Below are 228531 nucleotides of genomic sequence, written 5' to 3'. Positions count from 1 at the left end.
CCGTTCGACGCCGTGTAGTAGCTGACGTTCATCTTGGAGGCGACGTCCTGGAGCGCGGTATTGCGCTGGTCCTCCAGGTCGGCGGTCGACTGGCCGGTAGCCGCCGTCTGCTTGATCTCGGCGTTCAGGTCCACGATGTTCTGCAGGTCCGTGTTGACGTCGTCGATCGCCGACGAGATGTCCTGGTCGGCATTGGCGCGAAGCTTCTGGATGCCGCTCGAGGTCTCGCGCAACTGACTCGTGACGTCGTCGAGCGCGCTGACGACGTTGGACTGCAGCGAAGCGCTGCTCGGCGTGCTCGCCAGCGACGACAGCGCCGATTCCAGCGAGGCGATGCTGTTGGCCAGCGAGGTCCCGGTCGACGAGCTGTCGGTGCTGCTGGTCGAGCCGTAGAGCTTCTCCAGCGAGGTCAGATAGCTATTGGTCGTGTCGGCCGAACCGAGATCGGAGTCCGCGCTGACCAGCGACTTCAACAGCAGCTTGTCGACCGTCGAGGTGATGCCCGTCACCGTGACGGCGGTGCCGACGCCGTTGGTGACGCTGCTCGACTGGTTCGCGGTCTTCTTCGTATAGCCCGTCGTGTCGGCGTTCGAAATGTTCGACGACGTCACGCTGATCTGCACCGACGTGGATGACAGGCCGCTGAAGGCGATCGATCGCGCGATATCGAGCGACACGGCGGGCTCCCCGGCTCGTCAGGCGCTGCGGCTGGTGCCGCTGGAGACGGCGCGCGCGGCCACCCGGCCGGAGGCGCCATAGGGCGACACCGCGGCGATCTGCTCGCGGATCGCCTGCATGACGGCCTCGATCCGGCGGTTGCTGGCCTCGATCGCGGCGCGCAGACGCACCAGGTTCTCGTCCATCGCCGCGCGCAGCTTGAAAATCCGATCCAGGAGCTGCTCGCGCAGGATCCGGTCGCGTACGTTCAGGGTGGTCGTACCGGCCGCGCACTCCGCGACCGTGCGCTCGAAGATCTCCGCCAGGCGGTTCTTCTCGTCGACCTGCTTCAGGCGCGAAGCCGGCAGGCCCTTGGCCAGCTCCGCATTTTCGTCGGCGACCAGCGCGATCAGGACGTCAATCAGCCCGATCAGCGACTTGATCCGGACGTCGCCATTTGCGGCGTTGGTCCGCGTGGCTTGGTGATTGGCTTGGGCTACACTCATGGTCATGGCCTTCTTCTAACTATGCCGTTTGCCGCGATGGGCTTGCGAGTTACGCAAGTAAGCGCCAATCGCAGTCGTCCTGACGGTCGCCTGTCTCATCTCGCTTTCGATTCCCGCGCATTCCTTCAACAGGCCGCGCCGCGTCATCTCGATATCGTCGAGCAGCGCGAGGAGCTGCTTGTGATCGGTTTCCTTGACGGTCGCCGCCCGCGCTACCAGCCGTCGCAGCCGGCGCAGCAGCGCTTCTCCGGCGGCGCTCGCCTTCTCACCGCGCATCGCTCACCTCATCGCCGAGATCAGGGTGTCGTACATCTTGTTGACCGTGGAGATGACCTGCGACGCGGCCGAATAAGCCTGCTGCGCCGAAATCATGCTGGAGAACTGGCTGGAAGTGTCGGTGGTGGATGATTCCAGCTCGCTGCCGTAGATCGTGCCTGCGCCGTTCTCGCCGGAAGCCTGCAGCGCGGCATTCCCCGACGCCACGGTCGCGGAATAGAGACCATCGCTGGCGGCGGAAAGCCCGGTTGGATCGGCAAAGGTCGCAACTGCGATCTTGTAGATCGCGATGGTCTGGCCGTTGGAATAGGTGGCGTCGACGATGCCATTTTTGCCGATCGAGATGCTGGACAGCTTGCCGTAAGACAGGCCGTCCGACGAGATGCTGGTGACGTTGACCGTCGGCGTCGTCTCGCCCGAGGCGTATTGTGTCAGACCGTCGGTGCCTCCGGCGGTGCCGAGACTCATCGTGATCGTGCTGTCCGCGGCCCCGTCGGTCCAGCCCGTCACCGCGACGGTCGCCGGACTCGGGCTGGTGCTCGCCAGCGAGCCGTCGCTGTTGAAGGTGATGTCGATCGTGCCAGAGGCCGTGCCGGTCGCGGTCGTGGTATCGGATGTCGAGGTCGGGTTGGCGAAGCTCGCACTCCAGGTGTTGGTCCCGGTCTTGGTCCAGGTGACCTGCATGGAGTTCGCCGCACCGAGCGAATCGTAAACGGTCATCGAGCTGGTATAGGTGTCGCCGGTCGTCGCATCCGACGGCAGGTTCGCCGCAATCGTGGTCTTGGTCGTGGCGCTGCCGCTGGTCGAGGCGACCTGGGTGTTGATGGCCTCCAGATTGCTCGCCGATTCATTGCCGACGACGTTGCCGTCGGCGTCGGTGCGCCAACCCTCCAGGTAACTGCCGTTGTTCTCGAGATAGCCGGCATTGTCGGTCGAGAAGGCACCGTTGCGGGTATAGGAAACGGTGCCGCCCGACGTGGCGCTGGTCACGACGAAGAAGCCGGAGCCCTGGATCGCGACGTCGGTGGCGTTCGAGGTCGTGGCCAGCAGGCCCTGCTGCGTGATGTTGGCCCGGCCCGAGACGGTGACGCCGCCCGAGGCATAGGCCATCGTGTTGCTCGACGCGGTGACGAGATCGTCGAACATCGCGGACGTCGTTTTGTATCCCGTCGTGCTGGAATTTGCGATGTTGTCGCTGATCATCGACAGGGACTGGCTCTGCGCGCTGAGCGCGGAGATCGCCGACGAGAGTGCACCGGTGAGACTCATGATGAAACTCCGAGAAAATCAGGACGCGCGATCAGGACGTGACGCCGATGATGTTGGAAGCGCTGACCGAGACGCCGTTCACGGTGAGCGAGGGCGTGGATGTCGAGGTATCGATGCCGGTCACCGTGCCGGTGACGGTCGTGTAATTGAGGACCGAGTTGCCGGCGGAATCCGTCGCCGTCACCGAGATGGTGTACTGGCCGCCGTCAGCGAGCTGGGTGCCGCTGGAGCTCTTGCCGTCCCAGGTGAAGGTGTTGGAGCCGGAATTTCCGGTCCCGGTGCCGGTGTAGACCGTGTTGCCGGAGGAGTCCTTGATGGTGATCGCGACGTCGGACGCGGCCGAGGACAACGAGTAGCCGAACGTCGCCGAGCCGTTGCTCAAGGTCGCGGTGTCGGTCTTCGCCTCGACGGTGTGGCCGATATAGTTCACCGAGTTCAGCGTCACCAGGCTCGAGAACGAGCTCGCGAGCGAGGACAGATTGGTGTTGATCGACTGCTGCTGGCTGAAATTGGCGTAGGAGGTGAGCTGATTGATGAAGTCGGTGGTCGAGGTCGCGTTCAACGGATCCTGGTTCTGCAGCTCGCTGACGAGCAGGCTCAGGAAATCGCTGGAGGTGAGCGACGAACTGGACGACGTGCTCGACGATGACGATGTCGTCGTGGTCGCAGTCGTTGCAGAACTCGTTGCGGAAACTGTCATCAGGAACTCCGGCTTTCTCGCGCAGCCGGCGACGGCGATGCCGGTCGGTGCGCTTGAAATCTGTGTGCTGATGAAACGCGTGGCTGCGCGGATTCAGGCGCGGATTCACCCGCGAGGAATTCGCTTTCGATTAGGCAAAATCTGCCTCGTGGAAGCGCGTGAAACGCTTCCACAACGTCATCGCCGGGCTTGTCCCGGCCATCCACGCGACGCTCGCAATCTCAAGAACGTGGATGCCCGGGACAAGCCCACGGCTGTCCGGTTTAAATTTATTGGACGAAGCGCATGGCGTTGATTCTACTCGATCCTGGACGTCTGCAAGCGTTCCGGGACACGAATGGAGATCAGCGCCATGCCGCACCACAATACAGTATTTCGCGATCTGCTGAAGCTTGTGCCGTGGCATCGGTTCGAGGCGCTTGTGGACGATCATGATGCCGACGCGCGGGTTCGCCGGCTCTCGACCAAGGGCCAGTTTGTGGCACTGCTCTACGGCCAGCTGTCGGGCGCCTCGGGCTTGCGCGAGATCGTGACCGGGCTTTCGAGCCACGCGGCCCGGCTCTATCATCTGGGCGCGGATCCGGTCCGCCGGTCGACGATGTCGGATGCCAATGCCAAGCGGCCTGTTGCGGTGTTCGGCGAACTGCTGGAAGTCATGATGAAGCAGGCCCATCGCGGGCTGCGCCGCAAGCTCGCCGAGACGACCTATCTAATTGATTCCACGAGTGTGCGTTTGAACGAGCACAGCTCCGGCTGGGCCCGGTTCTCGTCCGGGGTCTGCGGCGCCAAGGTGCACGTGATCTACGATGCCGACGCCGATCGTCCGATCTATGCCGCGGTCAGTGCTGCTAACGTCAACGACATCACTGCAGCCCATCAGATGCCGATCACGCCGGGTGCGACCTATGTCTTCGACCTCGGATATTACGATTATGCCTGGTGGGCCGAGCTTGATGCCGTCGGCTGCCGCATTGTCAGCCGGTTCAAATCCAACACCCCGATCGATGTGGTCAAGGAGCTGCCGGTCACCCCGGACAGCAACATCCTGTCCGATCGCATCGGCTTCCTCCCGGCACGCCAAGCCAGATGCCGCCGCAACCCGATGCAGGATGCGGTGCGCGAGGTGCGCATCACCACCGAGACAGGAAAGGTGCTGCGCCTGCTGTCGAACGATCTCGATGCCAGCGCCGAGGACATCGCCGATCTTTACCGCCGCCGCTGGGCCATCGAGCTGTTCTTCCGCTGGGTCAAGCAGACCCTCAAGATCACTCGCTTCGTTGGCACCTCAGAAAACGCCGTGCGAATCCAGATTGCCGTTGCCCTGATCGCCTTCCTGCTGCTGCGCCTCGCTCAGGCCACGCAGCAAGCCATTCGAAGTCCGCTCGTCTTCGCAAGGCTGGTTCGCGCTAATCTCATGCAACGCCGCCGTATCGACAACTTGCTCGCCCCGCCGCCGACCGTCCAAGATCAGCGGCAGATGTGCCTAGGTCTTCCTCAAACCTAAACCGGACAGCCGTGGGACAAGCCCCGGCATGACGATCTCTTGGAGCAATGGGAAAAATCAGAAGAGCCGTTCAGCTCCCCGCGGTCTCGCCTTCGGTGCGCGGCTCGGCGATGTCGCTCTTCGTTTTTGCAGCCGCGGCCGCGATGCGGTCGGCGAGGCCGGCGGGTGCCCGCACCGGGGGAGCCGCGAGCGCGTGGCGCAAGGTGCGCATCTCTTCCAGCAAGGCCTGGGCGGCGGTGGAACGCGCGAGCAGCTCTTGCGCAGGCAAGCGCCGATCGTCGGGCCAGAGGGAGAGATCCTCGCCCAGCCGATCGATCAGTTCCTCAAACTCGGTGACGTCCATCGCCCGCCGATCCCGCCTCGGTCAGGCCCATCATAAAGCATCGCAGGTGCGGCGGAAACCGATTTCCGGCGGCCTCACGCGCCAAAAGTGCCCGGGCCACTACGGAAAGAGGCCCAAACTGCGGAGCAAAGATCGGCGGGACGCTTCGACGACCCGCCGCCCCTCGCCTTTCAGCCCGTGCGGGCCGAATCGACCGGCGCGGCCTTGCCGGTCCGCACCGTCGCGTCGACCTGCTCCCAGGCCTCTCGTAGTTCGGTCACGGCCGCGATGATGCGCTGAAAGCTCTCCCGCGCATGCGGCCGGCCGAACGCCTTGTGGCTCGCCACGATCAGGCTGCTGTAGGTCTGGAACAACCGCTCGGCCACTGCCCGACCCTTGGCCCCACCCTTGGTGAAGTCGAGATTATGGCTGAGCCCGCGCAGGATCGCGGTCGCCTTCAGCAAATAGTCGTGCGCCTCCTCGAAGCGCCGCGCTTCCTGCGCGGCCAGCGACTTCTGGAAGAAGGTGATCGCGCCGCCCAGCAGCATCGAGATCGCCTTCAGCGGCGGCACGCTGGTGGCCGCGCCCCGATAGGCCTGATTGGCCATGTACGCCATCGGATTATGCATCATCAACTACTCGAGCTGGAGTTAAGCAAGGCCTTGAGATAGGTGAGCGTGTTGTTCGCGCTCGTGATCGCGGCCTGGTAATTCGCGTATTGGGTCTGGAGCTGGGTCTGGTAGGCCGACGCGGCGCTCTCGATGTCGTCGACCTTCTGCTGAAGCTCGGTGTCGCGATCGGTCAGGTTCGTGATCAGCGTCTGCAGCGAGCCCGAGCTCGACGAATAGGTCTTGGACAACTGATAGAGCTGGGTGGCGATACCCGATGTCGAGGTCACCGTGATCGACTGCGACGTCGACCCGGAATAGCTGAAGGCCATACCGGCATAGGCCGTTCCGGCCGCACCGATGATCGTCGTGCCGCTGACCGTGAACAGCGAGGAATCGCCGCCGACCGAGGCGGAGGTGAGGTTTCCGGACGAATCCACCGTGAGATCGAGCGTGAAGGATTGCGGCGAGGTCCCGGTGTTGACGACACTGAGCTGGCTCGACGACGTCTTGGTCTGCGCCGACAGCAGCGTCGTGACACCGCTCAAATTCGTGCTGAGGACGTTGGACAGCGTCGAGGTGTCGAGCTCGAGCTCGTTCTTCTCGTTGAAGGACAGGCCGAGATCGGCCATGGTGAGGCCCCCCACCGTGCTGTTGAGCGCGTTCTGGAGCGAATCCATGATGTCGCGCGTGGTGCCGTCGCCGAACAGCACCGCGCTCGAATCCGCCGTGCCGTCCGAGGCGGTCGCCTGCTGCGCGATCACTGCATCGCGGAACGTGTTGTAGTTGGTGACGAGGTTCTCGACCGCGGTTTCGATCTGGCTGGTGTCGGGCTCGATGCTGATGCTGAGCGACGTTCCGCTCGGCGTCGCCTGTAGCAGGTTGAAGGTCACGCCGGTGAGCACGTCGGTGATATCGTTGGTATCTCGCGTCATCGAGATGCCATCGACGGAAAATTCGGCCGCCTGCGACGTCTGCAGCACGTCGGCAAAGGCGCCGGTGCTGTCGGTCACGCCGAGTTCGTTCAGAATATCGTCGCCGGACGTGCTGGAATAGCTTATGTCGGCGGCATCCTCGGTGCCGGTCAGCACCATTTCATATGACCCGCTCGACACCTGAACGATCGAGGCCTGCACATTGGTGGTCGAGGTCTGGGCGTTGATGGCGTCGACGACGTCCTGCAGTGACATCGTGCTGGTAACGGTGATATCGGCGGTGCTGCCGCTGCCGAGCCCGAGGGAGAACGTGCCGGAATAGCCTAGCGCGCTGGTCTGGCTCGACTGCGAGGTGCCGACCACCTTCTGCGCGGTCGCGACCTGGCTGATGGTCAGCGTGTGGTCGCCGGTCGCCGCGCCATTGCTGACGGACATCGAGAGCGCGGAGGACGCGCTCACGTCGCCGGACGAACTGATGGTTGCCGCGCGCGTGGCGAAGGCGTTGGTCGCGAGCGAATTGACGACGGCGGTCGCGAGCGAGGACAGGCCGCTGGAGAGCGTCGAGAGATCGGTCTGGAGCGTCTGGTAGGCGGAGACCTTGGCCTCGTTGTTGGTGATCGAGGTGGAGATCGTTGTCGCTGCCGTCAGCTTGGCGTTCACCGCGGCGGTGATCAGCGCGCTCCAGTCCACGCTGGTCGACGTCGTCGTACCGGTCGTGGTCACCGTGGAGGCGCTCGACGCGCTCGTGCTGGCGGTGCTGCTGGTGCTCGAACTGACTGACGTCACTGTGCTGCCCGATCCATTCCAGGGTGAACCGGGCCGGCATCATGCCGGCCCGGAGATCACTGGCCTCAGCGCTTAGCCGAGCAGCTTGAGCAGGTACTGCGGCATCTGGTTCGCGGCGGATTCGGCCGACACCGCGGCCTGGGTCTTCACCTCGGCCGAGGATAGCGTGGCCTGCTCGGCGGCGATATCGACGTCCTTGATCGCCGAGTTCGCCGACTGCAGGTTCTGGGTCTGGGTCGAGATCGAGTCGGACGAGAAGTTGAACCGCGATTCCTGCGCGCCGATGCTGGCGCGGGCGGCCGAGACCGTGTCGATCGCGGTATCAAGCGTGTCGAGGGCCGAGGCCGCATCCGAGAGCGAGCTGACGTCGAGCGACGAAACACCGAGCGAGGACGCCGTCAGGCTGGTCAGCGTGATGGTGATGGTGTCCGAGCCCGAGGAGCCGACCAGCACCGAGACGCCGGAGGCAAACACGCTGGAGCCGTCGAGCAGGCTCTGGCTGGAATAACGCGTGCCGCTCGCAATCGAATCGATTTCACTCGTGAGCTGCGTAAATTCCGAGTTGATGTAGGCGCGGCTGGAGTCGGTCGTGGTGCCCGAGGCCGATTCGGAGGCCAGCGACTTCATGCGCGCCAGAATGTCCGAGATATTGGAGGCACCGCCGTCGGCGGTCTGCAGGATGGCCGTGGCCTGCGAGGCGTTGGTCGCAGCCTGCTGCAAGGTCGTGACGTCCGACGAGATGCGGGTCGAGATCGCGAGGCCGGCGGCATCGTCGGAGGCGGAGGTGATGCGCGAGCCGCTCGACAGCTTGGCCAGCGCGCTGCTCTCCTGCGCGGAATTGATGTTGAGGTAGCGAACCGCAGAGTTCGCCGCGGTATTGGTGGAAATTGCAGGCATTGGAAACTCCTGTGCTGATGGGCATGGCGTGCCGCATCGTTGAAGACGATTGACGACGCGGACCGCAGCCCCGTCCGTTCGCTCAAACGGGCGAGCGCAAGGAGATCAGGCGCGAAAATTCTCGCGCGCCGAATTTTATGGTTAGCAATCGGTGAACGCAGTGCGGATGTCGCGTTCGTGCTTGCGCAGCAATTGGCGCAGCTGCTGACGTCCGCGCTTGAGCAGGGACTCCACTGCCGCCACCGTGGTGTCCATGACTTGGGCGATCTCGCCGTTGCTCATGTTCTCGTGGTACGAGAAGATCACCGCGATGCGCTGCTGCTCGGGCAGGCGCTGCATCGCGAGCTCCAGCATACCGTTCAATTCATTCCGCTCGATGAGCTCGACGGCGCCGGGTTGGCCGTCGGCGACTTCCGGCACGGCCTCGACATTCTCGTTGCGCGGCTTGCGGCGCAGATCGATGCAGCGGTTGGAGATGACGCGGTAAAGCCACGTCGAAAACTTCGCGCGGCCATGCTGCCAGCGCCCGCGATGGCTCCAGATCTTGAGCATGGTGTCCTGCACCACGTCTTCGGCATCCGCGGCGTTGCCGACGATGCGTAGCGCGATCGCGTAGGCGCGATCGATGTGACGCTCGACCAGCACGCGGAACGCGGCCTCGTCGCCGGTGGCGAGCTTGTCCAGGAGTTCGCTGTCCTCGTCGAAGACGATGTCGGCAGCGACCGGCGTGCTGTCCGGCGCCAGCGGCACCGATGGCGTCACGGGCACGATCTCGTCAACCGGCAGCGTCGTCGTGATCTCGGCCTCGGCGGGAGCCCAGACATCAGCAGCGTAACTCATCCCGCAATCTCCAACCCGCAATGCCGGCGGCGCACATGCCGCACGGCTTCCAGGCGTTGAACGCGGGGCCAAAACAATCCAGGCGGAGAATTTTTGTTATTTTTCAAGATGTTAGCCGGTATCTTTTGCCGAGTGTCGGGCAATAATTGCCGGGCGCGCGCGTTCTCCGCGCTTCACACCTGCAATCATCACATCGTCTCGCGCCATGACGGATCATCCATCCTGAACAGATGTCGTTGAGAGAAAACGCTGACATTACGCTACACTAGGTGATCAAACGCGACGCGCGCGATGCGCATCAAGAAGCGACTGTGTCCGAGTGTGAATGAACGCGAGACCACTTTCGCACCCGGCAATTTTTTCCGAATCACCATTTTCGAACCTAGCGATTTTTTTGAATCTGTCAGTCGCGACGAATGCGTTTTTGAATCGCGGGTAAATTTTTTTTGCGCCTATGACGCCTGACATCGCGATCGCGCACGTTAATCGATCCGATTGATGGGGAATCCTGGGATGACGATCGCAACCGCTGGCGCGAAGCGTCGCGCACAAATTGTTTCTGCTTGGTCGTTCGATGTTTTCGATACATTTCTTCTTCGCGCCTGCACGACGCCCGATGGCGTGTTTGAAAGGACTTACGAGCTGTCCGGCATTTCACGGACTTGTCCGAATGTTTCCGCGAGTTTCGTTCAACATCGCATCCAAGCCGAAGCACGCGCGCGGAGAACCGCAAAAGAGAAGCGCGGCACAGGCGAAGTCCGCATCGATGAAATCTATTCCTATTTTCCGTTCAGGCTGTTCGGCCTCGCGCGCCGCCAACTGAACGACCTCGTCGAATCAGAGTTCGCAGCCGAGCTCGAGCTCTGTCGCGCCAATCCGGACATGCTTCGGCAATATCTGGACATGAAGCGTGCCGGCCACCGCGTCGGATTCATCTCAGACACCTATTGGGATTCCGATCGATTGGCGCGACTGCTGCGCGCATGCCGCCCCGACCTGAGATGGGACTTCCTCTACGCCTCCTGCGACCATGGCAGCGGCAAGAGCGAGGCACTTTTCGCAAGATATCTGACCGAGCAGGGCTTCGACGCCGGGGCCTCCTTTCACGTCGGCGACAACGACAGGGCCGACATCAAAGGCGCCAGGCGCCACGGCATTCACCCGCGCTATTATCCACAGGCGACCGCCCAATTGGCCTCGAAATTCCAGCGCGAGACTACGCTGCTCGAACTGTTATGCGCCGGCGCGCCATCCTGGCTCGATCACGGAGCGCGGACCTTGCGGCGCATGGTCGCCGCACGCAACGCCGAAAGATCTCCCGCCTTCCATCTCGGCATGACCGTGCTGGGCCCGGTGATGACGGCCTTCGACGCCTTCATCGCCCGGCGCTGCGCGGAGGTGGCGGGCCCCGGCCGAAAGGTCGCCCTCGCCTTCCTCGGCCGCGACGGTTTTCTGCCGCACCGGATCTGGGAGGAATTGCACGGTCCCACGTCGGCCTATCTCGAGATCAACCGGCGCGTCAGCCTGATCGCATCGGCCGATACCATGCAGCCGTTGGTCGATCTTCTCAGCAAGGTGTTGAAGATCGACGCGCCGACCTTCCGCGACATGATCAAGCTGCTGCCTCCGAAAGTCGCCATGTTCTTCGCTGGATATCCCGACGGAATCGCGCTCGGCGAGGATCTCGCCGAAGCCCTGCCGGAGCTGATGGACGCCAGCGAGATCGTCGGGCTCGCCGCCGATCTGCGGGCGCGGCTGCTTGCCTATCTGCGCCACACGATTCCTGGTTTCGACGGATGTACCGACCTCGTGCTCGCCGATCTCGGCTATTCCGGCAGCGTGCAGAAGGCGCTGCGCCGCGTCTTTGACCTGGCGGGCCTCGAGATCCGTCTCCACGGCGCCTATCTGATCTCGCTCGACGACGCCTTCGATGATGTCACCGACGAGGACAGCGCGACAGGCTTCATCTCGGACCTCGTGGTAACGCCACACGTCAAGCGCATGCTGGTCCGCAACATCGCGCTGCTGGAACAGATCTGCTGCTCTGCCGATGGTTCGGTCCGCGACTATGACGGCGGCCAGGTGTTGCGCGAGATCAATCCGCGCTCCGCCAGCCAGATCGCGCTAGCTGCGGAGATCCAGGCAGGCAGCCTCGCCTTCGCGAAGAGCGCGGAAGATGTCGCGCTCGACTTCGGTCTCAGCCCCTATGCCGCGCCCGACGTCGCCGCGCGCTGGTGCACGGCGACACTGGCGCGGTTCCTGTTGTTGCCTGACGAGGACGAGCTGGCGCTGCTCGGCGGGTTGAAGCACGACGTCAATCTCGGCACCCATGCGCTGGCGCCGATGACCGACGGCGACTTCATTCGCCGGCAGATCACCGCCCGCGGCTTCTCCGCCGCCTGCACATCAGCTGCGCCGCCGATGTGGCTCGCAGGCAGCTTCGCCCGCCTGTCACCCTCGAATGCCTATCTCTACACGCTGTTCGGGGCCAACCGCCTGCCCGCCGATATCTTCGAGGAGAGTCCCTGCGGCCAGGTCCAGATCGGGCTGTTCCGCGCCAATACCGAGGCGACCCTGGAAACCGCAACCCTCTATCGCACCGGTCTCGGCGAGCTACGCCTGCGCATTCCCCTCTCGCGCACCATGGGCATCGCGATGATCGCGTTGCCGCTGCCGAAATTCGCCAAGGAAGGCCTCCTGCATGGCGTAACCGTCCAATCCGCCGACGACGTCGGCGACGCCGCCGAGAGCCAGGATGTGACCGGTATCGCCGCCGACAGTCTGATCTATGCGGGCATTCAGCGGAACGGCTCGCATTATCGCGTCGAGAATGACGACGCCTGCCTGCTGATTCCGGCCGCCCCGATGACGCAGGACATCGCGATCTATTCGGTTGCAATCACCCCGCTCGGTTCCGGCCTCAGATAGTGCGCCTGATCGCGCCAGCCCGGCCGTTGAAGTCCAAGGGCTGACCGGCGACGCGAGGGGGGCACGGAATTGACGGACGGGACGCATGCGAACCTTGATGACCTCCTGCGATCCGGCGGCATCCGGCTTGGCCGGGCGCAGCGCGATCGCCTGGACTGGCTGACCGGCCAATATGGCGCGCCCGCACTGGATGACCTTACCGGCGGCCGGCGCAGCGGCGTGATCATCCTGAAGGAGCCGCCGAGCGGCGCGGCGGCGGAGCTGTTCTACCGCTCCCTGAATCCCGGTTGTGCCGTCGTCATTCCCGCAAGCGAAAATCCCGGCTTCGACTTCCTGAAGTCCAAGCTGACCGAGTACGGCACAGTCGGCCCCTGCGGCGCCGACGGCCCGCATGAATTGTGGTGGGGCGGCATCGGCTGGTCGAAGTTCCTCAGCGCTGCCGATGCATTCGTCGTGCGCCCGCGGATCGTTTCCTGCTATCCGCGCGGCGGCGACGCGACCGCCGCCTTTGCACTCCGGCAATCGCTCGAACGGTTCGATCTCGCCTGTCATATCGAACCGATCGATACCCAGCTCGGCGATCGCCTGCTCTGTTTCGAGAAAGCGGAGTTCCTGCTGCGAATGTGGAACAAATATCGCGAGCCCCTGCTGTTCGTCGAAGCCGGCGCCGTGCTCCGCGAGGCGCCATTGCTGCCGTCCTTCCTCGGCTGCGACGTCGCGCTCCACAAATGGAATCGCTGGGAGATGTCGGCGCGCACGCTCTATCTCGGTCGCACCAGGGCTGCGGAGATGCTGCTGCGAGCCTGGCAGCATCTCGCGGCGTCCTACCCGGCGATCTGGGAGGGCTATTTGCTCGACCAGGCCTGGAGCCTGACCTCGTCGCAGGTGCCACTCGACACGGTGTGGCTGCCGCGGTCCTATCACGCGCTCGCAGGCGATCTCGGCGCGATGCGCGCCACGGTTCTGCATAACCAGCCGACGACGACGCTGGAGCTCGGGCCAGATCCCGCTTTCGCCGCTCTCGTGCGGACCGCCCGCCGCGCCGGCCGCACCGGCGCGCGCGATGCTTTCATGGTCATGACGTCGAAGCCCGAGGCCGGCAAGGGCATCGCCGTGATCCTGCGCGACATCTCGGCCAGCGACGCCGGCGCGGTCGCCGCCACCGTCGAAGCCGTGACCGGCGCTTATGCCGCCGATTGCGGTGGCTTTGGCCGCTTGGAATTGTCGCTCTGCGCCTGGCAGGACGACGTCGGCGCTGCGCGCGATGCGGCTGCGCTGGCGCGCTACCGCATCCTGGAGATCGCGCCGGGACAGCACATCGCCAACGACTTCTTCGCCCACCACGCGGCCGACGACGCCGTCATGACCGCCCGCCATCTCTTCCCCTGAGGGACATCAGACGATGCTCAAGACCATCATCCTGCTCACCGATACCGTGCAACAGCAGCAGCCGCTGGCCAATCTGCTTCGTGAACACAATCGCGAGCTCGACTTCTGCTCCGCGCTGTGTGCCCAGGACCTCAGCGCCATCGATCCGGAGATCTTGAGCGAGGCGCGTTTGGTGTCCTTTGCCGCCGACGTCGCCGTCCCCGAGAAATTCCTGCTGCAGCTCGGCTATGGTGCTTACAAATTCTATGCCGCAGCAACGCAATACCCGGGGCTGCCGACGGCGCCCGACGAGAGCGATGAGCCCCCGAGCTGCTATTCCGTGATCGCGCAGTCGATGATGATCTGGCCGGATTTCAAGAAGGTCGTGGGCCTGGAAACCGTAACGATCCCGGATGGCACCGCTGCCGCCGAACGTGAGCGGCTGGTATTCACCCGCCTCGCCCATTTGTTCTGGCGGATGTCGATCATGATCGCGGGCGAGGTGACGGATCTCCCCGGGATCATCGGATCCACCGAGAGCCAGCGGCCGACGCTGGCCATGATGAACTGAGCTAGCGCGTAGAGCCGCGGAGCCGCTCCGACAACACATCGCGGTGCTCCGGCGCCGCGATCGCAATCATGCGGCGCGCGCGCTCGGCAAGACCGCAGCCACGCAGCTCGGCGACGCCCCATTCGGTGACGATGGCATCGACATCGGCGCGGGGTGTCGTCACCGTCTCCACATCGGCAACGATCCGGCTGGTGCCGTCCGATGCCGTCGCCGGCAGCGCGATGATCGCCCGTCCGCCGGCGGACACATTGGCCCCGCGGACGAAATCGAGCTGTCCGCCGATCGCCCCGATTGCAACGCCGTTCAGCGTCTCGGAATTCACGCTGCCGTCGAGCCCAACCTGAAGCGCCGAATTGATCGCGACCAGCCGGTTGATCCGCGCCAGCACGCTTTGGCCGTGCGTATACGACGTCGGCCGCACCGCGACCGCCTTGTTCTCGTGGACCCAGCGATAGAGCCGCCTGGTGCCGATCACCTGGTTGGTGACGGTGATCCCTACATCGATTCCCTTCTCCGCATTCGTGACCGCGCCGCGCTCGATCAGATCGACGACGGCGTCATTGATCAGGCCGGAATGAATGCCGAGATTACGCGCGTGGGAGAGCGAGGAGAGAATCGCGTCCGGAATGCGGCCGACGCCGAACTGGAGCGTGCTGCCATCGGTGATCAGACCCGCCGCATGGGCCGCGATGCGCCGCGACACATCGTCCAGAGGTGGGGACGCCAATTCAACGGGGGAATGGCGAGCGGCCACGCGCGTATGGATCGGAACATCCTCCGGCCATTCGGCTCCGAACGTGAAGGGGGTATCCGGATTGATCTCGGCAATGACGAGACGTGCGCCGCGCGCGGCATCGATGACGTAATCGTTGGAGAGGCTGGCACTGAGCCGGCCGTCGCCGGCTTCGGCGAGTTGCACCAGAACGACATCGGCCCGATGGCGGTGCGCGGCGAAGTCGGCACAGAAGGCGCTATAGTTGCTCGGGATCACATCGAGCCGCCCAACCCTGGCCAGCCGCCGCGCATGGCCGATCACGCCATAACTCTGGAAAGAGATGTTGGGCGCGCAAGACCCGGAGAACGTCTCCGAGAAGATAGGCCCGACCATCATCCGGAATGCCGGCAGATCTTCCGCCTGGGCGATCAGAGCTTCGGTCAAGGTGACCGGCTCCGCCGTCGCCTGGCCGCACACCACGAGATCGCCGTCACGGATCAGGTCGGAAAAATCGATCCGCGACGTGCGATCGGGCATCGGCATTGCTCCGAACAATCCGCAGGCACGCTAGTACGACTTGGCGAGCCCCAGCACCTTCTCCGCGATGAAGCTCAGCGCGAGCTGCGGGCTGACCGGCGCGATGCGCGGGATCAGCACCTCGCGCAAATAGCGCTCGACATGGAATTCCTTGGCGTAACCGAAGCCGCCATGGGTCATCACGGCCTGCTCGCAGGCCGAGAAGCCCGCTTCGCCCGCCAGATACTTCGCGGCATTGGCCGCAGCACCGCAGGGCATGCCCTTGTCGTATTGCCACGCCGCCGACATCACCATCAGCCAGGCCGCCTCGAGCTCGACCCAGTTGACGGCGAGCGGATGCTGGATGCCTTGATTCTTGCCGATCGGGCGGTTGAAGACTACGCGGGTCTTGGCGTATTCGGTCGCACGCGACAGCGCGAGCTTGCCGAGCCCAACGGCTTCTGCGGCGATCAGGATGCGCTCGGGGTTCATGCCTTCGAGGATGTACTGAAAGCCCTTGCCCTCTTCGCCGATGCGATCCTCCATCGGGATCTCGAAATCTTCGAAGAACAGCTCGTTGGAATCGACGATTTTGCGGCCCATCTTCTCGATCTCGTGGACCTTGATCTTGTTGCGGTCGAAATCCGTGTAGAACAGGCTGAGGCCGTGGGTGGGCGCGCGCACCTCCTCCAGCGGCGTGGTGCGCGCCAGCAGCAGGATCTTGTGCGCGACCTGGGCGGTTGAGATCCAGACCTTCTGGCCATTGACGATGTAACGGTCGTTCTTGGCGACGGCGCGGGTCTTGAGCTGCGTGGTATTGAGGCCGGTGTTAGGCTCGGTGACGGCGAAGCAGGCCTTTTCGCGGCCCTCGACCATCGGCGGCAGCATGCGCTTGCGCTGCTCCTCGGTGCCGAACACGACCACCGGATTGAGGCCGAACACGTTGATATGCACCGCGGAGGCGCCTGACATGCCGGCACCGGACTCCGCAATGGTGCGCATCATGATCGCGGCTTCGGTGATACCGAGGCCGGAGCCGCCATAAGCTTCCGGCACACAGATGCCGAGCCAGCCGGCATCCGCAAGCGCCTTATGAAAATCATGCGGGAAGCCGCCGTCGTGGTCCTTCTTCAGCCAATAGGCATCGGGAAAGCCTTCGCAGATTTTTGCGATGGCGTCGCGAATGGCTTCCTGCTGATCGGTGAGCGCGAAATCCATGTTCTTGATCTCCTTCTTGGGAGCCGCGAGCTCCGATCTTAGCGCCCCATCTGCGAAGGCAGCCAGAGGATGATAGACGGAAACGCCACCAGGATCGCGATCGCGATCAGATGCGCAATGAAATGCGGGAAGGTGCCGTGGAACACCTCCGCCACCGGCCGCTTGGCGTAGCGGGCGACGATAAAGCAATTCAGCCCGACCGGCGGCGTGATCATGCCGACTTCGGCGGTGACGATCTTGATGACGCCGAACCAGATCGGATCGAAGCCGAGCGTCTTGATCAGCGGCAGCACGATCGGCACGGTCAGCACCAGGATCGCAATCTGGTCCATGAACGAGCCGAGCACGATGTAGCCGCACAGGATGAGGGTGATGATCACCCAGCGCGAGGTCTGCAGCGAGCCGATCCAGGCGACGAGATCCTGCGTCACATGGGTGAGCGTAAAGAAGTAGCCGAAGATCGAGGCACCGACGAGAATCATGATGATCATGCAGGTGCCGTGGCAGGCGCGCAGCAGCGTCTTGTAGAGCGAGGTCGGCGTGATCTTGCCCTTGACGATCGCGAGCAGGAAGGCGCCGAACGCACCGAAGGCGGAGGCTTCGGTCGGCGTCGCGACGCCGAGATAGATCGTGCCTGTGACGATCGAGAACAGCACTACCATCGGCGAGACTTGCCAAAGCAGCGCGAACTTCTTGCGCCATGGCACCGATTTCGCGGCGGGCGCACGCGAAGGGTCCTGCCAGACCAGGAAATAGATCGTGGCCATGATGGTGATGGTGACGAGGATCGCCGGAATGATGCCGCTGATCAGCAGTTTTCCGATATTCACCTCGGCCAGCAGGCCGAAGATGACAAGCGCAACGCTGGTCGGCAGCAGCATCGACAGCGTGCCCGAGATCGCGACGACACCAGCCGCCATCTTCGGCTCGTAGCCCTGACGGATCATCGCGGGAAGACTGGTCGAGGACAGCGTCGCGGCGGACGCCGTCGAGGTGCCGCAGATCGCACCGAACCCGGCGCCGGCCAGTGCCGTCGCCATGCCTAACCCGCCTGGAACACGACCGACCCAGGCCGAGGCCGTCTTGAACAGATCGTCCGCCACGCCCGAGAGCAACACGAGGTCCGCCATCAGCAGGAACATCGGAATGGTAATCAGCTCGTAGGAGGAGACGGTCGAGAGCGGTGCGGTCTCCAGGATGCCGGACAGCGTCGGAAAGCCGCCGACCATGACGAGGCCGACCGAGCCGGAAAACGCCATTGCAAAGCCGACGGGCGTACCAAGCGCGAGCAGGCCGAACAGCAGAGCGAGAACGATGAGAGGTGTCATGGATGCCTGCCGTTACTCGAAGCCGCGCGCTTCGCCGACGCCCGTCACCGGCGGCAGCGGATAGAGGTCGCGTCCGCTGACGAGGCTCATCACATTGCCGATCAGCTGGAGCACCAGCCGCAGCACCAGCACGCCGCAGCCGAACGGCACCAGCGCCGCCGAAATCCAGGTCGGCCAGGGAATGGCGCCCGAGAGCACGTCGTGTTGCTCGTAATTCTCCAGCGCACGCGCGAAGCCGACTTTGCAGATCAGGGCGAACACGAACAGGCCTGCAAGCGCGGTGACGATCTCCGACAGTCGCCGCCCCGCCGGTGAGAAGCGCGACAACAAGATATCGACGCCGACATGCGCATGCTCGCGCAGCGCGTCCGACAGCGTGAAGAAGAACACGCCGGCGAGCAGATAGAGCCCGATCAGATCATAGGTGAAGGAGAACGGGCTGTTCAGCGCATAGCGCATGAACACGTCAGTCACGACCAGCACCATGATCACGAACAGGAACACCACCGCGATCACCGTCAGCGCGCGCTCCAGCCCGCCGAGCACCTGCCCCGCCCGTTCGATCACCTCGCGCCTCCTTCTTGGTCTCGCAGATTACTTGCGGCCGGAAGCCAGCAGGTCTTCGAACTCCTTCAGCGCGGCGGAGGCCTGCTTGCCGCGGCTATCGAGACCGGCGGCCCATTCATGACCGACGCCCTTCAGCTTGTCCTTCATTTCGGCGCGCGTCGCCTCCGGCAGCGGATCGAAGGTGACGCCTTCGTCCTGCATCTGCTTCTTGGTGACTTCGCCTTCCTTGTCGACATCGGCGCAGGCCTTTGGCGTGATCGCCTCCGAGGCCTCGTTCATCGCTTTCTTCACGTCGTCGGGCAGCTTGTCCCAGACCGACTGGTTGATGGAATACGCGACGATGAAGCTGCCGAAGCTGACGCCTTCGGTGGCGTGCTTGACCAGCTTGTCGAGGCCGTATGCGACGACGCTGTCGAGCGGGAACAAGAGCCCGTCCATCGTGCCGCGCGAGAGCGATTCGTAGGCATCGGGAGCAGCCATGCGCACCGGCACGGCGTTGAGCGCGCGCAGCGTGAGATCCTGCGCGCCGCCGGTGGTGCGCAGCTTCAGGCCCTGCATGTCCTTGGTGGTCTCGACCTTCGACTTGACGGTCCACACCTGGTAGGGCGGCAGCACCACGGCCATCAGCAGCTTGATCTTGTTCGGTGCGTATTCCTGCTTGGCCAAAATGCCTTCACGTGCGGTCTTCCAGTAAGCGAGCGTGCCCTGGCAGCTGGTCGCGAATGCGCCCGGCAATTGCGCGACTTCCGACAGCGGCATCTTGTCCGAGACGTAGGACGGCCCGATGTAGCCGATATCGACGACGCCGGACTGCGTCAGCCGCAGCATGTCGGCCGCCTTGCCGATCTGCTGGTTCGGATAATAGGTGAAGGTCACGGCGCCATTGGTGCGCTTGGTGACGTCGTCCATCCAGGGCTTGAGCATCAGGCGGACGAGATAATGGCCGGCGGGGAAGCTATCGGCGACCTTCAGCTCGAGCGCCTGCGCTGACAGTGTCGAGACCGGCAGCGACAAAGCGAGCACGGCTGCAGCCCGGACCAGATTCTTCTTCATTTCATTCTCCCTGACGCGTCCCACGCCGAAAGGCGGCAGCCATGCACCGCCAGCCGTTCGGCTCCTCGCCTATTTCTTGCTTGAGGAAAATGTACATATACATGAATTTATCTGTCAAGTATATGAACTGCGCATGGCCGCATGCACGAACACGCCAATGCGCGGAATTGACTTCGAAAAACTGTGAACTTTAACTCCACGTATATGAATTAATTCCACGAGGCCTTATGGGACCGCTCGCCGGCTTCACCATTCTCGACCTGACCTCTGTGCTGATGGGCCCCTATGGCACCCAGGTGCTGGCGGACATGGGCGCAGACGTCATCAAGGTCGAAAGCCCCGAAGGCGACATCGTTCGCCAGATCGGCCCCGGCCGCACGCCCGGCATGGGCGGGATGTTCCACAATGCCAATCGCGGCAAGCGCAGCATCGTGCTCGATCTCAAGAAGCCGGAGGCGCGCGACACGCTGTTGCGGCTCGCCAAGCGTGCCAACGCGCTCGTCTATAATGTGCGCCCGCAGGCGATGGCGCGGCTCGGCCTCGATTACGAGACGCTCGCCGCAATCAATCCCGCTCTCCTCTATGTCGGCGCTTTCGGTTACGGCCAGTCCGGCCCCTATGCCGCAAAGCCGGCCTATGACGATCTGATCCAGGGCGCAGCGACGATCCCCACGCTATTGGCTGCCGCCGGCGATGGCACGCCACGCTACGTTCCCGTCACCATCGCCGACCGCATCGTCGGCCTGATGATGGTGAATGCCATCATGGGCGGGCTGATGCATCAACAACGCACCGGCCAGGGCCAGCGCATCGACGTGCCGATGTTCGAATCCATGGCTGAGTTCGTGCTGGTCGATCACCTCGGCGGGCTCACCTATGATCCGCCGCTCGACCATGGCGGCTATGTCCGCCTGCTGTCGCGCTATCGCCGGCCCTACAAGACCAGCGACGGCTATCTTTGCGTCCTCATTTACAACGACAAGCACTGGCGCAGCTTCTTCGAGACAATCGGGCAGCCGCATTTCCTCGAGCAGCCGCGCTTTGCGAACCACGCCGCGCGCACAAAACATATCGACGAGATCTATGAGGAGATCGGCCACATCTTCGCAACGCGTACCACAGCGGAGTGGCGCGAGTTACTGGAGCGCGCCGACATTCCAGTGATGCCGATGCATACGCTGGAGACTGTCCTGGACGACCCGCATCTCAAGGCGATCGACTTCTTCAAAACGGTGGATCACCCCGTCGAGGGTCGCATCCGTCAGATGCGCGTGCCCTCGACCTGGAGCGTGACCCAGCCGGAGCCCGCCGGCCCGGCACCGACGCTCGGCCAGCATGGCCGCGACATTTTGCACGAGGCCGGTTTCTCCACTGAGGAGATCGAGCGGCTCGCAGAGCAGAAGGCAATTCACCTGGCTGCGCCGCCTTAAGCGGACGCGGGCCAAATCGCAACGATACAGGGAGGAAGCCGCGATGGCCGGACTTTATTTCGAAGACTTTTCGGTGGGCCAGGAGTTCAGGCATCCGCTGACCCGGACCGTCACGGAAATGGACAACACCATGTTTAGCCTGCTGACGCTCAATCCGCAGCCGCTGCATATCGACGCGCATTTCGCGGAAAAAACCGAGTTCGGCCAGCGCATTTTCAACAGCCTTTATACCCTCGGCATCGTGATCGGCATGACGGTCTATGATACGACCATGGGGACAACCGTTGCCAATCTCGGCATGACCGACGTGGCCTTTCCAAAGCCGGTCTTCCACGGCGATACGCTGCGGGCGACGACGAAGGTGCTTTCTTTGAGAGAATCCAAATCGCGGCCCAAGGCCGGCATCGTCGAGTTCGAACACCACGCCCTGAATCAGAACGACGAGATCGTCGGCAAATGCCGCCGCATGGCGATGATGCACAAGAGGCCGGTCTGATGCGTTCGATGCTGTTCGTGCCGGGCGATTCCCCGCGCAAATTCGAGAAGGCGAGCGAAGGCAAGGCCGACGCGCTGATCATCGACCTCGAGGACTCCGTCGTCACCGACAAGAAGCCTGAGGCACGCGGACTGACGCTGACGATGCTCAAGAGCCGTCGCGGCCCGCACCTGCTTTATGTCCGCGTCAACGCGCTCGACACCGGCATGACGCTCGCCGATCTTGCCGCAGTGATGCCGGGCAAGCCCGACGGCATCGTGCTGCCGAAATCGCAAGGCGGCGACGACGTGCGGCAGGTCGCGACCTGGCTCGAAGCTTTGGAAGCTGCATCCGGCATCACGGTCGGCGCGACGCGCATCGTGTGCGTCGCAACGGAGACCGCCAGCTCGATCTTCGGTCTCGGCAGCTACAAGGGGTGCTCCCCTCGCCTTGCCGGACTGATGTGGGGCGCGGAAGACCTCTCGGCTTCGCTGGGCGCCACCGAGAAGGCGTCGAATGGCGTGTTCCACAGCCCCTATCGCCTCGCGCGCGATCTCTGCCTGATGGCGGCTGCTGCGGCCGAGGTCGCGCCGATCGACACGGTCTATACCGACATCGACAACCTCGCCGGCCTCGAGCAGGAGACGCACGCGGCGCGGCGCGATGGTTTTTCGGCGAAGGCGCTGATCCACCCGAAACACGTCGATGTCGTCAACGCGGCATTCGCGCCGACGGAGGCCGAGCGCAACTGGGCGGAGAAGGTGATTGCAGCCTTCGCGAGCAATCCGAATTCCGGCACGCTGCGGCTCGATGGCCAGATGATCGACAAGCCGCATCTCCGCGCCGCGAAGAAGATCCTCGGCCAGCCTTAAGAAGCAGGAAACAAAGCCCACCATGATCGTTCGCCAAGCCGCAAACGTCCTGGAGATCATGGAATTCTTCGCGCAAACGAAGAAGCCGGCGACGCTTGCCGAGATCGCCGATCATTTCGGCTGGCCGCGCTCGTCGACCTTCAACCTGCTCGCGACACTGTCGGAGAAAGGCTATCTCTACGAACCGCGACCGCGCGCCGGGTTCTATCCGACGCCGCGGTGGCTGGCGATGGCAAGGATGATCTCCGAGGTCGAGCCGCTGCCGCCGTGGACGCATCAGCTGATCGCCGATCTCTCAGCAGAGACCGGCGAGACGGCATCCATCGTCGCGCCGGCCGGCGTCATGGCCGTTTTCATTGACGTCGTCGAGTCCCAGGCGGCGATCCGCTATTTCGCCACCATCGGCCACCGCGTGCCGATCCATGCCACCGCGAGCGGCCGCGCGCTGCTGCTGCAATATTCGCCTGACGAGCGCGACTCCGTCTATCGCAAGATCGAGTTCAAGCAATACGGCCCGTCGACGCCGATCAGCATCGAGGCGGTCGAGACCGAGCTGCGCAATTCGATCGCGCGCGGCTACTGCCAGAGCTTTGCGGATTACAGCCGCGACCTCGCCGGCGCTGCGATCCCGCTGCCGATCGGCGACCGACGGTTGTCGGTGGTCGTGGCAGGGCCGGAATTTCGGATTGGACCGAAGGTGGCCGAGGTCGCCGCGCTGATCGCGCGGACTGTGGACCGGCTGCGGCCGAAGACCACCGCGGCCTAGAGGATTTTCAGTCGAATCCCTGAACGGGTGGCGTCGTGGTCTCCGCTGGCGCAACTTGAGCCGGTTGCACCACGGGAGCGGCTTGGACCGGCGGATTGTTGGCCGCTCTCATTTGACCGTTGGCCTCCAACGCCTCGCGTGTGCGCGGCGGAGCACGGGTGACGGTAGTCCCGTACGCCTCACGACGTGGCGGCTGTCGGTGTCTTGCCGAGCGCGAACCTCCCACGCCCCAGGACCGGGCGATTGAAGGACCGGCGGTATAGCCGATCACTGCGCCGGCAACGGCACCGACCGGCCCCAGCACGACCGCGCCGGACACGGCTCCGAGCGCCGCAGAGCCCGCGCGCTCCTGCGCGATGGCGCTTGCAGGCACGCTAGCCAGCATCGCGATGGCAATGATCAGAACCTTCTTCATCAGAGCGCCTCCCTCACCGGAGATCACTCTGACTCAAATATGGCCGCACGAAGTTTGTCCGTTGCCCAACACGGGGCGGTGAGCAATGGAACTCCGGCAATTTAAAGGCTTGCACGCACGCTACGGCGCGACCTTGTCGCTGATGAATCCGTTGCCATCGAGCGCGCGACGGACCGTGCCATCCGCCTTGGCGCCATCCAGAAACTGCGCGGCCCAGGCCTTCGCGGCGGTCTTGCCCTTCGGCACGACCACAACCACGCCGGTCGACTGGATCACGTCATCCAATACCTTGGTCCCGGGCAGTTTCCGCAAGAGGTCCTCCAGCGCCCCCATGCCCATCGCCAGCGCATCGAGCTCGCCCTTGCCGATCAACGCGGCCGCCTCTTCCGGCTTGACGAACTTTGTCAGCTTCGCCTGCTTGATCGACTTCTCGACCGTCCGCGATGTCGATGTCCCCTCGATGCAGCCGACCCGCATACCCGCGCGATCGACATCCGCCGCAGAGCGAATGTCAGAACCGGCACGAACGAGATAGCCGCTCATATAAGCGACATAAGCAGGCCCCTGATCCACAAACACCTCACGCTTGACATCGGCCGGCATGAAGGAGAGATCCCAGACGTCCATGCCGCTGGCAGCGGCGATCTCGTCCGAGCTCTGGTATTCGACGAGCTGCAGCGGAACGTGCAGCTTGTCGGCGGCAGCCTTTGCCAGCTCGACCGTGACGCCGCGCGGCTTTCCGGTGGAGGGATCGCGCGTCGTCCAGAACGCCGACGCGGCGGGGCCGACGGCCACCGCAACGCGGAGCGTTCCCGTGGGTGCGATGTCGCTCGGCCCCTCCGCTTTCACATCAGGGGCTGCGGTCATAAAGAAGACAAATCCCAACGCAGCGATCAAACCATGCCGTAGCATCTTGCGTCTCCAGGGTTGGACGATCACCGACAAGACGGCGGTGTACTCCCTCGCCCCGTTGTTACGGGGAGAGGGTTGGGGTGAGGGGCCGCCTCCGCAAAGATGGTGATACATGGGCTCGCGGAGAGTTCCCCTCACCCGGAAATCAAGCTGTGCTTGATTTCCGGCCTCTCTCCGCAAGCGGGGAGAGGCGAAGAGAGGGCCGCTAGACGATCTTGATCGACATGTCCGGCAAGCCCTCGAGCTTGCACAACAGCACGTCACCCTTCACGACCGGGCCGACATTCTCCGGCGTGCCGGAATAGATGATGTCGCCGGCCTTGAGCTCGAACGCTTCCGAGAGTTTTGCGATCTGCTCGGCGACGCTCCAGATCATCTTGCTGAGATCCGAGCTCTGCTTCACCGTACCGTTGATCGCAAGCGAAATGGCGCCCTTCTCGAAATGGCCGGTCTTGCTGGCCGGGTGGATCGGGCCGATCACCGCGGCGTGGTCAAAGCTCTTGCCGATCTCCCAGGGCTTCTTCTCCGCGGCCATGCCGTTTTGGAGGTCGCGCCGGGTCATGTCGAGGCCGAGCGCGTATCCATAGACATGGTCGAGGGCCTTCTCGGCCGGGATGTTGATGCCGCCGGATTTCAACACTGCGACCAGCTCGACCTCATGGTGATAGTTCTTGGTCAACGACGGATAGGGATGGTCGGCAACCTCGCCGATCGCGACGTTCTGGATCGCATCGGTGGGCTTCTGGAAGAAGAACGGCGGCTCGCGGTTCGGATCCGAGCCGCGCTCGATCGCATGCGCGGCCTAGTTGCGACCGATGCAGTAGATGCGGCGGACCTGGAACACGCTCGTTTCTCCGACGATCGGAATCGTGACCATCGGCACCGGGAAGATCGGCTTGGGTGTGCCTTGCGCTGCCGCAGGAGGAGTGTCGGCGATGGTGGCAGCGGTCACCACGGCGGCGCTTGCGAGCAGATCGCGTCGCGTGGGTGAGGAGGTCTTTTTCATATCTTATGCTCCAAGGGACGGCCATTCGCGTCGGATCGACCGATAGTGGATCAGACATCTCCGGGCAACGCCTTTGGCCTCGATATCGCAGCGCATCATGCGGACGACGCGCTAGGATCAGTCATTTGACAAGGCAACCGCCATGCAGGGGACCGGGTGGAGAATTCTGGATGTATCTGCGCGCGCGATCCGCGCCGCCGGAATGGCACTGCTTATCGTCGCGCTATTGCAGGGGACCGGCAAGAGCGCGGAGATCGTCGATCCCAAAGCAATGAGAGCGATCGGCACGATCGATCCGCGCTTCCAGTCGTACAACATCGAAATGGTAGAGGTGACCGGCGGACGATTCTGGAAACCCTATGCGCAAGGAGGCGGTCACAGCGATCGCTACGCTTATCGACCGCCGATCGATCTCGCTAGCACGCGCCTGCGCAAGCTGGCCGCGGCGCTCGGGCCGGCCTATTTGCGCGTAAGCGGCACCTGGGCGAACGCGGCCTTTTTCGCCGACACCGACGATCCGCCAGCCGCACCGCCTGCCGGCTTCGACACCGTGCTCAACCGTACACAATGGCGCAGCGTCGTTGACTTCACGCACTTCGCCAATGCGGAGATCGTGACGTCCTTTGCCGTCAGTCCCGGCAGCCGCGACACTGACGGCGCCTGGACGCCGGATCAGGCACAGCGCCTCGTCGATTTCACGCGATCGCTCGACGGCCGCATCGCTGCCGCCGAATTCATGAACGAGCCGACGCTCGCGGCGGACAATGGCCCGCCGGCGGGATATGACGCCAATGCATACGGCCGCGACTTCAAGATCTTTCAGACATGGATAAAGCGAGCATCGCCAGAGACGTTGATCGCAGGACCTGGCTCGGTCGGCGACTCCGGCTCATCCTCGGCCACCGGCATCAACACGCGCGATCTGCTCGCAGCGTCGGGCCCGGGCCTCGATCGCGTCTCCTATCACCACTACAATACGCTCTCGCCTCGCTGCGGCGTGCACGACGATCCCGCCCAGGCGCTATCCGAGGACTGGTTTTCGCGGACCGACGCGGCGCTTGCCGTCCACCGCGGACTGCGCGACGAATTCGAGCCGGGCAAGCCGATCTGGGTGACGGAGACCGCGGATGCCGCCTGCGGCGGCAACCGCTGGGACAAGACATTTCTCGATACCTTTCGCTATCTCGACCAGCTTGGGCGGCTGGCGAGGGCCGGCGTTCAGGTGGTGATGCACAACACGCTCGCCGCCAGCGACTACGGACTGCTCGACGAAGGGACATTCCTGCCTCGGCCGAACTACTGGGCCGCCCTGCTCTGGCATCGGCTGATGGGAACGACCGTGCTCGACGTCAGCGCAGGTGCCGCGCCCGATCTGCATCTCTATGCGCATTGCCATCCGGGTCAGCGCGGTGCGGTGTCCATACTTGCGATCAACACGTCGCAGCGGACATCGCGCGCCGTGACGCTGTCAGCTCCCGCCGAACGATACACGCTGCATGCGGCCCGGCTCCAGGGCGCCATCGTGCAAATGAATGGCAAGACGCTCGCATTGAAGGCCGATGACGAGCTACCCCGGCTCGAGCCGCGAGCAGCGTCCGCGGGCACGATCCGACTTACGCCTGAGACCATCACTTTCCTGGTGTTTCCGGACGCGGCGAATCCCGCCTGCCGGTAGAGGCGCTCACGACCTCAGCGAGTCGCGCGCCGTCTCCGGCGTCATCAATGTCGCGATGATGGTGATGATCGAAAGCGCGATGATGTAGAGCGACACCGGCCAGTACGTGCCGGCCCAGGCGAGCAGCGCTGTCGCGATCAGCGGCGAGAAGCCGCCGCTGATCGCAGCCGCGACATTTGCCCCGAGCGAGGCGCCGCTATAGCGCACCTGGGTGCGGAACAATTCCGGCATGAACGCGGCCTTTGGCCCGAACAGCAGCGCATGCGTCAGCGTCATCGTGACGACCAGCGCAAGCGTGATCAGCACCGGCTCTTTGGTATCGAGGAACCAGAACAGCGGAAACGCCAGCGCCACCGAGAAGACGCCGCCGGCAAGATACAGCGCCTTGCGGCCAAAAATGTCCGACAGCCAGCCGGCGAGCGGCAGCGTCGCGAACTCGACGATCGCGGCGTACACGACCGCATTCAGGATCACTTGGCGCGGCAGCCCGAGGCTTGTCGTGGCGTAGACCACGATGAAGACGGTGAGGAGATAAGCGAGCCCGACTTCCGACACCGTGATGCCGATCGCCAGTAGAAAGCTGCGCCAGTCGCGGCGAAGCACTTCCCACACCGGCTGCGTCAGCACCTCCTTGCGCTCGACCACCTCCTTGAAGTGCGGCGTCTCTGCAAGTCTCATGCGCACGATGAATCCGACGCCGACCAGTACAATGCTGATCCAGAACGGCACGCGCCAGCCCCAGCTCAGAAAATCGGCCTCCGGCAATTGTGTCATCAGGCCGAAAATGCCGGTTGAAGCCGCGACGCCGACGGGAAAGCCGATCTGCACCAGGCTGCCATAGAAGCCACGGCGATTGCCGGCGTGCTCAACCACCATGACCACCGCGCCGCTCCATTCGCCGCCGAGACCGATGCCCTGAACGAAGCGCAGGATCACCAGCAGGATCGGCGCCCACACACCGATCTGGCTGTAGGTCGGCAGGCAGCCGATCAGGAATGTCCCGAGCCCCATCGCGATCATGGTCGCGACCAGCATCCTCTTGCGTCCGAGCCGATCGCCGTAATGCCCGATGATGGCGCCACCAATCGGCCGCGCCACGAAGCCGACCGCATAGGTCGAGAATGCCGCGAGCGTGCCGACGAAGGCATCGAAGCTGGGGAAGAACAGCTTGTTCAGCACGAGCGCGGCTGCGGTGCCGTAGATCAGGAAGTCGTACCACTCGATCGCGGTGCCGAGCGCGCTCGCCCACACCACATGCGCCGTCGTCGACCTCTCCGCCGCAGCGGAGATCCCTGTTGCTGCCGTCATTGCCATGCCGCCCCAAGATTCCGGTGGGCATCATGGATAATCGGGATCAGACTTGCAACCTGCGGAGGCATCGCCTCTCACCAAGATCACAATGCGAGATTTTCGCACCACTGCCGCCTCATCGTCGTCCTGGCGAAACCCAGGACGACAGCGGGGTACGCCGTCGGCCCCCTATTCGCCATTGACAAATTCATTCGCTAATATCTAATTTATCGGCAGAATAGCCGGCCGTGCCAAGCGGTCCAAAAAAGAGAGGGAACGACGATGAGAGGGCTTTTGGCCTGCGCCATGCTCGTGGCGATGACTTCGGCTGCCATAACCACAGTCGCGAGCGCGCAAGTCTCCGACGATGCAGTGCGGATCGGCGTGCTGACGGACCTGTCGAGTTGGGGCCGCGACAACTCTGGACCGGGCTCGGTCGAGGCCGCCAAGATGGCGGTGGAGGAGTTCGGACCGACCGTGCTCGGCAAGCCCATCGAGATCATCAGCGCCGACCACCAGATGAAGACCGACGTCGGCGTGCAGATCGTGCGCGGTTGGTTCGACAACGGCAAGGTCGACGCCGTCGTCGATATCCCCAATTCCGGCATCGCGATCGCCGTGCACAACATGGTGCGCGAGCGCAACAAGATCGCCCTGCTTTCCGGGCCCGGCGCGAGTTCGCTGACCGACGAGCTGTGCAGCCCAAACACCGTGCACTTCACCTACGACACCTACGCACTGTCGAAGGTGACGGCGTCCGCCGTGATCAAGGAAGGCGGAAAGTCCTGGTACTTCATCACCGCGGACTACGCCTTCGGCCAGCAGCTCGAGAAGGACGCCACCCGCTTCATCAACGAGATGGGCGGCAAGGTGCTCGGCGGCGTCAAGCATCCGACCAACACCGCCGACTTCTCCTCCTTCGCGCTGCAGGCACAGAGCTCGAAAGCCGACGTCGTCGCCTTCGCCAATGCCGGCCAGGATACCGACAACGCCATCAAGCAGTCCGGCGAGTTCGGCCTCGTCCAGGGCGGCCAGAAGCTCGTCGGCCTCCTGATGTTCGACACCGACGTGCATGCGATCGGCCTGAAGTCCGCGCAGGGCACCTATATGACCGCGGCGTCGTACTGGAACATGGATGAGGCGACGCGCGCCTGGTCCAAGAAGTTCTTGGCCCGCACCAATGTGATGCCGACCATGATCCACACCGGCGTCTACGGCTCGGTTCTGCATTACCTCAAGGGCATCAAGGCCGCCGGCACCGACGATCCGGCCAAGGTGATGGCCAAGATGCGCGAGCTGCCGATCGAGGATACCTTCGTTCACGGCGGCAAGTTGCGCGAAGACGGGCGCGTGATCCGCGATATGTATCTGGCCAAGGTGAAGTCGCCCGAGCAGTCCAGGGAGCCCTGGGATTATCTGGAGATCGTCAAGACCGTGAAGGGCGAGGACGCCTTCCGTCCTGTCTCCGAATCCAAATGTCCGCTGCTGAAGAAGTGAGGTGAGACATGACCGGCAACGAGCGCAACGCAAGCGAAACATACGAGTGCGATGTGCTCGTGGCCGGATCGGGCTGCTCCGGCATGTCGGCGGCGATCACCGCGCGTTATCGCGGCCTCGACGTGCTGATCGTCGAGAAGGAGCCGCGCTTCGGCGGGACTACCGCCCGCTCCGGCGGCTGGCTGTGGATTCCCGGCACGTCGCTGGCGAAAGCCTACGGCATCGAAGAGACACCGGAGCAGGCCCGCACGTATCTACGCCACGAGGCCGGCAACAATTTTGACGCGGCGCGCGTCGATGCGTTCCTGGGTGCCGGCCCCGAGGCGGTTGATTTCTTCATCACCAAAACCGCGCTGCGCTTCGACATGCCGCTGGTGTTTCCGGACTATCATGCCGAAGCGCCCGGCGGGGCGCAGGGCGGCCGCTCCATGGTGACGCGCCCGTTCGACGGCCGCGAACTTGGCGACCAAATCAAGGCGTTGAGCATGCCGCTGCCCGAGCTCACCGTGTTCGGCATGATGCTCGGCTCCGGCAAGGACATCGTCCACTTCATGCGTGCGACGAAATCGTTGACCTCGGCGGTCTATGTCGCAAAACGCCTGTCCCGCCACCTGATGGACGTCCTGCGCCATGGCCGCGGCATGACCCTGACCAACGGCAATGCGCTCGCCGGGCGCCTCGCAAAATCCGCACAGGATCTGAAGATCCCGATGTGGCTGTCCTCGCCGGTGCGCGAGCTGACGGTCGAGAACGGCGCGGTGACCGGCGCGATCGTCTCGCGCAAGGGACGCGACGTCCGCGTCCGCACGCGCCAGGGCGTCGTGCTCGCCTGCGGCGGCTTTCCGCATGACGTCGAGCGGCGCAAGAAGATGTTTCCGCATGCGCCCACCGGCAACGAGCATTTTTCGCCGGGACCGACCGGCAATACCGGCGACGGCCTGCGCCTTGCCGAAAGCGCCGGCGGACATATCGAGGATCGCCTGCCGAATGCGGCCGCCTGGGTGCCGGTGTCGCTGACGACGCGCAAGGACGGCTCCAAAGGCGTGATGCCGCACTTCATCGACCGCGCCAAGCCCGGCGTAATCGCGGTAATGCGCGACGGCAAGCGCTTTACCAACGAAGGCAATTCCTATCATGACTTCGTCCAGGCCATGATCAAGGCCGCAAAGCCGGGCGAGGAAATCGCGGCCTATCTGGTCTGCGATCACCCAACGCTGCGCAAATACGGCCTCGGCTGCGTGCCGCCCTTCCCGATGCCAACAGGTCACCACCTCAACACCGGCTATCTCATGCGCGGCGACACGCTGGTGGCGCTGGCGGCGAAGGCCGGTATCGACGAAAAGGCGTTCACCGAGACGGTCAGGCAATTCAATGCGACCGCGCCGCAGGGTCACGACGCCGCCTTCGGCAAGGGCTCGAAGGCCTATAACCGCTACCAGGGCGACGCCATGCACGGCCCCAACCCCTGCATCGCGCCGATTGAGAACGGTCCGTTCTACGCCATCAAGATGGTGATCGGCGATCTCGGCACCTATGCCGGCATCGTCACCGACGAGAACGCGCGGGCGCTCGACGCCGAGGGCCGGGTGATTCCGGGGCTTTATGCCGCCGGCAACGACATGGCGAGCATCATGGGCGGCAATTATCCCGGTGCCGGCATCACGCTTGGGCCGGCGCTGACCTTCGGCTACATTGCCGGCCGTCATCTCGCCGACAGCGCCGCCAAGCGCAACGCGGCGTAAGCCAGGCGCATCGGAGGCGCATGAAGAGAGAAAGTCGCGGCATCCAGTCGATCGAGGTCGGCGGAGAACTGCTCCGCGCCCTCGCCAGGAGCGGCGAGCCGATGATGCTGCGCGATCTCGCCCGCGAGGCCGGCATGACGCCGGCCAAGGCGCATCCTTATCTCGCCAGCTTCTCCCGCATCGGGCTGATCGAGCAGGACGAGACCACCGGCCGCTACGAGATCGGCGCGCTGGCGCTGGAGCTCGGCCTGATCAGCCTGCGTCGCCTCTCCGGCGTCCGCATCGCGCAGCCGAAGATCGCCGCGCTCGCGAGCCAAATCGGGCATGCCGTCTCGCTCGCGGTCTGGGGCACCCACGGGCCGACCGTGGTGCAACTCGAAGAACCCGGCCAGCCCGTGCATATCGTGATGCGCGCCGGATCGGTGATGGCGCTGCTGGAGACCGCCACGGGGCGCGCCTTCGCGGCCTTCCTGCCCGAGAAGACCATCAACGCCGCGCTCGAGAGCGGCCTCGATCGTCACGGCGTCGGCTACAATCCGAAGCGCGCTGTGAAGGGCGCTAAGGTCGCCGAGATGCTGGCGGAGGTCCGCAAGCACGGCCTCGCCCGCGCGCTTGGCGATCCCCTGCCCGGCGTCAATGCATTCTCAGCGCCGGTGTTCGACCATGCCGGTCATGTCGCGCTGGTCATCACTGCGATGGGACCGGAAGGCACATTTGACGCGCGTTGGGAAAGTCCCATCGCTCACGCCTTACGCGACTGCGCGGGCGGGATCTCGAAGCGGTTGGGTTATGGGATGACGATCGCGGCGGAGTGAGGGGCAAACTGCCCGCCTCACAACAACACCTTAGCAGGTATTGCACTTGCATCGTGAACCGAAGGGGCATCCAGTACGTCGCAGCCGATCGGCTCCATCACTGTTGTCTCGGCGTACCGGATCGCCCGGTCAAGCCGGGCGATGACACCGAGAATGGAGCCGCCCCCTACTTGTCCTTCACCGGCACCGTGTAGTTCAGGACCAGCCTTCCGCCATCCGGATAGATCGTCTGTCCGGTGATGTAGGACGCATCGTCGCTCGCAAGGAACGCGACTACAGAGGCCACCTCGCTCGGCTCACCGCCGCGGCCGGCGGGCGTGCGCGACATCACGGTCTTGCGGGCATCCTCGGAGGTGTAGATCGACGACGCCACCATGTCGGTCAGGATTGTGCCAGGCCCTACCGCGACAACGCGGATGTTGTGCGGGGCCAACGCCACCGCGGCAACTGACGTGAGCTGCTTCATGCCACCCTTGGACATGGCGTAGGTCGCAAGCGCCGGGATCGCGAGCAGCGCGTTCACCGAGGACATGTTGATGACGACCCCGCCACCACCTTGCGCGATCATCTGCTTCGCGGCCGCCTGCACGCCGAAGAACGCGCCCTTCAAATTGATGCCGATGACTTCGTCGAATTCCTGTTCGGATATCTCGAGCAGGTCGCGGTTGCGGGCGACGCCGGCATTGTTGACCATGATGTCGAGGCGGCCGAACTCCTTCGCGGCGGTGGCAACGAGCTGGTGTACGTCGGGGCGCTTGGCGACATTGCCGACGACGGTGCGCAGAGCATCCGGCCGGCCGAGCTCGGCTGCCGTCGCAGCAAGGCCCTCGGCATCGACATCCGAGATGACGACCTTGACGCCGTCATCGAGGAATCTCTTTGCGCAGGCCTTGCCGATGCCGCGTGCCGCGCCGGTGATGGCGGCGACCTTGCCGGATAGTTTCATGGGTCTCACTCCAGGATAGCTGCTTGGGGCAGGCCTACGCCGGATCAGGACCGGGGGCTAGGCCGCCGCGAAGCCGAGATGAGCACGGAACCGGTTCTTGATAAAGACGGCGTCGCGCGAGGGCAGCGAGCGCGGTGGATTTTCGGCCCTGACCTTGATGACAAAAAGCCGCGGACCGTCGGCAGGCTCGACCATTTGCGTGGCGAGGCGCTGCACCTCCTCGAGCGTCCGCACGGTCGCGGCCGCGACAAAGCCGCAAGCCGTAGCGATCGCGGTGAGATCGACACCGCAGCCGGTGTGGCTCGCTTGCATGCCGGTTTCGCCAAAATGCTGGTTGTCGATCACGACGATGTCGAGATTGCGCGGGCGCGCGACGCCGATGGTGGCGATGCCACCGAGGCCCATCAGCTGCTCGCCATCGCCGGTCAAGGCAACAACGCGTTTGCCCGGCTGGGCCTGCGCGAGCCCCAGCCCGATCAGCGCAGCGCCGCCCATGGCGCCCCAGAGATAAAAATTGTCGTCGCGGTCGCCGGTCGCATGCAGATCATAGGTCGGCGAGCCCAGACCGGAGACGACCGGGGTGTTCTTGCGGTCCTTCAGGATCGCCGCAACGGCGGCGCGACGATCGAGTTGAGAGGGAACGGACATCGATATCACCACTTCTTCTTGCCGATCAGGCGCTGCCCGATCAGGACCGCGATCTGCTGATCGGACTCGTAGGCGAGCGAGGCTGCAGCTTCGACCGTCTCGACCAGATTCTCCGCCGTCTCCGCACGCATCACCTTCAGGCCGATCGCCTCCAGCGAGGGCTGCGTCGCCCGGCTCATCGGCACCTGCCAGGGATTGAACTCGGCCCATTCGCCGCGCATCGTCACCAGTATCAAGAGCGGAAAGCGGCCCATCGCCGACAACGACAGCATGTTGATGCAATTACCGACCCCGCTCGACTGCATCAGCAGCACGCTGCGCTGGCCGCCGAGCCAAGCGCCCGCCGCGATGGCGATGCCCTCCTCCTCCGTCGTCAGCACATTCGTGATGACGTCGCGGTCAGCGGAGAACATGCGGATCAGCTGGCTATGGCCGGCATCCGGCACATAGGACATCTGCCTGACCTCGGCGGCTTTCAGGATGCGATAGAGCTCGGACGGCCAGTCATCGCTGGCGCGCGTTTCGAGATTCGGCTTGGGGCTGGGCACAGCGTGTCTCCGTGACATTCGAGCGGCACGCTAGCGAAGTTGGGGCGCGAAGGCCCTGACCGTCTGGCACGATCAGATATCGAGGGATTGTATAGCTGGCTTGGCCGCGAGCGGCGGTGTGCTCCATCGCCCGCTTGCGGGGCGAGGTGAAGAGAACTCAATTCGCCGCAGACCTCGCCGCGGCCGGCATGTAGATCTGCGCGTAGCCTTCCTTGATCGCGGAGGTGATGCGGTCCAAGCGGCGGTCGATGTGCTTCTCCAGCACCGAGATACAAGCCTCCTCATCCCGCGCCTTCAAGCCTTCGACCACGGCGCGGTGCTCGGCTTGCGTAGTGGAGCGATTGATGCTGTCCATGTCGATCCAGCGTACGAAGCGGATGCGGGCGTTGACGTTGCGCAGCACACGCAGCATCTCGGCATTGTTCGACATGCCCATCAGCCGCTCGTGGAAAGTCTCGTCCAGCTCGACCAGCTCCACCGAGGAGCGATCGCCGGGATCCGGCCCGGTCGCTTCAAGGAACTTCAGCAGCGCGTCGATGTCCTCGTCCTTGGCGCGCTTGATGGCGAGGCGGACCGAGGCAACCTCGATCGACTTGCGCAGCTCGTAGAGATCGAAGATCTCATGCGCATCGAGCTCGCGGCAGAAAAAGCCCTTGCCCGGTATGAAGCGCAGGAAGCCTTCGGTGTTGAGGCGGTTGAGAGCTTCGCGCAGCGGGGTACGGCTGACACCGAGGCGCTTCGCCAGCTCGCCTTCGTTGAGCCGCTCGCCCGGCTTGAACTCATAGCTCACGGCCATCGCCTTGAGCTGCTCATAGACGCGATCGACGATACTATCGGAAGCCAGTTCCACGTTGCTCATCATCAGCTGCAATCATGCCCCAACACACCCAAACATATACCGGGGTGGCGGGGCCGATGGCAATGCAAACGAGACGGGAGACCGAACCGGCAAAATAGGTCGTGGCGCGCCTTTAGAGGAAGCGCGTCGGCGCGAACGGCGCGAGCGGAATTTCGGGCTGCCTGCCGCTCAAGAGCTGGGCGACAAGACGGCCGGTGCGGGCGGAGCCGACCAGGCCGACATGGCCATGGCCAAAGGCATAGACGATGTCACGCGAACAGCGCGCGTAGCCGATGCAGGGACGTCCATCGGGCATGCTCGGGCGATGACCAAACCAGGTCTTGATGCGCGAGGGGGGGATATCCCTTGGCAATTTCGGGAACATGCTGAGAAGATGGCCGCGCAGAATCTCGGCGCGCTTCCAGTTCGGCGCGGCCTCCAGGCCGGCGATCTCGACGGTGCCGGCGGCGCGCAGGCCCTTGTTGGTCCAGTTCACCACCATCTTGGCGTCCGATGCCATCATCGAGCTGCGCGGGCCGGACTCCGGGTTCTCGATCATGACGTGATAGCCGCGCTCGGTCTCCAGCGGCAGCGGATCGCCAACGGACGCGGTCAGCCGCTTGGAATGCGCGCCGGCCGCGACCACCGCAGCGTCGCACGCAATTTCGCCGGTCTCGGTAAGAACGGCAACGAGCTTGTTGCCGTTCAGCTTGAGGCCGGTCGCCCGGGCATGGACGAGCTTGGCACCGCTCGCCAGCGCATGCTGGGCGAGCGCGGCGACATACGCGCCGGGATCGCGGCAGCGGCCGGCCTCCTCCACCACCACGCCAAAGCTGTAGCGCGGATCCAGGTCCGGCTCGCGCTGACGCATCTCGTCGGCATTGAGCTCCAGCCATTCGACGCCGACCTTCCTGCGCAGGCGCCAGCCGAGGTCGTTGTCGAAATTTCCACGCGACGGGAACACATGCATCACGCCGTTGCGCTCGATCAGCTCGGGCACGCCCGCTTCTTCCGCAAGTTTCCGGTGCAGCAGCGGTGCATCCTTCAGGAGATCGCGCAGCGCGAATGCGGTCTTCTCGACCCGCGCCGCGGTCCAGCCCGAGAGCAGGTACTTGATCAGCCAGGGCAGCGCCTTCGGCAAGTATGACCAGCGGATCGCAAGCGGCCCGAGCGGGTCCAGGAGATAGCCCGGCACCTTCTTCCAGACGCCAGGTTCTGCCGGCGGGATCACCGAATGCGAGGAGAGCCAGCCGGCATTGCCATAGCTCGCCGCCTGCTCGCCACCGGGCACGCCTGCGTCGATCAGCGTGACGCCATGGCCCTCGCGCAGCGCCTCGATGGCACTGATCACGCCGACCGCGCCGGCTCCAATGATGGCGACGTGGCGGCCCTCAGGCATCGGCTAGGCCTTCACCGCGGGCGCAAAATCCTTGCCGACCGAGAGCGCGCGCGGATCGATGATGCAGTGAAGGATCGACGGCTTGCCCGAGGCCAGCGCGCGCTCAAACGCCGGCGCAAACTCCTCGGTGCGCTCGACGCGCTCGCCATGGCCGCCGAACGCCTTGGCGTACATCGCGAAGTCGGGATTCTTCAGCTGGGTGCCGACGACGCGGCCGGGATAGTCGCGCTCCTGATGCATGCGGATGGTGCCGTATTGCGAATTGTCGACCACGATGACGATCAGCGGCGCGTCGTACTGCACGGCGGTCGCGAACTCCTGGCCGTTCGTCAGGAAGCAGCCGTCGCCGGCAAAGGCGACCACGACACGATCCGGATATTGCCGCTTGGCGAGCACGCCCGCCGGCACGCCATAACCCATCGAGCCCGAGGTCGGCGCTAGCTGCGCGGCAAAGCTGTGGAAGCGGTGATGGCGATGGATCCAGCCGGCATAATTGCCGGCGCCGTTGCAGACGATCGCATCCTTGGGCAGGCGGTCGCGCAGCCAGGTCATGACCTGACCGTACTGGAACGTGCCCGGCAGCTCACGCGCCTTGTCGGTCCAGGCGAGGTAATCTGCATGCGCCTTGGCGGCCTCGCCCTTCCAGGCAACGGCGCCTGCGGGCTTCAGCGTCTCGACGGCAGCCGCGAAGGCCGCCGGCGTCGCCTGGATCGCGAGCGCCGGCTGATAGACGCGGCCGAGCTCTTCCGAGCCCGGATGCACGTGGATCAGCTTCTGCTTCGGCGCGGGAATGTCGAGCAGCGTGTAGGATGAGGACGGCATTTCCGACATGCGGCCGCCGACGAGCAGAACGACGTCGGCATTATCGATGCGCGCTTTCAGGCCGGGGCTCGGTCCGATGCCGAGATCGCCGGCATAGTGGGAATGATCGGCGTCGATCAGCGATGCCCGGCGGAACGAGGTCGCGACCGGCAGGTCGAAGCGTTCGGCGAAGCGCGCGATGCTCTTGGTGGCGTCATCGGTCCAGCGCGAGCCGCCGAGGATCACGAGCGGCGCCTTGGCACCGGCAAGCATCGCACCGACTTGCTCGATATCGGCGGGCGCCGGCCAGCTCACCGCCGGCTCGATACGCGTGGCATCGGCAACGGCGGCGGTCTCAGTCAGCATGTTCTCCGGCAGCGCGATCACGACGGGGCCCGGACGGCCCTGCATGGCAACGCGGAAGGCGCGCGCGACCAGCTCGGGAATGCGGTCGGGGCGATCGATCTCGACCGCCCATTTCGCCATGGGGCCGAACACCGCCTTATAATCGAGCTCCTGGAACGCCTCGCGCTCGCGCATGCCGGTGTCGACCTGGCCGACGAACAGGATCATCGGCGTCGAATCCTGCATCGCGATGTGGACGCCATGGCTCGCATTGGTCGCGCCAGGGCCGCGGGTGACGAAGCAGACCCCCGGCCGTCCCGTGAGCTTGCCATAGGCCTCCGCCATCATCGCGGCACCGCCTTCGGCGCGACAAATCACCACGTCGATCGGGCTGTCATGCAGCGCGTCGAGCGCCGCGAGGTAGCTCTCGCCCGGCACGCAGGTGACGCGATCGACGCCCTGGGCCACCAGCTGATCGATCAGGATCTGGCCCCCGGTACGGGTGTTGCGAATGGTCATGACGGCTCCCTGCAGGCTTTGGCGATGCGCTTCAAGGCTTCGCGCAAGTTTGTTCCGAGGTGGCGTAGGACAGGCGGAATTCAGGTGCAAGGCCGAAACAACCGCCCGGCGTCGTTCTGCGGGGCCCCACGGCGGTCGCGGGCCTCGGATGCCCTGAGCAAACCGGGAGGCAGATATGCAGCCGGCCTTCGCAGCACTTCCGCCGTTGACGCGTACCGATGCGCGTTTAAGTAGGTGAGACAAAGAGTGCAGGGGATGGCGACGTTCGCTGGGTTGGTTCCCATTGCCGCCATCCATGCAGGACACATGACGACCTCGCCTCACGCGACCTCGCCAAAAACGAAATCGGCTTCCGCACCCCCTCATCTCGCCATCGTTCTGTTCTCGCTCGCGATGGGCGGCTTTGCGATCGGAACCACCGAATTCGCATCGATGAGCCTGCTGCCGTTCTTCGCGGCCGACCTTCATATCGACGAGCCGACGGCCGGACACGCGATCAGCGCCTACGCGCTCGGCGTGGTGCTGGGCGCGCCGCTGATCGCCGTGCTCGGCGCGAAGTTCGCGCGGCGCACGCAGCTGCTGGCGCTGATGACGGTGTTCGCGCTCGGCAACGCCCTCACCGCGCTTGCACCCGGCTTTGGTTCGATGGTGGCGGCCCGCTTCCTCTCAGGCCTGCCCCACGGCGCCTATTTCGGCATTGCCGCCCTGGTTGCGGCCTCGCTCGTTCCGCAACACCGCCGCTCGCAAGTGGTCGGCCAGGTGATGCTGGGCCTGACTGTCGCCACCATCATCGGCGTGCCGCTGGCCAATTTGATCGGTCAAACGGTCGGTTGGCGCGCGAGTTTTGGCCTCGTGTCGGTGCTGGCGCTGCTCACGGTTCTGCTGTGCGCGCTGTTCGCGCCGCGCGACCAGGCCGGCCGGTCGGATCCGCTGCGCGAGCTCGGCGCGCTCAAAAGCCGCCGCGTGTGGACGACGCTCGCGATCAGCGCCATCGGCTTCGGCGGCATGTTCGCCGTCTACACATATCTCGCGACCACCCTGATCGAGATCACCAAGGTCAGCACTGAGGTCATTCCGTTCTTCCTGGCGATCTTCGGCATCGGCGCCACGCTCGGCAATCTGTTCGTGCCGCGCTTCGCCGACCGCGCACTGATGCCGACGGCGGGAGGCATCCTGGTGTTTGCGGCCGTGGCGTTGCTGGTGTTTCCGCTTGTCGCCGGCAATCCCTGGCTGCTCGCGATCGACATTTTCGCGATCGGCGCCAGCGTCGCACTCGGGGCCATCCTGCAAACGCGGCTGATGGATGTCGCGGGAGACGCGCAGGCGCTTGCCGCCGCGCTCAATCACTCGGCCTTCAACACCGCCAATGCGCTGGGCCCGTTCCTCGGTGGTCTCGCCATTCGTCAGGGATGGGGCTGGACCTCAACCGGTCCTGTCGGTGCCGCGCTGGCAGTCCTCGGTTTCCTGATCTGGATCGTCGCCTATCGCGACAGCGGCCCCGCGCCGGTCGAGCACACTTCAGGCAGTGACGAAGCACCTCGCGAAACTGCTCCGCTGAAGCGCGCACCGCCGTTGGCGCCGCGTGAGCGGAGCCGTTCGGATCGCGCGGAGGATCCGGTCGCCTGACCGATCGCAACAGGCTCAGAACAGAGCGGCGTTGAGGGCCTGTCCGTAGATCATCGCGGCCACCAGCGAAACCAGCAGGCCCGCGCCGGAGAAGATCATCAGGATCTTCAGAGTTTCGACCTCGACATTGGTTCCCGTCGCGCGGGATATTGCTCTTGCCAGTGCAGCAATCATCGCCAGCTCCGAACCCGGCCGCGCAAACGCGGGGCCTGACTTCATCTAGCGCAGATCGTCGCATCCGCCTGTGAAGCAGATTACAGGTGCAGCCCGGCTGTCGTCCCTCGGCTGAGCACGAAAAAGCACGGGACTGAACATCATGTTCAGTCCAAAATACCTCTTGGTCATTGACAGCGAAAGCCGGGATCGCCGAGCTTCCACCCAACAACAATGGGAGGGACTCCATGCACCTGCGGCATCCGCGCGTCGCAAATTCGATCATCACGGCCTTTGCGCTTCTCACGCTCGGAGTTGCGAGGCCGGCCTCGGCGGAGGAGAAAACGATCAAGGGCGGCGTGCCGGTCAATCTCGCGACCCTGCAGCCCGGCGTCACCTACACCGACATCCCGAACGGCTTTGCGCGGCCGCATCTGATGATGGACATCATCAAGCCGGTCAGTGACAAGCCGGTGCCCGCCATCGTGTTCGTCTCAGGCAATGGCTGGCGCAGCATCGACCGCGCGGCGCTGATCCCGCAGCTGTCGCCGATCGCCAAGGCCGGCTATCTCGTCGCGGCGATCGACTACCGCATCATCGGCGAAGCAAATTTCCCCAAGCCGCTCGAAGACGTGAAGACGGCGATCCGCTTTCTGCGCGCCAACGCCAAGATCTATAATATCGACCCGGACCACATCGCCGTCTGGGGTAATTCTGCCGGCGGCCATCTCTCGGCGATGGCGGCAACCACAGGCGAGACCAGGGACTATGACAGTGACCGCTGGCCCGGCCAATCGAGCGCGGTGCAGGCAGCCGTGATCTTTTATGGTCCGATGGACCTCTCGCACCGCATGGATTCCAATGCCGTCAACGGCAGCCCGGGCATGTCGGTGGAGAGCGCCTTCCTCGGCTTCGACGCCAAGGATCCCGCCAACGCCGAGAAGGTGAAGAAGGCCAATCCGGTCGCGCAGATCTCCGACAAGACGCCGCCGATGCTGATCGTGCACGGCACCAAGGACGTCGTCGTTCCCATCAGCGAGAGCGAGAACCTCTACGCAGGCCTGACCGCCGCCAAGCGTCCCGCCACCTTCATCCGGGTCGAAGGCGCCGGCCACAGCTTTGGCCAGGTCAGCAGCAATCCCGAGGTGATGGCCGAGGTGCTCGCCTTTTTCGACCGCACGCTGAAGGGCAAGCCTTGAGGCCCGCGCAGGACCGGACAGGGCAAGTACTCATAAACGCTCGTCGTCAGCTTGCCGATGTCTGCTCCACCCTCGATAGCGGCGGAATAGCGAACATCCCTCAACTGTCGCTTCGGCCAAAAGCAGAAAAGAGCCGAGGCGACACCCCCGATGTAAATGTGACGGCAATGGTTATTATCTTGCCTGGATGGCCATTGCTCCTAAAACCGATCGGGTAAAGGTCTGCACATGATCAATCGGCGAAAGCTTTTGACTTCCTTAGGCGCCATGGCTCTGGCTTGCCCAAGAGCAGCTCGCACACAACCGGCGCGCAAGATGATCAGAATCGGCGTCGTCGTCATCGGCTGGACCAGTGATGACATAACTGGGCCGTTGCCCCGCAGTCGTAATGTGCGCATGTTTTTGCGTGGCATGGCCGAGTTGGGCTATGTTTATGGGCGCGACTTTGTCACCGAGCCGCGAGGAATCGAGAATCTTGCGACCGTTACCGAACTGGTCGATCTCAAGTGCGACGTGATCGTCGCGACGGGCGGTGGCGCAACCCTCGCATTGCTCAAACAGGCGACCCGCACCATTCCGGTGGTCATGACGGCCGCGCCCGATCCGGTGTCACAAGGATACGTGCAAAGCCTCGCCCGTCCGGGAGGGAATTTTACTGGAATGAGCCTGCAGAGCACGGAACTCACGGGCAAGCGGCTGGAGCTGCTGAAAGAACTCAATCCGGCCGCGGAAATCGCGGCTGTTTTCTGGGACACATCGAAACCGGAGTTATGGACGACGGCTCAAAAAGTGGGGCAGGCGCAAGGATGGAAAATGGTTTCAGTCCAGATCGGGGAGCCGTCGGAGATTGCGAACGGTTTCAAAGTTGCTGCCGATGCCGGCGCTGGCGCGCTTCTAATTCCTGCCTCCGCCATCCTGTTCAGTCGCGCGAGAGAAGTTGCCGAGCTCGCCGCGCAGAGCGGCATTCCAGCGATGTATGAGCTCCGACCGTACGTAGAGGCCGGAGGGCTGGCTTCTTACGGCGCCGATATCGAGGAAATCTGGCGGCACGCCGCCACCTACGTTGACAAGATACTCAAGGGCGCCAATCCCGCAGAACTGCCGATCGAGCAGCCAACCAAGTTCGAGTTTGCGATCAACACGCGGGCGGCGAAGTCGCTAGGTCTCACCGTGCCGCCCTCGATCCTCGTTCGCGCCGACCAAATAATTGAGTGAAGTAAGGATCTTCCTTGAAGGTCCGCTCCGGGTCACACTGCGACGTCGCTCCACACCGGGGCTGGTCCGCTCTAACCCACAAATCAGAGCCATGGTCGCTCGCCTAAAAAGGTCAGCAATGACCGACATCGGGCTATTCGAAACGAAGAGGCCGCCTTGGTGGCGGCCTCTTCTATGCTCATGCGATCTGGCGAGAGATTAAAAAGTACACGACCACTTCTTACCATCCGGGGTGGTGCCGACCCACTTCTTGGCTTTGGTACATTGTGCACCGGCAGCTTCGCAGTTGGTTCCAGTCTTCCCTGAACTACGGCTTTCGCTGCAATAGGCCTGCATGCCCGCACAATCGGCCCTCATACACTTGCCAATGGCTTTTTGTGCAGAGCTTGGAACAGAAGTCGAAATCAAGGTCATGAAAATAGCTGCGCAATAAAGCGTTCTCATCAAAATACTCCAAGGAAATGACCTGCCATAGATTTATAGTGAAACCCTCATGCCCCGGCAATGGAGGCGCCCAACTTCAGGAACGGGGCACAAGCAGCGGTCGAGGCAGGCACGCCACGCGTCCGGTCCGCCGACGATAACCGACATCACGACAGTCTCGGGCTTGTTCAGCTACAGGCGACAAGCTGACCGGATCACCTCGCTCGTTGCCAAGTCACATCGGCGACATCTCCCGCCGGCGGACGAACGGTCAGTGAAGCGGTGAGTAACTCCATTCTCGAATCCGAACATGTCACCAGGTAGATGAAATGCGCTGATCTGGCGACGGCCGTCTGTCAGCAACTTGTGGGTCCGGACTGCTCCCGCCGTGATTTGATACACGTAGTCAGCCTCTTCGCCCTCGCCGAAAATCTCGGCTCCCCTGCGATATCGATATTCACTGCAAAGCACCCGCTCGCCAGCAAGAGCGGCGAAGTGTCCGTCGACGGGCCGTCGATGCGTGTTGATGTTCACCAGCATGGGCGCCTCCCTGAAAACTTAGCGCAAGCTAGAGAGAGGGAGCGCGACCACGGCTTGACGAAGCGCAAATTCGGCCCAGCCTACATCATTGTCCGTAGGGAGCTGCCAGGCGCAGGGTTGACGAAGGCGGAAAAAGAAAGCCGCCAGCCCTTGGGGAAGCCGACGGCTTGGGTTGGGGTCGCGTAGTGGGGACTACGCGACGTCTTGTCTAGCCAAGCAGGAGTAGGACCTGTTGATCTGGATCAAACGTCATCAGCGGAGTCGATGCGGCAAGCCAGTTGGGTTGGCAGTTCTGCTCTGGGTCTGACTGTCCGCTCGCCCAAGCGAAGCAGACCTCAACAGCGGCGAGCGCGCAGCTTCGCCGACGGGCCGGGTCAAAACCGGTAAAGCTCACCCCGCGCAGATGTTTTCCGCTTGGCCGTCGACAGCCGACATCGCCTTTATGAGCACACGCTTCAGGTCATGCCCGCGAAGGCCGAACCTGTGTGCGGCCACTCACGGTAATGACAGATTGACGCACCCTCCGAAGTTGGACGAAGATGCGGCCCTTATACTTTCTCACATTTTGGAGGCCGAAATGCGTTTTTCTAGATTCGCTCAATTCGCCGCCACGTTGTTTCTGTTTGCTATCGCTTTGACCGCTCCTGGTCACGCGCAAGGCAACAAGCAGATTATCTCCGGCACCTACTACGAGGATCGCGCCAGTCACGTTTCCAGCGGCAACAGCATGATCACACTGACACTGACACAAACGCCGACCAACAAATTTGTGAACATTACCAACGTGTCTTGTATCGTCGCCACATTTGCCTCCCAGGCCTTCCCTTATGGACAGCTGCAACTCGGCACGGCCCCGGGCCAAAACGATATCGGCAGGACCTACACCCTAAGAGGGATCAGCCCCATTCCAAATGCGGGCGGTTACAATTTCTATTCTGTCGGAGTCGACGGAATGTTTTTCAAGATTGGGCCCGGCCGCTTCCCGTCGATCGCCCTTTATAGCACCGTTCCATCGAGCGGGGGTCTCTACTTGTGGGGAGATTGCACCGTCACGGGGACGCTGTCGGACAGCTAGCGTTTTTTCAGTCTCTTGGGCACATCGGCGTGCGGGTCCTTTTTGACTGTTCCGACACCCGCACGCTGTTTGCCGGCTTCTCATACAATTCTGCAATGCTCTGAAGCTGATCGCGCCGATATTGGACAGACGCCTTTACAGCTGCTTGCTGCAATGATCAGCCAACGCAGCGCATTCCTGGGAGGTCATAGCTGCGAAACAACGGCCCCAGTCTTCGTTCCAACTCCTTGCGCGTGGAATGGCCGCCGGAAGTGCTAGATTTCGCGCGAGTTGATCCTTGCTCGCAGGCGATGGCAGAAATCCTCCAGAAGCGTCTGTAGATTTTCGTAATTGACCAATAGCCGGTCCGCCTGTTCGCGTTCCGTCGTGCCGAAGGCGAAGGCATCACGCAGGCGCCTGACATGGTCCACTTTTTGGCGACCATTGGCGGCGCGGGTTTCCGCAAATTCAAGCTGCTCCAGATCGTGACCGAGCTTGTCTTCTTCCTCGACGAGCAGCTTGGTGATGGTGGCGCGATTATGCGCTGCAAGAGCATCGCCGTTCAGGAGGTCGAGATAGTGATCCAGATTTGCTCGGGCCACGTATCGGTGCATCACGCTACTCCTGACCGGCCGTTTACATCAAACGGCGCTTGCCGAGATGCCGCCCGCACGCGGGCAACCGGTATTTTTGCACCGCAACCATTGGCTTAAAACAAGAGGCCAAACAACCAAGCTAGGACTCGACGAAATTGAGGTAGCTCAAAAAAATCCGCCTACCCGAACTAAATTAACATAAGTTACTGAATTGGGAGGCGCAAGAATGAAATACCGCGGCGATCCCGCTGATAGGTTGGCCATAACCAGCGATCACACCAAAGCTCGGAAAAATGGCAGCGTTACTGCCGGTATTCGTTTCAAGATAAACGAGCTTGGTGCCTTGCAGTGCCCACCCTTGGCTAACAAAACCGGGGTCGTCATCGAGGTCAGCACTCGCAGCACCGGCGTCACGGTGTTGCTTGATGGCGCGACACGACCAACATGCATTTTCCAGGGCTATATATGCCCACTGTCACGTTAGCTGACTTATCTGCTTCGCGGAACTCATCGCATCTCGTGCATGCTTCGTACGGCCGGGAAGGAAGTCTGCAATGGTCAAAACCGGTGAAGCTCACCCAGAGCAGATGTGTTCCGCCTGACCGTCGACAACCGACATGCCATTATAGGTACACGCCCTAGTCCCGCGACACCCGCGGTGTCGACGGGGTGACGTTGGCGGGCGTATGGAAATCGAGCCGCGCCCGGTTTTCCTCGCGCACGCCGGTGTCGTCGCCGAACTCGACATAGGCCTGCGCGTCGGGCTTCCATTGCGGCCACGGCGTTGCCGACGTCGCCGGATTTCCCGTGCGCGCGAAGGCGACGAGCGTGTCCATCATGCGTTCGGACAGCGCGCGATCGAACTCGGTCCAGTTGCGCGTGGTGCGGAATCTGTTGAAGGCGTCCTGCGTTCCGAACCAGTAAGGCACGTCGGAGGTGTGATAGGCGCCGATCTTCTGCGGGCTGTCGAAGAAATCGACGCCGGGCGCGAAGGGATGCACGCGCGAGAACATGTACATGTAAAACGGCGCCTTGCCGGTCTTCGCCTGCGCTTCGGCCCAGTTGCGCGTGCCGATCTCGACCAGGCCCTCGCGCGCGGCGGTGAGGCCCATGGCCTTCGCTTCGCCGTCGGTCTTGGCAGGATAGAGCGCGAGGAAGCGATCGGCCTGATCGCCATAGAGCTTTCGCGCGGCAGCGACATAAGCTTCTAACGTCCCCGCAGTCCGCAGATCGTTCGAGCTTTCGTCGCTGGTGAAACCGGCGACGGTCGCAACGTCATTCTGCTTGCCGGCAGCAAAGATGTTCGGGACCGTATCGGGCAGCACGTAGCCGTCGATATCGGGCGTGACGGCGATCGTTCCCGCGCAACCGAGCTGGCAGTCTTTCTGGATCGCCAGGATCTTGTCGGCCTGGATCTGCCGCATCTCGGCCAGCGAGGATGCGCCGAGCGCCGCCTGCACCTCGAGGCCGATCTTCTCGGCGGCCGGCAGCGCCGGGAATTTGAAACGGTTGTCGAACATGCTCAGGCTCATCGCGAAGCCGCGATTGAACAGGCCCTTGGCGAGCGGGCTTGCCTCCAGCGCCGACACCGACATCGCGCCGGCCGACTGCCCGGTGATGGTGACGTTATCTGGGTCGCCGCCGAACTGTGCGATGTTGCGCTTGACCCATTGCAACGCCGCAACCTGGTCCATCAGACCGTAATTGCCGGAGGCGTGGTTTTGCGATTCCGCGGTCAGCTCGGGATGCGCGAGATTGCCCAGAATGCCGACGCGATAGTTGAAGCTGACGAAGACCGTGCCTTTCTTCGCAACGTTCTCGCCGTCATACATCGCCATGCCGCTGGAGCCGAGGGTGAAGCCGCCGCCATAGATCCAGACCACGACCGGGAGCTTCGCACCCGGCTTCGCATCCGCGCTCGCCCAGATGTTCAGATAGAGGCAGTTCTCGCTGGTCGCCTCCTCGCCGAAATAATGGTTGAGATTGTGCCGGCGCAGCACCTGGATGCATTCGGGTCCCAGCCGGTCGGCGTGATAAACGCCCTTCCACGCTTCGACCTTCTGCGGAGCGCGCCAGCGGAGATCAGCGAGCGGCGGCGCGGCAAAGGGGATGCCGAAATAGGCCTTTACGTTCGACGGCAGCACTTTGCCGGAGACGGCGCCGCTGTCGATGTTGACGGGGTCTCCGGGAACAGGCGTCGCGACGATCTGCGCAGTCACGGGCGAAGTCGCCAGCAGCGCAAGGAGCGAGGCGATCGCGACAGTGGACCACGTAGCGCGCCCGTTCACGATGCTCATACGGCCTCCCTCATGTTGTTTTTATCGTTGGAGCCTGTGCTCAGTTCCGCCCACAGGCGGAAGCGCGCGCCTTCGTTGAGAGGCACAATATGAAACGGCTGGCCGAAGATTGCGAGAGGCTCCTTGCCTCGCTCGAACCGCGGCCACGCTTCAGCGACATCCGGCGCGCCCGATATCACGAAACGCAGCAGGCTCGTCTGAAACCGCGCCGCGACGTCGATATCGGCCGGAGTCATCGGGCCGCCCTTGCGCTTTAGGATCGGACGATCGATGAAATCGGGTAGATGCGCCCAGAGACAGGCGTTGTCGGCGCCATGCGTCGGCCCTTGCGACAGGAACGGCTCCAGCGCCGGGCGATGGTCGAACCGGCTCAGCCACACCGCGCCGCCTGCGGCCGCGTGGCACCGCGCGAGATCGGCCATCGGACGATGCCAGAACGCATCCGACAGCAACGCCTCATACGGATCCTCGCCGAGACGCGTCGAGCCCCGATAGCAGACCAGCAAACGCTCCCAGCCGGCATCGCCGAACGCAACCCGCACGTTCCGCTCGGTGGTGCGGATCATCGCGGCCGGCGGCGTGCTCTTCAGGAACATCACCATCTCGTCGCGGCAGGAGCCGAGCCAGAGTGGGATGTCGCGCAAGCCGCCCTCGGCAAAGACATCGCGCGGCTCGCGCGGGACTACCGTGCCGTCGAGCACCGGGCCGAACACGGTGCCGGCATCGGTCTCATCCGCGAGCCTGCGTCCGACGCGCTCGACCGCCGCAAAGAGTTCTGGCAGTGGCATGGAAGCGATCGCGCTCGCGTCGTCCTCGAGCGCAAGCTCGGCCAGCACGCGGCGCGCGACGTGGTCGGCATGATCGGCGCTCATGATGTTGCGACCCGGCGCACTCAGCGCCAACGCGCGGGCAAACTTTCCTTTGGCCTGCGGCAGCGTCGCGAGCGCAATCACCATGGACGCGCCGGCTGACTGGCCCGACAGCGTGACCTGATCGGGATCGCCGCCGAAATTGGCAATATTGGCGTGCACCCAGTCGAGCGCGGAAAGTGAATCCGAGATCGCCAGATTGTTGGCCTCGCCCAATCCGTGACGATGCAGCTGCAGGAAGCCGAGCGGGCCCAGCCGATAGTTGATGGTGACGATGACGGCCGGGCCGTGAGCGGCGAGGAATGCGCCGTCATAATCGGCGCCACCGCCGGTGACGAAGGCGCCACCATGGATGAAGAACAGTACCGGCAGCGGGCGATCGGCCCCGACAGGCGTCCAGATGTTCAGGCTGAGACAGGATTCCTCCGGTTGATCGAGATGCCCGGGCTGCGGCGCATACGCGCCGTAGTCCGTGCAGCGGCGCGGCTCCGCCCACGCAAGCGGCGCTGTCGCCTTGGCAAATCGCCGCGCGGTCGCAAACGGCACGCCCTTGAAGGCGCGGACAGCACCCTGCTCGGCCCCGATGACGGGTCCGAGCGTGGTCGAAACAGCGTGGGTCAGCATACGATCGTTGTCCTGTCCTGCGCCTACGCGCGCCGCTTGCCGAGATCGGCGATGTCGACCTTGTGGGTTTCGTGCGCGGTCATTGCGGCTGCCGCCGAGGCGACGCAGCAGCCGGCGACGAAGATCGCGACCGGAATCCAGCCCGTCGGCCCTTCGCCGACGAGGCTCGCGCTCACCAGTGGCGTGAAGCCGGCGGCAAGGAAGCCGAGCTGGGTGCCGATCGCCGTGCCGGAATAGCGCACGCGCGCCTCGAACATCTCCGCGTAGAACGACGGCCAGATCGCGTTCGGTGCCGAGTAGATAATGTAGAGCCCGATCGCAGCGGCGAAGATCGCGGGCGTGCTGCCGGAGGTCACCAGCATGAAGTAAGGGAACAGCAGCACGGCACAGCCGAGCACGCCGCCGATGAACACCGGCTTGCGGCCGATCCTGTCGGCGAGCAAGGCCCAGAGCGGCTGCGCGAACAACGCCGTGACGTTGCCGAGCACGCCTGCCCACAGCATGGTCGGGCGCGCCACGCCGAACTTGCTGGTGGCATAGCCGAGTGCAAACACGGCGGTCAGCGTGCTGACGGTCGCGATCAGGGCGCAGACGATCACGCGCAGCACGTCCGGCCAGTAGTCGCGCAGCAGCGCTATGACGGGGAAGCGCGCCACTTGCGCCTTGTCCTTGATGTCCTCGAACACGGGCGTTTCCGGCATGGTCCGGCGCACCAGATAGGCGACCAGCAGAACCAGCGCCGAGAGCAGGAACGGAATGCGCCAGCCCCAGCTCAACAATTGATCTTCCGGCATGCTGGAGACGGGAATGAACACCAGCGTCGCCAGGATCGCGCCGGCCTGGGTGCCGCTCAGGGTCCAGCTCGTGAAGAAGGCACGGTTGGAATTGGCGGAATGCTCCAGCGTCAGCGAGTTCGCCCCGCTCTGCTCGCCGGCCGCCGACAGGCCCTGCAGCAGGCGCAGCAGCGTCAGGATGATGGGCGCCGCGTTGCCGATGGTCTTGGCATCCGGCAACAGACCGATCGCCAGCGTCGAGGCGCCCATGATCACCAGCGTGAACAGCAGCACCGTCTTGCGGCCGATACGGTCGCCGAAATGGCCGAGAATGACGGCGCCGACGGGACGCGCGATATAGCCGATGCCGAACGACAGCAGCGCGAGCAGCGTCCCGGTCGCGGGATCGACATTGGCGAAGAACACTTTCGGAAAGATCAGCGCGGCTGCGGTGCCGTAGATGAAGAAGTCGTAGTATTCGAGCATGCTGCCGACGAAGCTGACGAGCGCGGCGCGCTTCGGCAGCTTGTTTTGAGTGGTCTCCTTGCCGGCCGACGCGTGCAGCGATGTAGTCGAGATCGAGCTCATCAAAATTCCTCCCCGTGTGCAATGTCGGTCGCGTCTCGCGTCACGCCCATCCGGCCGTACCCGCGCTTTTTGCTTTTGGTTGCCGCAACCTTGGTTTGATCTCATAATGTACGAACTAGTACGTTTATGCAAGATCACACCGAAAGATGTCGGATTGGGCGAAATTTGCCTTCACCTTCAAGGTGATCCATAGAAACGGCGGGAGAAATTGTGATGCTCAAGCGCATGCCGCCACCCTCGAAGCGCACCAACGACCCCGAGCGTACCAAGCGCGACATCCTCGAAGTGGCGATGGCCGAATTCGCCTCGGAGGGCTATTCCGGCGCCCGCGTCGACGCGATCGCGGCGCGCACGCGCACGTCCAAGCGGATGATCTATTACTATTTCGGCGGCAAGGAGCAGCTCTACCTTGCCGTGCTCGAGGAAGCCTATCGCAGCATCCGCGCACTGGAGGACCAGCTCGACATTGCCAGCTGCGACGCCCGGGAGGGCCTGCGCCGGCTGATCGAGGCGACCTTCGACCATGACGAGCGCAATCCGAACTTCATCCGCCTCGTCTCAATCGAGAACATCCACCACGGCAAGCACCTGAAGCAGAATCTGCAACTCCGCCAGCTCAACGCCAGCGTGATCGCGACGCTGGACGGCATCCTCAAGCGCGGCCGCGCCGAAGGCGTCTTCCGCGATGACGTCGACGCCATCGACCTGCATCTGGCGATTTCATCCTACTGCTTCTTCCGCGTCGCCAACCGCCACACCTTTGGTGCGCTGTTCGACCGGGATCTCAGCGAGCCGAAGGTGCTGGCGAAGAGCAGGACGCAGATCGTGGAGATGATTCTGGCGTGGCTGGGGGCGAAGGATTGAGGCAAAAGCGCGCCTCCGTTTGACGGAAGCCGCTGCCACACACTCAGTGTCGTCCTGGCGAAAGCCAGGACCCATAGCCACCGAATGCAGTTTGGCGAAGACTCGGAGTGACCGCTCGCGTAGCGGCATCTCCCTGGGGTAATGGGTCCTTGCTTTCGCCAGGACGACGAAAAACCCCTACCCCGCCTTCTTCTGCCGTGCGCTCGCCAGCAGCACCAGCATGAACGATGCCGCCGTCATCAGCGTCGAGATCGCAGCGATGGTCGGATCGATCTCGTCGCGCAGCGCAGTGAACATGCGCTTGGTCAGCGGCTGGTACTGGCCGCCGGAGATGAACAGCGCGACGATGGTCTCGTCCATCGCCGAGATGAAGGCGAAGATGCCACCCGCGACCACGCTGGACTTGACCTGCGGCAGCGTCACCGCAAAGAAGCCGCGCAGGCGATTCATGCCGAGGCTGCGCGCGACCATCTCCTGCGCGGGATCGAAGCTCTGCAGGCCTGCGAGCACCGAAATGACGACATAGGGCAAGCCCAGCATCACATTGGCCAGCACAAGGCCCGGCAAGGTCGCGACCAGGCCGACCTTGGCGTAGACGAAGAAGATGCCGACCGCGGTGATGATGATCGGCACCACCAGCGGCAGCAGCAGCGCCATGTGGATGATCCGCATGATCCGCAGCTTGGACTGGCTGATGGCGTAGGCGGCGGCAACGCCACACGGCGTCGCGATCAGGACGGTCAGGAACGCGACCGTCAGCGTCACCCGCGTTGCCTGCATCCAGGCCGGGTTGGCGAAATATTGCTGGTACCAGCGCAGCGAGAACGACGGCGGCGGGAAGGTCAAAAAGCGCGCGCTCGAGAACGAGATCGGCGCGATGATCAGCACAGGCAGGATCAGATAGACCAGCACCAGCGCGCTAATCGCATAGAGGGCAATCCGTGCGGGCGAGGCGCGCATCATTTCTGCCCCAACACGCGATCGAGCGAGATGAAGCGGCTGACGACGAAGAAGATCGCGAGCACGCTGAGGAGCAACACCACGGCGACGGCGCTCGCCGCGCCGAACTGGTTGTAGAGCTCGACATTGCGGCTCACCAGCATCGACACCATCACGGTGCGGCCGCCGCCGAGCAGCTCGGGCGTGATGTAGAAGCCGAGGCAGAGCACGAACACCATGGTGCAGCCCGCGAGCACGCCCGGCAGCGACAGCGGCAGGAACACGCGGACAAACGTCAGCGACGGACTTGCGCCCAGGCTGGCGCCGGCCTGGATGAGATCGCCGGGGATCTTCTGCATGGTGGCGTAGAGCGGCAGCACCATGAACGGCAGCAGGATGTGCACGGTCGCAATCACCGTGCCGAAGGTGTTGTGGACCAGCGCCAGCGGCTCGGAAATGACGTCGAGATAGCGCAGCAGCTGGTTGATCACGCCGGTGCGCTGCAGCAGCGCCAGCCAGGCATAGGCACGCACCAGCACGCTGGTCCAGAACGGCAGCACCACCAGCGCCAGGATCAGGATGCTCCATCCCTTCGGCACCGCGTTGGCGAGATAGGCCACGGGATAGCCGAGCAGCAGCGAGATCACGGTGACCGCAAGGCTGATCTCGAAGGTCAGCGCAAAACTGCGCCAGTAGATGTCCTCGGTGAAGACACGGCGATAGTTCTCCAGCGTGAAGCCGTCATGGTAGATCGACTGCCAGGCGAGCCAGCCGACCGGCAGCACGATCAGAGCCAGGATCACCAGCAGCGCCGGCGACACCAATGCCAGCATCAGGCCGTGCTCACGGCGCTGATGCTTCTGGGAGGGATCTGGCATGGATGTCGCCAACGCTGCCTCGCTTCGCTTACTTCTGCATGAACGACGCCCAGCGCTTCTCGGCGGCTTCGCCCGCGGGCGAGGACCACCAGGCGTAGGACATCAGCGCCTGCTTGGCCGCATTCGCGGGCTCGCTGGGGAGCTGCGCGGCGCGCTCGGGCTTGATCACATTGGTTTCGAACGCCTTGGGATTGCCCGGGCCGTAATCGATGTTGAGCGGCAGGTTGGCCTGGTGCACGGGATCGACGGCCTCGTTGAGGAATTTCACAGCGGTATCCAGATTCGGCGCACCCTTGAGGATGCAGAGCGAGGTGCTCTGCAAGATGCCCTGGTTGTAGGTGAAGGTGACCTTGGCGCCTTCCTTCGCGACCGCGCTGACGCGGCCGTTCCAGGCCATCTCCATGTCGACCTCGCCGTCATTGAGGAGCTGCGCCGACTGCGCGCCCGAGGTCCACCACACCGTGATGTTCGGCTTGATCTCCTCGAGCTTCTTGAACGCGCGATCGACATCGAGCGGATAGAGCTTGTCCGGCGCAACGCCGTCGGCCATCAGCGCCGCCTCGAGCGTCGCGATCGGATGGTTGCGCAGCGCGCGGCGGCCGGGGAATTTCTTGACGTCCCAGAAATCCGCCCAGCTGTTCGGCGCGTCCTTCGGGAACGTCTTCTGGCTGTAGGCGAGAACACTGGAATAGAACTCGTAGGAGACCGAATAGGGACTGCGATAGGCCTCCGGCATCGCCGCAGCATTCGGGATCTTCGCGAAGTCGAGCTTTTCGATCAGCCCCTGCTCGCCGCCGCGCAAGCAATAGCCGGTGGGGGTGTCAACGACGTCCCAGATCGGCTTGCCGCTGCCGACCTGCGTCTTGATCGCGGGCCAAGCGTCGGGAATGGAATCCTGATTGATGGTGATGCCGAGCTTCTTGGCGGAAGGATCGAGGATCGCCACCGTCTGCGCCTGCTGATAGGCGCCGCCTTGCGAGACGAAGGTGATCTGCTCGGCGGCGTTTGCCGCACCGGTCAATCCGATCGCGCCCAGCAGCGCGCAGCCCAATCCAAAATTCTGCTTCATCGTCATTCTCGCCTCCTCCATCACCAAAGAGATTTCACCGACCGATCGCATCGAGAAACTGGTACCAGCCGGCGACCATGCGCACGGCGGGCTCGCGCAGCGGATAGAACGGAATGGCCTTCATGCGGCTGACATCGAGCAGCGCGACATCCGGCGTCTCGCCGCGCACGAAGGCGGCGAGATAGCGGCCCATCAGGCTCGACATCGCAACGCCGGCGCCATTGTAGCCCATCGAGACCAGCGTGCGGTCGTCGATCCGGCCGATATGCGGCACCGAATCCAGCGTCATGGCGACGAGGCCCGACCATTTGTATGCGAGCGGAACGTCGGCCAAATCCGGGAAGATGCCGACCATCGCCTTGCGCAGCGCCTCGAAGGCCGCTTGCGAGTCCTGCTTGCCGAACGCGCCGCGGCCGCCGAAGATCACGCGGTTGTCGACCATGCGGAACCAGCGCATCATGCGCTTGGTCTCGGTGTAGGTGCGCCCCGTCGGCATCAATTTGCCGGCGAGATTGCGCGGCAGCCTTTCGGTCGCAATCAGCGCGCTGCGGAACGGGATCAGCGTGCGCTGCATGCGCGCGGTCGCACTTGTGAGATCCGAATAGCTGTTGGTGGCGATGATCGCCTGCTTCGCGCGCACCGCGCCTTGCGGCGTCTCGGCAACGACGCCGTCGCCCTCCCGCCGGAGCTTGATCACCGGCGATTCCTGGAAGATCGGAACGCCGCGGCGCGCCACGCCATCGGCGAGGCCGCGCAGATAGTTCAGCGGATGGATGCCGCCGGAGCCGGGATTGAGCACGCCGCCGACAAAGATGTCGGAGCCGGTCTCCTCGCGCACACCACCCTTGTCGAGGATGCGGACCGCGGCAGAGCCCATCTCGCGCGTCATCCAATTGGCTTCGTCGATGGCGGCCTGCAGCGTCGTCTCGTTATGCGCGGCCTTGACCTGGCCGGTGCGCGTCAGGTTGGCGCTGGTGATGCCGAATTCGGACACCAGCTCCTCGACCATGTCGGTCGATTCGTGCGCGATCTCGTACATCCGCTTGGCCATGGCGCGGCCGTGCGCGGCGTCGATCTCGCGGAACGAGAGGCGGAATTTTGCGGTGATCACGCCGCCATTGCGCCCGCTCGCGCCCCAGCCGGGGCGGTTGGCTTCGAGCACGATCGGCGACAGACCGTCCTTGGCGATGTGGTGCGCCGCGGAGAGGCCGGTATAGCCCGCACCGATGATCACCACGTCCGCCTGGTGCTCACCCGACAGCACGGGAAAGTCGCGCGCCGGCTCCGCCGTGGCTTCCCACAGCGAATTTGCCGATGGCTGCGCGCTCCAGTCCCGTGTCATGCCGCCACTCATCTCTTATGCCGGGCCGATCGCCGCGTCGGCGAGCGCCTTCAGCGTCGGGAAGTGGAAGTCCGGCTTGGTCAAGGTTTCGACAGCGGGCGTGCCGCCGAAGCCCGCGATGCCCTGGCGGCGCTCGATCCAGCACACCTTGTAGCCGAGCTTCCGCGCGATCCCGATGTCGTGGTACTGACTCTGCGCGACGTGAAGAATGTCGGACTGCTTGTAGCCGAAGGCGGACTGGCGGCCCTTGTTGTAGGCGAAGAATTCCGGATTCGGCTTCGCGACGCCGGTGTCGTCGGCACACACGGTGTCGTCGAAGGGATTGCCGAGCGCGTGCGCGTAGCAGGACAGCGCGACACGATCGGCGTTGGTCATCGCCACCAGACGAAACTTCGTGCGGAGCCGCTTGAGCGCCTCGACCGAATCCGCGAACGGTCCCCAGCGCAGCACCGAGAGCTGGAACACGTCACAGGACGCATCGTCAGCGGGCAGCCCGAGCTCGGTGGCAAGATGGCGATAGACGTGGAACATCACCTCGCTGGAGCGCTCGTAATGCTTGTCGCGGCCGCGCTTGTAAGGCTCGAAAATCTGCTCGTCGCTGAGCTCGGCCGGCGTCTTGCCCGAGATCCTGCGCACCGCGTTGAGCACGCCGGTCTCGAAATCGATCAAGGTGCCGACGACGTCGAAGGTGAGAACCTTGAAATTGCTGAAAGCGGCTTGGGTCGACATATCAGTTTCTTCTCTCGGTTGAACAAGGCTTGAGTTCAGTCCACCCTGGGCACCACGATGGTGTCCTCGGGGTGGAGGGTGACGGTGAGGCTGCCGCCGAGCGGCGGAATACGGCTATAGGCCTGGTGGTAGCTCGGCTGGCGCAGGCTGAGCGCGATGCCGTCGGCTAGCGCCAGGAAGATACGCAGGCTCTCGCCCTGATAGACGATGTCGGTCACCGTGCCGGTCAGCCGGTTGCAGGCGGCATCCTGCGCGCCGTCGTCGATCAGCAATTTTTCGCTGTGCACGGCGAGCATCAGCGCGTCGCCGTCCGGAATGGCGCGAGCGCTGCGCAGCAGCGCATTGCCGAGCGCGACGCAGGCCGCATCGACCCGGCGGACCGGCAGCATGGTCGCTTCGCCGATGAAGCTCGCGACAAAGGAATCGGCAGGATGATCGTGCAGCCGCGCAGGTTCGTCGATCTGGATCAGCCGGCCGTCTTTCATCACGGCGACCCGGTCGCTCATGGTCAACGCCTCGCGCTGGTCGTGGGTGACGTAGATGATGGTGGCGCCGATGCGCCGGTGCAGCGCGCGCAGCTCGATCTGCATGGATTCGCGCAGCTGCTTGTCGAGCGCGGACAGCGGCTCGTCCATCAGGATCAGCCGCGGCTCGAAGATCATGGCGCGCGCGAGCGCGACGCGCTGGCGCTGACCGCCGGAGAGCTGCGCGATGCCGCGCTCTTCATAGCCGGCAAGCCCGACCATGCTCAGCGCGGCACGCACCTTGTCGGGCCAGCCCGCTTTCGGCACGCGACGCGCGCGCAGGGGAAAGGCGACGTTCTCGCCGACGCTCATGTGCGGGAACAACGCGTAGTTCTGGAACACGACGCCGATGTCGCGCTTGTGCGGCGGCATGTAGGTGACGTCGCGGCCGCCGAAGAGGATCGTGCCTGACGACGGCAGGATGAAGCCGCCCAGAATGCCGAGCAGCGTGGTCTTGCCGGAACCGGATGGACCGAGCAGGGAGACGAACTCACCGGCGCCGACACTGAGGGAAACGTCGTCGAGGGCGCGAACGGCGCCATACGCCTTGCTCGCGGACCTGATCTCGACGCTTTCCGCTCGCTTGTCCAACGATCGACCTCGCCTCATCCCCAGCGATGGCGTGCCTCACTGCGCGCCATAAGCCTGCTTTATAGACAGCGATTGAGGGCATGTGCGGCCGTAGCTGCACCGCACCAAATCCTCGTTCCGAACACCCTGTCTTTAGGCTGTGATGGCGATGACACCAGACTTGGAAAAACTCGGCAATTGCCAAATTCTCACGCAGATCATAACATGACGTTATGCCTGAGCTGCGCCGGATGCTGCCCTCCAGTAACGCCCTGTTCGTCTTCGACGCAGCGGCGCGCAATGGCAGCTTCACGGCCGCAGCCGCCGAACTGAACGTCACGCAGCCGGCAGTGAGCCGCATGCTCGGACAATTCGAGGAGCATCTCGGCGTCCGCCTGTTCGATCGCAAGGCGGGCCGCGCGGTGCTCACCGAGGAAGGCGAGCTGCTCTATCGCCGCGTGCTGGAAGGCTTTCGCAGCATCGAGACCGGCCTCACCGAGATCGAGCGGCGCCGCAAGGGCACCGAGACGGTGACGCTGTCGGTCTCCTCTGCCTTCACCACGCATTGGCTGATGCCGCGTATCGACAAGCTGCAGAAGCAATTCCCGCAGGTCGATCTGCGCTTCCAGCTGATCTCCGGCGCGCTGCGCGGGCCGGTCGACAATGTCGACCTCGGCATGCGCTTTCGCGATCGCGAGGAGCCGTCGTCCGGCGGCACGCTGGTGATGAAGGAAGTCATGCTGCCGATGTGCAGCCCGACCTATCTCGGCGAGACCGATCCTACCGAAGGCAACACCATCATCCGCCTGGCCGAGACCCCGGGCGACTGGGCGGCGGATTATTCGTCGCTGCTCACCGGGCGGCGCGGCGCGGCCAAGGCGCTGAGCTTCACTGACTATGCCGTCGTGGTGCAGGCCGCCCTGCTCGGCCAGGGCATCGCGCTCGGCTGGCTCACTGTCGCCTCGCACTGGCTATTGACCGGCGCACTCGTCCCGGCGTCCGACACGCTCACCACCACGCGCCGCATCTGCGAATTCCTGCCGCCGCGCAACCGTCCGATGCGCCCGATCGCCGCCGAGATCCGCGACTGGATCATCGCGCAGATGCACAGCGAGATCGCCGCGATCGACAAGCTCTATCCGAAGCTCGGCGCGATGGCTGCGTGCTATTAGTTGCTCCCTCTCCCCGCTTGCGGGGAAAGGGTCGGGGTGAGGGGGACTCTCCGCGGGCGCGGTGAGAGTTGGACTCGCGGAGAGTCCCCCTCACCCGGATTGCATCTTCGATGCAATCCGGCCTCTCCCCGCAAGCGGGAGAGGCGAAGAACTCACCGATGCTCGATCGCGCGGATCGCGCCGCGCAGCTCGGCGAGCCCGCGCAGGCGGCCGATCGCGGTGTAGCCGGGATTGGTGCGCTTGGTGGCGGCGAGATCGTCGAGCATGCGGTGGCCGTGATCGGGCCGGAACACGATTTGCTCGTCGGGCGCGCGCCGCGCATTCTCCTTCAGCAGCGCCTTGAGCACTGCAACCATGTCGACGTCGCCGTCGAGATGATCCGACTCGTAGAACGACAAGCCGTCGGCCTCGCGCTTGGTGGCGCGCAGATGCGCAAAGGCGATGCGCGGCCCGAACCGTTCGGCCATCGCAGGCAGATCGTTTTCGGCGCGCACGCCGAGCGAGCCCGTGCACAGGCAGATGCCGTTGGCCTTGGACGGCACCGCATCGAACAGCGCCTGATAGTCGTCCGCGGAGGACGCGATGCGCGGCAGGCCGAACAGCGGACGCGGCGGATCGTCAGGGTGCAGCGTCAGCGACACACCGAGCTGCTCGGCGACCGGCGTCACGCGCGCGAGGAATTCGGCGAGATGCTGGCGCAGGATCTTTGGCGTGATGTCGCGATAGGTCTCGAGCCGGTCGCGGAATTGCGGGATGGTCATCGGCTCCGTGGTCGATCCCGGCAATGCGCTGGCGATCACCATGACGAGATAGTCGATATCGGCCTGGCTCATCTTCTCGAACAGCGCCTTTGCGCGCGCCTGCTGCTCGGGCGAATATTCCTGCACGGCAGCAGGCCGCTTGAGGATATGCAGCTCGAAGGCCGCAAAGCGGTCCTGGTCGAAGCGCATGGCGCGGGCGCCGTTTGGCAATTCCCATTCCAGATCGGTACGGCACCAATCGACGACAGGCATGAAATTGTAGCAGATGACCTTGATGCCGGACGCCGCCACCGCCTCCAGGCTCGCGATCCAGGCTTCGATCGACTTGGTCGCTTTTCCGCCGAGCCGCTTGACGTCGTCGGGAATCGGGATCGATTCCACCACCGACCAGGTCAGTTGAGAACGGCCGGGCTGGCCGTTCTCGATAAGGTTCTTGCGCTCCTCGACCGCCTTGCGCGTCCAGGCCTCGCCGATCGGCACCTGATGCAGCGCCGAGACGATGTCGCTCGCCCCGGCCTGCCTGACATCATCGAGCGAGACCGGATCATCGGGCCCGTACCAGCGCCAACCTTCGAGCATCATGAGTTCTCCAAAAGCGTTTTCGAGCGAAGTGGGCACCGGTTGGCGTAAAGAAAACGCGTCAAAACAAGAATCAGTTCGCGGTCAGCACGACCTTGACGCTCTGCGAGCGGTCGAGCGCCAGCCGCAGCGCGTCCGGCGCGGTCGACAACGGCCGCTCGGCGGTGACCAGCGACAGCACATCGACGCTGCCGGCGCTGATGAGTTCCACCGCCGTCATGAATTCGAGCCCGAAGCGGAACGAGCCGCGCAGATCGATCTCCTTCGCCATCACCGCATTCGACGGCGTCGGGATCTGGCCACCCGGCAGATTGCCGATCTGCACCACGACGCCACCGCGCCTGACGATGCCGATGGCGCTGGCAAGACCCGCGGCGGTGCCCGAGACTTCGAACGCGACGTCGTAAGGACGCGAGGCGGCCTGCGCCTTCAGGCCTTCCTCGCCGCCGGAGACGTTCTCGACATGGGACGCACCGAGCTTGGTCGCGAAGGCGAGCGGCGCCGGTGCGATGTCGGCCACCGTGACATCGGCCATGCCGGCGCGGTGCGCGGCCAGCATGGTCAGAAGCCCGATCGGGCCGGCGCCAAAGATGATGCCGCGCTTGCCCTCGATGTTGCCGGCGCGCGCGACCGCGTGCAGGCAGACCGCGAGCGGCTCGGCCAGCGCGGCTGCCTGATAGGAGACATGGTCCGGGATCTTCACGCACTGTGCCGGGACCGCGTCGAAATGGCTGGCAAAGCCGCCCTGCATGTGTGGCGTCTTGGATGCCGAGCCCATGAAGTAGATATTTTCGCAGAGGTTCTGCCGGCCCTCGCGGCAGGCAACGCATTGGCCGCACCAGCGGGACGGGTTGACGGCGACGCGGTCGCCAACCTTCAGGTTGGCTGCGGAGCCCGCGATCTCCACGACTTGGCCCGAAATCTCGTGACCGAGCACCAGCGGCGATTTCACTACGAAATCTCCGGTCCGGGCGTGACGGAAATAATGCATGTCCGAGCCGCAGATGCCGCCGGCACCGAAGCGGATGCGCACCATGCCGTCAGCGAGCTTGTCGAGCGGATGCTCGATCATGCGCAGGTCTTCGGGGCCGAACAGGGTTGCGGCGAAAGCGGTAGATGTCATTTGGAAAGTCCCATGTATTTCGGCAGCCAGAGGGTGAGATCAGGAATGTAGGTGATCGCGATCAGCGCGATCAGCAGCGGCACCAGCCAGGGCAGGATCGCGACCGTCGTACGTTCGACCGAGAGCTTTGCCACGCGGGCGAGCACGAACAACACCATGCCCAGCGGCGGATGCAGCAGGCCGATCATCAGATTCAGCGTCATGATCAGCCCGAAATGGATCGGGTCGATGCCGAGCTTGAGCACGATCGGCAGCAGGATCGGCACCAGAATGGTGATCGCCGCCGTGGTGTCGATGAAGCAGCCGACGAACAGGATCAGGACGTTGGCGAGTGCCAAAAACACCCATTTGTTGTGGGTGATGCTGAGCATCCAGTCCGAGAGCAGTTGGGCGGCCTGCGACACCGTCAGCAGCCACGCAAAGATCGAGGCCGCCGTAACGATGAACAGCACCGAGGCCGTGGTCTCGATGGTGTCGAAGGTCGCCTTCGCCACCGTCTTCAGGGTCATGGTGCGGTAACGCACGAGGCCGAGGAACAGCGACCAGATCACGGCGGCAACGGCAGCCTCAGTCGGCGTGAACCAGCCGAGCGTCATGCCGCCGATCAGGATCACCGGCGCCATCAGCGCCATCACCGCTGAGAAGTCGAAGTACCAGTCGATCGCGAGCAGCGCACCGAGACCGATGACGACCGCGAGGTTGGTCGAGAGGCCGGCAAGCGTCATCAGCCAGATCGCAAGCGGGAACGAGAACACGATGGCGATCTCGAGGCCGGCCGAGCCGAGCTGCGGCCAGGAGAAGGGCGTGTCGCTGCCCCATTTGTTCTTGTGCGCGAAATAGGTGACGGTCGCCATCATCAGCAGCGTCATGACGATGCCGGGAATGACGCCACCCAGGAACAGCGCACCGATCGAGACGTTCGCCATCATGCCGTAGATCACGAAGGGCAACGACGGCGGGATGATCGGGCCGAGCGTCGCGGAGGCCGCGGTGACGCCGACCGAGAATTCGGTGGTGTAGCCGTGATCCTTCATCGCCTTGATCTCGATGGTGCCGAGACCGGCCGCATCCGCGATCGCGGTGCCGGACATGCCGGAAAAGATCACCGAGCCGATGATATTGACATGGCCGAGGCCGCCGCGCATCCAGCCGACCAGCGCGACCGCGAATTTGTAGATGCGCCCGGTGACGCCGGCGATGTTCATGAGATTGCCGGCCAGGATGAAGAAGGGCACGGCGAGCAGCGGAAAGCTCTCGACGCCCGCGATCATACGCTGTGCCAGCGTGACGTCGGGCGTCACGCCGCTGACCAGGATGTAGAGCAGTGACGACGCGGCCATGGCAATCGCCACGGGAACGCCGAGCAGCATCAGAATGAGGAAGCCCCCAAGCAACAATAGCATAGCGTTACCCTTCAAAGCCGTCGTAGGCGCCGGGACGTTCGAGGATCGAATAGCCCTGCCGCAGATGCTGCAGTGCGACCTGCAGTGAGCGCGCGAACATCAGCACGAAGCCGAGCAACACGGCGTAGTAGACGTAGTTCTTGGGAAAGTTGATCGTGGTCATGGACTCGTCGCCGATGATCTGGATGTAGACCCAGACCAGCTTGATGGCGTAGCCGAAGAAGGCGATCCGGATCAGGTCGATCGCGGTCGACAAAGTTCTCGCGACGACATGGGGCAGATAACGGTAGATCAGATCGACCTGAATGTGCCGCGACAACCGCACGCACATCGAAGCGCCGATGAAGACCACGCCGATAAGGCAGTAGGTCGCGATCTCCTCGGTCCAGGCGTAGCTGTCGTTGAGCACGTAGCGGGTGAAGAACTGCAGGAAAACGGCGAGCGCCATCACCCAGAAGATCGCCAGCGCCACCCAATCCTCGAAAGCGTAGATGCCGAGATCGACCTTCGGCGTCGCCTCTTCCTCGAAAGTATGGGCGATTTCGTCTCCGGTGATCTGCCGGTGCACTTCGGCGGTCGACATGTGGTTACTCCTTAAGCTCCTACTGTCATTCCGGGGCTCGCGAAGCGAGAACCCGGAATCTCGAGGTTCCCAGGTGCGCAATTGCGCACCGTAGTTCGACGCTTACGCGTCGCCCCGGAACGACGGCGCAAATTATTTGACCGCCTGGATCCGCTCCCAATCGGCCTTGCGATAGCCGAAGGTCTCGAACGAGACGTTCTTGAGGACGGTGTCGCGGAACTCGTTCTTGTCGACCTCGGTCACGGTCAGGCCCTTCTCCTTGAAGAAGGCGACGAGCTTGGCCTCGTTCTGCTTGATCTCCTCGGTCGCCTTGGCCGCGGCCTCCTGCGCGACGTCGGTGAAGATCTTCTTGTCCTCATCGCTGAGCTTCTTCCACAGCGCGCCCGCGACCACCGTATTGAGGTGATCGACGATGTGGCCGGTCAGCACGATGTGCTTCTGCACCTCGTAGAACTTCTTGGCTTCGATCGTGGTCAGCGGGTTCTCCTGCGCTTCCACGGTGCCGTTCTGGAGCGCGAGATAGACTTCGGCGAACGCGATCGGCGCCGTGTTGGCGCCGCAGGCGCGCGGCATGGCGAGGTAGGCCGGCACGTCGGGCACGCGCATCTTCAGGCCTTTCATGTCGGCGCAGGTCTTGATCGGCTTGTTCGACGAGGTCTGGCGCACGCCGTAATAGGTCACCGCGACGATATGGTGGCCGCTCTTGTCCTCATAACCTTTGGCAAGCTCCTTGAAGATATCGCTCTTGGTGTAGGCGAGCAGATGATCGGCATCACGGAAGGTGTAGGGATAATAGGTCACGCCGATCGGCGGGAAGCTCTTGGCCGCGAAGCTCGAGCCGGAGATGATGATGTCGACCGAGCCGAGCGAGAGGCCCTGGTTGATGTCGGCTTCCTTGCCGAGCTGGGAGGCCGGATAGACGTCGATCTGGTAGCGCCCGTTGGTGCGCTTGCCGATCTCCTGTGCGGCCCAGACCGAAGCGGTGTGGAACGGCTCCGAAGTCTCGTAGACATGGGCCCATTTCAGCTTGGTCTGCGCCATGCTGGCCTGGCTCGTCGCAAACATTGCGGCGACCGACATCGCCAGCACCATCGTCGTTTTCTTCAACACTGAATATCCTCCACTGACTAAGTCTGCTTCTTGTTCACCCGCCTCATAATCGAGACGAGCCGCCCAATCTCATCATCGTCGTGCGCCGCCGCTTTCGGCTCGGGTCTTCGACGGTCGCTTTGGTTTCGCCGGCTGCGCGCCGGACCGCGTCGTCCGCTTCCGCGTCGAGGGCGGTGCTGCGGCGGATTCGGCGCCAAAGTTCTGCGCAAAGCGCTCCTGCGAATGCGCAAGATGATCGCGCATGGCGTCGCGGGCCGCCTTGGGCTGGCGCGCCGCAATGGCATCGCGCACGGCGCGGTGCTCGTCGAGCGCAGTGCGCCACGTCCCCGGATTTTCGAAGTAATGCGCAAGCTGCGCGAAATAGGGATTGAGGCGCTGGTCGAACAGCTCGCCGACCACGCGCACCAGCACGGCATTGCCGAGGCATCCGGCGATCGCGATATGGAAGGCACGGTCATGGACCATCGAGGCTTCGCCGGGGTGCTCGACATTCTCCATCGCGACGAGCGCGGCGTCGATGCGCGCGACGTCGTCCCCGGTCGCCACCCGCGCGGCCTGCTCGGCGATCGCGCTTTCCAGGAATTCGCGGGCGCGCAGCAGTTCGAACGGTCCCTCGATGACGGCGGACGGCGCCGGCGCGGCGTCCGCGGGCTCGGTCACGTAGATGCCTGAACCGACGCGGATGCGGACGCGCCCCTCCACCTCGAGCGCGATCAGGGCTTCGCGCACCGTCGGCCGCGACACCTTGAGCTGATCGGCGAGCTCGCGCTCGGTCGGCAAGCGGCTGCCGACCGCGTACTCGCCGCTGTCGATCAGGCTTCGCAATTGATCGGCGACCTGGCGATAAAGCCGTCTCGCCTCCACAGCTTCCAGCGGCACGCTGGCCTCCCCGAAAGGGTCTCGCCGGGAAGGCTTCCTGCCCGGCGGCCCGCCAATTTTGGAAAATTGGTCTTACCAATTGACCGGAGCATTGACCGAGGACGGCCGCCATGTCAAGCAGCGGCAAAGCAGAGGGGAGACGTCCATGCGCCATAATTCGGTGCGCCTTGGGAGCGCCAATCTTGACCGGCTGGCACCTCGCATCCGCCGCCCGGCCTATGACCGCTCGCGCGTCACACCCGGTATCGTGCATCTCGGCCTTGGTGCGTTTCATCGCGCCCATCAGGCCGTCGTCATCGACGATTGCCTTGCCGCGGGCTCCACGTCATCGGCCAGCTCCTGGGGCATCGTCGGCGCGAGCCTGCGCAGCCCGGACACACGCGACGCCCTCGCCCCGCAGGACCATCTCTATACGGTCGCCGTGCGCGCCGCCGAAGGCACCGAGCATCGCGTCATCGGCGCGCTGCTCGACAGCGTCGTCGCACGCGAGAAGCCGGCAGCATTGGTCGAGCGGATGGCCGATCCCGCCATCCGCATCGTCTCGCTTACGGTCACCGAGAAGGGCTATTGCCACACGCCCCAGACCGGCGATCTCGACGAGCGGCATCCTGACGTCGTGCACGACCTGAATAATTTCGATGCGCCGCGGTCGGCGCCCGGCTTCATCGTGGCGGCGCTGGCACGCCGGCGCGCGCTGGGCATTGCGCCTTTCACAGTGTTGTGCTGCGACAATCTCGCCGCCAACGGCCACACCTTGCAGCGGATCGTGACGCAATTTGCCGCGCTCCGCTCAAAAGAGCTGAGCAAGTGGATCGCTGATGCGGCCACCTTCCCCTGCACCATGGTCGATCGCATCGTGCCTGAGACGCTGGAGGCCGATCGCGATGCGGTCGCTGCGGCGCTGGGGATGCGCGACGCCTGGCCGGTGATGACCGAGCCATTCACGCAATGGGTGGTCGAGGATTGCTTTGCCGCGGGCCGGCCCGATCTCGCGGCCGCGGGCGTCGAGCTCGTCAGCGACGTCAAGCCGTTCGAGCTGATGAAGCTGCGATTGCTCAATGCCAGCCACTCGGCACTGGCCTATCTTGGCTATCTCGCAGGCTACGAGACCATCGCCGACACCATGCAGGATCCACATTTCGCGCGCCTGGCCGCGCAGGTGATGGAAGAGGCCGCGGTGACGCTGACGATGCCTGCTGGCGCCGATCTCGCCGCCTATCGCGCCTCGCTGCTCAAGCGCTTTGCCAATCCGGCGCTGCATCACCGCACCTGGCAGATCGCGATGGACGGCTCACAGAAGCTGCCGCAACGCCTGCTCGGTGCGATGCAGGATCGCCTCGCCAAAAACCTGCCGATCGCCACGCATGCGCTCGCGGTGGCCGGCTGGATGCGCTACGTCACCGCAACAGACGAGCAAGGCCGCGCCATCGACGTGCGCGATCCCCTCGCCGACGAGCTCGCCAGTCTCGCACGCGAGGCCGGCCCCGTCGCGGAACGGCTCGCGCCCGCATTGCTCGGCGTCGCAAAAGTGTTCGGGCCGTTCGGTGCCGAGCCGCGCCTGCGCGACAACGTGACTGCGGCGCTCGCCCGTCTCTACAAGGAAGGTGCGCGGCGCGCCGTGGAGACGCTGGTTTCGGCCTGACCACAAACTGGGCAGCCATGCTGCACTGCGTTCAAAGTCGGCCTGAAGTCGCGCTTGATTTTTGCCTGCCATTGGCCCACCCGAGAGACATGGCAAAGGACAGCAAGGTCATCGCCGCGAACGCGGCCTTTTACGCCGCCTTTTCGTCGGGCGATTTCGACGAAATGAAGCGGATGTGGGCGGATGACGACGCCATTTCCTGCATTCATCCCGGCTGGCCCGCGATCGTCGGCCATGCCACGGTGATCGGAAGCTGGCGCGACATCCTGCAGAATCCAGAGCGTCCGCAGATCGTCTGCGCCGAGCCGCAGGCGATCGTCGACGGCGACAGCGCGCGCGTGCTCTGCATCGAGATCGTCGACGGCACCGCGCTGGCCGCGGCCAACCATTTTCGCCGCGTCGGCGACGGCTGGCGCCTGGTGCACCACCAGTCGAGCCCGATCGCGCAGATTGTCGAGCAGGCCGAGGACGATAGAGCGAGCCACCGGGTGCACTGACCGCGGCCTTCACGCCAGCGTGATCTACTGTGCATGGGGTTGTTTTTCAGTTTTTGTTTTTGAGCCTCCGAGTTCCGACAAATCATCCAGCACTGCCCGTGCCGCGGCGAAGTCGTCATCCCGAAAAAACATGCTGCGGGTAATCAGCACCGGGATGTTCGCCCCGGACGCCGCGATCAGCCCGTTGGCGGAGTCTTCGATCGCGAGGCAGTCGGGCCCGTCCAGCTTCAGCCGCGCCAGGATCTCGAGATAGACGTCCGGCGCCGGCTTCTTGTGCTTCACGTCGTCGCCGGCCACGATCGCGTCAAAGTCACCAGCCCAGTTCGGCCCCAGCGCCCGCGACAGCAGCGCATCGATATTGCCGTGCGAGGTGGTGGTTGCGATCGCGAGCCGCTGGCCCCGCGCCTTCGCGGCAGCCAGCAGCTCCGCCACGCCGGGCCGCAAGGAGCAGCAGCCGGTCTCGACCAGTTCGGCATAATGCGCGGTCTTGATGCGGTGAAGCTCGGCGATGTCAGCATCCGACAAGGGCGGCGCGATCCACTGCCGGGTGTGGAAGGCGCGGATGCGCTCCTTGCCGCCGGTCACGCGCAGCAAATCCTTGTAGGCGGCACGGTCCCAATGCCAGTCGAGACCGTGACGGGCGAAGGCGAGGTTGAACGCCCGCCGATGCAGCTCCTCCGTCTCGGCCAGGGTGCCGTCGACATCGAAGATCAGCGCGGCGGCGTTGCGGATCAGCTCTGCCGCATCCGCTGGAGCGATCGCTTCTGCCTGCATCGACGCCTCCCCGTGAAGGGTGACCATCGCCCGAGGCGGGAAGCGAGTAAAATCGCAATATCTTTTGCCCGACCCAAAAATCTCTTATGAGCGGACAACGCGCCGCTGGCGCGAACGGGAACTCCGACCTGCACAGGAGACGCATGCGGCTCTTCATCCTTGGCCTCGGCTATAGCGCCCGGCATTTCGTCCGCAGGTTTGGCGACCGCTTCTCGCATGTCGCCGGCACGGTGCGCGATCCCGCCAGGCGGGACGATCTTGCCGGCCTCGAGCTGCACGCCTTTTCCGGCGGCCGTCCGGATGACGCGACGGTCGACCGCATCAGCGATGCCGACGTCCTGCTGACTTCGATCCCGCCGGGCAGCACCGGCGATCCCGCGCTCGCGGCGCTCGGCGACGTGCTGGCCGCGGCCCACCGCAAGATCGTCTATCTCTCCACCATCGGCGTCTATGGCGATCACGCCGGCGGATGGGTCGACGAGAGCACGCCGCCGCAGTCCACCCTCGATCGCGCGCGGATGCGGGTCGCGGCCGAGCAGGCCTGGATGGACACGGCCGGTGGCAATGTCGCGATCCTCCGGCTTGCCGGCATCTACGGTCCCGGCCGCAACGCGCTGGTGACGCTGCGCAGCGGAACGGCCCGCCGCATCATCAAGCCCGGCCAGGTCTTCAACCGCATCCATGTCGACGACATCGCGAGCGCGATCATGGCCGCGATCGACCAGCGTGGCGGCGGCACCTGGAATGTCTGCGACGACGAGCCCGCGCCGCCTCAGGACGTGATCACCTATGCCGCGCAGCTCATGGGCACTGCGCCGCCGGACGAAGAAGCGTTCGCGACCGCCGAGATGTCGGCGATGGCGCGCAGCTTCTATTCCAGCAGCGCCCGCGTCTCCAACGCGAGACTGAAGCGTGAGCTCGGCGTAACATTGGCCCACCCGACCTATCGGCACGGCCTCGATGCGCTGTGGCGTGATGGCGAGGCGAAGCTTGTGCCCTGAGACAAAAAAGGCGGCCGATCGGCCGCCCTTTGGAATTTCGTGTCAGCTCAACACGCCGTATTTCCTAAACCAGGCCTGCGCCTGCTTCCAGGCATCTTCCGCGGCGTCCTTGCGGTAGCTGCCGCGGTAGTCGGCATGGAAGCCGTGCGGCGCGTCCGGATAGATCTTGAATTCGGCCGTCTTCTTGTTCTGCTCGAGCGCCGCCTTGAGCTGCTCGACCTGCGCGACAGGAATGCCGGTATCGGCGCCTCCATAGAGGCCGAGCACCGGCGCCTTCATCTCGCCGGCGAGCTGCATCGGGCTCTTCGGCCACAGCGGGTTGGCGGGGTCGACCACCGTGCCGTAGAAGGCAACACCGGCCTTGAGCGCGCCGCCGTGGGCGGCATATTCCCAGACGGTGCGCCCACCGCGGCAGAAGCCGATGATGCCGAGCTTCGCGGTGTCACCGCCCTGCGCTCCCGCCCATGCCACCACTGCATCAAGGTCGGACAGCAGCTCGGCGTCCGGCTTGGAATTGACGACCGGCAGCAGATCCTTGACGTCGGTGACCTTGGTGAGATCGACGCCTTTACGGAAGTAATAATCGGGAGCGACCGCCAATGCGCCGAGCTTGGCCAGGCGCCGCGTCACATCCTTGATGTACTCGTGCAGGCCGAAAACCTCCATCGCCACGATGATCACCGGCGCCTTGGTGTTGCCGGCGGGACAGGCGAAATAAGCTGGCATCTCTTCCGAGCCGACCTTGATCTTGGCATCACCGGCCTGGAGGCCTTCGGTATCGGTCGCGATGGCCTCAGCACGGACAGGACCTGCCGCAAGCGTGTAGCCGGCGGCCACCGCCGCAGTGGCGCTCATGAATCCGCGACGCGAGACCGGGGCCACTTTCGTCAGCCCGACGACGTCGGATGTCATGGTAATTTCAAAGCTCATAGATGTGTCCTTCCTGCTTCCTGGCCCTGATCCTTCAGGCGACGCATTCGCCAACAACTGCCGACGAAACGCAAATCACCAGCGTGCGAGGCTGCCGTATCCGCTTCCGGTCGGGAAGAAGGTACGGCCGATCTGGATCGTGCAGAAGCTGTAGGTGATGAAGTCGTAGAACTCGAGCATGTTGCCGACTGTGGCGGCCAGTGCGGCACACTTGACGCTGAACGCTTCGTCTTGCTCGTTTCGCGCCGACACGCTTGAAGTCCTCGATCCGATGATGGTCGATTTAACCGCGTGGCCGCATTGCGTCGCAACATCCATTAACCGAGAAACGGGGTTCTACCGGTCCCCGCCGCGCCAGTACGTGTTGCAGATGATGTGCGGCTTCGCGCCGTTCGACACGCTTCGCCGCGACAATCGGGCCCGATCGTGGCCGCATCGACACATCATGTTGCCCAGACACAGCACAGCGCCCGAAAATCGGGTGCGAGCGCGTGCCATTTGACTGAAATTTTCGGATCAGTTGAGCGGTCACATTTACTCGAACTTTCGTTATGACGCTCTAGTTCCACTCCGGAATGTTCCGTCTCCAGAAGGGGAAAGCGTCTTCCAAGCGCGGCAACTGTTTCCGCTTCGAGCGAAGCGAGGTTCGACAGCTTCGTTCCGACCCGCAGCGATTGCGCCCCAAAGGCCCAGTTGAATAAGGCTTTATCCGATCTGGCATCGAAATGAATTTGGCTCGCGAAGCGATTGAATTAATGGGACAGGTGGCGCGGATCCTGTGGTTCGAAGGCACCAAGCACGGCATGCGCGATCGTGAGTGGATGGCGCTGCGATTTCTCTCCCGTGCCAACCGGTTCTCCACAACGCCTTCGGCGCTGGCGAGCTATGTCGGCACCACGCGCGGCACGGCCTCTTTCATCATCGGCGAGCTCGAGCGGCTCGGCTATGTCGAGCGGAAACGCTCCGCCAAGGACAAGCGCTCCGTCATGCTGAGCGTGACGCAGCAAGGCAAGAAGTTTCTAGCACGCGATCCCGTCAATGGCCTGGTCGATGCCATCGCCGTCCTTGATGATGACAGCAAGATCCGCTTTCGCGACACACTGCGACACGTGCTCGATCAGGCGGACGCCGCCGAACAGCGGCATCATACCGACGTCTGCAAGCGATGCATCTTCCTGCGGGAGGATCGCACTGCTTCCGAGAACAAGACCACGGTCGAGTTCACCTGCCGGCTGTTTCGCGCGCCGATCGCGGAAGCCGAAATCGACCTGCTATGCACCAGCTTCGAGCATCACCGCCAATAGAAATGGCCGCCGCTCATTTACGCGCGGAATGAACCACGCCGCCGCTGGTCTCGACGACAAGACGGCCGTTCTCGTTCCTGATCTCCTCGATGCGGCCGAGGCCCGGGACCTGCTGGCCAAGCACGGCCTCGACGACGCCGTTCGGCCCTTGAAGGATCGCGATACCCTCATAGGCCTGACGGACCGACCAGCCTTTGATCACCTTTCGCGGTGCCGAGCTGCGTTCGACCGGAGACACTGACCCCGTGGTCTCGGGGGCAGTGACCGAGGCCATCATCGGCATCGCCGGCGAGGACGGCTGCACAGCAGCGGGAGGCGGCGGCTGGACCTGGGCCTGGGCGAGCCTGTCGAGCTTTGCCGTCGAGGACGAGCTCACCCGCTCGATGCGATCCAGATTCTCGGCGAACCGGCCGAAACGATCGCTGGTCGCCTTGCTCGACTGATCGACCGCGGTTCGCAGGCCGTCGAGATTCTCGGAGACGCCGGACAATTGCTTGCGCAACTGGGCGACCGTATCGCGCAGATTCCTGATCTCCGCATTGGCCGCGGCATTGGTCTGGCTCGGCTGCGTAGTGAGATAGGCAATGACGCCGGTGCAGGCGCAAACCACCAGGATGGCGGCAACCGCCAATGTCGCGAGCGGTGCGACCCATGTCGGACGCGGCGGCGGCGGCTTGGCCACGATCACCGCCGGCTTGATCACCACCGGCGCAGGCTTTGGTATCGCCATCTTATCGAGGCGCGCCTTGGCGCGAATGCGCTTCAATCCCTCGAGCGCTGCCTTGGCCGCAACTTCGTCGCTCGCTGCAGACGCGGGCTTGGCAGCTGTCGCAGGCCTGGCCGCGCGCTGCGCATGATTGATCTTCGTATCGCGCGTTTCCGGAGCCGGCTTCGCCGCGGCGGCCGAATCCGCAGTTTCAGCGGGACGCGTTTTTCCATCGGACAACATTTGAAAATGCTCCGTTCGTTTTCGATCTGTCGAACGAAGCTAATTGGCGAAGCTTGCCTGAAACGTGCGCATCAAAAATTCCATTCGTCACAAGCAATGCGACATCGAATGGTGTCCAACGCGTCATGCACGAGGCAAAAGTGCGACTCGAAAGACACACACTCGCCAAGATTTCGCCAAGCTGGAGTCTCGCCGCGATATATGAGTCGAGTTGTCGCACCGGAGTGCGCAGCAAAGAGAGTCAATCCGGGGTTGAAAACCCCTCACTGCGGCGGCCCGGCGGCACTACCCAAAATAGCTGTATTTGTACGGGTATCCGGAACTTTATAACCGTCACGGTGCAAAACTAGTTCGAATTCCAAATCAACTGATGTGAAACGACATACAAAGAAACAACCGGAAACAAACCAACAGCATCAAACACACGTAGCAAACGCTTTGTTTCGCACGCTTGATCGGAAATCGGCAATTGTTACGGTTGACATCAAGTGATTCTCGCCCGTTGGCGAGGAGATCGACTGAGTTCAGTAGTGTTCGAGCGCAACGAGCAACGTGACGCAACTGTACCAGGTCGTTTTCTCAATCCGCCCCGCAAGATGATACGTAAGACATCCGCCGGGCTTCACGCAGTAAGCGTTCAGTATCGAGTCGAAGTAACAGGCCTGCTCACGCAGGCACTGAATGCGTAGGGCTGCCCGCGAATATCGAAACCATAACAACGATTCGCGGGAGGGAAATATCGTCAAACAGCATGGCTGACGAGCCGGGGCATCACAATAAACCTCCCGGCCGCTGCAAGTGCGAAACAGGGGCGACTGACTGATGTATATTATCGTTGATGATCGCGAGAGCGTCACGAACAGCTACGTAGGAGGGCTCGTTCGCGAAGGCGTATCGTCGATCGGCTTCTCCTCCGGAGAATTCTGGGACTGGCTGCAATCCGCGAACGAATCGGACCTAGCAGCCGTTGATGCCTTTCTTCTGGGGGACTGCGATGCCCGCGGAAGCCTGCCACGGGCGATGCGCAAGCGATCCGCGGCTCCGATCATCGCGATGAGCGGCCAGAAGATGCTCAAGAACACGTTGGAGCTGTTCGAGGCGGGCGTCGACGACGTCGTGCACGTGCCGATTCACCTGCGTGAGATCCTCGCCCGGACGGCCGCGATCGCACGCCGCCGGGTGGGCGAACTGCCAAGGCCCTGCGAGACCAGGATCCAGGTCTTCTTCAACGGACGTGATCCCGAGATTGCAGGGCACGCCCTCACCCTACCCCGCCGCGAGCTGCGCATTCTCGAATATATGGTCAGCAATCACGGCAAGTGGGTCACCAAGACGCAGATCTTCAATGCCGTCTACGGTATCTTCGAATCCACGTTCGACGAGAGCGTGATCGAGAGCCACGTCAGCAAGCTGCGCAAGAAGCTCCGTGACCGCCTCGGTTTCGACGCCATCGTGGCGCGGCGGTACGTCGGGTACCGGCTCAATATCCCGGCCAACGAGGCCATCGACGAGTCGATGCAGGATCTCGACGAGGTCGGCATCCTGTTGAACCGGGCTCATGCCGTTCCGGCGGCGCACCCGGCCGGCAACTGACGCGCTACAGAGCCGCTCGCAAACGACCACCGGCCTCTGCGGGGAGATCCCACAGAGGCCGGTTTTTTTGTAGGCAGAAACGCGGTTACGCCGGCCGAGCTTCGCGGCCCGGCGTGTTACGGCTTCTGCTGGAATTCTTCCTTGGAGACGTAATTGAAGTCCTCGACCAGAACATCCTGGACGATGTCGGCCCGCATCCGCTCATTGACGCGCTGCTTGATCGCCGCGGTGAGGACTGAAAGATCGTACCGGGCGAGCTTCCTGAAATCGAGCTTGTCGTCGGCATAGACTCTGCGGAAGGCCTCATCGACGACGAATGGTTCCGGAGGAACGGTGAGCTGGTGCATGGTCTTGGCCTCCACGGTGTAGACGAAGCGCGCGACGATGTAGCCTTGCACGGCACCGCTCTCGACCATGGGCACGCTCAGCGCCCGCGTCTTCTGATATTGCAGCCCGTCGAGATATTCGTCCTTTGCGGGCAGCAGGCTACCGTTTTCCTTCCAATAGGCCACGCCATAGCTCGTGCCCGCAGTGAGGATGCATACCCAGAGCCCGGCCAGCACGAGTTTGATCATTTTCCGTCCCGCGCTGCGCGACCGGTATAGGTGCCGTCGGACTCGGCCTCTTTGATCGCCCTGACGATGATGGTGGCGACCTCACGCACGGCGTCGTAGTGCATCTCGAGGAGGGAGCGGTTCCGCTCCAGTTTCTCGCGCAGCCGCTGAATCTCCTCGGTGATTTCGGTCTCGCCGCCGAGATGCATCCGTGCCCGAATCAGGCGGACGAATTCCAGCATGCTCCGGCTCTTCCGGGCGCTGAAGTCGTCGAAATCGACCTTCTGTCCGGTCGCGAGTGCGGTGGTCTCCTCCTCGACGATGTTCTCGAGCCGGCGAATAGCGGCCAGCAGGCCACTGACCTCCTCGGACCGCGTCGCCTCCAACCTTGCCGCTTCCGCGTCGTCAGAAATCATGCCGCTGCCGATATCGGGCAGGAGCGCGGGCAACAGAGCATCGCCCGGCGCGACCTCCGTCATTCCCTCAGTGTCCACGACCGGCTGCTCCATCACCGGAGCCGTCGCGCTCTGTTCTACCTGCATAGCAAATTCCCCCCTCAACGTTCGTCACCCATTTCCCAGATCCATCACCCGGCCTTGCCCGTCGCATCCGGAGCCGCCGGATGGGCCGATGCGAGCTGCTTGGCAATTCCGATCCCCTTGCCCTTCGCGAGCTGGGCGCCGAGCTGCTCGGCCAGCATCGATTTCCAGATGCCGCCGGCGGTGCCCTTGCCAAACACCTCTTCCGACTCCTTCGGCAGCATCGTCTCGACGAAGGTCTGGAGGATGAACGCCTCGAACTTGCGATAGACTTCGTCCGGGCCCGGCTTCTTGATCACCTGCACCGGCGGCCCGTTCACCACGCCAGATTGCGCCTCGGCCATGCTTGCGGCGGATTGGTCAGTCGCCCTGCTGGCCGCTGCGTCCATCGACTCGGCGAAATCGACGTCCGACGATTTCAGCGCGTCGAGCTTCGCGGTCGCTGCGCGTTGCGCCACAGGATCGGCGGCGTCGAGGACGTCGAGAACGAGGTCGGATGTCGCTGTCACGATCATGGCTTGTTCCGGCTGGCTGGCCGCGGCGTCAAGTCGCGCACGGTGGCATGTGTGCCCGTCATGTCCTCGAGCGATCGCTTCTCGGCCTCGCGCAGCTTGTCGGCCAATGCCGCCTTGGCGACCTCCTCGAGCTGCTTGACGCGCCGATTCTCCGAGCGAACCTTGTCGAGTTGCATTGAAGCGCGCTCCTGCACGGCGCGCTCGCCGACGCTCGTCCTGTTGAGGCGCCGCGCGATCGAGTCGCTGGACGATCCCGCAGGCGGCTTGCCCCCATTCAGGGTTCCAACCAGCCACGCCTGCTCGTCCTGCATGGCCTGCTCCTGCTGCCGCAATTGCGCGAGCTGCCATTCGGACAGCCGGAGCTGAAGCTTCACCAGCGAGACGATTCGACCGACCTTGTCCGCGCGGGATGTCATTGCCGTCACCCCGCCAGCCATGACGACAGACCGAGCATGAACTGCGTCAGCAACTCGTCGCTGGTGAGGTAGAGCAGCAGGAAGCCGCCGAACAGGACGAACGGCACCGAAACGAAATAGACCGGAATCGCCGGCGTCAGCTTGTTGATGAGACCGACCGAGAAATTGACGACGATGGAATAGACGATGAAGGGACTCGTGATGCGCAGCGTCAGCGCGAATGCGTCCGTGAGGCGACTCACGAGCTGGTTCAGCGCCATCTCGCCGCTCAACTTCTCGCCGGGGTACCAGACGTCGTAGGAGTTCATCAAACCGCGCAGGACCTGCCAGTGCTGGTCGGTCAGGAAGAATAACGTCGTGACGGCGGCCATGACCAGCGGCACGACGGGCGGCGCCGGATCTGTGTCGCCGACCGGTGTGCCCGGGATGCTGCTGAGCCCGATCGCGCTCGCCATCACGGCGAGCATGGTCTGGAGCGCGAGGAAGAACACACGTCCACCAAGGCCGATGACGCAGCCGACCAGCAGCTCCGTGCCAATCAGGAGCGCCAGCGTCAGCGGCGACGCATCGTCCACGAGCGGCTTCAGGATCGAGAGCAGGATCGGCGTCAGCGCGAACGTCGTGACCAGTGCGACGAACAGACGTATCTGCGGTGGAACGTTCACGCTGGAGTAGCCGGGCACAAGCATCAGGCACGCGCCGATACGGCAGAACACGATGAACGTGGCGAGCACGTTGTCGGCAAGGCCGTTGATCACGAGATGGCTCCGAGCGCCCGAATCTCGGCACTGCGAGAGACCTCGACATGCGACAGGATGGGCAATGTCGGGAACACCCGTTCCAGGATCATGCGGACATAGGGCCGCGCTTCCGGGGTCACCGCCAGCACTACGCTGGTGCCGTCCTCGGTGAATTTCCGGATCGCGGCGCTCGCTTCGGTCGCGAACTGCTCGATCAGCCGCGGGTCGGCGTCGAACTCGACGACGTCACCCTTGCCGTCGCGCTTCAGGCTCTGGTGGAAGGCCAGATCCCAACGGTTGCCGAGACGAAGGACATTGAGGACGCCGTTGTCGGAGAGGTCACCGCAGATCTGCTGGGCCAGGCGCATCCGCACATGCTCGGCGACCTGCTCGGAGCGCCGCACATGGGGAGCGATCTCGGCAATCGCTTCCAGGATCAGATGAAGGTTGCGGATCGACACCCGCTCACCCAGCAGGATCTTCAGGATTGCCAGCAGACCGGAATAGGAGATCTGTGACGGGCAGAGATCGTCGACCAGGCGCTTGTATTCAGGCTCGAGCCGGTCAAGTAGTCCGCGCATGTCCTTGTAGGACAGAAGCTGCGAGAGATTTGCCCTCAGCACCTCGCTCAGATGCGTGAGCAGCACCGACAGATTGTCGACCGGCTTGCAACCCTGACGCTTGACCTCTTCGGTGAACGCTTCCGTCACCCACAACGCCTTCATGCCGAAGGCGGGTTCGATCACCTCGTCGCCGGGAACGTCGGGCTTGCCGTCCTTATCCACCAGCACCAGCACCTCGCCGATCCTGAGCTCGCCATGTGCGACACGGGTATCGTGGATCCGGATCTGGTACCCCTTGGGGTCGATCGACAGATTGTCCGACAGCTTGATCTCGGGAATGACGAAGCCGTATTGCTTGGCGAACTTCTTGCGGATCTTGCTGACGCGGTGGGCGAGCTCGTTGCGCGATCCGAGCAGGTGGACCGAGAGATGGCTGCCGAGCGACAGCTCGATCTCGGCGGTCTTGAGCGACTCCTTGACGGATTCCTTGGCCTCGCTCTGCGCCCGCTCTTCCGCCTTGCGCGCGTCTTCCTTCTGCTTCGCGGCCGCCTGGCGCTTCGGCAGCGAATAACCGACGAAGGCCATGACCCCGCCGAGCAGCACGAACGGCGGCATTGGCAGCCCCGGCATCAAGGCGAGGACGAACATCATCAAGGAGGCCGCCGACACTGCGCGCGGATAGCCGCCGAGTTGCCGCAGCACCGCCTGCTCGGCCGAGCCCCTGGTGCCGCCCTTGGACACCAGAAGACCTGCGGACAGCGACACGATCAGCGCCGGCATCTGCGTGACCAGACCGTCGCCGACGGAGAGTTTTGTGTAGACGTCGGCGGCGCGCGACAGGGTCAGACCGTGATGGGTGACGCCGATGATGATGCCGCCGAAGATGTTGATAGCCGTAATGATCAGGCCGGCGATGGCATCGCCGCGCACGAATTTCGAGGCACCGTCCATCGCGCCGAAGAAGGAGCTCTCCTCTTCGAGCTCGCGGCGCCGGCGTTGGGCTTCCTTGTCGTCGATCAGGCCCGCAGAGAGGTCCGCGTCGATCGCCATCTGCTTGCCGGGGATGGCATCCAGGGTGAAGCGGGCGCCGACTTCGGCGATACGCGTTGCGCCCTTGGTGATCACGACGAAATTCACCGTGACCAGGATCGCGAAGATGATCAGGCCGATGACGAAGTCGCCGCCCATGACAAACTTGGAGAAACCGGCGACAACGTGGCCGGCGGCGGTCTCGCCCTCCCCGCCGCGCGACAGGATCAGGCGGGTGGTCGCGACATTGAGTGCGAGCCGCAGGATCGTTGCGATCAGGAGCACGGTCGGGAAGGCGGAAAAATCGAGCGGCCGCTGGATCCACAACGCGACCATCAGGATCAAGGCAGCCAGCGCGATCGAAAAAGCGAGGCCGAGATCAATCAGGATCGGAGGAATTGGCAGGAACAGGATCGTGAGCATGGTCACGATACCGCCCGCGAAGAAGGCATCCGCGCCGAAGCGTCGCGGGTTCGGCAGGCTAGCAGCTAACGTATCGGCCATGGGTCACCGGCAGCAGGGTCCGCCCCGCAATTTGCCCCGCAAAGCTTACGCGAGGGTGGTGGCCGGGCCGGGCCCTTCGGATCAGAAGCCGTGTTCGATCCGCGAATAGACCATCTCGGTGAAGGTGGAGAGATGCGCGCCGATGAAGGAGCCGGAGATGGCCACGACCACGAGGATCACGATGATCTTCGGGACGAAGGTCAGCGTTGCCTCCTGGATCTGGGTCAGGGCCTGGATCAGCGCGATGAGGATGCCGACCAGCATCGCCGCGCCGACTGCGGGTCCGCAGGCGACGAGGATGGTCCAGATCGCCGCCTGGACGATGTCGAGGGCGTCCCGCTCGTTCATCGCTAGCTGCTGATCGTGAGGCCGGGACCGACCGCGACCTTGGTGCCGTCTTGAAGGGTCGCGATGGACCCGGTGCTGTTGATGGAGATCGACGCGACCTTGCCGGTGAAGGTCGCTCCGGTCGAGTCGGTGAAGCTGACGGTCTTTCCGATCAGCCCGTCCGCCTGCGACAACGACTGTGAAGACAGCAGCGAATCCAGCTTGGTGTTGGTTTGCATCGCCTGCTCGACCGTCGACAGCTGGGCGAACTGGCTCATATATTGCGACGTATCCGTCGGATTGGTCGGATCCTGGTTCTTCATCTCGGCGATGAGGAGCTGGAGGAAGGTGTTGTAGTCGACACCGGTGCTCGACGTGCTCGATGTTGACGAGGTCGAGCTGGTGGAATTGGTGCTCGTGGTATCGGTCGCGCTGGAAACGTTCATGTGCTTCTCCGCTGTCAGGCAGCCTTGAATGGGGATTCCGTAGTGGCGCCGGCCAGGATCGCCTGTTCCAGCGGAAACAGCGCCCGGATCCGCTTGAGTGCCTCGAAGTAGCGGGTTCCGCCGACCATCTCGTCGATCATGGCGAGCCCGTCCAGCATCTCGGGGTTCTCGCACACGGCGAGCAGCGCCGCGTGGTGCTGTCCATAGAGCGATGCGGCGGCGCCGACATCGGTCGGATTCATCAGCATGAGCTGAACGATGAAATAGAGCTGGCGCATCGCCGTGGTGGCGTCGGAGGCCTGCATGACCTGTGCTTCGAGCAGGAACATCACGTCGTTGACGAGCTCGAGCGAGACCTTGCGGTCAACGCGCAGCACCGCGCCGTTGATGTAGACCCGTTCGCCCGCACGCAAGGAAATCTTCATTAAAGCGCGTCTCGGATTAGGCGGTTGATTTCGAGGAGTTGCATCACGTCGTTCGACCTCTCCTCGCGAAGACGATCGGCTTCCTTGACGACCCACAGGCCGATCGAGATGATGTCGGCACGCAGCTGCTCGGGCAGCCCGTTCTCCGGATGCGCGAGATCCTCGATGAAGATCGTCCACAACCGCCGGACGTAGAGCAGGCTCTGGACCTGATCCTCCATGCTGAAGCGCTGCTCCTTCTGGAGCCGCTCCAATCGGTCGATGCCGAGGCTGAGCGCCTGGCGCTCTCGCCCCCGCGCCTCGTAACCACTGTCTTCAACGACGGTTTCGTAGGCTTCAAAAGTCATCCGGACAACTCTGCGCAGGAATTTGCAAAAAACTGAATTGAAGAGCGTCGACGGCCCGGGCTCAGAGATAGTTGATGAGGCTGATCTTCTGGAGCTGCGAGGTGAGCGCGAGCGCCGTCTGGATCTGGGTCTGCAGCGCATTGACGCGCGTCGATGCTTCCGCCGGATCGACCTGCTCCATGCCGACGATCTGATTGTTCAGAATGTCCTTCTGGGTCTTGAGCTTGTCGGTCGCGGTGGTGATCCGCTGCTGCACCGTGCCGACGCTGCCGCCGAGCGCAGCCAGGTCGGTGATGGCGCTGCCGACGAGGCCGATGGCCTTGTCCACGACGACCTGGAACGTCGACTGGTTCAGGTTCGCATTCCCGAGATCGGCCATCATGGTGTAGGCCTCGGCAAGCTTGCGGAAGCCGATCTGGTTGGCACTGACGGACGTATCGGCGATCTCGGTCGTAGAGATGCGGCTTTGCATGACCTGGTCGGTGGCCGATGACCAGTTGGTGTTCCAGGCCGGGCTGGCGAACTCGGCATCGAAACTGGTGTTGAGGAACGTCTGCATCTGAGCCGGGGTAATGCTGCTCACGCTGGCCGAGGATTGTGAGAAGCCGAAGGCCGCAAGAAAGTCGGCATCGACCTGGTTCTTGCTGGCCGAGCCGGCGGTGTACGCCGTGATCGGCTGGTTCTGCGTATTGATGCCTGAGAACAGATACGAACCGTTGTAGGAGATGTTCAGCGCGCCGATCAGATCCTGAAGGTTGGAGGACGCGGGCGGCAGAATGATCCGTCCGCCGCCGTCGGTGCTGCGGGCTGCGATCAGATCCTTGAGGAAGTCGGTTGCGGTCGAGCTGAGCTGGGTGATGCGGTCCTGGGTCACGTCCAGGCGTCCCGCCACGAGCCCGTTGGTATCGACCAGTTGATCGGCGAAGTTCAGGTCCGCCCGCAGGGTGACGTCGCCGCCTGTCGTGGCACCGAGCTCGAGGCCGACATCGGCGAAGCGGCCGGTGGTCGCCTCGGTCGAGGCCTTGCTCAGCGCAGCCTGATTGTTCGTGATCGAGTACCTCAATGACGAGGACAGCATCAGGGTCGAGATATAGTTCGCGCTCATCATGGCTTAATTCCCCACCGCGGCCAGCAGGCTCTGCAACATTTGATCAACGGTCGAAATGATTTTCGACGACGCCGAATAGGTGCGCTCGACCTGGAGCATCAACGACATCTCGTCGTCCATGTTGACGCCGTTGACGTTCGACAACGCCGTCGTGCTGCGGTCGAGCAACGTGCTCTGGTACTGAGAGTTGTCGTTGGCGGTCTTGCGCTGATTTTCGATCCAGCTCGTCGACGACGACGCGTAGTCGATCAGACTGCCGTTCGGCTTGCCTTGCGTGGTCGCGTCGAACGGCTGTGATCCATCCATATTGCTGATGAGCTGCTGGAGCCGGGTCGAATAGCCGCCATTGCCGGCAGTGTTGTATTGGTAGGCGACGTTGCCGCTGATGGCACCATCGCGCAGCAGATTCGGGTTGCCGCCCTGGGCCGGGTCGACCGATGCCGCGACCGAGATGGTGCCGGCGAGGCCGACCGACACGGTGGCGCTCGCAGGCATCGCCGGCGCACCGGGATAGGTGAAGAGGCCGGGAACGTCGGGTAGCGCCGCACCCGATTGATCGCTTTCCTTGAAAGCATTGACCAGACCGCGGGCGATTTCGTCGAGCTGGCTCTGATACGTGACTGTGTCATTGTCGCGCAATTGGGCGAGACCGGCGAGCTTGCCAGATTTGATCGGCATCACCGAATTGGCGCCGGTCACGGGCACGCCATCGATAAAGACCGCGTTACCCGTGATGCTCGCCGAATAGGAGGTGGTCGGTGCGAAGCTCACGGTCCGCGCCGTCTTGTCGAACAGCACCACGCCACTGTCGGTGTAGAGCGCGGCATCGCCGTTGGTGCGGATCGACATCGTGACGCCGACCTCCTGCGACAATTTCGAGACGATACCGTCGCGCTGATCGAGATAGTCGGTCACGTCATCACCGGCGATCGTTCCCTTCACGATCGCCGTATTGACCATCTGGAACTGGGAGAGCAGCTGGTTGATGTTCTGGACCGAAATGTTCATGTCGGCATCCGCGCCCTCGCGGACCGATTGAACGGTCTGGGTTGCTTGGTTGAGCGCGGTCGCCATGTCCTTGGCGGAGGTGACAGCGGCCTGCGCCAGCGTCGCGTTATCGGGCGCGTTGGCATATTGTTGAAGCGCCTGCTTCAGCGCATTGAGTTGCGCCGTCGGCGACTGGTCGAGCTCGGGATCATCCACCGTGGCGGAGGCGATCTTCTGGAGACCGTCATAGATCGCGCTCTGTGTCGCGGCCGAGGAAGTCGCGGTCAGGACGTTGGCGTACAAGCCCGACGAGGCGGCGCGCTGGATCGCGGCCACATAGACGCCGGCGCCGGGAAGGTTGTCCAGCTCGGTGATCTTCCGCGAATAGCCGGTCGTGCTGGCGCCGGCGATGTTGCGCGAGATGGTCGACGACTGGATGCCCGACGCCATAAGCGAGGAGCGGGCGGAGTCGAGGGCTGACGTAAGGGACATGACGTGCTCTTGCCCGCAATCGGCGCTGAGGGGCTCAGCGCTTCAGGTTGACCACGACGTCGAGCAGGTCGGCGCCAGTCTGGAACGATTTCGAGTTTGCGGTGAAGCCGCGCTGCGCCTCGATCATCGACGTCAATTCATCCGCGAGATCGACGTTGGAATCCTCGAGCGCACCCGACTGGATGGTTCCGAGACCACCCTGGCCGGCGAGGCCGACCTGCACGTTTCCGGAGTCGAGGTTCGGCGAATAGACGTTGCCGACCTCGGGCGTCAGATGGTCCGGGCTCGGCACCGTCGCGAGCGCGACCTGGAAGCTCGGCAGCTCGGTGCCGTTCTTGAGCACCGCGGTCACCACGCCCTTGCTGTCGATATTGACCTTCTCGACGGCGGATGGCGCGTTGCCGTCGACGGTCGCCTTGAAGTCGAAGCTGGAGGCGACCTGGGTCATGGCCGACATATCGATGTTGAAGGCCGAGCCGCCGGGAATGTTCACCGAGAGCGCCGTTGGGCTCGTTGCCGCCAGCGCGCCCTTGCCGGCTGCCGTGACGTCGAAGGTGAATGTGGTGGCGGGCCCGCTCGTCGTCAGCGCGGTTGCTCCGTTATAGACCTCGATGTCCCAGGTATTCGCACCGGTCTTCGCGGCATAGACGTCGAGCGTCACAGCGTTGCCGATGTTGTCATAGGTCACCATCGACGTCTTCGATGTGTAGCTCGACGGGCTGGCCGGGGCCGCCGGAACGATTGCTGCGGCACTCGGGTCCAAATTGGCGGCCACGGTCGCCTTGGTCGAGGGCGATGCCTGCAGCGCCATCTGATTGACGTTGATGACCTGGAGGCCGCCGAAGCCGTTGGCGGCAACGTTGGGCGCCGCGCCGTTCTGGATGTTGTAGCCCATCAACTGGAAGCCGGCCGTGTTGACGAGGTTGCCCGTGCTGTCGGGCACGAACGAGCCGGCCCTCGTGAGAAAGTTGGTTCCGTTCGCGTCCTGCACGACGAAGAAGCCATTCCCCTGCACCGCGAGGTCCGTCGTCGAGGTCGTGAACTGGAGATTGCCGGGATCGGTGATGGCGTAACGGACCGTGGTCTCGACCGCACCGGAATCGTAATTGCCGGAGCCGCTCTTCAGGATCAGCGAGGAGAACTCCGTCGAAGCCCGCTTGTAGCCGACCGTGTTGACGTTCGCGATATTGTCCGAGACCGTCGACAGCTTGTTGGATTGCGCGTTCATCCCGGAAACGCCGGTGCGCATAACACCATACAGGCTCATGAAGTAGGCTCCTTTGGCAGATTGTAATTACAATGGGGGGTCTTGCTTGCGCGGGGCTGATGATTATCGGCGATGCACAACTTCATGCAGCCGTTGGTCATCTCATGTTGTTTTGGGCTGACAGAACGAGCGCGCCTTGTCGGTCCAGGCGCCGAAACCGCTGGAGACGAGATGCGCGACGATGTGGCAGACATAGCGCCTCTGCGCCGGCTGATTGTTGGGGCCCGCATTGTAGCGAGCGACCGCCATGGTCCAGCTTCCCTCGTGCTGCTTCAGCTCCTTGAGAAAGCGCGCGGCATAGTCGACATTCTTGGCCGGATCGAACATCGCCCGTACCGAGCTGAACTTGTCGCCGTGAAAATAGTGGTTGATCTGCATGCAACCGAGATCGATCAGCTTGATGCCCTTGGATCTCATCGCCTCGAAATTCGCCATCGCATCATCCACGTCCTTGGCGAACACGGTCTGTCCTTCGGCACCGAGCGCGTAAGGATAGAGCGCGCCGCGCCGGCCGGTCTCGGTGAGGCCGACGGCATAGAGAATGCCGAGCGGAATCCCGTGCTGCTGCGAGGCGCGCGCCATCTCGCGCTCACAGGGGCGCGCAGCGTCGGTCGCCGCCGCCTCGACGAGGCCGGCGTTACAGATAAACAGGGCCGCGGCGAGTATGCGGCGCCACGTCCTGGTCATGGCGTGCCTCCTGGTTGGGCTGCTGTTCCTGTCGGGTTTGCCTGGCTCCGCCGTCCGACTGACCGGACGACGTGCCCGCACCGCCGAACGCGCCTTGCGACTGGGATGATTGTTGTTGCTGGCCCGAGAGCTGCGGCTGCGACTGGCCGGATCCGGCCTGGAATCCGTCGAGCGAGCCGTGCTGCACCGGCGCAACGTCGGCTACGTACCCCGCGGACTGCATCAGGTCGCGGATCTGGTCGCGCTGCTGATCCAGCATCGTACTGGTGTCCTTGCGTTCGGCAGCCAGCTGAACCGAGACCTCGTTGCCGACGAGACGAAGGCGCATGGTGACATTACCGAGCGTCGGCGGCTCGAGATTGACGGTGAGGATCCTGAGCGGCTGGTTCGGCGAATTGCCTTGGGCCCCGACGAGATCTGTCGCTGTAGCCGCCGCCGGCGTCGGCGAGCCTTTCAACTCCGACATCGCCGCATTTGCGACTTGCTGGGTCGCGCTGAACTGCGCCACGGGAGGCAGATGTGTTTCCTGCTGAACCACCGTGACCTTGGTCGTTTCCGGCGGCGCGTCCCGCCCCGCGGAGTTTACCGCCCGCTCGACATTCGCCGCGATGGCCTCGAAGCCAGGCGTGACGGTCATGGCTTTCGGTTGAACGTCGCTTCCCGCCGGCATCATCTGGTCGGTCGCTGCGGCCTGTGGGCTCACAGGCTGCAGGCGCGGCCCGGATGTATCGGTCGCCGAACGCGCGACGGTCGACGGCGCGGCGGCAGATCGCCCAGCATCAGCCGTCGGCATGCCTGCCATGCTCTGAACCTCACGCTTCGTTGCAGACGGCCGCTCGTCCCGAGCCGACGTCTCCTTCTGGTCGCTCGACGCCTGCGGCACCTGCATCGTCACGACCGGCGCGGCAGCGAGCTCCTGCCCCATGATCGTCGATACGCTCAAACTGCCCGGGACGTCCGCCTTCGCCGATCGATCGACCGAATCTTGCTTGGTCGGCGACTTTGTCTCCTCGGTGCGCCCGTGCACCGGCGCATCCTTCGGCGTGTCACGCCCGGTCAGCTGGGCCAGGCGCGGGCGCAACGGAGCGGCCTTCGTGGTCGTATCGGTACCCTGATCGTCCAAGGCTCGCTTGGCCATGTTCGAAACGGTGTGGAGCAGATCGTGGAACGAGGAATCGTCGGCCGCTTTCCCGCCCGTTGTTGCTGTACCCTTTACTGAGCGCGACACCCCGCGCGTGAGGGCTTCGGCGAGACCTGCGAAGAGCTGTCCGGAGGTTCCACTAAGCTTGGTCATGGACGGCGATCCTTGGTGAGAAGCTCCAGTTCGCCGAGCTGCGTCTTGGCGCGCGCGAGCATTGCGTTGGACGACGCGAGATCGATCCGCGCCGGGGTGAGCGGAGGCTTTTCGGCCGACGCGACCGCGGGCGGAGCCGTAATCGGCTTGCGGACGTCGAGTGCGAGCTGAAGAGTTGCGTTGAGCAGCAGGGCATCGCGCTCCGACAGCTTCGATTTGTCGAGCGCCTTCAGCTCCGCAAAGCCGCCGTCATACTCGTCGGTGAGGGCACGGGATGCACCACGGTAAAAATGCGCGCGCTCGCGGTCCGCCGTGGCATCGGCGCTGAGCGTCAGCGCCCGCTCGCCTGCAAGCCGCGTGACGGCCAACTTGCCGCGAACCAGCGCGCCGCGCGCGATCACCAGATAGAGCTTGAGGCGGCTGGCGCGGTCGACCTGTTCGAGCAGCGCCGCGATCCGCGCAAAGCGGCGATCTTCCAGGGCAAGGCTTGATTGCGTCAGGCCCGTGGAGAAGCGCTGCCAGAAATCGCCGGCATAGACCGAGTTGCGGAAATGGCGGATATAAGCCAGCGTCAGGAACTCGAACTTGTCGAAATCCTCGGCCTGCCCGACCAGCAGAATCTCGCGCCGCAACGCCGCCTCTTCGACGAGCGTGCCCGGCAGCAGCAGGCGTGCGTCGTCGAGGCGCGCGATCGCGAGCGACACCTCGGACCGGGCGAACAGCGCGCCCTGGACCAGCGCGACTTGTCCGCCCATGCCCGACGGGATCGCGCGCGGCTTGACGTCCTTGAGCAGGTCCCTCGCCTCGTCCTGTCGGCCTTCAACATAAGCGAGTGCGCCGTCGAACAGCCGTGAATCGACGCTGATCTTGTCACGCGGCAGCTTACGGACGATCTGCGGCGCGCCGCCGGACAGCAGGTAGATCACGACCGCCTGTCCGTTCTGCGGATTGCTCCACACGCTCGCGTCGGCGGCGAGAAACTTTTCGCCGATCTGCCGGATCAGCGCGATGTGGCTGTCATGTGCCGCGGTGTCGCCATTGGCGATGCCATCCTGCACCGCCTGCAACGCGCGGACGAGCTCGTACGGCTCGCCGGACGGCGGTGCCGGCTCGGCTGCTCCGCGTGTCGCGACGAGCGACAACACCATCAGCAGCGCGGCGCGGAGCAGCGGCCTCGTCAAAGACGCTTCTCCCGGATCAGGATCTCGATTCGCCGGTTCTGCGCGGCGGACGGATCGTTCGGAAGCTTTGGCCGGCGGTCGGCATAGCCTTCGACATGCTCGATCCGCTGCGCATCGATGCCGGAGCGAACGAGCATGTAGTAGGCCATTTGCGCGCGCGCGGAGGAGAGCCGCCAATTATCGTAATTGTCCGATTTGTATGGACGATTATCAGTGTGACCGCGGACGATGATCATGCCGCGGCGCTTCGCGATCAGCGGACCGATCTTGTCGATGACGCGGACGAGCTCGGGCCGCGGCTCGGCCGATCCGACCGCGAACATGCCGAAGCTTGCATCGTCGGTCAGGCTGACCAAAAGGCCCTCCTCGACCTGGCGGACTTCCGCCACTGGTCCGGCGCCGGCCTTGATGTCCGACAGCGCATCGGCAATCGCCGACTGAAGCTGCTTGACGGTCGGCTGCTGGGTCTGTGCCGCGTCGCGCGGCTCGGATTCCTTCGGAGCGTCGGCGGAACGCGCCTGCGGCGCGGTGTTGGCCTGAAGGTTAGCCTGCGTGTTCGCCTGGACGCTGCCGTCGCGCGAAGACGATGACGCCGGTCCCGGCGGTAACAGCGGCGACAGGCTCGTGGACGACGCCTGCGCGTCGGGAGCCACGCTGCCGCCGGCATCATCGGTCTTGCCGCGGCGCGGCTCGCCCTGATTTGTGCTGGCCGGATTGTCGCGCGCGACCGCATTCGGCTTCGGCTCGACGTCCATGATCCGGTCCGCTTCCTTGGAAGCCTCGGGCGCGAGCTTCCAATAGCCGGGATCGAAGGGGTCGCGATAGGCGTCACCGCCCTTGAGGCCATCTTCTTCCGCAGATGTCAGCGCACCTGCGCGCCGCTGTCCCGAGGCCTGGTTGGAGCTCGCCGCGATCTCGGCGAGCGTCGCGTAGGGATCGCGGAACAGAACCTTCTCTTCGTAGAAGGGCGGCTTCTCGGCCGTCGGCGAGTCGCCGCGGCGCTCCTCATTCGGCCCGGACGGCTGGCGCTTGCCATCCTGCCCCTCAAACGTCGTCGGCTCTTTCTTGGTGAGGTCCTTCAGGCCCTTCGGCGCGGGCGCGTTCTCGGCGAGCTTGATCGGGTTGAAGTAGCTCGCAACCACCTGCTTCTGGTCCTGGTTGAGCGCATTGAGCAGCCACATCACCAGGAAGAACGCCATCATCGCGGTCATGAAGTCCGCATAGGCGATCTTCCAGACGCCACCGTGCGCCTTCTCATCCTCGAAGGCGCCCCGCCGGCGGATGATGACGAGCTCGTGCTTGACTTCCTCCATGGTGCGGCTACCGGCGCGCCTCTTTCAGCCGGTCCATCCAAGCCGAGATCTGCGTCTCGATCGTGGTCTGGTCGGCGAGGACCCGAACCTCGACGGTGTCGGCGGACTGGTATTCGACGCCGGTGCGGCCGGCGAGATTGAGTTGCGTCCTGACGAGGTCGATGAGCTCGCTCGGGCCGGTGACTCGGAACGCCGGCACCGGAGAATTGGAGGTCAACGCCGAGATCTGCTCGATGAGCGATCCGATCGCCTTGTCGCGGACCGCATCGGCGAGGAACGGCAGCAATATCCGCGCTACGGAGCTTGCGATGTTGCTCTCGATCTCACGGCAGGCGGCGTCAAAGCCGTTGACGATGGCGACGGCTTGCTGGTCGGACCATTTGGCCCGCTCCTCGCCGAGCCGAATCGCGCTGCGGACGCGCTCTTCGGCGAGCTTGGCTTCGCCTTCCGCAAGGCCGGCGGTATGACCGCGACGATAGGCGTCATCGAGAAGATTGACAGGCGCGGCTTCCGGCGCGGGCGCCGGGGGCGGCTGAAGTTGCGGCTGCGCTTGCGCCTGGCGCTGCGGTTGAGGCTGCGGCTGCGATTGAGGCTCGCGCCGGACCTCCTTCTGTCTTGTAAGCACGTCCTGGATCTTGGGCGGCGGAGGCGGTGGCGATTTGGCCCGGCCGTTCGCGTCGAATTGCGTCAGGAGCTTTCCAATTGCCGCGTTCATGCTGCCTCCTCGCGCCGCATCCAGTCTTTAAGGATTGCTGCCGCCTGCATCTGATCGAGGCGAACGATCTGCTCCAACCGCTTCTGCGGCGTGCGCTGCATCTTGCCTTCGAGATCCTCGACAAGGTTGAGCTCGGGATCCTGACTGTCGGCCAACGCAAGGGCCGAGGCCGCCTCGAACTCGGCGGCCTCGGCCGCCTCGGTCAGCTCCTGCTGCGCGCGATGGGTCAGGATGCCGTTGACCGCGGGCCGAAGTCCGAACCAGACCAGCATCGAAGCGACGGCCAGGATCGTCACTGCGTTGATGACGCTGCCGAGCTGCTTGTTCATCATCTCGACGAAGCTGATTGGCGGCACCGGCGCGAGGTCGCGAGAGCCCTCCACGAAGTCGACCGCGGTGACCTGGATCTGGTCGCCACGCGCCTTGTCCAGACCACCGGCGGTCGCAGCGAGCTGACTGATCTCGGCCAGCTTGCTGTCGACGATGGCCTGGTTCGTCTTGTCGCCGAGATCAGCGACCAGCCGCACGCGGTTGACCAGGACGGCGATGAAGAGCTTTTTGACCGAGTAACCGTCGCTCACCGTCGTCGTGGTCTTGGATGAGACCTCGAAATTGGTGACGTCCTCGCGACGCGTCTTGTCTTCGCTGGAGTTCTTGGTGCCGCCGGCGTTGACCTGCTGGTCCGGAAGATTCTGCTGCACCGTGGTCGGCGTCGAGCGATCCGCATTCGACGACTTCTCGTTTTCGCGGACATTGCGGACGGAGCGCTCGGCGCGGGTCTCCGGATCGTAGACGGTCTCGTTGATCTGGCGCTTGTCGGTCGAGAGTTGCGGCGCGACGCTGACCTCGAAATTGTCCAGGCCCAGATAGGGCGTCAATGCCTTGCGGATGTTCTCCTGCACCATGCCGCCGACGGTCTTCTGCAGGCTCGCCATCTTGGTCGGCGCGGCGCTGGCTTCATCTTCCTCAGCCAGCAGCATCGAGCCGTCGGCATCGAGCACGGTGACCTTGTCACGCGTCATGCCGGGAATGGCGGCCGCGACGAGATGGCGGATCGATTGCGCCGTGCGCGCCTCGATCGCTCCGTCGGTGCGCAGCACGACCGAAGCCGAGGGCGGTTGCTGCGTCGCGCGGAACGAGCCGCGTACCGGCATCACGATGTGCACCCGAGCAGCCTTGACGCCCTTCATCAGCTGAACGGTACGCGCGATCTCGCCCTCGAGCGCGCGAAGCTTCGTGACCTCCTGCATGAAGGAGGTCAACCCGAGCGACCCGATCTTGTCGAATAACTCGTAGCCGGAGTTGGCGCTGGTCGGCAGCCCCTTCTCGGCCAGCAGCATCCGCGCCTGGCTGGTCTGGCTCGGCCGAACTGAGACGGCATCGCCGGCCGCGTTGACGTCGAAGGCGATATTCTGCTCGCGCAGCGCGGCGCCAATGCGCGTCACGTCTTCGCGGGTAAGGCCAGTGTAGAGGGATTCGAATTCCGGCCGGCTCAGATAATAGGCGCCCCCGACCACGGTGACGAGGACGGCAAAGCCGATCAATCCCAAGGCCATCAGACGTCGCGGCCCAAGTTCCAGCAGATTGTTGAGCAGCTGCTGTAGCTGCGCGCGACTGAGCATATGACCTCGTACCTATGCGAACTGTAAGGACACTCCGCCGCCAACCTTGTCTGAAGGTTGCGCGAAAACGTGAATGTGCCGCTTCGCAGACGAGGCGTTGCAATTTTACAAGAGCTTTGGGCGACGCAGACGGGTCGTAGGCGACGAGCGGGCGATCGAGCGCGCGACGACGCGATCGGCTGCAGCAAATTGCATGAGGTCAGGCGTCAGGAAATTGATTGCGGGCACATCATGTGCCATCCCCAACCGCCGGTCGGCGGCGGGACCGTGCTCCCAAAGGGAGCACGGTCATGTTCGAAGCCGGAGCTTACTTGAACAGCGAGAGAATGCTCTGGCTGTTCTGGTTGGCGATCGAAAGCGCCTGAACACCGAGCTGCTGCTGGGTCTGGAGCGCCTGAAGGCGGGTGGATTCCGCGTTCATGTCGGCGTCGACGAGCTGACCCACACCGCGGGTCACCGAGTCCATCAGGGTCTTGACGAGTCCGTGTTGGTCGCGATGCGGTTCTTGACGGCACCGAGGTCGGCGGCGGCAGAGGCCACCGAGTTGATCGCAGCGGTCACCTGCGTGATGTAGCCGGTGAGCGTGGTCTGGTCGGCTGCCGAGTCGGTCAGCGTGCTGATGTCGATCGTGTTGACCGACGCACTGCCGCTCACCTTGTCCAGGATGCCGCCCTGGGAGCTGGTATAGAGCGAGTAGTTGGCGATCGTCAGGGTGATGGAGCCGATGGTAGGCGTGCCGCCGACGCGAGAGAACGACGACACCAGGTCGAAGGTCGCCGGCGTCGCCGTCGTCGTGCTCAGCCAGTTCACGCCGTTGAAGGTCGCCGCCGACGCGGTACCCTGCATCTGCTGCTGGATCTGGGTGATGTCGGCCTGGATCTTGGTGCGATCGATACCGGCGGTCTTGGCTTCGACCAGCAGCGACTGCAGCTTGGTCAGGCCGCCGGTGCTGTCGCCGACAACCGCGGTGAGTGCGGTATATTCGGTATCGACGGTCGCAGCCGACAAACCGAGCGAGTCGGAGACGGCGGAGAGCGCGGCGTTGTCGGCGCGCATCGAGGTCGCGATCGACCAGTAGGCGGCGTTGTCCGAAGCGGTCGCGACGCGCTGGCCGGTCGAGATCCGGCTTTCAGTGGTCTGGAGGCTGGAGCTGACGTTGCGCAGGGTCTGCAGCGCAGTCATCGCAGCGGAGTTGGTGAGCAGACTTGAACTCATGTTTGACGTCCCCTTGAAAACGAATTGAGATTTTTGGGACATACCGGGCTTGCACCGGTACGGCAGGGCGGCATCATGCCTTTGGGCCGCGGAAAAGCGCGCTCAACCTGCCGTAACAGCGGCGATAGCACGCGAAGTTTGCGCGAGGCTTGTGGCTATGTGACCGGACCGCAGCAGGGTGAGCCCAATTCGAGACGCCCAGTTGACATCTCGACGCGCGAACAGCGCACACCAAAATGAAAAGAGCCGCGCCTCTTGCGAAGCGCGGCCCTCTCGGGTGGTTATTTGGGCTTAGCGGAACAACGAGAGGATGCTCTGGCTGTTCTGGTTGGCGATCGAGAGCGCCTGGACGCCGAGCTGCTGCTGGGTCTGGAGCGCCTGAAGGCGGGTGGATTCCGCGTTCATGTCGGCGTCGACGAGCTGACCGACACCACGATTCACCGAGTCCATCAGAGTCTTGACGAAGTCCGTGTTGGTCGAGATGCGGTTCTTGACGGCGCCGAGGTCGGCGGCGGCGGACGCCACCGAGTTGATCGCAGCGGTCACCTGCGTGATGTAGCCGGTGAGCGTGGTCTGGTCGGCCGCCGAGTCGGTCAGCGTGCTGATGTCGATCGTGTTGACCGACGCACTGCCGCTCACCTTGTCCAGGATGCCGCCCTGGGAGCTGGTATAGAGCGAGTAGTTGGCGATCGTCAGGGTGATGGATCCGATGGTCGGCGTGCCGCCGACGCGGGAGAACGACGACACCAGGTCGAAGGTCGCCGGCGTCGCCGTCGTCGTGCTCAACCAGTTCACGCCGTTGAAGGTCGCCGCCGACGCGGTGCCCTGCATCTGCTGCTGGATCTGGGTGATGTCGGCCTGGATCTTGGTGCGGTCGATACCGGCGGTCTTGGCTTCGACCAGCAGCGACTGCAGCTTGGTCAGGCCGCCGGTGCTGTCGCCGACAACTGCGGTGAGTGCGGTATATTCGGTATCGACGGTCGCAGCCGACAGACCGAGCGAGTCGGAGACGGCGGAGAGTGCGGCGTTGTCGGCGCGCATCGAGGTCGCGATCGACCAGTAGGCTGCGTTGTCCGAAGCAGTCGCCACGCGCTGGCCGGTCGAGATCCGGTTTTCAGTGGTCTGGAGGCTGGAGCTGACGTTGCGCAGGGTCTGCAGCGCGGTCATTGCAGCGGAGTTGGTGAGAAGACTCGAACCCATTTTGATGTCCCTTTGAAGATTGAGTTGATTGGGGACATACCGGACTTGCACCGGTACGACAGGACGGCGTCATGCCTTTGGGCTGTGAAAAGTGGTTAGAGCCCAACCTGTCGTACGGCGACCGTAACGGCTGAAGCTTGTGCGGAGCTTGTGGCTCTGTGTTCCGGCAGCAACAGGGCAGCCGGAATTGCGACGTGGGCGAGACGTGGCATCAAACGAAAGGGCCGCGCTTCGCGAGAAGCGCGGCCCCTTCAGATGGTTTTCAGGCTTAGCGGAACAGCGACAGGATGCTCTGGCTGCTGCTGTTGGCGATCGAGAGCGCCTGAACGCCGAGCTGTTGCTGGACCTGAAGGGCCGACAAGCGGGTGGACTCCTGGTTCATGTCAGCGTCGACGAGCTGGCCGATACCGCGATCAACCGAGTCCATCAGCGACTTCACGAAGTCCGTATTGGTCGAGATACGGTTCTTGACGGCGCCGAGGTTAGCGGCGGCCGATGCCACCGAGTTGATCGCAGCGGTGACCTGCGAGATGTAGCCATCGAGCGTGGTCTGGTCGGCCGCTGAGTCGGTCAGCGTGCTGATGTCGATCGTGTTGACCGACGCGCCGCCGCTCACCTTGTCCAGGATGCCGCCCTGGGAGCTGGTATAGAGCGAGTAATTGGCAACCGTCAGCGTGATGGCACCGGTGGTCGGCGTGCCGCCGACGCGGGAATACGACGACACCAGGTCCACCGTCGTCGGCGTCGCCGTCGTCGTGCTCAGCCAGTTCACGCCGTTGAAGGTCGCCGCCGACGCGGTGCCCTGCATCTGCTGCTGGATCTGGGTGACGTCCGCCTGAATCTTGGTGCGGTCGATACCGGCCGTCTTGGCTTCGACCAGCAGCGACTGCAGCTTGGTCAGACCACCGGTGCTGTCACCGACAACCGAGGTCAGAGCGGTGTATTCGGTGTCGACGGTCGCGGCCGACAGACCGAGCGAGTCGGAGACTGCGGAGAGCGCGGCGTTGTCGGCGCGCATCGAGGTCGCGATCGACCAGTAGGCTGCGTTGTCCGAAGCGGTCGAGACGCGCTGGCCGGTGGAGATGCGGGTCTGCGTGGTGGCGAGTTGGGAGCTCACAGACCGCAGGGTCTGGAGGGCGGTCATGGCGGTCGAGTTCGTAAGCAGGCTTGACATTGCGAATGTCCCTTTATGTACGCGTTACATTTTCACGAGGGGACATACCGGGCTTTCACCGGTACGGAGGGGCGGCATCATGCCTTTGGACTGATATGGGTGGGGTCCAACCCGCCGTGCCGCATTGCTAGCACGACGAATCTTGCTCCCGGATTAATACGAGCCTGAATTATCAAGCAAAATCATATGGTTAACATCACTTTTTGCTAACCTTAACCAACCGTTAGGTCGATGGTCGCTGCTATGAGAACGACCGCACCAGTCCGGAGGCCAGCAGATTCCAGCCGTCGATCAGCACGAAGAACAGCACCTTGAACGGCAGCGCGAGGATCGATGGCGGCATCATCATCATGCCCATCGACATGGTCAACGTTGCCACGATCATATCGATGACGAGGAACGGCAGAATGATGAGGAATCCGATTTCGAACGAACGCCGGAGCTCGGAGATCATGAACGCCGGGATGATGACGCGCATGTCGATGCGCTTGTCGTCGAGCTTCTTGCGGAAGCTTTCAGCGGCGAGCGATTCGAACGTCTGCAGGTCCTTGTCGCGGACATGCGCCAGCATGAACTCGCGGAACGGATCGCTGATCTTCAGATAGGCATCCTCCTCCGAGATCTCGTTCTTCATCAGCGGTTGCACGCCGGTCTCCCACGCGCGGTCGAAGGTCGGCGCCATGACGTAGAAGGTCATGAACATCGCGAGGCTGATCAGCACGAGATTCGGAGGCGTCGTCTGGAGGCCGAGGCCGGCGCGCAGGAACGAGAGCGCGACCGCGAAGCGCGTGAAGCTCGTCACCATGATGAGCAGCCCCGGTGCAACGGACAACACCGTCAGCAGCGCCATCAACTGGATGATGCGGCCGCTGGTCGAGCCGTTACCCGGCGGCAGCAGCGAATTGAGGTCCGGGATCTGGGCGAACGCCACTTCGGGCAGCACGACCAGCAACAATGCAAGCAGCAGGACTCTCAATTTCACTGGATCACCAACGTCTCAATGATCAATTCACGGACCTTGCCGGACGAACGGATGCTGGCGCGCTCTGACAGGTCGTCGCGCAGATGCTGAAGCCCGCGCGTGCCTTCAAACTGCGCAACCGAGGCCGACCGCAGATAGGTGACGATGTCCTCGCTGATATGGGCGGCGAGGATGCCGGCATCCTCGTCGCTCATGCTGTCGGTCACCATGGAGGCCTCGACCCGGGCCCAGTTGTTGGCCGGCGCGGCGAGATTGGTCACGATCGGCGACAGCTTTCTGAGCCGCGCGCTGCCGGTGTAGCTCGACGCAATCGGCGGCGGGGTGGCGCCCTTCTTCGCGTCGGCAACGCGCTCGGCGGCGGCGAACAGATGCAGACCCGCAAGCGCGCCGGCGCCGATGGCGACCAGGGTCAGCACGATGGCGGCGATCAGACGCATCACGCCCCCTGCTCCCACGACGCTCGAGCCTCAGAACGGTGCCACGGCATCATAGATCCGATGTCCCCATCCCGGCTGCTGCACGTCAGACAGATTTCCACGACCACCATAGGACACGCGCGCCTCGGCGATCTTCTCGTAGGAGATCGTGTTGCCGCGCGAGATATCGCGCGGACGCACGATGCCGCCGACGTTCAGCACCCGCATCTCCGTGTTGACCTTGAATTCCTGCGAACCGCTGATCATCATATTGCCGTTCGGCAACACGTCGGTGACGATGGCGGCGATCGAAAGCTTGATATCCTCGGCGCGATCGATCTGGCCGTTGCCTTTGATTTGGGTGTTGGTCGAGAGGTTGGCGTTGGTCTGACCGGTGTCGCTCCACCCGGCGACGTTCATCAACCAGTCGAGCCCGAACTTGATCTGCGAATCACGTGAACGATCGGTCTTGTTGTCGAGCTTCGCCTTGTCCTGCATCGAGATGATCACTGTCACGACGTCGCCGGTGCGCCGCGCGCGCGGATCACGGTAGAGATCGGTGCCATCGTCCCAGGTCGACCGATAGCTCATGGGGGTACGGACGCGCGGCGTTACGGGAATGGGATCGGCCTGCGACCGCAGGCCGCTACCGACCGGTGACACCTGCGGGCCGGTCAGGACCTCGGCGGGGTCGTGGGAGCATCCGGCAAGAAGCACGAAAGACAGGATGAGGATCGGCTTCTTCATTTACTTGGTCTTTCCGTCGTCCACGCGACGCATTCCGCCGAGCACATCGGCGAGATGGGCCGCGCGTGACGTCTCCATCTCGTTGAAGATCGCGCTCGAGCTCCGCGGGCTGAGCTTTGCAAGCACTGCGGCGGCGGTCTCGTCGGCCATGCCGGCGATCTGGGTCGCGGCCGCGTCCGGCTTCATGCGCGAATAGATCTCGACGACGCTCGCTTCCGCTTTCTTCAGGAAATCGTCGCGCAGCGCCATCCACTTCTCGTATTCGGCGCGCTTGGCCTCGACTTCGGCAATCCGCTCTCGCAGCAGGCTCTCGGCCTTCTCCAGTTCTTTCAGCTGCCAAGCGAGCCTGGCATCGACGGCGGGATCGGCCACGTTGTTGCAGAACAGAACCACTTCGTTGTCCGTAGGCGCGATCGCCTGGGCGGGCGCCGGCTTCGGCGGCGCGGTCACGCTGCCGGGCCTCGCCGGACGCGTCGGCACGGATGCGGGCGCCGGCGCCGGCACCTCCGACGTCGGCACCGCACCAGTGATCGCCGGACCCGAATCTTCGGCTGCCCAGGCCGTTGCCGGCGTGTTGTCGCCCGGTGCCGGTGCCGCCGTCGCATGCGGTTTCTGCGGTCCGGGCGCACGCGCCCGGGCGAAGGAAAGCAAGTTGAGCGGCTTCGACGGCTTCGGTTCGTCCAGCGCCAGCACCGGTGATGCGCTCGCGAGCGCGAACATCGCGGCCAGGAGAAGGAGTTGCGCTTTTTGATCCAGCTTCAGCATCGGGCCGCGTGCGATTCTCGGTCGAGACCTGAGCATTGAGCGACCAAGCTTGCACGACGCTTGTGCATCATTGCACGATGACTTCAGCCTGCAGAGCGCCGGCCGTCTTGATCGCCTGGAGGATCGCGATGATGCCGGATGGCTTCAGTCCGATCTGGTTCAACCCGCGCACGAGACGCTGGAGATCGACGCCGCTCAGGATCGCCACCTGCGATCCGGCCTCGTTGGCCTCGACCACCGTCTGGGGCACCACGACCGTCTGGCCTTGCGAGAACGGCGCCGGCTGCGACACCACGGGCAGCTCGGTAACACGGACCGTCAGATTGCCGTGCGTGACCGCGACGGTCGAGATCCGCACGTCGCGTCCGATGACCACCGTGCCGGTGCGTTCGTTGATCACCACCCGCGCCGGCGTGTCGGGTTCGACGGTCAGCTCGCCGATCTCGGCGAGGAACCGAACCGGGCCGACATAGCGCGGCTTGGACAGCACGATCGTCCGGTAGTCGCGCTCGAAGGCGATCTGGGCGCGATAGCGGCCGCCGGCATAGCGATTGACGGCGTCGAGGATTCGCGTCGCCGTGACGAAGTCGGGATTTTTCAACTCCAGCACCAGGTATTCCATCTCGTGGAGGCTTCCCCGCACCTCGCGCTCGACCAGCGCGCCGTTCGGGATGCGGCCCGCCGTCGGCGTGCCCTGGCTGACGTTCTGTGCCTGTCCCCCGACGCTGTAACCAGCGACCGTGACCGCGCCCTGCGCCACCGCGTAGACCGCGCCGTCAGCCGCGCGCAATGACGTCATCACCAGCGTGCCGCCGAGCAGCGACGTCGCATCTCCAAGCGACGAAACAGTCACGTCCATCCGTTCACCCGGCCCGATCGACGGCAGCAGGTCCGCGGTCACCATCACGGCGGCGACGTTGCGCGTACGCAGCGTCGTCGGCCGCGCCGGATTGGTGGTGCTGGTCGTCTCGTTGCGAACGTTGATGCCCATGTTTTCGAGCATCGACTGGAGCGACTGTTCCGTGAACGGCGCATTGCGCAGCGTGTCACCGGTCCCGTTGAGGCCGATAACCAGGCCGTAGCCCACGATCTGGTTCTCACGCAGCCCCTTGATATCGGCGATGTCCTTGATGCGGACGGCTGCCTGGGCGCCGGCGGCGGAAAAAGCGAGGACGAGCGCGAGCAGAAATCTGGTCATGACCCGTCCGCGACCTTGACGGTGCCGTCCGCCTGGACGATCGCCCTGATGATCACGCCCGTGTCGGTGTTCCGCACGGTGATGAGCGAACCCGGCGCGCCGGATTGCATGGCCGCACCGTAGGTCACGATCGACAGGCCGGAGTCTTCGACCACGACCTTGACCATGGCGCCACGGGCGATGGTCCAGGGATCTTCCACGGAATTGGTCGGAATCGGCTGTCCCGGCAGCAGCGCCCGCCGCGCCATGCGGCCGACGAGGACCTGACGCCCTTCGACGAACATGGCGACGCCGAGCACGTTCGGCGCAAAGCTGCGCTCGGTGATCATGTCGTCCCTGATCAGTTCGCCGGCGCGGATCGCGACCGCCGGCACGGGAAGCCGCCGCTCGTCCGCCGCAGCGAGTTGCGCGGAGACGAGAACCAGCAGCGCAGCGGCCAACCCGCGCACGATCAGGCCCACCCTGTTCAACATGGACACACCGGAACTAACGACTGAGACCCTTCGATACCGTCGAGGCCATTTCATCCGACGCCTGGATGACCTTGGCGTTCATCTCATAGGCGCGCTGCGCCGAGATCAACTCGGTGATCTCCTTGACGGGATCGACGTTCGAGGCCTCGAGATATTGCTGGTTGATCTTGCCGTAGCCAGCATCGCCGGGGAGACCAACGACCGGCGTGCCCGACGCCGTGGTCTCGCGATAGAGATTGCTGCCGAGCGGCTCGAGACCGGCCTCGTTGGCGAAATTAGCAAGGTTGAGCTGCCCGATCTGACGCGGATTGATTTCCGTATCCAGCTTGGCGAACACCTGGCCGGTCTGGTTGACAGTAACCTGCACCGTTCCCTGCGGCACCGTGATGGCGGGATCCAGCAGGTAGCCATCCATCGTCACCAACTGGCCGTTGGCGTTGGTGTTGAACGAGCCCGCGCGGGTGTATTGCACCTCGTTGTTCGGGCCGAGCACCTGGAACCAGCCGCGACCGTTGATCGCGAGGTCGTACGGATTCCCGGTCTGCGTCAGCGCACCCTGGATGTGCAGTTTGCGGATCGCGGCCGACTTGACGCCGAGACCGAGATTGGCGCCCTCAGGGATCGGCGAGGCACCATTGACGTTCGCGACGCCCTGCATGCGGTCCATCTGGTAGAACAGATCAGTGAATTCAGCACGCGCCCGCTTGAACGACGTCGTGTTGATGTTGGCGATGTTGTTCGCGATGACTTCGATATTGGTCTGCTGAGCATTCATGCCCGTGGCGGCGATGGCGAGCGATTTCACTTATGTCATTCCTTCAGATCAAATCGACATCCGAACGACTTCTTGGTAGGCCTGCACGACCTTGTCGCGGACCGCGACCGCGGTCTGCAAGGCCTGCTCGGCCGACATCAGCGCCTCAACGACCTTCCGCGTCGATTCCTTGCCCTGCATCGCCGAGATCGACGCCGCCTCGCCCGCCTTCAGAGTCCCGATCGCGTCCGAGGTCACCTGCTTCATCACGGAATCGAAGCCGAGATCGCCGGCGGACTGGACCGTGGACGTCCCGGTCGGCACAATGGACTGCGTTTCGGTGGCGCGCGACGCAGCTTGTCCAGCGGTGATCGCGGTAGATGAAATCGCCTCTAGCATTGTCAGCTCCTCAGCAGATCAATGGTCATGCCGAGCATCGACCGCACCTGTTTCACAACCTGGAGATTGGCTTCATAGGATCGGTTCACTTCCCGCATGTCCGCCATCTCAATCATCATGTTGACGTTGGGCATCTTGACGTAGCCGGCCTTGTCCGCCGCGGGATGACCCGGGTCGTACTCGACGCGATACGGCGTGGTGTCGACCCCGATCTCCTTGACCTTCGCCAGCTGCGTGCCCGAAGCGCGATCCATCGCGGCATCGAAGGTGATGGTCTTGCGCTGATAAGGATCGGCACCGGCGGTACGCCCCGTCGAGCTCGCATTGGCGAGGTTTTCCGAGACGATGCGCATGCGCGTCGACTGCGCTTCGAGCCCGGAGCTCGCGACCGTCAATGAAGCCGATAGAGGGTCAAGCATGTCGATTCACCTCAGGTCTTCGCACCGGTCATGACCATGCGGTTGAACGACCGCACGATCGCCGAATTCATCGAATAGTCGCGATTGACGTCGCTGCCCTTGATCATCTCCTGCTCGAGGCTGACCGAGTTGCCGGAGTGGACGACGTCCCAGCTGTCCTTCTTCGCGGTTGCGCGCGTGTCGGTCTCCGCTGGAGACAGCTGCATGTGCGCGGGCGATGTCGTCGCAAGCCTGACCGGCATTCCGTCGAGCACCTTGTTGAACGGCTCCACGTCGCGTGCCTTGAAGCCGGGCGTATTGGCATTGGCGACGTTCGTGGCGATGGTCGATTGGCGAAGCTCGAGCCAACGTGCTTGCGACGATGCGAGTTCGAAGAGATAAAGCGGTCCCACGACAAACCCCATTGTGATCCATTGGAAAGAACCCTAGGGCGTTAAGCTTTCGTCAAGCTGTTGCGCGAAGCACCATCCTCGGAAATCTACTGAACCTTCTCGGGACGCGGCGCCTGCTTCGACTGCAGGAAGTAGATGATTTCGGCGACCGGGCGGAAGAATTCCGCCGGGATCACCTGGTCGACCTGCACGGCCTCGTAGAGCGCACGCGCGAGCGCTTTGTTCTCGATCACCGGGATCTTGTTCTGCTCGGCGACCTCGCGGATCTTCAGCGCGACCAGATCCATGCCCTTGGCCACCACGAGCGGCGCCGGGTTCTCCTCGCGCTGATAACGCAGCGCAATCGCAAAATGGGTCGGGTTGGCGATCACCAGCGTCGCGCGCGCGGCGGAAGCGATCATGCGCTGGCGCGAGCGGTCGCGCGCCAGAGAACGCAGGCGCGCCTTGATCAGCGGATCGCCTTCGGCCTGCTTGTGCTCGTCCTTGATCTCTTGCTTGGTCATGCGCAGCTCGCGCCGCCAGTGGAAGCGCGCCCAGGCGAGATCGATTGCGACCAGCACGATGGTCGCGATGCAGATCGCCGATACGATCCGCATCGCAATGGTGAGGATCATTTCCGGCAGTGCGACGGGATCGGTGTACATCGCCTCGAACGCCCTCGCCTCCGACGATCGCAGCACGAAGCAGACGACGGCGGTAACCGAGGCGAGCTTGAACAGCGATTTGGCGAACTCCACGAAGCCCTGCGTTCCGAAGATCCGGCTCCAGCCACTGGCCGGCGAAATCCGTGAGAAGTCGGGCATGATGCGGTCCAGCACCAGCCGCGGCGCATTCTGCAGCAGCGAGGCCGCGAGCCCGAATACCGCCAGGATCACGACCAACGGCACCAGGAATCGCAATGCTTCGAGGCCCACCACGGTGAGAAGGTTCTGCGCATCCGCCGCGGAGCCGAGGGGGAAGCCGGCGGGGTCGTCGAGAAATCCCTTCAATGTCGGCGTCAGCTGCTGCACGCCCTGGCCGATCAGGAACGCTTGAATCACCATCAGCGCCGCCATGGACGCGAACATCGACGCCTCCCGAGAGACCGGAATGTTGCCCTGTTCGAGCGCATCGCGGACTTTCTTCTCGGTCGGCTCTTCTGTTTTGCTATCCTGGTCGGATGTCTCTGCCATGCCCGTTCAGCGGTCAGCGGAAGACCAGCTCATCCTCCTGCTCGGGGTTGAGCTCGATTTCACCCTTCTCGGCGAGGTCCAGCGCGAGGTCGGTAATCACGCGGCGTGCTTCCAGCACGTCGCGCTGGTTCGACGGCTCGCCGATCGCGAGTTCGTGCTCGACGACGCGACGGACGCGCGAGGCGACCGAGGACAGGATCAGCTCGCGGAAGTGCTTGTCGGTGCCCTTCAGCGCCACGACGATGCGGTCGGTCGGCACCTGGTCGAAGATCATGGTGCGCGCCTTTGGCGTCAAGTTGACGACATCGTCGAAGGTAAACAGCAGCTCCTTCAGAACTTCGGCCGACTTCGGCCGCTTTTCCGACAGGCTCTTCAGCATGTCCTCGATATGGCCACGCTCCATCTTGTTGATGATGTCGGCGACGCGGGCGTAGGTATCCGCGCCGAGGTTGCGTGCGAAGTTGAGCGTCAGGTCTTCGTGCAGCGTCTTCTCGAGAACCTTCATCGCGTCATCGACGATCGGCTTGAGGCTGAGCACGCGCCGCATCAGCTCGTTGCGCAGGCTCGACGGCAATTGACTCATCACCTTGGCGGCGCAGGACGGCTTGACCTTGGACAGGATCAGCGCCGCGGTCTGTGGATGCTCCTTGGAGAGATAGGTCGCCAGCGAATTTTCCGACACCGACGAGACGCGGTCCCAGACCGACCGGCTCGAGTTGCCGAGCAGGTCCGACATGATCGCCGTGACCTGGTCGGCGGGAAGCACGTCGCCGAGCACGGCTTCGAGGCCACCGATGGTGCCGAGGATGTTTGCGCCCATCGAGAACTGCTGGGCGAACTCCTCGACGATCGCCTCCAGCTCCTGCGCCGTGATTGGCCGCAGCTCCGCTGCGGCCTTGGTGACGATGCGAATGTCCTGCGGCTCGAACTGCGCGAGCACGCTCGCGGCCGCCTGGCGGCCCATGGCCAGCAGAAGCGCCGCGACCTTTTCCGTTCCGCCCAGCGTGGCGACGCCTCGCTGCTTGATGGGAGCGATGCCGACCTGTGCCGCCATGGTCAGGAATCACTCTGCCCCAGCGGGCCGACGATCTCGGTCAGCGAGACACCGAAGCGGGAGTTGTCCTCTTCCACGACGACCACCTCACCGCGGGCCACGACGCGGCCATTGACCACGACATCGACGGGCTCGCCGACGCGATGATCCAGCGGAACCACGGCACCGCGGCCGAGCTTCATCAGATTCGCCACCGGGATCGTCGCCGATCCCAGCACCACCTGCATGGTGACGGGAATGCGCAGGATGGCATCGACATTGGCGAACTTGCCGGTCTCTTCGGCGGTGCGCGCGGCAATCTCCGCCAGCCGCTCCAGCGGAGACGTCTCGGCATCATCGGATGCGGTTGCAGACTCGTAGTCGAAGGATTGCGCCATTTGGTATCGCCTCTTGGTATTTCCGCTCCCGGAGCGCCGCGACGTTCCGATTGATCTCTTCAGCCGGTGCCAGCCTCAATGCTTATTGAGCTCGGCCCCGCTCACACTCGCAGCAGGCTGGAGCCCGCTGCGCGCATCGAGTGCAGCGATCGCCTCGTGGGCCTGATCGATTTTCGTGCTCAGCACATGGGCGAGCCGACCCAGATTCGCGGTGGAATCATGCGCCGCGGTGATCACGGTATCGAAAGCCCCTGCCGTCTCGTGGACGATGCTCGAGAACTCGCCCTGGTAGCTGCGCAGCCGCGCCAACTCGCGGTGCATCCGCATCACCCGCATGCTGGTGAACGCCAGCGCAATCAGCAGCACCGCATCAACGAGATAGGATATCATCGACGAACTCCCGCTTCTGATCGACTGGATCTGCCACCTGCATGGCGTAGTAGCCATCGAGCTGGCCGATCTGACACCAGAACAGCACCTGGTTGTTGCTCTCGAGCCGCGCCAGCGTGCGCGGCGTGGCCTCGAGCTCCAGGACCTGCCCTACCTTGAATTTCACCACGTCCTCGAGCGAAATCATCTTCTCGTCCAGCACCGCACTCAGCGTCACCTCGGTGCGATGAACCTCGCTCTCCATCTGCTCGCGCCAGCGCGGGTCAGCGGCGCGACCGTCGCTGACGACAACGTGAGCGAGCTTCTGCCTGAGCGGGTTGAGCGCGGAGTGCGGAATGATGAGGAACATCTGACCGCCGCGATAGAGCGCCTGCACCATGATGTTCGCGCAGATCGACATGTTGCCGCTGCGCCCGATCGCCAGGGATGCCATGGCGGTCTCGACCCGCTCGACCCGGAAGGTGACGTTGGAGGTACCGGCGAAGGCGGTTTGCAGCGCCTTGGCGAACCGCTCGAACAGCGCCTGGACCAGACGGATCTCGATATTCGAGAACGAACGCTCGACGTCGAGCGGCGGCTCGGCGCCGTCGGAGCCGAACATCGCCTCCACCATGGTGAACACGAAGTCGCGGTCGAGCACGATGATGACGCGAGAGTCCCACTGCTCGGCATAGAGCACGGCGGCGACCGCATTGCCCTCGTAGTCCTTGACGATGTCGCCGACCCGATCGTTGGTGATGCCGTTGACCGAGAAGTAGCAGGGTGTTCCCGCCATCGGCTGCAGGCTGTCCGTGCATGATGCTGCCATGCGATCGAAGATCACATTGAGCATCGGCATGCGTTCGATCGAGATGCCGGCGGCATCCAGCAGATAGTTCGGCAGCTGCTTCCGCTGATCGATCTCGACGTCTTCCATCGTCATGCGCGTGCAGCCTTGGGTTCAGCGTCGCTCACGACAGCCTTAGGACCCGCAATCGTCTCGTTTTCGACGACGTCGATCGACGGCCGCTCGCCGCTCGCGATCATCTTGCGGCCGTGCTCGACGGCGATCTGCGGCATGGCGCCGTTCATGAATGCCAGCAGCGTCTGCTTGACGATGATGTAGGGGCGGCACTTCTTCTCGCGCGTCATTTTGATCTTCAGTGCGAAGGGCGAAATGATGCCGTAGGACAGGAAGATGCCGGCAAAAGTGCCGACCAGCGCCGCACCGATGAAGCCGCCGAGCAGCTTCGGCGACTGATCGAGCGCACCCATGGCCTTGATGACGCCGAGCACGGCGGCGACGATACCGAGTGCCGGCAACGCCTCTGACACCGTCACCAGCGCATGGTAAGGCGTCAGCTTGCTCTTTACGATGGTGTGGATCTCCTCATCCATGAGCGCCTCGATCTCGTGCGTGCGCGCATTGCCCATGATGATGAGGCGAACATAATCGCAGATGAACTGGAGCAGCGCCGGGTCCCCGAGCACACTCGGAAACGCCTTGAAAATCTCCGAGGACGAGGGATCGTCGATATGCGCTTCGACCTCGTTGCGGCCCTTGCCGCGCAGCTCGCGCATCAAGGCATGAAGCGCTCCGAGCAGATCGAGATAATAGCGCTCACCTGGCACCGCGCCGGTGATGGCCTGCATGCAGGCGACCCCGGTGTCCACGACCGTCTTCCACGGATTTGCCACGATGAAGGTGCCGACCGCGGTGCCCATGATGATCACGAATTCCCACGGCTGCATGAGCACGGCCAGATGCCCGCCCATGGCGGCAAAGCCGCCGAGCAGTGCCGCCACCGTGATGAAAATCCCCACGAAACTGAGCAACCCACCACTCCATCGCCGATCCCATCGGGAATATCTAGTCGGCGACGCTTGCGCGAAGCTGGTTTCGGCATGGCCAGCCCCGCGCAAGCAATTCGCGGCAGCTTGGGACGATGTCGCAAAGGCGGCCAAAGGGGCGCGTGCCATGCTATCGACCATCGCGGACTACACCAGAATAACGAGCAACATGAGCAAGTCGATGACGCAAGTCGCGACGGAGCCGGATGTCAGCCGCGAGACCGACTATTTCCTGAGCCATATCGGCAACGTGAAGACGATCGACGACTTCCTGGGAGACTATCGGCTCTACTCCTATGCGATGAAGGCCTATGGCCTCAGCGACATGACCTACGCCAAGGCCTTCATGCGCAAGGTGCTGACCGAAGGCGTCTCGGACAAGGATGCCTTCGCCAACAAGCTGAGCGACTCCCGCTACCGCGAATTCGCCACGGCCTTCAATTTCGCGGCAAACGGCACCAACGCAACCTCGACCACCGCGGCCACCACCGGCACGGCCACCCAATACGTCACGCAGACGATGGAGCAGAATGCCGGCGACCAGAATGAGGGCCTGCGGCTCGCGCTCTATTTCACGCGCAAGGCTTCTTCGATCACCAACGCCTACCAGATCCTCGCCGACAAGGCCCTGACCCAGGTGGTGCAGACCGCCCTCGGCTGGTCGTCCACCGTCAGCTCGAGCGACATCGACGCTCAGGCCAACATGATCACGAAGAATATCAATCTCACCGATTTCCAGGACCCGACCAAGGTCACCAAATTCGTGCAGCGTTTCGCGGCGATGTATGATGCGACCCAGGCGCAGAGTGACACTTCGACCAACCCCGCGCTGGTCCTGATCACCGGCGCGTCGACGTCGTCGGCCACCATGGATACCGACATGCTCACGACACTTCAGAACATCAAGTTCAACAGGTAAACCATGCAATCGGCCCTCTACGTGGGATTGTCGGCGCAGGTTGCGCTGGAAAAGCGCCTTCAGACGATCGCCAACAACGTCGCCAACGTCAACACGTCCGGCTTTCGCACCGACGTCGTGAAATTCGAGACGGTTCTCTCCAAGGCCGCCGCCAATCCGGTCGCGTTCTCCTCGCCCGGCGAGAACATCATCTCGCGCGAGGCCGGCAACATCACCGAGACCGGCAACCCGCTCGACGTCGCCGTGGTCGGACAGGGCTGGATCGCCTTCGCCGGTCCCAACGGCACGGTCTATACCCGCGATGGCCGCCTCCAGATCGCCCCCAATGGCGACCTTCAGACGGTGTCGGGCTTCCCCGTCATCGATTCAGGCGGCGCGCAGCTTACGCTCGACCCGAACGGCGGACCGGTCGCGATCTCGCGCAGCGGCGCGATCACGCAGGACAACAACGAGATCGGCACCATCGGTCTGTTCAACATTCCGGCCGATGCCAATCTCGATCGCTACGGCAATTCCGGCGTCACGCCCGACCGGCCCGCCACCGCCATCGCCGATTTCAGCCGGGACGGCTTCAAGCAAGGCTATGTCGAGGGCTCCAGCGCCAATCCGATGATGGAGCTGACGAAGCTGATGTCGGCCTCGCGCGCCTTCGACAGCACCAACTCGCTGATCGACGGCACCGAGAGCACGCTCCGGAACGCAATCCAGACGCTGGGCGATCCCAGCAAGTAGACTGCGCGTCGCGCGTAATTTGGGTGGACGGTTTCCTTGAACGCTCTTCGCCAACTTGAGTGGGCGCTGCTCGAACTGCAACAGAGCACGCCGCTGGCAAGCATCAGCGGCGCGATCTCCGAGATCGCACCGACACATTTCCGCGTCTCCGGCCTGTCGCGTTCGGTCAAGCTCGGCGAGCTGATCGGCGTCAATTCCGGAGGCAGGCCCCAGATCGGCGAGGTTGTGCGGATCGACAGCGACGGCATCGTCGCCAAGCCGTTCGACCGGCAATTCGCCGGCGGCCTCGGCTCGGTCGCCTACCGCATGCCGGCCCTGTCGTTCGCACCGGATCCGAGCTGGAAGGGTCGCGTCATCAACGCGCTCGGCGCGCCGCTGGACGGAATGGGTCCCCTCGCCCCGGGATCGCGGGCCGTCTCGGCCGAGACCGAGGCGCCGTCGGCAATGAAGCGCGCGCGCGTTCACAAGCCGCTGCGCACCGGCGTCCGCGTCATCGACCTGTTTGCACCGATCTGCGCCGGCCAGCGCGTCGGCATCTTTGCAGGCTCGGGCGTCGGCAAGTCGACCCTGCTCGCCATGCTCGCCCGCAGCCAGGGCTTTGACACCGTCGTGCTGGCGCTGGTCGGCGAGCGCGGCCGCGAGGTGCGCGAATTCATCGAGGACGTGCTTGGCAACGATCGCAACCGCTCCGTCACGATCGTATCGACGGGCGATGAAAGCCCGATGATGCGGCGGCTGGCGCCGAAGACGGCGATGGCAGTCGCGGAGTATTTCCGCGACCGCGGCGAATCGGTGCTGCTCGTGGTCGATTCGATCACCCGGTTCGCCCACGCCGCCCGCGAAGTCGCGCTTGCGGCCGGCGAGCCCGCGGTGGCGCGCGGCTATGCCCCGACGGTCTTCACCGACCTGCCGCGCCTCCTGGAGCGCGCCGGGCCCGGCGAGGAAGGATCCGGGACCATCACCGGCATCTTCTCCGTGCTGGTCGACGGCGACGACCACAATGAGCCGATCGCCGACACCATCCGCAGCACGCTGGACGGGCACATCGTGCTCTCCAGGCACATTGCCGACCAGGCGCGGTATCCTGCCGTCGACGTGCTCGCCTCGGTCTCCCGCCTTGCCCACAACGTCTGGGATCCCGAGGAGCGCGAATTGGTGAGCAAATTGCGCACCCTGATCGCCAAATACGAGGACACCCGCGACCTCCGCCTGATGGGCGGATATCAGTCGGGACGCGATTCGGGGCTCGACCAGGCCGTCGACATGGTCCCACGAATCTACAACGCGATGCGACAGGACGCCTCCGCTCCGCCCAGCGCCGATCCGTTCCGCGAGCTGCGGGACATGCTCAAGGGCGACTAGCGGCGAAGGCACGCTAGCCGGGTGCGCTGGCGGATGGCCTGCGTCCGCGCATCTTGCGCTCGATCCACGCATCTCGTGGCACAAACTGCATAGTCGCTTGATCGCCAGCAACGTTCTCCGCGCGAATCTCAACCATTGGGAGTGAGCCGATCGGCCTTGTCGTGGACGTACGACATACGGATGATATTTGCGGGCACGACATCGCGACAACCGCCACGTGCAATCCCTGCAAATTCCCCCGGGCGCTTTCCTTGGCGATTTCCCTGGCGATTTCGCAGGCAGATCGCGGAAGTTGTGGATGACTGTCGCGATACATATCGCCTGTCGTGCACAAGCTTCGATCAATTGCATCGAGGACGAACAACAATATCCGTGCAATCAAACTGTCGTAAAGCTGCGCGCACCTAGCCCGCTAGACTACGTATGGCGTTCACCATCATGTGTCCTGAACAGTGAGATTGTCTTGAACGTTACATTCGACGGCAACGACATTCGTTCTCTACGGGTGTCTTGACTTGATTTTGTTGAGAAGCTCATTCATCGTTTCGACGGAACATAAGAAACGTCTGCGTGTAACTTGAACTCTGGGACTTCGGTTGAACAACTCCGATCCATCGTCCGGCAGTGACGGCAGCTCGGGCTTACACCATGGCGGAAAGCGGACTTGGGGCGCCGCACGCGCGAATCCCGGGGCGAGGTAGGAATTCATGCCGTTGGCGCGCGAAGCCGTCGAGCTGCTGGTTCAGGCGGCCAGAGCCTGGTATTTCGAAGGCAATCAACACGGGTTGCGTGATCGGGAGTGGATGGCACTGCGCTTTCTCGGCCGCGCCAATCGATTCTCGCGCACACCATCCGCGCTCGCCGGTTTCATCGGCGCGACCAGGGCGACCGCATCGCAGATCGTCAAGACGCTGGAGAGCAAATCCTTCCTGGTGCGAAAGCCGTCGCAGGAAGACAAACGCTCTGTCGTGCTGCACGTCACCCCGCAGGGTGAGAAATGCCTGAACCAGCACGATCCGATCAATCACGTGGTGAATGCCGTCGATTCGCTCGGCACCGAGGAATGCGTCAGGCTGCGCGACTCGCTCCGTGAAGTCCTCAATCATCTCGATGCGGCCCATCAGCGACTTGATGCCAGCATCTGCCGCGATTGCATGTTCCTGGCCGAACGCAGCCCCGGCACCGGCAAGGGACGCGGCGCCGCCGAGTTCATGTGCCGGCTGTACCGCGCCTCGGTCTCGCTCGACGAGACGGAGTTGCTCTGCACCAGCTTCGAGCGCACCCGCGACCGCCCCAAGATCGGGGAGCAACTCGATCGCGCGCGCGTGGCGAGCCAGGGTTGAGGTCGCGGAGCGCGGCGCGGCAGTGCACATCTCACCGCTCTCTCCACCTCGTCATCGCGAGGAGCGTAGCGACGAAGCAATCCAGAATCCCTCCGCGGAAAAGACTCTGGAATGCTTCGCTTCCGACTTCGAGCTTTGGCGGACAAGGCGCTCGCAATGACGCAGTATGGCACAGACTCGTCCTCCAAATGACGCTGTCATTCCCTGCGAAGGCGGGGAATCCGGTACGCCGCGGCCTCTCGGCTCAATCACAACCGCTTCTGGAATACTGGATCGTCCGGTCAAGCCGGACGATGACAGCGAGTGTGTAGATGCGGACACGCCCTCGCGTTCTCGCGGCGCAATTCGCCCGAGCTTTGCTTGATCACTCCGCCCTCTCATCCGAGAGGGCGCAGGGAAGGCCGGGTGCTGACCTCGCACCCGCGGTCCGCTGCGCGAATGTAGCGCAGTGAAAGAGCGCACAGCAGCATACAGGTGAAGCCCAACACACGGCCTTCCCTGCGCGATGGGTTGACGGCTTATGCCGTGCTCTCCCGGGAGCCGAATTCCTTCTGGCCTCCCTCGCCTCGCGAATTGACGATGTGGTTGATCCGGTTGGACGCTCCACATCTCCGCGACGGCTTGACCGTAGCAACGACGGCCGGGACCACACGGTTTTGCCGTACGCGCATTCGCCTGATGCCACAGGGTTTTCCCGCACTGTCGACCTTGCGGTAAAAATGTTGGCGAGACGAATTTCACAGCGCCGCTCGTCTGCACGCGGTTTCGGGCTCACAGGGACTACCCGCCCTGCCCGCACCCTCTCGTGCCGACGCTGCCGCGTCCACCGCGTCCCCGGCTAGCAATTCGTGACGACGTACGATCGCCCCTCAAGGATGAGCCGGGATGGACGACACATGCGCCATTTCCGAAATTCGGTAAAGCGGAATATCTTTTGGGGTGCTTGACAGCCGCCGCAGGTGTTTCGCCCGTCGGGCACCGCCCGGGTGACGGAATATCCGCCCGGCACCTTGTATGCATTATCCCAGTTGCCATTATCGAGCAGTTCGCTTTACATGCCCCCAACCCGCCCTCGGGCCACGGCCGGGGCGCAACAATCACATGACATTCCAGGGGACGAGACATGGCGCGTAACGTATTGATTCTGGGAGCCTCCTACGGCTCCCTGCTGGGCACCAAGCTGCTGATGGCCGGGCACAACGTGACCCTGGTCTGCCGCGCCAAGACCGCAGAGCTGATCAACCGCGACGGTACCGAGGTGCGCATCAAGCTGCGCGACGAGGCGGTGCACCGCGCGATCTTCTCGCGCGACCTGCCCGGCAAGCTCGACGCGGTGACACCGCAGAATGTCGACCTCTCGCGCTACGACATGGTCGGTCTGGCGATGCAGGAGCCGCAATACACCAACCACACGGTCCGCATGCTGATGGTCAAGATCGCCGCGGCAAAGCTGCCGTGCCTCTCGATCATGAACATGCCGCCGCTGCCCTATCTCAAGCGCATCCCCGCGCTCGCCGACATGGATCTCGAAGAGGCCTACACCAATGCGCAGGTGTGGGAGCGGTTCGAGCCGGGGCTGGTGACGCTGTGCTCGCCCGATCCGCAGGCCTTCCGTCCGCCGGAAGAGGCCGCCAACGTGCTGCATGTCGGCCTGCCCACGAATTTCAAGGCCTCGGTCTTCGCCGACGAGAAGCACAACAAGGTGCTGCGCGAACTCGAAGCCGACATCGACGCGGTGACGCTCGACGGCCACGATGTGCCGGTGAAGCTGAAAGTGTTCGATTCGCTGTTCGTGCCGCTGGCGAAATGGTCGATGCTGCTCACCGGCAATTACCGCTGCATCACGCCGAACGAGCCGCAGTCGATCCGCGACGCCGTGCACGGCGACCTGAAGCGCTCGCAGACGATCTACGACCATGTCGACGCCATCGCCCGCCGCCTCGGCGCCGATCCTGCGGACCAGGTGCCGTTTGCGAAATACGCCAAGGCCGCCGAAAGCCTGCTGAAGCCGTCGTCGGCGGCGCGGGCCGTAGCCGGCGGCGCGCCCTTCATCGAGCGCGTCGACCTTCTGGTGAAGCTGATCTCGCATCAGATCGGCGCGCCGAATGCCGAGATCGACCGCACGGTCGAGACCGTCGACCAGAAGCTCAACGAGAAGATCGTACAGGGCGGATCGGGCGCGCAGTGACGGTGTCAGGCGCGGCCGCGCTGCGCCTCACACGATCACCTGAGTAACGGGCCGGCGCAGGGATTTCGGCCGCTCCGGCCCGGCGCCGAAACGGATCACGAGATCGGGCAGGCGCGAACCGAGATCGAGATAGGCAGCAAGCTGGCGGCGAAGCTGCGGCACTTCGACCGGCTGATTGACGAAGGCATACTTCAGTCCGAGTGCGGTCGCCTGCAGCGCAAAGCGCTGGCAGGCGCGGCCCACCTCGACCCAATGCGCCGCGTCGTCATGCTCGGCAACGAACACCGCAAGACCCGCGGAGCTTTCGATGCAGGCGCGATACTTGTCGTTCTCGCCGCGTTCGGTGAACACGAAAGGCAGCAACGGCCGCGCCAGCCATCCCGGCAAGGCCGGATTGCCCGACGCGCGCGAGAACAGGCCGTCCATCGTCGCAACCGCCTCCCGCTCGCTGAAGCGCAGCCACACCTTGAGCTCGTCCATGAACCTGGCGTCACGCATCTGCGTCGTATTGCCCTCGACCACATAGTCCGTGACGGCTGCCATCTGCCCGCGATCGGTGATGAGGAGGATCGCGACGCCTTCCCCGCTGCCGGCCCGCCCGAGCTCGCGTAGCAGATCGGTCGAGACCGGCTTGCCGTCGTAGACCGCGCGCGTCGACTGACGGTGAGGGATCGCGGCCAGCAGGGGCGATCGCTCCGCCGAAACGTTCTCGAAATCGGCCATGATGGCGTTGGCTTCGAAGCGCAGCGTCGGCCGCAGCCCGAGGGCGAGGGCCGCATGCGTCAGGTTCTCGGCCGCACAACCAAGGCTGACGAAGACATGATGATCGTTCGGGTCGACCGCAGGACAGCGTCGCGAGACATCCGGCACGATGGCGATGCTCCGCGGCCCCACGGTGAAGCGCCAGGGCTGGGTATTGTGGCTGTTGGCGGCCAGCGTCGCATAGCGGACGATCTCACCGAGGCCCCCTTCGGCGCGCAACGGCGCCCAGGTCGCGCGCACCGCCTCCTCGTAGGTCATGGCCGCAGCGGCGCGCGACGGCTGCGGCCGCATCGCGGCCGCGCTGGCAACTCCCGCCATGAAACTCCGTCGGTCGACCATGCAAGTCCAATCCCCTGCCTCGGGGAAGATGCCGCGTGCAGGCATGCCCGACGTTGACGCCGCGCAAGCTCGGCCGGTATGGCGGGCAGGTCGGCGTCAATTCCTCTCAGGCGTTCCAGAAGGATTGAAGCCAGATCAAGCCGGTCACCGCGACGAGCGTGACCGCGCCGGTCCGCGTCACGAGATCGGGATATCCGAGGCGACGGGCACTGCGGCCGAGCGTTGCACCGAAGGCGAGCCACGCTGCTCCGGCCGTGACGATTTGAAAGGCGATCAGGGCAAGCCAAGGTGCGAGCTCGATCAACCCGGCCTGAAGCGGCAGGAGCAGGAAGGCGAAGACGATCGCCTTCGGATTCAGAAGCGTGGTGATCAGCACCTGACCGAACCTCACCGGCGCGCCGTCGCGAAGCTCGCGCCTGTTGACGCGCCAAAGCGTAGCCGCGAGGCACAGGATGTAGACGGTCACCGCCACGCGAAGCATGGCGGCTGCAATCGGGATGCTGCTCATGACGGGACCGAGCGCGATCCGGAGCAGGACAATCGCCAGCAGATAGCCGCACAGCTCGGCCACGAGCAAATGAAGCGAACGGAAGATGCCGATTCCGGCGCCCGACGTCGCAAGCAAGGTGTTCGTCGGCCCCGGCACCGCCAGCAGGAAATAGGCCGCCATCAGGAAGGTCGGAAAGTTCATGCATCCAGCTAGCAGGCCTTGGCCCTTGCGAGCTTGATCTGGGTCATTCTTGCCCCACCGATGCGCGTGGGCAACATGCAAGCCCCGAACCGGCCCGCACTTCTACGGCGTTCGAATCTCGGATGAAATCCGCCGTGGGCAACAGGCCGTGATTCGTCCTGTTTCGCTCGACGCATCCCGCTTCGATTGATAAGCCCCTTGCCGCGAATGACGGGACTTGAGTCGGGAACATGACGGTTGCAATCGAGATGGGGCTGACCACGGCGGGCGCCGCGGCGGCCATGGACCTCGAGGAACTGCTGGCGACCCGGCTCCTGGTCCAGGGCAATTCCGGCTCCGGCAAGTCGCATCTGCTGCGGCGCCTGCTGGAGCAGAGCGCGCCCTGGGTGCAACAGGCCATCATCGACCCCGAAGGCGATTTCGTCACGCTGGCCGAGCGCTTCGGCCATCTCGTGATCGAGGCCGAGGACCACACCGAGCGCGGCCTGCAAGTGGCCGGCGAGCGCGCGCGACTGCATCGGGTTTCCACCGTGCTCAATCTCGAAGGGCTGGATGCCGAGAACCAGATGCGGCGCGCGGCCGCCTTCCTCGGCGGAATGTTCGACGTGGAGCGCGACCATTGGTACCCGATGCTGGTGGTCGTCGACGAGGCGCAGCTGTTCGCGCCGGCGGTTGCAGGCGAAGTGTCGGACGAAGCGCGAAAACTCTCGCTCGGCGCCATGACCAATCTGATGTGCCGCGGCCGCAAACGCGGACTTGCCGGCATCATCGCGACGCAACGTTTGGCAAAGCTCGCCAAGAATGTCGCCGCCGAAGCCTCGAATTTCCTGATGGGCCGCACCTTCCTCGACATCGACATGGCGCGCGCCGCCGATCTGCTCGGCATGGAGCGGCGGCAGGCGGAAGCCTTTCGCGATCTCGAGCGCGGGCAATTCATGGCGCTGGGGCCTGCGCTGTCGCGTCGTCCGTTGCGGCTGAACATCGGCCCAACCGCGACGTCCCCGCGCAATTCGACGCCGCGGCTGATGCCGCTGCCGGAAGCGACGCTGGAGGATGCACGCGCGGTGATCCTGGCCGCGCCGCCGCCGGATGCCAGCCGGCCGCAGCGCCGGCCTGCGCCTGATCTGCTCGAGCAGCTCCGCGCGGCCAAGGCGGCAGCTCCCGAAATCAGCCCCGAGGTGGCCGAGGTCCCGGTCAGTGCCGAGGAGCTCGCGGAACGACGTGAGCGCGTGGATCGCACGTTGCGCGCCGTGCTGGCCGCGCCCGATGCCGGTTTCCGCGCCATCGGCGTGCTCTATCAGGAATTCGTGGTCCGCTGCCGGATCGAGGGCCTCGGCACCGCCGTGCCTGACCTCGGCGAATTCCGCCGCATGCTGACGCATGCGCGCGCCGGGCTCGGCACAGAGATCGCCGAGGACGACGCCTGGCAGGAAGTGACGCTGCGCGCCTCGATCCTGCCTGACGACATGCAGGGCGTGTTCATGATGATCGCGCGCGCCGCCAAGGAAGGCTGGCCCTGCCCCGGCGATGCCGCGATCGCGCGCGCCTATGGCTCGCACTCGCTGCGCCGGGCGCAGCGCCTGCTCGGCTACATGGAGGAGCAGGGCCTGATCGTGGTCCAGCTCGACGGCGGCGGACGCAGGTTCGTCACGCTGGTGGAACTGGCCTGGGCGACCGCGCCGGGCGATCCCAATGGCGACGATCAGCCGGCGGAGTCGATGCCGAGCGCGGCGTCGGCTTAAGTCACCAGATTCAGGGACACCTCGTCAATTACGCCGCCTCGGTCGCGTCCGGCAAACGGCGCGCCTCATCCACAAATACGCGGCGGTAAAGCACGCTTGAGACAAGCCAGGCGATCACGAACAGCGCGATCACGGCGAAGCCGACATGCGCGAGCGACTCGTTGAGGCTATCGACCAGCGCCCATACGCCGCCGGAAAGTCCCAGCCGATCGGAGATCAGGCCAAGCGCCTCGATGCCGCCGATCAACAGTGCGACCGCGACGGACGCGCCGGTAATGGTGAGGTTGTACCAAAGCTTGCGCATGGGATCGACGAAGGCCCAGCGATAGGCGCTCACCATCAGCGCGGAGTCGGCGCTATCGACCAGCGCCATGCCCGAGGCGAACAGCGCGGGGAAGACCAGGATATCGGCGAGCGATGCGCCGCGTGCGGCTTCCGTGGCGGAGATGCTGAGCAGGCCGATCTCGGTCGCGGTGTCGAAGCCGAGGCCGAACAAAAAGCCGAGCGGAAACATGTGCCAGGGCTTTGTCACCAGGCGGAACATCGGGCCGAGCAGCCGCGCGAGAAATCCGCGATGGGCGAGCAGAGCATCCAGCCCCGCGGCGTCGTGAACGCCATGCTCGCGCGCCGCGCGAAAGGTCCGCCAGAGACCAACGAAGATGGCAAGGTTGATCACCGCGATCACCAGCAGGAACAGCGCCGACACCGAGGTGCCGATCAGGCTGCCGATATCCTTCAGGAGGCTGTCGCCGCCAAGGCTGACCACGCCGAGCGCGAGCAGCACGGTCGCGACCACGACGACAGTGGAATGGCCAAGCGCGAAATAGAGACCGACGCTGCGCGGCGTATCGCCCGCCTGCATCAGCTTGCGCACGACATTGTCGATGGCGGCGATGTGGTCGGCGTCGACGGCGTGGCGCAGACCGAACACCCAGGCGAGCAGCGCGGTTGCCATCACCGCGGGCTGGTCACCGAACGCCGCAAAAGCCCAGGCCCATGCGGCGACATTGGCGGCGACGAGCCCGCCGAACAGCAGCACCATTCCGGGCTCGGCCGCCCGTACAGACCATCTCGTCAAGACACGCATTTCCGCCGCACGCCTATTGCGCCAACGGTATGATCTTTTCATAGGATGGTCATACTGACCAGCCCCGGCTGCTACCCGATGACCGCGTATGCGAATTTGCAGGAGGTCGCCATGCCCGGGCTTGTCCCGGGCATCCACGTTCTTGGAGCAACAAAGTAAGGCATGGATGGCCGGGTCAAGCCCACGGCTGTCCGGTTTAGGTTTGAGGAAGACCTAGGCACATCTGCCGCTGATCTTGGACGGTCGGCGGCGGGGCGAGCAAGTTGTCGATACGGCGGCGTTGCATGAGATTAGCGCGAACCAGCCTTGCGAAGACGAGCGGACTTCGAATGGCTTGCTGCGTGGCCTGAGCGAGGCGCAGCAGCAGGAAGGCGATCAGGGCAACGGCAATCTGGATTCGCACGGCGTTTTCTGAGGTGCCAACGAAGCGAGTGATCTTGAGGGTCTGCTTGACCCAGCGGAAGAACAGCTCGATGGCCCAGCGGCGGCGGTAAAGATCGGCGATGTCCTCGGCGCTGGCATCGAGATCGTTCGACAGCAGGCGCAGCACCTTTCCTGTCTCGGTGGTGATGCGCACCTCGCGCACCGCATCCTGCATCGGGTTGCGGCGGCATCTGGCTTGGCGTGCCGGGAGGAAGCCGATGCGATCGGACAGGATGTTGCTGCCCGGGGTGACCGGCAGCTCCTTGACCACATCGATCGGGGTGTTGGATTTGAACCGGCTGACAATGCGGCAGCCGACGGCATCAAGCTCGGCCCACCAGGCATAATCGTAATATCCGAGGTCGAAGACATAGGTCGCACCCGGCGTGATCGGCATCTGATGGGCTGCAGTGATGTCGTTGACGTTAGCAGCACTGACCGCGGCATAGATCGGACGATCGGCGTCGGCATCGTAGATCACGTGCACCTTGGCGCCGCAGACCCCGGACGAGAACCGGGCCCAGCCGGAGCTGTGCTCGTTCAAACGCACACTCGTGGAATCAATTAGATAGGTCGTCTCGGCGAGCTTGCGGCGCAGCCCGCGATGGGCCTGCTTCATCATGACTTCCAGCAGTTCGCCGAACACCGCAACAGGCCGCTTGGCATTGGCATCCGACATCGTCGACCGGCGGACCGGATCCGCGCCCAGATGATAGAGCCGGGCCGCGTGGCTCGAAAGCCCGGTCACGATCTCGCGCAAGCCCGAGGCGCCCGACAGCTGGCCGTAGAGCAGTGCCACAAACTGGCCCTTGGTCGAGAGCCGGCGAACCCGCGCGTCGGCATCATGATCGTCCACAAGCGCCTCGAACCGATGCCACGGCACAAGCTTCAGCAGATCGCGAAATACTGTATTGTGGTGCGGCATGGCGCTGATCTCCATTCGTGTCCCGGAACGCTTGCAGACGTCCAGGATCGAGTAGAATCAACGCCATGCGCTTCGTCCAATAAATTTAAACCGGACAGCCGTGGGTCAAGCCCGGCTATGATGGCTTAGATGCGTCCGAGCCTACGCCGCCTCGGAGCCACCGAGATAGGCATCGCGCACGCGGGGATCGTCTTTCAGCATCCGGGCCGGCCCCGACAGCACGATCCTGCCGGTCTGGAGCACATAGGCCTCGTGCGCGATCTCGAGCGCGAGACTGGCATTCTGCTCGACCATGAAGACCGAGACGCCCTCCTGGTTGATGGTGCGGATCAGCTCCAGCACGCGGTCGACATAGAGCGGCGACAGGCCCATGGTCGGCTCGTCCATCACGATCAACCTTGGCCGGCTCATCAGCGCGCGCGCCATCGCGACCATCTGCTGCTCGCCGCCGGAGAGCGAGCCGGCACGCTGCGACAGCCGCTGTCCGAGTTTTGGGAACAGCGTCAGCATCCTGTCGAGATCCTGCGCCACGGCGTCGCGGTCGTTGCGCACGAAGGCGCCCATCAGGATGTTCTCGCACACGCTCATGTCGGCGAACAACCGCCGCGCCTCGGGCACCGACGCGATGCCGCGGCGAACGATCTGCGGCGTGGTCAGCCCGATCAGCGAGGCACCGTCGAACATCACCTCGCCCGAACGCGGCTTCACCAGACCTAGAATGATCTTCATGGTCGTCGATTTGCCGCTGGCGTTGCCGCCGAGCAGGCAGACGATGTGGCCGCGGCCGACCGTGATCGACAGGTCGAAATGCACCTGCGCCTCGCCGTAGAATGTGTTGATGTCAGACAGCGTCAGCAGCGGTTCGGGTGTGCCCGTGGTCATGCCGCGCTCTCCTGCTCCGATGTCCCCGACAGACCGTGGCCCAGATAGGCCTCGATCACCTTGGGATCGTTGCGAACCGCCTCACCCGGTCCTTCCGCAATCTTCTTGCCTTCGTCCATGACGATGACGCGGTCGGAAAGGCGCATCACCATCTCCAGCTTGTGCTCGATCAGAAGGATAGTCAGTCCCTCCGCCTTCAGCTCGGCGACCAGCGCCTGCATCTCCGCGGTCTCGCTCGGGTTCATACCGGCGGTCGGCTCATCCAGCAGCAGCAGGCGTGGCTTCAGCGCCAGCGCGCGGGCGATCTCGACGCGACGGCGGTTGGCGTAGGACAGGCTGTAGGCGGGCTGGTCGATCCGCGGCAGCAGCCGCTCGCCGAAGCGGGAGAGAATGGCCTTCACCTCTTCGCGCAGCCGCTCTTCCTCGTCCCTGACGCTTGAAGGGCGCAGCAGCGCCAGGCCAAGCTCCAGAAGCGGTCCAATCACCGGCACCGCCGGCTTCACGGCGCGCAGGCGTGTGTGCGCGCCGATCAGGACGTTATCCATCACGCTGAGATTGCCGAAGACGCGACCAAGCTGGAACGTGCGCGCGATGCCTTGCGCGGCCAGCCGCTCCGGCGAGAGGCCGGTGATGTCGTGCCCCTCGAAGCTGACAGTGCCCGCATCCAGCCGGTCGAGTCCGGTGACGAGATTGAACAACGTCGTCTTGCCGGCGCCGTTCGGGCCGATGATGCTGACGAGCCCGCCTTTGGCGAGATCGAGATCGATGCCGTCGACGGCCGTCAGGCCGCCGAAGCGTCGCGTCAGCCCGCGCAGGGACAACAGCGGTGCATGCGCTTCCGCCATCAGATCGTCCCCAACAGGCCTTGCGGCCTGAATCGCACGAGCAGCAGCAGCACGATGCCGTAGATCAGGATGCGGTACTCCGCGGCGATCCGGAAGACTTCGGGCAAACCGACCAGCGCGACCGCGCCGACGATGGCGCCGACGACATTGCCGAGACCGCCAAGGATCACGACGGTCAACGCGAGGATGGACTGCTGCGTATTGAAGGTCTCGTGGTTGATGTAGGAATAGAGATGCGCGGCGATGCCGCCGCTGACGCCGGCGGCGAACCCGCCAAAGATGAAGGCGAGCGACTTGTAGCGGTTCAGGCTGAGTCCATAGGCGCGCGCGGCGATATCGTCGTCGCGGATGGCGCGAAAGCTGCGGCCAAGATGCGAGCCGAGCAGGCGCGCCTGGAGCAGCGCGAGCACGACCATCACGGCAAAGCTGAACCAGTATACCGAATTCGGGCTGATCAGATCGTAGCCGAACAGCGACAGAGGCGGGATGCCGGAAATGCCGATCGGACCACGTGTGACGCTTTCCCAGTTCAGGATCACCAGCGACACAATTTCGCCGATCGCGAGCGTCGCGATCGAGACATAGTGGCCGCGCAGCCGGAACGACGGCGAAATCAGGATCGTGCCGAGTGCGGCACTGATCAGGCCGCCGGCGACGATGGCGAGACCGACGGGAACGGAGAGCGTCAGCGACAGCAGCGCCGAGGTGTAGGCGCCGATCGCGAGCAGTGCGGCGTGTCCGAGCGAGACCTGACCGATCGTGCCCGCCACCAGCGTGAGGCTGAGCGCGAGCATGCCGAGCAGCCAGGCGTTGATCAGGGTCTGGAGAATGTAGAACGACACCGGAAGCAGCGGCAGGATCGCGAACGCAGCGACCGCGACAGCCAGGGCCCAGCGCGGAATACGCACGGGGCGGCTCGGCGCGATGAACGTGCCGGTGAGCGGCTCGGGCGGCGCCTGCCGGGCGCTTGCGAATAGGCCGTTCGGCCGCAGCACGAGAACGACGACCAGGAGCAGGAACGCGAACAGATTGCGGTAGCTGGTGCCGAACACGGCGACGCCGTAGCTCTCGACGAGGCCAAGCAGCAGGCTGCCGACGACAGCGCCCGGCACATTGCCGGCGCCGCCGACGACCTCCGCGACGACGCCTTTGAGCGTGGCCTGCAGGCTCATCGCGGTGTCGATCTGGTTGTAGTACATGCCGACCAGCAGGCCGGAGACGCCGCCGAGCGCCGCGGCAATGCCGAACACCGCCTGATTGACGCGGTTGACGTCGACGCCCATCTGCATCGCGGCGTCGCGATCCTGCGAGGCCGCACGCACCGCCCAGCCGAGCTTGCTATAGCGCAGGAACACGAACAGCAGCAGCGCGCTCGAGATGCCGACGCCGGCGATCAGGAGGTCAAGCGGACCGATCGTGCCGCCGCCGACCTGGAAGCGCACGTCCGGCAACTGGCTCGGCAGCGCGCGCGGATTGGGCGAGAAGGTCAGCATCACCAGCTGATCGAGCACGAAGCTGATGCCGATCGTCGCCAGCAGCGGCGCGATGCGCACCGAGTTCTGCAAGGGCCGCAGGCCGAACCGCTCGATGATCAGCCCCACCAGCGCCGTCACTACTGCGACGAAGATGATGGTGAGCGGCAGCGGGGTGTGCAGCTGCACCACCGCGACCCAGCCGATATAGGCGCCGACGAGATAGATCGAGCCTTGCGCAAAGTTGATCAGCCGGCTGACGCCGAAGATCAGCGCGAGCCCGACTGCAACGAGGGCATAGACGTTACCGACGATCAGCCCGTTGATGGTGTAGTCGAGCCAGGAAGACACGCAGGGTTCCTAATCAGGGGAGAAAGGCCGGCGCGAGTGCTCCGGCCATCATGTCAGGTCGGCTTGCCGTCCCAAAGCGCGAACTGGCCCTTGCGCACGACGAGCTCGGCGTTCATCGCGCCTTTGACGCGACGGGTGGCGACGTCGAACGTCGCGGTGCCGAAGATGACGCTCGGGACGTCCTTGACCCTGGCAAAGGCATCGCGGATCGCCTTGCGATCGGTGCCGCCGATCTTCACCACGGCCGCGGCCATGTTCATCGCGTCATAGGAATAAGCGTTGAAGGCATCGGGCTCGAGCCCGTTGTACTTCTTCTTGAAGCCGGCGATGAACTTCTGCACCTCGGGCCGCGGGTCTTCCGGGAAGTAGCGCGTGCCGACATGGACGTCCTCGACGGCATCGCCGCCGAGCTCGAGGAATTTCGGCGAATAGACCGAGCTCGCGGCGCAGATCACCTGCTTCAGCCCGACCTGCCGCGCCTGGCGCGCGATCAGCGCACCGTCCGAATAATAGGAGATCAGCACCAGCCCGTCCGGATTGGCATCGCGCACGCGCACCAGCGTGGAGCGGAAGTCGCGCTCCTCGGCGATATAACCTTCGGTGACGACGATCTCCGCGCCATATTCCTTGGCGGCGTTGTTGAAATAGTCGCGGCTGGTGCGGCCCCAATCGGTGTTGAGATGCAGCACCGCAAGCTTCTTCAGACCGAGGCTCTTCACCGCATATCGCGCCAGGAGCGGCTGCTCGTCGGCCTGGCTCACGGACGTGCTCCACATGAAGTCGCCGCCCTTGGTGAAATCGGGGTGCGAATTGGTGAAGCCGAACTGCACGAGGCCGCCGCGCTGGTAGATCGGCGAGGCCGCCATGGAGGCGGGGCTGGAGAAATCGCCGAGCTCCAGCACGATACGGGGATCGGACACGAACTTCTGCGCAATCGCCACCGACTGGCGCGGATCGCTCTGGCTGTCCTCGAAGGTATAGGCGAGCTTGCGGCCGTTGATGCCGCCGGCGGCCTGAATCTCGTCGAGCGCGAGATCAAAGCCCTGCTTCCATTGCGTGCCATATTGCGCGTTCGGCCCAGTGAGCGGACCGCTGACGCCGAGCAGGATCGGTTCGGCGTCCGCGAAGGCAGCGCGCGAAAACGCAGTTCCCGCGATTGCAGCGGAGAGCGAGCTCTTGATCAGGGTTCGGCGATTGATGTTGCTCATGCACGGCTCCATCCACTCAGGTGTTGAAAAGGATTACTTCGAGGGCTCACCGAGCGACAGCATCAGCCGGTTCGCCCAGTTGAAGAACGAGGCGCCGTTGATGACGTCGACGATCTCTGCATCGTCGAGGCCCGCGCGGCGCAACTCCGCGATGTTCTCGGGGCCGAACGCGACCGGCGTCGACGCCAGCGCCACCGACGCCTTGACCACTGCATTCCAGCGCTCACCGAGATCGGCGTTGACGCCCTCGTCGAGCAGCTTCTGTACGTCGTCACGGCGCTTGGAATAGGTGCTGGCGAAACGCGCATGCACCGAGGCGCAATAGATGCAGCCGTTGTAGCGCGAGGTCGCCGCCGCCGCGAGCTCGCGCTCGGCGCGCGGCAGGCCGTCGGCGACGTTGTAGAAGATGTCCTTGTCGGTCTTGGTGCGGGCTTCCAGCACCTCGGGATCGCGCACCAGCAGGCGGAAATATTCCGACTTGGCGCGGGCGCGATCGACCAGGCCGGCGAAATGCCGCTCGGTGAGTTCGGCCTCGGGCAGCGGCTCGATCCAGGAGACCCAGCCGAGCTCGTCCTGGGTGAATACGACCGGCGGATTGACAGCGGCGCTCATGATGCAGCCTCCTCTTATGCGTTTGCGGCGGCGAGCGTACGCAAGCCGCTAACGACCCGCACCTGAAACGACAGGAACGCGACGAGTTGGGAGAAGGTGACGATGCCGGTGTCAGACCAGCCGGCGGCCAGCAACGCCTTCATGTCGCCGGACGCCGCATCGCGCGGCCGGAACACCAGCAGATGCGCGTGCTCGAGCGCCGCGACGAGCCGGGCGCCGAGCGCCGACTTGCTCGCCGCATTCACGTGATAAATCAGCCCGGCCGTATTCTCGATCGACAGCGGGCCGGCCGGAAACGAGCCATACGGGCCCGAGGTCTTGCCGCGCGCGATCTCGGCGTCGATCGCTTCGAGCACGGCCGCGCCACCCGCACTCGCCGCAAGCTTGTCCCGGTAGAAGGAAGCAACGGGGGACTCGCCATGGAGCCCGGTGACAAAGGCCGCCACCGCGGCACGTTCGAGCAGCGAGAACTCCCCGGCGTCGATCGGCTCGAACAACGAAAGATAGCTTTTCTGCGCGTTCTCGCGTGCCTGCAGGCGCCGTGCGCGAATGGCGTCGAGCGCTGATCCCGGTTCGATTCCGACAAGCATGTCGATGATATCCGTCGATGCCATCATTTAGCCTCGTGCAACGCGTTCACATTCATGGCAATTAGCCCGCTAGCGCCACGTCAGGCGCCGTCCGGGTCCAGCCCAGCGCCGGCGCGACCTTTTCAGCCACCAGCTCGATCGAGCGCAGGACATAAGGGTGTGGCGCATCGACGGAGTGGACCTGGAAGACCAGATCGGTCACCCGCTCCAGCGTCGCATCTGATCGCAGCGAGGCGATCACCTCGTCAGTGCCGCCGACATGGGTGTCGAACGCCGCGATCATCTCTTCCGGCGTTTCGCCCGGAGGAAGGTGACCGCCTTTCATGAATTGCGGCAGCGCGCGGCGCAGGCCGATATCGGCGAGCCGCATCGCCTCGCGATGATCGTCGGCGGCGAACACGCTGCGCGAGGCCATGATGCGCGGCTCGGCGCCCGGCGGCAGCGCTGCGAGATAGGCATCGATGATCGGATTCTGGATCTCGGCGAGCGTGGCGCTTGGCGCGTCCTTGTCTCGCGGCTGGGTGCGCGACAGCAGCAGGCCGTCGCCGGCCTTGCCGGCACGCGCGCCACCCGCCACGGAAAAGGTCGCCTGCCAGATGCGCTTGTCCAGTTGCGGCCGCTGCGGATAGAGCGTGTCGCCGCCATCGAGCGGCTTGCCGGTCAGCGCCTTGCGGACCACCTCGAGGTTGCGCGCAAAGATCTCATTACGCTGGGCGCCGTCGAGGCCAAAGGCGGCAAAGGCGGACGGGTTGCCGCCGGTGCCGACGCCGAGTTCGAACCGGCCGTTGCAGAGCAGGTCGAGCACCGCGGCGTCCTCCGCCACCCTCACCGCGCTCTCCAGCGGCAGGGTGACAATGCCGGTGCCGAGGCGGATGCGCGAGGTCTGCGCTGCGACATAGCCGAGGAAAGTGAAGGGCGACGGCAGCCCGCCCTCGCGCTCGTGAAAATGGTGCTGCGCGATCCACGCGGAATCGAGCCCCGCCTTCTCGGCGCGCACGATCTGCTCGGCGGCGAAGCGATAGCGCTCCGCCGGCGGCGCCTCATCGAGCAGCCGCGTGAAAAATCCCAGGCGTTTCAGGTTTGCAAAGCGTTTCATACGACCCCTGTCGGGCGAGGATGGCCAGCCGATGATGTCGGTTGCTGCGGCCGGAGACAAGCGGGCAATGTGCAAGGCTTGCCCGCCGGGATCGCGCCCCTCGCGCCGGGCTCCGGCTAGGCAGAGTGCCTACCAGCTCGGCAGCACCGCTCCCTTGAACTTGGTGAGGACGAACTCCTTCACCTCGGGCGTGTGATAGCTGTCGACGAGAATCTTGACCCAGGGCTTGTCCTTGTCGGCGGTGCGCACCGCAATCAGGTTGACGTAGGGGCCCTTGGGGTCCTCGCGCAGGATCGGATCCTTGACGGGATCGAGGCCCGCCTGGGTTGCATAATTGGTGTTGATCGCGGCGGCGTCGACGTCATCGAGCGCGCGCGGCGCCTGCGCGGCATCGACCTCGACGAATTTCAGCTTCTTGGGATTCTCGGTGATGTCGAGCACCGTCGGCTTGAAGCCGGCGCCGTCCTTCAGCTTGATCACGCCCTTGTCGCGCAACAGCAGCAGCACGCGGCCGCCATTGGTCGGATCGTTAGGGATCGAGATCTTGCCGCTGTCGGGAATGTCGGCGAAGGCCTTGTGCTTCTTCGAATAGACGCCGATCGGGAAGTTCACGGTGAGACCGACCGACTCGATCTTGTAGCCGCGGTCGGCCTTCTGGTTGTCCAGGTAAGGCTGGTTCTGGAACGAATTGGCCTGGATGTCGCCGGCATCGAGCGCTGCGTTCGGCACCACATAGTCGGAGAACTCGATGAGCTGGATGTCGAGCCCCTGCTTGGCAGCGACCGGCTTCACCGCCTCGAAAATCTGCGCATGCGGCCCCGGCGTCACGCCGATCTTGATGGTCTCGGCGCCAGCTGCGGCCGACCATGCGGCGAGCGCGGTTGCGAGGATCAGGGCGGGGCGAAGCGACATCTTGGTCTCCATGACTCAACGAAAATGATGAGGATCGTATTCGCTTCTCCGTGAGGCGAAATCAATAAAAAGGAAATCCATATTGATTGCCTGTGAGGGGGAACATTTCTTCATTCGGGAGAGAACATGAAACGAATTCGCAACGGACGGCAAGCGTGAGGGGCGTCACGGCGAAGCCGGACCCAGCGAGCGAAACTGACGGCGCAATCAGGCAAGAACCGAGACAGGAACCCAGCCATGACCGCCAGTCCCGCCCCGGAACTCACCAACCGGGATCACCTCGAATGTTTTGCGCTCTATGCCCTGCTCCAGGGCGTGCCATTCTATTCCGCCGTCGCATTGACGATGAAGCTGATCAACGGGTCCGAGTTCATTGGCGAGCCCTTCGGGGCTGCAAACTTCATTGCGATGGCGTCGACCCTCCACGCGCTGGCAACGCCGTGGCTAGGGCCGAAGTTTCCGCGTTTTTTCAGACACTGTTTTGAGCCGCTGTTCGCCGATCCGGTGCTGTCCTTCTCAGAAAAGGTCACGCGCTGGCTGGCGCAGCCGGGCACGTCGCTCAAGTTGCTGAGTAATCTGCTGCTGCTGTCGGCGCTGGCCGTCGGCGTCGCCGGTATGCAGTGAGCCTGCTTAGTCGGTCCGCCAGGTCGCGGGCGACAGCATGATCAGCACGCAGATCGCGGCATAGGCGGCGAGCGACGCCGTGACCATGGCGGCAAGCCCGGCCATTCCCGCGCCGAAATACGCCACAGCAATCCAGCCGCCGCCGGCCGCGATCAGGATGCGCGCGACCGAGGACAAGAGCGGGCCCAGCGCCCGGCCTGTGCCCTGCGCCGCGAACGACGAGACGAAGCCAAAGCCGAGCGCGGCATAGGCGGGCGCGACGATGTGCATATAGGTCACGCCCTCATTCACGACGTCGGCGTCGTGGCTGAAGAGATGCAGCCAGGCGGTCGGAGCGATCGCGACCAGGAGGCCGATCGAGCCGGTCATGATCATGCCGGCGGCGCCGCTGACCCAACCGATCCTTCGCGCCCGTGCGGCCTGGCCCGCGCCCATATTGACGCCGACCATGGTCAGCGTCGCCGTGCTGATGCCGAACAGCAGCGGGATCATGATGTAGTCGAGTCGCGAGGCGATGCCGTAACCGGCGAGGGCCGAGGTGCCGAACAGGCCGACCGCGCCGGTGACGAGAATGACGGTGAGGTTGGTGAGCACGGCGTTGAAGGCGGTGGGAATGCCGACCTTCAACATGTCGCCGAAGATTTTTACGCGCAATGGCACGATGTGCAGCCTCAGACCGGATGCCCCCGAGGACATGTAGCGCAACAGGAACAGCATCGCCGCGCTGTAATAGAGGCCGAAGGCGACGCCGGCGCCGCCGATGCCGAGGCCTGGCACGGGTCCGTAACCGAAGATCAGCAGCGGCGAAACCGGGATGGTCACGATGGCGCCGATCAGGGTCACCAGCGCCGGCACTTTGACGTTGCCGGAGCCGCGCAGCGCGGCGGCCTGGAGGTTGACGATCCACGCCGGAATCGCGCCTGCGAAGAGGGAGTTGGAATAGATGGTGGCAGCTTCGAGCGCGCCGTCGCGGCCGCCGAGCGCGCGGAACAGCGCCGGACCGCCGAGATGCGCCCCCAGCGTGAACAGCGCGCCTGCGATGATCGCCAGCACGATGGCATGGAACAGCGCCGCATCCGCATCTTCGCGGCGGCCGGCGCCGACCGCACGCGCCACCGACGAGGCGACGCCGGAGCCGAACCCACCATTCGACATCATGGTCATCAGCATGAAGATCGGGAATACCAGTGCCGCGCCCGCCAGCGCATCGGTACCGAGATAGCCGACATAATAGGCCTCCGCGATGTTGACCGCGGTCTGCGCCACCAGCACGGTCACCGTCGGCAGCGCGAGCTGGAGCAAGGTCGGCAGGATCGGTGCGGTCAGGAGCGCGGCGCGGTGCCGGTCGGCCGGGGTCGGTGCAGGACGAGGCGCCGCCGCGCTGCGCGCAGCGGCCTCGATGACGGACAAGGGCGGCGCGGCAACGTCCTCAACTGACATTTGTTGGTGTCCCGTTGGTTATCGTGACTGCTGAGGATCCGGCAGCAATTGCATTATGCTCATAATTCATTATTATGATCGTAATGCAATGGCAAATCGATCACGATCCCGTGGCGATGCCTTTTCCAGGCCGGGCATCGGGAAGGAGTTGAGGCCCATGCGCTACGACAAGGGACACAAGCACGAGACGCGCCGGCACATCCTCGATGTCGCCTCAGCCCAATTCCGCGAGAGCGGAATAGCGGCGGTCGGCCTCGCCGGCATCATGTCGGGGGCGGGCCTCACCAACGGCGCCTTCTACTCGCACTTCGCCTCCAAGGAAGACCTCGTGCGGGAGGTGCTGACCGACGCGCTCACAAGACGCGAGGAGCGGCACAAGGCCAATCTGGAGAACGGCGTCGCGCTCGAGACCACGATCCGCGACTACCTTTCGGCACGGCATCGCGACCGCGCCGGCACCGGCTGTCCGACCGCGGCGCTGGCCGCCGAGATCGCGCGGCATCCGAAGGCGACGCGCGAAGCCTTCACCGACAAGATCGCCGACATCATCGTGCTGATGGCGAAGCAGATCGGTCACGGCTCCGCGCAAGAGCGGCGGCGCAAGGCGATCACGATTTATTCGACCATGGTCGGCGCTTTGCAATTGGCCCGCGCGGTCAGTGACAGGCAACTGTCCGACGAGATCCTGCAGAATGCCGTGGAAGCGGCGGTGGCAATCGCGAACGAACGCTGAACCATTCGGCGATCCGGCCGCCATCTGTGGCGGTTTAGAGGCGGCTGAAATGATTCTCTGGCCGCTGCAACACAGCGAAACTTGATGTGCCCGGAGCAGCCAGGTTAGCGTCTGCGCGCGGCCTTACAACTTCCCCAAGTTCACTGAGTTCGCACTGGACCGTCGCCTGAATCTGCTGTCAGGCGACGGTCCAGATTTCACTTCCGCAAAGCGGCAAGCTTGCGCCTGCGATCGTTACGCCGGATCGAACGCCCGGATCGGCGGCAGATTGCCGGTGAACTTCTCGACCTCCACGGTCGTGAGCTGGCCGGTGCAGCCTTGCGCGAAAGACGAAGTGCCGACGTCGCGCGTGAGCACGTTGGGATTGCCGTGAACGCAGAGCGGCTCGTCGTCGTCCGGATCCATCGGATCGTACCAGGCGCCGGTCGGCAGCTGCACCACACCGGGCGCGATGCTGTCGGTGACGTGCACCGCGGCAAGGCAGGCGCCGCGTTCGTTGAACAGGCGGATGATGTCGCCATCCGCAATGCCGCGCGCGCTCGCATCGCGCGGATGCATGCGCGCGACCTCGCGGCCGCGATGTTTGGCGCCAAGTGAATGACCGCCGAAGTCGAGCTGGCTGTGCAGCCGCGTTACCGGCTGGTTGGCGACGAGGAAACACGGCGCGCCGGGCTTCGGCATATCGCTCTTCTCGAGCCAGACCGGATGACCCGGACAATCCACATCGCCGTGGCCGGCAATCTTCGCCGAGTAGATTTCGATGCGTCCGCTGGGCGTCGGCAGCGGGTGTGCGACCGGGTCCTCGCGAAAGCTGCGCAACCGGCCGCCATCGTCGGGCTGCTGCGGCACGACCAGGCTGCCGCGCCGCCAGAACTCCTCGAAGCTCGGGGCCTCCAGGCCGCGCTTGGCGAGCGAGGCGCGGGTCGGCTCGTAGAGATGCTCCAGCCATTGCCGCGAGGTGCGTCCTTCCGTGAAGGGCTCGCGCGCACCGAGACGATCGGCGAGACCGGCAAAGATCTCGTAGTCGTCGCGCGCCAGCCCGAACGGCTCGGCGATGCGATGCATCGCGACCATCAAGGGATCGTTGCTGGAATAGCCGATATCTTCGCGTTCCAGCGTCATGGTCGAGGGCAGCACGATGTCGGCGTGGCGCGCGGTTGCTGTCCAGGCGAGCTCGTGCACGACCAGCGTGTCGACCTTCGCGAACGCCTTGCGCAGGCGGTTGATGTCCTGGTGATGATGGAACGGATTGCCGCCCGCCCAATAGACCAAGCGGATGTCCGGATAGGTGCGCGTCTCGCCGTTGTAGCGATAGGTGCTGCCGGGATTGAACAGCATGTCGGCGATGCGCGCCACCGGAATGAAATCACGGACGCCGTTGCGTCCCTGCCCCAGTGTCGGCCCCGGCACGTCGTTGACGCGGCGGCCGTAATAGCCGATTGCGCCGAGGGAATAGGCGTAGCCGCCGCCGGGAAGACCGATCTGGCCCAGCGCTGCCGCCAGCACCATGCCCATCCACACCGGCTGCTCGCCATGCTCGGCGCGCTGCAGTGAATGCGAGACGGTGATGAGCGCGCGCCTGCCGACCAGGCGCCGCGCCAGCGTACGGATCGCATCAGCATCGACGCCGCAGATCGCAGCGGCCCACGCGGCATCCTTGGCCTGCCCGTCGCTCTCACCGGTGAGATAGCGCAAGAACACCGGCCATCCCTCGGTGTAGCGATCGAGGAAGGCCTGATCGTGCAGGCCTTCGCTGACCAGCGTGTGGACCATGCCGAGCATCAGCGCGGTGTCGGTGCCGGGGATGCACGTCATCCATTCCGCGCCGGCCTCGACCGGCAGGTCCTCGCGCAGCGGGCTCATCAGGATGAACTCGCAGCCGCGCCGGCGTGCCGCCGCCATGGCACCTCGCTCGACATGCTTGCTGATCGAGCCGCCCGCCACCATCGAGTTCTTCAGCGCCATGCCGCCGAAGGCGAGCACGATCTCGGTCTCGGTGGCGATCTGCTCCCAGGTGACGTTGCGCTTGGTGATGTCCTCGTAGCCCGCCATGATCTGCGGCAACAGCACCGAGGACGCGCCGGAGGAATAGGAATTCACCGAGCGGACATAGCCGCCCATGGCGATGTTGAGGAAACGGTGCACCTGGCTCTGCGCGTGATGAAAACGGCCCGCGCTCGCCCAGCCATAGGAGCCGCCGAACACGGCCCCGGGGCCACGCGTGTCGCGGATGCGCGTCAGCTCGTCACCGAGCAAGTCGAGCGCCTTCTCCCAGCTGACCGAGACGAATTCGTCGCGGCCGCGCTTGTCATCGGGACCGGGACCGCGTTCGAGCCAGCCACGGCGGATCGCCGGCTGGGCGATGCGCGCCTGGTGGCGTAACGCGCCGGGAAAATTATCGATGATGCCGTTCGGATCGGGATCGCCGGCATAGGCCCTCACCTCCAGACCGGTGTCGCTGTTGCGTGCGGAAAACACGCCCCAATGCGAGGTGTGCGGCTTGAATCCATCAGACAAATCGAGACCCGGATCGGGGAAACCAATCGTATCGTCCATCGCGTCGCCCTCATCGCGGAACGCCGTACAGGCGGCTCCGGTCGCAATCGTCGCGCCAATATAAAGAGGCGGCCTCGTGAAGGGCAACGGATTACCGATGGCTGGAACCGAGCGCATGGCGGCATCCCGCGCCGTGCAGTCCTTGAGGGCGGAGTTCAAGCCTCGTCGTTGCGTTCCAATGACCCGTCATCCCTGCGCAACGGCTAGGCCGTTGCGCAGGGATGACGGGGACGGAGTTGCGCTCGTTGTCCTTCATCCGCCATTTCGCCGCAGGGCCCTCCGCCTTTGTCGGCATTGCCGCCTAGTCTCCGATGCAACATGATGGGGGGCCGGTGACGACTGTTCTTGTGGCAGGTGGAGGTCATCTGATGGACGAAAACGACATCCGCGGATTTGTCGCGGAGGTGAAGCAGGGCACGCTGTCGCGACGCTCGTTCATCCGGACCATGGCTGCAGTCGGCATCGCCGCTCCAGTCGCGAGCCAGATCCTGCTCTGGAACGACGTGGCGATGGCGGACGCTACCCTTGCCTACAAGCCGACGAAAGCCGGCGGCGGCGGTCCACTGAAGATGCTGGTCTGGCAGGCGCCTACCCTGCTCAATCCGCATTTCGCGCTCGGCACCAAGGACCAGGTCGCCTCGCGCGTCTTCTTCGAGCCGCTCGCGGGCTGGGACAGGGAGGGCAACCTCATCCCCTGCCTCGCCGCCGAGATTCCGACCAAGGCCAATGGCGGCCTTTCCGCCGACGGCAGGAGCGTGATCTGGAAGCTGAAGCAGGGCGTGAAATGGCATGACGGCAAGCCCTTCACCGCCGACGACGTCGTCTTCACCTGGGCCTACGCCGCGGATCTCGCCACCGCCGCCTACACCACGGGGTCCTACCAGAACATCACGGTCGAGAAGATCGACGACCACACCGTCAAGGTGATCTTCAAGGCGCCGACCCCGTTCTGGGCCGACCCGTTCGTCGGCTCTGTCGGTCAGATCCTGCCGAAACATCATTTCGGCGACTATGCCGGCGCGAAGTCGCGCGATGCGCCGGGCAATCTGAAGCCGGTCGGCACGGGTCCCTATACGTTCGTCGAGTTCAAGCCGGGCGATCTGCTTCGCGCCGAACGTAATCCCGACTATCACGTCAAGAACCAGCCCTATTTCGACACGTTCGAGATCAAGGGTGGCGGCGATGCCGTCTCCGCGGCGCGCGCGGTGCTGCAGACCGGCGAATACGACTATGCCTGGAACCTGCTGGTGGAGGACGAGATCCTCAAGCGCATGGAGGCCGGCGGCAAGGGCAAGGTGGAGTTCACGACCGCCGGCGGCATCGAGTTCATGATCCTCAACACGACGGATCCTTCGATCGAGGTCGATGGCGAACGTTCCAGCGTCAAGACCAAGCACCCGACGCTGTCCGATCCGGCCGTGCGACGAGCGATCAACCTGCTGATCGACCGCGACGGGATCCAGAAATTCATCTACGGCCGCGCCGCCGTCGCAACGGCGAGCTTCGTCAACCAGCCCACTCGATTCAAGTCGGGCAAGCTGAAATATGAGTTCAACGTCGACAAGGCGAACAAGATTCTCGACGAGGCCGGCTGGAAGATGGGCGCGGACGGCATCCGCGAGAAGGACGGCAAGAAGCTCAAATACGTCTTCCAGACCTCGACCAATTCCCCACGACAGAAGACGCAGGCCATCATCAAGCAGGCCTGCCAGAAGGCCGGCATCGAGATCGAGCTCAAATCGGTCACCGCGTCGGTGTTCTTCTCGTCGGACGTCGGCAACCCCGACACCTACTCGAAATTCTATTGCGACATGGAGATGTACAACGCTACGCAACCGCAGCCGGATCCGGAGCGATTCCTGAACCAGTGCGTCTCCTGGGAGGTCGCCAACAAGGACAACAAATGGCTCGGCCGTAACGTCTCGCGCTGGTCAGATCCAGAGGCTGACAAGGCCTACAAGGCCGCGCAGCAGGAGCTCGACCCGATCAAGCGCGCAGCGCTCCTGATCAAGGTCAACGAGATCTTCTGCGAGGCCAACGTGTTCCTGCCGCTGCTGTCGCGTTACATCGTCGGCGGCGCCGTCAACAGCCTCGTGACTGATATCTCGGGGTGGGATGTCACGACGTGGAACTTGGCGAGCTGGTATCGGAACTGACACAGCAGTCCATGGACAGGCCCCTCACGCACTGCCCTGCCGGCGCTCGATCTCCGTATTCGTCCGGAATTCGCAAGATGCAGCGCCTGCCCTAGCGTGAAGCCAGGATTGACGCCTCGACTGCCAAAAATTTGGGCATCTTGTCTTCCGGGTTCCGAGAGGTTAGCTTCGATCCTATTTCTTCGTTCATTTCCGGTGGCTTAGGATGCGGATCGTCCTCACAATTTTGGCTATTTGGGTTCTGCTCAACATTCTGTTCGTGTTGCTCGTTATTCGCCCGCGCAAGCCTCTGCCGACGTCTCGCGCGAAAACGCTCTCGCCGGCGGTCATCGAGCGCAGCCAGAGAGAAGCAGACCAGGACGAACCGCTCTTGCTTCGGCACGTCATCGTTTCCGTCGCGATGGGCGCTTTCTTCGTCCTCGCGCCGCCGCTCATCGCGCTCGGCGATACGATTATGCGCTTCTTTCGGAAGCCGCCGCCCAAGTGAAGCCGGGGCTGATTGGTGCTCCCCTGCTGATCCGCCTCAAGATGCTGGCTCAATAAGCTTCCTGGAACAGCACAGCCGAGGCCGTGCGCGCCATGATCTTGAGATCGAGCCAGATGCTCCAATTGCCGACGTACCAAACGTCATACTCGACCCGTTTTTCCATCAGGTCGATCGTCGGCGTTTCGCCGCGGAATCCGTTCACCTGAGCCCAGCCCGTCAGGCCCGGCTTCATGTGATGGCGATAGACATATTTGCTGATCAGCTCGTCATAGTAGTTGTCATGGGCGAGCGCATGCGGACGCGGCCCGACCAGTGACATGTCGCCCCGCAACACGTTCCAGAGCTGCGGCAGTTCGTCGATACTCGTCATGCGAAGGAAGCGCCCGATCCTGGTGATCCGCGCATCCCTTCTGGTTGCCTGCCTGATCGTCTCACCATCCTCGCAGACCGTCATCGTGCGAAACTTCCAGATCTCGAACGGCTTGCCATTAAAGCCGCGGCGTGACTGCCGGAAAATGATGGTTCCAGGGGAATCCAGCTTGATCAGAACGGCAACGGTCAGCACCAACGGCGTCAGGAGCACCAGCGCAAACAGCGCCACTCCCACGTCGAGACAGCGCTTTTGCAGCCGTTCGAAGATGCTGAGGGGCGGTCGCTGAATCTCGATCGCGACGCTTCCGCTGACCGGGAGAAACGGACGGGCCACCAGATCTGCGATCGGATCGTCGGGCAACAGGCGTATCGGCTGCGGCACAGCGCGCAAATAAGGCCCCAGCTTGCGCAGCAGCGGCAGCTCATTCCAGTCGATCGCGAGCAGATATTCGTCAACATCGGCCGAACGCGATTGACGGATGACGTCGCGGATCGCTCGCTCCCAGTGATCATCATCGCAATCGCCCCCGAGGACAAAATGGCGAACGACATCAAAGCCGTTCCGCCGCAAATCCTTGAAGCGGCTAGAGGTGAAATCGAGCGGCCGCAGACTCAGCAAGATCACCTTGCGATCAACCAGACGACTTCTCGCAAAGCTCGTACCGAACACGGCCTGCCAGACGAAGCGGAGACTGATCAGGCCGGTGCCACCGATAGCAGCGAAGACGAGGACAGTTCCTCGGGAGAGGTTGTCCGTCGACTTCAATAAGAAGGCCACGACGGCCAGGATGGTCAGCGACGTCAACCAGATGAAGAGCGCCTTTCGAAGCTGCCAGACCAGATTGAGCAGTCGGTGCGTCGCATAGACATCCCGAAAATAGGCGACCGTGACGAAAACGACTCCGACGAACAACCCGGCTCCTACCGACACGCCATCTGCGGGTGAAGCAACTGCTGCACCGTAGAGGGACGCCCCAATCACATAACTCAGCAGGATCAGCAGGAAATCGGCAGCTATGATCACGATCTGAAACGGTCTCTGAAGAGCACTGCCGCGCGCGGACAACAGCGCATGCGCGCCTTCATAACCGTAAGTTGCAACAGCCATTCGAACCTCTGCGTGTCGAGGAGTGCCTGACGCTCATCGTGATGCTGAAAGACTCGCCTCATCCCCGCGCGACAAGGTGTTGAGTGATCGCAGCGAGATTGTGGCGCCGCACGCAAAACTTTCGCGACGCAAGGATTGAGTGAGTGTATTTTGATTGATTTGCAACTGAGCAAGCATTTGTCACAACGTCGACACACGAATGCGCTGGTTGCCGCATTTCCAATCAAGTTCCGCTTCGAAATTACGCGCACACAGATGCGTAGATGCGCACGTCAGGCAACTGCGCTCGGCGAACAGCCGTCAGTTACGAGAAGTTCATCGGATTGCCATCTGAAGGTGCATCACGACAAGAGAGCGTCGGCATGCAACTCTGCCATGAATTTTGCTTCAGCATTGCAGCTGGCGTGGACTTGCCGCAGTCGTCGAGCGCGACGAAGAACCGATTCGGCAGAAAAGCTGCGCCGTTCGCCAAGTGCAACCTGGCAGAGAGAGCCTGGCACATTTCGGGACGCTCGACTTGGACGCAAGCCCTGCGAGAGCTGATCGTCTTAGAGGTTCTCTTACACCGATCAACGACACGCATGTTATGTCGTGGCAGTCGAAGGCCATAGCTGCCGAACGACGCTTAAAACCCCGAGGTCTCGGAGCGCGAACGACGCCTTAATTCGCCAGGCGGCCCCGCACCGCGATTTCGAAGTTGGACATGCAGGTTTCGAGACTGCGACCGGGGCTGTCATACAGATTCTTTGCCAGGTCGCGAAGACGCGTATGGGAACGTCCTTCGATTTCATCGAGGTCGGACGCGATATTTTCCAGCGCTTGCTGGAGACGCCGCAGATCGGAAAAATGAAGTTCTGCTCGGCCCATAGATTGCCCCACGCGAAAAACTCGGCGAGGAATCGAGTCTCGATGGTCTAGAGGGATTCGACATCCGGCAGAAACGGGACCGCGAAGGACAGCACCTTCGATTTCGGCATGTCGTTGCCCCAACCGCCCCCTCGCCAAGGGAGATAAAAAGTCGATTTAAATAATTGCCAATGTTGTTGATTTTTTAATCGCGGTCAATACCGAATTAATACGGCTCATTATATAGGCAAGGATACGGTCCAAGGGTAGATTGCTCGCGGCCCCCTGCAAGCCTGTGCCGAGACGGAGCGAGCCTGCCATAGCGCCGCCTCCGGGAGGCAGGTCCCTCTCTCAGTCTCACGATTGCACGGAGCAGCGAAGACCGCCATTTGCCGCCGCTAATGTCACGGTCACCATCCGATTCTTTCGGACCGCGAACTCGCAGAGTTTTCGGCTTGTCTCACCCCGTCTGACCTGCAGACCGGCCGTGCCGGTCGGCTGCTGAATAACGAGGCTGCTGCGGGTGCCGAAATCGAGCATCGTTTCATTGAGGACCAGCGTGTCGCCGACGGCCAAGCTGGCAAAGCTTTTCTTCACCTCGACGAAACCTGTTTCCTCGCGCCAGTCACACCCAGCCAGTCCAACCGCGAGCGCAGCCAAAACGGCGCAAGTAAGCTTCAGCCTCATGACTCCGGCGGCGTGAGGCTTCGGATGAAGAGCTTCAATCCTTCCGAGGCTCCCCGCACGTCACCGGCGAGATTCCGCACCACCCTGACCATCTCGTCAGCGTTCTCGACCTCCAGCACCTCGGAAGCATAGTCGCCCCGGGTCTGGACGGTCTTCAGGAGCTGCGCAAATTCGCCGCTGGCCTTGGCCAAATCGTCCGTCGCTTTCACCATTTCGGCAACGTTCTGATCCCAGCGCTTCTGCAGGGCCTGCCGTTCGGACGGCGTGAATTTGGTGTCGTTGTGCATCTGCTCCTGCTTGGAGCGAGCATATCCCAGCGCGCGGGCACCAAGCTTCGCAATCTCGCCGTTGTCCGCGACCAGCCCCAGCGTCTGAGAAATCAGGGCCTGAAGCTCCTCGACCTGCTGCTTCGCAGCGTCGGGCCTGGACAGGGATTCGATCGTTTTCGCCTTTTCCTCAATCCTCGCGTTCACCCCTTCGAGGCTCTTGCGGACATCGCCCAGCTGAGTGCGAAAATCGTTGAGCGGGGTGGAAGGGGCCGCTGCGGACGCCGGTGACGACGGTCCGTTCTCTGCGGCGCGCACCGGGATTGTCGTGACCATGGCAGTGCACAGCAACGCGGCACAGATGGCCCCGCGCAAGGACAAGCTCAGCTGTCTGGGGGTGAACAAATCAGTCATCGCAAACCTCCAGGACCGTTAGCAAACCAATTGAACATCCGGCGGCCCGACCAGCGAGTGCCGATCATCCATGCCGATCGCAGCGCATTACCACCAGAAATAGGGAAATACCCGATACTTCAGCCGCGGATTACCGTAGTAGCCAGGGCCCTCATATGGGCCGTAAAAATTGCCGTCCCCATAGACCCAGCGTGCGACCGGCTTGCGGACCGGGGGACGATAGCAGCGCCCGCCCTCGTCGCAGATCACTTTGACTTGCTCGACCGCCAGATTGGAATGAGGCACCGCGGTTTGAGCCAGAAGCGGCGCCGCGGACGCCACACCTGCCAGCATCATCGAAAGACCGGCGATTGCTCCAGCCAGTTTCAGCATTGTCTTGCCCCTCGGATCCGCCCGATTCAAATTCCACAGAGTTAATAGTCTTAATAGTCTCTTATCCGCAGGACAAGGCCACAAGGCCGGCCCTGGGCCGTCTGGCTCTCGCCGAACCGCCGTTGCGATCTATCTGCCACATCGGCCGCCGATGGGCGGCGCGGCAGCCCCGGGGAATCAAGGCTAGCCGGGGCGGCCAGAGGGATGACGAGCCAGTTCGTTGGAGGCGAGCGCCGCCGCCCAAGGACATTGCTAACCAATTCCGTTTGCCATGCGAGGAGCGGTCGCGCTTGCACTGATTTCCGCTCGATGAGTTGGATGCTATGTCTGGGCTCAATTCAAACCGCACCCCAATCCCGGCATGGCCTTTCCGTCAACTTTCCGCAGTCGCTCTTGCCTACGGCTCATGGGCCTTGCGACACTGCTATTGTCCCTCCCGATCGCCATGGCCCCCCGGAGCCAGGGACAAGAGATCGGCCGCCTGTACGCGACCAGACCGCCGCCGGGATATGCCTTCATCAGGGTGACCACATTGTCCGACGGGGATCGCCCTCAGGTTCAGGTCAATTCGGCGGATCTGCAGATCAACGAGGCCACAGGCGCGAGCGCCTATCGTGCCGTTCCGGGAAAGAAGCCGCTCAACCTGGCCGTCAACGGCTCCACGATCTCGAAAGATGTTGTGCCGGGCGCCGAGGCCTATCTCACCCTGGTAATCTCGAAGACGAACTCGAGCTGGGCCGTCCAGTCCATCGACGAGGGCCAAAGCTCCGGCGATGGCCTGAAAGCCAAGCTGCGCTTCTTCAATCTCGTACCCGGGTGCACGGCCACGCTGAAAATTGCGGATGGACCGACGATCTTTCAGCAAACTCCGTTTGCCACCGTACAGTCTCGCACGATCAATCCCGTAACCGCAAAGCTCGAAGGCGCCTGCGGCGAAGCCAACGCGTCCCTGACGCTGCCTCAGCTGCGCGCCGGCGATTACTACAGCCTATTCCTTCGCAAGGATTCCGAACGGCTTCGTCTGACCGGTCAATTGGATGAGACCGAGCCCTATCGAGAGCGCTAGGCCGCACGCCGATGGTGTTCGTCAGCGACTCCTTCGTCTTTCTTTTTCTGCCTGTATTTCTGCTCGTCTATGCGATCGTCCCTGCCCGCTTCCGAAATGCCTCGATCCTGCTGTTCAGCCTGATTTTCTATGGCTGGTGGCGGTTCGACTTTCTCCCGCTCCTCATTGTCATCGCCTGCTGGTCGTGGGCGACGGGCCTCTGGATCGTCCGAAGCGCAGGAAGAGAACGTCGGATCGCGCTGCTCGCCGCCATCCTTGCGCCTCTCGCGAGCCTGATCTGGTTCAAATACGCAAACCTGCTCGCTGAAAGCCTGCTGGCTCTGGGAGCGCCGATTGGACATTGGACGGCGGTGCCTTTGCCAATCGGCCTCTCGTTCTTCGTCTTCGGCGCCATCTCCTATTCGGTGGACGTCTTCAGAAAGACCGTCGCCGCCGAGCCAAGCCTGGTGAATTACGCCACCTATCAGGCCATGTTCGGCCATCTCGTCGCAGGTCCCGTGGTGCGCTACCAGTCGGTGGCGGAACGACTGACGTCGCGCTCCTTCGATCTTTCGGAGTTCACCGAAGGATGGCGCCGCTTCATGCTCGGTTTTGCCCAGAAGGTGCTGCTCGGAGACACGCTCGCGCCGCTCGTCGATGCCGGCTACTCGCTGCCGAACCCTGGCATGGCCGATGTCGCCTTGACCGTCACCGCCTACACGCTGCACCTCTACTTCGATTTTGCCGGCTATAGCAGCATGGCGATCGGGCTGGGCCTGATGGTCGGTTTGAAGTTTCCGGAGAATTTCGACGATCCCTATCTGAGCAAATCGATCACCGAATTCTGGCGCCGTTGGCATATCAGCCTGTCGAGCTGGCTCCGCGATTACCTGTACATACCTCTCGGCGGAAACCGCGTCGGCACGGTCCGCTCCTATTTCAACTTGCTGGTGACGATGGCCCTTGGCGGCCTCTGGCACGGCGCAAGCTGGACTTTTCTGGTCTGGGGCATTTGGCATGGGCTGGGGTTGATCGCGGCGCGGCTCTGGAATTCGGCCGGTGCGCCCGCCATCTCGGCACTCGTCTCGCATCTCCTGACAATGATTTTCGTCATGATCGGTTGGCTGCTGTTTCGCGCTCAGGACTGGCAGGTGGCCCAAACGATGATGTCGGGACTGCTGGGATTTAACGGGCAGTCCTTTTCGTCGCCGATGATCGCGTCGGCGCGGCCGACCGAACTGCTGACGCTCTGCCTCGGTCTGTTCGTGGTCTACGCGCCGGCGCTGCCCGACCACCCGTTGCGGCGCTACGTCGCGCGCCCACCGTTCGAATTGGCACTGCTCTTGTGGCTCTGCGCCTTATGGACGATGCAAAGCCGCACCGTGATTCCGTTCCTGTATTTCCAGTTCTAGGGAGCACGCGCGATGATCAGGGCTCTCCTCGTGCTCGCAGTGATCTTCTCAGGACTGGCCGCGGTGCTGACCAGAGGCCACGACGCGCTCGGCGAAGTGCTGAGAACGACGACCGTGAATGATCTCACCAACGGCCAATTTGCCCAGCACATCGACAAGGCGATTTTCAATGCGGTGCCGCGGAGCTCCACACTCGACGGACTGGTGATCGGCGCGCAATATCGCCTGCTGCATGATGCAGGCCGCCAGGTTCACGCGGGATGCGGTGATTGGCTCTATTCGATCGAGGAACTGAGGGCCGATAGATCTGACGCCGACTACATGAAGGCGCGCGCAGAGTTGCTGCCCTATCTCGTGCGCTCGGTGTTGCGGCTCGGCACTGCCCTCGTGATCGTGCCGGTCCCGGACAAGGCCGAGCGGGTCGAAGAGCAATTGTGCGGCATGCGAGCGCTTCAGTCCCGGAGTCGCGATCACTTCCGGGAGGAGCTTGCGCGCATCAACGGCGCCATCATCGTCGATGTGAGACCGGATTGGCCCCGCCCGGGCTACTGGCACCAGGATACGCATTGGGATCAATCGGGTGCCCGATTTGCAGCGGACAAGATCGCGCAAGCGATCACGGTGACGATCGGACCCGGCGGCGACAGGGTTCGACTGTCCGAAGGCACCTGGCGCAATCGGACAGGTGATCTCGCCCGGCTCGCAGGCCTGACCGAGGCGCCGATCCGGCTGGCACCGGCGCCCGAGCAGGAGCGCGACGTGAAGGCCGAGATTGAGCGCGGCGGCGGCTTGCTTGACGATGCCGAGGACGCGTCCGTCATTCTTGCCGGCTCATCCTTCTCGCTGAACTCGGCATTCGCCGACTATTTGCAGGTGGCCCTGTCGCGAGAAGTCGCACAGGTCAGCGAGCCCGGAGGCGGCTTTGCGGGAGCTTTGCTGGGACTGCTCGAAAAGAACCCGAGCGGCCTGGCAAAGGCCAAGGTCGTCATATGGGAATGGCCGATGCGATCGTTGACCGCGCCGCTCACCGATGCGGAGCGGCGCTTTCTCGAGCGGTTGCGCAAACAGGCTGCGCGATAGACCGTTCAGCCGCACAAACATTTCGGGGCGATGGACGTCAACGCCAGAAAGCAAGAAGGCCGCCTCACGGCGGCCTTCGCGTATTGAGAATAGTTTCGCGTCGCTCAGGCGAGCCGCACGTTTCCGGCAGAACGGCGGTAGGCAAGGAAGCCGACGCCGAGGAAGCCGAAGATCATCATTGCCCAAGTCGAGGGCTCCGGAACGGCGGAGATCGTCGTGGAGAGGAACATCTCTCCGGTCAGATCCGGGCTCGACCAGATCCACTGCGCGCTCGTCGAGATATTGCTCAGCGGCTGGCCACCGTTGTTGTTGGTCCAGATGTTCGAACCACCATTCGTGCCGTAGCTGATCGGGGTTCCCGACGGCGCAGACCAGTTAACCGCTCCACCGGTGGCGTCGGACGCGCGCCAGTTGGTCGTGTTGGTCAGGAGGGATTGGGAGCCGTTGGAAAAGACATAGTTGCCGGTCAAGGAGAACTGACCAAGGAAAGCATCAGGATTGCCGCCGGCCATGTTGGCCGGACCAAAGAAATTGTCACCGACGACATGAAGATAGTAAGTGCCGGACGAGAGGTTGGTCGAGAACGAATAGGTCGTCGGCCAGTTGTTTCCCTGCGTCAGCAGCGTGCCGATAGACGAGTCGTTCGTGCTGATGTAGACCGAGAACTGGTTGTCGGCGGTGAGATTACCCGTCAGCGTCGCAGCCTGGGATGCCGTTGCACCAAGTCCGGAAAACGCCAGCGCGAAGGCCACAGCCACCACGGATTTAATATTCATCAGCTCACCTCCCTTTAATTAATTAAATTTTAATTGACGGTAATCCATAGCGCCTGATGCACCTCCCTGTCAATCGAGCAAAAACCAATCAGACTAAGTATTAAGTCACGAGCTGATGGCCTCTTGGCGCCGGGCCAGTTTCAGCTATCGTTGCCGCGAACCGCCAAAACAGCCCTGACTTGCATGATTTTTGCCCAGCCTGCGCCGGACGCACCGGTTTTTTCCCCCATCAGCAGCCGTCTGATTAAATTCAAAAAAATCGTGGCGGCGACAGGCCTCCTTCTATGTCTCGCGGCGATGCCGGTTCAGGCCAATGACGCCGTCGTGGAAGGCCGGTCCAACTGGCTGTTCGCGGGTTGGGAGAGCCTGACGACGGCAAAACCGGAGGCCGAAAGGGCCTCGCTCCGGCTGATCTCGGAAACGGCAACCCTGCTGGCCGAGAAGAACGTTAAATTGGTCGTCGTGGTGGTCCCCCTGAAGCCACGCTATTACGAAGCCCTGCTCCCCGACGGCGCAGCCATGTCCGACCTCGTGCGGGCACGCTACGACCGGCTGCTTACCGGGCTGCGTGCCGAGGGCATCAAAGCTCCCGACGTCCGGGACGCGCTCCGAACCGTGCTGGCCGCAAAAAAAGAGGTGTTTTACCGCACCGATTTCCACTGGACGACTTTCGCGGCGGAAGCCACGGCGGATCTGGTCGCCGATATGATCACGACCGAGGGACCGCTGCCGGGAAAGCCGGGCACCGGAGCCCCGCTGGGCGAATGGATGAGCGACCGGCACCTGGGCGATCTTGCCGCCAACTTCCTGCCTCCAGAACGAAAACGAGCGATCGGGCCCGAAGCCTACGTCATCCGCGCGGCGGCTCCCCCTGCAGCCGGGCTGCTCGACCCAGACCCGTCTCCGGTCGCCGTCGTCGGCAACAGCTTCGTGCAGCCCTATTTCGGGTTTCCGCAGCGCCTGTCCAACAAGATCGACCGGCCCGTCGCCTTGAAATGGAATCCCGGAGATGTCGGGCCCTGGGCGACGCTGCTGCAATATCTCCAATCGAGCGAATTCACGACGGCCTCCGTCAGGTACCTCGTCTGGCAGTTCAACGAAGCGCAAATCCAGAACGGGCCCGACGCCGTTGGCGAATGGGCACCACAGAGTATTTCCACTTCTGCCGCGTGGCGCGGCAAGGTTGCAGATGCCTTAAAAAATCGATGAAAAGCTTAATTTTCTCTGATGAGCGGCCTGCTACCTGAAACTGCAGAACAATTATCGAAGCAATTGCGCAACACACCGCGGAAAATCATGACTTTTGAAGGCCTTGTTGCGGTCGGAGATCAAATTCCGGTTCCGCCAAATCGCCCCCTCCGCTAATCTCTGGGACGTAAGTTTTATCCGCCTGTTGGGGGCCATGTTTATTTGGGGTGCTGAACGTCCGGGACGACGTAAGCTGCGGGCTGCCATCGGCGGTCTTCTGCTTTCGCTTGTCTTGGGCTGCCCGGCGGGCGCCCAAAGCGCTGACCCGGATCGTCCGCTCGAGGGCGAAGCCTACACCTCTGCCGAAGAGGCCTATAAGGCGTTTGGACAAGGCAACTATCAAGCGGCCGCGGCGCAGGCTGCTGCATCGGTCGCGCTGCGGCCCGACATCCTCCGCTTGCGATTGCTGTTGATCGACTCGCTGGTTGCCGCAGGAAATCTCGCATCGGCTGAACAGGCGACTGCGGCGGCGCTTGCGACCTTCGCCTCGAACCAGGAGCTCGAGTCCCGGCAAGCCAGCATTCGCCAGCGCCTTGCACAACAGCCGGCTGGCGAGGGCTACAAGGCGCTCGAACGGGGTGACACGAAGGCCGCCATACGTGCCGCTCGCAAGGCCGTGGAGTACGGACCGGACGTGATGTCCTATCGGCTGCTCTTGCTCGCGGCCCAACTCGCCGACAACAGCCTTGCAGGTGCCGCCGAGACCGCATCGGAGGCGATCAAGCTCGATCCCGGTAACTACGTGCCGGTGGTCTGGCGGGCTTATATCTACCAGAAGCTCGGCAACCGGACCCTCGCCGCCGCCGACTTCAATGCGGCACTTGGTCTGCCCGATCTCACCGACACCGAGAAGAAGCAGATCCGATTGATTGCGGCCGACGCAGCCCTTGCGTCTGGCGACGCTCGAGCGGTCCAGAGCCTGCTTCAACCCTATCCCAAGACGGACCCGCTGGTCGTCACACGGATCGGCGACGCTGATGCCGCTGCCGAAGGCAAGGCGACGCTGAAGGGCGACGGCAAGCTCATGCCGATGCCCGTGCAGGATTGCCGCGATACGCCCTATGGCTCGGTGTGCAGTCTGCAGGCGCCGCTCGTTCAAAGCGTTGCCACGCCCATCGACAAAAAGGCCGAGGGCATTGAAGCGGCTGGAAAGGCCTACGAGGCCAGCCGGGCCAAGAACTACGGCGTAGCGATCGAGGAGGCCAAGAAGGCGATCGCGGACGCGCCCGAGATCGCCAGCACCCGGCTGCTGCTGATCAATCTGCAGCTCACGGCCGGCCGGCCCGCCGAAGCTGAAGCCACAGCCAACCGTGCGATCGCTGACGGCCTCGCCAATGCCGAGATCTACGCGCAGCGCGGGTTTGCACGGAGCCGCAACGGCAATGACCGAGGCGCGATGGCCGATTGGGAGACCGCACTTGCGCGAGGGCTTCCACCCGAGCAGGTGCGGAATGTCCGTCTCGCGCTGGTCGACACCGCGCTCAAGACCAAGGATCTGCAGCGAGCACTGCGCTCCATTCCGCGCGCAGGCCTTGACTATGAATTCACCATCCGGCGCGCCTACGCTTATCAAGGCCTGGGACGGAAGGAAGAGGCCTTGCGGGACTTCAGGTCCGCTGAGCGCCTGTCGCTGACCAACGTTCAGCGGGATGGCGCCATCCAGGCGCAGATCAACACGCTTCTGGAGCTGGATCGGAAGCCCGAAGCACGGGCGATCTTCGATGCGGCAATCGCGCGCGGACAACTCCGGTCGATCAGGGACGCGGACGTGGCATATATCGGCGTTGCGGTCGGCAACGATAAGGTGGCGCTGGAGCTGTTCGATCGCGCGAAAGCCAATGGTGCACTTCCTCCCCGGGCGACCATCGATGCCGGGTACACGGCGATGCGGCAATTCCAGAATCCGAAGGCCGTTGCCTATCTGATGGAAGGCATCGATGCGAAGGCGGACGGGCGCATCAATATCGACGACCAGAAGCTGTTCGAGACACGGCGGACGGTGGCGGATCTGACACGCGTCTGGGGGGTCAATAGCTCGATTTCCTACGGCAAGGTTGGATCGGCTCCCAATCCCTTCCTGACCATCAACTCGCCGGCAAGCACCTACACCTCGCAGTTGGGATCCGAGATCTATTACCGGCCCGAGGAATTCGGAAACCGCAACGGCGCGCTGTTCGAGGTTTTCGGTCGGGTATTCGAGACACTGTATGACCAGGCTGGCGGCCCCACCGGACTGCGCACGACCCAGGGCATGGCCGGCGCGCGGTGGAAGCCGTTCTCCGACCACAACCTCGTCCTCGAGGTCGACAAGCTGTTCCGGCTCGGCGACGCGGCGCGCGATGATACGCTGCTCAGAGCAGCCTATTCCTACACGGTCGGGACCGACTTGCGGGCGATCGATACTCACTGGCCGACCTGGTACATCTACACGGAGGTCGACCGCTTCTTTGAGAAGACGCAGCTGGTCGGGCTGTTCGAGGGACGCTTTGGTCACAGCTTCCGGCTGGATCCGATCAGCAGAAACCTGGTGTTCTTCCCGCACGCCGTCATTGCGGCCAGCTACGACGATTCATTCGCAGTTCGCGACGCTTACTCCGCCGGCCTCGGCGGCTCCATCCGCTACTGGTTCGGCGAGACAAAGTATATTGCGCCTCCCTCTTATTGGGAGCTGACGTTGCAATACCGATTCAGGGTTGCCGGCGACAAGCGCGCCGAGGGCATCTTCGCGCAGACGTCCATCAACTATTGAGCAGCCGTCGTCTGAAGGCGCTCGCTCAATTGGGGCGAGTCGTCACGTCCGTTACTTTGCGGAATGTGCTTTTTTGCCTATCGAAGCCGCAATCGACCGGCCCCGAGCGCGATCTGATGAACCAGGCAATGATTCGTCTTCCAAGACCGCCCTCGGGCGGTCCTTGTCTGGTCGCTGGTCTTATGCGCCAAAGATCCACACGATTCCCGTGGTGATCGCCCAAAGCCAAGCAACCATCCCGACCACGAGTGACGTGACGTAAAGCGAGCGCATCTTCCAAATCCTTAGTGACGATCGAGGCGCCAGGTATCCGCCTCGAGGACACGCTGCCTGAGCCGCAAGACTTCAAGGTAGCGCTCAGCAATAGTTTCTCCGACCGGAGGCCGCTTTGGCACCCGCTTGGCCTTCTTCAATTCACGGGGTTTCCGTCCCTTCGGAAAAGCACCTTTCATGAAAATCTCCAAGGTCTAACAAGAAGCAAAACGTGTACCAATGCATTGAACCACAACGACCGAAGCAATGTTGGTCACGCGACGTGCAGCGTGGTTCGATCAACGTCCCGTAGACCCGCTCAACATGCAAAAAATTCCAAGCCAAGCAAACAACCGCAGCAACACCACTCCACGTGGGGAACGCAGCGCACGAAAATTCGGGCGTACGTGACGAGATTCTTGCTGTGGTATTGCGATGAAGCCTAACGCCCTGGCTGAGTTTTCGTCAATTCGATTCTGGTCAACGACGCAAAATGCATGTTGGAAATGAATGGCCGTTTATGAAGATGAACAAAGTCGACGACGTTGATCACGTGCGAGGGCTGCAAGGACTGCTCGGACTGAAGCCTGCTTGCTACGAAAGTTGAGTTCCGCGAGATGCGCGTGACCAAGCACGCCTGCGTCACCAAGCTCCGAATGAGGATGCGGCAAATAGCCCGGACGTCCGTTGCCTCACTGTCATCAAGGCATCGGAACCGTCGTGCGACGTCTCCCTCACTCTAAGAAAAATGGGAGCTGTCTCTTATGTTTCGTAAAATAACTGCACTTTCCATCGCAGGATTTCTGGCCCATGCGGCCCCTGCGTCAGCTGACGTGATCAGCAATCCGACCAACACCGACAGCTTTATGTACCTCTCCGGCGCTTCGGTCGGCGGTCAGCAAACGCAATTCGTGGGACAGACGTTCACCGCTTCGACGACGGGCGCACTTACCGATTTTCGGTTCACGCTGAACAGCTCGACCATCCCTTCGCTGTATGGCGCGGTGTACCTGTGGGACGGCTCCAAGCCGACCACTCTGCTCTGGCAGAGCCCCGTCGTGTCTGGCGCAGCCGGCCTTCTCGACTTCTCTCCCGTGGGTGCCAACGTCACGCAAGGCCAAACCTATGTTGCGTTCCTGAGCACCTACGGAATCGCCAACGACAGCGGCCTCGCGACCGTTGGGGATTGCTTGTCGTTTGGCGCCTGCAACTCCAACGCAATCCCCAACCTTGGCAACATGGTGTGGGCCAATGTTCTTGCCGACGGTCCCAGCTGGACGTCCGTGACCTTCAGGGACGCCGCCTTCTCGGCGACGATCACAAGCCCCGTACCCGAACCGTCAACCTGGGCGATGATCATCCTCGGCTTCGCCGGCTTCGGCTTGCTCGCCAGCCGTCGCAAGCAGGAAGGCGCACTCGGCGCAGCTTGAGCTCTTGCCCCGACGCATGTCGCACGGAAGACCGCCTTGGGCGGTCTTCTTTTTGTCCTCAGAAGAATGGCGACCAGGCTTGGTGATTTCCAACCGAGACGACCAACCAGCGCAAATTTAATCGAGGAGCACCCGAAACCGGGCCCCCGCGGCACAATATGACCAGGGGTTCACACACCGTACATATAAACAAGGCGGTCTCGAATATTTTAACACCGTCTTAGTGTTACACGTTGACCGCGCTACGAAATCGGCTTACGCCGAAAACGCGAGTTAAAAGAAATTAAATCAAAAAATACCAACAGGGCAGAAAATGAAGATTAAGAACATTGTCTTGGCTGGCCTGGCTGCTACGCCCATCCTCTGGAGCGCGCCAAGCCAGGCTGCGCTTGTCTATAGCTATTCGACGAGCGGATGCTTCACGAGCGGACCGAGCTGCACGGCCGCCGCGACTGCCTCGACTGGCGGAGCGGTTCACGGCGAAGGCGGGCTCAACTTCAAGGGAACGACGGCTACGAACAAGTCGGGGCCGAGCCTCAACCTCGGCAGCATGTCGCTTCAGAACTTCCTGTTCGACGACCCATCGGCAACGACGTTCGACCTGAAGGTCTCGTTCACATCGCCGACCGGCGCCGGCTCGAGCATCTTTACCGCGGACCTCGTCGGCCTGATCTTCTTCGGCCTGGGCTACGTCGAGATCGATTTTGGCAAGCCTCAGACGATTAAGTACGACGGCGGTTCGTTCAAATTGGCGATCGATGACATCTATCTATTTTCGCTTGATGCCAAGGATCCGATCACCGGGCACCTCTCGGACGTGACGTCGAACCCGCCTCCCGTCGCTGGCGCGGTGCCCGAGCCTTCCACCTGGGCCATGATGCTTCTGGGCTTTGGCGGCCTCGGTTTCATGACCTATCGCCGCAAGCGGGCGATGGCGACCGCTACAATCTGAAAGGCTCTCAGAAGGCATGCGAGCCTGACTTCATCGCGCGATGATCTGCGCAGTCCGGCACGAACACACAACGCTCCTTGATGAACTTAGCTAGCGCCCCAGCTCCGATCCGAACTCGGAGCTGGGGTCTTGTGTCTATGCCAGACCCCATTGGCTGCAGGAATTGGATTGCTGGCAGGATCGACTTTTCGTTCGAGCTCATGACGGAGCGCGCAGCAAGCCTGGATGGCACGCCTTAGCCCAGCCCCGACACCCCGCGGATTTCGACGGTCAGAGCCCCTGGGAAATTGACGACAGTGAACGCATGGTCATCATTCTCACTGGCGGGTGGACCGCGAAGCATGCGCCTCGAGCAACCGCTGTCTTAACCGCAATACTTCCAGATATTGCTCCGCGATACTTTCTGGAGTCGGCGCCTTCTTACGAATGCGCTTCGGCTTCGTCGTCTCGCGCGGCTTCCGTGCCTTCGGCAATATCTCTTTCATGAAAATCCCCGCCCAAAAAACCAAGCAGACTGGATCCGAGCAGATCGATTGTCCGCTTTCCCTGCGTTGGTCACAGGCCGATGCAAAGGAGTTCGATCAAGGTTCCGTGACACTCTTCGTACCGCGAGCTGCAAAACGTGCCCAAGCATCAATGCTCATGTGCTCGCAACATGAACACGGCGCCTCAGCAGCGGGATCGCGGCTACCAGGCAGCTCCGAAAAAGTTTCGCATAAGCTAGAATCGGGGACAGCCGCCGACAAAGCGCAACACACGTTGGCCAATGAATATCGTGCGCATCGCCATGGCTCGATACGTCTCGCCACGGCTTTCGACAACGAGAGTACGAGCGCTGGGACATGCATGTCAGAGGGCAGAACCGCAACACCAGAGGCGCGCGCTTCAATCGCGCTGAACGTCGAGCCGGCGCAAGCGATCCCAGACGACGCAAATGCTCAAGATAGTCGCCGCGGCCACCCCATTCACGCAAAACGCGCCGTATTCCGGCAGGCAATTCAGACAGGTTCCGACGATCTGCATGGGCAAGCTCCCGAGGCCGTGAGCAGCTTACGCCACCCCGAGGGCCTGTCCAAGCCGGGAAGATTACCGGCTGTCTGCGCTCGCAGTTGAGCTGGCCAGCGTTCAGCTCGCAAGAGCTCTCAATCGGCGTCCTCGGCGCAGCACTATTGCGATTCCGAGAAAACCGAAGATCAGCATGGCCCAGGTGGGCAGCTCCGGCACCGCGCCGACCGCGCTCAATTCAAGGGTCCCTAGCTCGCCGGGAGAATAGAGCGGCCCGGAATCGCCGCTTGTCGTCGAGGTTGGAGGATTCGGCAGGAAGGCAGAGAAGCCCGGGCTCGCATCGGGAAACGGAGGAGGAAAAGTGGAAAGCGCGGGATCGTAGGAGAACAAATTGCCGTAGTTTCCGGTCCCGAACGAAAACAGGATTCCGTAGAAGGAGAAGCCTCCCGCGGCAGGATCGAACTTATTGTCGACCACGAAGAAGGGCAGATTGTTGGAATCCACTGGGGAAGCAACGATGCCATGGATTGCACCGCCAAATCCCGCAGCAAGGCCGGTTGCGAGAACCGTCCCGGTAATGTTTTGGACGTCATGCGTGGCGTTGTCGTACGTAAACTGTCCCTGAATGACGTAGGAATCGCTCTTGAAATTGAACTGCTCGGTCACGACGCCGGCGTTGGCGGATGTCACCGCAAGCATGCCGCCAAGCAGAGCAGCCGACGCAATCTTCAAAATGTTCACGAACTTGTCCTCGTCAATTGAAGCGGGAATGAAAACAGCTTTGCCGGCGAGCCCTTGCTGATCGTCGTCATCCGCCGAGGCGAATCGCAAAGGCCAGCCGCGGGAGAGCACTCTCGCGTCGCTAGATCTGTCTTGCTGGGATTTTCGGGATATTGAATCGAACGCTTACTGATTCGTGACAAAATATAGCCGAATCGACAATCCGCCGCGCGCGAGAAATGCCCCTGCCAACCGGACAAGCCGACTCACGCGCCAGTGCGATGAAGCCTCCGAGATCGCAGTCCGATCAAGACGCCGACTTGAATTTTTCCATGCTCAAACAGATGGTGGCCGCAAACCGGTTCGGACGGTCTTCTCCAAAATCCGGCATCGACAGCTTGGCAAAATTGGCCAGGGCCTGCGCGGCGGGAGCGGCTTCAGCGCTGATCGGTTCGGTCAGGGTCGAATCACGCTCGACTGCCTCGTCTGCCGCGTTGAGCGCGGCGAGCAGCACGCTCGTGATCGAGTCAGGCAACATCACATGTCTCCGCCAAAGGTTGCGCGCCGCAACCTCCCATATCATCTCGGCCAACGAGTCGACAGATCGACTCCCAAGCGGCGGAGGGATTTCTCGGTGGCGTGACATCGTTGCGTCAGGGCGCGACAACAAGTAGCAGTCGCTCGCCCCTGATGAGATCGCCTCAATGGGAATAAAAACCCTGCTCGCCTATTCGCAAGGCAAGACAGTTCGGCTCGGCCGACACAGATACATCGACTCTACCAACTCGACCCTGTGGAAACGGCCCGTACGCCCTTCAGCGCGCATTCCTGCTACTGAAGGAGCGCCAAGAAAGATCAGGCGGACGCCAACTCGCGCCTGCGGCGATAAGCAAGCGTGCCGATCCCGAAGAAACCAGCGATCATCATGATCCACGTCGAGGGCTCGGGAACAGCCGACGAGAAGAACTGCACTTCGCTCAACATGATCCAGGGCTCGTAGCCCAAACCATTATTGCCCAACGCCGCATTTTCGTAGAAGCCGCTAACGTCATCGACGAAACACATCGGATCACATACCTTGCCTGCGTTTGGTCCGACGACGTGATTATCCCGGTAGTTGATACCGTCCTGCTGCAACGCTCCCCGCTCGAGCGTCAGGCTGAACAATGAACTCGAGGACAACGAGCCGAACCCGCTCAGCGTGATCATGGCCGTAAACGGATTGAGCAGGGTTTCCGCCATGCTCGCTGCTACGGACTTGCCATCGACATTCAACAGCACATTTTGCGGCGCCGCGACCAGACCGTTGAGATTCCCAATGGCAGGGTTGTTGGCTGCAACATAGAGGTTGATCGAACCAACCTGACTGCCGGGCTGCAGGTGAAATACGATGGTCGGATCCTGGTATTTCCACCCGACATACTGGGTGGGCTGCCCGTTCAGATACGTACCATTCTGAATCGTTCCGGTCGCACCTGTCACCAATGAATAGACCTGAGTTGCGATCGTCCCGTCGGCCAAAATGCCCTTGCCACCCGTTAGCAGTGCATCCTTGGGCGCAGCATTATTAGGGACCGGCTGGTTCGAGCCATTTTTGCCGGCGTTCGGGTCAACCGTATGCGTCACGTTATTCGTGTAGCTGAAGTCGAAATAGTTTGGGCCGAACGTGTACTGCGTCGCCCCATTACCATTGTTCATGTCATAGCTCGTCACCGTAATCTCAGAGGCCAGGGCCGACGACGAGGCGAGGCAGGCGGCAATGAAAGCGATGGATGAAAATGACCTAAACGACATTCCAATTCTCCGGCTGGCCCGACGATTAAGTTGGGACCATTTAACCTGCTATTTATCTTAGATTTTACCGTTTGTCGTCATCAATGATGGAGGTAAGCCCAAAATCACTCAACTGTGCGTGGCAGGGTTAACGTCAGCGCACCCGCCACAGCGCCGCCATCGTGCGGGCTTAGTCGCTTCGGAGGTGATTTGGGTTCAACCCTGCGTCCCACGCTACGCAAACCCCGGAACGCTGATTAAATCGAACTCGGCACAGCTGACCTCGCCAAAAATCAAAAGCCGCCTGGCGGCGGCGCAGAAAATTCTGGCTCGGAGGATCGCAGACAAAAGAAAAGCCGCTTTGCAGCGGCTTTTCCAAGATCAGGTCAGTCGTTTGGTATTAGGCCAGACGAAGCGAGGACCCAGCGCGACGGCGATACGACACGAAGCCGACGCCCAGGAAGCCGAGAACCATCATCGCCCAGGTAGCGGGCTCCGGAACGGCGGTCACGAGCGGGCCATCGCCAGAGCCGGTGTAGTGGTGTGTCGCGGACGCGCCGGGATACGTCGCGTTGAAATCATAGGTGTAGGACGTCGGATACTGGCCGGGCGGCAGGCTGAAGGCCGAATAGGAGAAAGTTTCCGTAACCGAGCCGGTGTTCTTGTTCACGTTGACCGTCATCGGGCCGACGACCTTGACGTCGCCGTTGCCGTCGAGGAACGAAACAGTGCCGTCATACTTTTCGAGGTTCTTCGGACCCGTGTCGTAGGTGAAGGTCAGCTGCAACGAGAAGGTCGGGCTACCGCCGGCCGCAACCGTGGTCGGGGTGACCGTGAACGAGTCCACAATGACCGACGCATCGGCCTGGCTGGCCGAGAAGCAAATCAGGCTCGCAGCGGCAATAAACAAAGACTTAAATCGTGTCATTTTCGACAACTCCTCCGACCTGATGGTCCACAATGTCTGGTGGGTGGAACTGTTAGCGGCTGGTTAGGGGCAACGCAATATCAATCTTCAAATAAATTCGATTAAGTTTTTAGCAGAATAAAGCCATTATTTAATCAATCATCGATCGCGGTGAGATCCCGATCCAAATTCCTCAGGAATTTCATTGCTTGGGGACTACGGCGCCGCTGCCGGCTCAATTAACCAAGCCGGGATTTTAAATGGAGCGGCGTTGTTGCGCTGCATTCACATTCCGCAGAAGCGGGCGAGAATCGGCCTCCCGAGGGCCGCTGAATAAGCTCAAAACGACGAATCGGCTGTAATTAATTCATCGGGTGATATCAAGCGAAAGAGCCTCGAGAAAATGCTCCGCCTTCGGCGGGATCGCTCATTCCGGCTTTTGGCGGTCCGTCCGGACCCATTCTGATGCCCGCCCCCGCGCAAGACCTCGAAACAGGCGCAACCGCTGCGGGATCTGACTCATGACCGAGAGGACTTTCCCACCCGGCAGGACATCACGGCCAAATCTGCTCCAGGCGAGCATGATCGAGACGGCAAGCAAGACGAGGTTGAGAAAAGCCAGCGCCGCCGGAAGCGGGTCCCCCGTAAGCAAACCGAATGCAGTCGCGACCACCAGAGCACCGCCCGCGATCATCACCAGCAGCGAGAGCGGAGGCACCAGCAGATCGAGCGCCAGCGCCAGCAGATCGACATTTCCCCTGACGAGGGTGGTTGCGAGCAGACGCGGGACGTAATCGGCGATCGTGGCCAGATGCCCCTGAACCCAGCGCTGCCGTTGCGTTTCAGCGCCGCGCTCCGTCGCGGCAAATTCGCTGGTGACGCGAACCGAAGACAGAAAACAGGCCGGACTGCCCGAGAGAGCCAGATCCAGTCCGAGCTTCAGGTCCTCGACGATGTTGCCGCTCGCAAGCGGCGCAGACCGGATCACGCTCCAGGGAAACATCATGCCAGTGCCCATGAGCTGTACCGGACGCCCCAAGAAGGTCAGGCCGAGCGGCCGAACCCAGTTCTTCAGACGCCAGGCGAATTCGGCGACGCGCTGGCTATCACTGGGAGGCTCCGGCGCAGTCATGAGGTAGAGTGCCTGAACTGGCCTCGCCCGTTGGCTGCAGTGGCTGAGCACTCCGGTCACAAAATCGGACTGCAAGCGGCAGTCCGCATCCACGAAGAGAACGAAATCCGGCGGATCGTTCGCCAGATGCCCCACGGCCCAGGCCATCGCGTAACCCTTGCCGCGCTTGTCGGGTTCGTTCCGAACGAGGACCTGTGCCCCGTGAGCTGCTGCCACGGCCGCTGTGTCGTCACTGCAATTGTCCGCCACCACGATGAGGCGGTCGCGCTCTCGCAACTGAGGCACGATGTCTCTCAGCGTCGGAATGATGCCGGCACTCTCGTTGTGAGCCGGGATCACCACTGCGACCGTGCCCGCGACGAGGCCGCCGTCGGAGGCTGGCTCGTGGCCTGGCGCAATCGCTGCCAAGACCTCGACGAAAAGCGTGAGCGTCGGAATTAACGCCAAACCGATTATGAGGGTCAGAAACACCATCTGCCGTTGATCATTCAGCCGACTGCGGGATAGTCATTGGCGCACATCCAACCTTGCGCCGAGGAACTTCGATGGAAGGCTGTATGAGTGCCTTCAGGTCGGCAAAACTACAAGCAGCCTCGCCACCCAGTCAAACCGGTCGGCCGAGCAGCGAAAGCAGCCCGAGATCGAACCGATGAAAATTGCTTATCTGGTTAATCGGTATCCTGCCATCAGCCACAGTTTCATTCGCAGGGAAATTCTCGCGCTCGAACGCCAAGGTCACGAGATCCTGCGGATATCAATTCGGGGAGACGGCACAGATCACCTCGGCCCCGAAGACCAGTCGGAAGCACAGAAGACACGCTTCGTCCTCCAACGCGGCACCAAGGCCCTTCTTCTCGCTTTCTTCAAGATGCTGGCGAGCCGACCGGCCGCCATGTTGAAGGCACTGGCACTGGTTTGGAAGCTGGGGCGACGCGCAGAACGGCCGCTGCCTGTGCACTTCGTCTATCTGCTCGAAGCGTGTCTCGTCTCCCAGTGGATCACCGCTGAAAAGGCCGAGCATCTCCACGCCCACTTTGGGACGAACTCGGCTGAAGTCGCCATGCTGGTTCATGCATTGGGCGGGCCGCCCTGGAGTTTCACTGTTCACGGCCCCGAGGAGTTCGACAAGGCTCAGTTCATTGCCTTGCCGGAGAAGATCAGGCGCGCGAACTTCGTCGTTGCGATCAGCTCCTTCGGACGCAGCCAGCTTTTCCGACAGGTGGCCCACGATCAATGGCACAAGATCAGGATCGTGAGGTGCGGCCTCGAGCCTTCGTTCTACGGACACACCGACGTCACCTCCCTCCCCGCGGCCTCTCGGCTCATTTGTGTCGGCAGGCTTTGCGAGCAGAAAGGCCAGCTGCTGCTGCTCGAGTCGGCCAAGCAACTCATGGACACAGGCGTCAAGTTCGAGCTCGTTCTTGCCGGCGATGGCGAGATGCGTGGCGAGCTCGAAAGGCTGATCGACGCCTACCAATTGCGATCCGTTGTGAAGATCACGGGCTGGATCGAGAGCGCCGAGGTCCGAGCACAGATCCTCGCCTCCCGGGCCCTGGTCTTGCCCAGCTTTGCCGAAGGACTTCCCGTCGTCATCATGGAAGCGATGGCGTTGCAACGCCCGGTCATCAGCACGTTCGTTGCTGGCATACCGGAGCTGGTTGAGCCCGATCAGCACGGATGGCTCGTATCAGCTGGAGACGTCGATAGCCTCACCGCCGCGATGCGTGCCTGCCTGGAAAGTCCTGGCGAGCAAATTCAGGCGATGGGCGCGAAGGCTCGAATGAAGGTGCTTCGCTTCCACGATATCGATCGTGAGGCGGCCCGTCTGGCCGAACTTTTCCAATCTGCCGGGAAGGCACCCGCGACTGCTGCCTAGGTTGAAACCCGTCGCGGGGGGACTCTCGCTGGTCGCCGAAGAGGTTCGCGGGTCCGGCCTCCCATTATTCCGCGTGAGGCTTTCCGCAAGCTTCCAGAAACTCGACACTGCCTCCAGGCGTATCGTCACAAAATATCCCAACGACAAGTCGCCCTGTCCTCCACGCCATGGCGTCGAGATTGGTCTTGCCCTTGGACACGACCGGACCACGCTCATCGGCATGATGTCCATGAACCACATGACGCCTGCCATGCCCTAAACTGAACCCTTTTGGATATCGCTTCCAAAGCAAGGTCTGCTCGCGCTGCTGATTGAGCGGGACTAGCGGGTCCACGCCGGCATGGACAAATACCCGGTGCGTGTCCGCATAGATGGTCGGCAGCTCACCGATCCATTGCAAATGCCGCTCGGGAATGAGGCTTCGAATCGAATCGCCCGCACGAAATTCGCCATACGACGCCAGCGTCGCGTCACCACCATTCGCGAGCCAGTACTCGCTCTCAACGAGATTGTTGCACGCCTCCCACATCATCGCCTCGTGGTTACCCTTGAGAGGCACGAGCCGCAGGCTCGGAAACGGCCAAGCCATCAGCAATTCGATCACCTCGCGGCTATTGGGTCCGCGATCGACATAGTCTCCGAGGGTTACGACGCGCGCATCTTGGCCACCAGCGTGCTCCAGAATCTGCGACAATGCCAGGTCAAGCAGATCGAAGCGGCCGTGAAGGTCCGGAATGGCGTAGGTCAGGGTCATGCTCGCCTACAACGGCGAGCACCATGCCGCCGCTCCAACTCCGGAAATCCCGCTTGCAAATCGAAGCCACAGCGCAATCTCGGCATTGAGCCCGCATCAGGCCGCGGCAGCGCCGCGTCCCAGTTTGGCGACCAGCCTGATGATCATCCCCAGAACTCCATCGAAGATGAACAGCAGAAGCAGCGCCACGACGAACAGGCTGATGCCGGTGAGATCGTGAACGACGCCCTCGATCAGATCAGGCCCACCGTAATAGGCCATCAGGACCAACGCAAAGACGCGAATGAAGTTGGAAAGAATCGTGATCGGAACGATCGACAACAGGAGCAGGAGACCGCGCAACTTCTCCTTCCATCGAAAGGCGTAAACGTAGAACACGCCAATGGCGGACAAAGCGAAAATCGAATTCATGCCGGAACAAGCGTCTTTGACCAGCAGTTGATAGGTTCCGATCATGATCATGACGCCGTTCTGGGCGACGGGGAAACCAGCTGCATAAAGAACCCTGGTCACCGTGTCGGAAATGAACACTTTCAGCGGGACCGTCATCGAATCGACGAGCCAGTCGGGCATCGGCACTGCGAAGATCAGGAAGCCGATCGGAAAGGCCAAGCTCCGAAGCATCGGCCAGCCGGCACAGATCAGGATCGACCCAACAATAACGGGAAGGACCGACCCCATCTCGACGGTCAGCAACCCTTGCTGCAACCGCGAGAGGTACAATAGCACTAGCCCGGACAGCAGGACCGCCCAACCGGCAACCGGCGCCGGCGCAAGCTCGACCCGCTTCAGGCGATCCCGCGATTGCCAAACCAGCCACAGCGTCGCGGCAATAATGAGAGGTCCGTGCCCCTCCTGCTCGGTCTGCCAGGGGCCATTGATCAGGCCACGGATCGTCGGCGCATAGGCGCCAAGGATGGCCACGCCAACCAGCACGGGCCCCAAAAGGGATGCCGACAAACCCGCTCCGAACGATTTACGGATATGAATATCAGTCATCAATTTGAGCTCTGCGACAAAATATCAATTCTCATTTAACGGCAGAAACTACCATTGCCCGCTCCAACAATCGACTATCTTTTAATGACCAGCGCAGCGAAGACTATTCCCGCCACGACCAGAACCGACGCAAGAATAAAATGTCCGGCATTCCCGACCTGATTGGCGACGGCAAAGACGACGCCTGCCAACATCAAGTACACGAGCGTCCGAATCTCGCGATCTGAGAATTGAAAGAAGGCGATCACCAACCCGACAAAACTCGTGACGGTAACGACGTCAAATACGGTTGCCATGTTCCATACACTGAACAAAAGAGGAGTGGCTTGGACGGCGGCCGCGTCGGCAGCCTATTGTGACTTGGCGTCACCCTGCTTCATGAGGTCGGCATACTCGCCCTCATATTTCGCCTCGAGTCGTGCTGAATAAGCGGCCAAGCCGAGCTCAGCGGCGATTGTGTCCGCCCGCATCGCCTGTCGTGCCGTGTTCAGCGCAGCCTCCCCTTCCAGCGGGCGCGTCTCTTCGCTCTTCACCTTGAAAAACATCCCGTTCAAACCCACGCGGGTGAAGAAGATGTCGTCGTCCTTCCGCCTCTGGACCAGCCCCGCGAGCTCCTCCGAAAAATCGCTGCTCGAGAGTACGCCGGCTTGGCGCGCATGGGGGATTCCATTTGCCGCCAGTTGTTGCTGCACTTCGTCGAGCGTCTTGGCGTCCTTGTTCGCGCTCACGAAAGCCTGCGTGGCGGGAGTCATCGGAATGATGACCTCTTCCACACTGAACAACTTTCGATCGCCGAACTTCCATGCGTTCTTTGCGATGTAACGATCGAGATCGGTTCTGTTGGCCGCTTTGGCGTTCGCGGCGCGATTGAGCGTCGCATTGCCAAGAACCTGTTCGCGAGCCCGCAACAGATCCAGAAGCACTCCGGGTTCGCGATCCAATTTCGCCGTCATTGCCTGCTGCATAAGGTATTTTCGCACGACGATCTCGCCGAGCACCCGCTTCAGCACCTCGGGATCCTTCTGCTTGTCCGGCGGGACGTTGGCGAACCTGAACTCGTTTTCGAGCTCCTGCGTGGTGATGACTTCGTTTCCAACGTGGGCAACGACCTGGCCTTTGGCTGCAGTCGGCTGCTCTCCGCTCTTCTGTCCGCAAGCACCGAGAACCAAGCCGGACGCCGACAGGAACAACACCACACGAGCAATGTACAAGTTGCGAAGCCTATTCACCCGACGCTCCGTTCTTCAATTCAAAATCGTTAAGGGTCCAGGAGCAACCAAAGTCCGCCCCGGCTTTGAGCATGGAAGCATCAGTAAAGGCCCGATGGGCAGCCGTCGAGACGGCCGAACGCGCCCCGTCGAGAATTCGCTATTTAGCTTAATCCGGGAATTCGGGGTTGCGGCCCGTCCGTGACACTTTTGTGAGGTAAGTCAGCAGCATCGGCCCTTTATCCGACTGGCGAGAACGGCTAACAATCAAACCGTCGCAACAGGAGCCGCACGATGAAGTCCAGCCGGGTTGGAGTTGTTCTCGCATCGATCGCGATTGCTGGCACGGCCATAGCAGGAGAGGTCTTCGCACCACGTCAATTGATGGCGCGCACGACAGCGTCCCAGAGCCTCGAAACCGTCATTCCGAAGCAGTTTGGCACCTGGAAGCTGGTGCCCGAAATCAGCCCCGTCAAGCCGGTCGATCCGGAAGCCTATGTCCAGCCGCCGGACCCTCTTTCAGCCAAGGTCTACAGCCAGGAAGTCGCGCGGGGCTACACCGACGGCGAAGGCCATATCGTGATGCTGCTGGTCGCCTACGGCCCAGTTCAGAACTACAAGCTGAAGGCTCATCGGCCCGAGATCTGCTATACCGCGAATGGCTTTCGCGTGTCCGAGAAGAACGCCTCGACACTCGCCGTTGCCGACGGCGCGCTGAAGATCACGCGGCTGATTGCGGAACGAGAATCGCGTTACGAACCGATCACCTATTGGATGAAGGTCGGCAACGAAATCTCCAACGGTGTCGTCGACAATCAGATCAGCCGCCTTAAATACGGGTTGCGGGGCATCATTCCCGATGGCTCCCTGATCAGGGTATCGACAACCGGCCTCAACAAGGAGGCGTCCTTCAAGCTGCAGGACCAGTTCATCCGCGATCTGCTCACCGCGTTGCCATCTCAGGAGAGGGAATTTTTCCTGGATAGGTCCTGATCGGATTTCGAATGGCGGCAAGCGTGATAGCTTCGGCTGACGAACGCAAAGGCACCAAGCGATATATCGATCGTGGTAGAGAGAGCGCCAGCCATCCCATTCGGGTCACCGCATGGATGGCGTTGCTGCTGTTGGCAACCGTCAAGGTTGCCACAGCCCAAACGACCGACGAGACCCTGCTCGCATACGCCGTGAATATTCATCAAACTCCCATGCAGACATGGGGGCCCGGCTACGGAATCTATCTCGGACAGGGCTATTTTCTAACCGCGGCGCACGTCGCCGGCCGGACATGGTTTACGCGACCAAAGGTCACGATCTCGGGCCAAGAGTTTCCGACGCGGGTCATCAAAGAAGGCCAGCTTGAGGCAACCGACCTGACCCTGCTCGCGGTCGAAGAAAACCTCCTGCCAATGCGGCTGAGGCTCAGACGCATGCGTCTTTGCGACACTCCCCCGCGGCCGGGCCAGGAAGTCGTCACGGTCGTGCCCGAAGCGGTTGTCCGTTCCCGCATCATCGCCCCGGAGCGTATTCCTGCGGCAGTTCGACGATTCAATACGGCGATTGTCGACGTCGCGAAAACCGGCAATTCCGGATCGGGCGTCTTCGATGTGAAGCAGAGGTGCCTACTCGGCATCATGAGCCGGAAGATCAGTCAGAAACGGACCAATCTGGTGACCCGAAAGGAGGAGACGTACGACATCGCCAAATACTTCGTACCTGCGGCTGAGATCGCGGCGTTCGTTCCTGCAGGAACGTTTGATGCACGATAGGATCTCGATTTGACCGTCCGCCAAACCGAGCGATCCCGCGCCCCTAGTAGTACCCGTAATAGGTATCGATCTTTTCAGATGCCTTGTTGACGACAACACGCACAACGGGGACACGCTCGAGGTGCTTCTGACATTCCTTGACGTCGGCCACCGATGAGCTTCCCACGCCGGTCACCAGCAGGACCGCATCCATGCGCGGCAGGATCGAGATCACGTCATCCCCGAGCAGCATGGGCGGCAAATCGAAGATCACGGTATGGGAACGGAACTCCCGTTTGATCGCCTGAAGCAACACCGTCATGGTCTGTGAGGCCATCCACTCGGACGAACCGTGCGTTGGCGCCGAGCCTGGCAACACAAACAAGCTGTTCGGCCCGACCGCGGCCTTTGTAACCGCCGCCGAAACCGGGATCTGTCCATCGAGCACACTGAGAACGCCGCCGCTCCGTGGCAATCCGAAATAGTTCGCGACCATAGGCTTGCGCAAATCGAGATCGACGATCAGCGCCGACCGCTCGGGAAGCCTTGCAATGCTCATCGCGAGATTGCACGCAGTCACGGTTTTTCCGCATCCAGCAGTGGGCGAAGTGACAGCGAGAAACTGCCAGTTCTTCTTGTCCATCTCCTGCAGCACCTGGGTGCGCAACATGTCGTAGTAGCGGCCGCTTTCGCCACCGGTCGTGAAAGCCACGATACGATTGGCCTCGAGATGATCCGGATCGAGACGGACTTCTCGTACCGAGACCGGCTCGCGCTGCCCTGCAGCGATCGGCTTCGATCCGCCGATGAGCTCCTGCTGTACGAGACTGTCGCTGGAGCGCGCCAGCTCCACGGCCTGCTTGATCGAGTCCATCAGAACCTCTCGGATTAGCGGAACAGACCCGCCCGCGCCTTCGCGAGCATGAGATCGAGCGGCGGCATGAAGAAGTAGGCGCCTCCAAGGAGGGCGACGACGACCAGGACCACGACCACGACGGCAGCGATGCCGCGAACCTTCTGCCGGCGCAGCTCCGCCTTGGTCGCAATATAAGGCACCGGAACAATGAGACGGTTATCGACGATCGCAGATAAATCGCTGCTTCGCCGAATCGCCTTGTCGGTCAGCTCGAGAACAAACGTCAGGCCCACGCCAGCTGCAAACGCGAGAGCCATCGTAAGGGCCAAGAGCTTTGGACGATGCGGCTTGATCGGCTCCTGAGGCGCGGTCGGCTGTTCGATGACCTCGAGCTTTTCGGACTGCTGATCCTTTTCGAGGTTTTCGCCCAAGCGTGCGGCCATCAGCTTGGCAGTGGCTGTTTCGAGGTTTTTCTGCAAGCTTTCCTGCTGAGCGACAAGAGCATCGAGGCTCGCCGCTGCCGCGGCGTCATTTCCGGTTGAAGTCTGAGCCGGCGCCTGAGCTACGCTTTCCATCGCCTGAATCTGGCGCTTCAGCGACTGGATTGTCGGATGCTTGTCCGAATAAAGCGCGCTCTTCTGAATCAGCTCTGCCTTCAATTGAGCGAGCGTGCTCGTCGGCTGGTCCGGGCCGGAGGACGTCGTCGCCGGTTTACCCTGGGCAATGCGAAGTTGGGCAATCTTTGCATCGAGTGCCGCATTCTCGGTCTGCAGCCGCTGAACTTCGCGGGACAAGAACCGCGACGTGTCTGTCGCGCGGCTCGTCCGATCGCGCAGATCCTCGTTCAGAATTCGTGTCATCAGTTCGTTGGCAACACGAGCTGCAACGGCAGGATCGCCATACTCAAAGCCAACCGAAAAGACGATCGTCGGATTTTCCAGGGCGGCCCTCGTCCGCTGCTTGAAATCGAGGATGGGATCGACCGGCGAAATCTTGGTCGATTTCTTCATCAGCTCGACCAGCTCGGTCACCGACATGAGCGTACGCTTTTCGGGAAAAAGCTGGAACTTGTCGGCGATCGCGATCAGGTTGTCCCGTGTCATCGTGCGCTGTTGAATGACCTGGATTCGCTCCTGCGCCGCGCTGGTGACGGTCGGCCGCACGAGCTCGGTGGGAATCTGCTGCGACTGGACGAGAATCTTGCCCTCGGAAAGATAGGTCGGGGGCCAGATCAGCACTGCAGCGGTTCCGGCAACGGCAATCAGGATGAACGGCAGGACAAAGAAGGGCCAGCGCCGTTTGATGATATCGAGATAATAGGAAGGCCGCAGCAGATGAGACCGATCCTGCTCGACCTGACCGTCGAAACTGTCTTCAAAATCAATCTTTTGCAGCATGCGTTTTCAGAAACCTGGTTGGTGCGACCTGCAAAGCGCGAAAACGTAATTTTGTAAGTTCGGCCAGCCTGCAATCTTCCAAATGGATTTTAGCATCGAAATTGCATAGAGGCTCATTAATTATTGCGCCGCGAGAAGGATTTGAATTGTCAGCCTTAATGACGATCGTGAGTCGTTCTTTAGGCAATTTCGTTCAATACTCGCGGCGGCCCGGATAGCTGGTTTTGCGAGAGGTGAGCTATAAGGCGGCGAAGGCAGGCTAGAGAACGGCAGAATGTACGAGTCATATTATCAACTGCGCGAGAAGCCATTCTCGATTCTGCCCGACCCAGACCTGATCTACTGGGGCAAGATGCACTCGATGGCGTTCACGATGCTGGAGTTTGGCATCATGAACAATGCCGGGTTTACTGTCATCACCGGGGAAATCGGCTCCGGCAAGACGACCCTCGTGCGGCACCTCCTCAAGAAGCTCAGCCCGACATTGACGCTCGGTCTGATCTCAAGCTCACCGCAGGGGCGCGAGGAGCTGCTTCAATGGATCCTGATGTCTTTGGGACAGCCATTCGACGGAAATTATCCACACCTTTTCAAGAACTTACAGGATTTTCTCCATGGCCAATACGCGACTGGCCGGCGGACGGTTCTGATTATCGATGAAGCGCAAAATCTCGAGCCGGACGCACTCGAGCATCTGCGGATGCTGTCCAACATCAATGCAGACAAGTTCCAGGTGCTGCAGCTGATCCTTGTAGGCCAGCCGCAGTTGCGCGACCTGCTGTTGCTGCCCAAGCTGCACCAGTTCGCCCAGCGAATTTCGTCGGATTTCCATCTGCGGCCGCTGGATACAAGGGAAGTTGCCAACTACATCGCCTTTCGCCTTCAGGCTGTGGGCGCCCCGCGCCCCCTCTTTACGCAAGAGGCCTGCGCGCTGATCGGGGCCGCCAGCGGCGGCATCCCCCGGATGATCAACGTCCTCTGCGACACCGCACTGGTGTACGGATTTGCCAACAACCAGAGGGTCATCGGCGACCAATTGGTCCGGGACGTTATTGCAGACAAGCAACAGTACAGCATTTTTCCCGTCAAGCAGCTCTCCCGGGTTCCTTAAGTACCTCAAACCCAGTAATTTCCGAGTGTTGCCCGCTTCAGCGGGCATGTCTTGGCTCGAGTTGATCAGCAAAGATTAGGATTAAAACTTTACTTCGCGCATCTGCGCCCTTCGCGAAGAGGAAACAAGCATGCGGACGGTTTTGCTGGCAGTGTTGATGGCCATTTTCGCCACCTCTGCCTTTTCACAGACGCTCAAGCCTGGCGATACCCTGTCAATCACCGTGTTGCAGGATCCAAAGCTCGACCGGACTGTGGTGGTTGATCCGCTGGGCGAGATTGCCTTTCCGCTCGCCGGGCATATCCGGGCTCGCGGGCTGACCCCCCTCGCACTCGAGAACGTCCTCAGAGCGAAGTTGAAGCCCAACTACAAGGACGACGCCCTGGACGTAACGGTCGCACTCGCCAATGCGCCGAAGGATGTTCCGGAAGAAGACTTGAAGCCGAAGGTCTTCGTCACGGGCGAAGTTTTGAGGCCTGGGCCTTACGTCGTCCGGCAGCCGACCACCCTGATGCAGGCGATATCGCTTGCCGGTGGCCTTGGTCCCTTCGCCGCGAAGAAGCGGATTCAGGTGCGTCGACGGGCCCCCGGCGGCGACGAAACGATCTATATGTTCAACTATAGGGCTTATGAGGCCGGCGCGGATCTCGAAGGCAATATCGTCCTGCGAGCGGGCGACGTGATCATGGTCCCGGAACGAGGATTCTTCGACTAAGACGCAAGTTTAAGTGCACCCGGGGGCGGGACCAACTGTGAAGAGGATTGCGATTGCGGTCTCGATGTCGCTCGGGCTTGCTCCGGCGGCCGCATTCGCGTGGGATTGGTCGCTCAAGACCTCCGAGAGCGAGACGATCGAGCTCAACAGCAACCAATTTCTGAGGTCGTCCCCGGCGGGATCGGTCGGTTCCTACTCGACGATCACCGGGACGGCCGAGGCTCTCACACCGACGTCCAAGCTCACTTTCGATGGTGATGGCACTTACAGGAAATATTGGGGTCCTGGCGTCGAAGGAGCCTCGACCGAATCTCTTTCCTACGGCGCGAAAGCGCACTACGAGCAGCACGAGAAAAACAAGTTCGACCGCGAATTCGTCGAAGCCGCATGGAGACAGCAGAGTACGGCACTGGCGCTGTTGAACGACCTCGGCGTCATCTCCCCGGCCACAGGCTTTATCGATCGGGTCACTGCAACCGGCGGAATTGATCGTGCTCTGAGCGCGCGTGATACCGTCAGCCTCTTTGCGACCTCGACACGAACCTATTATGAGCCATCGAGTGGCGGCACCGCCTTTACCGACACGCTGGCACGCGGATCGTGGCGACACGGCGTCTCTTCCACGACTGGCGTCAGCCTGTCGTCGGAGGCCGAGCTGCTCGCCTACGACAATGCATTCAGCACGCAGGTCGACATCTATCGCAATCAAGTCGGTATCGACACCGCCCTGTCGTCCGTACTGTCCTTTAGGGGCAATATCGGCGCTGCGTATCTCGTGACGGACCGCGGCGTTTCGACATCCGCGATCGGCGGCGTCACCTCGGCCGTCCCGATTGGAAGCACCGCGCTGGATTGGATCGGCGACGCTGTTCTCACCTACAAATTCATGAAGACAGCGACGCTGTCGGTCATTGCCAGTCAGTCTGTTGGACCGAGCATCGTAGGTTCGCTGATCAAGCGAGACACCGTCAGTGCCAGTGTGAATTATCTCATCAACAGCCGCGAGAACCTGACTATCTCGGCGAGCGGCAACCGGCAGATCACCACGACCACGACCGACTACGCTTCGATTTCCGCAACCTACGGATACAATCCGATCCGCGACGTATCTTTGCAGTTCACCTATCGCTATCAGCACCGCTTTGCGAGCACAGGGACGACGATCTTCGATCCTCTCACCGGCACGCCGACCGTTTCTGGCACCGGTCCCGCAGACTCACACAGCCTGATGTTCGTTGCTACCCACAATTTCCTCGTGCTCCCGCACGGCAACTAATCAGGCGCGGAACGAGCACCGCAGTCGGGCGAAAGCCTCACAAAGCGCGACGATGATGGATCATCATTGCATGCTGAGCGGAGCATGTTCCTTGCAAAATGCGGCCTCGCGCTTTCCGGACTGTGCTTTGAACTAGGGCTGCTGCTTGAGCGCGTCCTGGATGCTCTTCTTGAGTTCGGTCCCGTCGGGCTCGGCCTTCGCGGCTGCCGCCAACTCCTCTTTCGCCTTTTGCGCCTGACCGTCTGCTGCGTAGGCAAGACCAAGATGATAATGGACGGCCGCAAAATTAGGCGACTTGGCCGCGGCCGTCTCCAGGATCGCAATCGCGGATTTGGTGTCGCCGTGCTTGAAACGTGCCCAGCCTATCGTGTCCTGGAATTGCGGCACGTTCGCCACCTTGAGGCTCTCAGCCAATGCCGCAGCGCGATCAAGGCTCTCCTTGTCAGTGCGCGTGTCGAGCAGCAGACTTGCCAGATTGTTGATAGCGATGAGAGACTGAGCCTGCGGCTGGTCCTTCAAGATCGCCTCATACTGAGCGATGGCACCCGCGCTGTTGTTCTTCAGAATTTGCAAGCTCGCCGAAGACATCTTCAGATTCAGGTTCTGCGGATTTTCCTTCATGGCGCTCTGCAAGACGCGCTCGGCAGCGTCATAATTCTTGCCGCGAATGTAGAAGTCAGCCAGCGCGCCATATCCGGACGGATCCTTCGGCTGCTGCTTGATCGCTTCCTCAAAGTTGGCAACCGCCTCAGCATCCTTCTTCTGCGCCAGTTTCGTCTGCCCAAGGACGACCAGGAGTTCCGCATTACCCGGATAGCGCTTGTTCATGTCCTGCAGAAGGTTCACCGCGTCGTCGCTGCGTTCGGACCGAATGTAGGCGGACGCCAATGCAACAGCCGGCTGGATCGCTTCCGGAAGCGCCTTGTGCGCATCTTCCAGCGCCACGATGCTCTCCGCAAACCGCTGCTGGCCCGCATAGGCCGCGGCTTTGATCTGGTCCGCAACTACGCGACCGTCCTTGATCGTCGTGATGGTGTCCGCAAGCGTCAGCGCTCCAGGCCAGTTCTGACGGGTGAGCTTGATCTGCGCCAGCGACGAGAGAACCTGCAAATTGCCGGGATTACGACCTGCTACTTCCGTCAGCACGTCATCGGCACGCCCGGCATCGTTCCTGCGTTGCAGAAACGCAACGTATCTCAGCGCCACCTCAATATTGAGATTGGAGTTCTTCAGGGCGTCCGCGTATTGGCGATCCGCGAGTTCGGGCTTACCGCCCTGCTCGTATGCAAGGGCGAGCGCGAGCAGCAATTCCGGCGATTTCGGTTGGTCGTTGAGCGCCTCACGCAGGTCGGCGATCGCACTATCCGTCTGCCCCTTGTCCAGGCTGAGCGCAGCGCGAAGACGAAGGCCGCCGGAATTTCTACGGTCTTTTGCGAGCACTTCAGAGATCAGCGGCTCTGCCGCCGCCTTGTCGCCCTTGGCGACCAGCATCTCAGCAAGCCTGACCTGGGTCTTCAGCTTGCGATCGGCGTTGTCCAACTCCGAAACCAGCTTCTGGAGCGACGAGATAGCTTCGCTCTGGTGATTGCTCACAAAATCCAGCTCTGCGAGTGCGAACTTATAGTCGAACGTGTCCCCGCCAGCCTTGATCCGCGACTCGAGTTCGGCGTGTGCAGCCGCCGGGCTCTTGAAGGTATTGAGGAATCGAACAAGGTCGAGACCGACTTTGGTGTCGGTGGGACTGGCGGCGACCCGTGCGCGCAACTCCTGCTCCGCCTCGTCATATTTGCGCTCGGCCGTGAGAAGCTGGATCAGCCCGAGACGATACGAGGCTTCCTGCGGAAAGTCGGTCACCAATTGCCGGGCCAGTTTTTCCGCGCCAGCCAAGTCGCCCTTCAGCCTGAGGATCTCGATCCGCAACTGCGCGGTGCTGGCACGGTCTGTCGCCCGCGACAGCGGCGGCAGCGCATCGAGCATTCGCAGTGCGCCGTCGATGTCTCTGTCGGCAACTTTCTTCGACACCAGCAGGTTCACGGCCTCGATGTTCGCGGGATCGATCTCGTAGGCCCGCTGCGCCTCTCGAAGGGCGGCCGCTGGATCGCCTGTTCTGATGAGAGCCAGGGCTCGAACGGCATGAAGCATCGCGTTCGGCTTGTCGCCTTCATTGGCGGCATCCAGGATCTTGATGGCAGGTTCGGCCGCCCCGCCAGCCACCATGATCCTGGCGAGCTTCACTCTGGCATCGAGGTCCTTGGGGTCGAGCTCGACGATGCGCCGCAGATCGAGAAACAGGGAATTGGCCTTGGTGCGCTCATCGATGCCAGCCAGCGCTTTCCAGACTTCGACCTTGTCGCTCTTGTATTTGACTGCCTTGAGAAGCTCGAGCCGCGCGCCGAGATCATCATTCTTGGCGATCAGCGCCATCCCGCTTTCGTAATATTGCTGGGAACGCTGCTCGGGCGAGCCGCAACCGCCGAGCAACGCGGCGGTCAGAGCAAAGCCGAATGTCTTCACGACCACCTGGCGGGCAAAGCGAGGTTCCAAATCGAGCCTGGTCTTCATTTTGGGTATCCAAACTTTGCGTGCTCGCATCGCACGGAGGTCGTCTTTTGCCGACGCAGGATTACCGATCGGACAGAAGAAATTCAAACCTGTTCAGCCGGAAAATTCGCCGCAGACGCGGAGAAAGACCAACGATGGTCAACGACAGATTTTGTCGCGCAAGCTGCCGCTTCACGCCGATTAATACGCCGAAGAACCGGCCGTCCATATAATCGACGCCGGCAAGATTAATTTCGATCGACTTGTGGTCCCTCACGGCCTGCGTCGCGAAGGGGAGCAGGGAATTGGCTTTATCGGCCGTGGCTGCGCCTGTGAGGCTGATCGTCATGCTCTCGTCGCGCTGGATGGAGCGGATCGCAAATTCGGCCTGTTGCCGGGAGACCCTGGCAGCGATCGCGAGCGGAAGGACGCAGGTGCAGAGGACCTGTAGCAGCGCTTTGCCATCGGCCCAGTAGCGCCGCCACAGATAAGGCTCCTCCTTGATTCTCCACAGCCATTCGAACCCCGTGCTCCGCATCAAGGGCGGGGCGCGGCGAATTGTGCCCGCCTCGAAATTGATGGTCGCGCCGAACTGCGCGCGGATTGGAACCGACAGGCGATGATGGTTGCGCAAGAGCCAAGCCTGCGCCTTTTCGGCATTCAGGAACACCGCGAGCAGATCCGCCCCGCTGGCGTTGATCTGCGCGATGATGTCGGGCGAGCTCAGTTCCTCGACGGAACCGAAGCCCGGATTGAGCACGCCCACGCATTCGAGCCCGCATTTTTCGGCATTCAGCTGCAGACCGACCTTCTCGGCGAGGTCGCCCGTCCCGCCGAACAGAAAGACCCGCAAGCGGTTTTCCGTTCTGGATTTCAGCCGGCCGAACAGATCGGAACCTGCCACCCGTTCGTGGATCGGAACGCGGAGCAGCTTTGCGATCCAGATCAGGGGCATGCCGTCGGCGAGACAGACGTCGCTCAGCAGCATGCTGTCGCGGAACGCCACGTCCTGATGGCTCTTGATGAGGAAGTTGACGTTTGGCGTCGAGATGAGGAACGGCTCGCGCTTCGCGGCGGCGGCGTCCATGGCCTGGATCAGCGAGCGGAAATCGACGGCATCGACGGGCAGCCCGAGCAGGCCGTACAGATCCCGCGTGGCCTCGCCCTTCTCGCCATCGTCGAGGTTTTTTGGCGCCGGGCGCGCGACAGGAGGGGCCGGCTGGCCGAGACGGGCAGTCTGGAACGTGCTCAAAATCGAGGTCTCGCGAACTGATGCAGTGTGAACGGCCGGGCAAACTGCCCAAAAAACCATTTTTTAAAGATCGCCCCTAAATAACACACGTGAGGCGACGGCTGGAAGCCGATTTAATGGCGGTGATTAATTTCGCGACGAAAGTAGGTGTCCGGCGACAATTTACCTTGCCGCAGCATCGCAAGGCCCTTGGGCCCTTCGTTCGGGGGGTTAATCTTGCGCATAATCAGCCCGGCACGGTAGGCTGCAAAGCTGGCAATGGACCGGACAGGCGGTCTCGAGACCATTTATTTCTGGCTGGCTTCATTCATGTTCGAAAACGTCAGGGCCGACTATGCCGCGCATGGCCGCGACTGCGGGGCCCAGGGCTTCTGGGTCATGCTGGTCTACCGGTTCGGGCGCTGGCGCTACGGCATCCGGCCGGCGCTGCTACGCAAGCCGGTCTCGGTTCTCTACAAGGTCCTCTACAAGCTGGTTCAGATCCTGACCGGGATCGAGCTGCCGTGCGAAGCCGTGGTCGGGCGCAATTTCGTGATTGACCATTTCGGCGGCATCATCGTCAGCGGCTATGCCCGCTTTGGCGACAATTGCCGGATCCGCAACGGCGTCGTGGTCGGATTGCGCCGGGTCGACGAGCCCTGCGCGCCGGAGATCGGCGACAATGTCGATATCGGCGCCGGCGCCAAGGTGCTGGGGCCGATCAAGATCGGCGACAACGTCGTGATCGGGGCCAACGCGGTGGTGCTGTCGGATGTGCCGGCGAACTCGATCGCGATCGGCGTGCCTGCCGTGATCAAGCCGCGCCGGCCCGAGGCGCTGCGGGACGTGGCGCTGTGAGTGGGAGCGAGAGGCCGCTTCCGTTTGCCTGCGGCGTCGTGGCGATCGGCCGCAACGAGGGCGAACGGCTCAAGCGGTGCCTCGCCTCGGCGGCGCCGGCGGCGCGGGTCGTCTATGTCGATTCCGGCTCGAGCGACGGGTCGGTCGCCTTCGCGCGTGCGCAGGGGATCGACGTGGTCGAGCTCGACACGCGCGACGGCTTCACCGCCGCGCGCGCCCGCAATGCGGGGTTTCGGCGGCTGATGCAATTGGCGCCCGAGCTGCAGCTCGTGCAATTCGTCGACGGCGATTGCGAGCTCGCCGCGGGCTGGCTCGCGGCGGCCGGCGCGTTTCTCGATCAGCGGGCGGATGCGGCTGCGGTGTTCGGCCGGCGGCGGGAGCGGCATCCGGAGCGGTCGATCTACAACCGGATCTGCGATGCCGAATGGAACACCCCGCTCGGCCAGGCGCGCGCCTGCGGCGGCGACGTCATGATGCGCGTTGCGGCGCTGGAGCGGGTCGGCGGCTATCGCGACGATTTCATTGCCGGCGAGGAGCCGGAGCTGTGCGTGCGCCTGCGCGCCGCCGGCTGGACGATCTGGCGGATCGAGGCCGAGATGACGCGGCACGACGCCGCGATGACGCGGTTTGGCCAATGGTGGCGCCGCAACGTGCGGAGCGGCTACGCCTTTGCGCTGGGGCGGTCCGCGCACGGCGCCCCGCCCGAACGGCTCTGGGTGTGGGAGAGCCGAAGAGCCTGGCTGTGGGGCATCTGGCTGCCGCTCGCCTGTGCGCTCGCCGTGATCGCCTTCGGCGCGCCCGGCCTCGCCTTGCTGCTGATCTACCCCCTGCAGCTCGTGCGCCGCATCCCGCGGCAGCCGGGGGCCTTGCGGGACCGGATCGGCTTTGCCGGCCTGGAGCTGCTCGGACGATTTGCCGAAGGCCTCGGCCAGCTCCGCTTTGCGGCCGACCGGCTGCTCAAGGGGCGGAGCCAGATCATTGAATACAAGTGATGCGCAGCGCTGCGCGGACCGCCTCGAACATGAAATGTGAAAACAACCCCATGCACAGTAGCTAAGGCATTGAAAAGCCGAAAATATTTAATTTTCGCCGGTCTCCGATTATGAGACCGCAAAAATCTCATGAAAATCATACTCTTAAGCGCTACCAAGCCGGGTAAGCCGATGGAGCGACGAGAGGGAACGACAACCTTACCCTGTCAAAGATCAGGCCTAGCTTTGGAGATAGAACTTCAATGACCTCCAGCACAACTTTTGTAACCTGCGTTGAAGCGGGAGGACTAGAACCGCAAGTCCTGATGCTCGCCGAATCCTTGAGAGCTTTTGGGGGCGCATGGGCTAATGCACCGTTCATTGCTGTAAAGCCAAGACGCGGCCCCAAGTTGAAGGCCACAACGATATCCGAGTTTCGTCGTCTTCAAGTGGAGTTTGTGGACGAGCCGTTCAACTCGAAATTGGCTTGGTGGAACAACGCCAATAAGAGCGCCGTGATGTCCGCGCTTGAAAAGCAAGTTTCAACGCCGAACATCACTTGGCTTGATGGCGACATGGTCATCTTGCAGCCTTTGGATGACGTAACCCCTGCTGAACATGCTCAGTTTGTAGCGCGCGCCGGCGAGGGTTATCTCGGCTCTGATGGGTCCGATGCAAACGCAACCTATTGGCGCAAACTCTGCGAGATTTTCAGCCTCAATTTCGCGGATTTTCCGGAGATCGTATCGTTTCCCGAGCGGCGAACAATCCGAGCATATTGGCAAGGAGGAATTTACACATACAGGACCACGACAGGACTGGGCGCAGCACATTTCGAAGTCATTGCTCGCCTGTTGGAAGAGAAGGTCGGCTCCAAGCAAGCCGGCATCTATCACCAAGACCAAGTGTCTATTTCACTTGCCGTCCAAAAACTAAAGCTGAAGCATTCAGAATTCACGCCAGCAATGAACTTCAATATCAATCCGCTGGCTAAGCAGAATGCAAACCTGCTGGCGATGGGCGATGTGAAGATCCTCCACTATCATAACTCTCTACATAAACCCGCTTTGAGCTGGGCGAGCGAATACATCCGGCAATTGCCGCCCGATCGCGTAGAACTGATTCAGAAATACACTCCGATCTCGACCGACGCGGCGCTCGTGACTCGCCTGCAGCGTAGACTCCTCAAACTTGCACGCGAGCGACGCGCTACACAATTCGCGAAACAAGCGACCCACTACTGAGGAAGACTTGATGGATCCTAAGGCGATCTATTATGCCGCGGTTGCCGGGGATGTTTCGGGAACTTATCGGCGGTGGCGCGAAGGACTTCGCGACGAAAGGCAACTTGCAGAAACGTATTCCGGCCAATTTTTTGATCTTTGCAAGCGCCTCGGTCGAAGGGGCATAGCCTCCTTCCCATCCGACGCATCGGCGGCAATCTCTGACACGAGCTTTGAGATTCGCGCACGTCCGCGGCCTTCAAAGTCCGCTGGCTTAGGCTTCCATGTCGACCAATGGCGCCTTGCTTGGCACCTCTGGCTTGATGCCTGGAAAAGCAAATCGACCGACGTAATCGTCATGGACGGCGTGACAAGCTTCTATCTGCTTTCTCCGCTGTCGATGATGGGTAAGCGAGTTTATGTCTCTATTCATACAGTCCTGCGCGGCAAGGGTGAGACAAGGACTTCAGCAAGAAAGTTTGTCGATGTTCTCAACAGATGGTTCTTCGAACATCACTGCGCGGGCTGCCTCGTGGCCTCCCCTATCATCGAAAGGCAAATTCGTGAGCTGGGAGCCGTCCGCGTACCGATAACAGTTTTTTATCCGCTCTATTCTCGAGCCGATTTTGAGCGATTTAGCCCGCCCAGTATTGCTCAGTCCCCCTTCCGCATTCTCTATGCTGGACGGATTGAAATCGACAAAGGCGTTTTCGATCTAATGAGCGCCGTCCGCAACTTGATCGCTTGCGGTTACTCCCTGAGAGTCGATTTCTGCGGCGATGGAGCTGAATTGAGCAGCTTGAAAGAAGCAATTTTATCGTCTGGCCTTGGGCACGCCATGTTCGCCCATGGCCATCTTAGTCGATCGGAGCTAAGCGAGTTCCTGGATAAGTCAAATGTTGTGGTCGTGCCAACTAGAAGAGCATTCCCGGAGGGGCTAAATCAAGTTGTTATCGAAGCCGTTTTGGCACGACGCCCGGTCATTACGTCGGACGTATGCCCGGCTCTAAGGCTGATCGAAGAGGCAGCGCTCGAAGCGCAGCCTGATGACGTCACCAGCTATCAAAGCTGCATCCGCAGCTTAATTGACGATCCCGAGTTGACGACTAGGCTGGTCCAAGCGGGTGATCGTTATCGAGAGCAATTCTTTGATCCGTTGCTAAGCTGGACTGAAAAGGCAGCAAACCTAATCAAGCAGGCCGACGAGCTTCCTTGACGCCTCGCCGACCATCAAATTCACGACGGCTGTGGAGATTGCGCAATTGAACCGCGGGCTTTGCGTCGGCTTAGCTTCTCGCGCACAGGCCTCTCGAAATATTTCGTTATGATGTGGGAAGCCAGCAAAGCAAGCAGAAGGGCAAAGACTGGCTCGATCTGCCAAGGCAGTTGCAGGGACAGGCGCTTCAGCAGACCATGTGCCACCAACATCACCGTCATATGGAACAAATAAAAGACGTACGAAATGTCCCCGAACCATAGCGCAAACGCCGGCGCCCTGAGCTTGGTGGACAGCCAAATCGCCAACGATACAAGTGTGGAGAACGCACTGGCTTGGGACAGCCCTAAAGCATAGGTCGATTCAATCGATTGATCGACGAAGAACGATGCTGCGCATACTACGGCCGAAATCCCAGTGACGCGCCCGATCGCACCTGCACGAAACGCCAATGCGAGTCCCATTCCCACAAAAAAGTACAGATTCACGTTCGCCGTGAGAAGAAGCCATGCGGGCGATGTGGGCGTGGTGGTCGAATTCTGAGCCATACAGCGCTGTGCAGCGATTGTCAGCATTTCACAGGGCGTTTGATGGACGACGTTCCACAGCAGCAGAGCCAGCCAGATCGAAAAGGCGGCAAGTCCCAATCGCTTATCAACAATAGCCAGCGCAAAGAGGGTGTAGAACAGCATCTCATGCCGCAAAGTCCACGCCATAGGCACAAGCAAATCAGGAAGGCCCGGCCAGAGCGCAACGTTTCCCGCGAGCTCCATTGGCGTGAACACCAACCTGTAGTCAGGATTCCCAAGTCCATTTCGGACGGCGATAAAAACAGATAGCGCAAGCCAATAAGTTGGGAATATTCGGATAAACCGGCGCCACAAAAAATTTGAAGTTTGAGATGGCGCTCCGATGTCTCTCCAATGGACATGGGCGATGATGAAGCCACTTAACACAAAGAAAAAGCAAACACCCCAGCGGCCCCAAAGAAAAGTGAAGTCGTACTGCGCCGGCACGCCCATGTAAAAACCATGGGCGACGAAGACCATGAAGGCAGCCCATCCCCGGCCAAACTCGACCCAGCCCAGCCTATCTTTCAATTCTGAGCCCCATCTTCTCTGGCTCCTCGCAAATAGCAAATAGTACGACGCCAAGGGGTGAACCGGACAATCGAAGGGTCACGGATGAAAGAAGTGCAGCGTCCATGAGAGAGCCTGTCCTGCAATAAGCCCGACCGGGATAACGGTAAGCAACAAAAGCTCTCGCTTAAGATTGAGTATCTTCAGGCGGGCAAGCCAAAACAAGATTGCGAACACGGGAAGCAATTGACTCGTAACGATACCCCATAGCGCGCCGGCGAGTCCGAACAAGTGGAAGCCGAGCGCCAAGCCGGCGGCCAAAGCTATCAGACGACCAACAAGGATTTGCGTATATATGTGGGGCTTACCCAAAGCGAAGAAACATTGAATGGCTACTTGATACGGAACTGTGAGAGCTCCAAAAATCAGAATTTGGAGCATCCATCCCGCATCGGAGTATCTAACATCGTAGAGCAGATTGACGAGGTCTTGGCCCCACACAATCACAACGCCACAGCCAAAAAAGCAGGCGGCAGCAATGGTGCCAAAGACCTTATAGTAAACTTGCCTGAGTTTTTCCGGCCGCTCCCTGACGATTTCACTAAATGCAGGAAACGCGACAGCATTGATCAATTTCGACATGATAAGATCGAGCGCACTCGCGAGAGTAAACGCGATGGAATAGATTCCAAGTGTTCGAGCGCTAACGAATCCTCCGAGTAGAAGCCTATCGGCGTTTGAAACGAAGAAGCCGAGAATGGATGAGAGAAAGATCCATTTTCCGAAGTCAAAAATCTCGCGGAACGCGGAGGTATTCCAACGCAATCTGTTACTGTGGCCATCCAGCCACAAATGCGTCAAGCTCGTCTTCGCAAGGCTCCCGCCGATCGCACCAAATACCAGCGCCCAGATAGAACGATCGAAGTAGATCCACGCGAACATGCAGAGAAGACCGATCACTTGGGCGGCTATATCGAGCTGAGTTATCTTAGCTAACTGAACATTGCGCCGAGATTGGGCGCCTTTGGTCGACGCAAAGCCATCGATGAGTGCAGTTGCTGACAGGATAGCGATCACTCCAGGTAAACTCGGGTCGGCATATACGCTCGTCGAACCTACCAGCCCTACCCTAGCCCCAACAGCTAGAGCTAAGCTGACGAGCATTCCCACGAGCCATAGCAGTGCGCCCCGCAGGACTTGGACTGTCCACACGGTGTTGGTGAAGACAGTTTCCTCACCACGGTGACTGCGAATGATCACCTGACCGAGCCCGATGTCGGAGAACATCGATAACCCAACAAGCAAAACGGTCGCGATCGCGACCACACCAAACATTTCTGGAACGAGCAGCCGCGTTAAGAGGAGATTGCTACCCAGCCGGATAACAAGTCCCATTCCATAGCCCGCGAACGTCCAGGCACTTGCTCCGATGAAGCGCTTGGTTAATGGTTGCGGCTTGGAGCTCAGTTTTGCAGTTAACGACAAGCGAATGGCTTTACAGGATTACATAGGGATCAATGGTTGCCTTATCTTCTTCCTATAGAATGGAATTGGTAATATACAGCCATTTTTGGCCCAAAGGGCGGGCAGCGTAAAGCGCATTACAGCTTTAGTTACCAAGTCCCGCCGTCCCGGCAGACATCGGCATGACCATGATACCAGGCCACTGAAAACTTCAGAAAAACCTAAGTTCCTCGTAACCGTACCTCGTCATTTCGGGCAGCCCGCTGTTAGATTTACCCGAAATTAAGCTGCGAGACGATGAGGTGTACACGAAAAGGTGGAACTCGGAGCTTATAATGGTCACTTCTTCATTCACGCGGCGCCAGGCCATCCAGTTGATCTCGGCCGCCAGCCTGGTGACGTCCGCAAAGGCAGCTCCCGCCCCCTTGGCGGCGAAGGTAGGCACCACCACCACGACCGCGTTGAAGCCGGCCACATTGGGGCTTTGCGGACCAACCTACTACAACGGCTACAGTCCTTTCCTGAACTGGTGGAAGACCGCCAACACACCCACGATCGGGCGAACGTTAGGAGATCTTGCCGGAACAGCAATCTGGAGCGCGGGCATTTACCTGTCGCCCGTCACAGGAGAAATCCTAAGTCCTGCCCCAGCTGACCTGCTGAACATAAGGCGCATCTTCTTCGCTCCTCCATCAAGCAGCATTCAGGTGGCTGCCGGCTGCGACTATTCCGGCGAGACATGGATCGCAGAGTGGGACGGCAGTGCCGTCGGCAAAATCGATTTCTTGACCGCCGGCGGCAGTCAGACCGCTGTTGGATCGAATAAGATCACCTTTCAGATGGGCTCGCGTCCGGGCAACACCCAACTGACGTTAACACTGAAGGACCGAAACAATCCGCCGCACAATATTCGCATCTACCAGCAGCGATACGCGACTAACGTCGCCGCAGGCGAAACCTTCAATCCGGACTGGCTCGGAACTATCAAGAATTTTGATACGCTGCGGTTGATGGATTGGCAGTCCACCAACAATTCCGACGTAATGAATTTTTCTCAACTGGCCGACGAAAGCTACCTAGCCTGGTGTCAACCGCTTAAATCCAGCCTCGGCGCTAAGGGCAGCATCCACCCGTGGCTACTATGCAAGCTGGCAAATCAAACAGGCCACAGGATACACGTCTGCCTGCCCGCCAAGTGCACAGACGCTTTTGTTCAAGAGTTCGCGACCTACATGAAAGCGAACACGAAAGTTGAAGTGACCTACGAATACAGCAACGAGTGCTGGAATTTCGGCTTTCAACAAGCCTCCTATTGTCTCGATCAGGGGAGCGCGATCTGGCCCAATAATGGCGCTCGCTACAATATGTGGTACGGATATCGCGCCGCGGAAATTATGAAGATCATTCGCGGCATCTACAACGACGCATCTCGTTGGCAGGGCTGCATCAACACTCAGACGGTTACGACCGGCCCCCTGAGTCAGCAATTGGCTGGCGTTGCTTATTCTTTGCGCAGTACGCCGACGTTGCATGTCAACGACCTGTTCAAGGGCGTCTACGCCACTGGATATTTTGGGGATCTCCAGTCGTCGAAACCCATTACGAGCATCTCAAGGACAAATCCCGCATTCGTGCAGTGTAAGGCGCACGGCTATAAGGAAGGCCAGCGCATCAAGATATTCATTCAAAATGGAATGAAAGAGCTCGACAACGTCTTCGCAACTGTCACGAACGTTTCGACCGATAGCTTCGAACTTATGGGCGTAGACGCGACGAATTTCTCACTTTACGTTACAGGCAACAACTATGCAGTGAATGCCCTCGTTTTCGATGTTATGGATCGAAGCAGCGCAAAGTTTGCTGCTGATCCGATTACTTATCCGACGAAGTACACATATTTCAGCCAACAGCTCGCAGCCAGTTTACTCAGTGGAACTTGCTCTGAGGGCCTTACGACGATCGTCAGTGTATCTAGTCTCAAATCAACCTACTGGCCCGCATTAAAAACCATGGCGAGCGCCAACGGCCTCGAGCTCCGGCAATACGAAGGCGGTTCGCATTTCGTAGGCGACATATATCTGAACGGTTATGGCGGGCAGCCCCAGTTTACTGAATTCTTGATCAACAGCGGACACTCGGCAGAGATTGCCGCTGTGTACGCAGCAGGCTACGCGGCCTTCCTCAGCGTAGGAGGGACCCGCCCCGCCAAGTTCGTGGAGGGCGGGTTGACCAGCCAGTTCGGGACTTGGGCCGGTATTCGGTACTGGCCCACAGCCGGAAATTCAAACAAGACCGACACTGCCAACCCGGTATGGAAGGCAACCACCAATTTCATTGGAACAACCTGATTGCCAACAGAAATAGTTCGCTCAAAGTCACCACCATCGGTTCAACACAAAAACAATTTCGGCATTCTGCGGCTTTTGCTTGCAAGCTTGGTGATCGTTTCTCACTCGGCGGAGATGATCGACGGGAACAGGTCGCGCGAAGCTCTCTTGCACTTCGGCGGTATCATGACGTTCGGGGAGCTGGCTGTTGACGGCTTTTTTATCGTCAGTGGCTACCTCGTGCTACAGAGCTTCCAGACCTCCGAGAACCTGTTTGATTACCTACTTAAGCGCGTACGTCGCATTTATCCGGGCTTTGTGGCTTGCGCCATCCTCGTTACTGCCCTCAGCCCACTCGTGGGATCGACCCTACTTTCCTGGAACTGGAAGAGCTATCTCAAGGCAGGCGCAAACATCGCTTTCCTGAATTGGCCCGATATTCGAGGATATCCCGACCTGGCGTTTCACGCACTCAATGGGTCGGCATGGTCTATCCCATATGAATTTCGTTGCTACGTCATGGTGGCGTTGCTTGGATCGATAGGGCTCTATCGCTCTAGACTAGCGGCACTCATTCTGACCTCTTGCCTTCTGACGAGTTACGCCGTTGGCTGGCCGACCTACATCGGACCGCTGGCTAAGCTTGTCGGCTTTCCGCAATTATTCATCCGTATGGCTGGAATGTTTTGCGTCGGAAGTTGCTTCTACCTCTTCCGGGACGTCATTGTTTATCGATGGTGGCTCGCTCTGCTTGCGCTCGGATCATGGATTGCGAGCTTTTCAATTCCGCAGTTACAAGAGCTGACTTTTGCTGTCGCTGGAAGCTATCTGATCTTCTACTTTGCTTTCGGAATCCACTCAGACCGACTTGCAAGGGTGAATAGCCGGACAGATATTTCATACGGAACGTATCTCTATGCATGGCCGATAACTGGGGCGCTCATTGCAGCTTTTCAGATCCGTTCACCGCTGTTGGTATTCAGCGCGGCCCTACCGCTATCTCTCCTCGCCGGGTGGCTGAGTTGGCATCTGATCGAGCGCCCGTTTGTACGAAAGAAAGCGAACTCGATCGTCGTTGTAGCGCCATCGTAGTGGGCAGCGAGGTACGCTAGCTCGTTAACGACGGCGCTCGTCCAACCCGCTGGGGTGCTCGGGCAGCGTGTTTGGAGGAGCGGCGGCACAGCTCAATCTTCCCCAAGAGTGCACCCGTGATCAACCAGGCCCAGGGGTTGATGGAAGCATTCGGCAACTGGTCAATAATTCTTGCCCCCTGGATCAACGCCAACGCGCCCAAGAAGATCGCTGCTTGTCGGTCGTGCAAGCGACGGACAGTTCCGAACGCATAGAAAATCGGAAGCGCGAGCAAACCGAACTCGCAGATAAAGCCGAATGCACCGAATTGTCCGAACGTAATGATCCATCGACCATCGGTGATAACCTCTGTACCGTAATCGTCGTAGATTCGATTACGACCGTAACGCCCCCAGCCGAACCAGAATCTCTCCGAAGCCTTCGCAAGCAGGAGATCGTCGTTCATGAATCGGAAATCGAGCGAAGAAGCTCGGTCGTGACTGATCGATTCTGCCAGACTGACTATGGTCTCGCGCGGAACAAGATTATAAGTTCGCATCACCGGATAAGCGAGGCCGATCATCGCTAGAACTACCGCAACACGGATCTGCGCGCGCGGACTGCTCCAACGCACCAGCGGTGCCAAGAGGATGCCATACAAGAGCGATCCCAGACTCTTGCACGCAAGAAGGACGAGCGCGAGATACGCACTCACTCCTGATGCAGGCAAACCGATAATTGGACGTCTCAACCGCCAGAAGACCGCAGCCGCGACGAAACTGCTCATGAGAAAAAGGGAGGCTAGCAGGCCGTGCCCCATAAACGCCATTGGACGAAATCCGCCACCTCTAATGGACTGGGCGAATTGGCTTGGATAGAAACCATAGACCCAATAATGCAATTGCGGGCTCATCCTGACTTCGAACAGCAGTAAAACCGAGTAGAGTATTCCTGCTACGACCAGGACCTTCAAAACGTCCGAAATATCATCGTCGCTCTGAAGAATTTGTCGACCGAGCAGCAGGGGAGAGAAGATGATGAATTGCTGCAGGAAGGCGGAGCCGGCGTCGTAGAGACCAACTCCCGGCAGCGTTCGGTCACCAGACTGAACTGGATCCCCGTTCAATATCGAGGTGAGGAATGGGCTTACCAAGTAGCCGATTACAAGCAGGTTGAGAGCGCGGAAACGCGAAAACGGAGCGGGCAGGCGACCGACTTTCAATAAGCAGCCCACTGCGGCCGACACGCTTGCAACCGTGCCCTTATCGATTTGGGGGATCATCTCGAACTTGACGGATAGGCCGGCAGGAAGCAGCAGATCTGCTCCCAAGACTGCGATGGCGAACGCAATCGGCAGCCGCAGGACGAAGAACAGCGGGATGCTGACCAATGGCCATGCGAAGAGGGCAATGTAGGCAAAGGTGTTCGCACCCTCTGTCATAGTTTCAACGCCTCACGGTCCGGATTATTCGTCCACGCACCAAGCTTATGCCGAAAAGGAAATTCGATCGCCTGATGGGCCTTTTGCGAAGCCCTCGACCATTTGGCTGTGTGGCGATCATTCATTCGATCCGCTCCACCATCGTTCCAAATACAGCCGGTATCGTACAGGATCGACGCCGTCCTTCGAGTGGATCATCACGGCCACCGTCCTTCGATCGATGCTGGAGAAGAAGCGTTCGAAGTCTTCATCCTTCAAGAACGACACGTCCCACGACGGCTTGACGAGTGGTACCGCAGACGGAGCTTGGCAGGTCGCTTCGTATCCAAGGACCTCACTCACGAAAACACCGTAGATCATGTATTCGGAAAAACGGGGCGTGCGCGCGAGAGCCACCTTCCAGTCGACGCCGCTGGTTGCCGCAATCCGCTGCTGCATGGCCTTAACGATCTCACGATCCCAGCAGATCATATTCCCCACGTAGTTTCGCGAACCGGGGCGATTGTCTTTCGGCAGCCCGAGCAACTGGCGCGCAACGGCCGTCCACTGCGCGTGTCCGGCAAACTCCACGTCGAGCAGCCCCATCTTCCCGTCGATCAGGAGGTCCTCGCGGGCAAATCCGCGAATGAACGCAGTGTCGGAATCGCAGAAGATCAATGTTTGCTCGGAGACAGCGTTAATGGCCGCAATCTTGAGAATCTGCTGGATGATCCATCCCCGCACCGGCGGAGCCTTCAGGCTGAGCCAGTAACCTTTTGAGGTCGGCGTCCTCCGAATCCAGCCGCCCAGCAGCGCTTCGGACTCGATTAACCGTCTCCTTCGGCCCTCGAGATGCCTGAACGCCGCGCGATCCCGCCGATCGACGATCAGGTAGTGTGGAACGTCAGGATTGGTCCGATCGAGAGATTCCGCCAGAAGCTCGCACCTCTTTAGGTCCGGCAAGTATGTCGGTGTAACTATGGCGAAGGTGCCTGAGTTTTCGATCACCGCTTTCACTTCCAATCCAATCCTTGTTTCGGCTATATTCATAACGCGACCGTGCGGTCTTAATTTTCCGCTCAAAATGCGCTTTCACTCATACTCGTCCTGACCGCGAAGAGCCACTCATTATCCCAGTTGGTGCAGAACGACGAAACTGGCTTGCCCTCAAGAGCGGATTTCTCAAAAAGCACCTCGTTCATGCGCTTATTGATCGTCATCGTTAACTTCCGCGTCGCCGGGCTCACCATCGACTGCCTGCGGACGCTCCGGGACGAGATCGCCGCCGTGCCCGGCACGCGCGTTTCGGTGTGCGAGAACGGGAGCGGCGGCGACGATGCGCCGCGCATCGGTGAGGCGATCGAGGCGAACGGCTGGGGCGCCTGGTGCTCGCTGCTGGTGAGCGAGACCAATCTCGGCTTCTGCGGCGGCAACAACGTGCTGATCCGGCCGGCGCTGGCCGCGGCCGAGCCGCCGGATTACGTGCTGCTGCTCAACCCCGACACCGTGGTCCGGCCGGGGGCGATCAAGGCGCTGGCCGACTTCATGGCCGAGCATCCGGACATCGGCATCGCCGGCAGCCGCCTGGAGGATCCCGACGGCACGCCGCAGCGTTCCGCCTTCCGCTTCCAGTCGGCGTTCAGCGAGTTCGAGGGCGCGGTGCGGCTCGGCCCCGTCAGCCGGCTCCTGAGCCGCTGGATCGTCGCGCCGCCCGTGGTGGACGCGCCGGCCGCGACCGATTGGGTCGCCGGCGCGAGCATGATGGTGCGGCGGCAGGTGTTCGCCGACATCGGCCTCCTGGACGAGGGCTACTTCACCTATTTCGACGACATCGATTTCTGCTTCAACGCCGGCCGGAAGGGCTGGCCCACCTGGTACGTGCCGGCGAGCCGCGTCGTCCACCTGGTCGGGCAATCGACCGGCGTGAACCACACGCCGCGGCGCCTGCCGGCCTACATGCTCGAGGCGCGGCGGCGCTATTTCCTGAAGAACCATGGCGCGCTCTATGCGGCGTTGGCCGATTTCGGCAAGCTCGCCGGGCTCGCCCTGTTCGCCTTGCGCAACCTTGCGAGCGGCGGCAAGCACAAGACGGCGCCGCACGTGCTCGCCGACTGCTTCCGCCACAGCGTGTTCGCGCGCGGCTTTCGCATTCCGGTCGTCCAGGCGCCTGCGAGCCGGCCGCCGCGCGGTTGATTTTTCGGCCGCGGCACAACAAGCTGGACCACCATGCCGTCGATCTCACAGCCGTTCATCAAGAGGCCCGTCGGCACCACGCTGCTCTCGGTCGGGCTGATGCTGCTCGGCATCGTGGCCTACCGCTTCCTGCCGGTCGCCTCGGTGCCGAACGTCGACTTCCCGGTCATCTACGTCTACGCGTTTCGCCCGGGCGCCGATCCCTCGATCATGGCCGCAACCGTGGCGGCGCCGCTGGAGCGGCGGCTCGGCGAGATCGCCGGCGTCAACCAGATCACCTCGACCAGCACGCTCGGGCTGAGCAGCGTGCTCTTGCAATTCGACATCGGCCGCAGCCTCGATCGCGCCGCCAGGGACGTCCAGGCCGCCATCAACGCCGCGCTGCCCGACCTGCCGGGCGACCTGCCCTCGCTGCCGCGCTTCGGCAAGGCCAATACCTCCGGCGCGCCGGTCTACGTGCTCGCCCTCACCTCCAAGACGCTCTCGACCGCCGCGCTCTACGACGTCGCCGACACCGTGCTGCTGCAGCGCATCGCGCAGGTGCCGGGCGTCGGCAACGTCACGGTCTCGGGTGCGGATCAGCCGGCGGTGCGGATCCAGCTCAATCCGGTCGCGCTGTCGAATGCGGGGATTTCGACCGACGCGGTGCGGACCGCCATCATCAACGCCAATCCGCTCGGCCCGGTCGGCATCTTCAACGGCGAGCGCCAGAGCGAGACGCTGTCGCTGAACCGCCAGATGCGCACGGCAAGAGAGTTTCGCGACATCCTCATCAAGAGCTCCAAGGGCAATTTCGTGCGGCTCTCCGATGTCGCCGACATCGAGGATTCCGTGAAGAACGTGCGCTCGGTCGCCTGGTTCAACAAGCAGCCCGCGGTGCTGATCGAGATCCGCAAGCAGGGCGATGCCAACGTCATCGACACCGTCGACGGCGTCAAGGCGCTGATCCCCGAACTGAAGCAGTGGATCCCCGCCGGCGTCGACATCTCCACGCTGGTCGACCGCACCGGCACGATCCGCGCCAGCGTCACCGACATGCAATGGACGCTGCTCGCAACCGCGTTCCTCGTCATGCTCGTCGTGTTCGTGTTCCTGCGCCGGGCAACGCCGACCATCGCCGCCGGCATCTCGGTGCCGCTGGCGCTGGCCGGGACCTGCGCCGGGATGTGGGTCGCCGGCTTCTCGATCGACAATCTGTCGCTGATGGCGCTCGCCATCTCGGTCGGGTTCGTGGTCGACGACGCCATCGTCATGATCGAGAACATGTACCGCAATCTCGAGCGCGGCATGCCGCCGTTCCAGGCGGCCGAGCTGGGCGCGCGGCAGATCGGCTTCACCGTGGTCTCGATCAGCCTGTCGCTGATCGCCGCCTTCACGCCGCTGATCTTCATGGACGGCATCGTCGGCCGCCTGCTGCGCGAGTTCTCGCTGACGCTGACCTTCGCGATCGTGGTCTCGACCCTGGTGTCGCTGACGGTGACGCCGATGATCTGCGCCCATTACGTCCGCCAGGCCACGTCGGGATCCGCCACGCTGTTCGACCGCCTGATCGAAGGCTCGCTGTCGCGCATCGTTGCGTTCTATGCGAGCACCTTGCGCGCCGCGCTGGAATTCCCGCTGCTGACGCTGCTGGTGTTCTTCGCGACCATCGCCCTCACCGTCACGCTCTACATCAAGGTGCCGAAGGGCTATTTCCCGACGGATGATTCCGGCTTCGTCATCGGCGCCACCCGCGCCTCCGCCGACACCTCGTTCCAGTCGATGCTGGGCCTGCAGCAGCGCCTCGCCGACATCGTTCTCGCCGATCCCGCGGTGGCCGGCCTCGGCTCGGTCGTCGGAAGCGGCGGCGGCGTCGGCGGACAGGGCGCCAACCGCGGCGTCATGTTCATCAACCTGAAGCCGCCTGAGCAGCGCGGCCACGTCTCGACCGAGATCGTCATCGACCGTTTGCGCCGCGCGCTCTATCCGGTCGCGGGCATCCGTCTGTTCATGTTCGCCGCCCAGGACGTCCGCGCCGGCGGCCGGCAGAGCGATTCCAACTACCAATACACGCTCACCAGCGCCGATCTCGGCCTGCTGCAGCAATGGGCGCCGATCGTCGCCAAGCGCATGGAAACGGTCGAGGGCATCACCGACGTCTCCAGCGACCGCGACCCGAACGGACTGCAGCTGACGCTCTCGATCGACCGCCAGAAGGCCTCGATCCTCGGTGTCCGCGTTCAGGACATCGACAACGCGCTGAACAACGCGTTCTCGCAGCGGCAGATCTCGATCATCTACACCCAGCGCAACCAATACATGATCGTGCTGGAGATCGATCCGAAATTCCAGGTCGATCCCTCCAATCTCGACCGCGTCTTCGTCCGCGGAGCGAACGATACGCAGGTGCCGCTGTCGGCCGTGGTGCACGCGAGCCGCGGGCTTGCCGCGCTCGCGGTCTATCACTCGCAGTCGTTTCCCTCGACCACGGTGTCGTTCAACCTGCTGCCCGACGTGCAGCTGCAGACCGGTACACAGAACATCCAGCGCGCGGTCGACGAGTTGCACATGCCCGAAGGCATCCGCGGCAGCTTCGACGGCAATGCCGGCGATTTCGCCCGGACCAACAGCCGCCAGCCGCTGCTGATCCTTGGCGCGCTGGTGGCGATGTATATCGTGCTGGGCGTTCTCTACGAGAGCCTCGCTCACCCCCTCACCATCATCTCGACGTTGCCCTCGGCCGGGCTGGGCGCGCTGCTCGCGCTGCAGATCACCAACACACCGCTGACCGTGATCGCCTTTGTCGGCATCATCCTGCTGATCGGCATCGTCAAGAAGAACGGCATCATGATGGTCGACTTCGCGCTCGATGCCGAGCGCCAGCGCGGCCTGTCCTCGGCCGAAGCCATTTTCGAGGCCTGCCAGGCGCGCTTCCGCCCGATCCTGATGACGACGATGGCCGCCTTGTTTGCCGGCATTCCCCTGGTCATCGCGACCGGCCCGGGCACGGAGCTGCGCCGCCCGCTCGGTATCACCATCATCGGCGGCCTGTTCGTCTCGCAAATCCTGACGCTCTACACCACGCCCGTGATCTATCTGCTGATCGACCGCCTGCGCCGGTCGCGCGCACCGGAGGCGAACGTTGTCCCGGCGGAATGACCCGGCGCGGCGGACCTAGGCTGCGTCGTCGGGCCGGCCGATGATCTGCAACTTCCATTTCATCTGCGGCTGGCTCTGCCTGACGCAGAACCGTCCATCGATGACGGGGAGCTTGAGGACCGAGCTCGGCTGGTTGCGGCAGCAGCTCTGGGTGCTGTCGGGAAATCCCGGCTGGTAGACGTAAAGCCGGGTGTAGAACGGTTCGACCGAAATCAGCAGATCGATCGTCTTGATGGCACGAGGGATCTTGCCGCTGAGATCGATCAGCCGATCTCCGGGATTGCAGGCGAGCGCTACGAGTGCGAGGGCCCAGTACACCATCTGAAATTAGCCGAACGATTGGAGGACGTCAGCGAGAAAGCGCGGCTCGTCCTGATCGCCGATTTGACCAGAGCCGCGCGGTAAGGTTGACCGGTTAGGTTAAATTCCAAGTCCAGTTGCCCGCGCTGCGAACCTCACTATTGGTTCCTTATGGGCAAGAAGCAATCCAAGCCTTCAACAAGTTTATCGCCGACGGCGGCGCTCAGTCGCATGCGCGAAGAGGTGCTCAGGCTGAGGCGGGAGCTCGAACTCGAACAGGCACGAGCCGATGCCATCGCAGCTCAGCGACACGATCATTTGAAGCAGACCAAATAGGCCGGCGCTCAACGTCAGCATGAATGCCGATCAGTCCTGCTCGCGAGTCTTTTTGTCGTCGCCCCTTCGCATCGCACAGACAACTCTCTGGGCCAAGACCGCATGATCGGCCCCGCTCCGGTCGCCCGTAATCCCATCGCTTGCCGGCGCCCGCAATCGCGAAAGTTCGGAAAGAGACTTGAGGGTCAGCTTCGGCTTGAGGCGCACACCACCAGAACGAAAAAAGGACATGGGTGTAATCTCATGTAAAAAGCCAAGTCTAACGGCTGCGCGGCAGCCGTCAATTCAGCCGGGCATCGGAAGAAAGACTATCGTGAACTCCGGTCGCGGCGAGCCGAGGAGCGTCGGCTCAACTCCGTCGTTTCACCCGTTGTCTGCCCAAGCGCGGTTCGCGTTCGCTGCGGAGGTCGGCTTCTTCGCCCCCCTGCCGGTCGGCCCGAGCGAGTAGACATTGTATTCGCCCTGCTCCGAGACGGAGTACTGATACGGCCGTCCCCACGGATCGAGCAAAGTCTTCGCGTTCTTCAAATAGGGGCCGTTCCAGCGAGGCGCTTCCGGCGTCGCTTCGACCAGAGCCCTCAGTCCAGCGCTCGAGCTCGGATAGGAGCCATTCTCGACATAGTACATCTCGAGCGCCGTGTTGATGTTCTCGATCTGAAGCTGAGCGGATTGCGTCTTCGCCTTTCCGAAATAGCCCATCACTTGCGGCGTCGCCATGGCGGTCAGCGCGGCGAGGATGCCCATCACGACGAGCAACTCAAGCAACGTATACCCGGCCATCCCTGGCCGACGCTTGCTACGACGAAGCTTCCCGACGCGCTGCGGCGCCGAAGATCTTTCTCTGTCGACGGTCATGAAGCCCCCAAACGAGTATCCTTGTATTTCGGGGTATCCTCATCACGGCTCGTGTTTACGGGGTTAATGGAACCGGCGACTTCGAGCCAGTCTGAATACGGGGGTAGCAAAACGGCAAGAATGCATAGCCGCATGAGAGCCAGGCATTAAGCTTTTCGGCAAGTTAACGCACGCATGGGCGCAACGAATCGGCCGTCAAGCTTAACCGGCGAGTTTGTTTGTACCGAAATCCGCCCGCTCCTATAGCTGCGCGCCATAGATCGAAAAACCAGCAGTTCGTTAGATGTTTGCGGGAGAATCCGACTTGCAGCGCATCAATGTATCCAAGAACATTGCACGCGACCCGATCGAGCAATCGTTGATCTTGCGCTACGCCGAGGTTCTCGCGCTTCGCGAAGCCGTGCGGAAGGAAAGCTCCACCGCGCGAACGAGGACGCCCAGGCGCAGCGGCAGCAAGAGGGCGCGCGCGAACGGCAAGTGAGATTGCTCACGCACGCCTTTGACCGAGTCCGGAGACGCTTCTCCTTGCGATCTTCGGCCAAAGCGCAGACCGCCCCAATCCTTCGGCGCAGAGACCTGGCTTCAGGAAGAGACTTGGCGTCAGTAAAAGACCTGGCGTCAGTAAAAGACTTGGCGTCAGTAGCAGCGATTGAGGCTGCGCCATCGCGCACCGTCGAGCCAAACCAGGCGACAGCGCGTCACATCCGGGCGGCCATAGGCATCGCGCGCCCATCTTCCATAAATCGCATACTCTCCGTAGCCGAACGGATATTCGTAACTGTCATCCAGCCTGCTGTAGACGTAACCCGGGACGGGATAGGAGAGGTCCGGCGTCACCACGGTCGCCACAGGGGGTGCAATCCGATCATAACCGTACGCGCTGCGCCAGTGCGGCCTGCGATAGAGTCTCGCCCCGTCGCTTGCTTCAACAAGGGAAGGAGCGAGCATCGCGACAATCGCGACAGCGGCTCCAGTAAACGTCGTGGCTTTCATCGATCTCCTCGCTCCGTTCGCCCTCCCCTTTGGCGCGACAATAACCAGTCTATCCCACTCTCGGCCGCAGCGAGTACTGCTCGCCCGAGACGTGGTTAAGCTTTCGAGCGCGCCGAGATCAATTGAGGCTGGTTAACGCTGGGAGCATTGCGTTCGGAAGGGATCTCACCACGAAAATGATGGACGCTTCGCGCTTTGCTCTGCATAAGCGGGGAATGAATAGATCGACTGTCACAACCGCGTTTGCCATTGCCGCCTGGGCCGCGGTGTCTCTGATTGGTTATGCCACGCTGACCAAGGTGGAATTCATCTATTTCATCTACAGCAGGATCAAGCCGTTCCTTTTCGGGGTGGACGTCTCGACGTGGGGGCATCTGGAGCACGCCGTCGCCTTCCTGACACTCGGTAGCCTGTTTGCATTGGCCTACCCTCGGCGCACGCTTATGGTGTGCGCGATCGTGATCGGAAGCGCCGTCATCTTCGAGTTTCTTCAGACGCTGACCCCCGATCGCCACGGCACCGTGTTCGACGCATCCGAGAAGATCGTCGCAGGCTGCGTGGGCATTGCCGCGGTCAGGCTCGCCCGGTTCATTCTGGCGACCAGGAAGGAAGCGTGAGGCTGGAGCACGCGTCCGACGATTGCGCGCCTATCCCAGCACGAAGCTGATCGGATCGAACACCCACGCCAGCCACAGCCCGACGGCGAGATGAGGGCCGAACGGAATGGCATGCCGGCCATCGATCTCATAGCGCGCCGACTTGAGCAGAAAGGCACTGGCGAGCGCCGAGACGAGTGCGATCAGAAGCAAGGCTGGAAGCGAGCGAAGGCCGATCCAGAACGTAGCGGCCGCAAGAAATTTCACGTCACCAAAGCCAAGCCCATCATAGCCGCGAATCCAACGATAGATCGCACGAAAGGCGGCCATCGCGATTCCCACGATGACGACTTCCGCGATGCGGTACGTGAGCTCGTCCGGCTCCAGAAGCCAGACCGCCAGCAGGCCGCTTGCAGCCGTCGCGGCGACAAGTTTGTCAGGAATGATGCCGAACCGCGCGTCAATTGCGCAGATTGCCGCCAGGAGGGTGGCGAGCGCAACGCTCAGCGAGAAATAGGCGATCCACCTCTGGTCGATTTGGCCGCTCAGTAGGATCCAGAACAATCCGAAGACCAGGAGCCAGACAACAAGCACCTGGTCCCGGTAGGGCTCGCGGCAAACCAGAGAGCGCGTCAGGTAGTGGCCGGTGCGCGTCGCCGTCTTGCGCAGCTCCGCGATCATTTCAGGACGGTCAGCGGCAGGGTCTGCCGTTCACCGTCGGCCTCGAGCACGACTTCGTTCGGCCTCACCTCGGAGAGCCGCCACCCCGACCATTGCTCATTCATTGCGATCCAGACCCCTACCGGGTGGTCCGATGAGGTCAGGAACGCCTTGGCTCGCCCGCCATTCATGAAGACGCCCCTGAGCGCGACGCTGGGGTCGAGCATCGCCCGTGCCGATGACGCTGGCGCATCGACAACGACGGGAGGCGCGGCAACAGCCAGGAGCTGGCGGTTCCGGGAAAACAGCGGACGCTGCAGGATATTCTCGTAGCTCCCGGCACCTCGGCTCTCCCGACCCATTGGGGCTCGACTGCCACCTCCCGACGCGGACTGGCTGGCGATCGCGAGCTCCAATGACACGATGGCCACGATGGGAGTGATGACCGCGAGCGCCGTCAGCGCGGCAAGACCAAGCAACAAACCCCGCTTGAGAGGCGCCACGGACTTCAGCTCTCGCCGGCTGGGAATTTGGCTGCGCACGAGCGAGCGAAAGCCCGCGGTCGTAAGCTCGATACGCGACCTTTGGATGGCCTGCCGCCACCGACCGTGTTGGGATGCCAACTCGGTCATCGGTTGGTTGCCTTCACATCGCCGCCGGGCCGGTTCTCGCTCAACAACGGTCCGGCAGACGACGCAGGCGGGCTGCGCAGTGCTCCTTCGACCGTCAGGCTCGCGCGCATACGACTATCGTCTCCGTCGGCGAGTGTTCGCAGCGACAAGTCTGTGATGAACAGGAACGGCGTCTGGGTCTCGATCGCGGCGACCAGCTCCCGCACAGCAGCGGCCGCCCCCTCGACCTCCAGCCCGACCGGGACGGCTCGCCATTGTCCCGCCTGGCGGCCCGGCAGACCGCGAACGGCCTGGACCGCCAATCCCTTGGCGCCAGCCAGGGCTTGGAGGTTGGCCTGAAGGTCGGCGCTCGCAACGCGCTCCTCGGCTCCCGGCAGATACGGGTCAATATCCGATGTCGAAGTCTTGGCGAGCTTGGCCGCGTCTTCCGTGATGCGCCGGATCTGCGCCAGCTGCGCTGCGCTATCCAATATGTCGTCATTGCGCTCGGCGAAGTGAGCAGCGATTGGCGCGAGGATCGCAAGGCAGACCGCCAGCGCGATCGCGCCATTCAGCCCGAAGAAGATCAGCCGCCGCCGGAGAAGCGCGCCCGTCATGATTCAGGCCTTTCCGCCGGCTTGGAAACACGGCCTGCACCACCCTTCCGCAGTTTCAGGCTCATGCGAAACCGGTCCCGCCGCTCGGTCGCGTCAGGTGTGATCGGCCCCACCAGGGTTGCACCTGTGAAAAGGCGGGAGCCATCCAGAGTTCGCACGAGTCGGGCGGCATCGGACGACACACCCGACAACGTGATGGTTCCCGCGGCAATCCGGACCTCGGTCAGGAACGTATGGTCCGGAATGACGCGAGACAACTCGTCCCAAGCCGCCAGGCTGCCCGGCACGGCCTTGAGCGCCACAAGGCGAGCGGGCGATCCCGCTTCCTGTTGTCCCAGTTGAACGCCCTGCTTTGCTTCGAAGAGTTCGTCCTCGAGTCCCGCCGCTCGACTTGACTGCCACCACTCGAATCCGAGCAATCCAGCCATCGTGGCAATCAACAGAGCGACCGCAAGGATGCGGGTTGTCCGCAATACCCAGGGCGGATCATCCTGCCGGCTTTCCCCCAGGGTCACCACAGCGATGGGCGCACCAGTCGCCGGCGTGACCGCAATGAAATCGATCTCCGGCACTTGCAAGCCCAACCGGGCGATCTCGGTCGCGACCCGATCCTTCGGAATAATCCAGTGCCGAAAGCCCGCTACACCGTCATTCGACGGCGCGTCCGGCGTTACACCATGCCAGATGTCGGCGAGCTGGAAAGGCGTGCGATGAACGACCTCTTGCGCGAGAATCCGATTCAGCGCGTCGAGCTCTGATCGCGGCAGCCTGAACTCGCGCTGAAAGAAGAGATCGGATTCCAAGGCGACACCGACCTGCACGGCATCGCGCTCGCATCCGCATTCCGCAAGCCAATCATCGACCTGCGCGCGGTTCAGATGCCCCGCTAGAAAGCGGCGTTCCCGATCGCCCGACGCAGCAACCAAATGACAGACGACGGCATCGCGGTCCGCCCAGATGAATAGCCGCGTTTCGACCCGAGCCTGCAAGACGCGATGCCAGGTCTTTGGCGAACACTCACGCAGCTCATTCATCCACCAGCGCGTGAACTTTTGCCACCCCTCCGCAAGTGCACGCGGGGCCTGCAGTCTTGTCACCGAGACGTCGGTCATCGGTCCATTTTCCCTGCAAATCCGAACATCGATCCGACCAATATATTTACCAATTGTTTACGAGGCGTAACCCCGGCCGTGGCTTAGGAGCCGCCGGGCGCCCCTTCATTGCGAAGCGCCACGACGACCGCGGGACCATTGCGCTCCGCCTCCCTGAAATTGAAGCCAATCTCGATCAGCGCAGGCAATCGCCCCGCCTTGATCCAGTCATCGCGCCAGACCGCCTCGCCCTTCGAGCCGGCCACTCCAAAATAGCGGAAGCGTATGTCGCGCAAGCCCATCACAATGGTAGTCGAGGAAACCGGCGATTTGCGAGCTTCGCCTTCTCGCAACGATCCGAAGACTTCGACAACCAACTCATCATTCCGCCGACGAATACGGATCTCCTGCGGGCCACCTCGCAAGGTGCGCCCCTCGCTCAAAGCCACGAAGCGTAGTTCTTCACGTTGCCCATCAAACAACAGGCTGCCAGCCTGCAGCGCATTGGCCGCGGGCACGGCCGAGGCGATCAAGCTGCGGAGGCTCTCCCCGGCGGCATTGGTCGCCGCTTCGACGCTGTTGCGGCGATCTGCACCAAATGCGCGGATCGCGGTGGACAATCCGCCGACGATAAAGCTCGTCAGAACCGTCAAGATTGCGAGAGACACCAGAAGCTCGATCAAGGTGAGCCCGCGCTCGGACTCGCGACGACAGATCCTGTGAAGCCTCCGAGGCTGCCCATATCCCCTCATTGTGCAGCTCCCGGGGCAAGCTTGAGCGCAGCCAGCTTCGTCTCCAACCCGGCCTCGTCCTGCACGACGATCTCGACCCACGACGGCACGACCATGTTGCCCGGAGAAGCCGCTCCATCCTGCGTCGTGGCTTTTCCGAACTGGACAGTGGTCACGACCTCGCGCCAGCGATATCGCCCGATGCGTCCTTCGCGGCGACCGCTCTTCAACGGGCCGCTCCGGCCGGCCGCCTCGAGCCTGGATTCAGCAATCTGGTCGAGAATATGCTTGTTGTGCACCTTGGCATCGGTTCGCAAAGCGGTCGTAATTCCAACCGCGAGGGTGCCGAGGCCGATGGCAAGCACGACGAAGGCGATCAGCACCTCGATCAAGGTGAAGCCGCGTTGGGCCGTGAGACGGCTGCCAAGTGCCGACGATCTGCATCTCGAAGCGCGAGCCGGCATCACTCGATCCTCGCATCGCCGGTAAACCAGTTGACGACGACACGCTCCGTGCGTCCCCGATAGGTGAGCAAGATTTCTCCGCCGCTCGAACCACCATCCGGATAGAACCGCACGCCGCCGACTGCGCCATGCCGCTCAGTTGCCGCGACAGTCAAGGACACTTCCATGCCGGCAGGCAACCGACGCATGGCGTCCACGGTTCCGAAGCGCCTGTTCTGGGTATCGACGCCAACGACGATTTCAGCATTGCGGGCTCGGGCCCGGCTGCGAGCGAGTTGGAGGCTCGCCGCTATCGAGCGGGCTTCGGCATTGATCCGTGCGGCCGCCGTTCTCGGCTTGGCCGCCAGGACCGCGGCCGAGACCAGCGCCATGATCGAAAGAACGACGAGCGTCTCGATCAGCGAGAAGCCCCCGGACGTTGAAACGATCCGCCTCATTGATAGGCCAGATTGTTGATGGACAGGACGGCGCTCATCACCTGCAGGATCAAGGTGCCGACAAGGCCGCCGATCCCGACGGTCAGCAACGGGGTAAGCAGCCCGACGAGCTGCTCGATCTTGCTCTGAACCTCGGTTTCCAGGTTGGAAGCGACGCGGACAAGCATCTTTGCGAGCTGTCCCGTCTCTTCGCCGACCGCGATGAGGCGTATCATTGCGGGAGGAATCAACCCCAGGCCTTCGAGCACTTGATTCAGCGCCCTGCCCTCGGGGACCCGGCTGATGGCCTCGCTGTAGCGAGCACTCAAATATCGATTGCTCACCAACGAGCGGGCCGTCTGCAATGCGCTCATGAGCGGCACCCGGGCCTCGATAAGGCTGCCGGCCGAGCGCGCAAACTGGCTCGCCTCACGCCGCTGAACCAGAGCGCCGATGATGGGCAGGCGACATTTGAGATGATCGAGCCGCTTCATCATCGTTTCGTCGCTGACCATTCTGCGATAGGCCATCCAACCGACGACAATTCCAAGCGCGCTCCAAAGCAGAAGCTTGGGCCAATTGTCCGGCAGGTCGGCAAGCACGGCCAGGATGCCGGGCAGAGGCAGGCCCGCATCGGAAAAGATGGGCGTGAGATTCGGAATCAGCACGAAGACGATCACAGCAATCGACATCAACGACATCATCAGCAGAATCGCGGGATAGACCAGAGATCCGCGAATCTTGTTTCTGATCTCGACCCGCCGGGCCAGCATCTCGCCCAGCAGAGTGAGCGCCTGCGCCGTTTGGCCACCAGCTTCGCCGCCGGCCAGGATCGCAACGTAATCAGGCGGAAAAACCTCAGGCCTTCGCCCCATGGCCTCGGACAGTTGCAGACCGGCCAGAATATCCTTGAGCAATCCGTTCGCGAGTGCGATCCGCCTGGGTGATGCGCCGGCGCCAGCGAGCACTCGAAAGGACGCATCGACGGGAACGCCGGAGCTCACGAGTGACGCAAGCTCGGTCGTGAATGACGACAATTCCTTTAGTCCGACGCGCCCGGACCCCTGCCCGCGCAGGCCAAGAGCACTCCGTTCGATCGGGCGAGCGGCCGACGGTGGATCATGATCGGCGCAAAGCACCGTCTCCACCGGCGTCAGGCCAGAGCCATAGAGCGCCTCGACGGCCGCGTCGAGTTCTTCGGCGACGATCGTGCCCGACGTAACGATGCCTTGCCTGGTATAAGCGCGGTACTGGAACGTGGACACGCGATGCTCTCCTAACCAGATCGCGAAACCCTGAGCACTTCCTCAATCGTGGTCTCGCCCCGTGAGACTTTGATGAGGCCGGCCTCATAGAGAGTGTGGAAGCCTGCATGTCGCGCGAGGGCGATCATGGTCCGTCGATCATCGTTCCGCCTGCCGACGGCCTCCCGCATCTCGTCATCGATGACAAGGAGCTCTGCAACGCTGGTTCGCCCGAGATAGCCGGTGCCATGACAAGCGTCACAGCCAACGGCCTCACGCGCACCCGCCCAGTCGATCGCAAGACCTTCCGGAACAGGCCATTTCAAGCGTGACGTGGCCTCGGCGCGATAGGCGGCCGGGCGCGCGCAGTGCGGACATAGTCTGCGCACGAGACGCTGAGCCATCACGCCGGTGAGCGTCGACGCCAGCAGATAGCGTTCGATGCCGATGTCCATCAGGCGTGTGATGGCAGCGATGGCGCTGTTGGTGTGAAGCGTCGAGAAGACCAGGTGTCCTGTCAGCGACGCCTGGACGGCGATCCGCGCCGTTTCCAGGTCACGAATTTCGCCAACCATGATGATATCCGGATCCTGGCGCAGGATCGAGCGGAGCGCTGCCGGGAAGTCCAGACCAATCTGCGGCTGAACCTGGATCTGGTTGATACCAGCGAGCTGATATTCGATCGGATCCTCGACGGTGAAGAGCTTCAATTCCGGACGATTGAGCTCCTTCAACGCCGTATAGAGCGTCGTCGTCTTGCCACTTCCCGTCGGGCCCGTCACCAGGATGATGCCGCTCGGCAACGACATGAGCTGGTGCAATCCGGCCTGAATGTCCTGATCGAGGCCGAGCTTGGAAAAGTCGAGCTCGACCCTGGTGCGGTCGAGAATTCGCAGGACAAGGCTCTCGCCGAACGCCGTCGGCAAAGTTGACACGCGAACGTCTATCTCGGTCCCGCGGACGGCGGTCTTGATGCGCCCGTCCTGCGGCAGACGACGCTCGGCTATGTCGAGCTTTGCCATGATCTTGATGCGTGTCGTCAGCGCGGCCTTGAGCGTCGAGGGCACGACGCGCTCCTGCTGGAGAAATCCATCAAGCCTGAACCGGACCAGAACCGTGTCTCGCCCCGGCTCGATGTGAACGTCGGACGCGCCGCGCTCGACTGCGCCTGCGATAATCTGATTCACCAGGCGTATGATCGGCGCTTCATTGGCGATGTCGCGCAGGCGCTCGACGTCCATCTCGTTCCCGTCGGTCGCGCCGACGGCGATCATTCCCTGATCGTCGCCGGTCGACGGGACGCCCGTATCTTGGTAGAGCTTGCGAAATGCACGTTCGATGTCCGCGGGGGCAATCACCGCGAGCTCGACCTTGCAGCCGAGCATGTAGCCGATCGCTCTGTGGGCCTCTTCGTCGAACGGATCGACTGTCGCGAGCAGCAGCACGCCGGCGGACGCCGATATCGGCAAGGTGCGGCTCGCTTTGAGAAACGGCAGCTTCAGCCGCTCGGGCAACACCGGTTGCGGCGGAACGTCGGACGATCGTACGACCTTGAGCCCGCAATAGGCGGCATACGCGCCGCAGAGATCCGCCTCCGAGAGCAGACCCAGCTTCACCATGACGATGTCCAGGCGTTCGGACGCGGCTTCCGAAGCGCGCCTGGCCCTCGCGACTGCGCCGGCGTCGACGAGACCCTCGCGCACCAGAAGCCCGGCGAACGCGTCGGCGTATCCGTCCTCCTTCGGCGACAGGACCTTGACCACGCCCGCCGCCGGCGGCTCCTCGCGTGTCAACGTCTGTAGATCGGCGGGCATCGGCTCTCGAAAATCCTGGCATCAAAATATGGACTTTCACGCTAGAACGATTTTGTTAATTAAGGCTTTTCATACTTTATTTGCCATTTTCATTTACGAACTCGCAATCGATGCGCGAACGAGGCCGATCCTTTGCGAGCACAATCCATGTCGGTTGCGCCTGCACGTCACCGCATGCGGCATCATCGCGGCGTCCCGAACAGGTCTCCACCGGGCCTTCGTAAGCATCACGGCTTCGCGTTGATTACGGTGATCTGGGGTCTCGGTCTGCTCACGCTGCTCGGCGCAGCAGTGATCGTTGGCGCTCGCTATCGAGCCCGGGCCGCTTCGGCCGACGGCTCGGTGCTTTCGTCGGCGGCGGCCGCGGAAAGCGCCGTGAATTTTGCCATCGCCAGCATTCTCTCGCCGACGCCGAACGCCAGCTTTCCGAAGAAATGCAGGATGCCCGGCGGCGAACAGGCCGAAATCGTGGTCGAAGAGGAGGTCGGCAAGATCGACATCAATGCCGCCAGCCTGACGACGCTCGAGCATTTTTTCGCAGCAGCCGCGCAAGACAAGGCGCTCGGAAGCAGGATCGCGCAGAACATCGTCACTTTCCGGAAGCCGCTTCCGCGCAGAGAGACAGCCAATCAGACGGCATCCTCCGGCAATCAGACCACACCGACGAACGCTGCGAACGAGGTCAAGGGCTCCGGCTTTTCGACCATCTTGGAGCTGGATCAGGTCGACGGCATGTCGCCCGCATTGCTCCGCTCCGCCCTGCGCTACACGACGACGCTCTCAGGCCGGGTCGAGCCCGCACCGGAAGCAATGACGCCAGCCCTGCGTTTGCTGATGGGTCTCGATCAAGCCCGGCCGGAGCCCAGGCGCCCGACGCTGCCCGGACATTTCACGATTCGAGCCGACGTTCGCGCGAGCGATGGGTCCAGGTTCATACGGGAAGCTCTCGTATCATTCGGAGCATCCTCCGCCCAGCCCTATACCATCCGCGAATGGCGCCGCGGCGACATCATGGGTGGCTCGGCGAGCCCGCTGCCGGCCGGCGAGCCAGCGCAGGCTTGCATCAAGCTCTAGATTCTAGTCTTGACGCGTTTTCTTGACGCGAACCGGTATCCACCTCGCTCGAAAACGCTCCAGCCGCCGAAGGGCAGGACCGGTCAGCCCTTTGACCGAAGCACGGCCTGAGGCCTGGAATTTCTCGCCGACTCTTCCAATCGCTCCCTCTCCTCTGCGACGGCAGGACCAGGCTCGATCACCGTGCATCCCTTCGTGCGCTGGAGATCCGTCAAGGCATCCAGCCGCCGGCGCTCGTCCATCAGCTGCTTGGGCGCATCAAGCGGAAATCTGTCGGAATCGTAACCGGCCAGGGATCCGGCGGCGAGCCAGTATTCCAAGCGCGCCGCGCGCCTGACCGAAAAGCGGAACGAGCCCGCGATCGCGTTGCAGGACATCGACTCGTCGACGGGCAGCAGCATATAGGGCGGTGGCGGCTCCATCACCATGGGCTGGTCGGTCACGCAGCCGGCCAACAGAAGTGGCAATGCGCAAACCATGCCCAGCCGGGAGACCGTGAGAGCGGCGCGTGTCACGGCGTCACCAGACGCTGCGCCGTATTGAAAGGTGCCCGCTGGCGCGTCGTCGCGTGCGGCATGTAGACGTTCATCTTGCGCCGGTATTCCTCGGTGACCAGCCGGCTTTCCGTGCCATCGCGAACCACCTTCGGCGTGATCAGGATGACCAGCTCGGTCTTCTGGACCGAGTCCTTTCGATTTGCGAACACTGCGCCGATGCCGGGGATGTCCCCGAGGATCGGCAGCTGGTTGCTGCTCTTGTTCGCGCTGTCCTGGATCATGCCGCCGAGCGCCAGGACCTCGCCATCGCTCACGACAACCGTCGTCTTGACGCGGCGCTGCTGGATGGTCGGAGAATCGATGTTGGACGTCGTGGTCTTCACGACACTGCTGACTTCCTGCTCGATGTCGAGCTGGACACGCCCGCTCTCGTTGATCCGCGGCGTCACCGAGAGAATCACGCCGGTATCCTGCATCGTGATGGAATTCACGATCGCCGTCTGGGCGGTCACCGTGCTCGTCGCCGTCTGCGTCGTGATCGGAACCTGATCGCCGATCTGGAGGCGCGCGGTCTTGTTGTCGAGCACCATCAGCGACGGCGTCGAGATGATGTTGACGTGCGTCAGCGCGTTCAGCGCGCTCAGGGTCGCGGCAATGTTCGCCGTGTTGACCGCATAATTGAAGCCGGGGAAGGAGGCCGCGACGCCGCCTGTGAGGGCGTTGGAGAATGTCGCAGTCGGAGTGCCGTTCTTGGCGAACTGCCATTGCAGCCCGAACTGCAGGTCGTCGTTGAGGGACACCTCGGCGATGACGGCCTCGATCAGGACCTGGCTGGCGACCACGTCGAGCCCCTGCACGACGCGCAACACGCGCTGGTAATCGCGATCATTCGCCATGATCAGCAGCGAGTTCTTGGTTTCATCGGCGACGATCTTCATGACCGGCTCGGGAGCGCCGTTCGATGCAGAGCTGTTGTCGGCGATATCGGTGACCTGGCCGTCGGGGTCCGTGTTGAAAGCACGCGACGTTCCCTGCAGATCCGCCGTCTTGCCCAACCCGGCCTGCATCGTGGGATCCGAAACACCCGCGCCGCCCGCCGAAGCTTTCGACGTGTCGCTTGCGAAGGAGACCTGCTTGGATTTCGGCGAGACGTTACGGCTCGTTGGGCGCACGACCTTCATCTCTTGCGAGAACATGGACTGAAGAATTCCGGCGAGCTCGGCCGCTGTCCGGTTCTGGACCTGATAGACGTGCAGCTGCGGTTCTGTGCCGCTGGCGCGGGCATCAAGGCGCTTGATCCAGGATTGCGCACGCGGCAGGTAGCTTGGATTGGAGGTCACGACGAGGATCGCACCGAGCCTCGTATTGGCAATGAACCGCACCCTCCCCTTCAGGGGGCCTTCCTTATCCGAGGCAAACACCGCTTTCAGCTCGTCGACCATCTTTTCCGGCTGGGCGGCCTTGACGGGCACGACGGCGAAAGACATGCCCTTCATCACGTCGACATCGAAGATCGACACCGAGTCGAGCATGCTGTCGATCTCGGCTTGTGAGCCCTTCAACGCGATGATGTTGCGTGCGTCGTCGGCCTGAACGATGGAGCCCTTCGGCACCATCGGCTCAAGCACCCGCGCCACCTCGGTGGCGGCGACGTATTTCAGCTGCACGATGCGGACGCCACTGCCCGTGACCGCACTGTTGGTGGCATCGCGGACGGTGCTCACGGCCCCGGTCGCGGCCTGGTCGGCCGGAGCGATCCGGTAGATGCCGCGGTTCTGGACCAGGACCGCGCCGATCGGCGCGATGGCCGTCTGGAAGAGCTCGAGGGCGTCCGCCTTGGAGACCGGGCTACTGGTCTGGACCGAAACAACCCCATCGACCCGGGGGTCGACCACGTAATTGACGCCGATCAGATCGCCCAGCACCGTCTTGGCGGCCTGCTGCAGGGGGACGTTGGCGAGATTGAGCACCACGTTGCCGTTGGCTGCCGCAGCGCTCGACTTGCCGGCGGTCGAGCCGATCATTCGGCCGTCGCCTCCCTCTACGCTGGCAACCGCTTTGGACGAGGGGGTTGGAAGCGCAATGGCGCCCGTCGGCATCAAATCCTGAGCGTTCGCCTCGAGAGACACCGGCTGGCCGGAGAGCCTCGGCTGAGTGTTCAGGGTCGGACTGACGATTCCCGGGGCGCCACAGCCAGCGACGAGGCTCGCGAGCAAGCAAACCGCAGAACCCGTAATTGGGCCACGAGACATCGGCAAAAGGGGCTCCGAACATCGATAAAAGGACGCACGCGCGGGAATTCGAGCGTAAAGAATGGGTAAATCATCATGGTTAACCCAACGTAAAAGGTTCCATGAGCCCGGGATCGCACGGACGGTGGCTTGTTACCTATGGAACCAACGAGCCCTCCCGCCCCCGGATACAACCCAGAGGTACGAACACACCGAGTTGCATCCGATGCCATGAGGACGCGTAAAATCTCCCGCCTTGGCGCAGGCGCTGTCTGCAGTGATCAATGATCGGGGAGTTCGGCGGGGCCGTTACCTGGATTGGGATTGGCATCCCTGGCGACAGACCTGAGCCTGGCTGTCGCAGGAGGACATGCAGGGCGCGCCGAGGGTCGTGGGGCAAACCCGCTTACATGCCGCATTTTGATTGTCACAATTGGACAAGCAAGCGTCGGTAGCGGCGTCAGCCAGCCGCAGCTTCGCTCGGCTGAAGTTCTCAGCCCAGGCGCTCCCGAACGGAGACCCCGCGATGCAGACAAGAAGGACCAGAGCTACTCTCATGAGAACCTCCTGCTTTGGGTGCAGCGTTCCGCCTCAGCGTACCGCCACTTCGCGGCGGCCAGGACAACTATCCGTTCGAGATGAGGAAATCCTCGATCGAGTGGCCGGTCCGCAGAGCGGCGGCAAGCCATTTCGGCTGTTTGCCTCGACCCGACCAAGTCTCGTGCGGAAGGTTGGGGTTGCGGTATTTCGGGTGAACTCTGGGATAGGGACGCTTCGGGCGCGGTGCCGGCTCCGAAGGAGCTTTCGCCGCTTCATTCTCCCGGCGAAGCTGGGCCAAGCGGGTCTCAAGCGCGCGCTTTTCGGCGGTCAGCCGAACCGACAACAATCGGTTGAGCTCCTCGTGAAGTTGCCAGAGCTCATCTAACGAAAGGCTGTCGAGGTTCGGTTTCTTCATTAGTTCGTCATAACCCAGATGTTTCCGGCTGCCCAATCCAGACCCCTGATTCGATCTGCCAATAATGTTGCTATTTTCTCGCTTTTTCCAATCGCCAATTATTTTGGTCATAGCATGGCGGAAGCGGAAAACCGGGCGGTACCCCTAAATATCTACAAACTCAGCAACTTATCAGGCTGGATGGGCGCGGTGATCTGGTGGGCAATTTGATAAACGGCAGAATGCCCGACTAATATGCGTTTCGCTTCCGCGCGACCTCAAAGAAGGTCTTGATCAGAATCTGAATATCGAGCCAGAGACTCCAATTGTTGACATACCAGAGGTCGAGCCTCACGCGCTCGGCGATGGCTTCGACCGTCGGCGTCGCGCCCCGCGAGCCGTTGCACTGGGCCCATCCCGTAAGGCCAGGCTTCACATGGTGCCGAAACGCGTAGTCCTCCAGGATCTTTTCGAAATAGCTGTCGTGAGCCAAGGCATGCGGGCGGGGGCCGATCAAGGACATCTCCCCCTTCAGGACATTGAAGAGCTGCGGCAGCTCATCGATGCTGGCGCCGCGCAGGAAGCGTCCGATTGACGTCACGCGCGGATCCTGGCGCGTCGCCTGGACGACGACGGCACCATCTTCCTGCACCTTCATGGTGCGGAATTTCAGCATTACAAATTCCTTGCCATTGAAGCCCTTGCGACGCTGGCGGAAAATGACGGGCCCAGCGCTGTCCAGCTTGATGGCGATCCCGGTCAGAATCAGAATTGGAAACAGCAGGCTCAAGGCGACGCCGGCGACCAGGACATCCATGGCCCGCTTGACGAAACGCTCCGCCCCACTGAGCGGGGCGCGCTGCACCTCGACCGCAAGCACGCGTTGGCGGGCGGACGACACGAAGTTGGACAATGACCGGATGTGCATGTCCGGCAGCAATCGCGCCGAGACCGGAAGACTTTTGAGGTGTTCACGCACGAAGTCGATCCGCACGTCGTCATTCCACGGCAGCACCAACAGCACTTCACGGCAATTGGTGCGGCGAATGAAATCTCCAACCGCTCCGAACATATTCTTGTCTGCGACCAGCCGCTCTGCGGGATCAGGATCTCCGCTCAGGCGGAATTCCTTGACATCCGTCGCCCCGAAGAGGGCGAGACGATCACGAGGGCCAAGGGCAGCCAGCTCGCGATGGTCTCCGACGAGAACAGCGTCCAAACGCCTGATGCCCCCCCTGGTCACCGCCGAAGCCAGGTTCGCTTTCGTGAACCTGCGCACCGCCAGCAAACCCACCGGGGCAATGAAATAAAACGTAACGAACGCGCCTCGGGAATAATTGCCGCCGATCTTGAGCAGGAATGCGAAGAACGCCAGCAAGATGCCGGTGCTGAACCAGCAGACCAAGATCTGCGTAATCTCGGTCCCCGGCTTGGCGCTGTCGGGAAGGTCATAGTAACCGATCCCGCTCATCCTCAAGATGTAGATGAAGCTGGCCATGAGGCCGACCGCACAGCACGGAAGAAGGTTCGGAATCGGGCTGCCGGTGACGAGGTGATACCCTACGCCTCCTCCGACGCACGCAAGGATGATGACCAGCGCATCCAAGGTGGAAAGCACATAGGGAATGAGGTCGAGGGACCACAAGGTCCCCTTGCTCTTCCCCTGGTCGACCTTATGCGACTCTTCACGGAAATCCGATCCGATCGACATCGAACGTCACCTAATCCCAACGACCTGATACTCAGGAAATAACCACAGAACCCAAGTTTTCTGATAACTCTTTGTTAATATGGTTTAAAGTAGACTTAATAGGGGTCGGAAGCAACGGGATAGTTCCCGTCGACATCGATCTTTTCACGAGACAAAGCCCCTTTTTTCCTGCCTGGATATTTGGCAGCTGCTTCGGCTCCCAGATTCAGATGCGCCCATTCTGGGAGGGCGACGCGCAGCAGCGGCAGCGTCAATCATGTTCGCTCACGCTGGAGCCGGAAACGAGCTCAGGTTGCCGCACGAACTGGGGTCTCGGCGCCCAGTCCTCGCCCTGAGCAGCGCGCTTTCACCATCGATTTCACAATGCCACGCGAGGGTAACCAGCATTGTCCTGTTGAGAGGTCTTGCGGGTTTATCGTTCGCAAGAATTGCGCGCCACATCGCTGGCGGACTATAAGTTTCGGAGTTTTCCCGCCCGTTGCGCCGTCAGTGGCCTTGGAGATGATTAAGTGGTTCATCGCGAAGCTCCGAAATCGTTCCTTGTGAGTATTCTTTTCACGGTGAGGCGATTGCTCGGAATTGCAACTTTCGTCCTTATCCTCGTCCTGCTGATCCCGAAGCTCTTTCTGCTCTTCGACAATCCCAAGAATGCCAGCTTTTCGGCGACCTTGCTCGAGGCGCGCGACGTTGTCCTGAAGAAATCGGCTCCGCTCCTGCATCATTACATTCCCACCAACATCGCGGGTGCGGACCGCTCGGACTGGATCTTGATCGGGCTTGCCATGATGGTCACGTTCATCGTCGGCTCGCTCGCGCAACGAAGCCAGCAATCGCTCAATCGGCGATTGCTCCGAAAGTCGGCGGCGGCCTGGCGCAAGAGCGAAGGCGTCAAACCGGGATCCGCGCTGGACAATGAGCTGGAAAGCACCTTGAGGGTCGCGGAGGCCGGAAACACCGTCAATCGGCAAGAGCTTCTGCGTGTTTTCGCCGAGACCAAGAAGAAGCTCGACTCCTTCGGCCGCGAAGTTGCCTTCCTGGCGATCGACGTCGTCGGATCAGCTGCAATGAAGGCGGGCGAAGATCCGGCATCCGTTCAGTACGACTTCGCCGAATATCGAAAGTTGGTGGAGCGCATATTCCGCGCGCGGGGAGTGCTGAAGACCGCCTGGACACCCGACGGAGTCATGGCTTGCTTTGCACATGTGGAGGATGCGTGCCAGGCCGGAAAGGACGTGATCAAGAGCCTGAAGGCGTTCAACAGCGAGGTGAAGATTTCCAAGGCCGATTTTTCGGTGCGCTGCGGGGTCAATGCCGGTCTGGTGTATTTTGACGACTCGACCCAGCTGGAGACCATCTCTGACCGGGTCATCGACATCGCCGGGCACATGCAGAAGCACGCCGAGCCCAACACCGTGCTCATCGCAAGAAAGGTGATCGAGCCGCTGCGGCAATTGCAGGAATTCACGCACACGAACCAGATCATCGATGGTTACGAGGCAAGCGTGTGGCGCGAGCGGCCGGAGGGCTAGCTCGCAAATTCCGGACATTTACGGTGTAGGTGGGATCGGGGCGGTCTTCCGGTCCCATTTCTGCGCCCGACCGGACCGACAATATTTACCCTCTCCGGTCAATCCTTTGAAATCAGGCCGAAAACTCAGAAACATCAATTGTCTGGCGCAGCCGCTCAGTTTAAACTGGTTTTGGATTAAACCTTGAGACATCAAACCCGGCCTTGCGCGGCACAAATTCGGCGGCGCTAGCACGTCGATTTTTGGGGCTTATGCATGCATCACCCGCCTCAGGTTCAATTTTCGCGTTCTATTCCTTTTCGGACCTTTCTCTTCGTCATCGGCACCCGTCCTGAAGTCATCAAGGTTGCGCCGATCATTCGTCGCTTGCGCGAGGCGAGCTGGGCCAGCGTGAAGATCGTCGCCAGCGGCCAGCAGAGCGACCTGCTTGACCAAACGCTGGCCGAGTTCGGCTTGACGCCCGACATTACGATCCGCCATCGCGATGCGTCATCCGGCCCGGCACAGGTCGCTAGCCGCTTGATCAATCGGCTGGACCGCATCTTCGGCGAGGAAAAACCGGACTGCGTCCTCGCCCAGGGGGACACCACGACGGCCTACGCAGCTTCGGTCGCCGCCTTCTACCGGAAGATCGACTTCGCCCACATCGAGGCCGGATTGCGCACGTCCGACCTCGATTCGCCGTTTCCCGAAGAGTTTCATCGGCGGGCCATCGCGGTTTCCGCAACTCTGCACTTCGCACCGACCTCGGCCGCGGCCCGCAACCTGATCGGCGAGAACGTGCCGAAGGACAGGGTGCATGTCTCGGGCAATACGGTGATCGATTCGCTGCTGGAAGTGGCGGCGACGAGGCCCCCGCCCCCGCCCGAGTTCGGATCTCGCCGGATGATCCTGCTGACCGCGCATCGCAGGGAGAACTTCGGTACGAAATTGCGGGATGCGCTGACGGGCGTTCGCGCCTTCGTCGATCTGACGCCGGACGTCGGTGTGTATTTCCCGGTTCACCCCAACCCGAATGCACGCGACGCCGCTCACGAGATTCTCTCCGGCAATCCGAGAATTCATCTCGTCGAACCGCTCGGATATCGCGAGATGGTCGCGGCGATCCAGAATGCATGGTGCGTCGTCACTGACAGCGGGGGCCTGCAAGAGGAGGCCCCGGCGCTCGCCAAGCCCGTCCTCGTGCTTCGCGATCTCACGGAGCGCCCCGAGGCTGTCGCGTCTGGTGTCGTCGAGCTGGTCGGCACCTCTCGCGAGGGCGTCTTCAAATCGCTCTACGCGCTGCACAAATCCCCGGCGAAATATACCCAAATGGCGCGTCCGGTGTTTCCCTATGGCGACGGACATGCCAGCCGAAGGATAGTCGACGCGCTCTATCGGCATTTCTCGACCGCTCAGGAGCGGCAGGATGCGACGGTCGTTCCTCTTCAATATGCATCGTAGTCCATGGCAAATCTGACTGGCTTCCTGCCCCAATATCTCTACGTGATCGAAATCATGATGCTCACCGCGGGCATCATCATCGCCATTTCCAGCCTCGACGATCTCCTGGTGGATCTGCTGTACTGGAGCGGCAGACTGTTCGGTATGGCGAAGGCCAAGTCGAGCGAATTGCCCGACGTCGAGGTTCTCGAGCAACTGCCGGAGCGGCCACTCGCGATCATGATCCCGTGCTGGAAGGAGCACGACGTGATCTTCTCGATGCTGTCGTCCAACTCGCGGCTTCTTCGTTATCGCCAGGCCCACTACTTCGTCGGCGTCTATCTCAACGATCCCCTGACCCAGGACGAGATCCGCAAGGCACAGAGCCTCTATCCGAATATCCACATGGTGCTGGTCCCTCGCGATGGTCCGACCAGCAAGGCGGATTGCCTCAATCAGATCACGTCGGACATCTTCATGTTCGAGGCTGAGCACGGTATCCAATTTGCCGGCATGGTCATGCATGACTCCGAGGATCTGATCCATCCGCTGGAATTGAAGCTCTTCAACAAGCTCGTCGACATCTACGACTTCGTCCAGCTGCCGGTCTATTCGTTCTCACGTCCCATTCTGTCCCTGATCGGCGGAATCTACATGGACGAGTTTGCGGAAATGCACACCAAGGACCTCGAAGTCCGGCAACGCATTTCAGGCGTCATTCCCTGCGCCGGCGTTTCCGCCTGCTTCAGCCGCGAGGCCATCCTGCACCTCGTCGACAAGAACCAGGGCGAAGCGTTCCGCGTCGCATCCTTCACTGAAGACTATGACATCGCTTTCCGCGTCTCCGAGCTTGGCTTCAAGTCGGCTTTCGTTGCCTATCCCGCGAGCTACTCCATCGACATCGACATCGATGCGGGCGCCCCGGGTATCCTGCATCGGAGCCTCCCGATTGCGACTCGCGAGTTCTTTCCCACCGGGCTGGAGGCCGCCTACCGGCAGCGCGCGCGGTGGTTGTTGGGGATCGTCTTTCAAGGCTCCGAAGAAATCGGCTGGAAGGGCGCATTCGGAACGAAGTACTTCCTGGCGCGCGATCGAAAGGGCGTGATCACCAGCCCGGCCGTGATGCTCGCTTATTTTGCGATGGCCAATCTGATTGCCTTCGAGATGTTTCGATGGTTTTTCGACCCCAACCTCGAACTGACCTATACCCTGTTGTCGGCCGAGTGGGTCCGGACGCTGTTTTGGGTGACCTTCTCGTTCCTGATCTGGCGCCTGCTGAATCGCATGATCTTCACGGGGATGATCTACAATTTGCGGCACGCGTTGATGTCGGCGCCCCGGCTCATCGTCGGCAACTTCGTCAATTTCTTTGCGACGTGGCGTGCGGTTCGCATCTACACCAGTCATCGCCTGTCCGGGAAACCGCTGGTTTGGGACAAGACATCTCACTCTTATCCGATCCAGATGGGCGAGCTTCAACTCCCGATCCCGGCCGATCCGGCCCCGAACGCTCCAGGCGCCTCCTAGTCGAGTTCAGGAAGCTCTTCTGACCGAATTGGATCGGCTTTACAGGTACGACGGCTCTCGCGCGCCGAATGCGCTGCGAAAGGCCGTGCGCACGACCATGAAGCCGGCGCAGACGCCGATGGCAGCGAGCTGCAGCTCCGGGTGCAGCACAACCGAAACAAGCACGGCCCAGCCGCAGATGATGGCGAGGATATCGAGCGATTTCTGTCCGCGCGAATGAGGCGCAGCATCCAGGCCCTGGTCGAGCGCCGCAGCGATCGCGGCAAGGCCGTCCACGGCATCCCTGCCCGGAGGCACGGCGAAATCGCTCAAAATGCGGTAGTTGCTAGTAGACATTAACGCCCCCGTCGCAAGCCTCTTGCGGGCTCCACGAGGGCATTTGACTTCGGAGCCTATTTCCTCCGGCTCAAACCGATTGCTACAGTTTTACCGACTCTCCCATTTTCGACGGCGAAGGCGGCGCTTGAGCGGAGATGGATAAAGGCTGCTTAACGGATTCCTTTCAATGCTCACGTCCTGCATCGAGAAGGGACATGATGCAGTCTCGAACGCGTGAGGGGCGCATTCGTTCCGAGGCAGAAGATGCAATGGCGCATCCCCGGATACCGCCGGCCGCAGCCTCCATCCTCTCGAACGCGGCGGTGCATGAGTGGTCGCGAAGGCCAGCGACGCACGCCAATCCAACCAACAAGGACAAATTTTGCCGGATTGTTTAAACCAGCGTTAGACGCGCCGGCGTAGCTTCGTAGGGACATTTGGAGTCTCCACGTGACGATGCTCGCCGCCTACACCGTATTGATAGGGCTCATGCTCGGCCTTCGGTATCGCGTCGTCGTACTGCCGCCGGTCATTCTTGCTGGCTGGCTCGTCATCGCTGCGATCTCGTCGCAACCTTGGTCATCGGCCCTGATCTTCGCCGTCCTGCTGCAGATGAGCTATTTGACCGGAATGGTTCTCAGGAGTTCCAGCAGAGCAACCATCGCTCGGCCGGTGGATGTCGCTTCCGGCTCCAACGCGCATTGAGCTCGCCTGCGCGGCGCAGCGAAGGCGCCCGATTTAAATCTCAACGAACGAACCCGCGTTCTCGTTCTCGCGGCACTAGCCTGAGCGCGCCTCGACATGCCTTTACGGTGTGTGCTTTGGGTCACAGCAGAATCGGGCGCCATTGCCTAGAAGGGCTGGGCATGGCCGCAAACAAGGTAACGGCGGTACGCATGAGGCTGCGGAGGCGATCAACAGCTACGGACTTTTCGAAGCCGCTGGGGTGAAGAACCCGGCGGCTTTTTTTCTGATCGGAAGTTCCATTCCCTGACGGACCAAGTCGGTTCGCCGCCCATTGCCAGGTCGTGTCCACCTCGACGATCACGACCCTCGTCTTCAGGCCCTCAGCCGTATTGCAGGTGCATGGCACGCTTTCACCGCATTGGCATCCGCCCGCCTCTTCAGTCCAGGCCCATAGCCCGCGATGCCACCAGACGAATTCGACGCCGGTGTGCGCCGCATAGCTGGCGGGACACGGCTTCAGCGCCAACACATCAACGATGCGACTAGGGCGATGCCGACAAAGGCAAGCCTATGTCCGCCCAATCAGCTGGGCGATCTCCCAGACATGACCTGAAGGGTCGGCGAAGGATGCGGTTCGGCGTCCCCATGGACGGTCGATCGGGCCGTTGAGCAGATTGACACCAACCGCCCGAAGGGCGGCACACACTTCATCGACGTCAGCGACCCTGATTGTCAGGAGGACGCGAGCCCCAGTGGAAGACGGGCCGACCGGCAACGGCTCGACCAGCGGAGGCGCCCGCGACGCGTCGAGAAGATTGATCAGGAGCCCGCCGAATCTCAAGACAGACGAGACGGCATCCTCCCAGACTGTCTCGGACGCGAAAACCTTGGCGTAGAACGCCTTCGAAGACGCAATGTCATCGACGAACAGCGTGATGACTTCAACTTCGCTCGGCAGACCATTGACCATGTCGTCCCACTCCCCATCGCCACGGCAGCACCGTTCAAATATACGCGGGAATTGCGGTTCCGGTGCATTATTGAATGCCTTTTCTCGGTTTCTCCACTGAACTGGGACGAGCAATCGAAGCGTCCGGCGCGAACGCCTCGCTGGCGCCAGTACTCCCGTGACGATCGGAACGAGAACCTTTACCGCGCAAGAAGCTCATTGGTATAGAATGACGCGGGCGGTCTTGGCGCGCCGATGTCCTCAACGGCCGCGATGAGACGAACGGCATCCGAGATCGCGCTGTCCTCGATCCAACCGAGGGGCTTTGCCGCCGCAGCTGGAATTGATCGTGAAGTTGCTTCAACCTGCTCCCGGACGATGGCGTCGGATGGTCCGACTTGCCAGACCGTCTTGAGCGCAGCGGTGGCGGCATCGGGCTCGCGCCGCGCCATCTCGATTGCCTTGTCCGTTGCGACAAAAAACCTCCGAAGCACGGCGGCGTTCTTTTCCACGGCGTCGACCCTTGCGACAACCGCCAGACCAGGGACGGCCAGTCCGAACTCGGGCAGGTCGAGCACTGCAAAGTTGCTGCCCGTTTTCTCCTTGAGCAACGGCAGGTCGCTGGTGCGATAGACACCAACCACGTCGACCTTTCCTTGCATGAACTGCGAAATTCGAATTTGGCTATCCATGTTGATCTTTTTTATCTTGCTGCAGTCGATCCTGTTTCGACTGCAGAACACATCGAGATACGCAGTTGACGTTTCGCCGACCGCACTCGCGATCGACCTTCCCTCAAGATCCGCGGGCTTCTCAACCGGGCTCTCCTGGTGCGAGAGAAGCACCACCGGAGCCGCCGGCTGATACAGGGCCACGATCTTCACCGGCATCCCTTTCTGAATTGCGGTAATCGCAAATATTCCGGGAACAACAGCCAAATCCTCTCGCCCCTGCACGACGGCCGCGAGCGCCGACTGGGCTCCAGCGCCCTCGCCAAGGTTTACATCGATTCCAGCATCCCGATAGATGCCCTTGTTTTTCCCGAGATAGAAGAATGCGTACTCGCCTTTCAGCTTCCAGCTGAAACGAAGATTCACGGTCTCCGCGAATGCGCTTTGAGATAGCAGGACGACGGCACTCCCCGTGCTCAGCACCGCCATGCTAACCAGATTTCTGATATACGACACTTTCTCCTCCGCAGCGGACGCTTCGTTTCCTGCTCTAGCTTGACGCGTGGCAGAACGAACTAAAATCGAACAGCGCTTATCGAATACAATCAGGATCGCGGATGCTCACCCTCAATGAGGGCGGACGGCGTTTGGTCGCGATCTACAGCCTTAGCGCTAACTAACGAGCTCATTTGACTACATCCGATCGGCATCGAGCTTTCACGCCTGAGGGCAGGCCCGCTCCCACGCTGGAGGTCATCAGCGTTGGAAGCGGGCCATTGTGGTTCCGAGCCGGCTGGTCAGCGGTGTCGGAACCAGATGATCGACGACCTCAACGGCTTCGGTGATCGTCCAACGAGAACAACCGCCCGAACTTGGCAAAACGCCTAGATGACACCGTGGAGTCGATCATCGCGCCACCGTTCTTGCTTCGGCCCTTACAAGGCTAGAACTTCACCGAGACACCCGCGCTGGCTGATTTTTCAGTGCAGCTGTTGGTGCTGGCACCAGTTGCCGCGACGGTGCAAGTTCCGGGAGCGGCGTTGCTATCGAGGCCATACTTGTTTTGCCAGTAACGATAGGCGACCCACAGGTCGACAAAGTGACTGTATTTGGGGCCGATGAAGGCTTTGCCAGCATCAAAGGTCAGGCGGATCGGTTCGCTGTTCAATTCGATCTTGCTGGCGTTGCTGAAACGTCCGACGCCAGACAGCGCAGGGAGGGTGTTCATATCGCCCTTCGTTCCCGTCACCGACACACGCCCGCTGATCGCGAAGTACCTTATGCTCTCAGGAAGGAAGCCCAGATCCATGTAGTAGTTGGTCTCGACCTTCCAGGTAGGCGGAAACCTCCTGTTTCCGTCTAAAAGGCAGGTTACGTCGGGAGTCCCCGGGTTGAAGAGACCGCACTGAAGAAACGATTTGTGGCTCGCCAACCCTGCGACGACCAAGGGCGCGACATTGAAATAGCCTTTATAAGGCAGGTCGAAAGCGAATTGCAGACCACCGACGACGTTGTTCGTCGTTGGTGCGTAGTAGCTATTTGCCGTACCAAGATCGACGCCAACCTCGAACGAAATATTGCGCAGTGGTCCGATCTTGAAGGCCTGAGTATTAAAGATCTCGTTCCAGCCGAACGTACTGCGCTCGATGGCGTAAAACTCCGTCGCGCCAGCGCAAGATCCTGTCACGCCAAATGGCAGGGCACCCGTGGGCTGGCAAGGTGAGGCAGGATCATTATGGGTGGATTTCAACATATCGACGTTGAAGAAGTTCGTGCCATAAGCCCACACGTCGAAATGGGTGAACGAATAGACCTGCTTTGCGGTCTTGCCGTTGATGCTCCCATCTGGCTGGATGCTGTAAGCACCGGGATCCGTGGCCGTAAATTGATAGGAGTAGGTCAGCCTGTTGTCGTTCACCAAGAAAAATGGAGCATCCGGAGCCGGATTTGCCTTGACCGGCACCGTAGCCACGTCGGCCGCCTTGGCGAGGTCGGTCGGCGCGACCGCGAGAAGTGCCGCGACCGACAGCATAGCTGCTGTGATTGTTCTATTGCGGTAGAGCATAGTAAAGTCCCCCAAGTTGATGATCACTCATTCGCATCGAAAAGAGCGCGCCCGAACCGGGCGCACGACACCGGTCCCGTTCCCCGTCGGGATACAGGCTCGAATGACTTTGTGTTGAGGAAGCCGAGAGCGCTCGAGCTAATCAGTGAGCGACGAGGACGCCTCTGGCCTCGAATATGTCGCGGATCTGCCGGACATACCCATGAAACTCCTTGTTCTCATGGATTGCGCTCCACTGGCGTGGACGCGGCATGTCGATCTTGAGATCGAGATCGATCCTTCCGGGACGTGGAGACATCACGAGAACGCGGTCGGCGAGAAAGACGGCTTCGTCGATCCCGTGGGTGATGAACACCACCGTGTTCTGCACCCTTAGCCACATCGCCTGCATATCCATGATCATCTGCTCACGGGTCAGGGCATCGAGAGCTCCGAACGGCTCGTCCATCAGCAGCAAGCCGGGCTCCTGGATCAACGCACGGCAGATCGCCACGCGCTGACGCATGCCGCCCGAGAGTTCTGACGGGTACTTGTTGCCGAAGCCCTCGAGCCCGACTTGCGCGAGCAACTCCTCGGCACGCAAGCGGAATCTGGCAAGGTCGAGCTTCTTGATCTCGATCGGCAGCAGGACGTTGTCCAGGACCGTGCGCCAGTAGAGCAGAAGGTCGGACTGGAAGACGACGCCGATCTTGGGATGCGGCTTCCTGATGACGTCGCCGTCGATTGCGATGTCGCCTGTCGAGGCCGACGTAAGGCCGGCCAGCAGCGAAAGCATGGTGCTCTTGCCGCATCCACTCGGCCCCACCACGGCAACGAAAGTGCCAGGCTCAAACCTGAGGTCCACCTTCTCGATGGCCACGACTTCATCATTTTCGCGCGTCTCGTAGACCTTCGAAAGTCGCGAAATCTCAACCGCTGCGCCCGTGGACCGAATAGGGACGTTCATTGCGCTACCTCGCTGTAGCCGTGTGGGTTGTTGCCGATTGCCTGTCGATTCACTTGCCGGCGTCGCGCTTGTAGGAGACGCGGGCCTCGATCACGTCGATGATGAAGTAGAGGATCACACCCAATGCCGAGATCGTGACGACGGTCGCGAAGTTCAGTGTGGTGTCGAACTGGGAGTTTGCCTGAAGCTGCAGGTACCCTAGGCCTCGCTCCGCGGCGACGTACTCGCCGATCACCGCACCGATGACGGCAAGAGAGACCGCGACCTTGAAGCCGCCGAAGATATTTGGCAGCGCCGCAGGCAGGCGTAGCTTGAAGAAGGTCTGCCACTCATTCGCTCCCATGGAGCGGACCAGGTTGACGAGATTCTTGTCCAGGGATTGCAGGCCAACCACCGTCGAGATCACGATCGGAAAGAACGAGATCAGGAAGGCCAGCACGATCTTAGGCGCCCATCCATAGCCGAGATAGAGCACCAGGATCGGCGCCAGCGATATCTTGGGAACGGTCTGGAGTCCGACGAGGATCGGATAGATGGCTCGCTCGAAGGCCTTGGAATAGAAGATGAAGAGGGCCAGCGGGACACCCATCAGGACGCCGATGGCGAAACCGAAGACGACTTCCAACAGCGTCACGTAGGTATGGGCCATGAGCAACGATGCGTCGCTGACGATGCGCTTGCCGATCGCCAACGGCGTCGGCAGGACAAACTCCGAAAGTCCTGACAACGGCACGAGGATCTGCCAGGCTCCGACGAGCACGACACCGACGAGAAGCGCCGAGTAGCGATCCAGCCAGCCGCGCCGAGTTCTTTTTTTGCCGCTCATGCTCTGGCCCCGCGTTCGCTGCGCCTCACCGACATTCGCAATATCCGTACTCGCCACCGTAGCCTCACCACTTTAGAAGATTACAGTTGTTGTTGAGCAGAATTGCTGCCGTCGGCCTTCGAAGCTCCGACAGCGGCGTGGTTGCACCGATATCATCGGCCGTTCATGACGGGCTCCGTCACGCGAAGGCTGCACGACATCCTTGGTCCCCTTTCAGCGCCGCGATGACGTGAGCGTGACGCCGGCGCCGCTGTCTTAAATTTGATCTCAGGATGTGATCACATTTTTATCTTGTCAAGCGCTTAGTCTCGGCGCTGCCCGCTCGTTTTTCGTGCAGGTATCGGCTGAACCGAAGATCAGCGAGAGCCAGACAACCATCGGAAATTGCGATGTATTCCATCCATGCAGCCGATGCGCGGCATGTCCTCTTATTGCGGTGCATAAAAAATGCGCGCGAGGCGCGTCAGTGCGGCTGACGATTTCTGATTTTTAGTATCGAGTCGTAAGCAAACTGCGCAGGGAATTTTCGATTGCCGCACGCGTCAGGTTGCGCGCGATGAACACCAGCCAGCCGCGTGGAGAGCCTTCCGGCCATCGTGGCAGGTATTCCGGCGGATAGACGACGTGCTGGACGCCGTGAATGACGACTGGCCGCTCATCGCCCTTGACCGGCAACAGGCCCTTGACGCGGAGAATGGATTGGCCGCGCGCCGCCAGCAACAATTCCAGCCATTCGACAAAAGCCGGCCATTCCACCTCTCCTGGCACTTCGACCGTGAAGGTCTTGATGCCGTGGCTGTGCACTCCCTGTACGGAGCCGCTTCTGAGATGCTTGGGGTTTTGCTTGGGGCTTTGCCCATGGTCGAAGACGTCGCGCGCGGACGCCATCGCGCCCTTCCCCGACATCAGCGACCGCACTGAAGGATTGACCCGGGCAATTTCGACCTTGAGCGCGTCAACCTGCCAAGGCTGGACAAGCTCCGTCTTGGTGATGACGACGCAATCCGCCAGCGCGATCTGCTGGGCCGCTTCCGCGAAATTCTGGATGCTGTTTGATCCGCTCACACCATCCACCGTCGTGACGACGGCTCCGGCGCGACAACGATGCAGCAACTCGGGAGCACTCAATACGGCATGGATGATAGGCGCAGGATCGGCGAGGCCCGTCGTTTCAATCACGACCTGGCGAAACGGCGCGACCCTGCCGGAGCGGGCCATCTCCAGAAGATCGGCCAGGGTCGATATCAGGTCGTCGCGCACTGCGCAGCACAGGCAGCCCGACGACAGCAGGACCACATCCTCGGAGACTTCCCGCACCAGGAGGTGGTCGAGCCCGACCTCGCCGAACTCGTTGATGATGACCGCAGTGTCGGCGAGGCTCGGCTCGTCGAGCAGATGCCGAAGAAAGGTCGTCTTGCCGCTCCCCAGGAATCCCGTCAGCACATGAACCGGGATCCGCGCATCGAGGGAGGGAGCGGCAGGCAGCATGGTTCAGCTAACCTCGAAGATCGCGTCGACTTCGACGGGAACGTTGCGTGGCAATGAGCTGCATCCGACGGCAGCACGGGCGTGACGTCCTGCCTCGCCAAACACCTCCACCATCAAGTCCGAGGCCCCGTTGATAACCTTGGGATGATCCCTGAATTCGGGCACCGCGTTGACGAAGCCGCCGAGCCTGATGACGCCAACCACCCTCTCGAGGTTTCCGTCGAGCGCCTGCTTGACCTGGGCGAGGATGTTGATCGCGCAGAGACGGGCGGCGGCCTGCCCCTCCTCCACCGAGAAGTCCGAACCGAGCTTGCCGGTATACTTGTCTTTACCGCCTTCGCTAGGGACTTGCCCGGAGATGTACAATTGGCTGCCTACCTTGCGCGCCGGAACGTAGTTGGCGCTGGGGGACGCGGTTGTAGGCAGACTGATGCCCAATCGAGCCAGATTCTGTTCGAACGTTCCTGCCATGACGTGGGGCTCCTCATTGCTATTTCTCTAGTCCTCGAACTGCAGCTCCATGCCTTGCGCGAACGGCAGCTCGATTCCTTGCGATCCGGCGATACTAAGCAAAGCCTTGCAGGTCGTGCGGATGTCCTGGATGGTTCCGCGCTTGACGGCGGTGGCATTGCCTTCCTTCAACCCGGCCAGGATGTCCGCGTGGTACGACGCGCTCCAAGGCATCGAGGGGATCAGCAGCGACATGTACATGGTGGGTCCGAACTGCAACCAAAGTGACTCGATCAGCAGCGTCAGCGTCTCCGACTCCCCAGCCTGGTAAAGTGTGAAGTGGAACTTCTGATTGGAGGACAGGCAGTTCAGGATGTCGCGTTTGGCGATCGCCTGGAGCAATTGCTTGTTGATGGACGTCAGCTCGTTGACCAGGGCAGGCGTCGCCTTCTTGGCGGCGAGTTCGGCCGCCGAACCTTCCAGAAGCTCCCTTACCGAAAAGATGTCGCTGAGCTTTTCCGGGCTGAGCCGCGGCACGCGCACCGAGCCGCCCTTGGTCTCCTCCAATGCATTGGCTGCGACGAGCTGGCTCAGAACTTCGCGAACGGGCATCGGGCTCGTGCCGAGCCCTGCCGCCAGCTTGCGCAGGCTCATGACCTGGCCGGGAACAAAGGCTCCCACCATGAGGCCTCGGCGCATATAATTCAGAACGCGCTCGTAGATGTGACCGCGCTGCCGCTTACGTTCTTCGGTGCCGCCTGCGCCAGCTTCTGTTTTTTCAGTCCGCATCTCCCCGTCTCTCTTTCTTGAATGCACGCTGCACGTCGCCGATCTGGGGTCTTCGGACATCGAGCCGGCCCGTCCCGAGAGGAAGACGTTTGATTGCTGCATCCTTGTGATCTGATCTTGTGATCAATAGCGGAATTGGAGTTGAGCGGCAACCGCACCGGTCGTAAGGACTGTTTGTCGGCAAGCCTGGGTTGTTCAGGCCTGCCTGCCGAGCAGACTGGCGAAGCCTTTCCGTGCGAAGGCAGCAAGATCAGGCGGTCGCCCCCACCTGGTAAAGCTCCACCTTCGTCCCATCGGGATCTGCGATGTAGATGGTCAACCCGTAAGGCCCATCGTGCAGTTGATCATAGTAACGCACCCCCGCCTTCTTCAGCTTTGCGTCGAGCGCCCGCACGTCGTTCACCTCAAAGGCGATGTGATCGAGCTGGCGATGATCTTTGGTTTTGCCGTTGATCAGCGCGATGCCCTGGTGGAATGCGACGAAGGGCCGCCCGTCCGCGAGCGGCTTGGCCGGCCGGATCGTGAATCCCAGTTGATTGGTGTAGAAGTCGACCGACTTGTCGATGTCATTGACCATGATCAACTGATGTCCGTAGTTGGTGACCCGCGGCTTCACCTGTTCGCCGAGCCAGTCGATAACCTCGGACGATGGCGCAACTTCGCAAAAGTATTGCTTCCAGACCTGCTTAGCGGTCGCTTCCCAGTCTGCATTGACGCCTGACACGCAATCGTCGACCGCGATCACGTCGAAATCGCGGAGGTAAGCTTCGCGAATGGTCGTTTCAACGCAGGCGTTGGTGGTTGCTCCGGTGACGAAGAGATGCTGTGTACCCAGCATCTTCAGCATCATCTCGAGCCGGGTTTCGTAGAATGCACCGAAGCGGTGCTTGCGGATCACGAAGGACGGATTGAACTCGGACAGCGGCTTCAACTCGTCGATGATCTCCTCATCCCAACTGCCCGCGAGCGCGGATACTTGCTTGCGCCGGGCGGTATGGCCGAGCAGCTTTTTCTTTGCGCGGTTCTTGTCGACGGCAAAGTGTTCCTGCATCGTCCAGATGACGGGGATGCCGGTCTCCTGGCACCGCTTGATCAGCTTGGCCAGCGGAGAGACGATCGTGGATAGCCGTTTGGTATCCACGCCGGAGATACCCAGCGTGCCTTTTTCATGGATGAAGGCGTTCTGGAGATCGATGACCAACAGTGCCGACTTGCGATAATCGAGGGCTTCGAGGCTCATTTCCTGTCCTCCACCATGTCAATCCCGAGCACGCCGGCGCGGCCCCAGCTATCCTTCGGTGTTTCGTGGATCACGACATGCAAATGGTCGGGCTTGCACGCGGCCTCCTCGACCATGGCCGTGGTGATGGCCTTCACGAGCCTTCGCTTCTGCTCGACCGTGCGGCCTTCCCACATTTCGACGATCACAAATGGCATTATGTCTCTCCTCTTGTTTCGGCTGGCGGGCCGCCGGAGGCCCAGGCGGGCGCGGCAAGCGAGAAGCCCGTAACCAGATCGTTGTTTGCCCGATCGACACCGCTGAGCAGCCACAATGGGCGGTTGGCATAGTTGATCAGGACCTGCTCTTCCATGCATGCGCGGTGCGCTGGATGCAGCGGATTTCGATCGAAATGGCTGGTGCCCGGCAACAGTCTGATGACGTAGATCGGATCCAACGGATCTCGCCTGTCGAGCAAGCTCTCCTGCATGTCGTTCAGACTGATGGCCTCGGGTTGCGGGTCGGCCCCGCCGATACCGAGCACGACGATCGCTCCGGCAAGTGGCCTCACGGGCCAATAGCGGCCTTCCCTGCCCTCCCGCAGGAACTGCGCATATTTGCGCGCTTCTGGGAACAGCTCACTGTCCCACAGGATGATGTCCGGTCCCAGGATGCTGCGCGCTTCATCCACGACAGCCTGGCTCTCACAGATGCCCAAGAACGTCCACGGATCAGTCAAGCCGATGGCATGCCCCCAGGGATTGTGGATTCCCGACAGTCTCTCCTGACGGATCGTCGCCTTCTGCGCCACGATCCTGGCGACCGCTTCGCTCACCGATAGTTGGCCGGGCATAAGCGGCTCCCGCCCCGCCAACTCCAGCCGGTGAAAGGCGATGTCCGTCATGACGGTCGGGTTACACATCGGCCACGACCGAAGCCGCTTTCCGCAACAATTCCGTTTTCGTAGACGACGTCACCGCGCGCGACCGTCAGCACGGGCCAGCCCTTGAGCTTCCATCCCTCGTAGATGCAGGTGCCCTTCCCGGTATGCTTGACCGTGCGCTCCTCGTCGAGATCGACAAGCACGAGATCAGCGTCGAAGCCGACGTCAATGTGACCCTTGCGTGGCCACAGGCCGAAGCGACGAGCGGGGTTGAAGGAGTTGAGCTCGACAAGCCTGCTCAATGGCAAGCCGCGCTGATGGACGCCGAAATGGAGCATCAGCGACAGCTCCCACGGGAAGCTCACGACGCCCGGGAATTCGGTCCATAGGTTCTCCAGCTTCTTGGGCAAGAACGGCACGTGGTCCGTTCCAAGGCTGTACACCGAGCCGTTCAGCATCCCATGCCAAAGCCCCTCGAGTTCGTTACGATCGCGGAGCGGCGGCGATATCTTGGCCCGCATGTCGAGGTCTTCGTCGTAGCAGGTACGGGTGAGATAGTGCGGGCAAGTCTCTACCGTGACATGCACGCCGCGCGCCCGCGCCTCGGCGGCGAGCACGGGACCCATGCCCACGGAGGTGTGGACGAGGTGAAGCGAGCAGCCGGTTTTCTCCGCAAGGAAGATCATGCGACGAATCGTTTCCACCTCGCAGAAGGCCGGGCGGGACTCGGTGTATGCACCAAGATCCTGACGGCCGGTGGCGGCGATCTCCTTCTTGATCCATGAGGCGATCTGCGTGTTCTCGCAATGGACGTTGATGACCCCGCCCGGGACTTTTGCCAGGATCCGCATCGCCGCATAAACCCAGCCGTCCGTCGCAGGCACGATGCCGATCGGATTGTCCGGCTCGTACCCGAAATAGCATTTGAAGGATTTGACGCCGGTCTTTGCGATGACCTCGGGAATCTCGGCGATATGCTCTTCGCGCTGGATGCCGAAATGAAAACCGAAATCGATGAGCGAGTTCTCTTCGCCGATCGCCCTGCGCTCCTCGTAAAACGGCAGATAGGATTCCTTGAGATTGCGAATATAGAGCAGCGCCGTGGTCACGCCGCCGGATGCCGCGGCTGCCGTCTCGGTCCGCATATCCTCGGCGAACGGAAACTTCACGCCGAGGTGACAGTGCGGATCGATCAAGCCCGGCATCAACACCCGTCCCTCGGCATCGATCGTGCGCTTTGCGTCCGGGAGAGCGTCGTCCGATCCTGTCAGCGCGATTTTCCCATCGACTACCGCAACGCCGCCACGGAACTCTCCGTCGTGGCGCACGACCCGCGCATTCTTGATGACCAGGTCCGCTTTCATGATTTTCGCTCCAGTATGTTCTCTATGCGCCGACTGATGCCGGTCCACTGACTCCGACCGACGGTGATCGGGGCACGCGCACCCATGCCGCGCGCCCAGACCGCCTTCAGCCCAAGCTCGGCAGCCGCATCCCGATCGATGGTTCCCGGAGGTGCTGCGACATCGACCAGCAGCGCGTGCTTCGGCAACAGAACCAGCTGGTCGCGCTCGAGCAGTCGCTTCGGAACGCTGCCGATGAGGATGTCGGTGCCGGGCAGGATTGCCGGCAACTGCTCGAGCGTCAGCACATCAGCGCCCGCTGCGTAGGCGGCCGCGCGCTGGACCGGGTTGCGCGCCGCGACATGAACACGGGCCCCGAGGCCGACCAGCGTCTTCGTCAACAGCGAGCCGATCGTGCCTTGGCCGACCAGGCAGACATTGGATTTGTGGATGGTGATCTGCGTATTCTCGATGATCACCTTCAATACGCCCTCGACGATCGCCGGGCCGCGCAGCAGCATCAGGTCGACATCCCACTCGTATTCATGCAACGTAATGTCGAGGGCTTCGCAGTGAGTCTTGAGGTTGCGGTCGGCCCAACCGAGTATGATGCTGGCGGACGGTCTCATGCCGGCCAGCATCTCGCGCGTCGGAATGATCCTTTCGGGGCACTTCGGCGCAAACAGCGCGCCTTCCGCGCTGATGCCTGGAATCGGAAAGAGCGCGATGTCAGCCCCCTTCAGCGCGTCGGCTGCGTCGGTAGCATGATAGACGCCCTCGATGCCCTCATCGGGCCATGGAAAGCCGTACGCACGAACGACGGCACCAGCCCTCACGGCACAACGGGCAATCTCCTGTTCGCGTGCGTCGCCGGCGACTATGGCGATTACTGTGTTGTGCCAGGTCATGATGCCCTCACCTTCTCGATGAGCTGATCCCTGGACATGCCGGAGATGCCCATCGCTTCTGCGGTCCGCCCACCGATCCGATAGTCTGTTCCGACAACGGTCTGCGCGAGCCGATAGAGCGAAGCCGCCACCGGCACATCTACGTCTGCGATCCGCGCAAATTCGAGGAATGGGAGGAGGCCATGCCCGAAGTCCTCCTTATAGTAGCGGGACGCGAGCGAGTCTGGCCCCCTGATACGGCGATTGGCCGCGCCGCCGGCAATCGCTGCGCGGTAATCGGTAACGTCGACCACATCGGCTTCCACCGTACCGAGCAGCTTCATCTCCTCGATCAAGTTCGGCAATTGATGCCCGAAGGCACGGGCGACCGCCAGCCGCTCATCATCCAGTTGCCGCATCACCCGGGCGACGCCGGGCGTCATTGCGTCAACGTAGAAGGTGAAGTCACCACCGGTCGCTTCCACCCAGGCGGCGGCCAGCACTGCGCCCGGTGGGTGCAGGACCATGTTGACGTTGGAGAGATCGGAGGCGATGACGTCAGCAACGGGTGTAACGCCCGCATAGAGCTTTGCAGCCACCTCCAAAGCCTGTGCGCCGCCCTTGAGAGCCGCAGCCTTCAGCTGCTTCGCTCGACCGCTGATGCTGACACCATCGGGACGGTACTTGCGCGCGACATAGGTGAGCGTTGAGAACTCTGCTACCGGAGGCACCGCGCGGCCTGTGCGCGAATAGGTTTCGGCGAACTCCAACGCTCCGCCGGTGTGGCCGGGATTGAGCACGACCGGCCTGCTCGACGGCCAGCCAGCCTTGGCGAGTGCATTAGCTATGGCCGCGTGCGAGAACGTCGGCAGCGCAACCACCGCCACATCCGCTCCCGCTATGGCCGATTTCAGATCAGTCGTAATCAGGACAGGCTTGGCGATTCCGTCGCCGAGCTTTCCGTCAAACGCCACGCCTCCGAGCTTGAGATGCGGCTCGAGCGTTTCGGCGGAACGCCCCCAGAAGTGGACGGAGTGGCCCGCCAGGACCAACTCCGCAACCGATGCTGCGCCGCCCGCGCCCGCCCCGAGTACTGCAACCTTCATTCTGTCCTCCGCAGATCCAAGGGCAAACGCATCTGAATAATTTGATCACAGATTATGATCACAAATGCTGTTGTCAAGCCGAACGAGCACTTCCTTGCGAAAGAGGGCTATGCGATGGCGCATAGGCTCATGCCTGCATCGCTTATGCCATTCGATCGGCTTCCAAATGGAAGCGTTCCGCACGGTTTGCAGTCAATTCGCCGGCGACGCACTCGGCAACCATCTCCGCAGTTGCGGCCGAAAGTGTCCAACCCAGATGGCCGTGGCCGGTGTTGTAGAAAACCCCAGGCATCCTGCCCTTTCCGACCCGCGGCATCATATTGGGCATCATCGGACGCAATCCCGCCCAAGGCACCACCCTGTTGGTATCAACGGACGGGAACAGCGCCCGTGTCCAGTCGACCAGCGGCTTGATGCGGTCCTGGCGTATGTCGCGATTCATGCCGTTGAGCTCCGCCGTCCCCGCGACGCGGAAGCGATCGGCGCCCAGTCGGCTGGTGACGATCTTGGCGCCGTCATCGAGCAGGCTGACCCAGGGAGCCGCCTTCCTGCTCTGCTCGTCGTCAAGATGCACGGTGATAGAATAGCCCTTCACCGGATAGATGTTCAGGCGATCGCCGAGCATCGCCGCAAAGTTGCGGCTCGCCGAACCTGCGCATATGACGACCCCATCGGCCTCGATGATCTGATCGACCCGCCCTTGGTCGCCGGAAGGCGCGTCATGCGAGTATTCGATGCAATGGACACCGTCCCGATCGATCCGCCTCACTGTGGCGTCAAAGATGAAGCGGGCGCCTCGCCGCTCGCATACCTTGGCCAAACCGTAGGTGAACTTATGGATGTCGCCGGTGGAATCCGACGGGGTGTAGAAGCCGCCAAAGAAATTGCCATGCAGGGCTGGCTCGATCGACTTCACCTCCGCGGCGGTGACTGGGCGACGATCCAGCCCTCCGTCCACCAGAATTGCATTGACCTTCAGTGCCTGCTGGAAGCTCGCCTTGTCTCGATAGATGTGCAGGATACCGCGACGCTCGTGATCGAAGTCGATGCCCTCGCGCTCGGCAATCGCGAACAGATGCTCGCGCGCAGCAATGGCGAGCCGCACGGTCTCAATTGTATTGTTGCGATAGCTTCCGATGTTGAGGACGAATTCGCCAAGCCAGGCATATTTGTGCCAGGTGGGCGCAGGATTCATCAGGAGCGGCGCATCGCGCCTCAGCATCCACTTCACTCCCTTGAAAACCGTCGACCAGCTATTCCAGACCTCGGCATTGCTTGCCGAAAGCTGGCCGCCGTTGGCGAACGAGGTCTCCATTCCGGCATACCGCTGCCGGTCGATCACCGTGACGGAATAGCCGCGATTGAGAAGGGAATAGGCAGTGGTGACGCCGGTGATACCAGCGCCGATGATGGCGATATGGGGCATTTGCTCTCTCCGCGATAGAAAATGGGAGCGGGCCGAAGCCCGCGGCTCATCCCCAATCTGTCGCTGTACCTGAGAGATTGGCCGCGACGGCTTGGCCGTTGCGGCGGTCCCCTTCGGTGGGCACTCGCAGTGCCGCTCTCCAGATCGTTCAGCTGCACGGTCACCTCTGCCTGAGAGTTTCCTGGGGGTTGCTCCTTCGGCGCCGGTCAATACCGCCACGGCGGCGACCGGTCTCTTCCATGCAGCCTCTTGAACGTGTGTTGTCCTTCTGCCTTGCGCCCCCGCCACGGAAGGCGATCTATCAATTCCCTTCGTCGTAGAGTGTGGTGGATGTTTCGACCTGTTCGTCATGCAGACCGGCGCGCTCGACCGCCGCCGCCGCGAGTTCGCGAGCCTTGCGCCGAATCTGCGCCTCATCGACGCCCTGCACCTTTCCGTCGGCGTACGACACCTTGCCGTCGACCCACGTCTGGGAGATCGAAGCGGTCGATGCCGAGAACACCAGCGCTTGCAGCGGATCGTAGAACGGCGTCCACTCCACGTGATCGAGATCAAACAGGATGAGATCAGCCTTCTTGCCGATCTCCAGCGAACCGATCTCGTCGTCCCACATCAACGCCTTCGCACCTTCGATGGTCGCGGCGCGCAAGGCCTGCCGCGCCGTAAAGATGTCGGGTTGCAAGCGTGCATCCTTGAACATGCCTGCGACGATCAGCATCTGCCGCATCAGATTCATGTTGCCGGCGGCCGACACACCGTCGGTGCCGAGTCCAACCTTCACGCCCGCCTTCACCATCTCCGGATATTTGCCGATGGCAGTTGCACCCTTGCCAAGCTTGAACGACGAGCACGGGCAGAAGGCGACGCTGGCACCACGATCGGCAAGTAGGCGAACCTCTTCGTCCGACACCGCCGCACCATGGGCGATCACCAGGTTTTTCCGGATGCCCCCCGCCTTGTCGATACGGGTGATCGGCCAGGAGCCGTATTTCTTCTCGCAGACCCTCGCCTCTTCGATCGACGTTGCGAGGTGGTAGGTCGTGCCGACACCTAGCCGCTCGGCAAGCTTCACGGCGCCCACATGGAGCTCGAGGCTGCACGGCTCCTTGCCCTCGATATTAACCCAGCAACGAGCACGGCCATCGAGGGCCCCGTTGTAGCGGATGACGCAGTCTTCCAGGACCTTGAGCGCCGCTTCGGCGTTCGGGAAGAAATGATGATCAACCATTTCCTTGGTCCAGCCACGGGGGAGCTCGGGCGGGGGATTGTCGGCGGCGTGGCGCCCGGTGATGCCACGAATGCCTACCTTTTCCATCGCGCGAACGACGATTCCGGGGTCGTATTGTGACCCCATGTCGAGGAAGCAGGTGGTGCCACAGCGCAGCATCTCCGTAATGCCGAGCAGCGCGCCCCAGTATTCGTCCTCTTCGGTGATGTGAGCGTAAAACGGCTTCGCCCAGTGGAAGACCCAGGCGCGTGTGTTGAGATTATCCGGGAATACCGCGCGCGACAGCGTCTCCGAAAGATGAACGTGGCTGTCGACGAAGCCGGGACAGGCGCCGAGCATCCTGCCATCGACCACCTTGTCGAAGCTGGCGTTCTTGTGCCGCGCCGCCACCTCTCGAGAAGGGCCTATATCGGCGATGCGGTCGTTCTCCACCACGAGGCTGGCATTGCGCAGGACCGTATCGTTCTTGTCGACCGTGAAAGCGAAGTTCAAGTCCTTGATCAGTGTGCGCATGCCTCTTCACCCAATACTTGCTTTCGCGGACTGTATGCCTGGCTCCCCGCCGTGACGACGGGAAATTTTCGGCAGCGCGATCGGACGAAACCATTCGTCCGATCGTTTGCGGACCGAAGAATCGCCGCTAGGCGACCGCGGCCCGCTTCACCGCTCCGCCTTTCTTGGCGGTTCCGGTGGGAATCAGCCGATCGGTGTTGGCGTAATCCGACAGCAACTCCGAGCCTTTGGCGGTCACCAGCAACATGTCCTTGTTCTGCATGCCGAAGCCATGGCCGGTGTCGTAGCAGAGCGGCTCGAAACCGAGCACCATGTTTTCCTCCAGCGGCGCGTCACTTCCCGGCTTACCCAGCACCGGTGTCACTCCGAGGTAAGGATCCTCGTGAAGGTGCAGGCCGATGCCGTGCCCCACGAAGGAAATCGGCGGCAGATTGAGCTTGCTCAGCTTGGCGATGAACGCATCGTAGATCTCGCGACAGCTCGCGCCAGGCTTCACTTTCTCCATGATCTCGTACTTGCACTCGACCAGATGCGCCCAGATCTTTTCGGCCACGGGTGGCGCCTCGCCGACGAACGCCGTACGACAGACGCCGGCCTGGTAACCGTCGATGACGGAGAAGATTTCCACGCGACAGATGTCGCCGCGCTTCAGGATGCGCTCCGACGGGCCGACATTGGGCAACACGCTGCGTTCGCCGGTCGCCACGATCATGAGCTTGAAGTGATCGGCCCCCAGGGAATACACATTGCGGGTGAGATGGCCCGCGATGTCCATCTCGGAATCGCCTTCATCGACCACCGCGAGCGTATCCGTTATGGCCTGATCGGCAATCCGGGAGAGCCTGCGCAGAAGCGCAATTTCCCCCGGTGTCTTGATTTGACGAAGCCGCGCCAGGATCGGCTCAGCGTGCTCGAATTTCGCCGCCGGCATGGCCTTCATCAGCCGGGCAAAGTCACCGGCGGGCAGGTAGTCCATCTCGAGGCCGATGCGAGCCTGACCGAGACCGAGACCGGCCAGCTGATCGGCAAGCACAATCATCGGATCGTCGCTGAACTCGGCCCAGATGCGGGTCGGCACGTCCGGCTGGCGGCGCTTGATGGTCGACGCCTCCATATCGACGCCGAACAGGGCCTTGCGGCCGTCGGCGGTGACGATGGTCATGGCATGGCGGTGACGGATGAGAGGTTGCGAGGGGACCACGAACCCGGCGGTATAGGAGAAGTTCTCCGGCGAGGAGCAGATGATGGCATCGAGCCCATACCGGGACATTGACTCGACCTGCTTCGCGACGATTTCTGCCCGCATGATTTCTCCTCTTCTCTCCAGGCTTCTTTGTTCCGCGCTCAATCACGCACGCGGTATTTCTCGATTTTCTTGAGATCGACATCGATGCCCATCCCGGGGCCGGATGGAACCATGATCGCGCCGTCGACCACCTTCATCGGCTCGACGAGCAGATCATCCTTGTAGTAGATGCCACCAACCTGACCGTGCTGGAATTCCGCCGGCGTCGAAACCGGAATGACGCAGGACAATGTGACGGCCGGCGATGCCGCGGCGAGCTGGACGTTGGCGAGATTGCCGATGCCCGTTTCGATCGAGCCGTTGACGTTGCAGATGATGCCTGCGGCGCGGCACACCGCACCGACTTCCGTCGCCTTGTACAGACCGCCGGCCTTTGTCGTGTA

The 228531-nt window shown here is 62.3% G+C and carries 217 protein-coding genes, 5 pseudogenes and 1 riboswitch (2 of these 223 only partly in view); of the genes and pseudogenes, 63 read left to right on the top strand and 159 right to left on the bottom strand.

Going from position 1 to position 228531, the window contains the following annotated elements:
• The 5 genes in view from flgK (ACWAT4_RS09815) to ACWAT4_RS09795 are tightly spaced (at most 31 nt apart) and all read right to left on the bottom strand, a layout consistent with a single transcriptional unit that may run on beyond the window.
• Window positions 1-677 carry the start of a flagellar hook-associated protein FlgK gene (gene flgK / locus ACWAT4_RS09815; RefSeq protein ID WP_212446651.1) on the bottom strand. The gene continues 1099 nt to the left of window position 1, outside the view, so the window shows 677 of its 1776 coding nt (coding positions 1-677); the start codon lies at window positions 675-677; the stop codon falls past the left edge of the window.
• A gap of 18 nt (window positions 678-695) precedes the next feature.
• The gene (locus ACWAT4_RS09810; RefSeq protein WP_212299091.1) at window positions 696-1169 is read right to left on the bottom strand and encodes a flagellar protein FlgN; all 474 of its coding nucleotides are present in this window, start codon (window positions 1167-1169) and stop codon (window positions 696-698) included.
• A 9-nt stretch (window positions 1170-1178) separates the two neighbouring features.
• Window positions 1179-1439, bottom strand: a complete 261-nt coding sequence (locus ACWAT4_RS09805; protein WP_212299092.1) for a hypothetical protein — start codon at window positions 1437-1439, stop codon at window positions 1179-1181.
• A 3-nt stretch (window positions 1440-1442) separates the two neighbouring features.
• Complete coding sequence (gene flgE, locus ACWAT4_RS09800) at window positions 1443-2708, bottom strand: flagellar hook protein FlgE (protein WP_212299093.1); 1266 nt, start codon at window positions 2706-2708, stop codon at window positions 1443-1445.
• A gap of 31 nt (window positions 2709-2739) precedes the next feature.
• Complete coding sequence (locus tag ACWAT4_RS09795; protein ID WP_212299094.1) at window positions 2740-3408, bottom strand: flagellar hook assembly protein FlgD; 669 nt, start codon at window positions 3406-3408, stop codon at window positions 2740-2742.
• Between the two features lie 352 nt (window positions 3409-3760).
• Between ACWAT4_RS09795 and ACWAT4_RS09790 the strand changes: the two genes are divergently transcribed.
• Window positions 3761-4912 (top strand): IS4 family transposase, encoded by a 1152-nt coding sequence (locus tag ACWAT4_RS09790; protein WP_212299202.1) that lies wholly within the window; start codon window positions 3761-3763, stop codon window positions 4910-4912.
• Window positions 4913-4982: 70 nt separating this feature from the next.
• Here ACWAT4_RS09790 and ACWAT4_RS09785 read toward each other — a convergent pair whose 3' ends face one another.
• The 3 genes from ACWAT4_RS09785 to fliD form a co-directional block, all read right to left on the bottom strand.
• Window positions 4983-5255 (bottom strand): hypothetical protein, encoded by a 273-nt coding sequence (locus tag ACWAT4_RS09785; protein WP_212299095.1) that lies wholly within the window; start codon window positions 5253-5255, stop codon window positions 4983-4985.
• 170 nt (window positions 5256-5425) lie between these two features.
• Complete coding sequence (locus ACWAT4_RS09780) at window positions 5426-5866, bottom strand: flagellar export chaperone FliS (protein WP_212299096.1); 441 nt, start codon at window positions 5864-5866, stop codon at window positions 5426-5428.
• Window positions 5866-7500, bottom strand: a complete 1635-nt coding sequence (fliD, locus tag ACWAT4_RS09775) for a flagellar filament capping protein FliD (protein ID WP_349630941.1) — start codon at window positions 7498-7500, stop codon at window positions 5866-5868. Before fliD ends, ACWAT4_RS09780 begins: the two co-directional genes overlap by 1 nt.
• On the opposite strand from fliD, the gene ACWAT4_RS09770 reads away from it, so the two are divergent.
• Entirely contained in the window at window positions 7400-7639 is a 240-nt protein-coding gene (locus ACWAT4_RS09770) for a hypothetical protein (RefSeq protein ID WP_249149589.1), read from the top strand. The genes fliD and ACWAT4_RS09770 overlap by 101 nt on opposite strands.
• On the opposite strand, the gene ACWAT4_RS09765 is transcribed toward ACWAT4_RS09770, so the two are convergent.
• Together ACWAT4_RS09765 and ACWAT4_RS09760 are read right to left on the bottom strand one after the other, a co-directional pair.
• Window positions 7636-8460 carry a flagellin gene (locus ACWAT4_RS09765; protein WP_212299098.1) on the bottom strand — a complete coding sequence of 275 codons (825 nt, stop codon included), beginning with the start codon at window positions 8458-8460 and terminating at the stop codon, window positions 7636-7638. The genes ACWAT4_RS09770 and ACWAT4_RS09765 overlap by 4 nt on opposite strands.
• Window positions 8461-8601: 141 nt before the next feature.
• Window positions 8602-9300 (bottom strand): RNA polymerase sigma factor, encoded by a 699-nt coding sequence (locus ACWAT4_RS09760; protein ID WP_212299099.1) that lies wholly within the window; start codon window positions 9298-9300, stop codon window positions 8602-8604.
• Window positions 9301-9813: 513 nt separating this feature from the next.
• Here ACWAT4_RS09760 and ACWAT4_RS09755 point away from each other — a divergent pair.
• The 3 genes from ACWAT4_RS09755 to ACWAT4_RS09745 all read left to right on the top strand — a co-directional run bounded on the left by ACWAT4_RS09755 (window position 9814) and on the right by ACWAT4_RS09745 (window position 14167).
• Complete coding sequence (locus tag ACWAT4_RS09755) at window positions 9814-12228, top strand: HAD family hydrolase (protein ID WP_449730437.1); 2415 nt, start codon at window positions 9814-9816, stop codon at window positions 12226-12228.
• Between the two features lie 69 nt (window positions 12229-12297).
• Window positions 12298-13617, top strand: a complete 1320-nt coding sequence (locus ACWAT4_RS09750; RefSeq protein ID WP_449730436.1) for a hypothetical protein — start codon at window positions 12298-12300, stop codon at window positions 13615-13617.
• A gap of 13 nt (window positions 13618-13630) precedes the next feature.
• A complete protein-coding gene (locus tag ACWAT4_RS09745) occupies window positions 13631-14167 on the top strand; it encodes a hypothetical protein (RefSeq protein ID WP_449730435.1) in 537 nt (178 codons plus the stop codon).
• 1 nt (window position 14168) lies between these two features.
• On the opposite strand, the gene ACWAT4_RS09740 is transcribed toward ACWAT4_RS09745, so the two are convergent.
• Genes ACWAT4_RS09740 through ACWAT4_RS09720 form a run of 5 tightly spaced genes read right to left on the bottom strand, consistent with a single transcriptional unit; the run spans window position 14169 to window position 19564 of the window.
• Window positions 14169-15419, bottom strand: coding sequence for an acetyl-CoA hydrolase/transferase family protein (locus ACWAT4_RS09740; protein ID WP_449730434.1), 1251 nt, complete (start codon window positions 15417-15419; stop codon window positions 14169-14171).
• Window positions 15420-15449: 30 nt separating this feature from the next.
• On the bottom strand, window positions 15450-16616 hold the full coding sequence (locus tag ACWAT4_RS09735) for an acyl-CoA dehydrogenase family protein (protein WP_449730433.1): 1167 nt from the start codon (window positions 16614-16616) through the stop codon (window positions 15450-15452).
• Window positions 16617-16654: 38 nt separating this feature from the next.
• Window positions 16655-17944 (bottom strand): TRAP transporter large permease, encoded by a 1290-nt coding sequence (locus ACWAT4_RS09730; protein ID WP_449730432.1) that lies wholly within the window; start codon window positions 17942-17944, stop codon window positions 16655-16657.
• Between the two features lie 12 nt (window positions 17945-17956).
• Window positions 17957-18511 (bottom strand): TRAP transporter small permease, encoded by a 555-nt coding sequence (locus ACWAT4_RS09725; protein WP_449730431.1) that lies wholly within the window; start codon window positions 18509-18511, stop codon window positions 17957-17959.
• A 27-nt stretch (window positions 18512-18538) separates the two neighbouring features.
• The gene (locus tag ACWAT4_RS09720; protein WP_212299107.1) at window positions 18539-19564 is read right to left on the bottom strand and encodes a TRAP transporter substrate-binding protein; all 1026 of its coding nucleotides are present in this window, start codon (window positions 19562-19564) and stop codon (window positions 18539-18541) included.
• A 227-nt stretch (window positions 19565-19791) separates the two neighbouring features.
• Between ACWAT4_RS09720 and ACWAT4_RS09715 the strand changes: the two genes are divergently transcribed.
• From ACWAT4_RS09715 to ACWAT4_RS09700, 4 genes are read left to right on the top strand one after another with little or no spacing between them, the layout of a single operon-like run.
• The gene (locus ACWAT4_RS09715) at window positions 19792-20994 is read left to right on the top strand and encodes a CaiB/BaiF CoA transferase family protein (protein ID WP_212299108.1); all 1203 of its coding nucleotides are present in this window, start codon (window positions 19792-19794) and stop codon (window positions 20992-20994) included.
• 43 nt (window positions 20995-21037) lie between these two features.
• Window positions 21038-21490 (top strand): MaoC family dehydratase, encoded by a 453-nt coding sequence (locus ACWAT4_RS09710; protein WP_449730430.1) that lies wholly within the window; start codon window positions 21038-21040, stop codon window positions 21488-21490.
• A complete protein-coding gene (locus tag ACWAT4_RS09705; RefSeq protein WP_449730429.1) occupies window positions 21490-22341 on the top strand; it encodes an HpcH/HpaI aldolase/citrate lyase family protein in 852 nt (283 codons plus the stop codon). Before ACWAT4_RS09710 ends, ACWAT4_RS09705 begins: the two co-directional genes overlap by 1 nt.
• Window positions 22342-22363: 22 nt before the next feature.
• A complete protein-coding gene (locus tag ACWAT4_RS09700) occupies window positions 22364-23107 on the top strand; it encodes an IclR family transcriptional regulator (RefSeq protein ID WP_212299110.1) in 744 nt (247 codons plus the stop codon).
• A gap of 7 nt (window positions 23108-23114) precedes the next feature.
• Here the strand turns inward: ACWAT4_RS09700 and ACWAT4_RS09695 are convergent, their stop codons facing one another.
• The 3 genes and pseudogenes from ACWAT4_RS09695 to ACWAT4_RS09685 form a co-directional block, all read right to left on the bottom strand.
• Complete coding sequence (locus tag ACWAT4_RS09695) at window positions 23115-23522, bottom strand: hypothetical protein (protein ID WP_212447212.1); 408 nt, start codon at window positions 23520-23522, stop codon at window positions 23115-23117.
• Window positions 23523-23642: 120 nt separating this feature from the next.
• Entirely contained in the window at window positions 23643-24389 is a 747-nt protein-coding gene (locus ACWAT4_RS09690; RefSeq protein ID WP_449730428.1) for a transporter substrate-binding domain-containing protein, read from the bottom strand.
• A 250-nt stretch (window positions 24390-24639) separates the two neighbouring features.
• Window positions 24640-25440 (bottom strand): annotated as a pseudogene (locus ACWAT4_RS09685) (fumarylacetoacetate hydrolase family protein).
• Between the two features lie 202 nt (window positions 25441-25642).
• On the opposite strand from ACWAT4_RS09685, the gene ACWAT4_RS09680 reads away from it, so the two are divergent.
• On the top strand, window positions 25643-27115 hold the full coding sequence (locus tag ACWAT4_RS09680; RefSeq protein ID WP_449730427.1) for a glycosyl hydrolase family 79 N-terminal domain-containing protein: 1473 nt from the start codon (window positions 25643-25645) through the stop codon (window positions 27113-27115).
• A 6-nt stretch (window positions 27116-27121) separates the two neighbouring features.
• On the opposite strand, the gene ACWAT4_RS09675 is transcribed toward ACWAT4_RS09680, so the two are convergent.
• Window positions 27122-28423: an MFS transporter gene (locus ACWAT4_RS09675; RefSeq protein ID WP_449730426.1), complete on the bottom strand. Its 1302-nt coding sequence runs from the start codon at window positions 28421-28423 to the stop codon at window positions 27122-27124.
• 264 nt (window positions 28424-28687) lie between these two features.
• On the opposite strand from ACWAT4_RS09675, the gene ACWAT4_RS09670 reads away from it, so the two are divergent.
• From ACWAT4_RS09670 to ACWAT4_RS09660, 3 genes are read left to right on the top strand one after another with little or no spacing between them, the layout of a single operon-like run.
• Window positions 28688-29902, top strand: coding sequence for an ABC transporter substrate-binding protein (locus ACWAT4_RS09670; protein ID WP_212299116.1), 1215 nt, complete (start codon window positions 28688-28690; stop codon window positions 29900-29902).
• A gap of 8 nt (window positions 29903-29910) precedes the next feature.
• Complete coding sequence (locus ACWAT4_RS09665; protein ID WP_212299117.1) at window positions 29911-31644, top strand: FAD-dependent oxidoreductase; 1734 nt, start codon at window positions 29911-29913, stop codon at window positions 31642-31644.
• Window positions 31645-31664: 20 nt separating this feature from the next.
• A complete protein-coding gene (locus ACWAT4_RS09660) occupies window positions 31665-32459 on the top strand; it encodes an IclR family transcriptional regulator (protein WP_212299118.1) in 795 nt (264 codons plus the stop codon).
• 166 nt (window positions 32460-32625) lie between these two features.
• Here ACWAT4_RS09660 and ACWAT4_RS09655 read toward each other — a convergent pair whose 3' ends face one another.
• The 6 genes from ACWAT4_RS09655 to ACWAT4_RS09630 form a co-directional block, all read right to left on the bottom strand.
• Entirely contained in the window at window positions 32626-33405 is a 780-nt protein-coding gene (locus ACWAT4_RS09655) for an SDR family NAD(P)-dependent oxidoreductase (RefSeq protein WP_212299119.1), read from the bottom strand.
• A gap of 57 nt (window positions 33406-33462) precedes the next feature.
• Window positions 33463-34053, bottom strand: coding sequence for a thiamine pyrophosphate-dependent enzyme (locus tag ACWAT4_RS09650; protein WP_449730425.1), 591 nt, complete (start codon window positions 34051-34053; stop codon window positions 33463-33465).
• 5 nt (window positions 34054-34058) lie between these two features.
• Entirely contained in the window at window positions 34059-34619 is a 561-nt protein-coding gene (locus ACWAT4_RS09645; RefSeq protein WP_449730424.1) for a thiamine pyrophosphate-binding protein, read from the bottom strand.
• Window positions 34620-34758: 139 nt separating this feature from the next.
• Complete coding sequence (locus ACWAT4_RS09640; protein ID WP_249154658.1) at window positions 34759-35463, bottom strand: GntR family transcriptional regulator; 705 nt, start codon at window positions 35461-35463, stop codon at window positions 34759-34761.
• A 109-nt stretch (window positions 35464-35572) separates the two neighbouring features.
• A complete protein-coding gene (locus tag ACWAT4_RS09635) occupies window positions 35573-36838 on the bottom strand; it encodes an NAD(P)/FAD-dependent oxidoreductase (RefSeq protein ID WP_449730423.1) in 1266 nt (421 codons plus the stop codon).
• Between the two features lie 3 nt (window positions 36839-36841).
• Window positions 36842-38503, bottom strand: coding sequence for a thiamine pyrophosphate-binding protein (locus ACWAT4_RS09630; RefSeq protein ID WP_449730422.1), 1662 nt, complete (start codon window positions 38501-38503; stop codon window positions 36842-36844).
• A 255-nt stretch (window positions 38504-38758) separates the two neighbouring features.
• Between ACWAT4_RS09630 and ACWAT4_RS09625 the strand changes: the two genes are divergently transcribed.
• Complete coding sequence (locus tag ACWAT4_RS09625) at window positions 38759-40129, top strand: MFS transporter (protein WP_449730421.1); 1371 nt, start codon at window positions 38759-38761, stop codon at window positions 40127-40129.
• 15 nt (window positions 40130-40144) lie between these two features.
• On the opposite strand, the gene ACWAT4_RS09620 is transcribed toward ACWAT4_RS09625, so the two are convergent.
• Entirely contained in the window at window positions 40145-40348 is a 204-nt protein-coding gene (locus tag ACWAT4_RS09620; protein WP_212299207.1) for a hypothetical protein, read from the bottom strand.
• Window positions 40349-40530: 182 nt separating this feature from the next.
• Here ACWAT4_RS09620 and ACWAT4_RS09615 point away from each other — a divergent pair, with 182 nt between their 5' ends.
• Both ACWAT4_RS09615 and ACWAT4_RS09610 read left to right on the top strand, forming a co-directional pair.
• The gene (locus tag ACWAT4_RS09615) at window positions 40531-41481 is read left to right on the top strand and encodes an alpha/beta fold hydrolase (protein ID WP_449730420.1); all 951 of its coding nucleotides are present in this window, start codon (window positions 40531-40533) and stop codon (window positions 41479-41481) included.
• A 315-nt stretch (window positions 41482-41796) separates the two neighbouring features.
• Window positions 41797-42696: an ABC transporter substrate-binding protein gene (locus tag ACWAT4_RS09610; protein ID WP_449730419.1), complete on the top strand. Its 900-nt coding sequence runs from the start codon at window positions 41797-41799 to the stop codon at window positions 42694-42696.
• 198 nt (window positions 42697-42894) lie between these two features.
• Here ACWAT4_RS09610 and ACWAT4_RS09605 read toward each other — a convergent pair whose 3' ends face one another.
• Window positions 42895-43140 carry a hypothetical protein gene (locus tag ACWAT4_RS09605; protein ID WP_449730418.1) on the bottom strand — a complete coding sequence of 82 codons (246 nt, stop codon included), beginning with the start codon at window positions 43138-43140 and terminating at the stop codon, window positions 42895-42897.
• Between the two features lie 171 nt (window positions 43141-43311).
• Window positions 43312-43659, bottom strand: a complete 348-nt coding sequence (locus tag ACWAT4_RS09600; protein WP_212447204.1) for a cyclic nucleotide-binding domain-containing protein — start codon at window positions 43657-43659, stop codon at window positions 43312-43314.
• Between the two features lie 577 nt (window positions 43660-44236).
• On the opposite strand from ACWAT4_RS09600, the gene ACWAT4_RS09595 reads away from it, so the two are divergent.
• Window positions 44237-44734 (top strand): hypothetical protein, encoded by a 498-nt coding sequence (locus ACWAT4_RS09595; protein WP_212299129.1) that lies wholly within the window; start codon window positions 44237-44239, stop codon window positions 44732-44734.
• 254 nt (window positions 44735-44988) lie between these two features.
• On the opposite strand, the gene ACWAT4_RS09590 is transcribed toward ACWAT4_RS09595, so the two are convergent.
• Entirely contained in the window at window positions 44989-45327 is a 339-nt protein-coding gene (locus ACWAT4_RS09590; protein WP_449730417.1) for a hypothetical protein, read from the bottom strand.
• Between the two features lie 208 nt (window positions 45328-45535).
• On the opposite strand from ACWAT4_RS09590, the gene ACWAT4_RS09585 reads away from it, so the two are divergent.
• Window positions 45536-45793, top strand: coding sequence for a hypothetical protein (locus ACWAT4_RS09585; RefSeq protein ID WP_449730416.1), 258 nt, complete (start codon window positions 45536-45538; stop codon window positions 45791-45793).
• A gap of 154 nt (window positions 45794-45947) precedes the next feature.
• On the opposite strand, the gene ACWAT4_RS09580 is transcribed toward ACWAT4_RS09585, so the two are convergent.
• From ACWAT4_RS09580 to ACWAT4_RS09570, 3 genes are read right to left on the bottom strand one after another with little or no spacing between them, the layout of a single operon-like run.
• On the bottom strand, window positions 45948-47606 hold the full coding sequence (locus ACWAT4_RS09580; RefSeq protein WP_449730415.1) for a carboxylesterase/lipase family protein: 1659 nt from the start codon (window positions 47604-47606) through the stop codon (window positions 45948-45950).
• Window positions 47603-49099, bottom strand: a complete 1497-nt coding sequence (locus tag ACWAT4_RS09575) for a carboxylesterase/lipase family protein (RefSeq protein ID WP_449730414.1) — start codon at window positions 49097-49099, stop codon at window positions 47603-47605. Before ACWAT4_RS09575 ends, ACWAT4_RS09580 begins: the two co-directional genes overlap by 4 nt.
• Window positions 49100-49122: 23 nt before the next feature.
• Complete coding sequence (locus ACWAT4_RS09570; protein ID WP_212299134.1) at window positions 49123-50460, bottom strand: MFS transporter; 1338 nt, start codon at window positions 50458-50460, stop codon at window positions 49123-49125.
• 213 nt (window positions 50461-50673) lie between these two features.
• On the opposite strand from ACWAT4_RS09570, the gene ACWAT4_RS09565 reads away from it, so the two are divergent.
• A complete protein-coding gene (locus ACWAT4_RS09565) occupies window positions 50674-51324 on the top strand; it encodes a TetR/AcrR family transcriptional regulator (RefSeq protein WP_212299135.1) in 651 nt (216 codons plus the stop codon).
• A 177-nt stretch (window positions 51325-51501) separates the two neighbouring features.
• Here ACWAT4_RS09565 and ACWAT4_RS09560 read toward each other — a convergent pair whose 3' ends face one another.
• The 6 genes from ACWAT4_RS09560 to ACWAT4_RS09535 are packed head-to-tail and all read right to left on the bottom strand — an operon-like array spanning window position 51502 to window position 57396.
• On the bottom strand, window positions 51502-52287 hold the full coding sequence (locus ACWAT4_RS09560) for an ABC transporter permease (RefSeq protein WP_449730413.1): 786 nt from the start codon (window positions 52285-52287) through the stop codon (window positions 51502-51504).
• Window positions 52284-53141: an ABC transporter permease gene (locus tag ACWAT4_RS09555; protein WP_249149559.1), complete on the bottom strand. Its 858-nt coding sequence runs from the start codon at window positions 53139-53141 to the stop codon at window positions 52284-52286. Before ACWAT4_RS09555 ends, ACWAT4_RS09560 begins: the two co-directional genes overlap by 4 nt.
• A gap of 28 nt (window positions 53142-53169) precedes the next feature.
• Window positions 53170-54216: an ABC transporter substrate-binding protein gene (locus ACWAT4_RS09550; protein ID WP_212299137.1), complete on the bottom strand. Its 1047-nt coding sequence runs from the start codon at window positions 54214-54216 to the stop codon at window positions 53170-53172.
• Between the two features lie 28 nt (window positions 54217-54244).
• Window positions 54245-55552, bottom strand: a complete 1308-nt coding sequence (locus ACWAT4_RS09545) for an NAD(P)/FAD-dependent oxidoreductase (protein ID WP_249149557.1) — start codon at window positions 55550-55552, stop codon at window positions 54245-54247.
• Between the two features lie 15 nt (window positions 55553-55567).
• Window positions 55568-56281, bottom strand: a complete 714-nt coding sequence (locus tag ACWAT4_RS09540; protein ID WP_212447201.1) for an HAD family hydrolase — start codon at window positions 56279-56281, stop codon at window positions 55568-55570.
• A gap of 35 nt (window positions 56282-56316) precedes the next feature.
• Window positions 56317-57396, bottom strand: coding sequence for an ABC transporter ATP-binding protein (locus ACWAT4_RS09535; RefSeq protein WP_212428241.1), 1080 nt, complete (start codon window positions 57394-57396; stop codon window positions 56317-56319).
• A gap of 212 nt (window positions 57397-57608) precedes the next feature.
• Here ACWAT4_RS09535 and ACWAT4_RS09530 point away from each other — a divergent pair, with 212 nt between their 5' ends.
• Window positions 57609-58547, top strand: a complete 939-nt coding sequence (locus ACWAT4_RS09530) for a LysR family transcriptional regulator (protein WP_212428240.1) — start codon at window positions 57609-57611, stop codon at window positions 58545-58547.
• Window positions 58548-58699: 152 nt separating this feature from the next.
• On the opposite strand, the gene uxuA is transcribed toward ACWAT4_RS09530, so the two are convergent.
• From uxuA to ACWAT4_RS09500, 6 genes are all read right to left on the bottom strand, one after another.
• Complete coding sequence (uxuA, locus tag ACWAT4_RS09525) at window positions 58700-59890, bottom strand: mannonate dehydratase (RefSeq protein WP_212447200.1); 1191 nt, start codon at window positions 59888-59890, stop codon at window positions 58700-58702.
• Between the two features lie 70 nt (window positions 59891-59960).
• Window positions 59961-61010: an L-idonate 5-dehydrogenase gene (locus ACWAT4_RS09520; RefSeq protein ID WP_449730412.1), complete on the bottom strand. Its 1050-nt coding sequence runs from the start codon at window positions 61008-61010 to the stop codon at window positions 59961-59963.
• The gene (locus tag ACWAT4_RS09515) at window positions 61007-62413 is read right to left on the bottom strand and encodes a TRAP transporter large permease (RefSeq protein ID WP_212299144.1); all 1407 of its coding nucleotides are present in this window, start codon (window positions 62411-62413) and stop codon (window positions 61007-61009) included. Before ACWAT4_RS09515 ends, ACWAT4_RS09520 begins: the two co-directional genes overlap by 4 nt.
• Before the next feature lie 4 nt (window positions 62414-62417).
• A complete protein-coding gene (locus ACWAT4_RS09510; RefSeq protein WP_212447198.1) occupies window positions 62418-62996 on the bottom strand; it encodes a TRAP transporter small permease in 579 nt (192 codons plus the stop codon).
• A gap of 132 nt (window positions 62997-63128) precedes the next feature.
• Window positions 63129-64088 carry a sialic acid TRAP transporter substrate-binding protein SiaP gene (locus ACWAT4_RS09505; protein ID WP_212299204.1) on the bottom strand — a complete coding sequence of 320 codons (960 nt, stop codon included), beginning with the start codon at window positions 64086-64088 and terminating at the stop codon, window positions 63129-63131.
• 90 nt (window positions 64089-64178) lie between these two features.
• On the bottom strand, window positions 64179-64985 hold the full coding sequence (locus tag ACWAT4_RS09500) for a FadR/GntR family transcriptional regulator (RefSeq protein WP_212299146.1): 807 nt from the start codon (window positions 64983-64985) through the stop codon (window positions 64179-64181).
• Between the two features lie 145 nt (window positions 64986-65130).
• On the opposite strand from ACWAT4_RS09500, the gene ACWAT4_RS09495 reads away from it, so the two are divergent.
• Entirely contained in the window at window positions 65131-66627 is a 1497-nt protein-coding gene (locus ACWAT4_RS09495; protein WP_449730411.1) for a mannitol dehydrogenase family protein, read from the top strand.
• A gap of 89 nt (window positions 66628-66716) precedes the next feature.
• Window positions 66717-67124: a nuclear transport factor 2 family protein gene (locus ACWAT4_RS09490; protein ID WP_200474290.1), complete on the top strand. Its 408-nt coding sequence runs from the start codon at window positions 66717-66719 to the stop codon at window positions 67122-67124.
• Between the two features lie 24 nt (window positions 67125-67148).
• Here the strand turns inward: ACWAT4_RS09490 and ACWAT4_RS09485 are convergent, their stop codons facing one another.
• Window positions 67149-67898: an HAD family hydrolase gene (locus tag ACWAT4_RS09485; RefSeq protein WP_449731190.1), complete on the bottom strand. Its 750-nt coding sequence runs from the start codon at window positions 67896-67898 to the stop codon at window positions 67149-67151.
• A 143-nt stretch (window positions 67899-68041) separates the two neighbouring features.
• Here ACWAT4_RS09485 and ACWAT4_RS09480 point away from each other — a divergent pair, with 143 nt between their 5' ends.
• The gene (locus ACWAT4_RS09480) at window positions 68042-68899 is read left to right on the top strand and encodes an SDR family oxidoreductase (RefSeq protein ID WP_449730410.1); all 858 of its coding nucleotides are present in this window, start codon (window positions 68042-68044) and stop codon (window positions 68897-68899) included.
• A gap of 42 nt (window positions 68900-68941) precedes the next feature.
• Here the strand turns inward: ACWAT4_RS09480 and ACWAT4_RS09475 are convergent, their stop codons facing one another.
• On the bottom strand, window positions 68942-69829 hold the full coding sequence (locus tag ACWAT4_RS09475) for a dienelactone hydrolase family protein (protein WP_212447194.1): 888 nt from the start codon (window positions 69827-69829) through the stop codon (window positions 68942-68944).
• A gap of 87 nt (window positions 69830-69916) precedes the next feature.
• Window positions 69917-70081, bottom strand: a pseudogene (locus ACWAT4_RS09470) (MFS transporter); the annotation flags it as partial.
• A gap of 473 nt (window positions 70082-70554) precedes the next feature.
• On the opposite strand from ACWAT4_RS09470, the gene ACWAT4_RS09465 reads away from it, so the two are divergent.
• Window positions 70555-71133 (top strand): MarR family winged helix-turn-helix transcriptional regulator, encoded by a 579-nt coding sequence (locus ACWAT4_RS09465; RefSeq protein WP_212428230.1) that lies wholly within the window; start codon window positions 70555-70557, stop codon window positions 71131-71133.
• Window positions 71134-71146: 13 nt separating this feature from the next.
• Here the strand turns inward: ACWAT4_RS09465 and ACWAT4_RS09460 are convergent, their stop codons facing one another.
• Window positions 71147-72082, bottom strand: coding sequence for a hypothetical protein (locus ACWAT4_RS09460; protein WP_212447193.1), 936 nt, complete (start codon window positions 72080-72082; stop codon window positions 71147-71149).
• Between the two features lie 822 nt (window positions 72083-72904).
• Here ACWAT4_RS09460 and ACWAT4_RS09455 point away from each other — a divergent pair.
• Entirely contained in the window at window positions 72905-73675 is a 771-nt protein-coding gene (locus ACWAT4_RS09455) for a response regulator transcription factor (protein ID WP_212299153.1), read from the top strand.
• Window positions 73676-73791: 116 nt separating this feature from the next.
• Here ACWAT4_RS09455 and ACWAT4_RS09450 read toward each other — a convergent pair whose 3' ends face one another.
• The 38 genes and pseudogenes from ACWAT4_RS09450 to motA form a co-directional block, all read right to left on the bottom strand.
• Window positions 73792-74250 (bottom strand): hypothetical protein, encoded by a 459-nt coding sequence (locus ACWAT4_RS09450; protein WP_212299154.1) that lies wholly within the window; start codon window positions 74248-74250, stop codon window positions 73792-73794.
• On the bottom strand, window positions 74247-74771 hold the full coding sequence (locus ACWAT4_RS09445) for a flagellar biosynthesis protein FlgN (protein WP_212447192.1): 525 nt from the start codon (window positions 74769-74771) through the stop codon (window positions 74247-74249). Before ACWAT4_RS09445 ends, ACWAT4_RS09450 begins: the two co-directional genes overlap by 4 nt.
• Window positions 74772-74815: 44 nt before the next feature.
• Complete coding sequence (locus ACWAT4_RS09440; RefSeq protein ID WP_212447191.1) at window positions 74816-75283, bottom strand: rod-binding protein; 468 nt, start codon at window positions 75281-75283, stop codon at window positions 74816-74818.
• Window positions 75280-75699, bottom strand: a complete 420-nt coding sequence (locus ACWAT4_RS09435; protein ID WP_212447190.1) for a hypothetical protein — start codon at window positions 75697-75699, stop codon at window positions 75280-75282. The genes ACWAT4_RS09440 and ACWAT4_RS09435 overlap by 4 nt, the downstream gene beginning before the upstream one ends.
• Window positions 75700-75704: 5 nt before the next feature.
• The gene (gene fliR / locus ACWAT4_RS09430) at window positions 75705-76457 is read right to left on the bottom strand and encodes a flagellar biosynthesis protein FliR (RefSeq protein WP_212447189.1); all 753 of its coding nucleotides are present in this window, start codon (window positions 76455-76457) and stop codon (window positions 75705-75707) included.
• On the bottom strand, window positions 76454-78535 hold the full coding sequence (flhA, locus tag ACWAT4_RS09425) for a flagellar biosynthesis protein FlhA (protein ID WP_212447188.1): 2082 nt from the start codon (window positions 78533-78535) through the stop codon (window positions 76454-76456). Before flhA ends, fliR begins: the two co-directional genes overlap by 4 nt.
• An 81-nt stretch (window positions 78536-78616) precedes the next feature.
• On the bottom strand, window positions 78617-78883 hold the full coding sequence (fliQ, locus tag ACWAT4_RS09420; RefSeq protein ID WP_128964483.1) for a flagellar biosynthesis protein FliQ: 267 nt from the start codon (window positions 78881-78883) through the stop codon (window positions 78617-78619).
• 2 nt (window positions 78884-78885) lie between these two features.
• Window positions 78886-79308 carry a flagellar hook assembly protein FlgD gene (flgD, locus tag ACWAT4_RS09415; RefSeq protein WP_212447187.1) on the bottom strand — a complete coding sequence of 141 codons (423 nt, stop codon included), beginning with the start codon at window positions 79306-79308 and terminating at the stop codon, window positions 78886-78888.
• A 14-nt stretch (window positions 79309-79322) separates the two neighbouring features.
• Window positions 79323-79733: a flagellar biosynthesis repressor FlbT gene (flbT, locus tag ACWAT4_RS09410; protein WP_212299162.1), complete on the bottom strand. Its 411-nt coding sequence runs from the start codon at window positions 79731-79733 to the stop codon at window positions 79323-79325.
• Window positions 79733-80080, bottom strand: coding sequence for a flagellar biosynthesis regulator FlaF (gene flaF / locus ACWAT4_RS09405; protein ID WP_212299163.1), 348 nt, complete (start codon window positions 80078-80080; stop codon window positions 79733-79735). Before flaF ends, flbT begins: the two co-directional genes overlap by 1 nt.
• 61 nt (window positions 80081-80141) lie before the next feature.
• Window positions 80142-81188: a flagellar hook-associated family protein gene (locus tag ACWAT4_RS09400; RefSeq protein ID WP_212299164.1), complete on the bottom strand. Its 1047-nt coding sequence runs from the start codon at window positions 81186-81188 to the stop codon at window positions 80142-80144.
• Window positions 81189-81191: 3 nt separating this feature from the next.
• Window positions 81192-82667: a flagellar hook-associated protein FlgK gene (gene flgK / locus ACWAT4_RS09395; protein WP_212447186.1), complete on the bottom strand. Its 1476-nt coding sequence runs from the start codon at window positions 82665-82667 to the stop codon at window positions 81192-81194.
• 34 nt (window positions 82668-82701) lie between these two features.
• Window positions 82702-83934, bottom strand: coding sequence for a flagellar hook protein FlgE (locus ACWAT4_RS09390; RefSeq protein WP_212299166.1), 1233 nt, complete (start codon window positions 83932-83934; stop codon window positions 82702-82704).
• A gap of 102 nt (window positions 83935-84036) precedes the next feature.
• Window positions 84037-84621: a transglycosylase SLT domain-containing protein gene (locus tag ACWAT4_RS09385; RefSeq protein WP_212447185.1), complete on the bottom strand. Its 585-nt coding sequence runs from the start codon at window positions 84619-84621 to the stop codon at window positions 84037-84039.
• Complete coding sequence (gene fliK / locus ACWAT4_RS09380; protein ID WP_212447184.1) at window positions 84572-85915, bottom strand: flagellar hook-length control protein FliK; 1344 nt, start codon at window positions 85913-85915, stop codon at window positions 84572-84574. Before fliK ends, ACWAT4_RS09385 begins: the two co-directional genes overlap by 50 nt.
• Window positions 85912-87096, bottom strand: a complete 1185-nt coding sequence (locus ACWAT4_RS09375) for a chemotaxis protein (RefSeq protein ID WP_212447183.1) — start codon at window positions 87094-87096, stop codon at window positions 85912-85914. The genes fliK and ACWAT4_RS09375 overlap by 4 nt, the downstream gene beginning before the upstream one ends.
• Window positions 87093-88409 (bottom strand): MotB family protein, encoded by a 1317-nt coding sequence (locus tag ACWAT4_RS09370; protein WP_212447182.1) that lies wholly within the window; start codon window positions 88407-88409, stop codon window positions 87093-87095. The genes ACWAT4_RS09375 and ACWAT4_RS09370 overlap by 4 nt, the downstream gene beginning before the upstream one ends.
• A 7-nt stretch (window positions 88410-88416) precedes the next feature.
• Complete coding sequence (locus ACWAT4_RS09365) at window positions 88417-89124, bottom strand: hypothetical protein (RefSeq protein ID WP_212447181.1); 708 nt, start codon at window positions 89122-89124, stop codon at window positions 88417-88419.
• The gene (fliF, locus tag ACWAT4_RS09360; protein ID WP_212299172.1) at window positions 89121-90746 is read right to left on the bottom strand and encodes a flagellar basal-body MS-ring/collar protein FliF; all 1626 of its coding nucleotides are present in this window, start codon (window positions 90744-90746) and stop codon (window positions 89121-89123) included. Before fliF ends, ACWAT4_RS09365 begins: the two co-directional genes overlap by 4 nt.
• Window positions 90747-91053: 307 nt before the next feature.
• Window positions 91054-91961 (bottom strand): annotated as a pseudogene (locus ACWAT4_RS09355) (flagellin N-terminal helical domain-containing protein).
• Window positions 91962-92252: 291 nt separating this feature from the next.
• A complete protein-coding gene (locus ACWAT4_RS09350) occupies window positions 92253-93161 on the bottom strand; it encodes a flagellin N-terminal helical domain-containing protein (protein WP_212427259.1) in 909 nt (302 codons plus the stop codon).
• Window positions 93162-93429: 268 nt separating this feature from the next.
• Window positions 93430-94335, bottom strand: coding sequence for a flagellin N-terminal helical domain-containing protein (locus tag ACWAT4_RS09345; RefSeq protein WP_212301477.1), 906 nt, complete (start codon window positions 94333-94335; stop codon window positions 93430-93432).
• 241 nt (window positions 94336-94576) lie between these two features.
• Window positions 94577-95317, bottom strand: a complete 741-nt coding sequence (fliP, locus tag ACWAT4_RS09340) for a flagellar type III secretion system pore protein FliP (RefSeq protein WP_212301478.1) — start codon at window positions 95315-95317, stop codon at window positions 94577-94579.
• Window positions 95314-95754, bottom strand: a complete 441-nt coding sequence (locus ACWAT4_RS09335) for a flagellar basal body-associated FliL family protein (RefSeq protein ID WP_449731189.1) — start codon at window positions 95752-95754, stop codon at window positions 95314-95316. The genes fliP and ACWAT4_RS09335 overlap by 4 nt, the downstream gene beginning before the upstream one ends.
• Before the next feature lie 30 nt (window positions 95755-95784).
• Window positions 95785-96480, bottom strand: a complete 696-nt coding sequence (gene flgH, locus ACWAT4_RS09330; RefSeq protein ID WP_212447178.1) for a flagellar basal body L-ring protein FlgH — start codon at window positions 96478-96480, stop codon at window positions 95785-95787.
• Entirely contained in the window at window positions 96481-97245 is a 765-nt protein-coding gene (locus ACWAT4_RS09325) for a MotE family protein (protein ID WP_212301480.1), read from the bottom strand.
• A gap of 67 nt (window positions 97246-97312) precedes the next feature.
• Complete coding sequence (gene flgI / locus ACWAT4_RS09320) at window positions 97313-98443, bottom strand: flagellar basal body P-ring protein FlgI (protein WP_212301481.1); 1131 nt, start codon at window positions 98441-98443, stop codon at window positions 97313-97315.
• Window positions 98440-98916 carry a flagellar basal body P-ring formation chaperone FlgA gene (gene flgA / locus ACWAT4_RS09315; protein WP_212427256.1) on the bottom strand — a complete coding sequence of 159 codons (477 nt, stop codon included), beginning with the start codon at window positions 98914-98916 and terminating at the stop codon, window positions 98440-98442. Before flgA ends, flgI begins: the two co-directional genes overlap by 4 nt.
• 13 nt (window positions 98917-98929) lie before the next feature.
• Entirely contained in the window at window positions 98930-99721 is a 792-nt protein-coding gene (gene flgG, locus ACWAT4_RS09310; RefSeq protein WP_212301483.1) for a flagellar basal-body rod protein FlgG, read from the bottom strand.
• Window positions 99722-99739: 18 nt separating this feature from the next.
• Complete coding sequence (locus ACWAT4_RS09305; RefSeq protein ID WP_212301484.1) at window positions 99740-100069, bottom strand: flagellar hook-basal body complex protein FliE; 330 nt, start codon at window positions 100067-100069, stop codon at window positions 99740-99742.
• 2 nt (window positions 100070-100071) lie between these two features.
• Window positions 100072-100488, bottom strand: a complete 417-nt coding sequence (gene flgC / locus ACWAT4_RS09300; RefSeq protein WP_128964459.1) for a flagellar basal body rod protein FlgC — start codon at window positions 100486-100488, stop codon at window positions 100072-100074.
• An 11-nt stretch (window positions 100489-100499) separates the two neighbouring features.
• On the bottom strand, window positions 100500-100880 hold the full coding sequence (gene flgB, locus ACWAT4_RS09295; RefSeq protein ID WP_349630165.1) for a flagellar basal body rod protein FlgB: 381 nt from the start codon (window positions 100878-100880) through the stop codon (window positions 100500-100502).
• 86 nt (window positions 100881-100966) lie between these two features.
• A complete protein-coding gene (gene flhB, locus ACWAT4_RS09290) occupies window positions 100967-102052 on the bottom strand; it encodes a flagellar biosynthesis protein FlhB (protein WP_212301486.1) in 1086 nt (361 codons plus the stop codon).
• Between the two features lie 13 nt (window positions 102053-102065).
• Window positions 102066-103106 carry a flagellar motor switch protein FliG gene (locus ACWAT4_RS09285; protein WP_212301487.1) on the bottom strand — a complete coding sequence of 347 codons (1041 nt, stop codon included), beginning with the start codon at window positions 103104-103106 and terminating at the stop codon, window positions 102066-102068.
• Between the two features lie 2 nt (window positions 103107-103108).
• On the bottom strand, window positions 103109-103483 hold the full coding sequence (gene fliN / locus ACWAT4_RS09280) for a flagellar motor switch protein FliN (RefSeq protein ID WP_200469626.1): 375 nt from the start codon (window positions 103481-103483) through the stop codon (window positions 103109-103111).
• Window positions 103484-103558: 75 nt separating this feature from the next.
• On the bottom strand, window positions 103559-103873 hold the full coding sequence (locus ACWAT4_RS09275) for a hypothetical protein (RefSeq protein ID WP_212301488.1): 315 nt from the start codon (window positions 103871-103873) through the stop codon (window positions 103559-103561).
• Complete coding sequence (locus ACWAT4_RS09270) at window positions 103854-104795, bottom strand: flagellar motor switch protein FliM (RefSeq protein ID WP_212301489.1); 942 nt, start codon at window positions 104793-104795, stop codon at window positions 103854-103856. The genes ACWAT4_RS09275 and ACWAT4_RS09270 overlap by 20 nt, the downstream gene beginning before the upstream one ends.
• Window positions 104792-105688, bottom strand: coding sequence for a flagellar motor stator protein MotA (motA, locus tag ACWAT4_RS09265; protein ID WP_212301490.1), 897 nt, complete (start codon window positions 105686-105688; stop codon window positions 104792-104794). The genes ACWAT4_RS09270 and motA overlap by 4 nt, the downstream gene beginning before the upstream one ends.
• A gap of 142 nt (window positions 105689-105830) precedes the next feature.
• On the opposite strand from motA, the gene ACWAT4_RS09260 reads away from it, so the two are divergent.
• The 5 genes from ACWAT4_RS09260 (at window position 105831) to ACWAT4_RS09240 (ending at window position 112247) form a co-directional block, all read left to right on the top strand.
• Complete coding sequence (locus ACWAT4_RS09260; protein WP_212301491.1) at window positions 105831-106622, top strand: DUF1217 domain-containing protein; 792 nt, start codon at window positions 105831-105833, stop codon at window positions 106620-106622.
• Between the two features lie 3 nt (window positions 106623-106625).
• The gene (flgF, locus tag ACWAT4_RS09255; protein WP_212427253.1) at window positions 106626-107354 is read left to right on the top strand and encodes a flagellar basal-body rod protein FlgF; all 729 of its coding nucleotides are present in this window, start codon (window positions 106626-106628) and stop codon (window positions 107352-107354) included.
• A gap of 36 nt (window positions 107355-107390) precedes the next feature.
• Window positions 107391-108716 (top strand): flagellar protein export ATPase FliI, encoded by a 1326-nt coding sequence (gene fliI / locus ACWAT4_RS09250; RefSeq protein WP_212447174.1) that lies wholly within the window; start codon window positions 107391-107393, stop codon window positions 108714-108716.
• A gap of 707 nt (window positions 108717-109423) precedes the next feature.
• Window positions 109424-110059, top strand: coding sequence for a MarR family winged helix-turn-helix transcriptional regulator (locus tag ACWAT4_RS09245; RefSeq protein WP_212301494.1), 636 nt, complete (start codon window positions 109424-109426; stop codon window positions 110057-110059).
• A gap of 1123 nt (window positions 110060-111182) precedes the next feature.
• Window positions 111183-112247, top strand: a complete 1065-nt coding sequence (locus ACWAT4_RS09240) for a ketopantoate reductase family protein (RefSeq protein WP_212303840.1) — start codon at window positions 111183-111185, stop codon at window positions 112245-112247.
• A 27-nt stretch (window positions 112248-112274) separates the two neighbouring features.
• Here ACWAT4_RS09240 and ACWAT4_RS09235 read toward each other — a convergent pair whose 3' ends face one another.
• Complete coding sequence (locus ACWAT4_RS09235; protein ID WP_449730409.1) at window positions 112275-113348, bottom strand: Acg family FMN-binding oxidoreductase; 1074 nt, start codon at window positions 113346-113348, stop codon at window positions 112275-112277.
• A 106-nt stretch (window positions 113349-113454) separates the two neighbouring features.
• Window positions 113455-114039 carry a LysE family translocator gene (locus ACWAT4_RS09230; RefSeq protein WP_212303839.1) on the bottom strand — a complete coding sequence of 195 codons (585 nt, stop codon included), beginning with the start codon at window positions 114037-114039 and terminating at the stop codon, window positions 113455-113457.
• 230 nt (window positions 114040-114269) lie between these two features.
• Here ACWAT4_RS09230 and ACWAT4_RS09225 point away from each other — a divergent pair, with 230 nt between their 5' ends.
• Window positions 114270-115781 carry an ATP-binding protein gene (locus tag ACWAT4_RS09225; RefSeq protein ID WP_212447171.1) on the top strand — a complete coding sequence of 504 codons (1512 nt, stop codon included), beginning with the start codon at window positions 114270-114272 and terminating at the stop codon, window positions 115779-115781.
• 28 nt (window positions 115782-115809) lie between these two features.
• Here ACWAT4_RS09225 and ACWAT4_RS09220 read toward each other — a convergent pair whose 3' ends face one another.
• The 10 genes from ACWAT4_RS09220 to ACWAT4_RS09175 all read right to left on the bottom strand — a co-directional run bounded on the left by ACWAT4_RS09220 (window position 115810) and on the right by ACWAT4_RS09175 (window position 126196).
• Entirely contained in the window at window positions 115810-116868 is a 1059-nt protein-coding gene (locus ACWAT4_RS09220; protein ID WP_249149553.1) for a HoxN/HupN/NixA family nickel/cobalt transporter, read from the bottom strand.
• 196 nt (window positions 116869-117064) lie between these two features.
• The gene (locus ACWAT4_RS09215) at window positions 117065-118216 is read right to left on the bottom strand and encodes an IS4 family transposase (RefSeq protein WP_449730408.1); all 1152 of its coding nucleotides are present in this window, start codon (window positions 118214-118216) and stop codon (window positions 117065-117067) included.
• Window positions 118217-118357: 141 nt separating this feature from the next.
• Window positions 118358-119098 carry an ABC transporter ATP-binding protein gene (locus ACWAT4_RS09210; protein ID WP_449730407.1) on the bottom strand — a complete coding sequence of 247 codons (741 nt, stop codon included), beginning with the start codon at window positions 119096-119098 and terminating at the stop codon, window positions 118358-118360.
• Window positions 119095-119943 carry an ABC transporter ATP-binding protein gene (locus ACWAT4_RS09205; RefSeq protein ID WP_212446836.1) on the bottom strand — a complete coding sequence of 283 codons (849 nt, stop codon included), beginning with the start codon at window positions 119941-119943 and terminating at the stop codon, window positions 119095-119097. Before ACWAT4_RS09205 ends, ACWAT4_RS09210 begins: the two co-directional genes overlap by 4 nt.
• Window positions 119943-121766, bottom strand: coding sequence for an ABC transporter permease (locus tag ACWAT4_RS09200; protein ID WP_212446835.1), 1824 nt, complete (start codon window positions 121764-121766; stop codon window positions 119943-119945). The genes ACWAT4_RS09205 and ACWAT4_RS09200 overlap by 1 nt, the downstream gene beginning before the upstream one ends.
• A gap of 53 nt (window positions 121767-121819) precedes the next feature.
• Window positions 121820-122974, bottom strand: a complete 1155-nt coding sequence (locus ACWAT4_RS09195; RefSeq protein ID WP_212427246.1) for an ABC transporter substrate-binding protein — start codon at window positions 122972-122974, stop codon at window positions 121820-121822.
• Between the two features lie 33 nt (window positions 122975-123007).
• On the bottom strand, window positions 123008-123586 hold the full coding sequence (locus ACWAT4_RS09190; RefSeq protein WP_212303833.1) for an alkylhydroperoxidase domain protein: 579 nt from the start codon (window positions 123584-123586) through the stop codon (window positions 123008-123010).
• A gap of 14 nt (window positions 123587-123600) precedes the next feature.
• Window positions 123601-124200 (bottom strand): CMD domain protein, encoded by a 600-nt coding sequence (locus ACWAT4_RS09185; RefSeq protein ID WP_212303841.1) that lies wholly within the window; start codon window positions 124198-124200, stop codon window positions 123601-123603.
• Between the two features lie 37 nt (window positions 124201-124237).
• On the bottom strand, window positions 124238-125272 hold the full coding sequence (locus ACWAT4_RS09180; RefSeq protein ID WP_212303832.1) for a putative FMN-dependent luciferase-like monooxygenase: 1035 nt from the start codon (window positions 125270-125272) through the stop codon (window positions 124238-124240).
• Window positions 125273-125401: 129 nt separating this feature from the next.
• Window positions 125402-126196, bottom strand: coding sequence for a MetQ/NlpA family ABC transporter substrate-binding protein (locus tag ACWAT4_RS09175; protein WP_212303831.1), 795 nt, complete (start codon window positions 126194-126196; stop codon window positions 125402-125404).
• Window positions 126197-126421: 225 nt separating this feature from the next.
• Here ACWAT4_RS09175 and ACWAT4_RS09170 point away from each other — a divergent pair, with 225 nt between their 5' ends.
• On the top strand, window positions 126422-126808 hold the full coding sequence (locus ACWAT4_RS09170) for a hypothetical protein (protein WP_212446833.1): 387 nt from the start codon (window positions 126422-126424) through the stop codon (window positions 126806-126808).
• 6 nt (window positions 126809-126814) lie between these two features.
• Here the strand turns inward: ACWAT4_RS09170 and ACWAT4_RS09165 are convergent, their stop codons facing one another.
• Window positions 126815-128248, bottom strand: a complete 1434-nt coding sequence (locus ACWAT4_RS09165; protein WP_212446832.1) for an MATE family efflux transporter — start codon at window positions 128246-128248, stop codon at window positions 126815-126817.
• 157 nt (window positions 128249-128405) lie between these two features.
• Between ACWAT4_RS09165 and ACWAT4_RS09160 the strand changes: the two genes are divergently transcribed.
• Entirely contained in the window at window positions 128406-128981 is a 576-nt protein-coding gene (locus ACWAT4_RS09160; protein ID WP_212446831.1) for a TetR family transcriptional regulator, read from the top strand.
• A gap of 234 nt (window positions 128982-129215) precedes the next feature.
• Here ACWAT4_RS09160 and ACWAT4_RS09155 read toward each other — a convergent pair whose 3' ends face one another.
• Window positions 129216-131537: a molybdopterin guanine dinucleotide-containing S/N-oxide reductase gene (locus ACWAT4_RS09155; protein WP_449731188.1), complete on the bottom strand. Its 2322-nt coding sequence runs from the start codon at window positions 131535-131537 to the stop codon at window positions 129216-129218.
• Window positions 131538-131905: 368 nt separating this feature from the next.
• On the opposite strand from ACWAT4_RS09155, the gene ACWAT4_RS09150 reads away from it, so the two are divergent.
• Both ACWAT4_RS09150 and ACWAT4_RS09145 read left to right on the top strand, forming a co-directional pair.
• Window positions 131906-133693 carry a peptide ABC transporter substrate-binding protein gene (locus ACWAT4_RS09150; RefSeq protein ID WP_449730406.1) on the top strand — a complete coding sequence of 596 codons (1788 nt, stop codon included), beginning with the start codon at window positions 131906-131908 and terminating at the stop codon, window positions 133691-133693.
• A gap of 205 nt (window positions 133694-133898) precedes the next feature.
• The gene (locus ACWAT4_RS09145; protein ID WP_212303825.1) at window positions 133899-134180 is read left to right on the top strand and encodes a hypothetical protein; all 282 of its coding nucleotides are present in this window, start codon (window positions 133899-133901) and stop codon (window positions 134178-134180) included.
• A gap of 49 nt (window positions 134181-134229) precedes the next feature.
• Here ACWAT4_RS09145 and ACWAT4_RS09140 read toward each other — a convergent pair whose 3' ends face one another.
• From ACWAT4_RS09140 to ACWAT4_RS09120, 5 genes are all read right to left on the bottom strand, one after another.
• On the bottom strand, window positions 134230-135660 hold the full coding sequence (locus ACWAT4_RS09140; RefSeq protein WP_212427238.1) for an undecaprenyl-phosphate glucose phosphotransferase: 1431 nt from the start codon (window positions 135658-135660) through the stop codon (window positions 134230-134232).
• A 660-nt stretch (window positions 135661-136320) separates the two neighbouring features.
• Window positions 136321-136527: a hypothetical protein gene (locus ACWAT4_RS09135; RefSeq protein ID WP_212427237.1), complete on the bottom strand. Its 207-nt coding sequence runs from the start codon at window positions 136525-136527 to the stop codon at window positions 136321-136323.
• Between the two features lie 336 nt (window positions 136528-136863).
• On the bottom strand, window positions 136864-137193 hold the full coding sequence (locus ACWAT4_RS09130) for a hypothetical protein (protein ID WP_212427236.1): 330 nt from the start codon (window positions 137191-137193) through the stop codon (window positions 136864-136866).
• Window positions 137190-137873 (bottom strand): hypothetical protein, encoded by a 684-nt coding sequence (locus ACWAT4_RS09125; protein WP_449730405.1) that lies wholly within the window; start codon window positions 137871-137873, stop codon window positions 137190-137192. The genes ACWAT4_RS09130 and ACWAT4_RS09125 overlap by 4 nt, the downstream gene beginning before the upstream one ends.
• Window positions 137874-137960: 87 nt before the next feature.
• Window positions 137961-138245, bottom strand: a complete 285-nt coding sequence (locus ACWAT4_RS09120) for a hypothetical protein (RefSeq protein ID WP_212427234.1) — start codon at window positions 138243-138245, stop codon at window positions 137961-137963.
• 445 nt (window positions 138246-138690) lie between these two features.
• Between ACWAT4_RS09120 and ACWAT4_RS09115 the strand changes: the two genes are divergently transcribed.
• The 3 genes from ACWAT4_RS09115 to ACWAT4_RS09105 are packed head-to-tail and all read left to right on the top strand — an operon-like array spanning window position 138691 to window position 141782.
• A complete protein-coding gene (locus tag ACWAT4_RS09115) occupies window positions 138691-139311 on the top strand; it encodes an alginate O-acetyltransferase AlgF (RefSeq protein ID WP_449730404.1) in 621 nt (206 codons plus the stop codon).
• Between the two features lie 11 nt (window positions 139312-139322).
• Window positions 139323-140702 carry an MBOAT family O-acyltransferase gene (locus ACWAT4_RS09110; protein WP_449730403.1) on the top strand — a complete coding sequence of 460 codons (1380 nt, stop codon included), beginning with the start codon at window positions 139323-139325 and terminating at the stop codon, window positions 140700-140702.
• Window positions 140703-140714: 12 nt separating this feature from the next.
• Window positions 140715-141782: an alginate O-acetyltransferase AlgX-related protein gene (locus ACWAT4_RS09105; protein WP_449730402.1), complete on the top strand. Its 1068-nt coding sequence runs from the start codon at window positions 140715-140717 to the stop codon at window positions 141780-141782.
• Between the two features lie 104 nt (window positions 141783-141886).
• Here ACWAT4_RS09105 and ACWAT4_RS09100 read toward each other — a convergent pair whose 3' ends face one another.
• Window positions 141887-142558 (bottom strand): PEPxxWA-CTERM sorting domain-containing protein, encoded by a 672-nt coding sequence (locus tag ACWAT4_RS09100; RefSeq protein ID WP_212446825.1) that lies wholly within the window; start codon window positions 142556-142558, stop codon window positions 141887-141889.
• A gap of 183 nt (window positions 142559-142741) precedes the next feature.
• On the opposite strand from ACWAT4_RS09100, the gene ACWAT4_RS09095 reads away from it, so the two are divergent.
• The 5 genes and pseudogenes from ACWAT4_RS09095 (at window position 142742) to ACWAT4_RS09075 (ending at window position 150302) form a co-directional block, all read left to right on the top strand.
• Window positions 142742-143767: an alginate O-acetyltransferase AlgX-related protein gene (locus tag ACWAT4_RS09095; protein WP_449730401.1), complete on the top strand. Its 1026-nt coding sequence runs from the start codon at window positions 142742-142744 to the stop codon at window positions 143765-143767.
• A 193-nt stretch (window positions 143768-143960) separates the two neighbouring features.
• Window positions 143961-146555: an NfrA family protein gene (locus tag ACWAT4_RS09090; protein WP_212446823.1), complete on the top strand. Its 2595-nt coding sequence runs from the start codon at window positions 143961-143963 to the stop codon at window positions 146553-146555.
• Between the two features lie 1016 nt (window positions 146556-147571).
• Window positions 147572-148237 carry a PEP-CTERM sorting domain-containing protein gene (locus ACWAT4_RS09085; protein WP_212427227.1) on the top strand — a complete coding sequence of 222 codons (666 nt, stop codon included), beginning with the start codon at window positions 147572-147574 and terminating at the stop codon, window positions 148235-148237.
• A gap of 850 nt (window positions 148238-149087) precedes the next feature.
• Window positions 149088-149189: pseudogene (locus tag ACWAT4_RS09080) on the top strand (PEPxxWA-CTERM sorting domain-containing protein); the annotation flags it as partial.
• A 426-nt stretch (window positions 149190-149615) separates the two neighbouring features.
• Window positions 149616-150302, top strand: a complete 687-nt coding sequence (locus tag ACWAT4_RS09075; RefSeq protein ID WP_212446821.1) for a hypothetical protein — start codon at window positions 149616-149618, stop codon at window positions 150300-150302.
• Between the two features lie 12 nt (window positions 150303-150314).
• Here ACWAT4_RS09075 and ACWAT4_RS09070 read toward each other — a convergent pair whose 3' ends face one another.
• From ACWAT4_RS09070 to ACWAT4_RS09050, 5 genes and pseudogenes are all read right to left on the bottom strand, one after another.
• Window positions 150315-151046, bottom strand: coding sequence for a hypothetical protein (locus tag ACWAT4_RS09070; protein ID WP_212446820.1), 732 nt, complete (start codon window positions 151044-151046; stop codon window positions 150315-150317).
• Between the two features lie 175 nt (window positions 151047-151221).
• Window positions 151222-151452: a hypothetical protein gene (locus ACWAT4_RS09065; RefSeq protein WP_212446819.1), complete on the bottom strand. Its 231-nt coding sequence runs from the start codon at window positions 151450-151452 to the stop codon at window positions 151222-151224.
• A gap of 317 nt (window positions 151453-151769) precedes the next feature.
• The gene (locus tag ACWAT4_RS09060) at window positions 151770-152708 is read right to left on the bottom strand and encodes a PEP-CTERM sorting domain-containing protein (protein WP_212446818.1); all 939 of its coding nucleotides are present in this window, start codon (window positions 152706-152708) and stop codon (window positions 151770-151772) included.
• A 379-nt stretch (window positions 152709-153087) separates the two neighbouring features.
• Window positions 153088-153195: pseudogene (locus ACWAT4_RS09055) on the bottom strand (PEPxxWA-CTERM sorting domain-containing protein); the annotation flags it as partial.
• 826 nt (window positions 153196-154021) lie between these two features.
• On the bottom strand, window positions 154022-155200 hold the full coding sequence (locus ACWAT4_RS09050; protein WP_212446817.1) for a glycosyltransferase family 2 protein: 1179 nt from the start codon (window positions 155198-155200) through the stop codon (window positions 154022-154024).
• Between the two features lie 175 nt (window positions 155201-155375).
• Between ACWAT4_RS09050 and ACWAT4_RS09045 the strand changes: the two genes are divergently transcribed.
• The gene (locus ACWAT4_RS09045) at window positions 155376-156602 is read left to right on the top strand and encodes a glycosyltransferase (RefSeq protein ID WP_212446816.1); all 1227 of its coding nucleotides are present in this window, start codon (window positions 155376-155378) and stop codon (window positions 156600-156602) included.
• A gap of 64 nt (window positions 156603-156666) precedes the next feature.
• On the opposite strand, the gene ACWAT4_RS09040 is transcribed toward ACWAT4_RS09045, so the two are convergent.
• The 4 genes from ACWAT4_RS09040 to ACWAT4_RS09025 form a co-directional block, all read right to left on the bottom strand.
• Window positions 156667-157356 carry a metallophosphoesterase gene (locus ACWAT4_RS09040; protein ID WP_212446815.1) on the bottom strand — a complete coding sequence of 230 codons (690 nt, stop codon included), beginning with the start codon at window positions 157354-157356 and terminating at the stop codon, window positions 156667-156669.
• Between the two features lie 96 nt (window positions 157357-157452).
• Complete coding sequence (gene xrt, locus ACWAT4_RS09035) at window positions 157453-158355, bottom strand: exosortase (RefSeq protein ID WP_212446814.1); 903 nt, start codon at window positions 158353-158355, stop codon at window positions 157453-157455.
• A gap of 74 nt (window positions 158356-158429) precedes the next feature.
• Window positions 158430-158651 (bottom strand): XrtV sorting system accessory protein, encoded by a 222-nt coding sequence (locus ACWAT4_RS09030; RefSeq protein ID WP_212427216.1) that lies wholly within the window; start codon window positions 158649-158651, stop codon window positions 158430-158432.
• A 54-nt stretch (window positions 158652-158705) separates the two neighbouring features.
• Window positions 158706-159584, bottom strand: coding sequence for a SurA N-terminal domain-containing protein (locus ACWAT4_RS09025; protein ID WP_449730400.1), 879 nt, complete (start codon window positions 159582-159584; stop codon window positions 158706-158708).
• A gap of 273 nt (window positions 159585-159857) precedes the next feature.
• Here ACWAT4_RS09025 and epsI point away from each other — a divergent pair, with 273 nt between their 5' ends.
• Window positions 159858-160556, top strand: coding sequence for an exosortase-associated protein EpsI, V-type (gene epsI / locus ACWAT4_RS09020; protein ID WP_449730399.1), 699 nt, complete (start codon window positions 159858-159860; stop codon window positions 160554-160556).
• An 11-nt stretch (window positions 160557-160567) separates the two neighbouring features.
• Entirely contained in the window at window positions 160568-161329 is a 762-nt protein-coding gene (locus tag ACWAT4_RS09015; protein ID WP_449730398.1) for a trypsin-like peptidase domain-containing protein, read from the top strand.
• Window positions 161330-161372: 43 nt separating this feature from the next.
• On the opposite strand, the gene ACWAT4_RS09010 is transcribed toward ACWAT4_RS09015, so the two are convergent.
• Both ACWAT4_RS09010 and ACWAT4_RS09005 read right to left on the bottom strand, forming a co-directional pair.
• Window positions 161373-162182, bottom strand: coding sequence for a CpsD/CapB family tyrosine-protein kinase (locus tag ACWAT4_RS09010; protein ID WP_212446812.1), 810 nt, complete (start codon window positions 162180-162182; stop codon window positions 161373-161375).
• A gap of 14 nt (window positions 162183-162196) precedes the next feature.
• Entirely contained in the window at window positions 162197-163561 is a 1365-nt protein-coding gene (locus ACWAT4_RS09005; RefSeq protein ID WP_212427212.1) for a GumC family protein, read from the bottom strand.
• Between the two features lie 274 nt (window positions 163562-163835).
• Here ACWAT4_RS09005 and ACWAT4_RS09000 point away from each other — a divergent pair, with 274 nt between their 5' ends.
• The 3 genes from ACWAT4_RS09000 to ACWAT4_RS08990 all read left to right on the top strand — a co-directional run bounded on the left by ACWAT4_RS09000 (window position 163836) and on the right by ACWAT4_RS08990 (window position 166663).
• A complete protein-coding gene (locus ACWAT4_RS09000; RefSeq protein ID WP_212427211.1) occupies window positions 163836-164672 on the top strand; it encodes an ExeA family protein in 837 nt (278 codons plus the stop codon).
• Between the two features lie 130 nt (window positions 164673-164802).
• On the top strand, window positions 164803-165387 hold the full coding sequence (locus ACWAT4_RS08995; RefSeq protein ID WP_449730397.1) for a polysaccharide biosynthesis/export family protein: 585 nt from the start codon (window positions 164803-164805) through the stop codon (window positions 165385-165387).
• Window positions 165388-165424: 37 nt separating this feature from the next.
• Window positions 165425-166663 carry a hypothetical protein gene (locus ACWAT4_RS08990; RefSeq protein WP_449730396.1) on the top strand — a complete coding sequence of 413 codons (1239 nt, stop codon included), beginning with the start codon at window positions 165425-165427 and terminating at the stop codon, window positions 166661-166663.
• Between the two features lie 132 nt (window positions 166664-166795).
• Here ACWAT4_RS08990 and ACWAT4_RS08985 read toward each other — a convergent pair whose 3' ends face one another.
• Window positions 166796-169225, bottom strand: coding sequence for a tetratricopeptide repeat protein (locus tag ACWAT4_RS08985; RefSeq protein ID WP_449730395.1), 2430 nt, complete (start codon window positions 169223-169225; stop codon window positions 166796-166798).
• Window positions 169226-169286: 61 nt separating this feature from the next.
• Window positions 169287-170456: a WecB/TagA/CpsF family glycosyltransferase gene (locus ACWAT4_RS08980; protein WP_449730394.1), complete on the bottom strand. Its 1170-nt coding sequence runs from the start codon at window positions 170454-170456 to the stop codon at window positions 169287-169289.
• Window positions 170457-170714: 258 nt separating this feature from the next.
• Here ACWAT4_RS08980 and ACWAT4_RS08975 point away from each other — a divergent pair, with 258 nt between their 5' ends.
• The 4 genes from ACWAT4_RS08975 (at window position 170715) to ACWAT4_RS08960 (ending at window position 174703) form a co-directional block, all read left to right on the top strand.
• The gene (locus ACWAT4_RS08975; protein WP_449730393.1) at window positions 170715-171293 is read left to right on the top strand and encodes a serine O-acetyltransferase; all 579 of its coding nucleotides are present in this window, start codon (window positions 170715-170717) and stop codon (window positions 171291-171293) included.
• Complete coding sequence (locus ACWAT4_RS08970) at window positions 171290-172285, top strand: glycosyltransferase family 2 protein (protein WP_449730392.1); 996 nt, start codon at window positions 171290-171292, stop codon at window positions 172283-172285. The genes ACWAT4_RS08975 and ACWAT4_RS08970 overlap by 4 nt, the downstream gene beginning before the upstream one ends.
• Before the next feature lie 242 nt (window positions 172286-172527).
• The gene (locus ACWAT4_RS08965; RefSeq protein ID WP_449730391.1) at window positions 172528-173508 is read left to right on the top strand and encodes a hypothetical protein; all 981 of its coding nucleotides are present in this window, start codon (window positions 172528-172530) and stop codon (window positions 173506-173508) included.
• Window positions 173509-173518: 10 nt separating this feature from the next.
• A complete protein-coding gene (locus ACWAT4_RS08960; protein WP_449730390.1) occupies window positions 173519-174703 on the top strand; it encodes a glycosyltransferase family 4 protein in 1185 nt (394 codons plus the stop codon).
• A 20-nt stretch (window positions 174704-174723) separates the two neighbouring features.
• Here ACWAT4_RS08960 and ACWAT4_RS08955 read toward each other — a convergent pair whose 3' ends face one another.
• Complete coding sequence (locus ACWAT4_RS08955) at window positions 174724-175803, bottom strand: acyltransferase family protein (protein WP_449730389.1); 1080 nt, start codon at window positions 175801-175803, stop codon at window positions 174724-174726.
• A 78-nt stretch (window positions 175804-175881) separates the two neighbouring features.
• Entirely contained in the window at window positions 175882-177267 is a 1386-nt protein-coding gene (locus tag ACWAT4_RS08950) for an oligosaccharide flippase family protein (RefSeq protein WP_449730388.1), read from the bottom strand.
• Between the two features lie 314 nt (window positions 177268-177581).
• On the opposite strand from ACWAT4_RS08950, the gene ACWAT4_RS08945 reads away from it, so the two are divergent.
• Together ACWAT4_RS08945 and ACWAT4_RS08940 are read left to right on the top strand one after the other, a co-directional pair.
• On the top strand, window positions 177582-179594 hold the full coding sequence (locus ACWAT4_RS08945) for a hypothetical protein (protein ID WP_449730387.1): 2013 nt from the start codon (window positions 177582-177584) through the stop codon (window positions 179592-179594).
• Complete coding sequence (locus tag ACWAT4_RS08940; protein WP_449730386.1) at window positions 179595-180665, top strand: acyltransferase family protein; 1071 nt, start codon at window positions 179595-179597, stop codon at window positions 180663-180665.
• 16 nt (window positions 180666-180681) lie between these two features.
• On the opposite strand, the gene ACWAT4_RS08935 is transcribed toward ACWAT4_RS08940, so the two are convergent.
• Together ACWAT4_RS08935 and ACWAT4_RS08930 are read right to left on the bottom strand one after the other, a co-directional pair.
• Window positions 180682-182085 (bottom strand): hypothetical protein, encoded by a 1404-nt coding sequence (locus ACWAT4_RS08935; RefSeq protein WP_449730385.1) that lies wholly within the window; start codon window positions 182083-182085, stop codon window positions 180682-180684.
• Window positions 182086-182202: 117 nt separating this feature from the next.
• Entirely contained in the window at window positions 182203-183081 is an 879-nt protein-coding gene (locus ACWAT4_RS08930; RefSeq protein WP_449730384.1) for a DUF6492 family protein, read from the bottom strand.
• Window positions 183082-183264: 183 nt separating this feature from the next.
• Here ACWAT4_RS08930 and ACWAT4_RS08925 point away from each other — a divergent pair, with 183 nt between their 5' ends.
• Together ACWAT4_RS08925 and ACWAT4_RS08920 are read left to right on the top strand one after the other, a co-directional pair.
• Window positions 183265-184257 carry a glycosyltransferase family 2 protein gene (locus ACWAT4_RS08925; RefSeq protein WP_449730383.1) on the top strand — a complete coding sequence of 331 codons (993 nt, stop codon included), beginning with the start codon at window positions 183265-183267 and terminating at the stop codon, window positions 184255-184257.
• Window positions 184258-184290: 33 nt separating this feature from the next.
• Entirely contained in the window at window positions 184291-187395 is a 3105-nt protein-coding gene (locus tag ACWAT4_RS08920; protein ID WP_212427197.1) for an efflux RND transporter permease subunit, read from the top strand.
• Between the two features lie 15 nt (window positions 187396-187410).
• Here ACWAT4_RS08920 and ACWAT4_RS08915 read toward each other — a convergent pair whose 3' ends face one another.
• From ACWAT4_RS08915 to ACWAT4_RS08905, 3 genes are all read right to left on the bottom strand, one after another.
• On the bottom strand, window positions 187411-187716 hold the full coding sequence (locus ACWAT4_RS08915; RefSeq protein WP_212298109.1) for a hypothetical protein: 306 nt from the start codon (window positions 187714-187716) through the stop codon (window positions 187411-187413).
• Between the two features lie 678 nt (window positions 187717-188394).
• On the bottom strand, window positions 188395-188796 hold the full coding sequence (gspG, locus tag ACWAT4_RS08910; RefSeq protein ID WP_212298110.1) for a type II secretion system major pseudopilin GspG: 402 nt from the start codon (window positions 188794-188796) through the stop codon (window positions 188395-188397).
• 726 nt (window positions 188797-189522) lie between these two features.
• Window positions 189523-189879, bottom strand: a complete 357-nt coding sequence (locus ACWAT4_RS08905) for a hypothetical protein (RefSeq protein ID WP_212298111.1) — start codon at window positions 189877-189879, stop codon at window positions 189523-189525.
• A 215-nt stretch (window positions 189880-190094) separates the two neighbouring features.
• On the opposite strand from ACWAT4_RS08905, the gene ACWAT4_RS08900 reads away from it, so the two are divergent.
• Window positions 190095-190496 (top strand): VanZ family protein, encoded by a 402-nt coding sequence (locus tag ACWAT4_RS08900; RefSeq protein ID WP_449730382.1) that lies wholly within the window; start codon window positions 190095-190097, stop codon window positions 190494-190496.
• 30 nt (window positions 190497-190526) lie between these two features.
• Here the strand turns inward: ACWAT4_RS08900 and ACWAT4_RS08895 are convergent, their stop codons facing one another.
• The 9 genes from ACWAT4_RS08895 to ACWAT4_RS08855 form a co-directional block, all read right to left on the bottom strand.
• Entirely contained in the window at window positions 190527-191156 is a 630-nt protein-coding gene (locus ACWAT4_RS08895; RefSeq protein ID WP_449730381.1) for a prepilin peptidase, read from the bottom strand.
• Entirely contained in the window at window positions 191153-191767 is a 615-nt protein-coding gene (locus ACWAT4_RS08890) for a hypothetical protein (protein ID WP_449730380.1), read from the bottom strand. Before ACWAT4_RS08890 ends, ACWAT4_RS08895 begins: the two co-directional genes overlap by 4 nt.
• Complete coding sequence (gspM, locus tag ACWAT4_RS08885; protein ID WP_449730379.1) at window positions 191764-192363, bottom strand: type II secretion system protein GspM; 600 nt, start codon at window positions 192361-192363, stop codon at window positions 191764-191766. The genes ACWAT4_RS08890 and gspM overlap by 4 nt, the downstream gene beginning before the upstream one ends.
• Window positions 192360-193475: a PilN domain-containing protein gene (locus ACWAT4_RS08880; protein ID WP_449730378.1), complete on the bottom strand. Its 1116-nt coding sequence runs from the start codon at window positions 193473-193475 to the stop codon at window positions 192360-192362. Before ACWAT4_RS08880 ends, gspM begins: the two co-directional genes overlap by 4 nt.
• Window positions 193476-193558: 83 nt before the next feature.
• On the bottom strand, window positions 193559-194137 hold the full coding sequence (locus tag ACWAT4_RS08875; RefSeq protein WP_212298117.1) for a hypothetical protein: 579 nt from the start codon (window positions 194135-194137) through the stop codon (window positions 193559-193561).
• Window positions 194138-194202: 65 nt separating this feature from the next.
• Window positions 194203-194649, bottom strand: a complete 447-nt coding sequence (locus ACWAT4_RS08870; RefSeq protein WP_449730377.1) for a type IV pilus modification PilV family protein — start codon at window positions 194647-194649, stop codon at window positions 194203-194205.
• Window positions 194649-195086 (bottom strand): GspH/FimT family pseudopilin, encoded by a 438-nt coding sequence (locus tag ACWAT4_RS08865; protein ID WP_212298637.1) that lies wholly within the window; start codon window positions 195084-195086, stop codon window positions 194649-194651. The genes ACWAT4_RS08870 and ACWAT4_RS08865 overlap by 1 nt, the downstream gene beginning before the upstream one ends.
• On the bottom strand, window positions 195083-196213 hold the full coding sequence (locus ACWAT4_RS08860; RefSeq protein WP_449730376.1) for a type II secretion system F family protein: 1131 nt from the start codon (window positions 196211-196213) through the stop codon (window positions 195083-195085). The genes ACWAT4_RS08865 and ACWAT4_RS08860 overlap by 4 nt, the downstream gene beginning before the upstream one ends.
• Window positions 196214-196341: 128 nt before the next feature.
• Entirely contained in the window at window positions 196342-198123 is a 1782-nt protein-coding gene (locus tag ACWAT4_RS08855) for a GspE/PulE family protein (RefSeq protein WP_449730375.1), read from the bottom strand.
• Window positions 198124-198270: 147 nt separating this feature from the next.
• Between ACWAT4_RS08855 and ACWAT4_RS08850 the strand changes: the two genes are divergently transcribed.
• A complete protein-coding gene (locus ACWAT4_RS08850; RefSeq protein WP_212298121.1) occupies window positions 198271-199197 on the top strand; it encodes a helix-hairpin-helix domain-containing protein in 927 nt (308 codons plus the stop codon).
• Between the two features lie 83 nt (window positions 199198-199280).
• Here the strand turns inward: ACWAT4_RS08850 and ACWAT4_RS08845 are convergent, their stop codons facing one another.
• From ACWAT4_RS08845 to ACWAT4_RS08825, 5 genes are all read right to left on the bottom strand, one after another.
• Window positions 199281-199712, bottom strand: coding sequence for a hypothetical protein (locus ACWAT4_RS08845; RefSeq protein ID WP_449730374.1), 432 nt, complete (start codon window positions 199710-199712; stop codon window positions 199281-199283).
• On the bottom strand, window positions 199709-201718 hold the full coding sequence (gene gspD / locus ACWAT4_RS08840; RefSeq protein ID WP_449730373.1) for a type II secretion system secretin GspD: 2010 nt from the start codon (window positions 201716-201718) through the stop codon (window positions 199709-199711). Before gspD ends, ACWAT4_RS08845 begins: the two co-directional genes overlap by 4 nt.
• An 832-nt stretch (window positions 201719-202550) precedes the next feature.
• The gene (locus ACWAT4_RS08835; RefSeq protein WP_212298124.1) at window positions 202551-202880 is read right to left on the bottom strand and encodes an H-NS histone family protein; all 330 of its coding nucleotides are present in this window, start codon (window positions 202878-202880) and stop codon (window positions 202551-202553) included.
• Window positions 202881-203109: 229 nt separating this feature from the next.
• Complete coding sequence (locus tag ACWAT4_RS08830) at window positions 203110-204465, bottom strand: undecaprenyl-phosphate glucose phosphotransferase (RefSeq protein ID WP_449730372.1); 1356 nt, start codon at window positions 204463-204465, stop codon at window positions 203110-203112.
• A 200-nt stretch (window positions 204466-204665) separates the two neighbouring features.
• Window positions 204666-204824, bottom strand: coding sequence for a hypothetical protein (locus ACWAT4_RS08825; protein ID WP_449730371.1), 159 nt, complete (start codon window positions 204822-204824; stop codon window positions 204666-204668).
• Between the two features lie 315 nt (window positions 204825-205139).
• Here ACWAT4_RS08825 and ACWAT4_RS08820 point away from each other — a divergent pair, with 315 nt between their 5' ends.
• From ACWAT4_RS08820 to ACWAT4_RS08810, 3 genes are all read left to right on the top strand, one after another.
• Complete coding sequence (locus ACWAT4_RS08820) at window positions 205140-206099, top strand: adenylate/guanylate cyclase domain-containing protein (RefSeq protein ID WP_449730370.1); 960 nt, start codon at window positions 205140-205142, stop codon at window positions 206097-206099.
• Window positions 206100-206354: 255 nt separating this feature from the next.
• Window positions 206355-207542, top strand: a complete 1188-nt coding sequence (gene wecB / locus ACWAT4_RS08815; RefSeq protein ID WP_212298128.1) for a non-hydrolyzing UDP-N-acetylglucosamine 2-epimerase — start codon at window positions 206355-206357, stop codon at window positions 207540-207542.
• Window positions 207543-207545: 3 nt separating this feature from the next.
• Entirely contained in the window at window positions 207546-209048 is a 1503-nt protein-coding gene (locus ACWAT4_RS08810; protein ID WP_212298129.1) for a glycosyl transferase family protein, read from the top strand.
• Window positions 209049-209087: 39 nt separating this feature from the next.
• Here ACWAT4_RS08810 and ACWAT4_RS08805 read toward each other — a convergent pair whose 3' ends face one another.
• Window positions 209088-209384 (bottom strand): hypothetical protein, encoded by a 297-nt coding sequence (locus tag ACWAT4_RS08805; RefSeq protein ID WP_212298130.1) that lies wholly within the window; start codon window positions 209382-209384, stop codon window positions 209088-209090.
• 432 nt (window positions 209385-209816) lie between these two features.
• Between ACWAT4_RS08805 and ACWAT4_RS08800 the strand changes: the two genes are divergently transcribed.
• Window positions 209817-210071, top strand: coding sequence for a hypothetical protein (locus tag ACWAT4_RS08800; RefSeq protein WP_212298131.1), 255 nt, complete (start codon window positions 209817-209819; stop codon window positions 210069-210071).
• 550 nt (window positions 210072-210621) lie between these two features.
• Here the strand turns inward: ACWAT4_RS08800 and ACWAT4_RS08795 are convergent.
• The 18 genes from ACWAT4_RS08795 to ACWAT4_RS08710 form a co-directional block, all read right to left on the bottom strand.
• A complete protein-coding gene (locus ACWAT4_RS08795; RefSeq protein ID WP_449731187.1) occupies window positions 210622-211023 on the bottom strand; it encodes a VOC family protein in 402 nt (133 codons plus the stop codon).
• A 179-nt stretch (window positions 211024-211202) separates the two neighbouring features.
• A complete protein-coding gene (locus ACWAT4_RS08790) occupies window positions 211203-212189 on the bottom strand; it encodes an ABC transporter substrate-binding protein (protein ID WP_449730369.1) in 987 nt (328 codons plus the stop codon).
• A gap of 427 nt (window positions 212190-212616) precedes the next feature.
• Window positions 212617-213738 (bottom strand): hypothetical protein, encoded by a 1122-nt coding sequence (locus ACWAT4_RS08785; protein ID WP_212427181.1) that lies wholly within the window; start codon window positions 213736-213738, stop codon window positions 212617-212619.
• Window positions 213739-213880: 142 nt separating this feature from the next.
• Window positions 213881-214684, bottom strand: coding sequence for an ABC transporter ATP-binding protein (locus ACWAT4_RS08780; RefSeq protein ID WP_212427180.1), 804 nt, complete (start codon window positions 214682-214684; stop codon window positions 213881-213883).
• Between the two features lie 49 nt (window positions 214685-214733).
• Window positions 214734-215510 (bottom strand): ABC transporter permease, encoded by a 777-nt coding sequence (locus ACWAT4_RS08775; RefSeq protein WP_212427179.1) that lies wholly within the window; start codon window positions 215508-215510, stop codon window positions 214734-214736.
• Between the two features lie 489 nt (window positions 215511-215999).
• On the bottom strand, window positions 216000-216998 hold the full coding sequence (locus ACWAT4_RS08770) for a CobW family GTP-binding protein (RefSeq protein WP_449730368.1): 999 nt from the start codon (window positions 216996-216998) through the stop codon (window positions 216000-216002).
• 3 nt (window positions 216999-217001) lie between these two features.
• Window positions 217002-217469, bottom strand: coding sequence for a RidA family protein (locus tag ACWAT4_RS08765; protein ID WP_212427177.1), 468 nt, complete (start codon window positions 217467-217469; stop codon window positions 217002-217004).
• Window positions 217470-217496: 27 nt separating this feature from the next.
• Window positions 217497-218339 carry a GntR family transcriptional regulator gene (locus tag ACWAT4_RS08760; protein ID WP_449730367.1) on the bottom strand — a complete coding sequence of 281 codons (843 nt, stop codon included), beginning with the start codon at window positions 218337-218339 and terminating at the stop codon, window positions 217497-217499.
• Between the two features lie 148 nt (window positions 218340-218487).
• On the bottom strand, window positions 218488-219477 hold the full coding sequence (locus ACWAT4_RS08755) for an isochorismatase family protein (protein WP_449730366.1): 990 nt from the start codon (window positions 219475-219477) through the stop codon (window positions 218488-218490).
• Window positions 219474-219674 carry a 2-hydroxymuconate tautomerase gene (locus ACWAT4_RS08750; protein ID WP_212427174.1) on the bottom strand — a complete coding sequence of 67 codons (201 nt, stop codon included), beginning with the start codon at window positions 219672-219674 and terminating at the stop codon, window positions 219474-219476. The genes ACWAT4_RS08755 and ACWAT4_RS08750 overlap by 4 nt, the downstream gene beginning before the upstream one ends.
• The gene (locus ACWAT4_RS08745) at window positions 219674-220360 is read right to left on the bottom strand and encodes a resolvase (RefSeq protein WP_449730365.1); all 687 of its coding nucleotides are present in this window, start codon (window positions 220358-220360) and stop codon (window positions 219674-219676) included. Before ACWAT4_RS08745 ends, ACWAT4_RS08750 begins: the two co-directional genes overlap by 1 nt.
• Window positions 220357-221703 carry a dihydroorotase gene (locus ACWAT4_RS08740; protein WP_212427172.1) on the bottom strand — a complete coding sequence of 449 codons (1347 nt, stop codon included), beginning with the start codon at window positions 221701-221703 and terminating at the stop codon, window positions 220357-220359. The genes ACWAT4_RS08745 and ACWAT4_RS08740 overlap by 4 nt, the downstream gene beginning before the upstream one ends.
• Window positions 221700-222590, bottom strand: coding sequence for a dipicolinate synthase subunit DpsA (locus ACWAT4_RS08735; RefSeq protein ID WP_449730364.1), 891 nt, complete (start codon window positions 222588-222590; stop codon window positions 221700-221702). Before ACWAT4_RS08735 ends, ACWAT4_RS08740 begins: the two co-directional genes overlap by 4 nt.
• Window positions 222587-223675 (bottom strand): NAD/NADP octopine/nopaline dehydrogenase family protein, encoded by a 1089-nt coding sequence (locus tag ACWAT4_RS08730; protein ID WP_449730363.1) that lies wholly within the window; start codon window positions 223673-223675, stop codon window positions 222587-222589. Before ACWAT4_RS08730 ends, ACWAT4_RS08735 begins: the two co-directional genes overlap by 4 nt.
• Window positions 223676-223817: 142 nt before the next feature.
• A complete protein-coding gene (locus ACWAT4_RS08725) occupies window positions 223818-225101 on the bottom strand; it encodes a D-amino acid dehydrogenase (protein WP_212427169.1) in 1284 nt (427 codons plus the stop codon).
• A gap of 147 nt (window positions 225102-225248) precedes the next feature.
• Window positions 225249-225351: riboswitch (glycine riboswitch) on the bottom strand.
• A gap of 51 nt (window positions 225352-225402) precedes the next feature.
• Window positions 225403-226842, bottom strand: a complete 1440-nt coding sequence (locus ACWAT4_RS08720) for an amidohydrolase family protein (RefSeq protein WP_212427168.1) — start codon at window positions 226840-226842, stop codon at window positions 225403-225405.
• A gap of 127 nt (window positions 226843-226969) precedes the next feature.
• Window positions 226970-228148 (bottom strand): M24 family metallopeptidase, encoded by a 1179-nt coding sequence (locus ACWAT4_RS08715; protein WP_212427167.1) that lies wholly within the window; start codon window positions 228146-228148, stop codon window positions 226970-226972.
• Window positions 228149-228186: 38 nt separating this feature from the next.
• A protein-coding gene (locus ACWAT4_RS08710; protein ID WP_449730362.1) for a mandelate racemase/muconate lactonizing enzyme family protein crosses the window boundary here: on the bottom strand, window positions 228187-228531 show its end. 816 nt of this gene lie beyond the right edge of the window; the window shows 345 of its 1161 coding nt (coding positions 817-1161); its start codon lies off the right edge, out of view; its stop codon occupies window positions 228187-228189.

The sequence above is a fragment of the Bradyrhizobium sp. T-1 genome (assembly GCF_053592855.1).
The sequence above is the reverse complement of the archived record's forward strand: the minus strand, read 5'-3'. Positions and strand labels throughout refer to the sequence as shown.

Coding starts and splice junctions, on each gene's coding strand:
- ACWAT4_RS09810 (WP_212299091.1), bottom strand. CDS start 1,169: ATGACCATGAGTGTAGCCCAAGCCAATCACCAAGCCACGCGGACCAAC.
- ACWAT4_RS09805 (WP_212299092.1), bottom strand. CDS start 1,439: ATGCGCGGTGAGAAGGCGAGCGCCGCCGGAGAAGCGCTGCTGCGCCGG.
- flgE (WP_212299093.1), bottom strand. CDS start 2,708: ATGAGTCTCACCGGTGCACTCTCGTCGGCGATCTCCGCGCTCAGCGCG.
- ACWAT4_RS09795 (WP_212299094.1), bottom strand. CDS start 3,408: ATGACAGTTTCCGCAACGAGTTCTGCAACGACTGCGACCACGACGACA.
- ACWAT4_RS09790 (WP_212299202.1), top strand. CDS start 3,761: ATGCCGCACCACAATACAGTATTTCGCGATCTGCTGAAGCTTGTGCCG.
- ACWAT4_RS09785 (WP_212299095.1), bottom strand. CDS start 5,255: ATGGACGTCACCGAGTTTGAGGAACTGATCGATCGGCTGGGCGAGGAT.
- ACWAT4_RS09780 (WP_212299096.1), bottom strand. CDS start 5,866: ATGATGCATAATCCGATGGCGTACATGGCCAATCAGGCCTATCGGGGC.
- ACWAT4_RS09765 (WP_212299098.1), bottom strand. CDS start 8,460: ATGCCTGCAATTTCCACCAATACCGCGGCGAACTCTGCGGTTCGCTAC.
- ACWAT4_RS09760 (WP_212299099.1), bottom strand. CDS start 9,300: ATGAGTTACGCTGCTGATGTCTGGGCTCCCGCCGAGGCCGAGATCACG.
- ACWAT4_RS09755 (WP_449730437.1), top strand. CDS start 9,814: ATGACGATCGCAACCGCTGGCGCGAAGCGTCGCGCACAAATTGTTTCT.
- ACWAT4_RS09745 (WP_449730435.1), top strand. CDS start 13,631: ATGCTCAAGACCATCATCCTGCTCACCGATACCGTGCAACAGCAGCAG.
- ACWAT4_RS09740 (WP_449730434.1), bottom strand. CDS start 15,419: ATGCCCGATCGCACGTCGCGGATCGATTTTTCCGACCTGATCCGTGAC.
- ACWAT4_RS09735 (WP_449730433.1), bottom strand. CDS start 16,616: ATGGATTTCGCGCTCACCGATCAGCAGGAAGCCATTCGCGACGCCATC.
- ACWAT4_RS09730 (WP_449730432.1), bottom strand. CDS start 17,944: ATGACACCTCTCATCGTTCTCGCTCTGCTGTTCGGCCTGCTCGCGCTT.
- ACWAT4_RS09720 (WP_212299107.1), bottom strand. CDS start 19,564: ATGAAGAAGAATCTGGTCCGGGCTGCAGCCGTGCTCGCTTTGTCGCTG.
- ACWAT4_RS09715 (WP_212299108.1), top strand. CDS start 19,792: ATGGGACCGCTCGCCGGCTTCACCATTCTCGACCTGACCTCTGTGCTG.
- ACWAT4_RS09710 (WP_449730430.1), top strand. CDS start 21,038: ATGGCCGGACTTTATTTCGAAGACTTTTCGGTGGGCCAGGAGTTCAGG.
- ACWAT4_RS09705 (WP_449730429.1), top strand. CDS start 21,490: ATGCGTTCGATGCTGTTCGTGCCGGGCGATTCCCCGCGCAAATTCGAG.
- ACWAT4_RS09700 (WP_212299110.1), top strand. CDS start 22,364: ATGATCGTTCGCCAAGCCGCAAACGTCCTGGAGATCATGGAATTCTTC.
- ACWAT4_RS09695 (WP_212447212.1), bottom strand. CDS start 23,522: ATGAAGAAGGTTCTGATCATTGCCATCGCGATGCTGGCTAGCGTGCCT.
- ACWAT4_RS09690 (WP_449730428.1), bottom strand. CDS start 24,389: ATGACCGCAGCCCCTGATGTGAAAGCGGAGGGGCCGAGCGACATCGCA.
- ACWAT4_RS09680 (WP_449730427.1), top strand. CDS start 25,643: ATGGCACTGCTTATCGTCGCGCTATTGCAGGGGACCGGCAAGAGCGCG.
- ACWAT4_RS09675 (WP_449730426.1), bottom strand. CDS start 28,423: ATGACGGCAGCAACAGGGATCTCCGCTGCGGCGGAGAGGTCGACGACG.
- ACWAT4_RS09670 (WP_212299116.1), top strand. CDS start 28,688: ATGAGAGGGCTTTTGGCCTGCGCCATGCTCGTGGCGATGACTTCGGCT.
- ACWAT4_RS09665 (WP_212299117.1), top strand. CDS start 29,911: ATGACCGGCAACGAGCGCAACGCAAGCGAAACATACGAGTGCGATGTG.
- ACWAT4_RS09660 (WP_212299118.1), top strand. CDS start 31,665: ATGAAGAGAGAAAGTCGCGGCATCCAGTCGATCGAGGTCGGCGGAGAA.
- ACWAT4_RS09655 (WP_212299119.1), bottom strand. CDS start 33,405: ATGAAACTATCCGGCAAGGTCGCCGCCATCACCGGCGCGGCACGCGGC.
- ACWAT4_RS09650 (WP_449730425.1), bottom strand. CDS start 34,053: ATGTCCGTTCCCTCTCAACTCGATCGTCGCGCCGCCGTTGCGGCGATC.
- ACWAT4_RS09645 (WP_449730424.1), bottom strand. CDS start 34,619: ATGTCACGGAGACACGCTGTGCCCAGCCCCAAGCCGAATCTCGAAACG.
- ACWAT4_RS09640 (WP_249154658.1), bottom strand. CDS start 35,463: ATGATGAGCAACGTGGAACTGGCTTCCGATAGTATCGTCGATCGCGTC.
- ACWAT4_RS09635 (WP_449730423.1), bottom strand. CDS start 36,838: ATGCCTGAGGGCCGCCACGTCGCCATCATTGGAGCCGGCGCGGTCGGC.
- ACWAT4_RS09630 (WP_449730422.1), bottom strand. CDS start 38,503: ATGACCATTCGCAACACCCGTACCGGGGGCCAGATCCTGATCGATCAG.
- ACWAT4_RS09625 (WP_449730421.1), top strand. CDS start 38,759: ATGGCGACGTTCGCTGGGTTGGTTCCCATTGCCGCCATCCATGCAGGA.
- ACWAT4_RS09620 (WP_212299207.1), bottom strand. CDS start 40,348: ATGAAGTCAGGCCCCGCGTTTGCGCGGCCGGGTTCGGAGCTGGCGATG.
- ACWAT4_RS09615 (WP_449730420.1), top strand. CDS start 40,531: ATGCACCTGCGGCATCCGCGCGTCGCAAATTCGATCATCACGGCCTTT.
- ACWAT4_RS09610 (WP_449730419.1), top strand. CDS start 41,797: ATGATCAGAATCGGCGTCGTCGTCATCGGCTGGACCAGTGATGACATA.
- ACWAT4_RS09605 (WP_449730418.1), bottom strand. CDS start 43,140: ATGAGAACGCTTTATTGCGCAGCTATTTTCATGACCTTGATTTCGACT.
- ACWAT4_RS09600 (WP_212447204.1), bottom strand. CDS start 43,659: ATGCTGGTGAACATCAACACGCATCGACGGCCCGTCGACGGACACTTC.
- ACWAT4_RS09595 (WP_212299129.1), top strand. CDS start 44,237: ATGCGTTTTTCTAGATTCGCTCAATTCGCCGCCACGTTGTTTCTGTTT.
- ACWAT4_RS09590 (WP_449730417.1), bottom strand. CDS start 45,327: ATGCACCGATACGTGGCCCGAGCAAATCTGGATCACTATCTCGACCTC.
- ACWAT4_RS09585 (WP_449730416.1), top strand. CDS start 45,536: ATGAAATACCGCGGCGATCCCGCTGATAGGTTGGCCATAACCAGCGAT.
- ACWAT4_RS09580 (WP_449730415.1), bottom strand. CDS start 47,606: ATGAGCATCGTGAACGGGCGCGCTACGTGGTCCACTGTCGCGATCGCC.
- ACWAT4_RS09575 (WP_449730414.1), bottom strand. CDS start 49,099: ATGCTGACCCACGCTGTTTCGACCACGCTCGGACCCGTCATCGGGGCC.
- ACWAT4_RS09570 (WP_212299134.1), bottom strand. CDS start 50,460: ATGAGCTCGATCTCGACTACATCGCTGCACGCGTCGGCCGGCAAGGAG.
- ACWAT4_RS09565 (WP_212299135.1), top strand. CDS start 50,674: ATGCTCAAGCGCATGCCGCCACCCTCGAAGCGCACCAACGACCCCGAG.
- ACWAT4_RS09560 (WP_449730413.1), bottom strand. CDS start 52,287: ATGATGCGCGCCTCGCCCGCACGGATTGCCCTCTATGCGATTAGCGCG.
- ACWAT4_RS09555 (WP_249149559.1), bottom strand. CDS start 53,141: ATGCCAGATCCCTCCCAGAAGCATCAGCGCCGTGAGCACGGCCTGATG.
- ACWAT4_RS09550 (WP_212299137.1), bottom strand. CDS start 54,216: ATGACGATGAAGCAGAATTTTGGATTGGGCTGCGCGCTGCTGGGCGCG.
- ACWAT4_RS09545 (WP_249149557.1), bottom strand. CDS start 55,552: ATGACACGGGACTGGAGCGCGCAGCCATCGGCAAATTCGCTGTGGGAA.
- ACWAT4_RS09540 (WP_212447201.1), bottom strand. CDS start 56,281: ATGTCGACCCAAGCCGCTTTCAGCAATTTCAAGGTTCTCACCTTCGAC.
- ACWAT4_RS09530 (WP_212428240.1), top strand. CDS start 57,609: ATGCCTGAGCTGCGCCGGATGCTGCCCTCCAGTAACGCCCTGTTCGTC.
- uxuA (WP_212447200.1), bottom strand. CDS start 59,890: ATGATGCTCGAAGGTTGGCGCTGGTACGGGCCCGATGATCCGGTCTCG.
- ACWAT4_RS09520 (WP_449730412.1), bottom strand. CDS start 61,010: ATGACATCTACCGCTTTCGCCGCAACCCTGTTCGGCCCCGAAGACCTG.
- ACWAT4_RS09515 (WP_212299144.1), bottom strand. CDS start 62,413: ATGCTATTGTTGCTTGGGGGCTTCCTCATTCTGATGCTGCTCGGCGTT.
- ACWAT4_RS09510 (WP_212447198.1), bottom strand. CDS start 62,996: ATGTCGACCGCCGAAGTGCACCGGCAGATCACCGGAGACGAAATCGCC.
- ACWAT4_RS09505 (WP_212299204.1), bottom strand. CDS start 64,088: ATGGTGCTGGCGATGTCGGTCGCCGCAATGTTTGCGACGAGCCAGGCC.
- ACWAT4_RS09495 (WP_449730411.1), top strand. CDS start 65,131: ATGCGCCATAATTCGGTGCGCCTTGGGAGCGCCAATCTTGACCGGCTG.
- ACWAT4_RS09490 (WP_200474290.1), top strand. CDS start 66,717: ATGGCAAAGGACAGCAAGGTCATCGCCGCGAACGCGGCCTTTTACGCC.
- ACWAT4_RS09485 (WP_449731190.1), bottom strand. CDS start 67,898: ATGCAGGCAGAAGCGATCGCTCCAGCGGATGCGGCAGAGCTGATCCGC.
- ACWAT4_RS09480 (WP_449730410.1), top strand. CDS start 68,042: ATGCGGCTCTTCATCCTTGGCCTCGGCTATAGCGCCCGGCATTTCGTC.
- ACWAT4_RS09475 (WP_212447194.1), bottom strand. CDS start 69,829: ATGAGCTTTGAAATTACCATGACATCCGACGTCGTCGGGCTGACGAAA.
- ACWAT4_RS09465 (WP_212428230.1), top strand. CDS start 70,555: ATGAATTTGGCTCGCGAAGCGATTGAATTAATGGGACAGGTGGCGCGG.
- ACWAT4_RS09460 (WP_212447193.1), bottom strand. CDS start 72,082: ATGTTGTCCGATGGAAAAACGCGTCCCGCTGAAACTGCGGATTCGGCC.
- ACWAT4_RS09455 (WP_212299153.1), top strand. CDS start 72,905: ATGTATATTATCGTTGATGATCGCGAGAGCGTCACGAACAGCTACGTA.
- ACWAT4_RS09450 (WP_212299154.1), bottom strand. CDS start 74,250: ATGATCAAACTCGTGCTGGCCGGGCTCTGGGTATGCATCCTCACTGCG.
- ACWAT4_RS09445 (WP_212447192.1), bottom strand. CDS start 74,771: ATGCAGGTAGAACAGAGCGCGACGGCTCCGGTGATGGAGCAGCCGGTC.
- ACWAT4_RS09440 (WP_212447191.1), bottom strand. CDS start 75,283: ATGATCGTGACAGCGACATCCGACCTCGTTCTCGACGTCCTCGACGCC.
- ACWAT4_RS09435 (WP_212447190.1), bottom strand. CDS start 75,699: ATGACATCCCGCGCGGACAAGGTCGGTCGAATCGTCTCGCTGGTGAAG.
- flhA (WP_212447188.1), bottom strand. CDS start 78,535: ATGGCCGATACGTTAGCTGCTAGCCTGCCGAACCCGCGACGCTTCGGC.
- fliQ (WP_128964483.1), bottom strand. CDS start 78,883: ATGAACGAGCGGGACGCCCTCGACATCGTCCAGGCGGCGATCTGGACC.
- flgD (WP_212447187.1), bottom strand. CDS start 79,308: ATGAACGTTTCCAGCGCGACCGATACCACGAGCACCAATTCCACCAGC.
- flbT (WP_212299162.1), bottom strand. CDS start 79,733: ATGAAGATTTCCTTGCGTGCGGGCGAACGGGTCTACATCAACGGCGCG.
- flaF (WP_212299163.1), bottom strand. CDS start 80,080: ATGACTTTTGAAGCCTACGAAACCGTCGTTGAAGACAGTGGTTACGAG.
- ACWAT4_RS09400 (WP_212299164.1), bottom strand. CDS start 81,188: ATGATGAGCGCGAACTATATCTCGACCCTGATGCTGTCCTCGTCATTG.
- flgK (WP_212447186.1), bottom strand. CDS start 82,667: ATGTCCCTTACGTCAGCCCTCGACTCCGCCCGCTCCTCGCTTATGGCG.
- ACWAT4_RS09390 (WP_212299166.1), bottom strand. CDS start 83,934: ATGAGCCTGTATGGTGTTATGCGCACCGGCGTTTCCGGGATGAACGCG.
- ACWAT4_RS09385 (WP_212447185.1), bottom strand. CDS start 84,621: ATGACCAGGACGTGGCGCCGCATACTCGCCGCGGCCCTGTTTATCTGT.
- fliK (WP_212447184.1), bottom strand. CDS start 85,915: ATGACCAAGCTTAGTGGAACCTCCGGACAGCTCTTCGCAGGTCTCGCC.
- ACWAT4_RS09370 (WP_212447182.1), bottom strand. CDS start 88,409: ATGGAGGAAGTCAAGCACGAGCTCGTCATCATCCGCCGGCGGGGCGCC.
- ACWAT4_RS09365 (WP_212447181.1), bottom strand. CDS start 89,124: ATGAACGCGGCAATTGGAAAGCTCCTGACGCAATTCGACGCGAACGGC.
- fliF (WP_212299172.1), bottom strand. CDS start 90,746: ATGCTCAGTCGCGCGCAGCTACAGCAGCTGCTCAACAATCTGCTGGAA.
- ACWAT4_RS09350 (WP_212427259.1), bottom strand. CDS start 93,161: ATGGGTTCGAGTCTTCTCACCAACTCCGCTGCAATGACCGCGCTGCAG.
- ACWAT4_RS09345 (WP_212301477.1), bottom strand. CDS start 94,335: ATGTCAAGCCTGCTTACGAACTCGACCGCCATGACCGCCCTCCAGACC.
- ACWAT4_RS09335 (WP_449731189.1), bottom strand. CDS start 95,754: ATGCGTCTGATCGCCGCCATCGTGCTGACCCTGGTCGCCATCGGCGCC.
- flgH (WP_212447178.1), bottom strand. CDS start 96,480: ATGAAGAAGCCGATCCTCATCCTGTCTTTCGTGCTTCTTGCCGGATGC.
- ACWAT4_RS09325 (WP_212301480.1), bottom strand. CDS start 97,245: ATGCTGAAGCTGGATCAAAAAGCGCAACTCCTTCTCCTGGCCGCGATG.
- flgI (WP_212301481.1), bottom strand. CDS start 98,443: ATGACCAGATTTCTGCTCGCGCTCGTCCTCGCTTTTTCCGCCGCCGGC.
- flgA (WP_212427256.1), bottom strand. CDS start 98,916: ATGTTGAACAGGGTGGGCCTGATCGTGCGCGGGTTGGCCGCTGCGCTG.
- ACWAT4_RS09305 (WP_212301484.1), bottom strand. CDS start 100,069: ATGCTAGAGGCGATTTCATCTACCGCGATCACCGCTGGACAAGCTGCG.
- flgC (WP_128964459.1), bottom strand. CDS start 100,488: ATGCTTGACCCTCTATCGGCTTCATTGACGGTCGCGAGCTCCGGGCTC.
- flhB (WP_212301486.1), bottom strand. CDS start 102,052: ATGGCAGAGACATCCGACCAGGATAGCAAAACAGAAGAGCCGACCGAG.
- ACWAT4_RS09285 (WP_212301487.1), bottom strand. CDS start 103,106: ATGGCGGCACAGGTCGGCATCGCTCCCATCAAGCAGCGAGGCGTCGCC.
- fliN (WP_200469626.1), bottom strand. CDS start 103,483: ATGGCGCAATCCTTCGACTACGAGTCTGCAACCGCATCCGATGATGCC.
- ACWAT4_RS09275 (WP_212301488.1), bottom strand. CDS start 103,873: ATGATATCCTATCTCGTTGATGCGGTGCTGCTGATTGCGCTGGCGTTC.
- ACWAT4_RS09270 (WP_212301489.1), bottom strand. CDS start 104,795: ATGACGATGGAAGACGTCGAGATCGATCAGCGGAAGCAGCTGCCGAAC.
- ACWAT4_RS09260 (WP_212301491.1), top strand. CDS start 105,831: ATGCTATCGACCATCGCGGACTACACCAGAATAACGAGCAACATGAGC.
- flgF (WP_212427253.1), top strand. CDS start 106,626: ATGCAATCGGCCCTCTACGTGGGATTGTCGGCGCAGGTTGCGCTGGAA.
- ACWAT4_RS09245 (WP_212301494.1), top strand. CDS start 109,424: ATGCCGTTGGCGCGCGAAGCCGTCGAGCTGCTGGTTCAGGCGGCCAGA.
- ACWAT4_RS09240 (WP_212303840.1), top strand. CDS start 111,183: ATGGCGCGTAACGTATTGATTCTGGGAGCCTCCTACGGCTCCCTGCTG.
- ACWAT4_RS09235 (WP_449730409.1), bottom strand. CDS start 113,348: ATGGTCGACCGACGGAGTTTCATGGCGGGAGTTGCCAGCGCGGCCGCG.
- ACWAT4_RS09230 (WP_212303839.1), bottom strand. CDS start 114,039: ATGAACTTTCCGACCTTCCTGATGGCGGCCTATTTCCTGCTGGCGGTG.
- ACWAT4_RS09225 (WP_212447171.1), top strand. CDS start 114,270: ATGACGGTTGCAATCGAGATGGGGCTGACCACGGCGGGCGCCGCGGCG.
- ACWAT4_RS09220 (WP_249149553.1), bottom strand. CDS start 116,868: ATGCGTGTCTTGACGAGATGGTCTGTACGGGCGGCCGAGCCCGGAATG.
- ACWAT4_RS09215 (WP_449730408.1), bottom strand. CDS start 118,216: ATGCCGCACCACAATACAGTATTTCGCGATCTGCTGAAGCTTGTGCCG.
- ACWAT4_RS09210 (WP_449730407.1), bottom strand. CDS start 119,098: ATGACCACGGGCACACCCGAACCGCTGCTGACGCTGTCTGACATCAAC.
- ACWAT4_RS09205 (WP_212446836.1), bottom strand. CDS start 119,943: ATGGCGGAAGCGCATGCACCGCTGTTGTCCCTGCGCGGGCTGACGCGA.
- ACWAT4_RS09195 (WP_212427246.1), bottom strand. CDS start 122,974: ATGAGCAACATCAATCGCCGAACCCTGATCAAGAGCTCGCTCTCCGCT.
- ACWAT4_RS09190 (WP_212303833.1), bottom strand. CDS start 123,586: ATGAGCGCCGCTGTCAATCCGCCGGTCGTATTCACCCAGGACGAGCTC.
- ACWAT4_RS09185 (WP_212303841.1), bottom strand. CDS start 124,200: ATGGCATCGACGGATATCATCGACATGCTTGTCGGAATCGAACCGGGA.
- ACWAT4_RS09180 (WP_212303832.1), bottom strand. CDS start 125,272: ATGAAACGCTTTGCAAACCTGAAACGCCTGGGATTTTTCACGCGGCTG.
- ACWAT4_RS09175 (WP_212303831.1), bottom strand. CDS start 126,196: ATGGAGACCAAGATGTCGCTTCGCCCCGCCCTGATCCTCGCAACCGCG.
- ACWAT4_RS09170 (WP_212446833.1), top strand. CDS start 126,422: ATGACCGCCAGTCCCGCCCCGGAACTCACCAACCGGGATCACCTCGAA.
- ACWAT4_RS09165 (WP_212446832.1), bottom strand. CDS start 128,248: ATGTCAGTTGAGGACGTTGCCGCGCCGCCCTTGTCCGTCATCGAGGCC.
- ACWAT4_RS09160 (WP_212446831.1), top strand. CDS start 128,406: ATGCGCTACGACAAGGGACACAAGCACGAGACGCGCCGGCACATCCTC.
- ACWAT4_RS09155 (WP_449731188.1), bottom strand. CDS start 131,537: ATGGACGATACGATTGGTTTCCCCGATCCGGGTCTCGATTTGTCTGAT.
- ACWAT4_RS09150 (WP_449730406.1), top strand. CDS start 131,906: ATGGACGAAAACGACATCCGCGGATTTGTCGCGGAGGTGAAGCAGGGC.
- ACWAT4_RS09145 (WP_212303825.1), top strand. CDS start 133,899: ATGCGGATCGTCCTCACAATTTTGGCTATTTGGGTTCTGCTCAACATT.
- ACWAT4_RS09140 (WP_212427238.1), bottom strand. CDS start 135,660: ATGGCTGTTGCAACTTACGGTTATGAAGGCGCGCATGCGCTGTTGTCC.
- ACWAT4_RS09135 (WP_212427237.1), bottom strand. CDS start 136,527: ATGGGCCGAGCAGAACTTCATTTTTCCGATCTGCGGCGTCTCCAGCAA.
- ACWAT4_RS09130 (WP_212427236.1), bottom strand. CDS start 137,193: ATGAGGCTGAAGCTTACTTGCGCCGTTTTGGCTGCGCTCGCGGTTGGA.
- ACWAT4_RS09125 (WP_449730405.1), bottom strand. CDS start 137,873: ATGACTGATTTGTTCACCCCCAGACAGCTGAGCTTGTCCTTGCGCGGG.
- ACWAT4_RS09120 (WP_212427234.1), bottom strand. CDS start 138,245: ATGCTGAAACTGGCTGGAGCAATCGCCGGTCTTTCGATGATGCTGGCA.
- ACWAT4_RS09115 (WP_449730404.1), top strand. CDS start 138,691: ATGGCCCCCCGGAGCCAGGGACAAGAGATCGGCCGCCTGTACGCGACC.
- ACWAT4_RS09110 (WP_449730403.1), top strand. CDS start 139,323: ATGGTGTTCGTCAGCGACTCCTTCGTCTTTCTTTTTCTGCCTGTATTT.
- ACWAT4_RS09105 (WP_449730402.1), top strand. CDS start 140,715: ATGATCAGGGCTCTCCTCGTGCTCGCAGTGATCTTCTCAGGACTGGCC.
- ACWAT4_RS09100 (WP_212446825.1), bottom strand. CDS start 142,558: ATGAATATTAAATCCGTGGTGGCTGTGGCCTTCGCGCTGGCGTTTTCC.
- ACWAT4_RS09095 (WP_449730401.1), top strand. CDS start 142,742: ATGATTTTTGCCCAGCCTGCGCCGGACGCACCGGTTTTTTCCCCCATC.
- ACWAT4_RS09090 (WP_212446823.1), top strand. CDS start 143,961: ATGTTTATTTGGGGTGCTGAACGTCCGGGACGACGTAAGCTGCGGGCT.
- ACWAT4_RS09085 (WP_212427227.1), top strand. CDS start 147,572: ATGTTTCGTAAAATAACTGCACTTTCCATCGCAGGATTTCTGGCCCAT.
- ACWAT4_RS09075 (WP_212446821.1), top strand. CDS start 149,616: ATGCGCTTCGGCTTCGTCGTCTCGCGCGGCTTCCGTGCCTTCGGCAAT.
- ACWAT4_RS09065 (WP_212446819.1), bottom strand. CDS start 151,452: ATGTTGCCTGACTCGATCACGAGCGTGCTGCTCGCCGCGCTCAACGCG.
- ACWAT4_RS09060 (WP_212446818.1), bottom strand. CDS start 152,708: ATGTCGTTTAGGTCATTTTCATCCATCGCTTTCATTGCCGCCTGCCTC.
- ACWAT4_RS09050 (WP_212446817.1), bottom strand. CDS start 155,200: ATGGTGTTTCTGACCCTCATAATCGGTTTGGCGTTAATTCCGACGCTC.
- ACWAT4_RS09045 (WP_212446816.1), top strand. CDS start 155,376: ATGAAAATTGCTTATCTGGTTAATCGGTATCCTGCCATCAGCCACAGT.
- ACWAT4_RS09040 (WP_212446815.1), bottom strand. CDS start 157,356: ATGACCCTGACCTACGCCATTCCGGACCTTCACGGCCGCTTCGATCTG.
- xrt (WP_212446814.1), bottom strand. CDS start 158,355: ATGACTGATATTCATATCCGTAAATCGTTCGGAGCGGGTTTGTCGGCA.
- ACWAT4_RS09030 (WP_212427216.1), bottom strand. CDS start 158,651: ATGGCAACCGTATTTGACGTCGTTACCGTCACGAGTTTTGTCGGGTTG.
- epsI (WP_449730399.1), top strand. CDS start 159,858: ATGAAGTCCAGCCGGGTTGGAGTTGTTCTCGCATCGATCGCGATTGCT.
- ACWAT4_RS09015 (WP_449730398.1), top strand. CDS start 160,568: ATGGCGGCAAGCGTGATAGCTTCGGCTGACGAACGCAAAGGCACCAAG.
- ACWAT4_RS09010 (WP_212446812.1), bottom strand. CDS start 162,182: ATGGACTCGATCAAGCAGGCCGTGGAGCTGGCGCGCTCCAGCGACAGT.
- ACWAT4_RS09005 (WP_212427212.1), bottom strand. CDS start 163,561: ATGCTGCAAAAGATTGATTTTGAAGACAGTTTCGACGGTCAGGTCGAG.
- ACWAT4_RS09000 (WP_212427211.1), top strand. CDS start 163,836: ATGTACGAGTCATATTATCAACTGCGCGAGAAGCCATTCTCGATTCTG.
- ACWAT4_RS08995 (WP_449730397.1), top strand. CDS start 164,803: ATGCGGACGGTTTTGCTGGCAGTGTTGATGGCCATTTTCGCCACCTCT.
- ACWAT4_RS08985 (WP_449730395.1), bottom strand. CDS start 169,225: ATGAAGACCAGGCTCGATTTGGAACCTCGCTTTGCCCGCCAGGTGGTC.
- ACWAT4_RS08975 (WP_449730393.1), top strand. CDS start 170,715: ATGGACCGGACAGGCGGTCTCGAGACCATTTATTTCTGGCTGGCTTCA.
- ACWAT4_RS08965 (WP_449730391.1), top strand. CDS start 172,528: ATGACCTCCAGCACAACTTTTGTAACCTGCGTTGAAGCGGGAGGACTA.
- ACWAT4_RS08960 (WP_449730390.1), top strand. CDS start 173,519: ATGGATCCTAAGGCGATCTATTATGCCGCGGTTGCCGGGGATGTTTCG.
- ACWAT4_RS08945 (WP_449730387.1), top strand. CDS start 177,582: ATGGTCACTTCTTCATTCACGCGGCGCCAGGCCATCCAGTTGATCTCG.
- ACWAT4_RS08935 (WP_449730385.1), bottom strand. CDS start 182,085: ATGACAGAGGGTGCGAACACCTTTGCCTACATTGCCCTCTTCGCATGG.
- ACWAT4_RS08925 (WP_449730383.1), top strand. CDS start 183,265: ATGCGCTTATTGATCGTCATCGTTAACTTCCGCGTCGCCGGGCTCACC.
- ACWAT4_RS08920 (WP_212427197.1), top strand. CDS start 184,291: ATGCCGTCGATCTCACAGCCGTTCATCAAGAGGCCCGTCGGCACCACG.
- ACWAT4_RS08915 (WP_212298109.1), bottom strand. CDS start 187,716: ATGGTGTACTGGGCCCTCGCACTCGTAGCGCTCGCCTGCAATCCCGGA.
- ACWAT4_RS08905 (WP_212298111.1), bottom strand. CDS start 189,879: ATGAAAGCCACGACGTTTACTGGAGCCGCTGTCGCGATTGTCGCGATG.
- ACWAT4_RS08900 (WP_449730382.1), top strand. CDS start 190,095: ATGAATAGATCGACTGTCACAACCGCGTTTGCCATTGCCGCCTGGGCC.
- ACWAT4_RS08895 (WP_449730381.1), bottom strand. CDS start 191,156: ATGATCGCGGAGCTGCGCAAGACGGCGACGCGCACCGGCCACTACCTG.
- ACWAT4_RS08890 (WP_449730380.1), bottom strand. CDS start 191,767: ATGACCGAGTTGGCATCCCAACACGGTCGGTGGCGGCAGGCCATCCAA.
- gspM (WP_449730379.1), bottom strand. CDS start 192,363: ATGACGGGCGCGCTTCTCCGGCGGCGGCTGATCTTCTTCGGGCTGAAT.
- ACWAT4_RS08880 (WP_449730378.1), bottom strand. CDS start 193,475: ATGACCGACGTCTCGGTGACAAGACTGCAGGCCCCGCGTGCACTTGCG.
- ACWAT4_RS08870 (WP_449730377.1), bottom strand. CDS start 194,649: ATGCCGGCTCGCGCTTCGAGATGCAGATCGTCGGCACTTGGCAGCCGT.
- ACWAT4_RS08865 (WP_212298637.1), bottom strand. CDS start 195,086: ATGAGGCGGATCGTTTCAACGTCCGGGGGCTTCTCGCTGATCGAGACG.
- ACWAT4_RS08855 (WP_449730375.1), bottom strand. CDS start 198,123: ATGCCCGCCGATCTACAGACGTTGACACGCGAGGAGCCGCCGGCGGCG.
- ACWAT4_RS08850 (WP_212298121.1), top strand. CDS start 198,271: ATGTCGGTTGCGCCTGCACGTCACCGCATGCGGCATCATCGCGGCGTC.
- gspD (WP_449730373.1), bottom strand. CDS start 201,718: ATGATCGGCTCGACCGCCGGCAAGTCGAGCGCTGCGGCAGCCAACGGC.
- ACWAT4_RS08835 (WP_212298124.1), bottom strand. CDS start 202,880: ATGAAGAAACCGAACCTCGACAGCCTTTCGTTAGATGAGCTCTGGCAA.
- wecB (WP_212298128.1), top strand. CDS start 206,355: ATGCATCACCCGCCTCAGGTTCAATTTTCGCGTTCTATTCCTTTTCGG.
- ACWAT4_RS08810 (WP_212298129.1), top strand. CDS start 207,546: ATGGCAAATCTGACTGGCTTCCTGCCCCAATATCTCTACGTGATCGAA.
- ACWAT4_RS08805 (WP_212298130.1), bottom strand. CDS start 209,384: ATGTCTACTAGCAACTACCGCATTTTGAGCGATTTCGCCGTGCCTCCG.
- ACWAT4_RS08795 (WP_449731187.1), bottom strand. CDS start 211,023: ATGGTCAATGGTCTGCCGAGCGAAGTTGAAGTCATCACGCTGTTCGTC.
- ACWAT4_RS08785 (WP_212427181.1), bottom strand. CDS start 213,738: ATGCTCTACCGCAATAGAACAATCACAGCAGCTATGCTGTCGGTCGCG.
- ACWAT4_RS08780 (WP_212427180.1), bottom strand. CDS start 214,684: ATGAACGTCCCTATTCGGTCCACGGGCGCAGCGGTTGAGATTTCGCGA.
- ACWAT4_RS08775 (WP_212427179.1), bottom strand. CDS start 215,510: ATGAGCGGCAAAAAAAGAACTCGGCGCGGCTGGCTGGATCGCTACTCG.
- ACWAT4_RS08770 (WP_449730368.1), bottom strand. CDS start 216,998: ATGCTGCCTGCCGCTCCCTCCCTCGATGCGCGGATCCCGGTTCATGTG.
- ACWAT4_RS08765 (WP_212427177.1), bottom strand. CDS start 217,469: ATGGCAGGAACGTTCGAACAGAATCTGGCTCGATTGGGCATCAGTCTG.
- ACWAT4_RS08760 (WP_449730367.1), bottom strand. CDS start 218,339: ATGCAGCAATCAAACGTCTTCCTCTCGGGACGGGCCGGCTCGATGTCC.
- ACWAT4_RS08755 (WP_449730366.1), bottom strand. CDS start 219,477: ATGAGCCTCGAAGCCCTCGATTATCGCAAGTCGGCACTGTTGGTCATC.
- ACWAT4_RS08750 (WP_212427174.1), bottom strand. CDS start 219,674: ATGCCATTTGTGATCGTCGAAATGTGGGAAGGCCGCACGGTCGAGCAG.
- ACWAT4_RS08745 (WP_449730365.1), bottom strand. CDS start 220,360: ATGACGGACATCGCCTTTCACCGGCTGGAGTTGGCGGGGCGGGAGCCG.
- ACWAT4_RS08740 (WP_212427172.1), bottom strand. CDS start 221,703: ATGAAAGCGGACCTGGTCATCAAGAATGCGCGGGTCGTGCGCCACGAC.
- ACWAT4_RS08735 (WP_449730364.1), bottom strand. CDS start 222,590: ATGACCTGGCACAACACAGTAATCGCCATAGTCGCCGGCGACGCACGC.
- ACWAT4_RS08730 (WP_449730363.1), bottom strand. CDS start 223,675: ATGAAGGTTGCAGTACTCGGGGCGGGCGCGGGCGGCGCAGCATCGGTT.
- ACWAT4_RS08725 (WP_212427169.1), bottom strand. CDS start 225,101: ATGCCCCATATCGCCATCATCGGCGCTGGTATCACCGGCGTCACCACT.
- ACWAT4_RS08720 (WP_212427168.1), bottom strand. CDS start 226,842: ATGCGCACACTGATCAAGGACTTGAACTTCGCTTTCACGGTCGACAAG.
- ACWAT4_RS08715 (WP_212427167.1), bottom strand. CDS start 228,148: ATGCGGGCAGAAATCGTCGCGAAGCAGGTCGAGTCAATGTCCCGGTAT.